We start from the raw sequence: 229,372 nt of genomic DNA on the forward strand, positions 1-229,372 counted from the left end.
TTTTTGCCAGAACAGTAGTGATAGCTGCTGTCAGAGTAGTTTTACCGTGGTCAACGTGGCCGATAGTACCAACGTTAACGTGCGGTTTTGAACGTTCAAATTTTTCTTTAGACACGACTCTATTCCTTATGGAGTTCCCTCTTCACGATAAAGAAGGAACTTAAATTAAAGTTGTTAACCGATAAAAATCGATTATTTAGCGTTACGAGCTTCGATTACAGCTTGTGCAACGTTGTTTGGTGCTTCATTGTACTTCAGGAACTCCATAGAGTATGAAGCACGACCTTGTGTCTGAGAACGCAGGTCAGTAGCATAACCGAACATTTCTGACAATGGTACTTGTGCACGAACGACTTTACCAGTAGGCAGGTCATCCATACCTTCAATCATACCACGACGACGGTTCAGGTCACCAATAACATCACCCATGTAGTCTTCTGGTGTTTCCACTTCAACTTTCATGATTGGCTCAAGCAGAACTGGTTTAGCTTTTTTGAAGCCATCTTTAAACGCGATTGAAGCCGCAAGTTTAAACGCCAATTCAGAGGAGTCAACATCATGGTAAGAACCGAAATGTAAACGAACACCCATGTTAACAACCGGGTAACCAGCTAATGGACCAGATTTCAGCTGTTCTTGGATACCTTTGTCAACCGCAGGGATGTATTCAGTAGGAATTACACCACCTTTGATATCGTTGGCAAATTCGTAATCCATTTGAACGCCGTCTTTATCGTTTTTGTTCAGTGGGAACATATCGATAACGACATGACCATACTGACCACGACCACCAGACTGTTTCGCGTGTTTACCTTCGATATCAGTCACTTTCATAGTGATTGCTTCACGGTAAGCAACTTGAGGTTTACCAACGTTCGCTTCAACTTTAAACTCACGACGCATACGGTCAACCAGAACGTCCAAGTGCAATTCACCCATACCAGCGATGATAGTCTGATTAGTCTCTTCATCACTTGATACGCGGAATGATGGGTCTTCTTGAGCCAAACGGCCTAATGCGATACCCATTTTTTCTTGGTCAGCTTTAGTTTTTGGTTCGATTGCAACAGAGATTACTGGCTCTGGGAATTCCATACGCTCCAGGATGATTGGTGCATCAACCGCACATAAAGTATCACCTGTAGTTACGTCTTTCAGACCGATTGCAGCCGCGATGTCACCAGCGCGAACTTCTTTAATCTCTTCACGTTTGTTAGCGTGCATCTGTACGATACGGCCAAAACGTTCTTTCTTCGATTTCACTGCGTTCAGAACTGTGTCACCTGAATTAACAACACCAGAGTAAACACGGAAGAACGTTAAGTTACCAACGAATGGGTCGGTTGCAATTTTAAATGCTAATGATGAGAATGGTTCATCATCACTTGCGTGACGCTCAGCAGGAGTGTCTTTACCGTCGTCCAGAATACCATTGATTGCAGGTACATCTGTTGGCGCAGGTAAGTAATCAACAACTGCATCCAGCATCGCCTGAACACCTTTGTTCTTAAACGCAGAACCACAGGTAACCAGGATAATTTCGCTTGCAAGAACACGTTGACGTAATGCAGCTTTAATTTCTGCTTCAGTCAGTTCTTCACCGCCCAGATATTTTTCCATCAGTTCTTCTGATGCTTCTGCTGCGGTTTCGATCAGGTTGTTGTGCCACTCTTCAGCAGCTTCTTGCATGTTCGCAGGGATATCTTCGTATTCGAAGGTAACGCCCTGGTCTTCGTCGCTCCACTTGATTGCTTTCATTTTCAGCAAGTCAACAACACCAGTGAATGACTCTTCTGCGCCGACTGGTAATTGCAGTGGAACTGCGTTAGCAGCTAAACGTGATTTTAATTGCTCAACAACACGTAAGAAGTTCGCACCCATACGGTCCATTTTATTAACGAACGCGATACGTGGAACTTTATATTTGTTAGCCTGACGCCATACAGTTTCAGACTGTGGCTGAACACCACCAACCGCACAGTAAACCATTACTGCGCCATCAAGAACACGCATAGAACGTTCTACTTCGATGGTGAAGTCAACGTGTCCCGGGGTGTCGATGATGTTGATACGGTGTGGCTCATACTGTTTTGCCATACCAGACCAGAATGCAGTAGTCGCTGCAGATGTGATAGTAATACCACGCTCTTGCTCCTGCTCCATCCAGTCCATTGTTGCAGAACCTTCGTGAGTTTCACCAATTTTATGGTTTACACCAGTATAGAACAGAATACGTTCAGAAGTTGTGGTTTTACCGGCGTCGATGTGTGCACTGATACCGATATTACGATAACGTGCTATGGGCGTTTGACGGGCCATTTTTTCCTCTCTCGTGGGCGTTCAATGCTTCATATAAAGGGTAGCAAATGGCTACCCTGAGATACATCACTAATGCGGGTAAGAAATTACCAACGGTAGTGTGCGAACGCCTTGTTAGCTTCTGCCATACGGTGAACGTCTTCACGTTTCTTAACAGCGGAACCTTTGTTCTCAGCAGCGTCTGATAATTCATTTGCCAGGCGAAGCGCCATAGATTTATCACCGCGTTTACGAGCAGCATCAACGATCCAACGCATTGCCAGGGCATTACGACGAACCGGGCGAACTTCAACTGGAACTTGGTAAGTTGAACCACCAACACGGCGTGATTTAACTTCCACAGTCGGACGCACGTTATCTAGTGCTAATTCGAATGCATCAAGTTCAGTTTTACCAGAACGCTGAGCAAGGGTTTCAAGTGCGTTATATACGATTGCTTCAGCAGTAGATTTTTTCCCGTCTACCATCAGGATATTTACAAACTTGGCCAGTAATTCTGATCCGAACTTAGGATCTGGAAGAATTTTACGTTGACCTATTACGCGACGACGTGGCATGGATATGACTCCGTTGTTAATTCAGGTTTGTCCAAAACTCTACGAGAGTATTTTGACATTAAGATTAAAATGTTTGGCCTTACTTAACGGAAATCCATTAAGCCTTAGGTTTTTTCGCGCCGTATTTAGAACGAGCTTGCTTACGGTCTTTAACACCAGAACAGTCCAGTGCGCCGCGAACGGTGTGATAACGCACACCTGGTAAGTCTTTAACACGACCACCACGGATAAGGATAACGGAGTGCTCCTGCAAGTTGTGGCCTTCACCACCGATGTAGGAAGAAACTTCGAAACCATTAGTTAAACGAACACGGCATACTTTACGTAATGCTGAGTTTGGTTTCTTAGGAGTGGTAGTATATACACGAGTACATACGCCACGTTTTTGCGGGCAAGCTTCCAGTGCTGGAACGTTGCTTTTAACAACTTTCGAGCTACGAGATTTGCGTACCAGCTGATTAATAGTTGCCATTATTAAAAAAGCTCCTGGTTTTATTGCTTCGTAAACACGGATTTTGACCTCGTTCGCCAACATGACGATACACGAGGACGCGAAATTTTATTGCTGACTGGCTCAGGTGTCAAGAAATATACAACTTTTAGTGCCTTTATATGGCAAAATGTTGTTTTTGGACTTCTGTTAGCTTCACAAAACCTTGATATGTGATTACAGAAACTGCGGTTGAGAGGGTATTTTGCAACCCGCGAGCATTGATGTCGGCATCCAAAGCGTACAACTGCGCACCTGTTTTTTGTAATGCAATAAGAAAAGGTGACTGTGCGACTGCCGCAACCACGCCATCTTGCATCAGTAAAACTACGTCTTCCGCCGTAATAAAGCCTAGCATCGCAGAAAAATCACATTTAAATGGAGATGTTGCTAATGTATACAGCATAGAAAAGATCCTACTATAGATCAAAACTTAACCCAAGCTCAAAATTCGCACAATCGATCAAAAATTAAGCACCACATCACATTCAGCTATTCTCGCTCTGATCTCTTTCTTGTTGAGAATTGTTGGCGTCACGACCCATTTGGTATTTTCCCCTAACCCTCGTTCTTGTAATGAAGAGCCGCAGAGATAAATTTTTTCAATGTCATATAATGGCAATATTTTAAATGTTGCGATGTAATCCCGAGCAAGCACTTCGGCAGGGTGTTGGTTTGCTAGAAGCTGATAGACGCCATCAGAGAGAAAAAACACCTGAATGTCTTCTGTCAGTGCTGAAGTTGCTAATAATGCATCTAGCCCTTCTCGACCACTGGCATTTCCATGGGGCATGGTTGTAAAGACAAACGCTATTTTTTTCACACGATACCTTGTATTGAGCTGTTCCTAGAATTGAATTGTCCGGTCTGTGGTTATCATCGCTTCCGCAAGGCTTCCTAACCCACTCATTATAAAGCCCTCAGCAAGGTTGGCTGTTGGAAGTGATAAACTTTGCGCTTGTTCTTGGTCAACAACCCCTCGGCGCAAAGCTGCGGAAACACAGATATGCATTTCACATCCAGATTGTTTTGCCAATTCCTGCCAAGCTGAAACTAAATTGAATTCATCTGTTGCCGGTGAAGTAAGCTGATTCGCATTGAAAACACCTTCACGATAAAAAAATAGTGTTTTCAATATATGCCCTTCTTCAAGAAGGGCTTTTGCAAATTGATACGCACTCGCTGCTTGTTGTGTACCGTAAGCGGGACCTGTCACAACTAAGCAGTAGGTTAGCGAATTTGTATTACTCATTCACCGCTCTTGAATTGACGAATGTATAAGTAAACCGTGTGTTTAGAGATGTTCAGGCGGTCAGCAACTTGGTTGATGGCGTCTTTAATATCAAAAATACCTTTTTCGTATAGGTTAAGAACTACTTGCTTATTTTTTGCGTTATTCGAGACATTACGGTCACCACCGACTTCTTCAATCGTATATTCCAATGTTTGCGCGACAAGGTCATCAACTGAAGAGGCAAAGTTCACATCTGAAGTGACTTCTTGTTTAGTTTCTGGAACAAACGATTGAATAATTTCAGAGAACGGCACATCTAAGTTCATATTGATACATAGTAAGCCAATCACACGTTGCTTACGGTTACGAATAGCAATAGTCACGGATTTCATTAAATCACCGCTTTTCGCTTTCGTAAAATAAGCTTTCGAGACATTCGATTCTTCGTCTGCCATATCGTGCAGCATTCTCAACGCTAGGTCTGTAATCGGTGAGCCTATTTTACGCCCAGTGTGCTGACCATTTGCGATTCTGACTGCAGAGCAGTTTAGGTCTTCTAAAGAGTGAAGAACAATTTCACAGTGCCCACCGATTAGCATTGCCAGACCATCCACCGCAGCTTCATACGATTTTAAAATCTCATGGTCTGTCTCAGAAAAGGGTTGGTTATCCAATATGTTAATATCGCTGAGGTCGTGTGATTGTATAGAATCAGACATTTCAACATCATCCTTCTAATGTAAAAAACTCATCCTGTTGACTAAAAAGGCGTTCATTATTCGACTATTTGGCCTTCATTACTTTGTTCGTAGCCAACAATTGTGATGATAAAAAATAAAATAGAGTCTTCTGAAGTTAAAACTCCACGGCGTTGCCGTCAAGCGAATGAATGCAAGACAGTCTGTTTTATCACAAGTTTTAAACAATTTGAGAATTTTTTTGATGAGAAATACAAAAAAGCCCAAGGCATGAATGCGTTGGGCTTCAAAATACACTTAGCTGATGCTTAATGAATACTTATTTAGCAGCAGGTTTGATATCTAATAATTCAACATCAAAGACTAATGTTGAATTTGCAGGGATACCCGGCACACCATTTTCGCCGTAAGCTAAGTCAGCAGGGATCACTAACTGCATTTTGCCGCCTTTTTTCAGGTTCACTAAACCTTCAGTCCAGCCTTTAATCACTGAGTTTAATGGGATAGTCAGTGGCTCGTTACGTGAATATGAGCTATCGAATTCAGTGCCATCAATCAGAGAACCTTTGTAGTGAACGACTACAGTTTCGTCTGCTTTAGGTTTAGCACCTGTACCGTCTTTTTCAATTTTATACAGCAGGCCTGATTTAGTTTTTACAACGCCTTTTTCTTTCGCGTATTTTTCACGGTACTCAGCACCTTTTTTCTCATTCGCTGCTGATTCATCTTTCATTTTTTTGTCTGCAGCTTCTTTGACTTGACCTTCAAACTGACGCAATGTTTCCTCAACTTCTGCATCGGTCATTTTGCTTTTGCCGTTAAATGCATCTTGGACACCAGCAAGCAATTGCGCTTTGTCCAAGTTAATACCAATTGTTTTTTGCTCTTCTAAAGAATTCTGCATGTAGCGGCCTAAAGACGCACCCAGTGCATACGCATTACGCTCTTCTGCGTTTTTGAATGCGCTGCTTTGTGCTTTGGCTTCCGCTGCCATCACTTGCGGAGCAGCAAAAGTAAATGCTAGCGTAGTTGCTAAAAGGCTTGCCTTAAACAGTGATTTCATCCTAGTCTCCGATAACTTTTATTCGATTATATTCGAATAGCGAACTATTCGTTTTATGGGTAGGGCTCTTTAAGTTTAGATCCCGTTGCCCCATTGAGTATTAAAAAAATATAATAACTACTGAGACCACATTAACAAAAAGTCGTTTCGTCGCCTATATCTTTAACTAAAACTTATCTATTGATTTGTAATGTTCAGTTATTATGATGGTTTAATTACGATATAAACGCTTAAGGAGAGTCGAATATGGACTCATTTGAACGACGCTTAGAACTTTTAGAAAGTAAAGTTGCCTTTCAAGAACTGGCGATTGAACAACTTAACCAGGTTATTACTGACCAGCAAATGCAAATGAGCCGCCTTCAAGAGCATTTACGCATTGTGGCTGAAAGACTGAAATCATCCCAAGATTCTCACTTAGCAAGGCCTGAAGAAGAAACACCGCCGCCACACTATTGATTTCAAATATAAAACTCTTGATTTCAAATACAAAAAAGGAAGCTTTCGCTTCCTTTTTTACAAACACTAATACAAGGTATTAGTGGCAGCCGCAGCCGCCTTGTTTGTGGCCGTGTCCGTGACCTTCTCCGCCGCCACAGCAACCGCCTTCTGAACCGTGGCTATGACCGCCACCGCCACAGCAACCACCTTCGTGGTCGTGGTCATGGTCGTGACCGCCTGCACCATGGACGTGTCCATGTGCAATTTCTTCTTCTGTTGCTTCACGGATAGCCATGACTTCAACATTAAATTTTAGGTTTTGGCCTGCTAACATGTGGTTACCGTCAACGATAACTTCATCACCTTCAATACCAGTGATTTCGACAGGAACTGGGCCCATGTCAGTGTCAGCTAAGAAACGCATACCCACTTCTAGCTCATCAACGCCCATAAATACATCTTTAGGAACACGTTGAACTAAGTTGTCATCGTATTGGCCATATGCATCGTCTGAAGCGACTTCAACATCGAAGTTTTCGCCCACAGAACGACCTTCTAATGCTTTTTCTAAACCTGAAATTAAAGACCCACGACCATGCAAATAGTCCATTGGTGCGCTTGCTGGTGATTCATCAACTAAAACACCGTCTTCTGTTCTTACTTGATAAGCCAAGCTGACCACCAAGTCTTTTGCTACTTTCATGACATCTCCTACTACCCGTAAGGGGAAAATTTTTGCCAATTGTACCGAAAAACTAAGATGATGTATTGAGAATTGACAAATTTCTATTATTCAGGTGTAAAAATTCCAATAACCTGCTCTTTTTGCCTGACATGGCCAGTTGCTTCATCCCCTGCTTGGCGTTGTTGATCGCCGCAATTGACACACTCGACGACATCAATTTTATCTTCACGCCACATCATTAATGTGTCCTGTGACTTACACTTAGGGCAAGTCGCCCCGGCAATAAAGCGTTTACGTATTGAAGCCATTTCTAACCCTTACTGTTCATTATTCCAACTATGGGGCTGGCGATGCTCTCTTTGCATTTCTTTCTCAAAGAGTTCATTAAGTTCACGACGTGCCTCTTTAATGCGTGAAATTTGCCCGCTATCACTATTTTCATTTTCAGGGTAGATATCCCTGAGCATTTTCATGTCTAAACGGCGGAAATGCTGCTTGGCACGATAAGCTTTATGAGGGTGCATCCCCGTACTGACTAAAGCCTTGCTACCAAGTTCAAGCGCACTCGAGAATGTTTCACGGCTAAAGTCAGTCACGCCACATTGCAATAGTTCATGAGCCTCAAGACGACCTTTAGCACGTGCAATAATATGCAAGTTAGGGAAGTTTTCTTGGCAAATTTGCACAATTTCCATCACTTCTTCAGGGACATCACTGGTAATGACGATAGATTTGGCTTTATCAGCGCCTGCTGAGCGCAATAATTGCAGTTCACGTGCATCGCCGTAATATACTGTATAACCATAGCGGCGCATGGTACTAATCGCCGTAACATCTTGTTCTAATACTGTAATTTTAACTTTATTAGCCATTAATAAGCGGCCAACCACCTGCCCCATGCGGCCAAAACCGACCAAAATAACATGCGGGTCATTATCCTCTACAAACGGTTTTTCACTCGAGGCCGGCTGTTGATTATAACGGTAGTTCAAATAGGCATCTATCAGCTGCATCACAAGTGGAGTGGTCATCATCGAAAGCGTGACAACCACCAGCAATAAATCCATTTGCCGTTCATTAATTACACTTGCACCAAAGGCAGTCGCATAGATTACAAATGCAAATTCGCCACCTTGGCTAAGTACACCAGAAAATTGCGCTCTCGCACCATTTCTAAGCCTAGCTGCTAAACTCAGGCCGTAAAGCACTAACGCTTTGACAGCGACTAATGCGGCAACAGCAATCAATACCTGTGGTAAGTAAGCCCACAATATATCTAAATTTAACGACATACCGACTGAGATAAAAAATAGCCCTAGCAGCAGACCTTTAAATGGTTCGATATTAATTTCCAATTCATGACGGAATTCTGTTTCTGCTAACATGACCCCTGCCATAAAGGTTCCCAAAGCCATAGAAAACCCAAGGCTTTCCATAATGAGTGCAGAACCTAATACCACCAATAAGGCTGCAGCCGTAAAAATTTCATGAACACCAGATTTAGCAGCAAGCCTGAACATCGGGCGCAATAAATAGCGGCCAACGACCCATAAGCCTGCGAACGCGACTATCTTCAAGCCAATCTTTTGCCAATCACTGGTTGCGGAATCCCCGGCTAACAGTGGGATCAGCGCCATAATCGGGATAACGGCCATATCTTGAAATAACAAAACAGAGAAACCGAGTTGCCCGCTTTCTTTGTTGGACATCCCTTTTTCATTCATCAACTGAAGTGCCATTGCCGTTGATGACATTGCCATTCCTAACCCACCGACAATGGCGGCTTGCCAAGAGAATTGGGCTAAAAATAACAGAGATGCCATGATAGCCGCAGTCACAACCACTTGAAGCGTACCCACACCGAAAATCGAGCGCCTAAGTTCCCATAATTTAGAAGGTTTCAGCTCTAACCCAATGAGAAACATTAGGAACACCACCCCCATTTCGGAGAAGTGTAAAATATCATCAACATTACGAATAAAACCGAAAACAAATGGCCCAATCATGATCCCAGCAAGCAAATACCCGAGCACAGCACCTAAGCGGATTTTTTGTGCAATAGGTACCATGACAACCCCGGCGCAGAGGAAGATGATAACGGATTCAAATAGCCCCAATTCTGACATCAGGATAACCCTCCCGCACCTAGCGGTTGCTGCATCCATTGGCGGTAGTCATCAATAAGCTGTTCAAAGCGTTCTTTCGACTGCCGACGTGCTGCATAAATGATGGTTGGTTCTAACCATTGCATATCACACATTAATGCGGTCAATTCAAATGGGCGAAGTATTTCTGTAAGTGGGTAATGATTATACCCATCATGTTGATAAGCGTGGATAGGCTCCCCCGTCGTGATCACTGAGCGCCAATATTTGCCTTTTAATTTTTGGTACCCTGCTTCGGTTGCAAAACGGCGAGTTAACACGCGGTCAAACCACTCTTTTAATAAAGCAGGGCAACTATAAGTATAGAGAGGGTGCTGAAAAACAATGATATCGTGCTGGCACAATAATTTTTGTTCCGCAGTAACATCAATAAAATAATCTGGATAAATTGCGTATAAATCGTGCACAGTCACATGGTCAAAATCACGCACTGCCCCCAATAACGCCTTATTAGCCATCGATTCATCGGGGTCCGGGTGAGCGTAGACCACCAGCACTTTCGGTGTATTTGACATCTTTCCCTCCTCAAAGGCGTGTCAGACGGAACATTTTCCGTTACCATGCAGCCTGCTATACTCGTCATACTTCACGTTGCTGTGTTGTTGACTACGCGCATTCGCACTAGTCACCTACTTAAGTAGGCTCCTAGCGACTCATTTGCTTGTCGCCTAACAGCACCGTGAATTATTTAGAGTATATACGTTGGTAATTTAACATATTTTTAATAGACGGTTGCTATGATTGTTTTCTCTTCACTCCAAATTCGCCGAGGTGTTCGTGTCCTACTGGACAATGCCACTGCGACTATTAACCCCGGCCAAAAAGTTGGTTTAGTGGGTAAAAACGGCTGCGGTAAATCGACACTTCTTGCATTATTAAAAGGCGAATTACAAGCTGAAGCAGGTTCTGCAACCTTTCCAAGCAATTGGTCTATGGCATGGGTGAACCAAGAAACCCCTGCCCTTGATGTCCCCGCTCTTGAATATGTGATTGACGGTGATCGCGAGTTCCGAGCCTTAGAACAAAAACTTCAGCAAGCTAATGAAAAAAATGATGGCCATGCCATCGCAGTAGTACATGGGCAACTTGATGCCATTGATGCATGGACCATTCGTTCTCGCGCCTCCAGTTTGCTACATGGCTTAGGTTTCAGCCAAGCACAGCTAGATTCCCCAGTAAAATCATTTTCGGGTGGATGGCGGATGCGTTTGAACCTCGCGCAGGCACTACTTTGCCGTTCTGACCTGTTGTTACTCGATGAGCCAACCAACCACCTTGATTTAGACGCGGTCATTTGGTTAGAAAAGTGGTTAAAAAGCTACCAAGGCACCCTGATTTTGATTTCCCATGATAGGGATTTCCTCGACCCGATTATTGATAAAGTGCTGCATATCGAACAAGAAACCATGTTCGAATATACGGGTAACTATTCTTCTTTTGAGCGCCAACGTGCGACAAAACTCGCCCAGCAGCAAGCGTTGTATGAGAGCCAACAAGCCAAAGCAGCACATTTACAAAGCTATATTGACCGCTTTAGAGTACAAGCCACCAAAGCCAAACAAGCACAAAGCCGCATTAAGATGCTTGAAAAAATGGAAATGGTCGCACCGGCTCATGTGGATAACCCATTCCATTTTTCATTCCGCAAACCAGAAAGCTTACCGAATCCATTATTAAAAATGGAAAAAGTCAGCGCAGGCTACGGTGAAAAGGTCATATTACAATCCATCAAGCTGAACTTAGTCCCGGGGTCACGCATTGGGCTACTCGGGCGTAACGGTGCAGGTAAATCCACTTTAATCAAAATGTTAGCTGGCGACTTACCACCATTACAGGGAGAAATTTCCCTCGCAAAAGGGATTAAACTTGGTTATTTCGCCCAGCACCAATTAGAATATTTGCACCCTGAAGAATCCCCTTTGCAGCATCTTGCTCGCCTTGCCCCTGAGCAAACTGAGCAACAATTACGTGACTATTTAGGTGGTTTCGGTTTTAAAGGTGACCAAGTTACTGACCCAAGCGGCCGTTTTTCTGGTGGGGAAAAAGCGCGCTTAGTTCTCGCTTTAATCGTCTGGCAACGCCCTAATTTACTGCTGCTCGATGAGCCAACCAACCACTTGGACTTAGATATGCGCCAAGCGCTTACTGAAGCCTTAATGGCCTTCGAAGGCGCTTTAGTTGTCGTTTCCCATGATAGGCATTTATTGCGTACCACGACCGATGAACTGTATTTAGTCCACGGCGGTTCTGTAGAGCAGTTTGATGGTGATTTAGAAGATTACCAACAATGGCTAGCTGAGCAAAATAAGCTCGAATTACAGCAAGCGCGTGATCAACAAGAGAAAGATAAGCCAGCCGCTGCTGCAACGGTGACGGCACAAGATAGAAAAGATCAAAAGCGTCGTGAAGCTGAATTTCGTCAGTTAACTCAGCCTATCCGTAAAAAAATTACGGAACTAGAAAAGCAGATGGATAAGCACTCTCATGCCCTGAATGAGCTTGAAGCAAAACTTTCTGATGCAGCCATCTATGAACAAGATAAAAAAGCCGAATTGACGGAATGTTTGAAAAAACAAACTGAACACAAAGCAGCGCTTGAAGATGTGGAAATGGAGTGGATGGAATTGCAAGAGCAGTTAGAAACCATGACCAGTGAGTTTGACGCAATCTAGACATTCATAAAATAAATAACCCTATAATATAGCGCTTGAAACTTCATCATAAGACAGGCGCTATTTTTTTATCCTTTAGAATATTGCATTCATAATCCCTACCGATATCTCTTTATCTATTATTAGCAACACGCACTCGAGCACAGTGCTATTGTGCACATCTGTTTGCTATGCTATCGTGCGTACACCGTCATTTATACTATTCACATTTTCAGGGAGGGAAAATGAATCAAAATGATGATGACTGTAGATTGCAATTTAGAGACAGCTATTTAGCGCTATTTTATAAATATGGCACGGCTTACAAAGCCATTCCTTAAGATATCAGCTCAACACTTGCCCGAAAACTAGATATGTTAAATGCGGCTGTGATGTTAAATGACATAAGAAGCCCGCCGGGGAACAGGTTAAAGAAACTGAATCCACCGTTGGCCCATTGTTATTCCATAAGAGTAAATAGCCAATACCGTTTAATTTTTATCTGGGAAAATGGGATTAAAAATTTATACCTAGATCCACATAAAGATATCTAAACCTTAGAAAGTTAACAGTAGTTTTCTAAGTTTAAGATATTAAAAATAGAAAGGAGAAAACCATGCAAGCGACGAGAAAGCCAGCCAGTGTCGGCGATGTGTTGCTTTATGAATATCTAGAGCCAACAGGGCTAAAGATCAATGAGTTATCCGAGTTATTAGGCGTCCATAGAAACACGATTAGTGCCCTTGTTAATAATAACCGTAAATTATCAATCGATTTGGCATTCAAACTGGCAAAAGCGTTTAACACCAGTAAAGATTATTGGTTGAATCTTCAACAGTCCGTTGATATTTGGGAAGTTAATAATGACCCTCGTTTGCAAGATGAAATTAATAACGTGATGTATTACAAAGATTTTATGAATAAAAAACAAAAAGTGACTGCCTAATCTGTTAAGTGATCCCCCGATTGACTCGGGGGAACTCAATCTTTGTGCATTTTAGTTTTTCACACACATCACATAATACTGGCCATCAATAATTTCAGTACCTTCGGTTTCGTGTTCAAAACCAGGGAATTCGCTATCCCATGCTTGAAGACTATGTAAATAGCCGATATGTGGGCTATTTTTATCGCCAAAGCTTTCCCCCGATAACAACATTGGGATACCCGGTGGATAGGGAATAATCGAGTTAGCAGCAATACGCCCGGCGAGTTTATCTAAAGGAACCGACTCAACACGGTTAGCAACAATTTCTTGATAGGCATCGCGTGGGCTCATCATCACGGTAGGGAGTTGCTCATAAGCCTGATTTAGTTGACCTCCAGGGTTATTTTTTTGTAGATACACAAACATTTTATTCCCTAAATCACGTAGCCCCATCTCACTATAGATCTCAGGAGCCGCTTCAACAACTTCAGGCAATACCTTTTTCAGTGCCGTATTATTGTCATAGTGGCGCTTAAACGACAGCAGCGCATTGACCAATGTCCCCCATTTTCCTTTCGTAATTCCCATCGAAAACAAGAACATAATTTGGAAATCGGTCGTACGGGTTGGCACAATACCATAATGATTTAACCAAGCTGTGACTAAAGCAGCAGGAACTCCGCTATCCAGTAATTTACCGTCATCCCCCATCCCCGGCGACAAGATACTTACCTTAATTGGGTCAAGCATCGCCCAATTTTCAGGGATATCTTTAAAACCATGCCATTTATCTTCAGGATTCATCACCCAGCAGCTTTGCTCTTTCATCAACAGTTCAACAGGGGCATCTTCAAATGCATAGCGTTTACCTGTTGCTGGGTCTTTCACCATTTCTTGATTCCATGGTTTGAAAAACCACTCATCATCATTGATAAATTCTTTGTATAGGTAACCCAGTGATTGGCGGAAGTCGATGGCTTCACGGATAACTTCATCAGTGAGTGAACGCCCGCTGTTGCCGTCCATCATGTCTGCGGCAATATCATTCGAGGCACAAATTGCATATAGCGGCGAAGTGGTCGCATGCATATGATAAGCTTGGTTAAAACGATTAAAATCAATCGCATTACGGCCATTTCGAACGTGGATAAATGAAGCTTGTGAAAGTGCATTCAATAATTTATGCGTAGAGTGAGTCGCGAAAACGGTCGGCTCATCGTCTTTTCTAGGGTCATCACGCATCGCAAAGTGGTCACGATAGATAGGGTTAAAGCGCGCGTAGCCGTACCATGCCTCATCAAAATGAATCCTATCCAATGATTCATCTAGCAAATCTTGAACTTTACGTGCGTGATAGCACACGCCATCGTAAGTACAGTTGGTTACCACACTATATACAGGGCGTTTGCCTATTTTATCCGAAGTTAATGGGTTTTTAGCGATTTTTTCAGTAATCGCTTCTGGTGTCATTTCTTGAGGGTAAATCGGGCCAATAATGCCATAACGATTTCGGCTTGGCGTCATATAAACCGGTTTTGCTCCGGTTAAAATCAAACCTTGCTCAATAGATTTGTGGCAGTTACGGTCAATGACAACAACGTCATCATCTGTCATACAAGCTTGCATAATAGTTCGGTTCGAACCTGATGTTCCCACGACCACTGAATAAGATTGGTCAGCACCAAAAATACGGGCGGCATTTCTTTCACATTCACCAAATGCGCCGGTATGGTCTAACAGTGACCCCACGGCAACTCGCTCGATACCAATATCGGTACGAAACAAGTTTTCTCCAAAGAAATCATGATATATGCGACCCGCGGGGGTTTTGGTGAACCCAACACCGCCCTGATGACCCGGTGCTGCCCATGAATATTCATGTACATCACTGTATTTAATCAAGCTTTTCATCAAAGGGGGCAATAAATTAGCGCGGTAGCGGATAATCGCGGCGAGGACACGACCTGCGATAAAATCAGCGGAGTCCTCTAAAATCCAAGCAAATTCATCAACTTGCTCCATCATTTTACGGTCAAATGCCGTCAAAGCTTCTTCACGATCACTTAATAAAAAAACAGGAACATCTTCTTGTCTGCGGTGAAGTTGGGTAATTAATTGATGTGCCTGGGTTTGTTCTTGCTTGTCTGACATATCTCGGCCATATAACAAGCAATCAATACTGGTATTTGATCGAATGTATGCCATCCCATCTTCAAAATTACGAATGATCACGGTTTCTACGTGCTCATCTTTAAGTTCACTAGCGAGTCTTGCTACAGCATGGCTAATCACGGAGTCGTCATCGGTTAATTCCGTATAAACTATGAGTGCTCTCATTAATAACTCCCTTTTAACTTTTTAAAATCAAAATACTTATGATATTAGTCTTAACGCAAATAAGGTTTGATTGCAAAGTTATCGATGAGGATTCAAGCCATCAATCATTCATCTAATTTATTAATAACTACTCTTGCATTCATCACTAACGACTTTGCTTTCGCTTCTCGCCGTTGCAATAACGCCATAAAAATCAGGTCAGTAAGCGTATTTTGTGCAGTTCTTGATGAAATCGACGAACTACGCCATTCATCTTCCTCCGCGATACTTTCAAGAACATAATCAGCAATTTGCCCCAGTGGTGAATCACAGTCACGCGTAATCGCGATGACACATGCCCCTTGCTTACGTGCAATATTCGCTGCTGTTAGCATGTCTTTACGCTTCCCTGTAAAAGAAATAACGATTTGTACATCATGGGCATTGAGAGTGAGTGCCGCAGCAATTTGCACATGATGGTCTGACTCCACGAGCGTTGTGATACCAATTTTTTGTAATTTATAACTTAAATCTTTTGCAGTTAAGCCTGACCCACCAATACCGACAATCTGTACTCTCTGTGATTGGTCTATTCGCTCAACAATGCGTTCAAACTGCCTGAAATCAATTAACTTTGTTGTTTCTGTGATTGAATGATTTTTCTCCATTGCCAATTTCTGAGCAACAACCATCAAGTTATCATCAGGTGCAATACGGTTATGTAAAGCGGAATGAGGGGCTCCCTCTTTCAGTTGCTGGCGACCAATAATCTCACTAAGTGCAAGCTTCAAGGCAGGGTACCCCTTTACCCCGACTTTTTGACTAAACTTAACGATGGCAGATTGGCTGACATCTAAAATTTCTGCTAATTGCTGAGACGATAAATTCAGTACATTTTCGGGATTTTCAAGGATAAATTGCGCAATTTTGCGTTGGTTTTCCGCTAATCGCGGTAGTGAGTAGGTAATGATGTCCAATAATGTCATGGTGACCTCTAATAATAGTTGTAATAGCCAGACCTATAAATAAAAAAAATAATAATAAATTATTCCTCAACCAAGTCACTGATACCTGATAAATAATACTTATAATTCAAAGGGTCGTAACTTTAGTCCGTAAAATCGATCACAAAATATTCTTGTATATTCACAAGATAGAATAGATAGCACCGTGATATTAGTCACATATAAGGAATAAATAATTCCTTAATATTAGCCCAATAACTGATCTAGGAGCAATTTTTATGACTATCGACTTAAGCAAAATGGTAACTGAAAGCCGTAATGCAGCCAGTACTAATATCGACCAACTATCAACGGCTGAAATGCTAAAGGTCATTAATGATGAGGACAAGCTCGTTCCGTTAGCGGTTGAAAAAGTGCTCCCTGAAATTACCCAACTGGTTGATAAAGTCGCAGAAGCCTTTTTAAAAGGCGGTCGTCTGATTTACTCAGGAGCAGGAACCTCTGGCCGTTTAGGGATTCTTGATGCGAGTGAGTGCCCGCCGACTTATGGAACGCCCCATGAGCAAGTTGTTGGTTTAATCGCCGGTGGTCATCAGGCTATCTTCCGTGCCGTAGAAAATGCAGAAGATAAGCCTGAACTGGGCGAACAAGACCTCAAAGATATCCAATTTAATGATAATGATGTGTTAGTGGGTATCGCAGCGAGTGGTCGAACACCTTATGTATTAGGGGCTTTAGCATACGCGAATGCTGTTGGTGCAACCACAGCTGCCATTAGCTGTAACCCAAATAGCCCAATTGCCAATGCCGCAGATATTGCTATCACCCCCGTTGTCGGTGCAGAAGTTGTCACAGGTTCTTCACGCATGAAAGCAGGAACTGCACAAAAATTGGTGCTCAATATGATCACCACTGGGGCAATGATCCGCATCGGAAAGGTATTTGGTAATTTAATGGTTGATGTTGAAGCGACAAACGCAAAACTCATTGAAAGACAAACAAAAATTGTGATGGAAGCGACCGACTGTGACCGAACTACTGCAGAAACCGCCCTTCAACAATGTAATCGACACTGCAAAACTGCCATTTTAATGGTGCTATCGGGCTTGAATGCCGATGATGCACGGCAACTGCTCTTAGACAACAACGGTTTTATTCGTACGGCACTCAATATGGCCTCATCCGCCTAACTTGCGGATTTTAATGGGATAAATAGTATGGCTAAAATAACAATAGAAATGATACAGCAGATCCTACAACACGTTGGAGGACGCCGTAATATTAAATTAGCGGGTAACTGTATGACCCGTTTGCGGCTCACACTCAACAATGACCAGCTAGTGGATAAAGCCGCGCTCAAACAAATCGCAGGGGTGCTTGGTGTCATTGAGAGTGATGAACAGCTGCAAGTGATCCTTGGCCCGGGTAAGGCACAAACTGCCGCAGACTTGATGAACCAATTGTTGGATAACGATGAAGAGGATAGCCTTGAGGCAACAACCCAGCCTCAGGATTTAAACGACATTGCCTCCGCAAATAAGCAGCAACTGAAAAAGAAACAAACCAGTGCCGTTCACCGATTTTTATCCAAATTTGCCACGATATTTACACCGTTAATTCCGGGCTTTATTGCTGCCGGCCTACTATTAGGCTTTGCAACTCTAGCTAAACAAACCTATTTCCCAGCAGGGCTTCCGACAAAGCCTGAAGAGCAGACCCTACTCGTACATACTATTTTATATATGTCAGTATTTAGCAAAGGACTGTTTAGCTTTCTAAGTATTCTCATTGGTTATAACACTCAAAAAGCCTTTGGCGGTAGCGCAGTAAATGGTGCCATCATTGCTTCACTATTTGTTCTTGGATATAACCCTGAAATAGCCAAAGGGTTCTATTCTGACATGAATAGCTTCTTCGGGTTGGCTATCGACCCAAGAGGTAACATTATTGGGGTATTGATTGCGTGTATTTTTGGCGCATGGGTTGAAAAACAGGTACGCAAAATTATCCCAGCGAACCTTGATATGATTTTAACCTCAACAATTACCTTATTAATTGTTGGTGCTGCTGTGTTTATCTTTATCATGCCAATAGGTAGCTGGTTATTCTCTGGCATGTCATGGCTGTTTGTTCATTTAAGCAGCAACCCATTCGGAACTGCCATACTTGCTGGGCTATTCTTAATTGCAGTCATGTTTGGCGTACACCAAGGCTTTGTTCCGGTATATATGGCACTCGTTGAAACTCAAGGTTTTAACTCACTCTTCCCTATCCTAGCGATGGCAGGTGGTGGTCAAGTTGGTGCAGCAATGGCGTTGTATGTTAAAGCCGCAAAAGATTCAGTGTTACGTAATCAGATTCGCGGGGCTATCATTCCAGGTTTCTTAGGTGTCGGTGAACCACTTATTTACGGTGTCACCCTTCCGCGGATGAAGCCATTTGTCACCGCATGTTTAGGTGGTGCTGCAGGCGGTTTCTTTGTTGGATTAGTGGCTTGGATGGGTTTACCGGTTGGTTTAAATACCGTCTTTGGCCCTTCTGGCTTAGTCGCTATCCCAATGATGACGTCAGCTGATGGAGTGTTCCCTGGAATGTTAGTTTATGTGGGCGGGTTATTCACATCCTACTTATTCGGTTTTATTTTTACTTATTTTTTCGGAACTAAGAACGTCGATTTAGACTAATAATTCGATTAAACAAAAAAGCAGCCCATTGGCTGCTTTTTTATGGGTTATATAAACTGCACTTTTATCAGAAAATCATTCCAACCAAATCAGGGGAACGCACAAAGCCGTTAAAATCCCCATCACCCAGTTAAAAATAAACCAAGCACGGCGGCTACGCAAAAATAGGCTGATTAATGAACCAAACCCCATCCAGATTAAACCCGCCACTAAGTTAACCACCACAAATGCGATACTCATCATTAAAATAGATTGGGTAAATAACTCACCGGGTAAGCTAAATCCCCCCACCGCCCCTAAACCCATCATCCATGCTTTCGGGTTTAAAAACTGTAATAAGCCACCTTGATACCAAGTAACGCTTTTCGCAACTTCGCTATTCGTCTTCAGTGGTGCATAATTTGCCGTCGCTGTTTTCCATGCTAGCCATAACAGGTAGATACTTCCGGCGACTTTTAAGGCGATATGAATCGCAGGATAGAGCAATAAAAGTGCAGCAATACCGAATGCAGAAAGATAAAGTATGGATTGCATGCCCAACATAATACCAAGGCATAATGTAATCGTATGGCGAAAACCGTAGTTTGCTGCACTTGACGTTAGCAACATGTTGTTAGGGCCGGGTGTGACTGCTGCAATGAATAAAAACGTAAAAAGAGAAAAAATCAGCCCCAGTGTCATTTATAATTTAGCCTCAAACTCAAATTTGTTTACTTGCATCACAAAAAAATAACAGTATGTTATGTGACTCACAAGAGTCTCCATTAAATAAAAATAAGGCTATGTCAGAAAACTTTCGTCCAATAAGTTGGGCTAAAAATCCACATCTCCAAACATTACTGCCAAGGATTTTCCGTAGAACACCGAAAATCAAACCTATATGGCAGCGGCTTGAATTGCCTGATGGCGATTTTATCGATCTCGCTTGGAGTGAAAAACCCGAGCTAGCAGCGCATAAGCCACGATTAGTAATTTTCCATGGTCTAGAAGGTAATTTTAAAAGCCCTTATGCCCACGGAATGCTAGAAGCTGCCCAAAAACACGGTTGGTTGGGTGTGATCATGCATTTTCGCGGTTGTAGCGGAGAACCCAATCGTCAGCAACGAATTTATCATTCAGGTGAAACAAATGACGCCCGCTATTTCCTCCGTTGGCTAAAACAAACCTTCGGTGATGCGCCAACCGCTGCAGTCGGTTATTCTCTTGGTGGCAATATGTTAGCCTGCTATTTAGCTGAAAGCGGCCAAAATGCCGATATCGATGCGGGTGTTGTTGTTTCTGCACCTTTGATGTTAGAAGCCTGCTCTTTACGCATGGAAAAGGGCATTTCTCAGTTTTATCAACGTTACTTACTAAATGGATTGAAACGCAATGCCACCCGGAAATTAGTCCGTTATCCAGGCTCATTACCCTTAAACCTCTTACAATTGAAGCAGCTTAAGCGGATCCGTGAGTTCGATGATGTGATTACTGCTCGTATTCATGGATTTGATGATGCGACAGATTATTATCAAAAATGCAGTGCATTACCCAAATTAGCTTATATCACTAAACCAACGCTAATTATTCACGCCAAAGATGACCCATTTATGGCGCCTGAAGTTGTTCCTGATTTATCATTTTTACCCCACAATGTGGAATACCAAATGACAGAACATGGCGGGCACGTCGGCTTTGTGAGCGGTACATTAAGAAAACCACAAATGTGGTTAGAAACCCGTATTCCTCAATGGCTAACCCCTTATTTAGATAAGGAAATAGTGTGATTATTCCTTGGCAAGAACTTGAGCCTGAAACATTGGAAAACCTGATTGAGAGCTACGTATTGCGTGAGGGAACCGACTACGGCTCCCAAGAAAAAAGCCTACAAGATAAGGTTAACGATGTGAAACGACAGTTAGTTTCTGGCGAAATTGTGCTAGTCTGGTCTGAATTGCATGAATCGGTTAATTTCATGCCTAAGGGAAGTTTTTCTGTATGATGTTTTTATTCCATGGTTCATTTTTACGTCATCTTCTGTCATAAATTAAGTTGCGTGTTTTCCAGCATAATCATGTCGTAAAACCATCAAATAAGGCTCACAACCCTAACACCCGTTAATCCGCTTCATGCACTATTGATTAAAATAGTGCTTATAAGCGCAGCACAGGGAGTCCACGATGTCTAAAAAGCACCCAATCATTGCTATCACCGGTTCGAGCGGGGCTGGCACAACGTCAACTAGCCAAGCATTTCGTAAAGTTTTTCACCAATTAAATATCCAGCCTGCAACATTAGAAGGGGATAGTTTTCACCGCTATACACGCCCTGAAATGGATATGGCTATCCGTAAAGCCAGAGAACAAGGCCGGCACATCAGTTACTTTGGCCCCGAAGCGAATGATTTTGCTTTGCTTGAACAAACCTTAGTTGACTATGCAAAAACGGGTTGCGGACAATCCCGTAAATATCTACATACTTACGATGAAGCGGTACCTTATGGCTTGCAACCTGGGACATTTACCCCTTGGGAACCACTGCCAGACAAAACGGATATTTTGTTTTATGAGGGGCTGCATGGTGGTGTTGTCACACCGGAACATAATGTCGCACAACATGTTGATTTACTTGTTGGTGTTGTCCCTATAGTCAACCTAGAATGGATCCAAAAATTAATCCGTGATACGACAGAGCGAGGGCACTCCCGTGAAGCTGTTATGGACTCTGTCGTGCGTTCTATGGGCGACTATATTAATTACATCACGCCACAATTTTCTCGCACTCACATCAATTTTCAACGCGTTCCAACGGTAGACACTTCTAACCCATTTTCGGCTAAAGCTATTCCATCACAAGATGAAAGCTTTATTGTGATCCGTTTTCGTGGGCTAGAACAAATTGATTTCCCCTATTTGCTATCAATGATATCTGGCTCTTTCATTTCTGCAATGAATACAATTGTCGTCCCCGGAGGAAAACTAGGTTTAGCCATGGAATTAATTATGGCGCCAATAGTCGAAAAACTAATTAATCAAAAGAACAACAATTAAATTATTTTTTGATTAATAAATAAGATGCTTATCATTAATTAAGGTAAGCATCTTTTAATTCAAATATACCAATAAAAATTAAATTTATTTTTAGTTTTTTATTTCAAAGCTGTGTGTGACTTCAACGGTTTTCTCTAACATCAATGCGACTGAACAATATTTTTCAGCAGAAAGTTGAACGGCTCGTTCGACCGCTTTTTCCGTTAATTCATTCCCTGTTACAATAAAATGTAAATGGATTTTCACAAAATAACGAGGGGCTTCTTCGCGACGCTGTGAGGTTAATTTCACCTCACAATCCGTAATATCATAGCGGCCCTTTTGTAGAATCGAAACGACATCAATCGCGCTGCAACCACCCGCAGCCATTAGCACCATTTCCATTGGGCTTGGGGCTTTATCACCTGCATTACCGTCCATCATCACTTGGTGCCCAGACGCTGACTCCCCTAGAAAAGAAAGTCCTTCAACCCACTTAACTCTTGCTTCCATTATATTTCCCCTTGAAATGAAATCGGTTTAAAGGCTACATTGTTCCATAGATACAATGAATGTTATATCAACTTTATTTGGCTGAAGCGATACAGGGAAGACTTTCTTTATTGGATATGCTACAAACAATACTTAGTTGATAGGATTAAGATCAAAACTCAACGGTTTAATTGATCATATTATAGTGTTGATATCAATTTGCGTTACCCAAAGCAATCAAAAACGCTGAAGCAATCAGCTGTTAGATTATTTAAAGGTATATAAGGCAAATTAATATGCTAAGCTAGTGACTTTAAAGCCAGCCTTTCTAGTATGTTTTTCTGAATGGCTGCAATAACATACAGAGGATAACGCTAATGGTTCTCGGCAAGCCACAAACAGACCCTACTCTTGAATGGTTTTTGTCACACTGCCATATTCATAAATATCCATCCAAGAGCACTCTTATCCATCAGGGTGAGAAAGCAGAAACCCTTTACTATATCGTTAAAGGTTCGGTGGCTGTTTTAATTAAAGATGAAGAAGGCAAAGAAATGATCCTCTCTTACCTGAATCAGGGGGATTTCATTGGTGAGCTTGGGTTATTTGAAGAAGGGCAAGAACGTACTGCGTGGGTTAGAGCCAAAATAGCCTGCGAAGTTGCTGAAATTTCTTACAAAAAATTCCGTCAATTGATTCAGGTAAATCCTGATATTTTAATGCGCCTTTCTGCGCAAATGGCTAGTCGCTTACAAACAACATCTGAGAAAGTCGGTAACCTCGCATTCTTAGACGTTACAGGCCGTATTGCTCAAACGCTATTAAACTTAGCTAAACAACCTGATGCAATGACACACCCAGACGGTATGCAAATCAAAATTACTCGTCAGGAAATAGGCCAAATCGTGGGTTGTTCCCGTGAAACAGTCGGCCGTATTCTAAAAATGTTAGAAGACCAAAACCTGATCTCCGCACACGGTAAAACCATCGTTGTTTATGGTACTCGCTAATTAACCTTTCAGCCTCGCTCTCTTGGCGAGGCATGCAATTTAAAATAACGTTATACCTCTGGTATAACGTTATTTTTTCTTATCCATAGCCTATTTATATACTTTCATTAATGAGTGTCGTTTCTTTATATTTTTCTAGCTAATGATCACACTAAGATAATGGTAACAAAACTATTACTAGGAGATTATTAGTCGTGGAGTTAAATACTAAAGTAAACAATATAAAAAGTTCACCTAATTATATGGATAATAAAAAAATTACATCCAAAAACCTTTCATTTATTGAAGGGTTAAATATTATTAATCCATTAAATACAGGAGGTTATAAGAAAGTAAATTTCGCTATTAAAACTTGTGAGTTTTACAAGAGAGAACAACCCGAGCTAAGCCAACTCCCTTATTCACAACCTGTTGGAAAAATCAAAATTCCTTATATTTATCAAGAGGAATATTTGGTTTCCCCATCAAATGTCTTTAAAAATAATATTACAACAGAAAATAATTCAACAAAAAATATTAAACTGGAAAATACTCCTATGAAAACTAGCAACTCTAATGCAGAGTTAATTAATACTACCAAAAAAAATTTTTTAGTTAAAGATTTCGGTATCAATAAGTTAAAACATTTTTTCCATGAGTCTATTGAAAAAATAAAATCTACTAGCAAAATTCAAAGTTTAATTATCAAAAATAAAACAATACCAAGAAATGAAGATATCTATCATGTTAGATTTTATAATAATAAAGACGCTAACAGTATCATCATGCAAAAAAACAATAAAGAAACAGAGTGCATTGACTTAGAATGGGATAGCTACACCGAAGAACCAAGCTACTTTTTGGGTACATTAGATGAATCAGCGTATCCAAGTTATGAAAATTTAAATTTTGGCTTAAGCCACGATAGTTTTAAAAAAACTCTCCATCTTACTAACTTTCATTCGAGCAATGAGAGCTTAAACTCTAATTCCTCTGGTTATCAGTCAGATAGCAATCCCTCTTTAGGTAATTCAGTGTGCTTTTCAGATGACTTTCTACATCAAGAGAAAAATAAAAACATTAGATTAATAAGTGAAAATTTCAGTAATCTAAATAAAAATGAAATTACAGATAATAAAGCGAACAAAACCAGACTACCTGAAAAAGAAAAAAATAGGACAACTAAAAAACTAAAACAAACACAGGCAGAAAAAATGGAGCAATTAGCCAAAGGAAATAGTTCAACAGGTTATACTCATCCCTCTCGTCGAAATAAAATAGATAACTCAAGTGGAATGAAAAAAATAAAACAACTTGATAAAGAAATAGCTAAACTGGAAGTTTTGAAAAAAGAATACCAAGAAATGGCTGTTATGACTTCAACACATGAAAAAAAAATTGAACAATTAGTATTAGAAGCTAAACAAAGTATCGTAAAAAAGTAAAAAATTTAATCAATAAGATGTTTATTGCAGAGGCAAAATGCCTCTGCAACTTTACTCTACAATTTAACCCAATAACTTACCAATCGCCGTTTCTAATTTCGCCATGCCGCTATTAATTTCTTCCTCGGAAATAATCAGTGAAGGCGTAAAACGTAAAACATTCGTGCCAGCATTGAGCATCATCAGACCTTCTACTACACTAGCTTGCAGGATATCTTTCGAACGGTTCAATAGTTTGCCGTCTAATTCAGCGCCAATTAATAACCCCATTCCTCTGATCTCAGAAAAAATACCGTATTTTTCATTCAGTTTATTTAAATGAGCGACAAATAATTCACGACGTTTTTCGACGCCACTTAACACTTCTTCAGTATTAATAATATCAAATGCCGCATTGCCTACTGCACACGCTAGGGGGTTGCCACCATAGGTGGTGCCGTGCGAACCCACTTCCATGGTTTTTGCCACTTCTTCAATGGTGATCATTGCACTAATAGGGAAACCGCCACCCAATGCTTTTGCCGTGGTTAAAATATCAGGCACAACATTGTAATGCATATAAGAAAATAACTTACCTGTACGCCCCATGCCACTTTGTACTTCATCAAAAATCAGCAAGGCATTATTTTCATCACACAGCTTACGAACTCCTTGCAGAAATTCCGCTGTCGCTGCGGTTACACCACCCTCACCTTGTACTGGTTCAAGAACTACTGCGCAGGTATTTTCATCAATCACTGCTTTGACAGCATCAAGGTCATTAAATGGTACGTGAATAATATCCGCCGGTTTTGGCCCAAAACCATCCGCATATTTTGCTTGCCCACCGACCGAAACAGTAAATAATGTGCGTCCGTGGAAAGCTTGTTTGAAAGCGATAATCTTAGTTTTATAGGGGCTGTATTTAGTAATAGCGTAGCGGCGTGCTAATTTAAACGCAGCTTCGTTAGCTTCTGAGCCAGAATTCACAAAAAACGCGCGGTCAGCAAATGTCGCATTTGTGAGCTTTTGTGCTAACTTTAACGCCTGTTCGTTGGTGAAAATATTACTGACATGCCATAGCTTTTCGCTTTGGTCACGCACAGCAGCCACCAAACTAGGGTGGCAATGCCCCAAAGCAAGAACAGCGATCCCACCAGCAAAATCAATATATTCTTTACCTTGCTGATCCCAAACGCGGCTACCTTCGCCTTTAACTGGAATAAATTCCGCTGGCGAAAAAATAGGCAACATAACTTGATCAAAAGTTTGCCGATTTACTACTGGTTGCTCAGACATACCCCTCACCTGCTCTTATTTAATGCAATTATGAAAATATAAGCATTAAATATGAATAAAAAATCAAAAAAGAGCAATAGCAAAGGGCATAATATGCATAATTAATTTTTTCTGAATACGATTGCTAAATTAATATTTTAGAAAATTATTTAGTAATTCATGGCCTTGTTCACTCAGAATACTTTCAGGATGGAACTGAACACCTTCTATAGGCAAGGTTTTGTGCCGTATTCCCATGATTTCATCAACATCGCCATTATTCAGTGACCATGCGGATACATCAAAAGAAACAGGAAGAGTCTCTGCAGCAATCACCAGAGAATGGTAGCGTGTCACCGTCAAAGGGCGGTTTAAGCCCTTGAATACACCTTGATGGTTATGGTGAATGGCAGAAGTTTTACCGTGCATGACTTCTCGCGCTTTAACGACCGATGCACCAAATGCTTGCCCAATCGCTTGATGCCCTAAGCAAATGCCTAAAATGGGAAGTTTACCTGCAAAGTATTTTATCGCCTCAAGGGAGATGCCAGCCTCATCCGGTGTACATGGCCCAGGTGAAATCACAAGGTGTGTAGGCGAAAGCTGTTCAATTTCTTCGATGGTAATTTCATCATTACGTTTTACTACAACTTCAGCCCCTAATTCACAAAAGTATTGGTATAAGTTGTAAGTAAATGAATCGTAATTATCAATAAGTAGAAGCATATTAGCCTATCCGACTGATTTTTATCATTATATATTATTTTCTTATGCATATTTTTATCGTGTTGGCAATCAGAACGATGATTAAAACACCATAAAAATAATAAGGGCGGCTATCATAGCACAGCCAAAGCAGGAAAATAGCCTATTTAAGTCAATGATTGTTTTTTCTCAGAGAAAATTTCCATATAAAAATCATGGGATTATGTTTACATCCCTATAACAAACTCGCATTTTGACTAAGAATTACTTTAAATACAATGAAATAAGAGACTGTTAAAAAGCAGCAGGCGCTGACACATTTTAGCTAACATAGTTAATAAAGAGAAACTCAAAGAGGAAGGAAAAACATTTTTTTAAGAAAAGTGGGCACGTTAAAGCAACCTACCCACAGTATTCGACACGATAGCTTTTAATGACTGTCGTTTTTAATTACTACGGTTTTTTAATCACTTCAGCAGAAATAATTGTAATAGGTTCAACTGGGACATTTTGGTATGGCCCTACGTTTTCCGTTTTTACTTTAGAGATTTTGTCTGCAACATCCATCCCCTTCACCACCTTACCAAACACAGCATAACCAAAGTCACGTTGGCCGTGGTCTAAGAAAGCATTATCAGCTACATTAATAAAGAATTGGCTCGTTGCGCTGTCTTTATTTGCAGTACGCGCCATAGAAATAGTACCGCGTAAATTACGTAAACCGTTATCCGCTTCATTTTTGATTGGAGCGCGGGTTTGTTTTTGCTGTAAATCTTTATTAAAGCCACCACCTTGAATCATAAAACCTGGGATTACACGGTGGAAAGTGGTTCCGTTGTAATAACCTTCATTAACATACTGAACGAAGTTTTCTGTCGTAACAGGGGCTTTTTTGCTATTCAGTTCTAATTCGATATCACCCGCCGACGTGACTAATTTAACATAAGTTTCACCCGCAGATAATGCAAGAGAAGATGCGCTCATTGCGCAGATGGCCAAAAGTGGCACAAAAATTCGTTTTAACATGTAAGGTCCCTTTCGTTATAGCTCATTACAACTGCAATCAAGCAATTCTAGAGTGAAGCCAACAAGAATGCTGAAGATTTACCTATATTTACGCCAAAAAATAAAAACACACCGAATGCGCTAAATTCTAGACTAATTTCAGTAAAAACGTCATTAATAATGGTTATTTTTCTATTATTACAATTTCGCAGGCTACAACACACACAAAATAATACCTGACACCAAGGAAAAGCGGTTAAGAGGATATTTCGAGTTGTCGGGAAGCGCTAAGCAAAGCTATAATCCTCGAGCCTTTTGAGGCTAACTCAGGGAGAACGACAAATGGCAATTAAAAATCATAACTACCAGATGGCAAAGTTTGTCATCAGTGCGCCCGATATCCGTCATCTACCTAAAGATACTGGAATTGAGGTGGCTTTTGCTGGCCGCTCTAATGCGGGGAAATCCAGTGCGTTAAACGCATTAACACAGCAAAAAAGCTTAGCACGTACCAGCAAGACACCGGGAAGAACTCAGCTAATCAACCTATTTGAAGTTGAGGAAGGCGTTCGCCTTGTTGACCTTCCAGGTTATGGTTATGCCGAAGTTCCTGAAGAAATGAAACGTAAGTGGCAACAAGCTCTCGGGGAATATCTCCAAAAAAGAGAATGCATTAAGGGGCTTGTTGTATTAATGGATATCCGTCATCCATTAAAAGACCTCGATATGCAAATGATTGAGTGGTCTGTCGCAATGAATGTGCCAGTTCTGGTTTTACTCACTAAAGCAGACAAATTGGCTTCTGGAGCAAGAAAGAAACAGTTAATGGAAGTGCGTCAAACACTTGCTCCACTTGAAGGGGATATTGAAGTCGAATACTTTTCAGCACTGAAAAAGATTGGTGTCGATAAACTCCGCATTAAGCTAGATAGTTGGTATAACACACCGGCTTGATTCCTTTTGCAGTGAGCCAGAAATGGCTCATTACGCCCTCATATCTTCTAATTCGCTGAATTTTAGATAAAAAAATGCTCCAGTCAAATACTTGACTGGAGCAGCTAATATTCAGCTAAATCCGATTACGTGAAGTAAAAGGTCTGAAAGATAGAACATCTTACCTCTGTACCCTACGCCTATTAATGTACTTTATTTTTCGCTCGAAAAAAAGCCTTTTTGTAATTTTTTTTCAAAGCTGTCTACGATTCAGCACGATAACATGAATAAAATAAGATAAAAAACGGATTTTAATTACATATTTATGAGATGCATGTCGCATAAAAATGTTATCCATTTCCTAGGGTTTCACCAAAAAATAATTGATTTACTGCAGAGTTATACTAAATTTCTAGTAAATAATTTCAAATGCATAATTATCTGTTATGCCTTCGCTTGAACATAAAAAAACCCCCAATAACGTATTGGAGGTTTTGTAGATTCAATATTATTAAAAATTAATGGGCTTCATCCCAGTTATCGCCTATCCCCACATCCACTTTTAATGGTACATCCAGCTTCATGCTTTGTTCCATTAACAACTGAACCTGAGCTTGGACACGCTCTAACTCAGACTCTTTGACCTCAAAAACCAATTCATCGTGAACTTGCATTAGCATATCTGCATGTGGTTTTTCGGTTTGCAGCCAATTATCAACAGCAATCATGGCTTTTTTAATGATATCCGCTGCAGTTCCTTGCATTGGTGCGTTGATCGCTTCACGTTCTGCGGCTTTACGGCGCATCCCATTACTGGATTTAATATCTGCCAGATATAAACGGCGACCTTCGAGGGTCTCTACATAACCTTGTTCAGACGCTTGTAAGCGTGTGTTTTCCATATAACGCAATACACCAGGGTAGCGTTCAAAGTAGAGATCCATATAGCGCTGAGCTTCACCACGAGGGATCCCTAATTGACGTGCTAAGCCAAACGCACTCATGCCATAGATAAGCCCGAAGTTAATTGCCTTAGCACTACGGCGTTGGTCACTGGTGACTTGTTCCAGTGGTACACCAAAGACTTCAGCGGCCGTTGCTTTATGGATATCTTTCCCTTCCGCAAACGCAGTTAATAGGCCTTTATCTTGAGATAAATGCGCCATAATACGTAATTCAATTTGCGAGTAGTCCGCCGCCATCACTTTGTAGCCTTCACGAGCAATAAAGGCTTGGCGGATCCGGCGCCCCTCTTCAGTTCTAACTGGGATATTTTGTAAGTTAGGATCCCGAGAAGACAAACGCCCTGTTGCTGTGACAGCTTGGTGGTAAGAAGTATGAACACGCTGAGTACGCGGGTTAATCATCAGAGGCAGTTTATCCGTATACGTGGATTTTAATTTGGCTAAACTACGGTGCTCAAGCAACAATTTTGGCAATGCATGATTCAGCGCCAATTCTTCAAGCACTTCTTCATTCGTCGACGCTGCCCCACTTGGCGTTTTCTTTATCACTGGCAATTGTAATTTTTCGAATAAAATCGTTTGCAATTGTTTTGGTGAAGCGAGGTTAAATTCTTCCCCCGCAAGTTCGAAAGCCTCTTTTTCCAGCTCAGCTAAACGGGCAGTAATCACTTTTGACTGCGCAGCAAGCACATTTGCGTCAATTAAAACACCTTTGCGCTCCATGCGGACTAACACTGGCACAAGTGGCATTTCAATATTTTGGAAAATATGATTAAGCTTTGGCTCCGCTTCTAATTGTGGGTATAACGCTTGGTGCAGTAATAACGTGACATCTGCATCTTCTGCTGCATAATTAGCCGCTTCTTCTAAGGCAATTTGATTAAATGTCAGCTGTTTTTTGCCCTTACCCGCGATTTCTTCAAAGCTCACAGTTTTGTGGTTTAAATGGCGATCGGCCAAACTGTCCATATCATGGCGCCCCATCCCCGCAACACTATTTAACACATACGATTCCAGCATGGTGTCATAACCGATACCTTTTAATTCAATACCGTAGTTTTCAAGAACTTCTGCATCATATTTCAAGTTCTGGCCAACTTTGAGAATTTTTTCACTCTCAAGTAAAGGTTTCATAACGTCCAAAACTTCTTCTAGAGGGAGTTGTACTGGCGCATCAAGGTAATCGTGGCCTAATGGCAAATAAGCAGCATGTCCTGGCTCAATTGCAAATGACATGCCCACTAAACGGGCTTCTTGGGTATCTAAGCTATCGGTTTCAGTATCAAAAGCAAATAATGATGCCTTGCTCAGTTTCTCAACCCAGCGCTCTAAATCTGCTTTTTCTAAAATCGTTTGGTAATTTTCAGCACTCAATGTTGGCGTTGTTGGGGTTGATGGCTTGGCAGCTGACATTGCTGGCGTTGGGCTCACTTTTGTACTTGTGCCTTTCCCCTCCATCCATGTCCCATTTTCAACATCCGTTAACCAACGTTTAAATTCATAACGGCTGAATAATTGATGTAACTTATCCACATCTGGCTGAGCAACTTGTAACTCTTCACAGGTTTTTTCCAGCTCAACATCCGTTTTAATCGTCGCTAATTGATATGATAAAAAAGCAACATCACGGTTTTCAGCCATTTTAGAGGCTAAAGTTTTAGAGCCTCTAAAACCTAATGGAGCGATAGCTTCAAGGTCATTATAAATTGCTTCTAAGCTACCAATACCTTGCAGTAAGGCTAGCGCTGTTTTTTCGCCCACACCAGGCACGCCGGGAATGTTGTCTGATGAGTCGCCCATTAGTGCTAAGAAATCGATAATAAGCTCAGGCGGGACACCATATTTTTCTTTGACTTCATCAGGCCCTAGAATAGTGTTATTCATGGTATTAATGAGCGTAATATTAGGCTCAACTAATTGTGCCATATCTTTATCGCCCGTACTGATTAACACTGGCATACCTTTTCGGCTTGCTTCACAGGCTAATGTTCCGATGACGTCATCGGCTTCTACCCCAGAAACAACAAGCAAAGGCAACCCCATCGCTTCCACCATTTCATGCAATGGGGCGATTTGAGCGCGCAAGTCATCAGGCATCGGTGGGCGATGAGACTTATAGCTTTCGAACAATTCATCACGAAATGTTTTTCCCTTCGCATCAAAGACAACCGCTACATGGCTAGGTTTATACTGCATAATTAAACTACGTAGCATATTGAGCACGCCATACATTGCCCCTGTAGGCTCACCAGCACTATTGGTCAGTGGAGGGAATGCATGATAAGCACGGTATAGGTAAGAGGAACCATCAACCAAAATAAGGGGGTTTTCTGCAATCTGAGCCATAATCTGTCATCATCTTTTAGTCAGGAACGAATGCTAATAGGATGCCATAATGTCGCCTCAGATACATCCCAAGTTTTATATTCCGCTTAATCGCGTTGTTAAAAGCACGCCAAATCATTCACGATTTTAAATACATTATTTATTAAGATTAGTTAAAATTATTATTTACAATTAACTTAATCACACCAATGTACTAAATGCGTGACTAATATCCTGTGGATAACCTTGTGTGTAAAATTATGTTATTCCGTAAATTCAATAAGTAATACGATAACCGAGAGTAAAAACAGGAAAGTAAAATCAAAGGGTTAGCACAAGATTGAGTGAATTTAATACAGCTTAGAGAATGTCTTAGAATTGTGGATATTGATAGGAGAAAAAAGACGATGGCAAATTTACCACCGTCTATTTGCGATTATTTTTTACTGACTAAGAAGTTCACAACGTTAGAGAACTCTTTGCCATAATCAGCGGCATTATCAACTGAGATACCGTTATTACGAACTTGGTATTTACCATCAACAAATAATGCAGGAACACCGCGCAGTTTTAAGTCTTGCGCTGCATTTTGCTGTTTCGCAACGATAGATTTTACAACGAAGCTATTTAAAGCTGCATCATACTCTTCACCAGAAATACCGGCTTTGATAAAGGCATTACGAATATCTGCTTTGCTGTTGATAGTTTGCGTTTTTTGGATACCTTCAAACAAAATAGGCGTCACTTTGTCTTCTGCTTTCAGGACAATCGCAACAGCCCAAGCTTGGGTTAAATCAGCACCTAAAGGACCGAGAAAATCAACGTGATAACGTTCCATTTTCACGCCTTCTGGCAAGTTTTTCTCTACGGTTTGAGGCACTTTATACACGCTCTCAAATTGATAGCAGTGTGGGCAATAAAATGAGAAGAACTCCAGAACTTGTGGCAAATTCGGTACAGCTTTAACATCAGTATACTCTTTACCTTCCGTGTAGTTTGCCGCTGCAGCACTAAAAGACATGGCAATACCAAGCAAAGCCAACATAATTTTTTTCATAGACTACATTCTCCAAAAACAAAAACTTAAAAGTTAAAACTGAGGGGTTAACTGCAAAGGGGCGTCTTGCAACCGTTCAATCTGTTGATTAAATTCGAGCGATTGTTTTTGCCAAAAATCATCAGCTTGTAGCCAAGAAAATGCTCGAGGAAATGCTGGGTCTTGCCAACGACGGATAATCCACCCGAGATAATGTACCATACGCATTGCCCTAAGAGGTTCAATAAGCTTCAGCTGTTTTACATCAAAATCACAAAACTCATTATACGTTTCTAACAACGTATCCAATTGAATGACTTGTTCTTGGCGAGAGCCATTAAGTAGCATCCAAAGGTCTTGAATTGCAGGCCCGTTTCGGGCGTCATCAAAATCCACCAGCCAAGCTTCATCACGCCATAGAATATTGCCTGGGTGGCAATCACCTTGTAAACGAATAGATGAAATTGAGCTAGGCCACTGCAATTTTACTTGTGCAATCAATGCATCTAATGACTCTATAAATTGGGACTTATAACGTTCTGCAATTAAAGGACTCGATGCTATCACTTGGCGAGGTTGTGCCAAATATTCATCGAGACCTATTGTCGGACGAAATGCAAAATTTTTACGCTGACCAATTTGGTGTATACGCCCTAATAAGTGGCCGACACTTTCTAATTGAAACAAGTTATCTGTTTCATATTGTCTGCCGCCGACACTCGGAAAAATTGCAAATATAAACCCACCAAATTCCAATACCGTTTGCCCTGCAAATTCAAGAGGTGCAGCTACAGATAACCCTTCATCTTGAAGCTCTAAAGTGAAATCATGTTCTTCTTGAATTTGTGAACGATTCCAACGCTCGGGACGATAAAATTTAACCACATAGCGTTGCCGATTTTCGTCTTGAAACTGATAAACTCGATTTTCGTAGCTATTTAATTCAAGCAGCCCAGATTCGGGGTAAACCCCGACTTCCATTAAGGCGTCTAAAATTAAGTCAGGGGAAATTCCACTAAAATGGAAATTCGAATGTTCTATTTGATCCATCGCGTTTTAATCTTTAATAATGCCACGGGCACGCAAAATAGCGGTTTTAAAGTCATCTTCATAATCTTTTTTTAAACCTGGGATCGCTTCATTGCTGTCCGAGCCACGCATTTTTAAATGATAAATCAGCACATCATCTGTTAACTCAGATAAACTGCCTTTAAAACCTGCTTCGTCAGCCAGTTTTTGCAATAATTCAACCAAGTTTAAATCTGAATTATCTTTCCAGACAGGGTGCAGAAGCTCAATAACTTCATTTAAGCGATGGCATTTCATGTTTATTCCTTTATCACGAATATTCGATACAAGTTACCAATAATCATACAAGAGAAAAAGCTAACTGTTGTCAATCTACGTAAAGTTTAACTGCAATACGCAGGAATATTCATTGATTTTATAGCAAAATAGAATAAATTTTAGTAATTACTATACTCGAAAGTGTTTTCTCGGAATGTTGAAACATTTTCTTGAAGATATTCAAGGATATTGAACATGTCATTTCGTCAGTCAATAACCGGTGTCATACTTGCAGGCGGCCGAGGAAGCAGAATGGGTGGGCAAGATAAAGGCTTAGTCCCTTTACTCAGTAAACCACTCTACCAGTATATTTTAGCGCGTTTAAGCCCCCAAGTGGGCCAAGTCATCATCAATGCAAACCGCAATCAAGCGCGTTATCGAGAGAGCCAGTTGACCGTTATTTCTGATTTAAATCACGATTTTTCCGGTCCACTCGCTGGAATGCAAGCTGCACTACACTATGCTAAGACAGAGTGGTTGCTATTTGTACCTTGTGACGTTCCTGATTTTCCACTTAATTTAGCTAAAAAAATGTTTAGTGAGAAAGGCACTCACCTTGCCTGCTATGCACAAGATAATGAGCGAGAACATCCAACATTCGCTTTACTACACAACTCGCTTAAAACTCGCCTTGATGATTACCTTGCAAGAGGCGATCGCAAACTGATGCTATTTATGCGTGAAATCGACGCAAAAGGTATCATTTTCACGTCAGAGTCTGACACGTTTATTAATTTAAATACTCCGGAAGATAGCCGTCTATGGGAGCGGCAACGAAAATAGCCATGAATCAGAATACTCTACCTCTACTTGGCATTACCGCTTATAGCGGCACTGGCAAAACAACATTATTAAAAAAAGTGATCCCGTTACTTCGCAAACGTAATGTTCGCGTTGGTTTAATTAAGCACACTCACCATGACATGGAAGTGGATAAACCGGGCAAAGACAGCTTTGAATTACGTAAGGCAGGTGCAGACCAAACACTCGTTGCTAGTGAAAAACGCTGGGCATTAATGACTGAGACCCCCGACGCTAATGAAATGGATCTACGCTATTTAGCCAGCCGTTTCGATCCCTCATCATTAGATCTGATCCTCGTTGAAGGATTTAAACATGAAACGATCGATAAAATCGCGTTGTTTCGCTCTGAGGTGGGTAAACCCCTTAATGGCTTGATAGATAACTATGTGGTTGCTGTTGCAAGTAATGAAATCATTGATACTCACGTGCCGCAATTAGATATCAATAACCCGGAGCAAATCGCTGATTACATTGTGTCTTGGTGGCAAAAAAGTCAATAACTCCCTAATACTGCGTTTATTTTTTGGCGCAAATAAGCGCGGTTTAAATTCATTAAAAATAACCTAAAGACGCTCATGACTCGTACTCAACGTTTACTGACCTTATTGCAGATACTCAAAGAGAATCGCTACCCTATTACCGCTGAAGCACTTTCATCACAACTGCAAGTCAGCGTGCGTTCTATCTATCGAGATATTGAATCTCTACGTGACCAGGGTGCTGAAATTATCGGGGAAGCTGGTATTGGCTACCAATTAAAAACGGGTCTGTTATTACCGCCTTTAGCTTTCGATGAAAATGAACTTGAAGCCTTAACATTAGGTTTACGTTGGGTAAAAAGTAATGCAGACACCGAACTAAAAAACTCCGCAATACGGGCAATAAGTAAAATTAATGCCGTAGTAGCAGGTCATTCACAGAAAATCCTAAATCAAAATACCTTATTTGCACCTACCACACATTTCTATGAAATTAACGACATCATCGTTAAAGACTTACGTTTAAGTTTACGAGAAGAATGCAAAGCCAAAATGACTTATCTTGACGGACAAAACCAGCCTAGTGAACGAATTATTTGGCCAATTGCGATTGGTTATATGAAAGATTCACAAGTACTGGCTGCTTGGTGTGAATTACGGAAAAGTTACCGCCACTTTCGTTTAGACCGCATTCAATCTTATTGTGCTCTTACTGACAAACTCCCTTATCCAAAAAACTACCTGCTAGAACGCTGGCAAAAAGAAGTATTGTGCGTCTCTCCTGACAATTTCTGACACTCAGCTCCCTTATAGTAAGCGTTCAACTTCATATAAGGAAATCACCATGAGCGAACTGGTTCTTTTTACTAATTCAATGTCACGTGGTAACACAGTCGACCTACTATTAAAAATTTTAGACGTTCCTTACAAGCGTATTGAATTAGGTTATGGTGCAGATATGCATACGGCTGAATATCTTGCAATTAATTCGATGGCGAAAGTTCCCGCACTTGTTGATGGTGATGCGATTGTGACGGAAACGGCGGCAATTTGTCTCTATCTAGCCGATAAATTTATTGAAAAAGGCTTAGCGCCTGCATTGAATGACCCTAAACGTGCAGATTATTATCGCTGGTTCCTATTTACTGCTGGGCCCATTGAATCCGCATTCACTATCAATAACTTAGGGATTCAATTAGATGAAGAGCAGCAAAAATCATCTGGCTTTGGCTCTGTCGAACGCACAATGGCCTGCTTAGAAATCGGTTTAAACAATGCTAAACCGTTTATTTGTGGTGAGCAATTTACTGCTGTCGATGTGTATGTCGGTGCATTTGTGATGTTTTTAGTCAAATACCAAATCATGGAAACCACCCCTGCGATGCAAAAATACCTTGATAGCTTAGCGACTATTCCTGCGATTGCAGAACTGTTGACAAAATAATGCCAAAAAAAAGCTAAGCTCAAATGAACTTAGCTTTTAATTTAAATAACCAATACTTAACGCATGGTCACGAATTCTTCTGCCGCTGTCGGGTGAATAGCGACAGTATTATCGAAGTCTTTTTTGGTTGCGCCCATTTTTAATGCAACCGCAAAGCCTTGTAAGATTTCATCCATTCCGAAACCAATACCATGGATACCCACGATTTTTTCATCTTCACCAACACAAACTAATTTCATACGGCAAGGCTGACGATGCGAAGTGACGGCGGTATACATGGCTGTGAAAGATGACTTATAGCATTTCACTTTATCAGCACCATATTTTTCAATCGCTTCTGGCTCAGTTAAACCGACAGTACCAATTGGTGGGTGTGAGAACACCACCGTTGGGATATTACTGTAATCTAAGTGTTCATCCGGTTTATTATTAAATAAACGTTCAGATAAACGACGACCCGCAGCAACCGCAACAGGGGTTAACTCAACGGCACCAGTGTTATCACCAACTGCATAGACACCCGGTACATTGGTATTTTGGTATTTATCAACCTTGATATAACCTTTTTCATTCAGTGCGACGCCTGTGGCTTCAATATTCAGGTTATCTGTCATTGGTTCACGACCAATAGCCCAAATTAATGCATCGACGGTTTGTTCTTGACCATTTTCCAGTTTTAACGTCAGTGAGCCATCTGCATTTTTCACGACTTCTTTTGGAATTGATTCCGTATGCAGTTTAGGGCCTTCCGTATTCATGACTTCCACTAATGTTTCGACAATCAGTGGGTCAAATGAGCGCAGTGGTGCATGTTTACGTACAAATAAATGCGCCTCTGCACCTAAACCATTTAATACACCCGCGAGCTCAACAGCAATATAGCCAGCGCCCACGACTGCAACACGTTTTGGTAATGCTTCAAGTTCAAAGAAACCGTCAGAAGTCATTCCATATTCTGCCCCTGGGATAGCAGGGATCACAGGGCGCCCGCCAGTTGCAATCAAAATATGGTCTGCGGTGTAGGTTTCACCATTTACCTCAACAGTATGGGCGTCAATAAAACGTGCAAAACCATTGATGACATCAACTTTATTATTGCCTAAAACACGGTCATAAGACTGGTGAATGCGGTCAATATAAGCAGTACGACTATCAATAAGTGTTTTCCAATCAAAACGATTAATTGTCGCATCAAAACCATAATCAGGACCATAATTGCGAATAGCTTCCGAGATTTGTGCTGCATGCCACATCACCTTTTTCGGTACGCAGCCCACGTTAACACAAGTCCCACCTAATGCTTTCGCCTCAATTAAGGCACATTTTTGTCCATACATTGCTGCACGGTTCATCGACGCAATACCACCGCTTCCGCCACCAATTGCGATATAGTCGTAATGTTTGCTCATAATTTGGTTATTCCCATTGATTGAATGATTTATGAATGCATTTTCTCGCATCATGCTATTGATTGTCATGGCATAAATAGCGCTTTACGATAGATAACACCTGTTAATTTAATCGTTATTACCTATCAAAAATACAGTTTACTCTGGAACAATCCACTCAACTAACGTATGTCCAGTACCTTCAGGAACGAGTGTTTTGTGTAACCACGGCAGCACATTCTTCATTTGCTGCTCAAGTTTCCAAGGTGGGTTGATAACAATCATACCGGATGCCGTCATTCCACGTTGATCGCTATCAGGACGTACCGCCAATTCAATTTGTAGTATTTTTCGAATACCTGTTGCTTCTAATTGATTGACCATACGCTTAATTTGTTGACGCAATACAACAGGATACCAAATTGCATATGTTCCTGTTGCAAAGCGTTTATAGCCTTCCACCACCCCTTTCACGACCGCTTCATAATCCGTCTTCATCTCATAAGGTGGATCCATTAGCGCAAAGCCACGTCGACTCTGTGGGGGTAATTTCGATTTCAGTTGTTGATAACCATCTTCCCTGAAAACTTGCGCGCGGTTATCTCGTGAAAATTCCGTACGTAATAACGGATAATCGCTCGAATGTAATTCCGTTAATACCAGCTTATCGTGTTCACGTAATAAATATTTTGCCAATAATGGTGAGCCTGGGTAATAGCGTAAACGCCCATTATCATTCAGTTGGCGCACAATATTCATGTACGGCAATAATTCCTCAGGTAAATCCGGTTGCTCCCAAATACGCGCAATCCCTTCAAGATATTCACCTGTTTTTTCCGCATGTTCCCCCGTTAATTGATAACGGCCAGCACCTGAGTGCGTATCTATATACAGAAACGGTTTTTCTTTCTCTTTCAGAGATTCAATGATCAAGCTCTGTACCGTGTGTTTTAGCACATCGGCATGGTTGCCTGCGTGAAAGCTGTGACGATAACTTAACATGTAACGTTTATTTCCTGAGGAAATTTAATATTAGCCACTAAGATGACTATTATTAAATAGGTTCTTTAAAGATAGCCTTTTTGAACAAAAAATAGACCGGATTTATTCTTCCGCCTCATTATAGCTAAATTTAGCGACAAATGTCATAACCATAGTCATGCTAAAATTCACATGACCAGAATGAAAGAAAACGCTATCCTAAACACAAATTTAAAAATAAACAGAGGTAAATTATGAATAAGTTACTTATCACCACCAGCGCTTGTGTTTTATTTTTTGCTAGCTCATCGGCAATGGCAGCAAAAACACAAAACGGCTGCGAAATAAAAAAACAACGCATCGAAGAACAAATCAATTACGCTAAGCAACATGGAAATCAGCATCGAGTAAGAGGCTTAGAAGAAGCATTAGATAATGTGAATCGTTATTGTACGCCTGAATCTTTATACCGTGATAGCCAAAAAGAGGTAGCAGAGAAAACAGAAAAAGTGCAAGAACGCGAAGCTGAATTACAAGAAGAAAAACTAGAGGGCAATGACCGTAGCAAAATTGAAAAGCGCGAGAGAAAATTAGCAGAAGCACAAGCTGAATTAAAAGAGGCCCAAGCTGAGCTGAAAGTTTATAAAGATGCGCTTTAGCCTATCGCCCCTTTTCCTCTGATTAATTAATTAGTTACTTTAACTTTAAACAAACATCCCAATGACTATTTATCTCATAACACAGTCATTGGGATGAATTTATTGGCCAATTTAAGCTATAGTATTGTGCATATCATTCATTTATAGGCATTAAATAGGTCGAAAAGTCAGACAATTTTAGTTGCGGGAAAAGGGGATTAAATGTCGAATACGCAGGAAGAAGAACAAAAAGATACCAATAAACTGAAAGCGACACTGAATAAAAGTATTGATGGCAGTAAAAAAGCATTGACCTTCTCAATGCGAGTTGTGAACTTTATTTGTGCGATTCCTTTTATTGCTCATATCATTCGTACTGCACAACGTTTTAACGACCGAATGGGAAACCAGTTTGGGGCTGCAATTACCTATTTCTCCTTTCTCTCTTTAATTCCTGTTTTAATGTTTTCATTCGCCGCTGCCGGTTTTGTATTAGCCAGCAATCCTGAACTACTTGAAAAATTAGTTCGTGGAATTTCTGCAAATATTACTGACCCTACGCTCGCAAATACATTAGAAAGAACAATCGATACGGCAATACGTCAACGTACGACAGTTGGATTAACCGGGTTAGCTTTAGCCGTATACTCCGGAGTTAATTGGGTTAATAACTTACGCTTGGCTATTTTGGCGCAATCACGTTCTGTATGGGAACGTAATGAAGATGAACATGAAAATATTATTTTCCGCTACATTCGCGACTTCTTTGCTTTAATTGGTCTACTTATTGCCTTAATTGTGACAATTACCCTGACTTCTGTTGCTGGCTCTGCACAGGCGACGATTGTCAGTACTCTTGGGCTAGACGGTATAGAATGGCTTAAACCTGCTTGGACACTAATTGGCTTAACTATATCAATTACAGCCAACTTCCTATTATTTTTATGGATTTTTTGGATCCTACCGCGTATGCAACACCGTCGTAGATCGCTATTTAAAGGCACTTTGCTGGCGGCTATTGGGTTTGAAATTATTAAATCCATTATGACTTGGATTTTACCTAACCTTGCTTCATCGCCTTCTGGAGCCGCATTTGGTTCAGTCCTTGGGCTAATGGCCTTCTTCTACTTCTTTGCGCGTTTAACTTTATTTTGTGCAGCTTGGATAGCGACTGATGAGCCAAAAGGTTCATTGGATAACGGAATGATTAAATAGCAACTTATTGAGGGCGGTGATGTTAACCCGCCCTACCTCGCTTAAAACTAGCGTTTCATTTCTTCCGCTAACGTTCTAACCAATAAAGACGCTGGCATCTCGCGAGCTTTCGCCACACTCTGCCCCGCCCAATATGCCGCAAACTCATCGCTACCTGACTTCATTGCCGCCGCATTAAGTTGCTTACCAATATCATAAACTAATGGGTAATCAGGTAATTTATTTGTCTCGTAGCCATTACCTACTTGAATAAATTGATTAATAATCCCTCTCGCTGGGCGTCCTGAAATCGCAGAAGTGAGTTGAGTGAGATCCCCAGTTTGCTGTTTGATCTTAGCCCGATAGCCTGCATTCGCAGCAGATTCAGGACAAAGCAAAAATGCCGTTCCTAATTGCGCGGCAGCAGCACCGCACTCTAAAGCCATATTGATAGCTTGCCCATCCATCATGCCACCCGCTGCAATTACTGGTAAATCAATATGTTGAGAGATTAATGTCACTAATTCATAAGTGGTGAGTTCCTCATCTAAAGATTGCAAATCAAATATGCCTCGATGCCCTCCCGCCTCAATACCTTGTGCAACTACCGCGTCAATTCCAGCCAATTCAACTTGTTGGGCTTCGTACAAATTCGTAGCCGTCGCCATGGTATAGATACCGTGTTGCTTGAATTGCTGTATCACCTCGGTGGATGGAATATTAAAATGAAAACTCACTACTGCAGGTTTTGTTTCGAGTAACATCGATAACATTTCTGAGTTATCTAAAAAAGTTTGATAAATTTCATTGAGATAAGCAGGGGGAGTCTCATTAAATTGAGCAAAATAAGGTGCTAAATACTGGATCCATCCCTGTTCATTAGCAGGGTAACGTTTAGCCGGTAAATGGCAGAATAAATTGACATTGAATGCTTTACTTGTCAGTGCTTGCGTTTGAGTAATCAATTGGCGAGCCTGTTCCACTGAATTTGCGCCTAAGCCAAGCGAGCCAAGCCCACCCGCCTCTGAGACCGCAGCAGCTAGTGTTGGAGTAGAAACACCCGCCATCGGGGCTTGTATGATGGGATAACGCAAACCTAACCGTTGTAGAAATGTATTCGAGTTGTTCATGTTCTTTCCTTTACTTCAATGTCCGGGTACATTTTATGTTCTTATATTGAAGATAAACATAGCACCAAATTTATATAAAAAGAAAAAACACTTGCCATCATGTGGTCGCCATATTATTCCTTTAAGCGCATTTAAAGCGTACATTGAATTGTATAAATATGATTAAGATGGCATGCATCTTAATCATTTAACAATGAGATTATTATGACCCTCCCTATTCAACAGCTCGAAAATTTAACTTGTGGTGTCGTCCTTTACTACCATAATCAAACCAAAAATAGCGTGAATACCTTCTGTGCTAGAGGGGCGGATATTGAAGGTATGCCTCTCACTGTTGATACACCGCTGCGAATTGCCAGTAATACAAAGACATTTACCGCCGCTGCAATTTTACGCCTTACTGAAATGGGAAAACTCAGTATTGATGATGCAATATCTAAATATATTGACCCACAGTATAATGCGCTACTCAGTCGCCAATATAACACTCACGCTATCACTATCCGCCATTTACTAGAACACAGCAGTGGCCTACTAGACCATGCAGATGGTGACTACCTCAAAGCCGTTCTTAAACAACCTAATTATGTTTGGAGCCGAACCGAACAAGTCGAAATGTACATGCATAAACAGTTTCCAACATTTTCGCCTTCTGAATCCTTTATCTATTCAGATACTGGATATATTTTGCTCGGTGATATTATTGAACGAATTACGGGCAAATCCCTTGGCCTAGCAGTTAGGGAACTTTTGCATTTCGACACTATTGGTCTTGAAAGCGCCTATTGGGAATCATTAGAACAACCATCCCAAGACTCAGCCCCAAGAGCACGTCAATATTTAGGTAAATGGGATGGAACTCATATTCACGCCTCCATGGATGCCTATGGTGGCGGTGGCTTAGTTATGTCATCGAAACAAATGGCGATATTTTTAGAAGCACTGTTTGAGGGGAATATTTTTTCATCACCGAATACACTAAAGACGATGCTAAGTGTGGGGTCTCACGAAGGTGCAGAAAACTATCGATTGGGCATTATGGTGAATGTTGTCAATGGCATCACCTTGTATTCCCATTTGGGTTTTTGGGGGTCTGTCGCCTATTACGCACCTGAAGCAAAAACCTGTGCGGCAGGGTTTGTTGATGACAAAGAGTCACGAGAAACGCTAATTTGTGTGATTGAATCGCTATTAAGCCAATAACATTAAATTAAAAGATAGCCACTGAATCATTCAATAGCTATCTTTCATATTTCTATTCTTACTCACTTATTGTGCGGCTGGCTTTTCTGCAACAGGTGCAGCCGGAGCCACTTCTGTTGATGCTGGAGCGGCAATTTGCGGCCATAGCACCTTGGTAAATTTCTGGCGAATTTGTTCTGCATCCATCATTTGTTTATCTTTTGGCTGCGCTAATACAAAAGCGGCCTCTTGAGATAATAACCGACGGGCTTCCATATTCACCTGCTCAAGGCTTTGTGATGCCAAGAAAGCTTGCCTTAAGCGTTGGTACTGTTCAGGAGCAATATCAACCACCCCATTTTGTTGGGAAATCAGACGTTGGCTAATCAAAACATCGGTACTCGTACGCGCGTAGGCGGCAAATAATTGCGATAACTGCACCTGTTTTTCTTTGAGCATGTCGTCAAATAACTCAGCAGCAATACCATTTTGGTTAATCGATGCAAGTTCATTCGCGACGATATCTGTCACCGCTTCCATTTTTTCAGGCGCTGCCGTCACCGTTAATGTGCAACTGGCTTTTTGATATTGCACGCGGCAATCTAGCCCCGGAACAACTTCCCCCTGATTAAATTTCTGATTGAACGCTTTTTGCAGAGAACGATAGACAGCCTCACGCGCTAAATCACTCGACCAATAACGCAGTAAAACATTTGAGTCTTTAATGGGTAGCCAATCAATGTCCCAAATTAAAGAAAGCGTATCCTGCGCAGGTTGTTCCTGCAAAATATCAATAGATTGCGGTTTTACTGCTGATAATACCGCAACAGAAACAGGTTCAGAGCGCTTACCTTCTAATGAAGAGAACGTTTGTGAGATTGAATCAGATAACATTCGAGAATCTACATGGCCCGCAACATACAATGTCATCACATCTGGTGTGTACCATTTTTGATAAAACGAGTTCACACTATCAAGAGCGACAATACCATTCGGTTTTTGGCCAGGGTCATATCCCATCATTGTTGAACCCTTTAAACGCGCTCGCCAAACAGGGTCGTTAGCATTTAAAGGTAGTGTTGCAACTGGGACATTTTGTGCCGTCAAACCGTTATGCAATGTCGTTTCTGTGTACTCAGCACCTGCAACAGAAGTCGCTAGCCAGCTTAGGGCTTGCTTAATTAAGTCTGGGCGATTATTTGGTAAGCTTAAGCTATAAATAGTGTAGTCATAGGAAACAACCGCGGGTGGAATTGGCATATCAGGGTCTGCGGCCTGGCGCCAGAATTCTTGCAATGTTGCGGTTGGAAATGCTTCAGTTTGATGAAACAACGCCATTTTAGGTATAAGGTAACTGTATCCTTTCTCGCTCGCTTTTTCTGTTAATGAGCCTGTTTTAATTGCTAACCTGAGCTGGATACGGTCATTTGGACGTTGTGGTGTTTGTAATAATTGCCAGCTAAAGCCATTTTCTAGCTTCCCTTGCTGCCATGCTGGATCAGGTTGTAAAGGCTCAGCGCCAGCTAAATGCGCGACTGAGAATAATACAACACCAATGATATACCGAACTTTCAAGCCCTGCATGTAAACCCCTATGTGTTTTATATCTTTATATTTAACCGCGAATAACGACAGATAAATTAACGAAAAACGCGAACTTATCGGGTTAAACGATATAGTTTGGCTTTATTCCATTTTTCATTGTCACCACTATAACGATATTAGACCATAAAGCTGAGTTCATGTTCATGGCTTAGTCTGATTTTTGCTGTTTTCTTTGACGATTATACCCTTTTGCCAGCAAACCTAGCTCATCGTCACGATGATATTCAGACACAGCAATTTGATTAACTTCAGAATTTGTCTGTAACTCAATTGCGATTTTACGCAGTGGCCTTATTATCATCCGGCTGACACACCACGTCATTCCAATAGCAATAATGAGCACCAACAATAAATAAGTTGTCGTCATCAAAGCAAGGGTATTGAGCGCAAACCGATAAACACGGTTCGGGTCAACTTGTAATGTCAAATACCCTTGAGGCTTCGCTTGCAACACAACATTCCCGTATGCATACAGTGGTACGGTCATTTCGACAGGGATCCCCACAAAATGAGTCACCCAATTAGGTATCGGCTTAGGCGTTGCAAAGCTTAGATTCATTACCGTTGTACCATCAACAGTAATAATCGCATTTCCCATAATGCCTGATGTCTTTAAACTTATTAGTAGCCGTTTAACTTCGTTGAGGTCAGAGCTTAGCAATGAATCTGTTAATGGTTTTTGAATTTGTACTACAGCGTTACTGAGTTGGTCTAAATAATCTTGCTTACGTTGCTCAACTAAGTAACTGAATTGAATAGCTAAAAAAAGCGCAAGTGATAGCAACGTAATCATAAAGAATACGACCATACTTTTTAATGTTAGTGAGCGTTGGACTCGGGTATTCATTTGGCCACAACCTTTCTAATCAAGCAGCTTTTTAAAGAAAATGGAAACATCAGCCAGTATACTTGATTTTATCTGCAAAAGAGTAGTTTAAAAAGAAAGATTGGGTATTTAGGACAAACAGCATGTTAACGCCATTTAAAGGCATGATGAAATAAAAAACGGCAGAAAGTTAACCTTTCTACCGTTTCACACATTAACTTACCGTTATCGTCTGTTTTTCATCTTCATCAACCGCAAAACACGCAACCAACTGTTGGTCATATTCCTTCAATGTTGGCTGGAATTGAGTACATTGGCCAAATGCTCTACGGCACCGCGCTGCAAATGCACATCCCGGTGGTGGGTTTAAAGGGCTTGGTAACTCTCCTGTTAACTTAATACGTTCGCGCCGAGCGTCTGGGTTCAACCTTGGTGTCGCTGATAATAACGCTTGGGTATAAGGGTGAAGAGGGTTATTAAAAATCTGCTCTTTTGTCCCTTTCTCCACACAGCGGCCTAAATACATCACCATGACTTCATCAGCAATATGCTCTACCACCGATAAATCATGTGAAATAAAGACATAAGACAAGCCTAGATCTTGCTGTAAATCCATCATCAGGTTTAATACTTGAGCACGAACAGAAACATCCAGCGCGGAAACCGGTTCATCTGCAACCACGATGTCAGGGTCAAGCATTAAACCCCGCGCTATCGCGATACGCTGACGCTGCCCACCAGAAAACATGTGAGGATACCGGCTATAGTGTTCTGTTTTTAAACCCACTTTTGCCATCATAGATAATACTTTTTCTTTGCGCTGCTCTTTCGAGAGTGAAGTATTAATCAATAGCGGCTCTTCCAAAATTTGCCCCACCTTTTTACGAGGGTTTAAAGAGCCATAAGGGTTTTGAAACACAATTTGGATTTTTTGACGACGCAGTTTCTCCGCAGACTTATCTTTTACTAACAAGTTTTGGTCTTGGTAATACAACTCGCCCTCAGAGGGTTGCTCAATCATGGTTAATAAACGACCTAATGTCGATTTACCACAACCCGATTCTCCAACCACTGCCAATGTTTTGCCTCTTTCTAGCTCAAAAGAAACGCCATCTAATGCTTTCAAGGTTTTTTCCGCAGCAAAAACCCCTCTTTTGACAGAATAATATTTTTTCAAATCCACCGCTTTGAGCAATGGAGCATGTTGTTTGTCACTCATAATGTTGGCCTCCCCATATCATCCAGCGGCATATGGCATTTGACTTGGCGATCACCAACGGTTTGTAACATTGGCTCTTCTTGACGGCATTTCTCCGTTGCATACGGACAACGTGGATTCAATAAACAACCCACAGGCCTATCATATTTCCCGGGTACTACACCCGGAAGTGAGGCTAAGCGTGATTTATTCGTCGCAAATTCAGGCAAAGCACGTAGTAGCGCTTGTGTATAAGGATGACGAGGATGTTTAAAAATATCGTTCGCTTTGGCTGACTCAACCACCTGTCCCGCATACATCACAATAATATGATGTGCAGCTTCTGCCACTAAAGCGAGGTCATGAGTGATAAGCACCAATGCCATATTTTCTTGTTGCTGTAATTCCAACAATAACTCAATAATTTGCGCTTGAATGGTGACATCTAACGCTGTTGTCGGTTCATCAGCAATCAATAACTTAGGCCGGCACGCTATCGCCATTGCTATCATCACACGCTGACTCATTCCACCAGATAACTGATGAGGATACACATCTAAACGTGATTGTGGGTCGGGGATCCCCACCATATCCAAGAGGTCAATAGCTCGCTGTTTACGTGTACTTTTGCTCCCTCCTTGATGCACTTTCAATGCTTCCATGATCTGATACCCTACTGTAAAACAAGGGTTTAAACTGGTCATAGGATCTTGGAAAATCATCGCCACATCGGCACCAACAATCTGCCTGCGTTCTTTTTCAGGGATCGACAGTAAATCACGCCCATCAAATTTTAAAGAATCAGCCATCACTTTCCCGGGGTAATCAATTAACCCCATAATCGCGAGTGAGCTAACGGATTTACCCGAACCCGATTCACCCACGATACCAACGACTTGGCCTTTATCAACGCTATAACTGATGCGGTCAACGGCGCGAAACGGTGCTTTTTCGTCTCCGAAATGTACCGAAAGTTGTTCTACATTTAACAATGCCATTTGGTTACCTCATCACTGCTTGAGTTTTGGATCAAATGCATCACGTAACCCATCACCCATCAGGTTAAACGCAAGCACCGTCAATAAAATTGCCAGTCCAGGGAAAGTCACAACCCACCATGCGCTTTGTGCAAATTGCAACACATCAGACAGCATCGTTCCCCACTCAGGAGTCGGTGGCTGTGCGCCCATTCCAAGGAAACCCAAAGCAGCCATATCTAAAATGGCATTCGAAAAACCTAAAGAGGCCTGCACAATCAATGGAGCCAAGCAGTTAGGCAAGATGTTCACAAACATTTGGCGTACTGCCCCGGCACCCGCTACACGGGAGGCCGTCACATAGTCACGGTTTACTTCTACTAAAACCGCTGCTCGTGTTAATCGAATATAGTGAGGTAATGCAACAAACGTTAAAGCAATCGAGGCATTAACAATAGAAGGACCAAAAATGGCGACCAGCACCAAGGCTAATAATAAACTTGGTAATGCCAGCATGATATCGACAACTCGCATAATTAATGCGTCAACGACACCACCAAAATAGCCAGCGATCACACCAATAGTGACACCCATTATTAACGATAGAACAACCACTAAACAGCCAACTAGCAGTGACAAGCGGGCGCCATACATTAAACGAGAGAGTAAATCGCGCCCAACATCATCAGTCCCTAAAATAAACTGCCAACTTCCCCCATCTTCCCAAACGGGTGGAGCAAGTAAGAAATCACGGAATTGTTCATCTGGAGCATGTGGGGCTAATACCCCCGCAAAAATCGCAATCAGTACCATCAGGATGATATAGAACATCCCGACAACTGCCCCTTTGTTACGTTTAAAATAGTGCCAAAATTCTTGTAATGGTGTCATCGGCTGCGGGGCGCTGACAACGGTTGGCTCAGTAGATTGAGACATTTGGCGCTCCTTATTTTTTATGACGAATACGAGGGTTTACAATGCCATACAGCACGTCGACCACTAAGTTTACAAAGATAATCAATGTCGCAACCAGTAGAACTCCCCCCTGTACAACAGGGTAGTCTCGACGCTGTAGCCCTTCGATTAACCAGCGTCCTAATCCGGGCCATGAGAAAATAGTTTCTGTCAAAATAGCCCCTGCTAACATCACCCCAACCTGCAAACCAATTACTGTGACCACAGGCAATAATGCATTACGTAATGCATGAATTAAAATTACGCGCGCGCGGCCAAGACCTTTGGCACGAGCAGTACGAATATAATCCTCTCCCAGCACTTCTAGCATTGATGAGCGAGTCATACGTACAATGACGGCTAATGGGATCGTTCCCAAAACAATGGAAGGCAATATTAAGTGCTCTACGGCATCAATAAAATCGCCATCTTCACCCCAAATTAGGGTATCAATTAACATAAAACCGGTCAGAGGCTGAGAATCATCAAGAAAAACGGTATCACTGACTCGCCCTGCAACCGGGGTGAGATCTAACTGTACCGACACTAACATGATGAGCATGATCCCCCACCAGAAGATAGGCATTGAGTAACCCGTTAAAGAAAGGCCAATTGCAGTGTGGTCAAAAATAGACCCACGTTTTACTGCGGCTAACACCCCAACTGGGATCCCAACAGAAATCGCAAAAATCATGGCGCAAGTTGCCAATTCAACGGTCGCTAAAAAACGAGGTAAAAACTCTTCCCATACCCCGATACGACTTTTTAGGGAAATCCCTAAATCACCATGAAATATTCCATTGATATAATGGAGATATTGTTTCCAAAGTGGCTGATCAAGCCCTAGTTCAGCCATTAAATACGCATGCCTTTCAGGGGATAATCCCCTTTCACCAGCCATGATCATCACCGGGTCACCCGGGATCATGTGGACAAAAGCAAAAGTCAATAATGTAATACCGATAAACGTGGGGATCACAAGCCCCAATCGTCGGAGGATAAATTGCAACATATCCTGAATCTCTTTAATAATGCCGTTGACGGCTCTTAGTCCGTTTGGCTACTCAGAAAATCGCTTTTCCGGGTGCTCACAAACAACTCAACTTCTCTGCTTCTTCTAGAGAAGAAAACGCCCTCCGCTCTAAACCAGCAACGAAGGGCATAGACAGATTAGATACGATTACTTCTCAATATCGACGTTTTCGAAGTGGTGCTTGCCTAGTGGGTCAACCACATAGCCTTTGACTTCTTTACGTACTGGTTCAAACACTGTGGAGTGCGCGATAATGAGGGCTGGAGCCTGCTCATTCATCACAACTTGCGCTTGTTTGTACAGATCGACTCGCTTGTCGTGATCTGCTGTTTGACGTGCTGGTTGGATCAAGTTTTCGAAACTTTGATTACACCATTTTGAGTAGTTAGAACCTTGTTCTTTTGCTGCACAGCTAAATAAGGTTGCAAAGAAGTTATCAGGGTCCCCATTGTCACCCGTCCAACCCATCATTACCGTTTGTGGCTCGCCATCTTTCGCTCGTTTGAGGTATTCACCCCACTCATAGCTGACAACCTTTGATTTAACGCCAACTTTTGCCCAGTCAGCTTGGATCATTTCCGCCATGCGGCGGGCATTTGGGTTATATGGTCGTTGAACAGGCATCGCCCATAAGTCAATTTCAAAGCCATTCGGGAAGCCCGCTTCTGCTAATAATGCTTTTGCTTTTTCAGGATTATATTCGTAATCGATCACCGCATCGTTATAGCCCCACATTGTTGGTGGGATAAGGTTTTTCGCTTTTTGACCTGCTCCTTGATAAACCGCTTCGATAATTGCATCTTTGTTCACCGCCATAGACAGTGCTTGGCGAACTTTTTGATTATCCAGCGGTTTTTTCTCAACATTATAAGAGAGATAACCAACGTTCAGCCCTGGTTGCTCCATTAGTGTAATGTCTTTATCTTGCTTCATGCGCTCTAAGTCAGCTGGGTTTGGATATGGCATGACTTGGCATTCATTTTTTTGCAATTTTGCATAACGAACGGAAGCATCTGGTGTGATAGAGAAAACTAAGCGGTCAAGTTTAGGTTTTGTGCCCCAGTATTGGTCGTTGGCTTTATAAAGAATACGAGAGTCTTTTTGATACTGTTGCAGGACAAATGGACCCGTTCCAATTGGGTTTAAATCTACTTTTTCTGGCGTGCCCGCTTTCAGCATCTGGTCTGCATATTCAGCAGAAAGAATTGATGCGAAGTCCATTGCCATATCGGCTAAGAATGGAGATTCAGGGCGAGTTAAGGTAATTTTAACTGTATTATCATCAACTTTCTCTACTTTATCGATGATTTTATCCATATCCATTCCCATAAAGTATTCATAGCTGCCGCCTGAAACTTTATGATATGGGTGGTTAGCATCTTTTTGACGCATAAATGTATAGATTACATCGTCTGCGTTCAAATCACGGCTTGGTTTAAATTCTTTATTCGAGTGCCATTTGACACCTTTACGCAGATGGAAAGTGTACTCTTTACCATCATCGCTCACTTCCCAGCTTTCAGCCAAACCAGGTTCAATTTCAGTTGTTCCTAATTTGAACTCAACTAAACGGTTATACAGTGGGATAGAACTTGCATCATAAGTCGTTCCTGATGTGAACAACTGTGGGTTAAAGCCCTCAGGGGAGCCCTCTGAGCAATAAACTAATGTTTTTGCCTGTACTGATGCGGATACCGCTAATGCTGCCAATGTAAGCCCTACTGTCAGTAGGCCTGTCTTTTTAATAGAGCGCATCTGTATGCTCCTATGGTGTTCATGTTGTTTTGCTTGATGTCTAAATCCGTCATAAAAGCGACAGATGTAGTATCTGTATTTTTTGTTATTCATTGTGCAATTAATCAACTGTCACTCGCTTCGTCAATAGCCACATTTACGACCCACCTTCAATTCATGTAACATATTAGAAACAATTAACACTGCAATTTAGCTTAAAATTTCATAATAAAGGACTAGATGCAGGCGTTATAACCATATAATTAGTAATGAATAGGGTTTTATATCGAGGTTATTTATTTTTATATTTGTGATTAAGTGCTGAATTACTGAACGAATATAGTGCTTTTATTGGTGTGATACGAAATAAAACACTAAAGAGAATCGATGTGGAAATTATTTTAGTATGTAATTATTTAGTTTGTTTTTTATGCAAATAAAAAACATTCAACTGCCGATGCTAAACATAATTTTAACCATTTGATAACTTAAAGAATAAAATAGTACTCGTCGCATTCTTTCACTCATTTCATAGGTGTACAGAAAATGCTCTAATACAGGCGATAAAAACTACAATTAGCTAATTTGTATAAAAAACACCACTTAGATGACGCAGCAAGCAACACAGTCTACTGATTTTATTAATAATAAAATGAGACATGAAAGCCTGAGCTGACATTCTGCGCAAAAGGTCGGTTTCCTTGCCAAAGCGGAGTTTCTGTAAATAAGTGATATGACAAACGCCCTAATTGGCCTTTCGCACCAATCCTTCCACCTAGTAATACGTTTTCCTTCCAAAATGTTGCTTTATCATTCGCCGTTGCCCCTATCCCCAATGAAGTATATAGAGCCACTTGTTGCCAAGGAGTATTCCATAACAGTTCATTTTCCAACCTTAAGCTATTATCCCCCATATCAGTATATTGCGATCCACCAATAAAACCGCTAATCCCCCCAGCTCCAGCTAATGATTCTTGGTCTAGTACTACATCTAACTTGTCACGGCTCAGCCGTACCTCAAATTGGCCTTGATATTGAAAAGGAAGTACTTCTCTATACGCTGAAAGTGATATTTTCAAAATTTGTGGCTTACGTAATCCCGTTATTTGCTGTGCATTGGCACCAAACCAGTCAGTTCCTTGTTTATACTTTAATTTTAGTGAGGTATTACCTTGTGAAAAACTAGCTTGATGAGAAAATTCACCAATAATGTAATTAGCAAAACGCTGTTGTGTTTGTAAGTATAAATCAGATAAAAAAGTGTCACTTTTTTGGATTTGAGATCCTAGACTTATTGAAGTAACCGAATGTTCAGTTCGCTTTAATAAGTATTCTGCATTTAGTAAGAGAAACCAGTGGTACTGTTGTAGTCGTAAAGCCACATCATAGCTAGTAAGAACGGATTTATTTTCCTGATATCCACCAGACACAGAAAAAAGCCAATAATGATATGGCAGGGAGTAGAACAATGCTGCGGATGTTATTTCAGTGTCTTCCGAACCGCTAAGCTGACGACTGACTTCTGAATATAAAAAGTCACTGCGTAGCAAAGGATTAGCAACCATAAAAGTATGGCTAACTGAATTACTTACTTGCCCGGCAATTGAGTGTGACTCAAAAGAGAGAATACCTTGAAATTCACGTCGGTGTTGGCCAATCACCAATATTTGTGTGCCGTTTTCATTGGTTTTATCTGGAATTAATTTAATTTGAAAGGGAAGCAAAGACGTATTCTGTAAATTGTATAGGCCTTGCTCAAGATGCCAAAGGTTAAGCGCCTCCCCTTGCTTAAAAGGAAATATATGTGGCAGTAAGTTGTCTTCCGCCAGCTCGTTTTGATAAACCACCGAAGAAACGGTTCCTACTATTATTTTTGCTTGTAGGATACCAAGCAAAAAAGTTTGCTCTGGGTAATATAAATAAGAGGTCAGGTAGCCGGCTTTAATAAGTTCAGCCCTAATATAGTCAGCATAGTCGAGCAAACCTTGCTCGCTAATGCACTTACCTTCTAGCTTTTTTCGCCATCCATCAATATGCCTTGATGAAATTTCAGTTAGCTGCTGAGCATCGATTAAATAAACTTGGTTAATTATGATACATGTAGGCAATGTTTGAGTAATGGCAGTAACAGGCGTTATAGCATGGCTATAAGCTTTATTAGCCATGAAACCCCAAAAAAAGAAATAAAGGTATATTGATAAAAGGTAGTTGGCTTTCATTAACGAGTCCTTGTAATGAAAAAGCGTTTTTACTGGAAACAACATAAGAATGAATAACGATATTCATAAATAATGGGCTATCTGGGAACATAAATAACCCATCAGCCCAACTAGGAACTGGCTATATATCAACAGAAATAGGCGATGAAGAGCAAGGCAAGTTAGTCTGAAATTATAGATAGAAGAAGAGAGATAAAAACGAAAAAACCCACCTCAATGAGGTGGGTCTTAGAATTTGGTCGGCGAGAGAGGATTCGAACCTCCGACCCACTGGTCCCAAACCAGTTGCGCTACCAAGCTGCGCTACTCGCCGAAAACGGTGTGAATAATACTGCCAAGAACGGAGATCGTCAACCCATTTTTCGCCAATTCTGTTCGTTTGCTGATAAAACCACCAAAATGGTAAGGTTTATAAGCTAATCACCTTATTTAAAGTAAAAAATAAGCACTAGAGTATTTTAGTGCTTATTTATCAAACAGGTTAGCATTTGTAAAAATAGCGTCAACAATAAGCTAAAAACCTAATTTCAAGCCTATTGCAGCAAAGAAATATCCGCTACTTTCAAAAACAACTCACGTAACTGGCTTAATAGCGTCAAACGGTTAATACGCACCGCTTGGTCTTCATCCATTACCATAACATTTGCAAAGAATTCATCCACGATATCGCGTAAAGAAGCTAATTCAACTAAAGCCTCTTGATAATTCCTTTCTGCAAACATTGGCGCAAGCTTATCTTGTAGTACCACAACATGAGTCGCTAATTTGACTTCTTCAGGTGTTTTTAAAACAGATGCTAAAACGTTGTCAGCCAGTTTTTCTTCTGATTTACTCAGAATATTGGAAACACGTTTATTTGCCGCTGCAAGTGCCTGTGCTTCTTCTAATGAACGGAAGTGAGTAACTGCTTTCACTCGTGCATCAAAGTCAGCAGGTTGTGTTGGACGGCGAGCTAATACCGCTTGAATAGTATCAATGCTATAGCCTAATTCTTGATACCAAGAACGGAAACGACCAAGCATAAACTCAACAACGTCATTAACTACATTTTCATTGGTTAATTTATCGCCATATAAACGAGCCGCTTCTTCTGTCATTTCAACGAGATCAAGCTGGTAGCCTTTTTCAACGATGATGCGTAGGACACCTAATGCAGCACGACGCAGAGCGAATGGATCTTTATCACCTTTAGGATGTTGGCCGATACCAAAAATACCAGCAAGTGTATCCATTTTTTCAGCCAATGCTAATGCAGCTGACACGTCTGTTGATGGAAGTGCATCTCCTGAAAAACGTGGCTGATACTGCTCTTTTAAAGCTAATGCAACGTCTTCTGACTCACCGTCATGGCGTGCATAGTGCATTCCCATAACACCTTGAGTGTCTGTAAACTCAAACACCATGTTAGTCATTAAGTCACATTTGGCTAATAAGCCAGCTCGTGTTGCATGGTTAACATCTGCACCAATTTTGCTCGCAATCCAGCCCGCTAACGCTTCTAAACGATCCGTTTTATCACGCAGCGTACCTAATTGTTTTTGGAACAATACAGTTTCTAAACGTGGTAAGTTATCTTCCAAACGTTGTTTACGGTCAGTTTTAAAGAAAAATTCGGCATCAGCTAAACGCGGACGTACAACTTTTTCGTTACCTGAAATGATTTGCTGAGGATCAGAAGACTCAATATTTGCCACAAAGATAAAGTTAGGCATTAACTTGCCAGCCTTATCATAAACTGGGAAATATTTTTGATCCCCTTTCATAGTATAAACGAGCGCTTCTGAAGGGACATCTAAGAATTTCTCTTCAAATTTAGCCGTTAAAACGACTGGCCATTCAACCAATGAAGTCACTTCTTCAAGTAAGCTATCCGTTAAGTCAGCTTGGCCACCAAGAGCCTGAGCCGCTTTTTCCGCATCCGCTTTAATAACCGCTTTACGTTCTGCGTAATCCGCCATGACTTTACCGCGTTCACGTAAAATGGCTGGATATTGTTCAGCGTTATCAATAGTAAATTCAGCTTCACCCATAAAGCGGTGGCCACGAATTGTGCGCCCGCTCTTAATACCTAAAATTTCACCCTCGATAACATCACTACCTAACAGTAATGTGACCGTATGAACAGGGCGAACGAATTGAGTGTCTTTATCTGCCCAACGCATTAATTTAGGGATTGGTAGTTTTGCTAACGCACGGCTAGTCATATCAACCAATAATTCGCTGACAGCCTGCCCTTTCATTTGGGCGCGGTATAGTAACCATTCGCCTTTATCTGTGGTCAAACGCTCAGCTTGGTCAACGGTAATACCACAACCACGAGCCCAGCCTTCAGCCGCTTTAGTTGGTTTACCATCCGGACCAAATGCTTGAGAGATAGCAGGACCGCGTTTTTCAACTTCACGGTCTGGCTGTGAAGCTGCTAAATCAGCTACTTTAAGTGCTAAACGACGAGGGGCAGCAAACCACGTTACTGCACCATGGGTAATATCAGCGCCATCAAGTTCAGCCGTAAAATTTGCAGCAAATGATTCAGCTAATGAACGAAGAGCCTTCGGCGGTAACTCTTCGGTGCCGATTTCCACAAGGAAAGTCTGTTGAGTCATGACAGCCTCTTAGTTCTTATGACACATAGGGAATCCAAGCGCTTCACGAGAAGCATAATACGCTTCTGCAACCCCTTTAGTTAGGGTACGAATACGTAAAATATAGCGTTGGCGTTCAGTAACAGAAATGGCTTTACGTGCATCTAGTAGGTTGAAAGTGTGAGCCGCTTTCAAGATACGTTCGTATGCAGGTAGTGGAAGTGGTGTTTCCAAAGCCAGCAAGTGTTGAGCTTCTTTTTCATACTCTTCAAAACATTTGAAAAGAAAATCAACATTTGCGTATTCGAAGTTATAGGTTGACTGCTCTACTTCGTTTTGATGATAAATATCACCATAAGTGGTTTTACCCAGTGGGCCATCACACCAGACAAGGTCATACACGCTGTCCACGCCTTGAATATACATCGCTAAGCGTTCTAGGCCGTATGTAATTTCACCTGTTACAGGTTTACATTCAAGACCACCAACCTGCTGGAAGTAAGTAAACTGAGTCACTTCCATCCCGTTAAGCCACACTTCCCAGCCTAATCCCCAAGCGCCCAATGTTGGGTTTTCCCAGTTATCTTCAACAAAACGAATGTCGTGAACGGTTGGGTCAACACCTAATTCTTTTAAAGAACCCAGGTATAATTCTTGGATGTTGTCTGGTGATGGTTTGATGATCACCTGAAACTGATAATAATGTTGTAGACGGTTTGGGTTCTCACCATAGCGACCATCAGTTGGCCGACGAGATGGTTGAACATAAGCCGCAGCAATAGGCTCAGGGCCTAATGCACGCAAACACGTCATTGGGTGAGAGGTTCCTGCGCCGACTTCCATGTCCAATGGTTGAACAATGGTACAGCCTTGACGCGCCCAGTAGTCCTGTAATGTCAGGATAAGACCTTGGAAGGTTTTGGTATCAAACTTTTGCATGTTAGATCCGCACGCGATACGTAAAATTTAATGAAAGTACGCCAGTATACCCTTTGACCGCAAGATATACAGCATTGAATATGTCTGTATTTATTCTAAAAATAAAAAAAAATACTTTCATCCCTTTTAAACTGGTTATTTATACAGTATAAATGGTTTGTTTTTTGAAACAAGGTTATCGAGACTGTAAAAAGGATGAAAAATGGATACTCCTCTGACACGCTGCCATTGGGTCAATCAAGACCCTGAATATGTCGCTTATCACGATCATGAATGGGGAAAACCCACTTATGACAACTTAACATTATTTGAAATGATCTGCCTTGAAGGCCAACAAGCCGGGCTCTCTTGGTACACTATTTTAAAAAAACGCCAAGGATATCGCGATTTATTTCATAATTTCGCCCCTGAAAAAATCGCATTAATGGATGAAAACGATATTGAGCGGCTTATGCAAGATACTCGCATCATCCGTAACCGGTTAAAAATTAATGCAATTATTGCGAATGCAAAAGCCTATTTAGCCATGAAAGAGAATGGTGAGGATTTTTCCACTTTTATTTGGCAATTTGTAAATGGTCAACCCATTGTCAATGGTTGGGAAAAACCATCGCAAGTCCCCGCGGAAACTGAAATTTCTAAGCTTCTTTCTAAGGCGCTCAAAAAACGTGGGTTTAAATTTGTCGGTTCGATCACTTGTTATGCATTTATGCAGGCAACTGGCATGATAAATGACCATTTAGTGAATTGTTGCCAATTTAAATAAATTAGTTTTTATCGGTGTAACTCATCGAGTAAAAAGAAAAATAAACCACCAAAGCATTAACATTGCGATACTTTAATCTATTAAATAGATTTAATTTGATATTTTACCTTAAAAAAAGATAAGAATGAGTGGTTGAACTCTGAGATGCAGCGGAGTATGTTTTAAATTCCATTAACAATCTAATAAACATATGTGAATAAATGCGATGATATTTTCTAAATTTGGTAATAAATTTGCTCAAAATTCAGGTATTTCATTATTAATGAAAGATTTGAATGAAGGCATAAGAACCCCTGGCTCCATTATGTTAGGGGGAGGAAATCCTGCTCATATCCCTGAAATGGATAAGTATTTCCAAGATCTATTAGCTGAAATGTGTACTAATGGCCAATTGACGGACACTTTATGCAATTATGATGGTCCTCAAGGTAAAGATGCCATGTTGAAAGCGCTTGCAGCAACGCTAAAAGCAAAACTAGGTTGGAATATTAGCGCGAAAAATATTGCCCTATCTAACGGCAGCCAGAGTGCTTTTTTCTATCTATTTAACTTGCTAGCCGGTCGCTTTGAAGATGGTATCACCCGTAAAGTGCTATTTCCTCTTGCCCCTGAATATGTCGGTTATGCAGACTCAGGTCTTGATGATGGCTTATTCGTTGCTAATAAGCCACAAATTGAATTTTTACCTAATGGTCAATTTAAATACCGAGTCGACTTCAACACATTAGAGGTTACTGATGATATTGGTGTGATTTGTGTGTCTCGCCCAACAAATCCGACTGGTAATGTCATTACTGATGAAGAAGTTGAGCATTTAGACCAACTCGCTAAACAACATAATATCCCACTACTAATAGATAATGCTTATGGTGTTCCTTTCCCTGGCATTATCTTCAGTGAAGCTACGCCATTTTGGAACGAAAATGTCATTCTTTGTATGAGTTTATCTAAACTTGGTTTACCTGGAACTCGATGCGGCATTATCATCGCTAATGAAGAAATCATTGAAGCTGTTAGTAATATGAATGGCATCATCAGCCTTGCTCCTGGTGGCATAGGCCCTGCGCTTGCCTTAGAAATGCTTAAAAAAGATGACCTTATCTCGTTATCTAAAAATGTAATTGGTCCTTTTTATAAGCAGCGTGTAGAAGAAGCCATCGAAATTATTCGCCGCTATATCCCAGAAGATAAGTGTTTAATTCATAAGCCAGAAGGTGCCATTTTCCTCTGGTTATGGTTTAAAGACCTACCAATTAATTGCTTAGAATTATACCAACGCTTAAAAAAACGTGGTGTATTGATGGTTCCCGGCCATTACTTCTTCCCTGGTATTGAACAGGATTGGCCACATGCGCATCAATGTATGCGTATGAACTATGTCCCAGAACCAGAAAAAATCGAACAAGGGATCAAAATATTAGCTGAGGAGCTTGAAAAAGCTTATTAAGAAGTAACCTGTTAGGTTGTGAAACAACAAAGGGCTTTTTAGCCCTGCTATTGCAACATTTAGGTAAAAAAAAGCCCTTTCATGTAGAAAGGGCTAAAAATTAGCGAGAACTCCGTAATTGAAATCAAATTAACTTTTCAATACGAATATCATTCAAAACTATTAGAACATCTTTTCTATTTGGTCATAGCTTGAACAAAAGCACTTTTTGCCCCTATATATCGTGATACCTTTCATTGCTCGCTTATACCTCAATTATCAAAAATCACCTATCACATTGAAATATTTATATTTTTTAATGCTATGACAAAATTTTAGTTATTCATCAAATGAGCTGTCATCTTTAACTAAACAGCCCAAAATAAAATAGCCAGCAATTGAGGTGAAATAATTCTTAAAAACATCGCTAATGGATAAACTGTTGCATAAGATAATGCAGGAGCACCGCTGGTCGCATGTATATTATTTGCGAATGCTAATGCAGGAGGGTCTGTCATGGAACCTGCAAGCACTCCACAAAGGCTCAAATAGTTCATTTTGCCAAAAATTCGAGCTACCACACCTGTAATAAACAACGGTACAAACGTAATCAATAACCCATAGCCAATCCACATCAACCCATCGCCTTTAATTAAAGTATCAATGAAGCCACCACCCGAATTGAGCCCTACCACTGCGAGGAACATAACAATTCCTAGCTCCCTTAACGCAAGGTTAGCGCTCGGCGGCATAAACCAATATAAGCGCCCAATAGTCCCTATACGACCTAGAATTAATGCAACAACTAGCGGGCCTCCTGCTAGTCCAAGTTTTAACGCTGCTGGGAAACCAGGAACAAAAACTGGTATTGAGCCCAGCACAACCCCTAGCCCGATTCCAAGGAACACAGGTAACATTTGAACTTGCTGTAATTTTTGTTTTGCATTACCTAGTAAAGCGGTGACTGCTTCAATTGATTCGGGGCGACCAACAATATTTAAAATATCACCAAATTGTAAAACTGAATTGTTATTAGCGACTAGATCAATACCCGTACGGTTTAATCGTGTCACAACAACGTCATATTTTTGTTTTAAATTTAAGTCCTTAAGCCTTTTACTTAGTACGGCATCATTCGTCACGACCACACGAACGGAATGTAAAATAGAGCTTGATGTAGACAGAGATGCATCAACTTCTTCGCCTAATATTAAGCGAACTTTATTTAAATCATCTTTTAAGCCAACAACGTGCAATAAGTCACCTAAATGAATTTCTGTTGTGGGTTGAGGAACAACGAGCATATCTCCGCGTTTTAATCTTGAACAAACAATTGCTTCGCTACCAAGCAGTGGGATATCTTGCATCATTAAACCATCAAGATTGGCGTTACGAATGGCAATATTCATCGTCTGCAGGGAGTCGCGCTGTTGAAAAGAGGAACTATTAAATGCAGAAGCTTCTTTCTCTACTGAAATTCTAAAGATGATGCGTACTAACCACATCACCAGTAAGATGCCACAAATCCCCATAGGGTAAGCCATGGCGTAGCCCATTCCCATTTGGCCTATTAGATTAGGGTCAGAACCTAGGTCAGTTAAAATTTGCTGACCGGCACCTAAAGATGGCGTATTCGTTACCGCCCCTGAAAAAATACCTAGGATAATTGGTAATGGAATATTCGCGACTTTATATATGATTGCTGTTACCACCGCACCTAAGACAACAACCATCAACGCAAAGCCATTTAGTTTGAGACCAGAAACACGAAGAGAAGAGAAAAAACCAGGCCCAACCTGAATACCAATCGTGTATACAAATAGTATCAAGCCAAACTCTTGAATAAAATGCAGCATGTCTTTATTCAGTTGTAAGCCGTAACTTTGGGCAAAATGCCCAACGATGATCCCCCCAAATAGGACACCACCAATCCCCAGCCCAACACTACGGATCTTCCAATTACCAATCCATAGCCCTAAAGCAGCAGCTAACGCCAACAAACTTACAGTAAGAGCTAATTCACTCATAGACCGCATCCTTTTGACGACAAGTTACCCATTAAACACACCCAAATAGGTGATAAAACATACTACTGAATCGATTATGCCAAATAGCATAAGGGTAATATGTGCCATAGAGCACAGTTCAGAATGAATAAATGATCTATTTTTTTAGAATTTTCAAACTGATAACAAATATAAAATAGTATGTCTTTATTTCTTAACGTTATTTATCATTCATCGAATAGAAACAGAAGACAAATATTTTTAGTTAATAGCTACAAGTAAACTATTAACTAAAAAAATACATACGGTTAAATAAAATAATAATATGACGCCATTATTGTGAATTTTTTGTTTTTCGTTATTATAAGTCAATATTAGGAATAACAAGCTAAATACAGGTTAACAACGTCTATGCCGAGTTTAATTTCAATACGATTATGTTTCCTTATCGCACCGCTTATTTTGAGTGGTTGCTCAAGTATTATGACTCATGCAGGCCCATCAGAAGGTTATTACCCTGGTTCGAAAAATAGTATTAAAATGATTAAAGATGATGAAACCGGCTGGGTTGTTAAGCCTTTGCTTGCTATTGATTTACCCTTTTCTGTTGTTATGGATACTCTTTTAATTCCTTTAGATTACGCGAAATCGGGTAATGATGATAAAGCTGATTCACCAAAGAAACGTATAGAAGAACTTGAAAAGAAAGATAAAGCCAAAAATTAATTTAGGTTAAATCAAACGTTTGTAATTAAAATTTTACTGTGTAATAAATGTATTTACCAATACATTATTTCCAATCTAAGATCTAAGTAATCATTTATATAATACTTCTTTAATTATTATCTTATTTTGATAAGAACTATTTTTAGCTAAATGTTTTATTTATAAGTGTCTTTGTACTCAACATATGAATAATTAGCAATTAAGTGTTCTAAACACCAATTAGAGTAAAATAAAAACAATTACAAATAAAAAAGTTAATCAGGACTTGTTTATTCGTAATTGTAGTAATCTAACTATTTCATTTGCTGATTTAAACCAGTTTCTACTGTATAAATTTGCCTAAATCCATCAATATCACGCATAAATGCGATCAACTCATCATTAGGTGAAAATACAACTGCATCAGCAACAGGAGCAAGTTCAGTCCGTTGTGTTAATTTTTGTATGGCTCCGGTCACGACATGGCAATACATGACACTATTGTCACGAATAAAGCAGATGTGCTGACCTTTACTATCCCAGCTAAAAGCAGACTGAACCGGTGAAGAACCATGCGTTATTTGCCTTTGTATTCCAGTTAGCGTATCAACTAACCATAACTGAGCATTACCGCCATCATCATTCATCAAACAAGCGATCGATTTACCATCTGGCGAAGTTCTAAGCCAATGCCTAGGGGTTTTTGATAAACCCGGAAATTTTCTATTGTGCGTATAGGTTAAGCGCCTTTGCTTTATACCTTTTGGTGGGGAAGGCATACTCGACTCTGTTCCTTGGATAGGAAATTCCCCCGCAACCATGAAATCCTCCGGCTGTGAAGGCAGATCGACAATGTAGATCTCAGGAATAATTTCTCCATCTGTAGAATGAGTATCGCCAATAAACACCAGCGCTCTTTCCTGCCACTTTCCATTCTCTTTTTGATAGCCTTTTTGACCTACCCAACCCTCTTCATATGCACGGCTAATTTCATCGCTGCTTGGTTTAGGTTGTTGCGTTGTTCGCGTCACAACACAACAAAAGTAATCGCCATTATATTCTCGAAAATGTTTTTTAGGGCTCACATTAACGGGCCCAATAGGTACTGCAATTGCGACATTTCGTTGGTCTAATTGCACATCTAATTCATGCATTACGTGGTCGTTATAGGTAAAACTCAGCCACTTTCCGTCTGGACTATAAACATGGACATGAGTGCCTCCACGTAATGCACCCACTAAATAAGGAGGGGTAATACACATTGCATCAATTGGGTGAGCTATATTTAATTGCTCTTCTTTAACATACACCCCTCTTCGATGGTGAAAGTCATATTGCCACTGTTCATCTGGGTGCTCAGGACCATGGATAAAAGCATATTGAATTGGTAGTTGAGGACTTACCGTTACCACTCCAACGTGAGCTCCATGGCTTGCGTGATAAATTTCAACGGTCTGTAATGTTTTTACATGAATTTTTTCTATAGATAAACCGGTAAAAGAGCTACCGCTTGGTCGTATATCATAAGCTAACCACTGGCTATCTGGAGTCCAAATATTAATGTTCGTTAGTTGATGGCTTCGCTCATCGTATGTTAAACGTGTTTCTTTATAGGGCAATTTATTATTCAATCTGTTATCCTTTGACATCATTTAATATCGCTATCGGATTACTTTAACTAATCTAGTTTAGTCAATACTAGAAAATCTCAGTCGAGAAGTTTCACAAGTAATATTACCCTTTAGCAATAACCTTAGTCTTGAACAAAACTACCATGTTATTAAGTGTACTTTATATTATTGGTATCACCGCAGAAGCCATGACTGGAGCACTTGCAGCAGGCAGGCGAAAAATGGATGTCTTTGGCGTCATCATTATTGCGTCTGCAACGGCAATTGGTGGTGGTTCCGTCCGTGATATTTTACTTGGCCATTACCCTTTAGGCTGGGTGGAACACCCTGAGTATATCCTGACTGTTGCAGGCGCCGCTATTGTGACAATTTGGATAGCGCCTATGATGAAACATTTACGCCGGTTATTCCTCATATTAGATGCTATCGGGCTCATTGTATTTTCTATACTCGGCGCCCAAATTGCCCTCGATATGAACTATAGCCCGATCATCGCTGCCATCGCAGCAGTAATTACGGGTGTTTTTGGTGGCGTGTTAAGAGACATGCTGTGCAACACAATCCCTTTAGTTTTCCAAAAAGAGGTCTATGCTGGTGTCTCTTTCGCCGCCGCTTGGATCTATATCGGACTATTACAAACTCCTCTACCTAAAGATATTGTGGTAATTATCACACTCGTTGTTGGCTTAAGTGCAAGGCTAATCGCCATTCGTTATCGTCTTGGTTTGCCTATCTTTAATTACGAAAATCAAGATTAGCCTCACTGCTTCAGCCATTAATCGTTTGCTATTGATGGCTGAGTAGCTTGCGCATCTGACAAGATACGTAAAATAGATTGAATTTCCGGTTCCGCTAACCAATTAGCTAATTTTTTCTTTTGCAACTCAGTCAAATTTATACTGTTAACCCATGAAGAATCATACAGCATACCTATATCACTGACTCTTTCTATTTGTAATTTAGGTAGTGGAATCGCTAGGCCTTTTAACCACAGCGAAATAGGTTGAGCCTTTGCCATTTTCAGTTGTTTTACTAACATTTGGTGCTTTTTGCCTTTAGGTAAATCACTTTGCCATTGTTCTGACAACCAAGTTGTTAGTTGAGTAAGATTATGGCTCTCTGCCCACTGGCGCCATGTTGCTTGATTTATGCCTCGAATACTGAGTTGTTTACCTAGCCATGTTAACCTTGCGACAAATTGCTGTGAGCAATCTATCGTATAAGTCAGGCAACTGAGTGCATGAAATTGCTTTAATGTTGATACATTTGGATATTCGCGCTTCTCTCGCCGCCAAACAACTTCTTCAATCTTTGGGCTTCCTAGCCCTGAAAGAGAGACAAGTATTATATCTCCAACCAGTAAATCTCGTTTTTCCCATGATGATAATGAGCCAGCATTTACCTTTGAAATAGTTTTCGAATCAATATTGATGGGGATTATCTCGGTAACGACACTAACTTTTCCTGTTCTGCCTATATTGAATTTGAGTTTAGTAACCTCTGATAACACACTACGTAATGGATACTTCCAGGCAATTGCCCAACTATTTTGTTTTGATTGCCAAGCTGATGCCGCTGGCGCTGGAAAATTTTTAAGCACTACGCCATCAGTAGCAAATGGCAATTGGCCTTGATAATAGTATTCCCTCAGTTGTTTAGCTTGGGTTTCATTCTCAATTTTATGGCTATATTGCTCAGCTAGCGGAAAACCTATTTCAGAAAGTAATGTTAACTGTGTTTTTGGATTAGCATCTCCCGCTGGCCATGCCCAAATAAAAATACCAATATTTTCTTCGGGAACGGTTGGGGTATTTTTGCGCATTAACCACCCCGCTATCTTATTACGAGCGTTTACTCCCCCACTTTTAGCTTGAATATGCCCATTCATACGCCAAAATAGTTCACCTTGAAGGACTAACATACCTGAATATTTAATTTGTTTAGGTATAGCAGGAATAAAGTCTGCTTTTGCTCGCCACTCTATTCCTTCAATACTATTTCCTCTACTAATCATAGAGATAAGCTTGCCATTTTTATAAACCAATGTTACCGCTACACCATCAACTTTAGGTTGCAACCAAATATTTTTACGTGTTGCTACCCAACTATAAACCTCTGACTCATTGAGCTTCTTCAACCCTGTATGAGGAATAGGATGCATAGTCAATTTGGATTTTTCAGGTAGTTGTACATCTGGTAATACTTCAGGGAGTTGCTGACATCGCTGTAAAGAACGCCACAAATTAAAGAGCTGATCATAAGCTTCGTCACTAATCGAACTGCTACCAGCCAAACGGTAAGTTTGGTTCCACTGCTGTAATTGTTTACCTAGACGATAACTCTCCTGCCTTATTATTTTACTATTTTGTCCTTCACACTGTTCATTAATAGCACCTTGCTGCGATGCTTGGGCAATATTAATACACGCCATTACCCCAATAATTAACCCACCTAACCTATAAGCTGATGCTAACCAATAACCATACAAAATATAAATCATAACTATTCCTTGTTATAACTATTCCCAGTTATTACTAATCCATTGGGATGCCATTCCTTTAAAGTATTTTGCCCTCATTCACTAAGCATGGAACAACTTCCCTCACTCTGCCTCTGTAAAAAGAATTATTTGTAAAAAGCTTCGCAAAACGAATGTTGCTTTCATCAGTAATAAGTTAATTTCTCGAGCCTGTTCACAATTTAGTTACTCATCAAATTCATTTAATTAAAATTCATGATTTATTGATATCGCTGCATGTTGATGCAAGTCCGTGTATACTATGTCGGGTTTATCTCCATCTTTTATGTTTAATCCTCGACTATTCAAGAAATCATCATGATACAAGGCACGTTATATATTGTTTCTGCCCCTAGTGGTGCAGGGAAATCAAGTCTGATTCAGGCTTTATTAAAAACACAACCACTGTATGACACTCAAGTTTCCGTTTCTCATACAACTCGAGCTGCGCGTCCAGGGGAAGTTCACGGCGAGCACTATTTTTTTGTATCTGAAACTGATTTTTTACAAATGGTCGACAAAGGTGAATTCCTAGAACATGCATGCGTTTTTGGGAATTATTATGGGACGTCCAAACCCATCATTAAAGATGTATTAAACAGCGGTGTGGATGTGTTTCTTGATATCGATTGGCAGGGAGCGCAGCAAATTAGGGCTACAATGCCTGAAGCACGCAGCATTTTTATTCTCCCACCATCAAAAGATGAACTTTATCGTCGCCTAAGAGGGCGCGGACAAGACAGCGATGACGTTATTGAAAAACGGATGTCACAAGCAGTAGGTGAAATTGAACATTTCAACGAGTATGATTACCTTATTGTTAATGATGATTTCAATACCGCGCTGAGCGATTTACAATCTATCATCCGTACTGAGCGTTTAAAGTTAGAGCGTCAAGTTCAGCGACATGATGCTTTAATCAGCAAATTACTAGCAGACTGAGCATAGTTTCAGTATCATATCAGGTCATTTTTTTATTTCTTTGGAGTAGCACACTTATGGCACGCGTAACTGTTCAAGACGCAGTAGAGAAAATTGGTAACCGTTTTGACCTCGTATTGGTTGCGGCACGTAGAGCTCGTCAGTTACAAACGGGTGGAAAAGACCCTTTAGTTCCTGAAGAAAATGATAAATATACTGTTATCGCATTACGTGAAGTAGAAGAAGGTTTAATCAACGGTCACATTTTAGATGTGCGTGAACGCCAAGAACAGCAAGAGCAAGAAGCGGCTGAAATGCAAGCAGTTTCTGCAATCGCTGAAGGTCGTCGCTAATCACTAAGGTGGGTCTGCCTTGTATCTGTTTGAAAGCCTTAATTTAGTCATTCAAAAGTATCTTCCTAAAGAACAAGTTGAATTACTAAGAAAAGCCTATGTTGTTGCACGGGATGCCCATGAAGGACAGACCCGTTCGAGTGGTGAGCCCTATATTACTCACCCAGTTGCTGTTGCTTGTATTCTTGCTGAGATGCGCTTGGACCATGAAACACTAATGGCAGCGCTACTTCATGATGTGATTGAAGATACTCCAGCGACATTTCAAGACATAGAAGAATTGTTTGGTACCACCGTCGCCGGTCTCGTTGAAGGCGTATCCAAACTAGACAAGCTCAACTTTCGCGACAAAAAAGAAGCTCAAGCAGAAAATTTCCGCAAAATGATCATGGCAATGGTAAAAGATATCCGTGTCATTTTGATAAAACTGGCAGACCGCACTCACAACATGCGCACGTTAGGGTCACTTAGGCCCGATAAGCGTCGACGCATCGCACGTGAAACCCTTGAAATATATAGCCCGTTAGCCCACAGGCTAGGTATACACCACATTAAAACAGAGCTTGAAGAGCTTGGTTTTGAAGCGTTATATCCCAACCGTTATCGTGTTATTAAGGAAGTCGTCAAGGCTGCTCGCGGTAACCGAAAAGAGATGATCCAAAAAATTCTCTCAGAAATTGACGGTAGGCTAACTGAGGCTGGTGTTCCTTGTCGCGTGAGTGGCAGAGAAAAACATCTTTATTCCATCTATCGCAAAATGCACCAAAAAGAGCAACGTTTCCATTCTATTATGGATATCTATGCTTTTAGGGTAATTGTGAAAGATGTAGATACTTGCTACCGCGTTTTAGGTCAGATGCATAGTTTGTATAAACCGCGCCCGGGGCGTATCAAAGACTATATTGCCATCCCTAAAGCCAACGGCTATCAATCATTACATACCTCCCTGATAGGGCCGCATGGTGTTCCTGTCGAAGTGCAAATTCGTACAGAAGACATGGACCAAATGGCTGAGATGGGGGTTGCTGCACATTGGGCCTATAAAGAGCAAGGTGAACAAGGTACTACTGCACAAGTTAGGGCTCAACGTTGGATGCAAAGCTTACTTGAATTACAACAAAGTGCAGGTAGCTCATTTGAATTTATTGAAAGCGTTAAATCGGATCTATTTCCAGATGAAATCTACGTTTTCACCCCTGAAGGCCGCATTGTGGAGTTACCTACTGGTGCCACACCTGTTGACTTTGCCTACGCGGTACACACAGATATTGGTCATGCTTGCGTCGGCGCACGCGTTGATCGCCAACCTTACCCACTTTCGCAATCCCTTACGAGTGGTCAAACTGTCGAAATTATTACCGCACCAGGTGCACGTCCAAATGCGGCTTGGCTCAATTTTGTTGTCAGCTCAAAAGCGCGAGCCAAAATTCGTCAGTTATTGAAAAACTTAAAACGTGAAGATTCTATTAATTTAGGTCGTCGTTTACTCAACCATGCGTTAGGGGCAGGAAATAAACTCACTGATATCCCACAAGCTAATATTGATGCAGAATTAGCCCGTATGAAGCTGCATTCTATCGATGATTTGCTTGCTGAAATTGGGTTGGGTAATGCCATGAGTGTGGTTGTCGCACGTAATTTACAAAATAACCCACAAAATACACCGGAAGAACAGGCCGTTGTCGAAAGCCGCAATAAGCTATCCATTAAAGGAGCTGATGGCGTTCTTATTACTTTCGCAAAATGTTGCCGTCCGATTCCTGGTGACCCAATTGTTGCGCATATTAGTCCTGGAAAAGGTCTGGTTATCCATCATGAGTCTTGCCGCAACATCCGTGGTTATCAAAAAGAACCCGACAAATTTATGGCTGTTGAATGGGATAACGACACCGATGCCGACTTTATCGCTGAAATTAAAGTCGATATGATTAACCATCAAGGCGCTTTAGCGAATTTAACTGCCGCTATTAATGACGCTAATTCAAGTATTCAAAGTATGAATACAGAAGAGAAAGATGGCCGTGTATATTGTGCCTTTATCCGCCTTACGACTAAAAACCGGATTCAATTGGCAAATGTAATGCGGAAAATCCGTATTATGCCTGACGTTCTACGTGTCAGCCGAAACCGTAATTAATGACCATACCTAATTAATAACTATGAATGAACGCCGCTATCGCCGCATTTGCCAAATGATGGCGATGCGGCAGCCCGACCTAACTCTCTGTCTCGAAGAAATCCATAAACCGCATAATGTTTCTGCCATTGTACGCAGTGCCGATGCCGTAGGGATCCATCAAATTCATGCTATTTGGCCTGACCAACAGGTCAAACTGTCCGTTTCTTCTGCTGCGGGGAGTAATAGCTGGGTTAAAATTATTTCACACACATCCACCGAAGAAGCAATTTCCCAAATAAAATCACAAAACATGCAGGTTTTAGCAACTAACTTGTCGGAACATGCCGTTGATTTTCGTGAAATTGATTATACTTTGCCAACTTGTATTATGATGGGACAAGAGAAAACCGGGATTTCACAACAAGCCCTCGCATTGGCTGATAAACACATTATCATTCCAATGGCTGGCATGGTGCAATCTTTGAATGTTTCCGTCGCTTCTGCATTGATTTTATATGAAGCACAACGGCAACGGCAGCAAGCGGGTATGTACGAGCGCGAACATTGCCTACTCTCTCCAGATGAACAGCAAACTTGGTTATTTGAAGGCGGTTATCCTGTACTGGCTGAAGTTGCTAAACGTAAGGGACTTCCTCGCCCATTTATCAATACCCAAGGGCAAATTGAAGCTGATGACACGTGGTGGGCGCAAATGCAATTAACCGAAAAAATGAAAAGACAGCAGTTTGGTTAAATAAAAGGAAATACTATGAATAATGGGTTACTTGATACCATTTCACTGACTTCATTGCACGGAATTGGAGCAAGCCAGTCAGAAAAAATGCGTAAAATCGGTTTGAACACCGTTCAAGACCTTCTTCTCCATTTTCCTTTGCGCTATGAAGACCACACCCGTCTATATCAAATAAAAGATCTCCTACCCGGCACGACTGCAACGATTACAGGTGAAATACTGCAAACTAAAGTCGTATTTGGCCGCAAAAGAATGATGACCTGCTTAATTTCCGATGGCACAGGCAACCTCACTTTACGTTTTTTTAATTTTTCAGCGGCAATGAAAAATAACTTAGCGGAAGGAAAACAGGTCACTGCCTATGGGGAGGTTCGCAGAGGAAATACAGGGCCAGAAATCATTCACCCTGAATATAAAGTTTCGCAAGATACTAGCAATATCAGCTTACAAGAGAACTTAACGCCCGTTTATCCAACCACTGAAGGTGTTCGCCAAGTGACTTTACGCAAAGTCATGGAGCAAGCGCTAGGATTACTCGAGAGCGGGAACATAAAGGAGTTATTACCGGAAGAACTTAGCCGGGGCATAATAAGCTTACCAGATGCCATTCGCTTATTACACAACCCTCCCCCGAATGTTGCTTTGAGTGAACTTGAAAAAGGACACCACCCAGCTCAAAAACGGCTAATCCTCGAAGAGCTACTCGCTCACCATCTCAGCATGTTAGCCATCCGTGCAGGCAACGAACGCCTATATGCTGAACCTTTAGTGACAAGTGGTCAGTTAAAATCTCAGTTACTCGCACAATTACCGTTTTCACCAACAAATGCACAAAACCGTGTTGTTGGCGAAATTGAAGCAGACCTCGCTAAAGATGCCCCTATGATGCGCTTGATTCAAGGGGATGTGGGGTCAGGAAAAACTCTCGTTGCAGCCTTAGCAGCCGTTTGTGCTATCGAGAATGGCAAACAAGTGGCTTTGATGGCCCCTACCGAAATTCTTGCAGAGCAACATGCCAATACGTTCAAACAATGGTTAGAACCTTTAGGTATTAAAGTCGGTTGGCTCGCAGGTAAACAAAAGGGTAAGGCACGTCAGGCACAGCAAGATGCTATCGCAAATGGAGACGTTGCGATGATAGTGGGAACACACGCTATTTTCCAAGAGCAAGTGAGCTTTAAAGCTCTGGGGCTCGTTATCATTGATGAGCAACATCGCTTTGGCGTTCATCAGCGGCTCGCTCTGCGTGAAAAAGGTGAACAACAAGGGTATCACCCTCATCAATTGATTATGACCGCTACACCAATCCCACGTACATTGGCGATGACAGCTTATGCAGACTTAGATACCTCAGTCATCGATGAACTTCCTCCAGGTCGAACACCTGTCACCACTGTCGCCATTCCGGACACTCGCCGTAACGATATTATTGAACGCGTTCGCCAAGCCTGTATTGAAGAAGGCCGCCAAGCCTATTGGGTCTGTACACTCATTGAAGACTCTGAATTATTAGAAGCACAAGCAGCTCAAGTGACCAGCGAAGAACTCGCACTGGCATTACCTGAATTAAAAGTTGGCCTAGTCCATGGGCGAATGAAACCTGCTGAAAAGCAAAGTATTATGGCTGCATTCAAGAATAATGAAATTCAGCTACTGGTTGCAACGACAGTCATTGAAGTCGGCGTTGATGTGCCTAATGCAAGTTTAATGATTATAGATAACCCTGAGCGCCTTGGTTTAGCTCAGTTGCACCAACTAAGAGGGCGAGTCGGCCGTGGAGCTATCGCATCTCACTGTGTATTGCTGTACAAAACCCCGCTAACCCATACTGCAAAACAAAGACTACAAGTGTTGCGAGACAGCAATGACGGCTTTGTTATCGCCCAAAAAGATCTCGAAATTCGTGGACCTGGGGAATTATTGGGTACGAGGCAAACAGGAAATGCAGAATTTAAAGTTGCTGATTTATTACGTGACCAATATATGTTGCCAGAAGTGCAACGCCTTGCACGTCATATTCAACAAAATTATCCTGAGAATGCACAACAACTTATTGAGCGCTGGTTACCTGAGCGAGAACAATACAGCCACGCTTAAATCTTATATCTTCTTTTTATTTATTCCTTAAAACGAAAATTGCCGTGAATATTTTCACGGCAATACCTGCTTTACTTGATTTATTATTGAATAAAAACTACCCAGCAATCGTTGGGAATACTGGCAACATTAAATACAATTTAATGACTATCGCATTAACAATATCAATGAAGAATGCCCCAACCATTGGTACCACGAGGAACGCAAGGTGAGATGGACCCAACCTATCCGTTACTGCTTGCATATTCGCAATCGCTGTTGGTGTAGCTCCAAGACCAAAGCCACAATGACCTGCGGCTAAAATAGCAGCATCATAGTTTTTGCCCATCACACGGAAAGTGACAAAAATAGCGTATCCCGCCATCACACAGGCTTGTACTGCAAGAATAACAATCATTGGGATTGCTAATGACGCCAATTCCCATAACTTCAAGCTCATCAAAGCCATCGCTAAGAATAACGATAGGCTGACGTTCCCCATCACAGAAACGGCACGGTCAAACACGCGATAGAAGCCAAGAATCGAAAGACTGTTACTTAAAATCACCCCAACAAATAATACACACACAAATTTAGGTAACGCGAACACCGTGTCAGCGAGCAGACCTGCAATAAAGCTGCCCACTAATAGGCAAATAGCGATCAGTGCAATAGTTTCAATTAAAACCATTGAAGTGATCATGCGCCCAGATTGCGGCTTTTCAAATGCAGTTGGAACGTCTTTATCATCTTCAGCCGTTCCAGGCGTTGGAATATTTCGCGTTAAGAAACGAGCAACAGGTCCACCGATTAAACCACCAAGAACTAGCCCAAATGTAGCACAAGCCATTGCAACTTCTGTTGCACTTTGGAAACCATAATTTTCAGTGAAAATTTTCCCCCATGCCGCGCCAGTCCCATGACCACCGGATAAGGTAATTGAGCCAGCTAACAGCCCCATAAGCGGGTCTAATCCCAATAATTCAGCAAGAGCAATCCCTACTGTATTTTGGACAAGTAATAAACCGACAACCACAAAAATGAAGATAAACAATGCCTTACCACCAGCCTTTAAGCTGGCAAGGTTGGCATTAAGACCAATTGTGGCAAAAAATGCCAGCATCATAGGTTCTTGCAGTGATAAGTCAAAAGAAAGGCTCCAGTCAAATAGTTGTTTAAGCAATAAAAGACTAAAAGCAACTAACAACCCACCCGCAACGGGTTCAGGGATGGTATATTTTTCAAGAAAAGGGACTGATTTGACCAGTTTACGCCCAAGCAATAATACTAAGGTAGCTGCTACCAGTGTACCGTAGACATCGAGATGATACATTCACGTACCTCGTCTGTTGTTAAAATTATCAAAAACTAGTAAGACGTTAATTTCTTCCTTAAAACGCCAAAAGCAGGTTATAGGATTAGAAAAAAAAACTGTTATAAATACAAGTTAAAAGATATAAAAATGTGACAGCCTTATTTAACATTGATCAATATTTTTTACGCGCAAACGATTGCTTTTTAAAATCCTCGCATTACAATGCGTTTTTTGTTGGCGAGAAATGAAGGCAATGAATACTGCGACGTCTGAAAAACAAACTACTGAAGCGACCACACAAACGCAAAGCGAACTCATCTACAAATTAGAAGACCGCCCACCGCTGCCGCAAGCCTTATTTGCTGCCGGGCAACACCTTCTTGCGATGTTTGTCGCAGTTATTACCCCTGCAATGCTGATTTGCCAAGCTTTAGGGCTACCAGCCCACGACACTCAGCGCATCATCAGTATGTCTTTATTTGCCTCCGGTATTGCTTCTTTAATTCAAATTCGCGCGTGGGGCCCTATTGGCTCAGGCCTGCTTTCGATTCAAGGAACCAGTTTTAACTTTGTTGCACCTTTAATTATGGGAGGCGTTGCACTCAAGCAAGGTGGCGCTGATATCCCATCCATGATGGCAGCTTTGTTTGGTACTTTACTCGTCGCCGCATTAACCGAAGTGATTCTTTCACGTTTTTTACATCTAGCCCGTCGTGTCATTACACCACTGGTTTCTGGTGTGGTCGTGATGATTATTGGATTGTCCTTAATTCAAGTGGGATTAACGTCCATTGGTGGTGGCTATGGTGCTATTAGTGACAATACTTTTGGTTCCCCTGATTACTTGATTTTAGCGGGGATTGTATTAGCCGTTATTATCCTCTTGAATCGCCAGAAAAACCCTTACTTGCGCGTTGCTTCTCTCGTCATCGCGATGGCGGTTGGCTACCTTGCCGCTTGGTGGATGGATATGTTGCCAAATGCGCAACCCGTGGAAGCCAATCAGCCAATTATTACTGTCCCTGAGCCTTTTTATTATGGCTTATCATTCGACTGGAACCTGTTGATCCCATTAATTCTTATTTTTATGGTGACTTCTTTAGAAACGATAGGTGATATTACCGCCACTTCTGACGTATCAGAACAACCTGTTCGTGGCCCTTTATACATGAAACGAATTAAAGGTGGCGTACTCGCCAATGGTTTGAATTCAATGGTTTCTGCGGTATTTAATACTTTCCCTAACTCTTGCTTTGGGCAGAACAACGGTGTTATCCAATTAACTGGGGTGGCAAGCCGCTATGTCGGCTACATTGTCGCTTTAATGTTGGTGTTATTAGGGTTGTTCCCTGCCGTTGCGGGCTTCGTTCAACAAATTCCCGAACCTGTGCTGGGCGGAGCAACCATTGTGATGTTTGGTACCATCGCCGCTTCAGGTGTAAGGATAGTCTCTCGCGAGCCACTCAATCGCCGTGCAATTATGATTATCGCCCTTTCTCTCGCAGTGGGTATGGGCGTTTCACAACAACCTTTGATTTTACAATTCGCACCTGACTGGCTAAAAACATTATTTTCTTCGGGGATTGCTGCGGGTGGTTTAACTGCAATTGTTCTGAATTTAGTCTTCCCTCTCGAAAAATAATCTTTCATTCTAGCCGCCAGTGTTGAACATTCTGGCGGTTTTTCTGTATGCTATCCTTAAATTGTCGCTATATTAGACGGTTTCTTTCTGTGTCTATTCGTCCACAAACCAAAGGAGCAGTAAACTGTGAAATGGTTAATCAAATTTACTACCTATGCACTTTTGTTACTGCTGCTATTGTTTATTTTTACTTATATCGGGCTACAAACCCGTTGGGGTGCATCCTACTCCAGTCAATTTTTAAGTAAATTTACCGACTACGATATTGATGTAGGAATTATGGGGCATGAGTTTTCTAATCCCGGTGAATTCATCTTCCAAGATGTTAAATTAACGTCTAAAAACAGCGATCTCTCTTTAGATTCACAACAAATCGTAATTGATGTTAATTGGCAAAACCTATTTAGCGGTACGGCTATCAAACGTTTAGTTATCACTCAAGGAACATTATCGACAACCGTCTTACCAAATACGGTGCTGTTCCCTATTTCTGCAAATATTTTGCAATTTGAAAATAGCCAAATTACGCTTAAAAAAGACAACGATACTGTGCAAGTCACTGGCTTCACGGGAGGAATTACCCCTTGGAAACCCGCCGAAAAATCCCCTTTTGGTTACGGTGATTTTCGATTTACCTCTAACCAATTAAAATTCAATGGCCTTTCCTTCAAGAATGTTGCCATTACCGGTAAATTGCAGCAGCAAGGAACAGAAGTAAGCCAAGCAAGTGCCTACTTAAATAATGGCTATATTGCGGGTGCTGGGAAGGTACTTAGCGATGGCTCTATCATGGTTGACTCCCTCACCATGAATAAAGTCGGCTGGGAAAATAATGTTGATTTCGATTCACTGTTTGATGCAATAACGAGTGAAAAATCACTGCAGATCAAACAGGTAGAATTAACTAACGTTGATATTCAAGGAAAGGATTGGGCACTTTCTGGCCTAAGTACCGAAATTGACCAACTCAGCTTCGTGAGAGGAAGCTGGACTAGTCCCAAAAGCAATATTAGCTTTAATGTCGACCAATTCGTCGTGAAAGACCAGCAACTGAGCACCTTGATTGGTGAGCTGAATATTAACGGCGACAACCTTAATATCAATAAGTTATCAGGTTACTATAATAAAGGTGTCTTTAACCTCAGTGGGTCTTGGCAACGTAATGATCAAATACTGACCATTGACGAAGGTAAACTAGCCGGTATCTTATACACCTTGCCTGAAAATTGGTTATCCTTCTTCGCAAAACCAGCCCCAGCGTGGTTATCTGGTTTAAACATCAAAAAATTCTCTCTTTCTCAATCACTTTTGATGAATATCCAGCCACAGTTTCCATTCGAGTTGACCGCACTAAGCGGCAATATTGAAAATGTCGATTTGATTAAACAAAAACAGTGGGGGGTTTGGAGTGGCAAAGCGACATTCACTGCAGATAGCGGCACAATCAACCAAATTCTCGTACGACGGCCATTTATTGAAGTGCGCCAAAGTGGTAAATCCTCAGCGGCGGCGAGCTTAACGGTCAGTACTGATAAAGGCATCAGTAAAATTGGCTTGCTGGTAAAACAAGAGCCGAAAAAAGTCCCCTTCTTACTGAGAGCATCAGGTTCTAATATTGACCTCGTCAATTTAAATCAATGGGGTTGGGCAGGCTTCCCCGCTCAAGTCATCGGTGACTTTGATGCAACGTTACAAGGTGATTTACTCGCCCCATCAGTGGAAAAAAGTTTGAATGGGGAATTGATGGCCATACCATTGCAAGGTAAGCGCCTATTCCGTACTGTTGTGAACGGGGTTGTCACCTCTTCAGTCGAGTCCGAAACCGATTTACAGCCTACTGAGCCTTCTTTGGCAGAACCGCTCCCCGCACTTAGCAATTAATAAAAACGGTCAATTCATAGAAACACAAAAGGCAGGTCAATCGAACCTGCCTTTCTTTTTTAATATTCAATGGGTAACTTTACTTGGCTGTTTCTACAGGTAACACCATATAAACACCGCTGAATACAGCACCTACTTTACCATCAGGGTTACTAACCTCAACGTTCAGTTTTACTCGCGCCTTGCTACCTCGCGCTAAGCGATCAAGGTCACCGCTCATATTGGCTAAGTCCGCGGTTGCTGTCGGCCTACCGCTTACTGGCTTACCATAACGAATACTGGCATCGACTAACACAATATCACCACCAAGCTGGTATTCTTGCATTAATAACCAAATCAGCCCCCATCCTGTTAGGGTAGCTAATGAAAATTGGCTGCCCGCAAATATCGTTTCATGAGGGTTTTGGTTGCCCGCTTCTGGCATGGTGGTAATAAAACGAGTTCCTGTGTATTGGTCGATTCGAACACCCATTTTCTCACTCAATGGAATATACTTATACCAGGCTTGTTGTAACTCACCACACCAGTCTGGACGATGCAGAATTTGGTCCAATGTCTCAATGGGTTTGATCATCAAGTAATGGCGCACTGGCGTTTTTAGCTGCCCTGCTACTTGCCCGCGAGTTTCAAACCCCATTTTATTGAAAAATGGAACTGCTTCTTCACGAACGCTTGATACAATGCGTTTTACCCCTTCTTGCCGCGCAACAGACTCCAGCGCCATGATAATCAATTTACCGAGCCCTTTCCCCTGCATTGCCGGGTTAACGGCTAAGAAACGAATAGCGCCTTCGTTGTCAGCATTAATATACAAACGACCAATGGCAAGAATACGGTTTTTATCATCCACAACCATTTGATGGTGTGCAGTTAAATCATAACCATCTTTTTCTGAACCTAGGGGTTGATTAAACGGTTTTCGCAACATTTCCCAGCGAAAATGGTAATAAGTTGCAAATTCAATATCGTCTTTCGGTGTACGTAAATGGTACATCGCTTCCCCCTTTAAAAATGGGCTCACACTTGTAGCCAGAAGGTGACAGGGCCATCATTGGTTAAATTCACTTGCATGTCAGCGGCAAATTCACCCGTTTGTGTTTCAACCCCTTGTTGGCGACTTTGTTCAACAAAGTATTGATACAAGGTATCTGCTCTTTCAGGCTCTGCTCCCCCTGAAAAACTAGGCCGCATACCTTTTTTGGTATCAGCTGCTAAAGTAAATTGAGAGACCACCAGCAAGCTACCACCCGCTTGTTGAACATTGAGGTTCATTTTCCCTTGTTCATCACTAAAAATACGGTAGCCTAATACTTTTTCACACAAACGTTTAGCTTTCTGCTCATCATCATCTTTTTCAACACCAAGCAAAACCAGCAGCCCAGTATTTATTTGCCCTACTATTTTCTGATCAACAACCACACTCGCATGAGTGACTCTCTGGATTAATGCAATCATGATGACTCTTTACAAAAAGATGGAGCAACGTTAACCGTTGCCCCACTATAAAATCAGGATATTATTCAACTTCTGCACTAAAATCGTAAGTGCGGAAATATTCAGGGATGGTATCTTTATTCACAACATGAATACTACGAATACCAAGGGCTTCTGCGGCTTTTACATTTTCTTCGACATCATCAAAGAAAATAGCATCTGCGGCATCAAACTCTTCGGATTGCAGTACATATTTGTAAATTTCAGGATCAGGCTTACGCATGCCTAAGTCTTGGGACAGATATAAGAAGTCGGAGGAAGCTGCAATTTCTGGGTAGTGTGCTGGCCAATAGTCGAGATGTAGACGATTAGTATTCGATAAAACGACCACTCGGTGCCCTTGTTCACGTAGGCGTTCCATAATATCAATGACTTCCGGTCGTAACGAAATAAAAATAGCGTGCCAGCCTTCAGCAAAGTCTTCAAAGCTCAGTGTAATGTCCATTTCTTCACAAAGCAGCTCAGCAAACTCGATGTCTGAAATTTTTCCACACTCATGTAATTGAAAGATATTACCAAAAGTAAAACGTGATTTGATTTCTTCACTTGGTGTACCACTGAGTTCAGACCATTTATCAAATACACGATTAAAGTCGATATCAATAATCACATTACCCATATCGAAGATATACAGCATAAATTTTCCTCATTGTTATTCACTAAATTTACTTTAATCATTATTCGGGCAACTGAACAGCCCTAATTAGTGATAATTCACGTTATTTTGTCAATTAATCGATTGAGCAAATGACAAAGGAAACAGCCATAATCAACAATTCCATGATAAAAGGTAATCATATTATGATTTATCATGCTAAATAGCATTCTCATTATTACGACAATAAATACGAAATAACCGAGCCAAATGTTCTCCTGCAGGTGTTAATGTCGCATCTCTGCGTTGTACTAATGCAAACGTGGCATAAGGCAGCTTTTCTTTTAAATCCAATGCGATATATCGTTGATCGAATAAGGGCTCATCAATCGTATCCACAGAAACTATGGTAAGAAAATCACTTTGGGCAACTAAACTTAAACAACCAATTAGCGTCTCACAAGTTACGCTAAACACCATGGGCCGTTCCATCATCGAAAAAACATCAGCAAGTTGCTTATAGTAGGTTCCTCTCGGCGTTGGCATTGTCCAATCGCAATCAGCGAGTTCACTCAATGACTTGGCATGGCACAAAGGATGGCCTTTGCGCATAATGACCTTGTACTCTTTTTGCATTAATTGTTCAAAACTGAACTCTGCATCTAAGCTGCCTGGGTAATAAGTGTTGATCGTGAAGTCGAGTTCCCCCTGCCGCAACTGTGTCAACATGGTTAATAATTGACCTTCCATAATGCGTAATTTGATATTTGGGTAGTCACGATGAAACTGCGTTACGACTTTTGGCATCAATGAACGAGCTATGCTCCCCGCCACCCCAATACTTACTGTTCCGCCAATCAAACCAATGCGTTGTAAAATTTCTTCTTGCCCTGCACGGAGTTCTTCAAGAATTAAACTGGCTCGACGTAAAAAGCCTTCGCCACACTCTGTTAAATAAATCCCCTGATTGCTTCGAATAAATAATTTTGCCCCCAAAATACTTTCTAATTCGCGAATCGATTTAGTTAATGCAGGTTGTGATAACTGTAAAAAGCGGCTTGCAGCACGAATACTACCATGCCGGCTAACCTCAACAAATGCTCTGAGCTGATTCAATTTTATTGGTGGAGCCATGCCCATACCCCGATAACTTTTAGTTATATAGCTAAAGATAATCGTATCTTTTTTATCCTAATTTGATTGTGTAGAGTCAGATAACAAAGAAACAAATAATTAACATTTGGAACATTAAAAGAATTTTTAAATATAAAAATAAAATTAACGTTCAAATAAGGTTGTTTTGAAATATTAAACAAAATTTTATTTCAATAAACATAACTTTCTCATCATTCAAAATAACAGAATTTATTTTTCTTGCGATAACTAAAAGAGATAAAAAATGGATACTGATTTAGATAACACTATCAATGAGATGGCCAAACAGTTGCAGGCATGGCGACGTGATTTTCACCAATATGCGGAATCTGGCTGGTTTGAATTCCGTACCGCAACCTTGGTAGCAGAAGAACTCAGCCAGCTCGGTTATCAATTACAACTCGGGCAAGAAGTGATCAAGGCTGACGCTCGAATGGGTCTTCCTGCACAATCAAAATTAGCAGAACAGGAAGAGAGAGCAATTAAACAAGGAGCTCTTACTCAGTGGCTTCCTCATTTCTCTGGCGGGTTTACAGGTATCGTCGCTACGCTAGATACCGGTCGCCCGGGCCCAACGCTGGCATTCCGTGTCGATATGGACGCCCTTGATTTAAATGAAGAACATACGTGCCAACACCGCCCGCATAATGAAGGTTTTGCATCTTGTAACCAACACATGATGCACGCCTGTGGCCATGATGGTCATACCGCTATTGGGTTAGGTCTCGCACATGTTCTCAAACAATATGAATCACGTCTTTCTGGTCGTATCAAAGTGATTTTCCAACCTGCCGAAGAAGGCACCCGTGGAGCCAAATCTATGATGGAGGCAGGGGTTGTTGATGATGTTGATTTCTTTGTGGCTATTCATATTGGAACGGGGGTCCCTAAAGGTGAAGTTGTTTGTGGTAGTAAAAACTTTTTAGCCACCACTAAATTTGATGTGGTTTACCAAGGAGTTGCTGCACATTCGGGGGCAAAACCAGAAGATGGGAAGAATGCCTTACTTGCCGCGACACATGCTACTTTAGGTTTGTATGGAATACCTCGCCATAGCGAAGGTAGTTCTAGAGTCAATGTCGGGGTTTTAAAAGCCGGTATTGGTCGTAATGTTATCCCTGATCATGCGCTATTAAAGGTTGAGACCCGAGGCGAAACGAATGAGATCAATGAGTTTGTCTACAAAAAAGCGTTAGATATCGTTAAAGGTGCAGCTCAAATGCAAGACGTGTCTGTAGATATCCAATTAATGGGAGCTGCACAAAGTAGCCATCCCAGCCCGCAATGGGTTGATTTTATTTGTCACTTAGCAAAAGAGTACCTGCCTGAATTCACCTCAGTCGTCAAAGACCGTGCACAAGCCGCTGGTTCTGAGGATGCGACCTACTTTATGGAGCGAGTTAAAACGCTTGGCGGCCAAGCAACTTACATGATTTTTGGTACTGAACTCAGTGCCGGACACCATAATGAACGCTTTGATTTTAATGAAGATGTCATGACAACTGCGGTCAAAACACTGTCCACAATTGCCTTTCATTTACCTGAATTCGGAGAGCAAAATGGATAATCAGTTTACCGCCTTTATTAGTGATTATATTGAAAAGCACCGTCAACAATTCACCAAACTCAGTGATGATATTTGGGATCACCCAGAAACGCGATTTGAAGAAACCTATTCCGCCAACCTACTCGCTGATTCCTTAGAGCAAGAAGGTTTTCACGTCGAAAGAGGTGTTGGCAATATTGAAACTGCTTTTATTGCCAGCTACGGTTCCGGCTCTCCAGTGATTGCGTTACTTGGTGAATTTGATGCCCTTGCCGGGTTAAGCCAGCATTCGGCTTGTTGTGAGCCTAACCCACTTATTGAAAATGGAAATGGCCACGGATGTGGACATAACTTATTAGGTACGGCAGCGTTATCGGCAGCCTTTACGGTTAAAGCATGGTTAGAAAACAATAAATTATCAGGAACTGTACGTTTCTATGGCTGCCCTGGGGAAGAAGGGGGTTCTGGTAAGACATTTATGGTTAGGGAAGGTTTATTCGATGATATTGATGCAGCGATTACATGGCACCCTGAATCTTTCAGTGGTGTATTCAATGTACAATCCCTCGCTAATATTCAAACCGCATTTCGCTTTAAAGGGATTGCATCGCACGCAGCTAATTCACCTCACTTAGGGCGTAGTGCTTTAGATGCGGTTACATTAATGAATGTCGGTGTACAGTTTTTACGAGAGCATATTATTCAAGAGGCTCGAGTTCACTACGCGGTAACCAACACTGGTGGCGCTTCGCCCAATGTCGTCCAAGCAGATGCTGAAGCACTTTACCTTGTACGAGCACCACAACTCGACCAAGCGCAAGACATTTACCAACGCGTCATTAAGATAGCGGAAGGCGCAGCGCTCATGACAGGAACGCAACTAGAAGTCCGTCTCGATAAAGCCTGCTCAAATTATGTTCCAAATCGCACATTAGAACATGCCATGTTCAACCATATTACGACATTTGGTATTCCTGAATATTCCAAGGAAGAGCGCCAATTTGCTCAGCAAATCCATAACACACTAACCAAAGACGATATCCGCAATGCAAAACTGAATGCAGCACGTAGCGGCGGTGAAGAAGGAGAACGCTGGAGCGAGAGACAAGGCAATAAATCCCTCACCGATGAAGTTCTACCCTACGTTGAGTCGAAAGAATTGATGTATGGATCTACAGACGTAGGTGATGTCAGCTGGGTTGCCCCTACTGTTCAATGTTTTAGCCCATGCTTTGCCTTTGGAACCGCACTGCATACTTGGCAATTAGTCGCACAGGGGCGTACTTCAATTGCGCACAAAGGGATGTTACTTGCAGGCAAAATCATGGCCTCTAGTGCCCTTGAGTTGTTCTTGAAGCCCGATTTATTAGCACAAGCAAAAGCTGAGTTTACGCAGCAAAGACAAATTACCCCTTATCAGTGTCCTATTCCCAAAGATATTAAGCCTTCAAAATTAAAATAAGTAGTTACTTAATACTGGCGGGGGTTACCCGCCCATAAGTCATAACAATAACAATGAAGATAGACACAAGGATATCCTATGAGCGACTCAACAACTGTGCACAAAAGCCCCGGGGCAATTTTTCGCTGGATAGAACGCGTGGGAAACAAAATCCCAAATCCATTTATTTTATTTGTTTATTTAATCGCCGTTCTGATGATTGCGACGGCAGTATTATCTTGGTTTGATTTATCCGTTAAAAACCCCGCCAATGATGAGATGGTCAGCGTCAAAAACTTATTAAGCGTGGAAGGATTGCAATGGATTTTACCTAATATCGTTAGAAATTTTAGTAGCTTTGCCCCACTTGGTGCCATTCTTGCGTTAGTTATCGGTGCAGGTTTAGCCGAAAAAGTCGGTTTACTCCAAGCCTTAATGTACAAAATGGCCTCAGGAATAAATAAGCGTTACGCCAGCTATATGGTGCTGTTTATCGCATTTTTCAGCCATATTTCTTCAGATGCTGCACTGGTTGTTATGCCACCATTAGGTGCTCTGATTTTTATTGCTGTAGGCCGCCATCCTGTTGCTGGCCTACTCGCGGCAATCGCAGGGGTCGCATCTGGTTTCACCGCCAATTTATTGATTGTTACTACTGATGTGCTGTTATCGGGGATCAGTACAGAAGCCGCCGCAATGATTGACCCAAATCTACATGTCAGCGTTATCGATAACTGGTACTTTATGGCAACATCCGTGATCGTGTTGACCATTGCAGGTGCGCTACTGACAGACAAATTTATAGAACCCCGCTTACCCGTATGGGAAGGCACGTCACATGACCGACTCGAAGAATTGACACCAATTCAAAACCGTGGGTTATTGATGAGTGGCTTGTCTGCATTAATCTTTATCGGTTTAGTTGCGCTCATGGTTGCCCCAGAAGGTGCACCACTGCGTGATCCGGTGACGGATACCGTAATCCCTTCGCCGTTTATCAAGGGTATCGTTCCTGTCATTATTATTTTCTTTTTCGTCGTTTCCATTACCTATGGTGTATCAACCAAACAAATCAAAAAGCCAAATGATATCCCAGACTTATTAGTTGACCCAATGAAGAGCATGGCAGGCTTCATTGTGATGGTTTTCCCATTGTCTCAGTTTGTGGCGTTCTTTAACTGGAGTAACATGGGAAAATTTATGGCAATTGGCTTAACCGATTTGCTTGAAAACCTTGGAATGACAGGAGTTCCTGCCTTTATCGGTTTAATGTTCTTATCGGCATTTTTGTGTATGTTTATCGCCAGTGGCTCGGCAATTTGGTCGATTCTTGCCCCCATATTTGTACCGATGTTTGTGTTACTGGGTTTTCACCCTGCCTTTGCACAAATCGTCTTTCGTATCGCAGACTCGGCCGTATTACCCTTAGCGCCTATGTCTCCTTTCCTACCTCTATTCTTAGGCTTTTTACAGCGCTATTACAAAAATGCTCAACTAGGAACTTATTACACCCTAATATTACCATATCCCATTGTATTTTTTATTGTTTGGATGCTATTGCTTGTTGGTTGGTACTTTGCTGGGCTGCCGATTGGTCCAGGGGTTTACCCACAACTTAACCCATAAAAAAAGGCGCCTTATAGGCGCCTTTTCACTGTCTAATTTATCTAAAAATTAGTCTTCTTTAGAACGGCTTGCGCGACGGCGGTCGTTCTCAGTCAGGTGACGTTTACGCAGACGAATAGACTGCGGAGTCACTTCAACTAATTCGTCATCATCAATGAACTCAAGTGCTTGTTCCAGAGTCATTTTGATTGGTGGTGACAGAGTCGTTGCTTCATCAGTACCTGACGCACGCATGTTGGTCAGTTTTTTACCGGTTAAGCAGTTAACAGTTAAGTCGTTAGAACGTGAGTGAATACCAATGATTTGGCCTTCATACACTTCAGCACCGTGACCCAAGAACAGCTTACCACGGTCTTGCAGGCTGTACAGTGCGTAAGCAACCGCTTTACCTTGTCCGTTAGAGATCAGAACACCGTTTTGACGGCCACCGATTTCGCCTGGGCGAACATCATCGTAATGGCTGAACGTTGAGTACAGTAAACCCGTACCTGATGTCATTGTCATGAACTCAGTACGGAAGCCAATCAGACCACGGCTTGGAATGACGTAATCAAGACGTACACGGCCTTTACCGTCTGGCATCATGTCACGCAGATCACCTTTACGCTCACCTAACGCTTTCATGATGTCGCCTTGGTGCTGTTCTTCAACGTCTAACGTCACTTGCTCGAATGGCTCTTGTTTACGACCATCGATTTCACGAATGATAACTTTTGGACGAGATACCGCTAATTCGAAACCTTCACGACGCATATTTTCAATCAGAACAGATAAGTGAAGCTCACCACGACCAGAAACGCGGAATGCGTCTGGATCTTGAGTTTCTTCAACACGCAGTGCAACGTTGTGGACCAGTTCTTTATTCAAGCGGTCAAGGATTTGACGTGAAGTGACGAATTTACCTTCTTTACCGCAGAATGGTGAGGTGTTAACACAGTAGAACATGCTAACAGTTGGCTCATCAACGGCTAACGCAGGCAGTGCTTCAACGCTACCGACTTGGCAAATGGTGTCAGAGATATTCAGTTCACCCAAACCGGTCAGAGCAACAATGTCACCCGCTTCCGCTTGTTGTGAGTCAATACGCTCTAAACCTAAGTGAGTCAGAACCTTACCAATTTTACCGTTACGAGTTTTACCTTCGCTATCGATAACCGTTACTTGTTGGTTAGGCTTAACAACACCGCGCTTGATACGACCGATACCGATAACACCTAAATAGCTGTTGTAATCCAATTGCGAAACTTGCATTTGGAATGGACCGTCAACGTCAACGGCTGGAGGCGCAACGTGTTCCACGATAGCTTCGTACAGTGGAGTCATGTCTTCAGCCATATTTTCGTGGTCAAGACCAGCAATACCGTTTAATGCAGATGCATAAACGATAGGGAAATCGAGTTGCTCATCCGTTGCACCTAAGTTCACGAATAAGTCGAATACTTGGTCAACAACCCAATCAGGACGTGCGCCTGGGCGGTCAACTTTATTGATAACAACAATAGGGCGTAAACCGTGGTCGAACGCTTTTTGCGTTACGAAGCGAGTTTGTGGCATTGGGCCATCCATCGCATCAACAACCAGCAGTACACAGTCAACCATAGACATAACGCGCTCAACCTCACCACCGAAATCGGCGTGACCTGGGGTGTCTACGATATTGATATGATAACCATTCCATTGGATAGCGGTATTTTTAGCAAGGATAGTAATACCACGCTCTTTCTCCAAGTCATTGGAGTCCATAACACGCTCATCAACAGTTTCACGTTCACCGAACGTGCCTGATTGCTGCAATAATTTACCAACCAGTGTGGTCTTGCCATGGTCAACGTGAGCGATGATGGCGATGTTTCTTAAATTTTGAATTGACAAGGATTTTTACCGTTTAATTGACAGGAAAGGAATATGCTTACTGAGCTGTTATTCACACCCAAAGCATACTTTCTACGTTAATTTGCTGTTATTTTACACGTTTTTCCGCACAAGTGGAATAAATGTGAAACCCATCACTGTATAAAAAGTTTTTAGCGAAAAAACATTCAGTTGCGTAACAGTGCCAGATTCCCTCACAAAATAATGAGCATCATCTCTGCGAAACCACGAAGTGACAGAATAATACGCTAAAAACTTAATATTAGCAGCCCAAAAAAAGAACAAAAAATAGACTTTCTTTCTTAACTGCCAGTTTAAATATCTTTTTACGTTATTTAGATATATCTAAATTGACTAATTAGATATATCTAAATATAGTAAAACCAGAAAAAAATTCGATATATCTAAAGTTACAAACTAAGGAGTAACTATATGCTAATTAAATCTTGTCGTCATGTATATTATGCACGCCATGATGAAAATCAACATGGCCATCGCGGTGGATGTTGCCACAATGAAGGCCGTCATAGTCACGAACATTGCAGCCACGGCGATGACTATTATGGTGATGACCGCCATGGTCACGGACACGGTGAACGCTGCCACAGCGAAGGCCGCCATGGTCACGGACACGGTGAACGCTGCCACGGCGAAGGCCGTCATGGCCGTGGACATGGTGATGACCGCCAAAGAGGCCGTGGAAGAGGCAAAGGCCTACGTCGTTTATTTGATCATGGCGATCTTCATATTATGGTACTTTCGTTAGTCGCTAAAAAACCAAGCTATGGCTACGAAATTATCAAAGATATTCAAGAAGCCTCAAATGGCTTGTATGTGCCTAGCCCAGGTGTTATTTATCCCACTCTAACACTGTTAGAAGAACAAGGCTTCTTAGAGTCTCAGATTGTTGAGCGCAATCGCAAAAGTTTTACGATTACGTCTGAAGGCTCTGCCCATCTAGCTCAAAATAAAGAAATTGAAGCAGTTATTGCTCGCAAACTGGCAAAAGCGCGTGATATGCAACAAGGCAGTAATTTAGCCGAAGACATTGAAATGGCAGTCAGTCGTTTTAAAGCTTTATTACGTCACAAAATGGTTTTAAAACAACTAAACGAAGAGCAGACGCGCCAAATTGCCTCCATCATCAATGATGCAGTAAAACAAATCGAAGAAGTGAATACGTTATTAACCAATAGCGATGAAGATTAATGTAGCTGTCTGGCATTAAACCACCTCATTTCTTTTTTATCCGGCCAACCTTATGCTTTAACAGGGCGCAATGTTGGCTTTTTTATTTGAGCTACACTCGCAAATGCACTAGATCAGTGCAAAACAGTCATTTAATGCACCAATATAGTGCATTTCGACAAATACAGCATGATGAAAATCCCTCGTCCTCACGTAACAATCAGTATTTGCTATAATTAAAAAGTTGGCACGCTTTTCGCTTATCTATTTATAGAGCGCGTACTAACCACTTTTATATGACTAGCACGCCAGACAAACAACAGACACACCCTCAAAAATAGCTTGTGATTTGTTGATTAGACCCGACCAGGAGAGCCGAGATGTCCGCTGAACATGTTTTATCGTTAATTAAAGAGCACAATGTTAGATTTATTGATCTGCGTTTTACCGACACTAAAGGTAAAGAGCAACACATCACTATCCCTGCTCATCAAGTTGACGAAGACTTCTTTGAAGAAGGCCAGATGTTTGATGGTTCATCTATTGGTGGCTGGAAAGGCATCAATGAGTCAGACATGGTATTAATGCCTGACGCTTCTACCGCGATGTTAGACCCGTTCTTTGCCGATATCACGTTGATTATACGCTGCGATATTTTAGAACCGGGCACAATGCAAGGTTATGACAGAGACCCACGTTCAATTTCAAAACGTGCAGAAGATTTCCTGCGCTCTAGCGGGATTGCCGATATCGTCCTGTTTGGACCAGAACCTGAATTTTTCGTTTTTGATGACATTCGTTTTGGCAACAACATGCATGGTAGCTACTACCACATTGATGATATCGAAGCAGCATGGAATACAGGAACCAAATACGAAGGTGGCAATAAAGGCCATCGCCCCGGTGTAAAAGGCGGTTATTTTCCAGTTCCACCGGTTGATTCATCGCAAGACTTGCGTTCAGCCATGTGTACCACAATGGAAGAGATGGGCTTAGTTGTTGAAGCTCACCACCATGAAGTAGCGACCGCAGGCCAAAACGAAGTGGCTACCCGCTTTAATACCATGACCAAAAAAGCGGATGAAACCCAGATTTATAAATATGTCGTTCACAATGTTGCCCATGCATACGGCAAAACAGCGACCTTTATGCCAAAACCTTTAGTGGGTGATAATGGTTCTGGTATGCACTGCCATATGTCTTTATCTAAAGGCGGTGTTAACCTGTTCGCTGGTGACAAATACGGCGGTTTATCAGAAATGGCGCTGTACTACATCGGCGGTATTATTAAGCATGCTCGTGCGCTGAACGCATTCACTAACCCAACCACTAACTCATACAAACGTTTAGTTCCGGGCTTTGAAGCGCCAGTCATGTTGGCATACTCTGCACGTAACCGCTCTGCTTCGATTCGTATTCCAGTGGTTGCGAGTACGAAAGCACGCCGTATTGAAGTTCGCTTCCCAGACCCTGCAGCTAACCCATATTTGGCATTCGCAGCCCAGTTAATGGCGGGTCTTGATGGCATCATCAATAAAATCCACCCTGGCGATGCGATGGACAAAAACTTATACGACCTACCACCGGAAGAAGCCAAAGAAATTCCAACCGTTTCAGGTTCTTTAGATGAAGCGTTGGCCGAATTAGATAAAGACCGTGAATTCTTAACCCGTGGTGGTGTATTCACTAATGATGCTATCGATGCGTACATTGAATTAACCCGTGCCGACATCCAACGTGTTCGTATGGCGCCACACCCTCTCGAATTTGAAATGTACTACAGTGTGTAACACGCCGTTCCACTGTTAGTCTTTGTTGCCGTGAAGCACTTGCCCCATCTTTCGATGGGGCCTTTTATCTCTAAGGTACTTACGCAACAAAATCAAATATCGGTTGTTTGGTCTATCAGGTATAATGCACCAAAATAGTGCAGGAGCAACATTACATGAAAACCGAACACTTGCCAGCACCGGAACATATTCTCGACTCTCTCATTAATAGCGTGCTAATTTTGGATTACGACTTGGTTATCCATTACGCCAACCATGCTGCACTCCAGATCTTAACCCAAAGCCAGCGCAAGCTATACGGGACACCTCTGCCACTGTTATTTAGCTACTGTTCACTCAATGATGAACTGATGCTCAATAGCCTAAAAGAAGGCCATAGCTTTACCGAAAATGAAGTCACTTTCGTGTTTAACAACCATTCTCATGTGATGTCGTGCAGCGCTCAGCCTTTTTCAGAACAATTTATTTTAGTTGAGCTTTCACAATTAGATAGCCAGCGACGTTTGAGCCAAGAACTCGCACAAAATGCCCAGCAGCTCGCTGCCCGTGAACTGATCCGTGGGCTTGCTCACGAAATTAAAAACCCACTCGGGGGTTTGCGAGGCGCTGCGCAATTGCTCTCTAAAGCGCTACCTGACCCACAATTAAATGAATATACTCAAGTGATTATCGAACAGGCCGACCGCCTGCGAGCACTGGTTGATAGGCTACTTGGGCCACAATATCCGGGGCCGAAAACGCAGCAAAGTATTCATCATATTATGGAAAACGTAACGCGGTTAGTGTCATTAGAAAAACCCAATAATGTGACACTAATTCGTGATTACGACCCAAGTTTGCCTGAATTAGAGTATTACCCAGACCAAATAGAGCAAGTACTCCTGAATATCACCCGAAATGCCTTACAAGCCCTCGCCGAAACGGGGGGTTATATCACTTTGCGTACCCGGACCGCTTTTCAAGTCACACTGCAAGGTGAGCGCTATCGTTTAGCTGCACGTATTGATATTGAAGATAACGGCCCCGGTATTCCGTTAGCAATTCAGGATACATTGTTTTATCCCATGGTCAGTGGGCGGCCTGATGGCACAGGGCTTGGCCTATCGATTGCTCGCAGTTTAGTTGACCAACACGCAGGAAAAATCGAATTTACCAGTTGGCCGGGTCACACTGAGTTTTCCATTTATCTACCAATTAAGAAATAGGAGATAACCATGACGCAGGGAAAAATTTGGGTGGTTGATGATGATAGTTCCATCCGTTGGGTACTTGAGCGCGCATTAAATAATGCTAACTTTGCTTGTACCTGCTTCGACAGTGCGGATGCAGTACTCACCGCATTAGAAAATTCACTCCCTGATGTGCTGTTATCAGATATCCGTATGCCAGGCAAAAATGGTATTGAGCTACTAAATACCATTAAACAATCTCACCCCCTTTTACCAATTATCATCATGACAGCGCACTCCGACCTTGATGCTGCCGTGAATGCCTACCAATCAGGGGCTTTTGATTACTTACCAAAACCTTTCGATATTGATGAAACCGTTGCCTTAGTTGAGCGCGCTCTAAATCATAGCCGTGAACAAAACCATGCAGGCCGTGAGGCTAAGCCAGCCACCCCCGTTGTTTCTTCGACAATGATCGGTGAAGCACCAGCGATGCAAGAGGTTTATCGCATTATTGGCCGTTTATCACGCTCATCAATTAGTGTGCTGATTAATGGTGAATCAGGAACAGGAAAAGAGCTGGTTGCCCACGCGTTACATCAGCATAGCCCCCGTGCTGATGCTCCTTTTATTGCATTAAATATGGCCGCCATTCCCAAAGATTTAATTGAATCTGAGCTATTTGGTCACGAAAAAGGCGCTTTCACCGGCGCGAGCCAAGTACGCCAAGGCCGATTCGAACAAGCTAACCATGGCTCCTTATTTTTAGATGAAATCGGCGATATGCCCCTTGATGTCCAAACTCGCTTGTTACGTGTTCTGGCGGAAGGCCAATTCTATCGTATTGGCGGTTATACCCCAGTCAATGTGGATGTGCGGATTATTGCCGCAACTCACCAAGACCTCGAAAAACGGGTTAAAGAAGGTTTATTTCGCGAAGACTTATTTCATCGATTAAATGTCATTCGAGTACAATTACCGCCATTACGTGAACGCATTGAGGATATCCCGCGTCTCGCCGATTATTTTTTACAAAATACGGCAAAAGAACTCGGTGTCGAGGCTAAGGTTCTTCACCCCGACAGCGAAAAAATTCTTCAGCGCTATTATTGGTCAGGTAACGTTCGCCAATTGGAGAATGTCTGCCGTTGGCTAACTGTGATGGCGGCAAGCCAAGAAATTTTACCGCAAGATTTGCCCGATGATTTGCTTGAAGAGCACCCACAACAAAATGCAGTGGTAAAATCATCGCAAACCGATGCTATACAAACACAATCTTTATCATCACACACTGCTAATTCTGCTACTCAGTGGTTTGAATTACTGGAAGAGTGGACCGATAACGCATTAATAGAGGGTAAAGAAGACCTCTTTGCACAGACCATTCCCTTACTCGAGCGTACAATGTTAAATTGCGCGTTGAAATACACCAATGGCCATAAGCAAGAAGCTGCCCGTTTATTAGGCTGGGGAAGAAATACCCTAACCCGTAAATTAAAAGAGCTAGGAATTGAATAACCACAGAAGTTGATTATCCTATTAAGATAGGTATGACTTAATTTATTATTTTATACTTATCTTAACATTCAAAAACGCCATACCAACTCACATTAAAAAAAGATATTTAAACGTTAAATAAATCACCATTAATGATGATTAGTTTCGGATGATACTTTTACCATAATACATTTTAGACTGCTTTTTGTTTTAAAATGAAATATTTAAAATACAGCTGCAATATTAAACTCCATCAAAACACATTATGCGTGAAATAATACCAAAAACCTCCACCTTAAAACTAATTTAGCTATTTAATCTTTATTTTGATCAGCAATAAAAACCCCATAATTAAAAAAACAACATTTCTTAAAACATCCATGAAAAACTCCCAACTTATAATGTGAATACCAAATACAAGATATGAAAATAGCTTAAAATAAGGGCATTAAACCTAAATTACTCTCATATTGTTTATTTTTAAAATAAAAGTCAAAATACCCCCAGTTGAGTTATTGAATATTTTTAATAACTCAATTTCATCACATAAACATCCTCTTGGAGAGTAATAAATGAAAAAGAATGTCTTTGCCTATTTAATTGCGGCATCGTCTGTTTTTGCGATTAATAATGCATTAGCTGCTGATGGAACTATCGACTTTACGGGTGAAATTACCGACCAAGCGTGTGAGCTTGCAACCGGTTCTGATGCATTTACCGTAAACTTAGGGAAAATCTCTAAAACGGCATTACCTAGCACGGGTAGCACGGCAGCAGCGACTAAATTTACCATCAAATTAGAAAACTGCCCGCAAACCGTGACTAGCGCAACGGTTAAATTTGATGCCACCAGTTACGCAGGTGACAGCAGTGTACTCCAGTTAACCGACCCTACTGCTGCGACAACAGCACAAAACGTTGGTATTCAAATTCAGGACGTCACCGGAACAACCGTTCCGTTATTTACTGAATCTAGTGCGTATGCATTAAAAGAAAAGACAGTAAATAATTTAGATTTTACTGCTCGTTATATTGCAATGTCTGATAGCGTTGGCGTTGGTCAAGCAAACTCAACCGCAACCTTCACTATCAATTATAACTAATTGGCTTTTAGGGTTTAAATGGATTTAAACCTTATTCCTCTATTCAATGGTACTAATATGAAACGCTTAGTTTATTTTTTTATTTCTTCATTTTTATTGATTAATTTAGCCCATGCAGGCGTTATTATTGGCGGCACCCGTGTTATTTATCATGAGGGAAATAAGGATGTCAGTATTAGTGTCGAAAACCCTGATAAAATCCCCTATTTAATTCAATCATGGATTGATGGTATTGATGAAAATAAGCAATCCGCATTTATCATTACACCACCATTATTTAGATTAAACGCAGATAAAACCAATGCGTTAAGAATATTTTTAACCGAGAATACCTTACCGACAGATAAAGAATCATTATTTTGGCTGAATATAAAAACGATCCCAGCAACAGAGCGCACGGAAAATTCATTACAAATTGCCTTTAAAACACAAATGAAATTAATTTATCGCCCTTCTGCAATTAAAAATGTTGATTTTATTGAAGAGCAAAAGAAATTAATTTGGTCAAAAACAGGCAATAGGATTACGGTAAAAAACCCGACACCGTATTTTATGAATTTCCAAAGTATTACCTTTAACGGTAAAAAGGCCAATGATGTCTCTTATGCGGCACCGTTTTCCAGCACTTCTTTTGAAATTAACGATGCTGCCACTCATGGCACGGTGAAATGGGAAGTCATTAATGATTACGGCTCCGCATCTGAACTGGCTGAAGCGAAAATATAGCCCAATATTGATTTAGGTTGTTAAAATGAGAATAAATAAAATATGCTTTAGCCTACTTATTTATTTAGGCTATACGGTACCTTTATACGCTGAAAATGCCATCGATAATAATACAGCACAAGGAAATATCTATTTTGACCCTGATTTCCTAGAGTTGCCTAATAAAGATGCTGTCGATTTAAGCCAATTTGAAAATAACCAACAATTGGCGGGTAACTATTACGTTGATATTTATGTCAATACCAACTTAATCGGGGCAAAAAGTTTAAAGTTTGATAAAAATACTGAGAATAAACTGGTTCCTTGCTTAACTTTGGATGATTTAAAAAGCTTCGATATTAAAATTGCAGATTATCCTGAGCTACAAAATAGCCAAACAAGCTGCGTCAATTTAGCAATCATTCCTGATGCAACAAGCCAGTTTGAATTTGATTCACAGCGGTTATACCTAAGTATTCCGCAAATCGCGCTGGCGAAAAACCCGAGGGGTTATGTTGACCTTGCCGATATCGATAACGGTATTACCGCCCTATTACTGAATTACAGCTATAGCGGTTCTAAAAATACCGATCGTAGCGGTGGAGAAGACACCTCCTCAAACTACGTCAATTTACGCCCCGGCTTAAATATTGGGGCATGGCGTCTGCGCAACTATACCGCGTGGTCCAACAGCACAGGGCAGCCCAATAAATGGGATACTATTTATACTTACGCCTCCCGTGGGATCAACCGTATAAAAAGCCAGCTAACCTTGGGAGACAGCGTTTCGCCGTCAGAGGTGTTTGACAGTGTGCCGTTTCGTGGGGCGCAACTCGCCACCGATGATGATATGTACCCTGAAAGTCTGCGTGGCTATGCGCCCGTCGTGCGTGGTATTGCTCGCAGCAATGCGCAAGTTACCATCCGCCAAAACGGTTACACCATCTACCAAACAGATGTGGCAGCAGGCCCCTTTGAAATCAATGACCTCTACCCAACGGGCAGCAGCGGTGACTTGCATGTGACGATAAAAGAGTCGAATGGCAGCGAACAGGTGCAAATTGTGCCCTTTGCCTCACTCCCCGTGCTACAACGTGAAGGTTACTTATCTTATAGCACCACTGCTGGGGAATATCGTTCTTATGATAGCCATGTAGATAAAACCAAATTTGGCCAGTTCACTTTGGTATACGGTTTACCCTATGGCATCACCATGTTCGGAGGGAGTCAGTTCAGTGAAAAATACCAATCTTATTCGATAGGTGCTGGGCAAAACTTGGGGCGCTTCGGGGCGCTGTCTATTGATATTACCCAATCTCACGCCAAAATGCGTGATGACAGCAAAGAGCGTGGGCAATCTTACCGTTTCCGCTATAACAAAAACCTCAATGATATCGGCACCAATATTGCTTTGGCAGGTTACCGCTATTCAACCCAAGGGTATTATAGCTTATCCGAGGTGTTTGATACCTTCCGTGATACCAGCTACAGCCCTGAAATCGAGCGGCGCCGTAATCGTGGTGAAATCACTCTCAGCCAAAACCTAGGGGATACTTACGGTTCCATTTCAATGGGTTATGTTAATGAAGATTATTGGAATAGTGACCGCAAAACACAGTCAGCAACCCTTGGCTATAACAATAGCTGGCAAGGGATCAGTTACGGGCTGAACTACGCCTATAACAAGAATACCAGCAGCTATTCACAGAGTACTGGAACGAAAAAATACAGTGATGAAGACCACTTATTTACCTTTTCGGTCAATATCCCGTTCAGTTTATTTGAAGATACCGCCTACATTAACTTTGCCAGTAGCCACAGTAGCCGTGACTCTAGCTCAAGTAACATCGGTGTTTCTGCCTCCCATCTAAACAACCAGTTAAATTGGAGTATGCAACAAAGTTTAGCCGATCAGGGGCAAGGCAGCTCTGGTAATGCGAACTCTACCTATAAAGGTAAATATGGCGAAATTTCCGGGGGCGCAAGTTATAGCAAGGATAACTATAACCTGTACTACGGAACTAACGGCAGCCTTGTCGCCCACGCGGGCGGGTTAGTGTTAGGGCAACAACTGGGTGAGACTTCCGCGCTGGTAGAAGTGCCTGATGCAGGGAATGTTCCCATATTAAACCAAGCGGGTGTAGTAACCAATAAACAAGGTTACGCGTTAGTGCCGTACGTCACCGCTTACCGCAAAAATACCATCGATATTGATACCTCGGCGTTACCTGACAACACGGAAATGGAACTCACCAGCCAGTCAGTCTCCCCAAGCCGTGGGGCATTAGTTAAAGCTGGTTTTACTGCCAATGTCGGTTATCGCACCATTATGGTATTGAACTTTGCAGATGGGAAGCCCGTGCCATTTGGTGCGCAGGCCATATTTAAAGATAACAACCAATTAAATGGCATGGTCGGTAATGACGGTGAAATTTATTTATCCGGCTTAGCCGAAAGTGGCAGTTTTATTATTCAATATAACGATAAACAGCAATGCCAAGTAAATTATAACTTAACCGGTGTTTCAGATTATATGGGGTTATATAAAACTACTGCGGTATGCCGATAAGAGGGAAATCGATAATGAAAAAATTAATAGTCAGCTCTGTATTAGCGGTGGGATGTTTATATACTGGGTATGTCAATGCAATCTGTGTACAAAATCCTGCATTAAATAATATTATAACAACCGTGACTCCACGCACATTTAATCTATTTTATGATGATAACAGTGTCCGTGACTTGTCTGTTTTTGAACACAGATATGCGAGTGGAAGTCCTTACGCAATAACAACTAATCCTGGAACATGTGGATATATGAATTGGCAATACGCTTATGCAAATAGTTGGAAACCTGATGCTAACTATATTGCCAATACAAATATCCCCGGAATTGGCGTAAAAATAAAGCACGACAGATTTTATCTTAACAATGGCAATGAACCATTTTATATTCCTCATAATAATACTCATCGTCGTATGCGAGTTGATACTCCCATGTGGACAGTCACATTTATAAAAACGGGGCGGGTAACACAATCAGGAGCATTATCATCTGGTATTATTGGTCATGCTCGCGTATATAACCCCTACCCAAAAACAACCTTTACCTTGGCGAGTTTATATTTTCCCACTGATCAAATTAAAGTCAACGTCCTCCAATGTTCACTGAAAAATAACCAATCCGTTTATAATATTGAATTAGGTGACTGGCGAGATACTCAATTTCCGAATATTGGAGATGCAAGTGACGTTATCGACGTTCCAATTACATTAACCTGTAATCCAGGAACAAATATTAAAACTACCGTTACCAGTTCATCCGGCTATATTGATCCAAATACGGGAAAACTCGCTTTATCCGGTGCAAATAAAGCAACTGGCGTAGCAATTCAACTCTTAGATAAAAATAATACCCCCATAAAGCTAAATACAAAAAATACTTCACAAAGTAATGTTCCTGAAGGTGACTATATTTTTGAATGGAAAGCCCGGTATATTAAAACGGCCGAAAAAATTACACCCGGAAGTGCGAATGCCTCAGCCACTGTTAATATTCGTTATGAATAGGATTAAATAATGAAATATTTAATGAACTCATTATTGATAATAAATAGTTTGATCGTTAGTTTTTATACATATGCTGAAGATAACGTCATATTAAATTTCACAGGCAATATCAAAGCCGCTACCTGTAATATCTCTGGCGGCAACAATATTGATATTGACTTAAAACGTTTACCGATTGATATATTTAATGGCACGCAGACAGGATCCGACTGGAGAAATTTTGATATTCATTTAAATAACTGTTCGTCATTTATCAATCAAATCAAACTGACATTTGCAGGTACCGCGGACACGGCAGATACGACTAGCTTATATAAAAACCTGGGTACTGCTCAAAATATTGCCGTGCAATTACAAAGTGGTGATGGTGCCACACCGTTAGGCAATCAAAAAATATTACAAGTGCCCTTAAATGGGCAATCTGATATCGCTATTCCACTGCGTACGCGGGCTGTTAGCATGGCAGGTAATGTCGTAGCTGGCTCTATTTCTGCCAATATTACCGCCACCATCACCTATTTATAAACAGGAGCATATAACATGAAGAAAATAGTGCTGTTATTCTGTCTTACTTCCAGCCCCGCATTGGCAGCAGACCAGCAAATTAATATCAATGTACATGGTTATGTCGCAGTTATGCCCTGCGAATTAGAAACCATCAATCATGTTATTGACCTGAAAAAAGTGAATGTTTGGAATATTCGGGATACACAAACTTCACCGTGGGTTGATTTCTCAATTAAATTGAAAAATTGCCCTATGGGTACCAAGGAAGCCATTATGGAAATTAAAGGCACACCAGATTCAACCACAACGGATTATTTTATCAACACCGGTAGTGCTAAAAATGTCGCATTAAACTTAGCTCACCATGCAAATAAAACCACAATAAAAAATGGTGAAAAAATTATGGTGCCCATTAATGAACAAACCCACAAAGTTGATATTCCGCTATCAGCGAGAATGGCAGGCTATGGCTCAGGTATGACAAGTGGTTCATTTAATAGCCACCTTGATTTTACATTTGTTTATCACTAATAAAGTTAGGTATTGATATTCTAAAACACATCATCGTAATTGGATTAATTTAAATTTTAAGGTGACGAAAAATATTTAATATGCATTATTTTCAATATAAAACAACCTAGTTTGAATGCTTATGATTTAAATCAAGATAAGAGAAAGGATACCTGATAGATATATCGTGAGTGTAAAAATATCACTTTACACTTGTTAAGAATAAAAATTAAAGAGGTTGAATAATGAGCAATTATTACCCTGTCTCTGCGGTTATTGGTCATAAAATAAAATCATTGCGTAAAGATAAAGGACTATCTCTTATTGCCCTTGCTAAAAATATCGGCATTAGTGAACAACAGCAATTACGCTATGAACGAGGCAGTAACCGAATATCGATAGATAGACTGAAGCAGTACTCCAATTATTTTGATATCAATATTAGCTATTTTTTTTCATTTAATGAATATGAAAAAATAAAAATTAAAAATGGTAATGAAATTAAACAATCATTCTCTTTGTAGTACTTTTACTTAATCATTATTGGTTATCAATATGAAAAAAAACACCTCTAAAATTGTCGGAGCACGGATCCGCGCACTCAGAAAAGACCAAAACATGAGTATTCAGCAGCTCAGTACATTGCTCGGGATCAGCCAACAGCATCAATCCCGCCATGAACTCGGGGAAATACGAATTCATGTTGATACACTTTATTCTATTTCACAAATATTAGAACTTGATATTCAAGAGTTAGTTGTTGATTTTACTATCCCAACACCGATTAACACAATGAATAATAAACAAAATAAAAAAAAGATATTGCAGGCAGAAAGCTTATTATCACCTGAACAGAATTTCAATTTATACAAGTAGCATTAATACAAGAATAATGTCGTTTATAGGAATTTTATAACAATGAACACTGTAGCTTAAACGTATCTATAAATAAGAAGTTTCTTATGTAGCCTTAGCATAATTAATGAAGATTAAGGCTACTCAATTGAATTTAAACGAAAATATTCAAATGGCAATTTAATATTTTCTGAAGGCCGAGATTAATGACTTAACTGTTTTCATTCATTTTCTGAATGACAATACCCTTTCTTTATTCAAAAAAGGAAATAAATAGCACTTTTAGACCTGCGAAATTCGATAGTTACACTATTATTTCGTTTTACGATAGTACAAATTAAATATTCTCCAAATGTGGTCTGACGTGTCAAAGTCTTATAACCCCAAATAATCACCATATGAGAGACAAATTAAACTTATCTCCCACTTTATAATTATTCTTAGTTTTATATCGTTATTTCACTTTAGTAAAAATCCCACCTAAAAATATATTTACCTTAAGATAAAATAGAGCTTCAATTGCTCTCCCATACAGTGTTAACTTAATTAAAAAAATTAAATACATTAAAATTTAATTATATTTTACCAAATTTGACAAAACTTGTTTATTTTAAAAAATAGTTTCAAAATACTCTCCAATTGAGTAATTGGTGATTCCACCTACTCAATGAAAAATAAATAATTATCTTTTGGAGAAAAACAAATGAAAAAAAACTTACTTGCATCATTAATTGCTGCAACCTCAATCTTTGCTGTTAATAATGCATTAGCCGCAGATGGTACTATCGACTTTACCGGTGAAATCATTGACCAAGCATGTGAATTAGCTGCAGGCTCTGATGCATTAAAAGTAAACTTAGGCCAAGTATCTAAAAAGGCATTACCAACAGCGGGAAGCACTGCTGCTGCAACTAAATTTACTATTAAATTAATTAACTGCCCAGCGACAGTGACAACAGCTTCAGTTAAATTCGATGCTGACTCTTATATTGGTGACGATGAAGTCATTAAATTAAAAGAAGAGACCGGAGTTGCAACAGGTGTAGGTATTCAAATTACTGACGATACTAATAAAGTCGTTCCACTATTTACCGCATCTAAAGCATACCCATTAAAAGAAAATGTAGAGAATAATTTAGATTTTAGAGCGCGTTATATTGCCAAAACTGACTCTGTAACACCGGGTCCAGCCAACGGTACGGCGACTTTCACAATCAATTATAACTAAGTAACAAATAAGGTTTAAACGGAATTGAACCTTATCTAATAACATTCAATGGTGGTATTATGAGATCTATTATCTATATTTTTATTTCGTTATTTCTACTAATAAATACTGCAAACGCAGGCGTTATTATTGGTGGAACTCGTGTTATTTATAATGAGGGAAACAAAGATGTCAGTATCAGTGTAGAAAACCCAGATAAGATCCCTTATTTAATTCAATCCTGGATAGATAATATAGATGAAAAAAAACAGTCAGATTTCACTATAACACCACCATTATTTAGGCTTAATGCTGAAAAAACCAATGCACTTAGAATATTTTTAACCGAAAATAAACTACCGAATGATAGAGAATCATTATTTTGGCTAAATATAAAAACGATTCCAGCAACAGAAAGAACAGAAAATTCACTACAAATTGCCTTTAAAACACAGATGAAACTCATTTATCGTCCCAAAGCTTTAAAGGATGTCAATTTTATTGAAGAGCAAAAAAAATTAGTATGGTCTAAATCTGGGAATAAAATTACGGTTAATAACCCAACACCTTATTTTATGAATTTTCAGAGCATCAGCTTTAACGGAACAAAAGCTAATGATGTTTCTTATGCTGCACCTTTCTCAAACGCAACTTTCGAGATTAATAACTCAAATACCAATGGAACAATTAAATGGGAAGTTATTAATGATTATGGCGCAGCGCCAGAAGCACTCGAAAAGAAAATATAAAACTATAAAATAAGTTGGGCTTTATCATGAAAATAAATAAAATATCTCTAGGCCTACTATTATATTTAGGCTATACCGCATCATTATATGCTGAAGAAAAAATAGAAAAAAATGTCTATTTTGACCCAGATTTCTTAGAGTTGCCGAATAAAGACTCAGTTGATTTATCGCAGTTTGAAAATAACGAACAATTAGCAGGTAACTACTATGTTGATATTTATGTCAATACTAATTTAATTGGTTCTAAAAATCTTAAATTCGAAAAAAATAGCCAGAACCAATTAATTCCGTGTTTATCACTTGCTGACATTAAAGAATTTGGTATCAAAACAGCGGAATACCCTGAATTACAAACGGCAGGAAGTCACTGTGTCAACCTTGCCGCGATCCCTGATGCCACCAGTAACTTTGAGTTTGATTCTCAACGTTTATATTTAAGTATTCCTCAAATCGCATTAGACAGAAACCCAAGGGGTTACGTTGACTTAGCTAATATCGATAATGGGATTAATGCGCTGTTATTAAATTACAGCTATAACGGGTCGAAAAATTATGACCGTAAAAAAAATGGCTCAGATAATACATCCCATTATGTAAATTTAAGGCCCGGTTTAAATATTGGAGCTTGGCGGTTACGGAATTACACCACATGGTCAAGCAATACTGACCAATCTGGTAAATGGGACACCATTTATACCTATGCATCACGTGGCATTAATAGCATCAAAAGTCAGTTAACCTTGGGGGATAGTGTCTCGCCTTCGATGGTTTTTGATAGCGTACCGTTTCGTGGTGCCCAGCTTGCGACAGATGATGATATGTCCCCTGAAAGCTTACGCGGGTATGCACCCGTTGTACGCGGGATAGCGCGTAGCAATGCACAAGTAACGATCCGCCAAAATAGCTACATTATCTACCAAACTGAAGTGGCTGCTGGTCCTTTTGAAATCACAGACTTATACCCAACAGGGGGAAGTGGTGATTTGCATGTCACCATCAAGGAATCCAACGGGAGCGAGCAATACCAAATTGTTCCTTTCGCCTCATTACCTGTATTACAGCGTGAGGGGTATTTTTCTTATAGCGTAACAGGCGGGGAATACCGCGCTTATGACAGTAGCATTGATAAAACAAAATTTGGCCAATTTACCTTAATCTATGGCTTACCTTATGGTATTACCGCTTATGGTGGTAGCCAAGTCAGTGAGCACTACCAATCTTACTCTATCGGTACGGGTCAAAACCTTGGACGGTTTGGTGCATTATCTATTGATGTTACTCATGCAAATTCAACGCTAAGTAATGATGTTACGGAAAAAGGTCAGTCATACCGTTTTCGCTATAACAAAAATATCAACGACATTGGTACTAATATCGCATTGGCAGGTTACCGTTATTCCACTAAAGGTTTCTACAGTTTAGCGGAAGTCTTTGACGGCTATAGAAATACAAATTACGCCCCTGAAATTGAACGCCGCCGTAATCGCGGTGAGATCACTCTCAGTCAAAATTTAGGAGATAACTTTGGTTCAATTTCAGTTGGTTATATCAATGAGGACTACTGGAATAGTGACCGTAAAACACAATCAGCCACCGTGGGTTACAACAATAGTTGGCAAGGCATCAGTTATAGCTTGAATTATATCTATAACAAAAATACCAATAGTTACTCCTATAGCTCCGGTAGTCGTACGAAAAGTGAAGATGATCATCAACTTGCTTTCTCTGTCAGTGTACCGTTTAGCGTGTTTGATAATACTTTCTATTACAACTTTAACAGTAACAGCAGCAGTGATGGCCCAAGCACAGGCAGTATCGGGCTTTCCGCCTCTCAGCTCAATAACCGCCTAAATTGGAGTATGCAACAAGGCTTTACCACTCGAGACCAAGGCACTAGCGGTAATATGAATGCCTCTTATAAAGGGCAATATGGTGAAGTTTCAGGCGGAACTGGCTATAGCAAAGACAGCTATAACCTTTATTACGGTGTTAATGGCAGCTTAGTAGCTCACTCTGGTGGCCTAGTTCTTGGCCAGCAATTAGGCGAAACCGCTGCTATTGTGGAAATCCCTGACGCGGGTGATGTTCCCGTTCTAAACCAAGCTGGGGTGGTAACAAACAACCAAGGTTATGCGCTCGTACCTTATGTCACTGCTTATCGCAAAAATGTGATTGATATCGATACCTCAGGACTACCTGAAAATACAGAAATGGAGTTAACCAGCCAAAGTGTTGCTCCAAGTCGCGGTGCTCTGGTGAAAGCCAACTTTGCAGCGAATGTCGGGTATCGTGCCATCATGATATTAACTTTTACTGATGGTAAACCCGTACCTTTTGGTGCTCAGGCCATATTTAATGACAACCCACAGTTAAATAATATGGTGGGCAATGATGGTGAAATTTATTTATCTGGTTTAGCTGAAAACGGCAGCTTTATTATTCAATATAACGATAAACAACAATGCCGAGTAAATTATAACTTAGCGGGCATATCGAATTATATGGGTTTATATAAAACAGCAGCGGTTTGCCGATAATAAGGAGTAAATAATGAAAAACTTTATTTATAAATCAATATTGCCTGTTAGTTGTATATATTTATACTCAGGATATGCTAATGCTGCTTGTACCTTAAACCCAAATTTAAATAATAAACTAGCTAATATACCGGCCGCAGTTTATAACGTTCAATATGATGATAATACACCTAGAGACTTAGGTTCTCTCAGTGCTAATTTTTCATCTACATCTCAGTGGGTAGCTAGTGATTCGAGCTCTTGTGCTACTTCATACTTAACGGGTAGCTTTATAAATAGCTGGTCACCAAATGCCAATAAAGTTGCCCTATCTAATATTTCTGGTATTGGTATTTCTGTTACAACTGCAGGCATTGGAGCATTTAATGCAACCTGGGATAAAAACAACGCAAATTATAATATATTAACAACGCATTGGAGCATCACAGTAAAAAAACTCGGTTCGGTAACACAAGGTGGCACATTAAGAGCCGGAAATGTTGCAAGGCTAACCGCAACTTACCGTGCGCCAACAAATGTGACTTGGACTTTAACAACCTTAAATATGCCGACCAATGCTATTCGTATCAATGTACTTAGCTGTTCATTAAAGAATAATCAGTCAACCTACAATATTGATATGCAAGATTGGTATGATACACAGTTTCCCAATATAGGCTCAACCAGTACACCGGTTAATATCCCAATTACATTAACTTGTGCAGCTGGCACCAATATTAAAGCGACTGTCACAAGTTCTAAATATGAAGATACTGCGACGGGAAAATTAGGGCTAACAGGAACTAATAGTGCTACTGGTGTCGCAATACAATTATTGGACAAAAATAATAATCCAATCAAATTGAATACCACAAATAACCTGCAAAATAATGTTCCAGCCGGTGATTATATGTTTAATTGGAAAGCTCGCTATATAAAAACGGCAGATAATATCACGCCAGGTACAGCGAATGCCTCCGCTACTGTAAATATCCGCTATGAGTAGGAATAAAAAATGAAAATAACACCTAAAAATTTACTTTTACTTAGTAGCTTAATATTCAGTGGGAACTTATTCGCTGCTAGCACTGTCACGTTGAATTTCACCGGTAATATTAGAGCGGCAACTTGTAATATTACTGGTGGTAATAATATTGATATTGACCTGAAAAGTATTTCAGCTGATGTATTTCGCAATGCGAGCTCTGGCTCTAACTGGAATACATTTAATATTAGTCTCAATAATTGTTCATCTTTTATTAATCAAGTAAAGCTGACATTTACAGGGACGGCGGATACCGCGGATGTAGCAAGTTTATACAAAAATCAAGGCACAGCTAAAAACCTAGCCGTACAACTACAAAATGGTAATGGAACAACTGCTTTAGGTAACCAAAAAATATTACAAGTTCCGACAAATGGGCAAGCGAATATTAATATTCCATTACGCACCCGTGCTTTTAGCTCATTAGGTAATGCCACTCCGGGAACTATTTCCGCCAACATTACGGCAACAATTACCTATTTATAAAAGAGAGAATAATATGAGACATTTTATCCTATTACTATCAATCATGAGCTGCTCTTTAACTGCATTTGGGTTAACTGCAAATATTAAAGTACATGGCGTCGTTATTGCTGCCCCTTGTGAAGTCGAAAAAAATAATTATTTAATTGATTTGAAAAAAATTAATATTTGGAATATCAAAGATACGCAGAAATCTCCGTGGGTTGATTTTTCCGTGAAACTAAAAAATTGCCCTGTCGGCACCACCATCGCTGTAATGAAAATATCAGGTACGCCAGACTCAACAGTAACGGAACATTTTATTAATAATGGTACAGCAAAAAATGTGGCGCTGAATTTAGCCAACACAGTGAATAAAACAACCATTAAAAATGGTGATACGATTACTGCGAATGTTAATACACAAACACGAAATGTTGAAATTCCTCTGTCTGCAAGAGTTTCAGGATATGGAAATGGTATGGTTGCAGGCTCATTTAAAAGCCATTTAGAATTTACATTTACTTATCAATAATTAAATATAATTTCTTATTATAATCACACACACCTTAATAGGAGATAATGATATGCCTAGCCACTACCCTATCTCAAAAATAATTGGCAATAAAATCACTTATTATCGAAAAATGAAAGGAATGACATTAGAGAATTTATCTAAAGTAGTAGGAGTGAGTGAACAACAGCAATCACGATATGAGCGAGGCATTAATCGAATTAATGTTGATAGACTCTATCAATATGCAAAAATATTTGACATTTACCTTATTGATTTTTTTGTCTTTAATAATAAAGAATTAAACGAAATTAAAACATCAAACACTAATTATTTAATCAAGGATGAAAATGAAAAATAAAAATCTACTTTTAATATTTAGTACTATCGTTACATTTTCTGGATATGTACAAGCGGCCTGTATTCAAAACCCGAACTTACGAAATGTTGTGGTTAATGTACCTACGAAAACCTATTCATTGCAATATGACGATACAGGAGCACGAGACCTCGATACTATTCGAGTCAATTTTAAAGGCTCACAAGTCAATACATTTTCAGGCCCAAAAAGTAATGGCCAATGCGGTGATGCCTATTTACATGCTGACTATGTGAATGGGTGGGTACCAAACGGTAATAAAATTGCAGCCAGTAATATACCAGGCATCAGCATTCAAGTAAAAGCTACGGAAATTGGTTTCTTGAACACACGTTATGGGCCACCAACATTAGCTAACCCTGCTGCTTGGGGTATTCCTAACCCATATTGGACTATTACTATCAAAAAAACAGGACAAGTCACACAGGGGGGAAATTTAAAAGCAGGGCATGTGGGAAGACTAACACAACGTAACCCAGCACCACATAACAGTACGTGGAATTTAACATCGCTGAACATTCCAGCGAATGCGATAAAAATAAACGTATTAAAGTGCTCAACAAAAGCGACAAGTTACAATGTTAACTTAGGGACTTGGTACGATACTCAGTTTAAAGCTGTTGGTACGACTAGCAACAGTGTCAATATACCCATTACATTAAGCTGTGCTGCAGGCACTAATCTAAAAGTGACAGTGACAAGTAGTGCTGGGTATGTTGATACTAATACAGGGAAAATTAAATTGTCTGGACAAGGGCAAGCGACCGGAGTCGCCATTCAATTATTAGATAGAAACAGCACCCCAATAAAGCTTAATTCAAAGTTTACTTTGCAAAATAACGTTGCAGGTGGCGACTATATTTTTAATTGGAAAGCTCGATATATTAAAACTGCTAATAATATAACCGCAGGAACTGCAAACTCGACCGCGTCGGTTAACATAAGATATGAATAAATAGCATTCAACATTAATCATAAAAAGATGTTAATTTATTTATAATTTGATTTTTATTGCTAATATTAAAGAATATGAAAGAATAATTGATAAATAGCAAATTTACTATTTTATTAAAATGGTTAAGATAGAGAGGCTATCTTGGAATTTTGTTTAGTTAGAAATGAAAAGTCTAATTATAGGAGTACATATGTCTTATTCAAGATCTCATCTCATAGGAAAGAAAATACTTTATTATCGAAAAATGAAGGGTATTTCAATTAATGAAATATCAAAAGTTATTGGTATCAGCCCACAACAACAATCACGATATGAAAGGGGAATAAATAGACTTACTTTAGATAGACTGTTTCAATATGCAACATATTTTGAGATTGATATTCAATCCTTTTTTCAGTCTCTTGATATTTAATAAATTAAGTAATAATACATAACACTAGAAAATAAATTACATTAATAATATTTAATTATATTCACATTGCAATATTAAATAAGTTAGAGAGAACATTATGAAACGAAAAATATCTAAATCTGTTGGCTTAAAAATTAGGTCATTAAGAGAAAGTCACGGAATGAGTGGTAAAGAATTAAGCATGTTATTAGGTATTAGCCAACAGCACCAATCACGCTATGAAAATGGTGAGGTCAATATTCATGTCGATACCATTTACCAGTTGGCACAAATATTTAATGTTTCACCAACCTATTTCTTTACTACAGCCGTCATAGAAATTAATAGTACAGAGCTCCCTATTAGCAAAAAGAATTATTTCTCGGCTGAAGCTCTGGTATTTTAACTTCTAAATATGAGCATTATATTATGCTAGTAAATTAAATATCGGTGCTATTTCTATTAATAGTATAGCACCGACTTATTGTTCTTTTTTAGACTCATCCACCAACCAATTATGAAATATCGCCATCGCCGGTGTCATGGCTCTCGATTTTAAACGACTTAACCAATATCCACCTAAAGTCACAGAGATATTAAAAGGTTGAATTAATGTTCCAGCACTTAATTCATGGTTGAACATGCAACTTGGCACCAAGGCTACACCGTCGGTTAATAGCGCGGCTTCAACCATCAAACGCGATGAATCAAATACAGGCCCTTTGACGCGCCATGGTTCCACTTCTGCGGCTAAAAACCATTTCTCCCATTCGTCTTTACGATATGAACGCATTAACTGGTGAGATTTTAAATCTAACGGATGTTTCAGCTGGCTCGCCACTTTCTCTGAACAAAGCACAGTATGCGCCGTTGAAAATAGTGAGGTATTTTCTACTAGTGGCCATAGCCCCTCACCGAAACGAATAGCAAAATCAACGCCTTCAGCAGCTAAATTTACTACATTGTTGTGGGTCATAATGCGTAAATCAATATAAGGATATCGTTCAGAGAATTGCGTTAGTCTTGGTAATAACCAACCCACCGCAAATGTACCGACCACTGAAATACTTAAAGCTTCCCGATAATGGCCATCCTCAAATTGCAGTAATAGTGACTCAATTTGATCGAAAGAGCGGCTCAATACAGGTAGCAACGCGAAGCCTTCTTCGGTTAATGCGAGTCCTCGAGGTAAGCGAATGAACAGTTCTAGCCCCAATTGCTCCTCTAACAGCCTAACTTGTTGACTGACAGCGGCCTGAGTGACATTCAATTCTATTCCGGCTCGTGTAAAGCTTAAATGCCGTGCAGAAGCTTCAAATGCCCTAAGTGCATTAAGGGGTAGCCGATGACGATAATTTTCTGCCATAAGATTTTCTTTTACCTCATCGTACTTTATATCGTTTTAAATAATGCTTGAAAGCATGCATACTATTTTTCAACCACGGATTACCCGCTGAAAATCGTATATTAAAGCACTTTTAATTTACAATGAAGTGCTTTCCAGTTCCTGTTAGCAATAACTTAAACTTGTATTTATTGGAATAACTCTATGAAAAATCTTTTTCGTCAGGGGCGAATTTTTGTCGCACTCAGTTTGGCTTTAACCACCCTATCCGCTAATGCATTCACACAAAAGGACGTGGATAATATTATTAAACCGCTAATGGAAGAGAAGCAGATCCCAGGCATGTCTGTAGCAATCTCAGTTGATGGAAAACACTATATTTATCATTATGGTGTACAATCTAAGCAAGACTCAGTACCTGTCAGTGACGAGACTTTATTTGAGATTGGCTCTTTATCTAAAACGTTTACTGCCACACTCGCAGCCTATGCACAAAACCAAGGAAAACTCGATTTTTCGCAAAAGGTAAGCCACTATCTTCCTGAATTAAAAGGTTCTGCTTTCGACCAAGTGACAATAATGAACCTCGCTACTCATACTTCAGGTTTATCGTTATTTGTACCCGATACCATTACCAATTCAGCAGAATTAACCCGTTATTACCAACAATGGAAACCAGAAAAAGCCATTGGGCAATATCGTTCTTATTCAAATCTCGGCATTGGGTTATTAGGCGTCATTACGGCTAAACAACTCAAAATGCCATTTGAACAAGCAATGGAAAAATTAATGTTGCCCGCTCTTGGGCTAAAACACACCTATATTCATGTGCCTAAAAACCAACAGAAAAATTATGCTCAAGGTTATAATAAGAAAGATCAGCCCGTTCGTGTGACACCGCAAATTTTAGATGCTGAATCTTATGGTTTAAAATCGAATGCTAAGGATTTAATTCGTTTCTTAGATATTAATATGCAAATGACAAAAGTTGCAAAACCGTGGCAAGAAGCAGTAGAAGATACGCACACTGGGTTCTATCTAACTGACTCTTTTGTACAAGATATGATGTGGGAAAGTTATTCATTGCCCGTATCCCTCTCTCATCTACAACAGGGTAACCGAGACGAAATGGCGCTTGAGCCGCAAAAGGTTGACGCTATTCAACCCGTAATGCCACCAGAAAACCGTGCTTTTTATAACAAAACAGGTTCAACCAATGGTTTTGCAACCTATGCGGCGTTTATTCCTGAAGACCGAATCGCGGTGGTGATTTTGTCCAACAAATGGTATCCAATCCCTGACCGCATTACCGCGACTTATCAATTAATTGAAAAAATTAATGAATAGATTTCTGACTAAGATTAGATGTTCTATATAGTTCGTGTTGCCGCTAGGCGTTGAAATGAAGACAGCGCGGGGAGCATACATTAAGTATGTGACCCGTGTGGCGGAATGAAAACAACAACGCGACAGGACGAAATATGACAAAGATTAGATGCTCTAAATAGTTCGTTCTGTCGCTAGGCGTCGAAATGAAGGCAGCGCGGGGAGCATACACTAAGTATGTGACCCCGTGTGGCTGATTGAAGACAACAACGTGGCAGCACGAGATATGACAAAGATTAGATGCTCTAAATAGTTCGTTCTGTCGCTAGGCGTCGAAATGAAGACCGCGCGGGGAGCATACACTAAGTATGTGACCCGTGTGGCTGAATGAAGACAACAACGCGACAGGACGAAATATGAAGAGCATTTAGATGACGCGGGAAAACTGCCGCTGCCTCATCTGACTACGCAAATACACATCAAAACACATACAAATATTACGAATAAGTAAACGTCCTTGTGGTGTCACTTTAATACCTTTGTCTGTTATTTCGACCAGCCCATCTTCTGCCATTGGTTTCAATAGTTCTAAATCTTCTTTAAAATAAAATTTAAAATCAATTGGATAGATTGCTTCAATTTGGGCAAAATCCAATTGGAAGTTACAGATTAAGGTTTTGATGACATCACGGCGTAGACAATCATCATCGGTTAAGGCGAGTCCACGCCACAGCGCATGACCTTGCTCTTCAACTTGCGCATAATAAGTTTTCAAATCTTTCTGATTTTGTGCGTAGTTATCGCCTAACATACTGATCGCAGAAACCCCTAACCCCAGTAAATCACAATCTCCTTGGGTGGTATAACCTTGAAAATTACGGTGCAGAATGCCTTCCCGTTGTGCCACGGCAAGTTCATCCTCAGGGCGAGCAAAGTGGTCCATACCAATAAATTGATAGCCATCTCTGGTGAGAGTCGCAATTGTGTCTTGCAGAATATCGAGTTTTTGCTCCGCACTTGGTAAATCAGCGTCTTTAATTTTACGCTGCGCCGCAAATAAACTAGGTAAGTGTGCATAATTGAACACGCTTAAGCGATCTGGTGATAATTCAGCCACTTTCTTTAGGGTAAATGCAAAACTTTCAGGTGTTTGTTTAGGTAAACCATAAATCAAATCAATACTTGTCGAGGTAAAACCCATCTCTTTGGCGCGTTTAATTAGCGCAAAAATAAAATCTTCGTCCTGTTCTCGGTTAACCAGTTCCTGAACTTCTTTATTAAAATCCTGCACTCCCATGCTTAGGCGATTAAACCCTTCATGGCGCAAATGGTCTATCATATCCAGTTCAATTTCACGCGGGTCGACTTCAATCGACATTTCCACGTCATCTGCAAAATTAAAGTGTTTTTTCAATAAACCAACCAAATGGCTGACTTGAGCTTTATCGAGATAAGTTGGAGTTCCACCGCCCCAATGCATTTGCGTCACGATGCGGTTTTTTAATAACGCTGCGCGCTGAATAATTTCCTTTTCAATTACTTGAAGATATTCATCGGCTTTATGTTTTTGGCGTGTCACTAGTTTATTACAGCCACAGAAATAACAAAGTTTATGGCAAAAAGGAATATGAACATAGAGCGATAAAGGGCGATCAGGATAACGCTGCGTTGCTTGAACAAACGCATTCTCATCATACTCTTGATTAAATTCCAAGGCGGTGGGATACGAAGTATAACGTGGCCCTGAATAATTGTATTTTTGAATGAGAGAAAGATCCCAAACAATATTTTGCTCTGACATAACATTCCTCAATTGACCAAAAGCTCAAACTATAACGATGACTTCACTCTATTTAATTTGTTATTCGATAAGAGTGAAAATTTTATAACCTGCATAAGCATTATAGACTCTAAATATTTCGAGTTGCAGCTAGGCGACAAGTGAATGAGTCGCTAGGAGTATACATAAGTATATGACTAGTGCGAATGAACATAGTCAACAACGCTGCAGCTTTATATATGACGAGTATAAATATGTTAGAGAGAAGAGACTTGATGCAACATCAAAGAAAAGTGAGTTAGCGAAAAAAATAGCCAAACCCCCCGCTAGCGCGAGGGATCTTTTAAACGAAATTATTTACTTTTTAAGATGCGCATAATGTCATCAAGTTTTTCTTCGTCTTCTTCCTCTTCTTCTTCGCTATATTCAATACCGAGAATATTCATCAGCTCATCGATACGATCTAAACAAGTATCAACATATTCTTGTTCTTGCGCCGTGATGGTTTCGCCATCTTCTAGGCGTGCCAAAATGCCATCTAAACGGTCATCGCTTTCCAGCATTTCAAGCTCTTTTTCTGGCGCCAGTTTTTCTTTAACCGCTGGCTGTTTTTTCTCAACCACAGGTTTCGTGACCTGTTTTTCATCCACAACTAAAGGCACTGGCTTTTTGCTGCCTAAACGGGGGTCGGTTGAAGCGTTTTGCCCACCGTTTTGCTTATTAGAAGCCTGTTCTACATAACGGCTGCCAGACTTATGACCGCGATGTTTTTTCTCACGCTTACGCTCACGGCCTTCCGCATTTATCTCTTCTTTTGTTTTACGGTATTTTTTCTTTGGCTTCGCAGCCGTTTTTTTTGGTGCATTCATGGTCTGATACCTTGATAAAGTCAGTTTCTGCTGCGAAATCTAGCAGGATCCCATAAAGGGGGAAAGCACTAGTTTGCAATTTCAGCGGATTTTTTATTCCACCCTGCCTTCGCAACAGTACTTTAATGATTATACCTTAAATAATTTGTGTTGCATGCAAGCAACAAAAAGGAAGAGCCATATGAGGGGGTATTAATCTTCTAAATAGCTTTACCTACAGAAAATGATCACTTAGTTGCCTAAACGTTCTAATGCTCTAAATAGCTGTATCGTCTGAGGACAGAAAATAGAGAGTCATCTTGAGCAATATTCTAAATAATTCAAGTTGTGGCTAGGCGCCAGACGAGGTTATCTCGGGGAGCATACACAAGTATGTGACCCGAGTAACCAAGTGTAGGCAACAACGCCACAGCTTGAAATATGACGAATATTAGGCGTCGACTAGAATCATTTTGAGTAGGAACATCGCCGCGACTAAAATCACACACAGACCCAGATCACGCCAGCGTCCGGTACCAATTTTCATTGCACAGTAAGCAATAAAACCCAACGCAATACCTTCAGTAATCGAGAAACTAAATGGCATCATCACTGCGGTAATAAATGCGGGTACAGACTCAGTTAAGTCATCCCATTTCACGCGCGTTAGGCTTGAAGTCATCAGCACGCCCACGTAAATCAAGGCCCCTGCAGTTGCATAAGCTGGCACCATGCCTGCAAGAGGTGAGATAAACATAGTCAATAGGAATAAAACACCAACGACAATCGCGGTTAAACCTGTACGCCCACCAACAGAAACACCTGAAGAACTTTCAATATATGCAGTAACTGAAGACGTTCCCATCGCTGAACCTGCGACAGAACTCAAGCTGTCTACATATAAAGCTTGTTTCATTCGAGGGAAAGTCCCGCGTTCATTGGTGATACCCGCTTTGTCAGTCACCCCAATCATGGTACCTGATGAGTCAAACAAATTGACTAACATGAAGGCAAAAATCACACCGGACAACGCTAAATCTAAAGAGCCAGAGAAATCAACCTGCCCCACGACACTCGTGATACTTGGCGGCATTGAGAATATCCCAGAATATTTTACATCCCCCAGAGCTAGGCCAATCAAGGTGGTCACCGCAATAGAAACTAATACCGCGGCATGAATATTACGTGCCGCTAAGATTGCAATAATAAAGAATCCGAGAGCTCCCAGCCAAACATTATGGTGAGTCAAGTTACCGATAGAGACTAACGTGTCTGGGTTAGCCACAATAATGCCGGAGTTTTTCAGCCCCATCATCGCAATAAATAGGCCGATACCACTGGTGATCCCGACACGAAGACTCAAAGGAATATTGGCGATAATCCAATAACGTATGCGGAATAGTGTCAGAATAAATAAGCCGACAGCCCCCCAAAATACGGCGCCCATAGCGACTTCCCATGAATACCCCATCGCCCCTACAACAACAAAAGCAAAAAAGGCATTCAAGCCCATCGCAGGTGCAACAGCAATCGGTAAATTTGCCAGTAGCCCCATTAAAATGCTACCAATTGCCGCAATCAAACAGGTGGTAACAAACACGGCTTTGATGTCCATGCCTGCAACTGAGAGTATTTGAGGGTTAACAAAGACGATATATACCATCGTCAGGAAGGTCGTGAAGCCTGCAACAACTTCTGTCCGTGCTGTCGTGCCGTGCTCTTGCAATTTAAAAACACGCTGAAACAAGCCCTGCGGTTGTGCCGAGCTAGAAGATTGATTACTCATTAGATATTGCGCCCAAAAAAAGTTTTTTTCGCCCTATACTACAATTAAAAATCACAAAAGAAAACGATTGCGTAAACTATAAGGGGCAAAAATGTCCTAACTAACTGATACGCCAAGATGAAATAATAATAAAAACCAAAATAGTGGAGTGAAAAAATGGTGGGTATTTCACCACCACTTTTGATTTAGGAAAGTGCTAACAATTTTTGTCGACGCCAAAACAACAAACGATGTTTCGCAGCCAGTTTCTGGGGTTGATGCTGTGCACTGAGCTTTTTCGCCACTCTATTCGCAATAATTTCTACTGCAAAACACATCACAAAATAAATAAATGCAACGAATAAGAAAACTTCGAGAGGATAGACCATTTCACGGTTGTTCACTTGGGTTGCTAAGAAAGAAAGCTCCGCAACACCAACAACATAGGCTAATGAGGTATCTTTAATTAATGCTACCCACTGGTTAATAAATGACGGCACCATCATACGTAAGGCTTGTGGTAACACGATATTCCATAATACCTGCCAGCGGCTAAACCCCAAGGATAAACCTGCCTGCCACTGCCCTGCTCCTATTGCTAAAATGCCCGCTTTCACAGCATGAGCCAAATATGCGGAGGTAATCAATGCCAATGCACATACTACCGTTGCAATACCCGGAATTTCCATACCCAATAAGATTGGCAGCAGGAAATAGGTCCAAAAAATCAACATAATGACAGGAATTGCACGAAAAAAACCTAAAACTGCAGCGAATAGGTTAACCCAGAAGCCTCGCAGCATGGCTAAGGCTATTCCGCCCAATGTCCCTAGTACAATGGAAGCCGCACCGGCAAGTAAGCTAATGACTAGCGTCAGCGCTGCGCCTTCAAGCGGTCCATCAGGGAAAGTACCGAATAATAAATATTGCCAGTTCTGCTCAATAACTGAAAAATCCATCTTATACCCCCTGAGCCAAATTACGCTGCTGGCGCCACTGGCCCCAGCCCTCCATTACCGCAATAATGGCAATATACAATACCGTCGCCACCCCAAAGGCAGTAAAGGTTTGCAGTGTCTGGCTATCAACCTGGCGGGAGACATAAGACAGTTCTGCGACACCGATTGCCATCGTTAACGATGAGTTTTTCACCACATTCATATATTGGCCCAGTAACGGAGGCATGGCGATTTTAACGGCTTGCGGTAATACCACCAATTTCATGGCCTGCCACGACGTTAATCCTAAAGCAAACGCGGCATATTTTTGCCCTTGACGAACACCACGGATCCCAGCGCGAATTTCTTCAGCAATAAAAGGAACGGTATACAGGGTCAAACCAATAAAACCTGCTAAGAATTCAAATGATGGCCAACCCACGGTTATTCCAAGTAAATGGATTTCATGGGGAGTATTTAGCCATTCCATTGCCGCAGAGGGTAAAATCTCACCGGAAGCAAAATACCAAAAGAATAACTGCACCAACAAAGGCGTATTTCTAAAAATAGAGATGTAGATGCCCACGACCCAACGCACAGGAGTAATTTGACTATCCTTTGCTGATGCAACTATAAAACCCAATGCAGTGGCTGCAACAATGGTACAAATCGAGATCCAAACGGTGATCAAAAAACCGTAGCCAAACCATTCTAGATACTCGGGTGCCAATAAATGGGCAGACCAAAAATCACCACTCAAAAATTTTTCAAACATTGTTCACGACCTATTGCCTTCACAGCCTGTGATTAAAAACACATCCCTTATAACCAAGAACCCCGCACAGAGTGCAGGGCTTCATATCACTGAGTATTTACCGCTACCCGTTAAGACTGAGGCTGTTGCTCACTCAGTGGCGCAAATTTAAAGTCCCCACGTGGCTGTGCAGCTTTAGTATCTGGCCCAAACCAACGGTTATAAATTACCTCGGCTTTACCGTCTTTTTCCAGTTTCAACAATGTTTCGTTGACGTTTTCAACTAAACGGGTTTCGCCTTTGCTTGCCGCCAATGCTTGGTACTCTTTGGTTAGGCTAAATGGGGAAATTTCGAAATCAACTTTAACTTTCTCAGGTAAATTTCCTAACAAGCCAACCAGTTTTGCATCATCTTGAGTGATAGCTTGGACGTTGCCATTACGCAGTGCAGCGAATGCTTGCGGGGTATCGTCATAAGAAATCACCTTTGTATCAGGGAAACGTTCACGTAAAGTCACTTCCTGCACAGTGCCTTTATCTGCACCAATACGTAGTGGTTTGATATCGTCAGGCGTTTTTAATACGCCTTTACGGGCAATAAATTTTTGGCCTGTCGCAAAATCAGGGATAGAAAAATCAACTTGTTTTGCGCGTTCATCTGTAATGGTGAAATTAGCGCCAATCAGGTCAACTTTGCCCGAAGTCAGAAGTGGGATACGGTTTGCTGGGTTAGTGGGACGAAGCTCAAGTTTTACCCCTAAGCTATCTGCAATTTCTTGTGCGATATCCACATCATAACCCGCTAATTTTTTAGTTTGTGGGTCAATAAAACCAAATGGTGGATTACTATCAAACACAGAAATACGGATCACACCCGCTTGTTTGATATCATCTAATTTATCTGCGCTAGCGACATTCGCTGTCAGCGCTAAACCTGTAAGTAAAACAGTCGTTAGAATACGAGCTTTCATTGAACACCCCTGACGGTAAATTTTTGTAAATCGACCATCACACGCTATCAACTATTGCTTAGCACTTGAAATAATATTAAATAATATATTTATAACTAAATGGAATATTGATAAAAACAAAAAAGGGCCACCTTAATAACAAAGTGCCCCAAACATGGTTAAACCATCAATAGACTCTTATCGAGCAAGAAGAAAGTCGGTAGAAGAACGTGTTAGTGTATTCATCATAATAAACAGATCATCGAATGAATTAACCTCATACATTAATACTCTAAATAGTTCGTGTTGTGGCTAGGCGGCAAGCAAGGATATCTCGGGGAGCATACATCAGTATGTGACCCGAGTAGCCGAGTTCAAATATCAGAACTACAGCTTGAAGTATGACGAGTATTTAATACATTAACCTCATACATTAATACTCTAAATAGTTCGTGTTGTGGCTAGGCGGCAAGCAAGGATATCTCGGGGAGCATACATCAGTATGTGACCCGAGTAGCCGAGCGAAGCCAACACCGCCACAGCACGAAATATGACGAGTATTCGAGTAATTATTTATTCGTCAACATCTTCTCAAGACTATCTCCCCCCACATGACGGAAATCCTGCCCCTTCACATAGTAGAAAATAAACTCGCAGATATTTTGGCAACGGTCACCAATGCGCTCAATTGAACGAGCACAGAACAGTGCTGTTAATACACTTGGGATCGTCCGCGGGTCTTCCATCATATAAGTCATCAATTGGCGTACGATGCCCTCATACTCTTGGTCAACTTTCTCATCTTCACGGTAGATACGAATCGCTTCTTCAAGATCCATTCGAGCAAACGCATCTAATACATCATGTAGCATTTGTACTGTATGACGGCCTAATGATTCCAAACTCACTAGCAAGGGCTGGTGTTGATGAGAAAATTTTTCCAATGCAGTTTGACAGATTTTGTCCGCAACATCACCGATTCTTTCCAGCTCAGCAATCGTTTTTGAAATCGCCATAATGAGGCGCAAATCACTCGCTGTTGGTTGACGCTTCGCAATGATTTTAACGCATTCTTCATCAATGGCCACTTCCATCATATTGACTTTATGGTCATTTTCGATAACTTCACGTGCTAGGGCTTCATCCTGATTATGCATGGCCGTAATGGCTTTGGTAAGCTGCTCTTCGACCAGTCCTCCCATCGTCATCAATTCAGTATGGATATGTTCCAGTTCAGCATTGAACTGCCCCGATATATGTTTGTTGTGATTCAGCGTATCCATCGTCGGCTCCATATCAACCGTAGCGGCCAGTAATATAATCTTCAGTTTGCTTCATTTCTGGGGTAGTAAACATTTTGTCGGTATGGTTAAACTCGACTAACTCCCCTAAATACATGAAAGCCGTATAGTCAGAACAGCGTGCTGCTTGTTGCATATTGTGGGTAACAATCACCACGGTGTATTCTGATTTTAATTCACTAATCAGTTCTTCAATTCGACCAGTTGAAATAGGGTCTAGAGCGGAACAGGGTTCATCTAGCAATAAAACCTCAGGCCGAATAGCAATACCACGAGCAATACAGAGACGCTGTTGCTGGCCACCCGACAAGCTATAACCACTTTGGTGTAACTTATCTTTGGTTTCATTCCATAATGCCGCCTTTGTTAACGCCCACTGCACGCGCTCATCCATTTCCACACGGGATAACTTCTCAAATAAACGCACACCAAATGCAATGTTGTCATAAATAGACATCGGGAATGGTGTTGGTTTTTGGAAAACCATTCCGACTTTCGCACGCAATAACGCAATATCTTGCTTATCAGTCAGGATGTTTTGGCCATCCAGTAAAATTTCACCTTCTGCGCGCTGCTCGCCATACAATTCATACATTTTATTGAAAGTGCGTAATAACGTCGATTTACCACAGCCTGATGGGCCGATAAATGCAGTCACTTTATTTTTTTCAATGTCTAAAGAGATATTTTTCAGTGCGTGAAACTTGCCATAATAGAAATTGAGGTCACGTACTTTAATTTTACTATTTGCAATATCGTTTGCATTAATCATGGTTTGCTTTTCTCTCTAAATCTTTATTTATCTGGCGCTTAGTGTTTTTTCTGTGCGAACACAACACGTGCAATGATGTTAATCAGCAGGACACATAGGGTAATTAACAGAACCCCAGCCCATGCAAGCTCTTGCCATTCAGAGAATGGGCTCATTGCAAATTTGAAGATTGTCACTGGTAAGTTGGCAATTGGCTCGCTCATATCTGTACTCCAGAACTGATTTGACAGTGAAGTAAACAGAAGTGGTGCGGTTTCCCCTGCAATACGCGCAATTGCAAGCAAGATCCCAGTGATAATCCCTGACACAGACGCTTTTAGCGTAATAGATAAAATCATTTTCCATTTTGGTGTGCCAAGTGCATAAGCGGCCTCACGCAAGCTATCCGGAACTAATTTCAACATATTTTCAGTAGTTCGGATAACAATTGGAATTTGCAGCAATGCAAGTGCTACGACCCCAGCCCAACCCGAGAAGTGCTGCATTTGAGCAACCACAATGGTGTACACAAACAACCCTACAACGATAGACGGAGCTGATAATAAAATGTCATTAATAAAGCGGGTGACTGAAGCTAACCATGACTTACGGCCATATTCTGCTAAATAAATTCCCGCTAAAATCCCTAAAGGCGTACCGATAACTGTCGCCCATAAGATTAATAAACCGCTGCCTACGATGGCATTTGCCAACCCGCCACCTTCCGTATTAGGTGGTGGAGTCATTTCAGTAAACAGATTGAGGGACATGCCATCAATCCCTTTAGTGACTGTAGAAAACAAAATCCACACTAACCAGAACAAACCGAAAGCCATCGTTAACATTGAGATAAATAGAGCCATTCTGTTAACTTGGCGACGCCACGCTTGACGACGAGCTCGCTCTTTTTCATTCACTGCGATAGGTTGAGATATCGACATTTTAACGGCCCTCATTTTTCGCAAGACGCATGACCATTAACTTGGAAATTGCTAACACAATAAAAGTGATAACAAACAGGATTAGTCCAAGTTCCATCAAGGCCGAGGTATGTAAGCCGCTCTCCGCTTCCGCAAATTCATTTGCCAGTGCCGAGGTGATACTGTTTCCAGGCATAAACAGTGATGCGCTATCAAGTTGGTAAGTATTACCAATCACGAAAGTAACCGCCATGGTTTCACCCAATGCACGGCCAAGACCTAACATCACTCCACCGATTACCCCATTGCGGGTATACGGCAGCACGATATTCCAAATCACTTCCCATGTCGTACAGCCAATCCCATAGGCTGACTCTTTCATCATCACAGGAGTTTGTTCAAATACATCGCGCATCACTGATGCAATATAAGGAATAATCATAATCGCGAGGATAATCCCTGCGGCTAAAATACCGATTCCGAATGCGGGCCCTGAAAATAGTTCACCGACAATCGGTACACTCGACATCACATTACCAACTGGTTCTTGGAAATACTCTGCAAACAGAGGTGCAAAGACAAATAACCCCCACATCCCATAAACGATACTTGGGATAGCAGCAAGGAGTTCAATCGCGATACCAAGAGGACGTTTTAGCCAATTGGGAGCCAGCTCGGTTAGGAATAGTGCTATACCAAAACTAACGGGTACTGCGATAATCAGAGCAATTAACGATGTAACGATAGTGCCATAAATAGGCACAAGAGCACCGAATTCTTCCGCCGGAGCATCCCACTCTTTGGTCCACAAAAACGAAAACCCAAACTTCTGCATACTTGGCCAAGATGCAAAAATAAGGGAAATAATAATGCCTCCGAGCATTAACAAAGTGATGAGCGCGGCAATCTTTACCAGTGCACTAAAAATCACATCACCTGATTTGCTGGGAGCTCTAAATGCCGTTGTTTTCTCGGCCATGCGCTTTGTTCTCATTTCATTCCTGCTCTTTTCTACAGGATTGCGTTACAACGATGAGCGGGTAAGCTCTGTTCCTCAGCACTTACCCGCCATTTCCAACCCTAAGTGCACTTAGAAAACCTAAGTTCACCTAGAATAATGCTTTACCTTGGCTATCTTTAACTTCTGTTTTCCATGCCGCACGTACTGCCGTCACTACTTCTTGAGGTAAAATTGCGTAATCTAATGCTTCCGCTTGTTTACCACCTTTATCATAAGCCCAGTTGAAGAAGTCTAGAACCGCTTTGCCTTTTTCCGCATTCGCTTGCTGCTTGTGAACTAAGATGAATGTGGTTGAAGTAATCGGCCATGCATTCGCACCATCACGGTTTGTTAAATCTTGAGCAAAAGATTTAGACCAGTCCACTTTCTTCGCTGCTGCGCTGAAACTTTCACCCGTTGGTGAAACCGCTTCGCCGTCCGCGGAGATTAATTTAGTATACGCAAGGTTGTTCTGTTTTGCGTATGCATATTCAACATAACCGATAGAACCAGGCAAGCGTTGTACGAAAGCGGCTACGCCGTCATTACCTTTACCGCCAACACTGTTACTATCACCTGGCCAGTTAACTGTTGAACCGACCCCAACACCTGATTTCCAGCTTGCGCTCACTTTAGCGAGGTAGCTAGTAAATACGAATGTTGTACCGGAACCGTCAGAACGTCTTACAACTGCGATACCTTGGTCAGGTAAGTTAATGTTAGGGTTTAATTTAGCAATCGCTGGGTCATTCCATTTTTTAATTTTACCTAAGTAGATATCACCTAGTGTGTTACCGTCTAAGGTTAATTGCCCTGATTCGATGCCTTTTATATTCACTGCCAGTACCACACCACCGATAACAGTAGGGAACTGGAACAAGCCATCTTCTTTGAGTTTTTCATCAGTTAATGGGGCGTCAGATGCTCCGAAATCAACTGTTTTTGCATTAATTTGTTTGACACCACCAGAAGAGCCAATCCCCTGATAGTTTACTTTATTACCTGTTTCTTTCTGATAAGAGTCTGCCCACTTCGCATAAACAGGAGCAGGAAAGGTCGCGCCAGCTCCGGTCAGGCTGGTAGCAGCAAAAGAAGACATTGCAGTCAGAGATAAAGTTGCTGCCATTACGCTTGCTAAGGTGGTACGCGTCATTTTCATAATCCCTCCGGGGATGTATAGAAACAATCAAGTATAAAATTGTTGGGTGTATGTCACGGTAGGAAAAATAGGACAATTTAGTTACGACAACATGTCGTTTTTATGACAGTTTTATGACAATTGATTATTTTTTCATTGAGGAGGAAGTAAAAATTAAGAAAAATATAATTTTAAATCTTAAAATTCAAACAATTAAAAATTTATAGTTCCAAAGCTGACGTCAAAAAGAAAAATGACAGACTGTCATAAAAGCGAAAAATATTTTTATCCTGCAACTATAAAGTAATACTCAAAACAATTTGGTTGCAGCCAACAACGCTGCGGCGCAAAGTGTGAAGAGTAAAAGGATAGCTCTAAATAGTTCAAGTTGTAGGTAAGTGCAAAAAAGAGAGCATCTTTTCCTACTTGATATAAATAATACTCAAAACAATTTGTGTTGCAGCTAGGCGGCCAGAGAGGATATATCGGGGAGCATACACAAGTATGTGACCCGAGTAGCCGAGCGCAGCCAACAACGCTGCGGCGCAAAGTGTGAAGAGTATTTAGTCTTCTTTCTCTTTAAGAGGGAGAAGAGCCCTAATCGCAAACCCACCACGCTCACTTTTATGAATCTCAATGCTCCCTTCGTGAGCATCGACAATTCGGCGAATAATCGCTAGACCTAGGCCTGTTCCTGTATTACTACGCGCTTTCTCACCTTGTACAAATGGCTGGAACAAACGGTGAATGTCTTCTTCTTTGATACCTGCGCCATCGTCTTCAACTTGAAACCAAACAAAATCTTCCGTTTTACCACTACTGACCTTAATCCAGCCATTTCCATAGCGGTATGCATTAACTATCATGTTTGTAATAGCGCGTTTGATCGCTAATGGATTACCATTAACAATCATTGAACCGGGCTCGAGTGCAGTTTCAATTTCACCGATGACATTACTTTCTGAGTTCACTGCTTCCATTAAGATAGCGTTAAGGTCACAGAATTCCATATCCATTTCTTGGCCCGTTTTCAGGTAGGACATGAATTGACCGATAATCGCATCACACTCTTCAATATCTTTATTAATAGATTCTGCCAGATAGCTATCTTCTGGGCTCATCATTTCTGTCGCTAAACGAATACGGGTTAAGGGAGTTCTGAGGTCGTGACTTACCCCTGCCATTAAGACAGTTCGATCGTTTTCTAAAGTTTTAATTCCTGCAGCCATGTGATTAAAAGAACGGATGGCGGCTCTAACCTCTGTGGCGCCTTTTTCTTGCATTGGGGGTAAAATTACCCCTTTACCAACTTCACCTGCATGATACTCCAATTCAAGCAACGGCTTGTTTTGGTAGCGTATATACAGCCATACCCCGGCAAAAATGGTGAGAAAAATCGTTAAGGTATAGCGAAAAACCAGGGAGAACTGATTTTGACCAATTTCAGTCAGAGGAACTCGCACCCAGATATCAGGTGCGAGATAAGACGTTAGCCATAGAATGGGATACTCTCGGCCTAGTTCGAGATGAACACTCGCCTTGCCACCAATATATTCGGACATATGTTCGCTTAGAAAATCATACTCTTTTGCCCAGTTCAGCCCTTCTTCCATTGCCGCTGAATGTGCATAAAAGGTAATCCCTAATTCATTGTAGATTTTCTTACGCAACGCGGGAGATACCCGCACTGAGGTTCCATCTTGTAGAACCATTTTCTCTGTCATTAATGTTCTTACTTCGTATGCCAATACCTTATTGAATTGTTGTAAGCTAGGCATCACAACAAAATTCAACACAACCATATAACTGGTTACGAGGCTCGCAAACAGTAAGGCTACAAATAAAAATAACGAGCGAGAAAATGTACTACGCCTTGAGAACCTCAGTCGCTTCATGCTTTACTTCCATCCGGAACAAACACATAGCCCAAGCCCCAAACCGTCTGAATATAACGAGGATGTGCTGGGTCTTCTTCAACCATGCGACGCAAACGTGAGATTTGAACATCAATAGAACGTTCCATCGCACTGTATTCACGGCCTCGCGCTAAGCTCATTAACTTATCACGAGACAACGGTTCCCTTGGATAAGAAACCAACACTTTTAACACCGCGAATTCGCCGCTGGTTAATGGCATATTTTCATCACCTTGGAACATTTCTCGTGTTCCAAGATTTAATTTAAATTTACCGAAAGTAATTATTGCATCATCTTGAGATGGCGCACCCGGTAATTCATTAGCTTGACGACGTAATACCGCACGAATACGAGCTAGCAATTCCCGTGGATTAAAAGGTTTTGGAATATAGTCATCTGCACCGATTTCTAAGCCAACGATACGATCAACTTCTTCACCTTTCGCTGTCACCATAATAATAGGAATTGGGTTATTTTGACTACGTAAGCGACGGCAAATCGATAGACCATCTTCACCCGGTAGCATTAAATCTAAGACGATCAAATGAATAGATTCCCTTGTCAGGATTCTGTCCATCTGTTCAGCATTTGCAGCACTCCTTACCTGAAAACCCTGCTCAGTGAGGTAACGTTCCAGCAGTGCACGTAAACGCATATCATCATCGACGACAAGAACCTTATAACTTTCCTGCATTTTGTAGCCCTCAAGATGTGCATCTTTCAAATTATTTTTTTAATGAATGTAAGTAAAACAATATTAATGCTCACTAATTTACCACTAACATAGAATTTAATGAATCATTTTACACTTCAGGTGGTTAGTGGGTGGTAGCTTATCTCTAACACAAAATAAGTCACCTGCCCTCCTGGCGTATTTACTGTTATTTCATCATCAACCTGTTTGCCTATCAAGGCTCGTGCTACTGGAGAGTCTATTGAAATCCATTGTTTTGTAGGGTTGAATTCATCCGCACCAACGATACGGAATATTCTGATATTTTCATTTTCATCTTCTAGTTTAACCCATGCGCCAAAAAAGACACGGCCTTCTTGGCGAGGATCAGGCTCGATAATCCTTAACTGATCCAATCTTTTGGATAAAAAACGGATGCGCCTATCAATTTCACGCAACCTTTTTTTACCATAAATATATTCTGCATTTTCTGAGCGATCCCCTTGAGCAGCGGCCTCTGAAACAGATTGAGTAACCCGAGGGCGCTCTTCCTTCCACAGGTACTTCAGCTCTTTATCTAATGCATCCCAACCTTCACGTGTAATTAAAAGACTTTTAGTCATAACCTTCAAATATTAGCTAATGGAGCCATAATTATAATATTTTATAGAACATAATCTGAGACTTTCCTACCAATAGGCTCAAATTCAGTCTGGAAATTCTCGTTCTCACCAAGTATAACAGTGCAGTAAATTTTTTAACTGTTCTTTCAGTAGGTATTTAAATTCGACATGAATGAAACTCTAAGCCAAATTATTGCAGCGGAACTGCAAGCCCAGCCGAAACAGGTTTTTTCTGCCATCACATTGTTAGATGAAGGAAATACTGTCCCGTTTATTGCGCGTTACCGTAAAGAGGTTACCGGAGGGTTGGACGATACTCAGCTTCGCCAGCTAGAAAGCCGTTTAGGGTACTTGCGCGAATTAAATGACCGTAAACAAACCATTCTTAAGTCGATAGAAGAGCAAGGTAAATTGACACCAGAGCTTGCCTCCGCTATTGATACTACGCTTAATAAAACCGAGCTTGAAGACCTGTATCTTCCGTATAAACCGAAACGTCGTACCCGTGGGCAAATTGCTATCGAAGCAGGACTTGAGCCTTTAGCCGACACCCTGTGGAACGACCCTAGTCAGTCACCTGATGAACTCGCAAAAACCTATATCGATGCAGACAAAGGTGTTGCTGATGTCAAAGCCGCTTTAGATGGCGCTCGCTATATCCTTATGGAACGCTTCGCCGAAGATGCGGCTCTTTTAGCGAAAGTTCGCGACTATATTTGGAAAAATTCCCACCTTGTTTCTGTTGTTGCAGAAGGTAAGCAAGAAGAAGGGGTGAAATTTAGCGACTACTTTGAACATCACGAACCTGTTGCTCAGGTTCCTTCTCACCGAGCTCTTGCGATGTTCCGTGGCCGTAACGAAGGAATTTTACAGCTTTCATTAAACTGTGATCCTCAGTTTGATGAACCACCCAAAGAAAGTTACTGCGAAGAAATTATTACTCGTCACTTAAATATTCGTTTAAATAATGCTCCGGCTGACCAATGGCGTAAGGCAGTGATCAGTTGGACATGGCGTGTCAAAGTATTACTGCACTTAGAAACAGAAGTGATGAGCTCACTGCGTGAAAAGGCCGAAGAAGAAGCCATTAACGTATTTGCTCGTAACCTCAGTGACTTACTGATGGCGGCACCTGCAGGAATGCGTGCCACCATGGGATTAGACCCAGGTCTACGTACTGGCGTGAAAGTTGCTGTCGTGGATGCGACAGGGAAATTAATTGCGACTGATACAATTTATCCGCATACCGGGCAAGCCGCAAAAGCGGCCACCATCGTTGCGGCGCTTTGCCAAAAACACAATGTCGAGTTAGTGGCGATAGGTAACGGGACTGCTTCTCGCGAAACGGAACGTTTCTTTGCTGAAGTACAAAAACAGTATCCAGAAGTCACGGCACAGAAAGTGATTGTCAGCGAAGCTGGTGCTTCTGTGTATTCCGCCTCTGAACTTGCAGCGCTCGAGTTTCCAAGCTTAGATGTGTCTTTACGTGGTGCCGTATCAATTGCCCGCCGCCTACAAGACCCGCTAGCTGAATTGGTGAAAATTGACCCTAAATCCATAGGGGTTGGCCAATATCAGCATGATGTCAGCCAAACGCAATTAGCACGTAAATTAGATGCCGTAGTCGAAGACTGCGTAAACTCGGTTGGAGTTGACTTGAACACCGCTTCTGTTGCCTTACTGACTCGGGTTGCTGGTTTAAGCAAAATGATTGCGCAAAACGTGGTGGACTGGCGCGACCAAAATGGCCAGTTTAGCGATAGAAAACAGTTACTCAAAGTTGCACGTCTTGGGCCAAAAGCTTTTGAGCAATGTGCTGGCTTCTTACGTATCACCAATGGTGAAAACCCGTTAGATGCTTCTACTGTTCATCCTGAAGCTTATCCAATTGTCGAAAAAATTCTTGAGTCTGTCCGCCAGCCACTCAAAGAAATTATGGGTAATTCACAGGTACTTAATGCTTTGAGTCCACGCGACTTCACCACGGAGCAATTTGGGGTTCCAACCGTCACTGACATCATTAAAGAGCTGGAAAAACCGGGCCGTGACCCACGTCCTGAGTTTAAAACAGCGACCTTCGCGGAAGGCGTAGAAACCATGAAGGACCTGACTCCTGGCATGATTTTAGAAGGTGCGGTTACCAATGTGACCAACTTTGGTGCTTTTGTGGATATTGGTGTTCACCAAGACGGTTTAGTTCACATTTCTTCACTTTCAAATAGTTATGTCGAAGACCCACACAAAGTGGTAAAAGCCGGTGACATTGTAAAAGTCAAAGTGTTAGATGTGGATATTGCGCGCAAACGCATTGCGTTAACGATGCGTTTAGATGAGCAAGCCGGTGATGCTAACAGTGCACCTCGCCGTGCAGCCCCAGAACAGGACAAAAATACACGTAAAGCTCCTCAACCAAGAGGTAATTCACGTCAAAACAACGCATCTTCTGGGAATAGTGCCATGAGTGATGCCCTTGCTGCTGCATTTGGCAAGAAGCGCTAATTTTTTAATAGGATAGGTATCACAATGTACTTATTGTGATACCTATATCCATAATTAATCGCTGTAATTAGTTATCCCAACCAGTATATTGAACATTATTCCACCCTCTCCCCCGTGTTTACTCCGCCATTACTTTTGCTGACGAAACACCGCAAACTCAATGCTTCGTTGATCCATATCAAGTCAAATTGACGAAAAAAGAGGCTAAATATAACAAAAGGTGGATGATTATGATTCTCATTGTTAATTAGATTTATTTTTGTTTGGCGGTCTTATTACCTGAGCAATTATAATCTTTAACATTGTCATCGATATCATTATGAATTAAATGATTAGGAAGACACTATGGCAATACTTCCTCAATGCAGTTACAAAATACTCGGTTTCTCTCCAGAAATCAGTCCTGCATACCGACAAAAACTACTCTCACTCGGTTTACTTCCGGGTTCTGTCTTTAAAGTGGTGCGCTTGGCGCCTTTTGGCGATCCTGTACAAATAGAAACTCACCGCGTCAGCTTAGTGCTGCGTAAAAAGGATCTTGCCCTACTCAATCTAGATGAAACGACCACCGTTTAAGTATTTCTTTTTTATTATTGGCAAACACTATGAAACGATTAACTATCGGCTTAATTGGTAATCCCAATGCAGGCAAAACGACCCTATTTAACCAGCTTACAGGGTCAAGGCAGCGGGTCGGTAACTGGGCTGGGGTCACTGTTGAACGCAAAGTGGGTCGCTTCCATACCGATGACCATAAAATCGAGCTTGTTGACCTACCCGGCACCTACTCTCTGACTACCATTTCTGAACAAACCTCTCTCGACGAACAAATCGCCTGCTACTTTATTTTAAGTGGTGAGGCAGACATGCTCATTAATGTTGTCGATGCGTCTAATTTAGAGCGTAACCTCTATCTGACATTACAATTAGTTGAGTTAGGCGTTCCATGTATTGTCGCCTTGAATATGTTGGATATTGCTCAAAGCCAACATATTGATATTAATATTGCTGAATTAGAAAAACAGCTCGGTTGCCCTGTGATCCCAATGGTTTCAACTCGAGCAACTGGTATCGATAAACTGAAAAAAGCCATTGATACACACCCACAAAATAGCCAACAAGCCCTTGTGGAATATCCATCCGAGTTATTACAAGCAGTGGATTCATTATCTGAGCAAATTTCAGCACAACAATTTAGCCACCAGCAACGCCGCTGGTTAGCATTACAAATTCTCGAAGGGGATATTTATAGCCGCCAACGCGCAGAAATATCTGAAGGGCAATTACTGGCGATACGCCAAACACTGAAAGAAGGCTTAAACGAAGAGCCTGAACTACTCATCGCTGACGCACGTTATCAATCTATTGCCACAATTTGTCATGCCGCGATTAACAATAGCGCCGCTGAACCTAACAGGCTGACCCAATCACTGGATAGATTTATTCTGAGCCGTTGGCTCGGTGTCCCTATTTTCTTATTTGTGATGTACCTGATGTTTGTCTTAGCCATTAACATTGGTGGGGCATTGCAGCCTTTCTTTGAAGGTGCTTCTGAGGCGATATTTATTCATGGTATTCAGTGGGTTGGTGCCTATTTCAGCTTCCCTGATTGGCTCACTATTTTCCTTGCCCAAGGTGTCGGCGGTGGTATTAATACAGTATTACCGTTAGTACCACAAATCGGGATGATGTACCTGTTTCTTTCAATACTGGAAGACTCGGGTTATATGGCACGAGCCGCTTTCGTGATGGACCGCCTCATGCAGGCGCTAGGTTTACCAGGTAAATCCTTCGTACCGTTGATTGTCGGCTTTGGCTGTAACGTACCATCAATTATGGGTGCACGCACGCTAGATGCACCACGTGAAAGGCTCATTACGGTACTAATGGCACCGTTTATGTCTTGTGGTGCAAGGCTGGCCATTTTCGCCGTCTTTGCTGCCGCTTTCTTTGGCAAAAATGGGGCAAGTGTGGTCTTTTCTCTCTATATTTTAGGGATTGTTGTCGCTATTTTGACTGGGTTATTACTAAAACATACCCTTATGCGTGGCGAGGCCTCTCCGTTTATTATGGAGCTTCCGGTTTACCATGTACCACACATCAAAACACTGCTGATTCAAACATGGCAACGCCTAAAAGGCTTCGTAGTACGAGCGGGTAAAGTTATCGTTGTTGCCAGTATCTTTATTGGTGCATTAAATAGTTTCTCTTTCTCTGGTAAGCCTGTTGATAATATTAATGACTCTGCACTCGCTTCTGTCAGTAAAGTTATTACCCCTGCGTTACAGCCGATTGGTGTGCATGCAGATAACTGGCAAGCGACCGTGGGGTTAATTACCGGCGCGATGGCGAAAGAAGTGGTCGTGGGGACGCTGAATACTCTGTATACCGCTGAAGCCATTACTTCTGAGCCGTTCGATGCTGAATCTTTCAACTTATGGGAAGAACTGGAAGATGCGGTTTCTGAAACCTGGGATAGCTTAAAAGAAACCTTTACTTTAAGCGCGTTATCAAACCCTATCGAAGCCAGTAAAGGTGATGGAGAAATGGAGTCCGGTTCAATGGGAACTATGGCAGCGAAATTTGGTTCAGGAATTGCTGCCTATAGCTACCTAATCTTCGTCTTACTGTATGTGCCTTGCGTCTCGGTGATGGGTGCTATCGCACGTGAAACCAATAAAAGTTGGATGAGTTTCTCCATTCTGTGGGGCTTGAATGTGGCTTATAGCCTCGCGGCTCTGTTTTACCAAGTTGCCACATTCAGCGAGCACCCACAAAGCAGTTTAATTACCATTGCCACGGTTGTCCTGTTCAACCTTGCCTTATTCATATTCTTACGCCGCATGCGTAGCCGTGTAACCCTGAACATCAAGAGCAAAACTGCTGAGCAATGTTCTGGCTGTTCAAGTGATGCTTGCCACTAAGGAATAAAACGATGACTAGCTTGCTGCAAATAAGAGATTTAATCGCCTTATATGGGCAAGCTGACATCGCGCTACTCAGTGAGCAACTAAATACACCGGTTCCATTAATTCAAGCGATGGTTGAGAAACTCGTCAGCTTAGAGAAAATTGAACAAGTCGATATCAGTGCTTGTTTAACGGGCAGTAGTTGCAAAGGCTGCCCAGAAAGCACTGATTGCGCTCATTTTGTGTATAAAATCAAATAATAGCGACACCACAAAAAAATCAGCCACAAGTTAGGCTGATTTTTTATTTATTCCTCGATACGACTTTGAAAATCCAACAGGTATTCGCAAAACTCATCAGGATGGGAAATAAAGGGTGCATGGGCGCTATTGCGCATAATAACAGATGGTGAATTAGGGTAAAGCTCATCTAAAATGGGCACTATTTTGCGCGGTACCAAGCCATCGAGATAACCATAAATGCGCAAGAAAGGAATGGGTAACTGTTTTAATTCATCGCGCAAATCTTCGGTACGCAATGATTCAAGCCCGGCATTTAACGTTTCAACCGTTGGAATAGGTTGTTCAAGTACCACGGATTTCAAGGTTCTAGCATCGTTTCTTGCACTTTCTGTCCCTAATGTCTGCAATGCTAAAAAACGCTCAACGGTACGATGAAAATCAGCCGAAAGTTGCTGCTCGAAACCTAATAAAACCTCTGGCCGGATCCCTGCCCAACCGTTTTCTTCTGCTTTAAAGCATGGAGAAGAAGCAACGGTAATTAACCCTTTGACTTCATAAGGGTGGTCAAGCGTAACACGGCTTGCAACTAGCCCGCCAAGTGACCAACCGAGCCAAATCGCGTTTTTAGGTGCTTGTTCCCATAAAATATTCGCCATCGTTTGAATATTCATGGGAGAGAAACCTTGGCTACGTCCATAACCCGGCAAGTCAACTAAATGAACCCGAAAGTGCGAAGCGATTCGCGGAATAATTGTTTGCCAGACTTGTGCGTTCAGTCCCCATCCGTGCAGCAACACAAGATCTTGTTTACCTTCACCAACGGTCTGCCAATATAACTTTGCCATCGTTACACTCTCTTCATTCATTTATTTGTCAATTCGTTTTAACGGGACGCTACTATGCTAACAATGGAGGGGGGCTGCTGGCTATGTCACCAATCACTAAAATTAACTCATCAGGGTGTTTGTCATTTTTGCCTCAAAGGGCTGCCTAAAATGCCAACCTGCTGTTTACGCTGCGCTTTACCCTGTGAGCAGCCTACCATGGAGTGCGGGCGCTGCCTAAAAAACCCTCCCGCATGGCAGAGAATTATCACTGTGACCCCGTACCAAGGCGCTTTACGCTTGTTAATCCATCGTTTTAAATTTCAAAAACAATCTCAACTTGCTTTTACTCTAGCACGAATTTTTGCGTTATTTTGGCTCACGGGTTACCGCCAACAAAAATGGCAAAAACCGGACTTAATCATCACCATTCCACTGCATCGCCGCCGTCTGTGGTGGAGAGGATTTGACCATATGGCATTAATAGGCGAAAATTTATCCAGATGGTTAAATATCCCCTATTCGCAAAATTCATTATCACGTAGTCGTGCTACACTGGCACAGATTACACTAAAACGTGAGTATCGCCGAAATAACCTAAAGGGAGCATTTACCTTAAACAACTCGGTTTCAAACCTACATGTTGCTGTTCTTGATGATGTTATTACAACAGGTTCCACCATGAATACCGCAGCACAATTGTTGATTTGTGCGGGTGTACATACTGTTGATGCATGGTCACTGTGTCGCACCTTGTAGGAAAGGGGTAAATGGGCGTATTATAACCAACTAAAGCAGTCAACTATTATTGAGCAAATGATTATGATTAATATTACTGAAGCAGCACAGGCTCATTTTGCCAAATTGTTGGAAAATCAAGAGCCAGGAACTCAAATCCGTGTTTTTGTTATCAACCCAGGCACACCAACCGCAGAGTGCGGTGTGTCATACTGCCCTCCGGGTGCCGTTGAAGCAACAGATAAAGAACTAAAGTTCGAGAAATTATCTGCTTATGTTGATGAAATTAGCGCACCATTCTTGGATGATGCCGAGATTGACTTCGTTACCGACCAACTGGGCTCACAACTGACATTAAAAGCTCCGAACGCAAAAATGCGTAAAGTCTCTGATGACGCACCATTAATTGAACGTGTTGAGTATGTTTTACAGTCACAAATTAACCCACAACTTGCCAGCCACGGTGGCCGTGTTTCCCTGATGGAAATCACTGATGAAGGCTTTGCAATTCTGCAATTTGGTGGCGGCTGTAACGGTTGTTCAATGGTTGATGTCACCCTTAAAGAAGGTATCGAAAAAGAACTTCTCAAAATGTTTGAAGGTGAGCTAAAAGGCGTTAAAGACCTGACTGAACACCAACGTGGCGAGCACTCTTTCTACTAATCAATACCACGAATATTTGGCACTCGTTTTTTACGGGTGCCTCTCATTTAACCTTTTATCGGTTGTTACCTACTGTATTCGGTATTTTATGGACCATTTTGAAACACTAACACCAGAGCAAGCCTACCAACATTGGGTGGACGGTACTGCCATACTGGTAGATGTACGAGACCCACAAAGTTTCCGCGCAGGCCATGCTAGTGGCGCCTATCACCTCACCAATGAGTCACTGAGCCAATTTCTAGAACAAACAGATTACGAACAACCTGTTATGGTGATGTGTTACCATGGGCACAGTAGCCAAGGTGCAGCACAGTATCTGATCAACATTGGCTTTGAATCTGTATATAGCATCAATGGTGGATTTGAAGCATGGTTAAGGGAATATCCACAAGCCGTTACGGCTCTCTAGATGAGAAAACGCATTCATGATCCACATCACCTCTTTTGCTAATCCTAGAATGGCACAAGCCTTTGTTGACTATATGGCTAGCAAAAATATCCACTTAATAATAAAGCCATCACAGGAACAAGCCGTCTTTGAGCTTTGGCTAGAAGATGAGCAATTTCAATCTCAAACCCAGAAAGAATTAGATATTTTTTTACAAGATCCAAATCACCCCCGCTACCTAGAAGCTAGTTGGCACACGGGAAGCGCAGATACCCAGTTTCAATATCGTAACTACCTGACCTGGGGCTACCTTAAAGAACAATCTGGCCCTTTAACTATCGCTGTTATTTTATTGTCGATTGTTGTATATCTTTGGGTAGAAATGACCGATGCCCGAGAAGTTCTACGCTATTTAGCATGGCCTATTGGCGACCAACAAACGGAACTTTGGCGTTGGTTTAGCCCTGCATTGGTGCACTTTTCGCTATCACATATTGGTTTCAACCTTGCGCTATGGTGGTTTCTGGCTGGGCAAGTTGAGCGAAAGCTCGGAACGGGTAAATTATTCACTATCTTACTAGTCTCTGCACTGTTTAGTAACTGGGGGCAGTCGCTGTTTAGTGAAAACAACTTTGGCGGCTTATCTGGTGTCGTCTATGCCCTTGTCAGCTATGTGTGGTTAACGGGTGAACGTCGGCCTGAAAGTGGCATCAGCGTCCCTCGAGGGTTAATGATATTCTCCATTATCTGGCTTTTTTTCGGTTACTTCGATGTTTTAGGTATGCATATTGCCAATGCCGCACATACTTCAGGGTTAATTATCGGCTTATTGATGGGAGTATGGGATAATAGGCACAGTTTTAAACACCAGAGCTCCAGATAAAACATTTTAATAATTAGAGGCTAACGCTGTGAAACAAACCCAGAGACATGATGCAATAGTTGAGCTTGTGCGTCTTCAGGGATATGTCAGTACTGAAGAACTCGTCGAACACTTTGAGGTAAGCCCTCAAACAATCCGTCGAGACCTCAATGACCTCGCTGAACAAAATAAAATTCAGCGGCACCACGGTGGCGCAGCACTGCCTTCAAGTTCCGTGAATGCAGCTTATAATGACCGTAAAATCATGTGGTCAGATGAAAAAGCGCGTATCGCACAACATGTTGCAAGCCAAATTCCTGACGGTGCAACATTATTTATAGATATTGGTACCACTCCCGAAGCCGTTGCTCATGCATTGGTTAATCACAAAAACCTACGCGTGGTGACCAATAACCTTAATGTCGCCACATTACTGATGCCAAAAGAAGACTTCCGCCTAATTTTAGCGGGGGGTGAAGTTCGCTCAAGAGATGGCGGTATTGTCGGGGAAGCGACCCTCGATTTTATTTCTCAATTTAGGCTAGATTACGGTATTTTGGGTATCAGTGGTATTGATATGGATGGCTCATTACTTGAGTTCGATTACCATGAAGTTCGTACCAAACGCGCGATTATTGAGAACTCACGCTGTGTCATGCTCGTCACCGACCATTCTAAATTTGGTCGTAACGCGATGGTTAATTTGGGCAATATGAACCTGATTGACTACTTATTTACTGATAAACAGCCACCAGACAGCATTTTGAAAGTCATTGAGCAACATAATGTTCAATTAGAGCTTTGTTAATCAAATGATTATCTTAATGATGGTAGCGCCTGCTGCCATCATACTGCTTTGACCCTTCCCTATTTTAGTCTTCCCCGTCTTGCCATTGTTTTTTTCTTTTTCGCGCGAAACTTTCTTTTTTCCATTGTGAATAACAATATTTTATGTGTGGGTATTGAAAAAAAATTGTTACCAATATCACGCAGTTGTTATTTTTTTCATTAATAATAGTTGGCATCACTATCTATTTTGACTACAATCAAATGAGCGAAAACGAACATTATTGAAAGTGTTTCGAACATCTCAGGGGGATGCATGGAAACTAAAGACTTGATTGTCATCGGCGGCGGGATCAACGGCGCTGGTATTGCAGCAGATGCTGCAGGTCGTGGATTATCGGTATTACTGCTCGAAGCTCAAGACTTGGCAAGTGCGACTTCATCTGCGAGTTCTAAACTCATTCACGGTGGCTTACGTTATTTAGAGCATTATGAATTTAGATTAGTGAGCGAAGCATTGGCTGAACGTGAAGTGCTATTACGATTAGCACCACATATCGCCTTCCCAATGCGCTTCCGTTTACCTCATCAACCTCATTTACGTCCAGCTTGGATGATCCGTATTGGCCTATTTTTATATGACCATTTAGGTAAACGTGTCAGCTTACCAAGCAGTAAAAGTCTGAAATTCAACCAAAACTCTGTACTCAAACCTGAATTAACGAAAGGTTTTGAATATTCCGATTGTTGGGTTGATGATGCGCGTTTAGTTGTATTAAACGCTCAAGAAGTGGTACGTAAGAATGGTGAGGTTCGTACTCGCACAAAAGTGACTCGCGCCTACCGTGAAAACGGCTTATGGGTTGTTGAGGCTCAAGACTTACGTACGGGTGAAACGCATACATGGAAAGCGAAAGGGCTAGTTAATGCTACTGGACCTTGGGTAAAAGAGTTCTTTGATGATGGCCTGAAATTAAAATCACCTTATGGTATTCGCCTAATCAAAGGTAGCCACATTGTCGTTCCACGTGCACATGATGAGCCACAAGCGTACATCTTACAAAATGAAGATAACCGTATTGTATTTGTTATTCCGTGGATGGATGAGTTTTCTATCATCGGTACGACTGACGTAGAATATAAAGGCGACCCGAAAGACGTCAAAATTGATGAAAACGAAGTTAACTATTTACTGAAAGTGTATAACGACCACTTCAAAAAACAGTTAACCGTGAGTGATATTGTTTGGGACTATTCAGGTGTTCGCCCACTGTGCGACGATGAGTCAGACTCACCACAAGCCATCACTCGTGATTACACATTGGATATTCACGATGAGCAAGGCCAAGCGCCATTGTTGTCTGTATTTGGTGGTAAATTAACGACTTATCGTAAGTTAGCGGAAGCCGCTGTGAATAAGTTAGCGACTTACTATCCAACTGCTGGCAGCCCATGGACCAAAAATGGCCAATTACCGGGTGGTGATATCGAAGGTTGTGACCGTGATGGTTATGCACGCGTGTTGCGTCAACATTATCAATGGCTTCCTGAAGGCTTAGCGCTACGTTTTGCCAGAACCTACGGTAGCAACAGTAAGTTAATCCTTGAAGGTGCGAATTCACTCAGCGACCTCGGTGAAGCATTCTCTGCGAATGTCTACGAAGCGGAATTACGTTACTTAGTCAAACATGAGTGGGTAACAGAGTTAGATGATGCCATTTGGCGTCGCACTAAATTGGGTATGTGGCTGAATGAAGAAGAAAAGCAGCGCATTGCTCAATGGTTGTCAGAGAATACCTCTGTATAATCGTAAAAATCTCGTTGTTATAAAATCTCGTTGTTAATGGAAAAAGCCAGTCGCTATTATTGACTGGCTTTTTCTATTATTAAATTGTTAGCCCGACTTTCAGAAAAATAATCACGATAAGTTGCACAAATCAATTTGACCTGTTTATAATGTATACGAATTTATCTCTCACCCAACTTCGCAGGTACGCCTCACGATGAACTAAGCACTGCCAGAAAATATTTTCCAATACCCTTTTGGTATTCATTTTTCTGTTCCTGGCAGGCAACCGCTTTCATCGACGCTTCTTGATAAGTCAACGACGTTGTCTGTCCTCATTATTTTGGAGGTGCATATGACGATTGCTTGTCACTTTTCACAGCTCAATATTGAATTTAACCAAACCGCCCTTTTTCCCCCGTTAAGCGGGACGCTGTCATGCCAAAAAAATGCCCTAATTGGCCATAATGGCAAAGGAAAATCCGTCTTGATGCGTATTCTTGCTGACCAATTATCCCCTACGCAAGGGAATGTACATTGGAACCTTCCCTTTATCTATGTCGAGCAATTAACGCGACTAACGGGAGAAACGCTTGTCGATGCTTTAGGTATAACCGAGCTTTATCGCGCATTCTTACGTATTGAGGCGGGAAATGGCTCTTTAGCTGATTTTGAACTCACGGAAGATCAATGGCATTTACCCTCACAATGGCAAAGTCTATTGGACTCAGCAGGGCTCGCTATCTCAATGGAAGCCCCCATTGCCCATTTAAGTGGGGGTGAACGTACTCGCCTAGCCCTTTGTCGTGCATTTCTTCACCAAGACCACTTTTTGCTACTTGATGAACCAGATAACCATTTAGATACACAAAGTCGGCAATGGCTCAGTCAAAAGCTCACTGAACATCGAGCTGGCTGTCTCGTTATTTCTCACAACAGAACCCTATTAGGAGAAATGGATACCATTTTTGAGTTAACGGAAAAAGGCTTACATGAATATGGGGGAAATTATACGTTATATGATACCCAAAAAACCTTGGAAATCGCTGCAATTGACGCACAAGGTGAACGCTTAGAAAAACGTATTCACCAAGAGAAAAAACAACAGCAAGCCACATTACAAAAAGCCGCTCAACGCAAGAAACAGGGTGAAAAAATTCGCTATGGTGGATCGCAATCCTTACTGCTGCTTGATATGCAAAAAAATCGTGCGGAGAAAAAGCAATCAAATGTCGCAGAGCGGCACCAACGAGTGATGGATAATCTACAAAACCAGCAACAGGATAACCAAGAAAAAGCTCGTCATATCAAGCCGCAAAAAATGATGATTAACTATCAAAATGAAGGAAATAAAGTCACAATTTTCGCTTCTGACTTGCGTTTGCCTTACGGTTATTCATCACCACTCTCATTCACTGTATACAGTGGAGAGCACTGGCATATTCAAGGGTATAATGGTTGCGGTAAATCAACGCTACTTAAAGTGCTTGCAGGCCTGTTGCCATCATCTTCAGGAGAGTGCCGCCTAAGCGGTGAATTTTGCTATTTAGATCAACACCTCAATTTACTCGATAAAACATTGCCTGTCGCTGAAGCACTTTATCAATACCAACCTGTATTTACTGTAGAACAGTGGCGCACGCAATTAGGCATGTTACGGATACGAGGAGATAAGTCATTGTTACCACTACAGCAGCTCAGTGGTGGAGAACAGCTAAAAGCGACGCTATTGGCACTCACACATAGCCCGAATCCACCCGCAATTTTATTACTCGACGAGCCCGATAACCATTTAGACTTAGATTCAAAACAACTACTTGAAGCGCTATTGCAAGACTACCAAGGAACACTATTACTGGTTTCTCACGATGACGCCTTTATTGCAAACTGCAATATAACCCACACTCTAAATCTTTCGGATAAATAACCGTATGTTAGGCCACTACCTAATAAGGAGTGGCCAGATACTTTAATGGATAAACGTATTTTTGACGCGATGAGAAACTAAAAAGTAGGGGATCCATAACACACAATAGAAGCTACCATTTATGGCGGCAATGATATTTGAGTGATTAATTTCTAATCCAAATATATATGGGAATATAAAACGAGCAACCAATACCATTAAAGTAAATAACACCATGGTGATGATGAATAGCCACTTCGCTTGTTTTTTCCATTTAACTGCGGCGATAAATGTCCAAAGAAATAGAGCAATCAAAACACCATAACCTAGTTGCAAGAGATAGAAACCTGTCGCAAAACCAGGAATATAAAAATCAGAATCCGCTTGAGTTGCCAATGGCCATGCGATTTGAACTTGTGAAATTTCTTGCAATAACATCATGACTGTTTTGTACAACATATAAAACAGCCCGATAATTGGTAAAATTAACCACCCACTAATCCCCTGTAACGGCTTTTTAACCGCTGGTTGAGCCACCGGTGATATTATTGCTGGCTCTGTTTGCGTGGTTGATTGCTGAATATCCATTCCGATAACCTTTATTTACCTTTTACTTTGCATTTTATCTTCAAGAAATGCTTTGAGTACAATTGCTTGATTATGTTCTGTATTTTTAGCACTGTATAACAGTGTTAAATCACCTTGTTTTGCCTGAGAGACCAACGCCTGCCAAGCCGTTGTGTTATTAAGTTCCTGCTGATATCGTTCGATAAATTGTGCAAACTGATCTGTGTTCTGATGAAACCATTTACGCAGTTCATTAGAAGGTGCAACATCTTTATTCCAAGAGTCGTGTTGTAAATCTGTTTTTTTTATTCCTCTTGGCCACAGTCTATCAATAAGCACACGGTAGCCATCGTTATCGTCAACAGGGTCATAAACTCGTTTGCATTTAATCATCATTTACCTACCCAATAAAAAATCACAAAATTTTATTTGTTAATTTACAAAGGTATTTTTAACTCGCCTTGAAACTAAAAAATACGGTATCCAAATTGCACAAGCAATTAGCGCCCGAAAAATATCTTTGATATCCGAGGCTTCAACTTCTAAATCCAATAAAATACTTGCAAGTATAATATCCGTAACCGTCAAAACTAACGAAAAGATCTGGAAAAAAATATAAATTTTAATTGTGAGTTTTTTCTTTGTAAAAAAGACATAACTTAGAAAAAGCAAGGTCGCGTATAAAATAACGTTACCTAAAACCTCAAAGTAGATGAGCTCTTTAAATAATGGAATAAATGAGCTTGATTGTGGGTCTGTTAATTCAATCCAATATTCAATCACTTGAACATTTTGCTCATAAATAGAAAAAGGCAAAATAATCAAAGACAATACTATCCCTAACATGGGTAAAATAAGCCATCCACCAATGCCCGTTAATTCTTGCCTTGGTTGTGATGATGGTACCGAAGTGCCATGAGATGAACTGTGACTCTCAGTTTTCATTTACACTTCCTTATTAAATGGATAAATAATATCAGTACAAAATAAATAACCCTGTACAAGATAACATATCTGCTCTGTAAAAAATGAGTAACTAAATGCGCTAATTCACAATAATATTGTGAATAAAGAAAAATCTGACAAGGCCATCATTATGCAAATATTTACCGCACAGCTAACTCTCCCTACCAATTACCTTTATGATGATTTTTTTGCCTTTCATCTGAGAGATCAACACAATGTCGCGGAAATCGTGGAAGAAAACACATTACACAAAGGCATAATATGGCAACAACATGCAACAAAAATGACATTGGAGCTTCAAAAACAACACGCAACGATTTCATTAGCAATTGACTCCCCATCTGTCATTATCAATGAACCAGACCTATTAACGCTGGCACAGCATGTACTCGGTTTAAAACAGAATATTGATGAGTTCGAAAAACACTACCTTGAAACTCCAGTACTTGGTCAACTCATTGGAAAACAAAGAGGATTAAGGATTTATCAATCTGCCAGCGCATTTGAAGCGTTAGTTTGGGCTATTATTGGCCAACAAATTAGTGTTCATGCGGCTATCGCCATCCGTCGGCGCTTTATCCAAGCTGTGGGAATTCAGCACATTTCAGGTATTTGGTGTTTCCCCGACACTCCACAAGTCAAGTTAGTTGATGACGAAACACTGCGACAAACGGGCTTTTCAAACGGTAAAATTATCGCCCTCAGAGCCCTTTGTGAAGCCATCGAAAATCAACAAATTGATTTATCACAGCAGGTTACCCACTCCAATGCAAATCAAATAACTGAGCAATTATTACAAATCAAAGGTATTGGCCCTTGGACTGTAAGCTATGCTTTACTACGAGGATTCAATTACTTAGATGGTTCTTTACATGGGGATGTGGCGGTAAGACGTAATCTGCAAACATTGCTCGCGAAATCAGAACAACCCACCGCCAAAGAAACGGAAAAATGGTTGGAGCAATTCTCCCCATGGCGTGCACTGGTTGCCGCCCATTTGTGGCGTAGTCAGTCAGCCGCAGGATATTGATGAATAAAAAAGCCCAATCCGTCTGAATTGGGCTTTCCCGCTATTCACAATAATGACTTAACGTAGCCAGTTCGTTTTCACTAATTGAACGACTTCATCACCGCGACCACTCATAATCGCTTTTAACATATATAGACTAAAGCCTTTTGCTTCTTGCGCTGCAATTTCTGGCGGCATAGACAACTCTTGTTTGGCCGTCAAGACATCAACCACCACTGGCCCATCATGGGCAAAAGCCTCTTTTAATGCGCCATCTAAATCTTCACTTTTTTCAACACGGATGCCTTTGATACCCGCAGCATTCGCAATCGCTGCAAAGTTAGGGTTCTGTAAATCCGTTCCCGCTGTCAAGAAACCTGCCACTTTCATTTCCATGGCCACAAAACCAAGCACGCCATTGTTATGAATGATAATTTTTACTGGCAATTGCATTTGAGAAAGAGAGATAAAATCCCCCATTAGCATACTGAAACCGCCATCTCCACACATTGCAACCACTTGGCGTTTTTTATCAACGGCTTGTGCACCAATAGCTTGTGGCATCGCATTCGCCATTGACCCATGGTTAAAGGAGCCGATTAAACGGCGCTTACCGTTCATTTTCAAGTAACGCGCGGCCCATACTGTCGGGGTTCCTACGTCACAGGTGAAAATCGCGTCATCTGCGGCTAATTCACTAATTTTTGTTGCCAGATACTGTGGATGTATTAATCCCTCATGACCTGGTTTAGCGAGATCATCTAACCCTTTTCTAGCCTCTGCATAATGTTTTAAAGCACCATCAAGGTGTTTTGTATCCTGTTTAGCCTCTAAATGTGGCTGTAATGCGTCCAATGTTGCTTTGATATCACCAATCAGACCCATATCTATATGGCAATGAGAACCCAAACTACCTGCATTAATATCAACCTGAATAATTTTAGCTTCGCTTGGATAGAAAGGACGGTATGGAAATTGTGTTCCTAACAAAACAACTGTATCTGCGTTCATCATCGCGTGGTAACCCGATGAAAAACCTATCAAGCCTGTCATTCCAACACTGTATGGGTTATTCCATTCAATATGTTCTTTACCACGCAACGCGTGTACTACCGGTGCTTTTAGTGTTTCTGCTAGCTTAACCACTTCATCATGTGCGCTTGCGCAGCCATTACCGCAGAATAACGTGATGTTCTTAGATTGATTCAGCAGTTCGGCAAGTTTTTCAATTTCACTCCGCTGAGGCATAATAAGTGGTGCTTGTGGCTGATACCATGTTTCTTTCGCTGACTCTGGCGCATCTTTTAGCGCAATATCCCCCGGTATTACGACCACCGATACCCCTTTATTCAAAATTGCTTTACGCATAGCGATGCCAAGGACTTGTGGAATTTGCTCTGGGTTAGAGACCATCTCACAATAATGGCTGCATTCACGGAATAATTCAGTTGGGTGAGTTTCTTGGAAATAATTACTACCAATTTCACTGGATGGGATATGAGCAGCAATTGCCAGCACGGGTACGCGATTACGGTGACAATCATACAACCCATTAATAAGGTGCATATTTCCTGGCCCACAAGAGCCTGCACATACGGCTAAATTACCGGTTAGCTGAGCTTCTGAACCCGCAGCAAAGGCAGCTACTTCCTCATGACGAGTTCCTAGCCACTCAATAGCACCTTGACGACGCAAGCTGTCGGTTAAGCCATTTAACGAGTCTCCTGTAACGCCCCAAATACGTTTAACACCTGCATTATCAAGTACTTTTGCAATATAGGATGCAACACTCTGTTTTTTCATAATGGCACTCTTTTAAGTCGGATGTGATACCCTTGATATCTTGCAGTGCAAAATATAAAAGGTATTTTTAGATGCATAACAACATTCAAAATAGAACTTTGTCATACTCGCTTATATCAAACCCAATATCGACAATAGATTGATTGTAACTAAGTAAATTCCTCATTCCTACTCATCAAATTAAATATAAAACAGAACAGCATAATCCACCGTTATTATCAAAAGAAGAGGATAGCAACAAGATAAATAAATAGGCGAGTTATTAATGGCTTAAGCAAAACAAGAACATCGTAAAAGGATGGCGTTACCTTCATATATTATTCATCACAACAACACCATTATTTCAGTCATATTAAATCGCTAATCTTATATATTTATGACAGACTAAAATTTACCAAGAAAAATGTATTAAATTGATTTAAAACAATTTATTTTCACTCCCCCCTTTCATGAGTCTCTATTTTTTCAATTATTCAGTTCAATCGTTATATTACTAACACAAAATCCTACCAAGGCATATGTATTAGTATAAAACACCTGTATTTTACATTTGTTCGATATTAATGTAGTATTAGTACTGTATTTTTTAACTCAAGGTGGCTTTTTTGCTGTATTCAAAAGACAAACGCTCTCATTATTCTACCCATTACGCACCTATTTTAGCCTGTTATTTCAGCGCGACATAAAAACACTAAAAACTTATCTATTACGTAAACAGCGTCTATTCTAAATAATAAGGTTTGATGTTTTACCGATGTATGAAAACCCACATCTTAAATGCTGTTGTTTCGGTTATTGAAATTAAAATAAGAGGATGGTTTCATGAGATTCAAGAAGAAAAAAGAAAAACCGTTAAATATTAGTGATATTACTATTATTGATGACGGTAAACTTAAAAAAGCAATTACCGCGGCTTCGCTGGGTAATGCGATGGAATGGTTTGATTTTGGGGTATACGGTTTCTTAGCCTATGTTCTAGGTCAGGTTTTCTTTCCGGACGCATCACCGAGCGTACAGATGATTGCCGCATTAGCCACTTTCTCTGTGCCTTTCTTAGTTAGGCCATTAGGCGGTGTCGTTTTTGGTATCTTAGGCGACAAATACGGCCGTCAAAAAGTCCTTTCGATGACGATTATTATCATGGCAGTCAGTACCTTCTGTATTGGTCTGATTCCATCCTATGAGAGCATCGGTATCTGGGCACCCATTCTGTTATTAATTGCTAAGTTAGCTCAAGGTTTCTCGGTAGGTGGTGAATATTCCGGTGCGGCAATCTTTGTTGCTGAGTACTCACCAGACCGTAAACGTGGCTTTATGGGAAGTTGGTTAGACTTTGGATCTATCGCTGGCTTTGTTTTAGGTGCGGGTGTCGTTGTCCTGATATCAAGCATTGTCGGAGAAGCCAACTTCCACGATTGGGGCTGGAGAATTCCATTCTTCTTAGCATTACCGTTAGGGATCATCGGGTTATATCTACGTCATTCACTGGAAGAAACCCCTGCGTTCCAACAACATGTTGAATCGTTAGAGAAACAAGATAAAGCCAATATTCAAAATCCACCAAAAATCTCAGTGCGTGAAGTAGCGACTAAGTATTGGAAAAGCTTGATGATTTGTGTTGGCTTGGTTATCGCAACCAACGTGACTTACTATATGTTGCTGACCTACATGCCAAGTTACTTATCACACAACCTGAATTACTCTACTGACCATGGTGTGCTAATTATTATTGCAATTATGATTGGTATGTTATTTGTTCAGCCGATTATCGGTTTAACCAGTGATAAAATTGGTCGTCGCCCATTTGTCATTACAGGTAGCGTAGGTTTAATTTTATTGGCATATCCCGCATTTATGTTAATAAACAGTGGCTCTGTAGGCTTAATTTTCCTAGGTTTATTAATTCTAGCCGTATTGCTGAACTGTTTTACTGGGGTTATGGCATCTATTTTACCCGCGATTTTCCCAACTCATATTCGTTACAGTGCGTTAGCTATTGCCTTTAATATTTCAGTGTTAATTGCCGGTGCGACACCGACTGTTGCGGCATGGTTGGTCGAATCAACTACTGACTTATATATGCCAGCGTATTACTTAATCGTGATTGCTTTAATTGGTTTATATACGGGTATCAGAATGCCAGAAACGGCGAATAAACCATTACGTGGGGCAACACCTGCTGCATCAGATAAAGCCGAGGCAAAAGAAATTCTTAGCGAGCACTTTGACAATATTGAGCAGAAAGTTGAAGATATTGACCAACAAATTGCTGAGCTTGAGAAAAAACGCCAATCCTTAATCAATCAGCATCCTAAATTAGATTAAATATGAAAGGGCCGTTTACTGGCCCTTTCAGGTTGTTGACAAAGCGGGATAAAAGCGTGGTTTTTCCCGCTTTGTGTTATCAGCCGAAAATCAATAAATTGATTTTCCTAGTTTATTTTCAAAACCTATTGTTTTGATTCCAACAAAAATATCAACCAAGGAGGGAGGTAATGGCAGCCAAACACGTTTGTCATCTTATCTGGTTTCGTAATGATCTACGGGTCACCGATAACAAAGCGCTTTCCTCCGCCTGTGCAGACCCAGATGCGAAAGTCATTGCGCTTTTTACTGCAACCCCTAAGCAGTGGCAACAACATGATATAGCTGAGCGGCAAATCTCATTCATTCACCAAAACCTTGCTGAGCTACAAAATTCACTCGCTGAGCTTGGTATTCCACTGGTTTGTCAAACTGTGGCTGATTTTGCCGACGCAGCACAATGGGTACTCGATTACGCAAAGGCACAACAGGCTGATGCCTTGTTTTTTAATCGGCAATATGAGTGGAACGAAAAACAACGAGACGAGTGGTTAATCAATCAACCTCATGGGTTGCATATCCATGCTTTCGATGACTATTTATTACTGCCACCGGGCTCTGTGACTACCCAAAAAAGGGAGATGTATCAAGTCTATACTCCCTTTCGCCGAGCCTTCCTCACCCAGCTCACCGTGACAGATTGCCGTTCACTGCGTGCCCCAGAAAAACGAGCGGCCCCTATCAACATTGATAGGGCTTCACCGTTATTTCCGCATCAGCCAATTGAAGACTCCCAGCAATTTCCTGCTGGTGAAAAATCGGCTTTAACGCGACTCAGGCAGTTTTGCTCCCAAAAAGTCATCGATTATCAAAACGATAGAGATATTCCCTCTATTGATGGTACCAGCCAATTATCACCTTACCTCGCGGTGGGGGTGCTATCCCCTCGCCAATGCTTCAACCGATTACAAGCAGAGAATCCCCAAGTGTTAGATTACCCTGATAGTGGGGCGTTCTCTTGGTTAAATGAATTAGTCTGGCGTGAATTTTATTCACATCTTTTAGTCGCATTTCCACGTCTAAGCCGCCACCAACCATTTATTGAATGGACACAACATATTCACTGGAATGATTCTTCGACCGATTTTGCAGCATGGAAAACAGGACAAACGGGTTATCCTATTGTGGATGCGGCTATGCGCCAACTGAATACAACGGGTTGGATGCATAACCGTCTACGAATGATTGTGGCCAGTTTTTTAGTCAAAGACTTACTGATTGATTGGCGCAAAGGTGAAAAATACTTTATGAGCCAACTGCTTGATGGCAGCTTAGCCGCGAACAACGGCGGTTGGCAGTGGTCAGCCTCAACAGGCGTTGATGCCTCCCCTTGGTTTCGTATCTTTAATCCAACCACTCAAGGGAAGAAGTTTGACGCACAAGGGGCTTTTATTCGCCATTGGTTGCCCGAATTGCAGCAAGTGCCCGACAAATATATTCATACGCCACATGAATGGGCTGTAATCAGCAACACAGCGCTTAATTACCCAGAGCCCATTGTTGACCATAAACAAGCTCGGTTAGCGACTCTAGCTGCATTTGAGGCAGGTAAACGTAATAGTTTGAAGCAATAAGTCGTTTGAAATACGATGAATAGCAAAGTTATTATTTGCTTTAAGGGTTACTATAGCGCTTCAATCATAAGGAGCAGATATGAGCGTTATTTTACAAGTTGATTTTCCGTATCAGGGGCCATGGGGCGATGAGATGATATCCGCAATGAATGATTTAGCGGAATCAATTAACCAAGAGCCGGGCTTTATTTGGAAGATTTGGACTGAAAACCCACAAACGCAAATGGCAGGTGGTGTGTATCTGTTTGCTTCAGAAACTGACGCACAAGCTTATCTCACCAAGCACAGCGCACGATTAAAATCCTTTGGTATTCCTGATGTTCGCGGTGCGATTTTTGCAGTAAATAACGCGCTTAGCCAATTGAACCAAGCGCAGTTTTTAGCACAATAATTTTTGTCACAACAATTTTTAGCGCAATAAATAGTTATTGGCACTGAAATTCAAACAACATCACATCTGAGGTAAATGAGCCATCTGCTTGTACTGCAAAGTGGCTTTTTACCTCATCACTTAATGTTCCTTGATAGTGACGGATAGCTTCGACGAATGGCTGTGGTGTCCGCATCCGTTCAACCCAACTGGTAAATTCCAATGCTAAACGGAAACTTTGCACCCGACGAACAAATAGCCCCGCACTATTAAACATGCCAGACCATTCTCCAGCAGAATAATCACGAATATGTGAGGTATCCCGAAGCACTTCGACCGTTTGTAAGTAAATATCCAATAATGGATGTCCCGGTGATACCACATCAATAAAGATGCCTTTTCCACCCGGTTTGAGCACTCGGCGCACCTCACGTAGTGCTTGTTCCACATCGTGCCAATGGTGTGCTGAGTAACGGCTAATCACTCGGTCAAAACAATGATCACCAAACGGTAGAGACTCCGCGGTCCCTTTGCAGGTGGTGATATTATTTAATTCACGTTCTTGTGCATTGTTAGCCACAACGTTGAGCATTGAGTCCGACAAATCATAAGCCGTCACTGACTTCACCAACGGTGCTGCATGAAAGCTGACATGCCCTGCACCACAGCCAAGGTCAAGCACATCTTCATCCTGACAACCTTGTAGCAATTGTTGCAAAACAAGTAGATCTTCACCTTGTGCATGTACTTGGCTGGTTAAATACGAATTGGCTTGCTGGTCAAATTGTTGATAAACCGCTTGGTGGTGCGTTTTCATCTTTGTTTCCCTACATTCTGTTGCTGATCACTCATCACAACAGAAAATGATTGAAAAAGCACCTATTAGCTCAATAATTAATTCACGCTGCATAATGATTAATGAAAATCACCAACACGACGCTCCACTAGTGTTAAAATACTGTACAACGCCACAACGGTGTTGTCCTGATTAAACACTTGCACATCCCATTCAACAACGCCATTCGGCTTATCTTCAGCGAGTTTTTGCGTTTTTTTGATCTTTTTCTTACACGTTAGGCGAACTTGTATGGTGTCACCGATTTTCACGGGTTCAATAAAACGCAAACTTTCCATGCCATAATTGGCGATCACGGGCCCAACCCCTGCATCAACAAATAGCCCTGCTGCGGCTGAAACGACAAAATAGCCGTGCGCAATCCGTTCACCAAATAACGACTGTGCCGCACCAATTTTATCAACGTGAACATAAAAATTATCACCGCTGAGACAAGCAAAATTAGCAATATCTGCTTCTGTAACGGTACGCCTTGCGGTCAGTAACGTGTCGCCAATTGCTAAGTCTTCAAAATGTTTGCGGAAAGGATGAACCACATCAGCGATGGTATCTGCACCGCGGATCCATTGCTTAGTAATTGCCGTTAGCATAGAAGGGCTACCTTGAATAGCCGTACGCTGCATATAGTGTTTCACTGCTCTCAACCCGCCGAGCTCTTCGCCACCACCTGCTCGGCCTGGGCCACCGTGTACCAGTAATGGGAGCGGTGAACCATGTCCTGTGGACTCCGCAGCTGACGCTTCATTTAAAATTAACATTCGCCCATGTGCCCGCGCACTCGCACGAATGACCGCTTGTGCGACTTGTGCGTCAGCAGTGACTAACGTCCCCGCAAGGCTTCCTCCGCCTAAAATGGCTAACTGCACCGCCTGTTCGATATTGTCATAGCTCATTAATGTGGCGACAGGACCAAAAGCTTCAATTTCATGCACCGCTGTAGATATAAAAGGCTCTGCACAATACAACAACGTTGGCGGATAGAACGCCCCGTGCTGGCTATCTCCGCCAATAACATCCAGCTTTTCAAATTGCCCACCACATAGAACATCACAGCCATGATCACGTAAATAATTCACTTTATCTTGTACGTCTTGGCGCTGTTCTAAGTTAATCAATGCCCCCATTCTGACCCCTTCAACCGCAGGGTCACCCACAGTTGTAGCGGATAAGCGTTTCAATAATGCCTGCTTCACGTTTTCGAGCAGGTTTTTCGGCACAATAATACGACGGATCGCGGTACATTTTTGGCCTGCTTTTGCGGTCATTTCTCGAACGACTTCTTTAATAAATAAAGCAAATTCAGGCTGATCTGGCTGGACGTCATCACCTAAAATTGCACAGTTTAATGAGTCCGCTTCCATCGTGAAAGGGACTGATTTAGCCGTGATACGTGGATGCGATTTCAGCTTTTGCCCTGTACTCGCCGACCCCGTGAAAGTCACAACATCTTCAAAATCAAGGTGTTCAAACATATCGCCAACACCGCCGCAAACCAACTGTATAGCGCCATCAGGCACTAAACCGCTATCAACCATTAGCTTCACCATCGCCTGTGTTAACTGTGCTGAGGCGGTTGCGGGTTTGATGATGGCTGGCATGCCAGCAAGCCATGTGGGCGCCAATTTTTCTAACATTCCCCAACAAGGGAAGTTAAATGCATTAATGTGTAGGGCAACGCCACGGCGAGACGTTAAAATATGATGACCAATAAATTGCCCTTGTTTTGATAACGGGATCATTTCATCTTCTGGCCAAATAGTGTCATCTGGCAGCTCACGGTTAGCGAGCCCCGAATAAGAAAATAGTGTGGCAATTCCCCCTTCGATATCCACCCAGCTATCCGCTTTAGTTGCACCCGTTTGTGCCGAAATCGCATATAACTGGGCTTTATGCTCCAGTAGGTATTTTGCGAGTGCTTTGAGCATTTGCCCACGCTGCTGAAATGTCATCGCTGACAATACTTCGCCTCCCACTTGGCGACCATATTGCAAACTTTCAGCTAACGGCAGCCCTTCAGTCGTCACCGTATATAAGGTTTCATTCGTTAGCGCATGGTGAATTTTTCGCCCTTCGCCCTCACCTTGTACCCATTTACCCATAATGTAACTTGTTAAATGCTGCATATTCCTCTCCAGAAATAAAAACACCAATTCAAATTAGATAACAAATATGTATCATAAAAATAAGCATAGAAGCTAATTTAAATTTAACAAATTAAGAACAATTTTATATAAAATGCCAATTCCCATTAAAACCACACAAAAAACATTAATTTTAATTCATTGTTTTAATTGATATTTAATTTATTGATTGTGAAGCCACTCGCAAAACAAGGTTAATGAACATTGATCTTTTTGTTAACAGTTTCTAGCATTGATGTTAAATATATATGATTCATTATTTTCACGCAAACAAACATTAACGAATCACTTAATGGAAAAATCAATGAGCGAGCAAAATCAGGCTAACTTCGAAGCCAAAATCGAAGCCGATATTTCCATCGAGCCCAAGGATTGGATGCCCGATGCGTATCGGCAAAACCTTATCCGCCAAATTGGCCAACATGCCCATTCAGAAGTCGTCGGCATGCTACCAGAAGCGAATTGGCTTACACGAGCACCGACATTGCGTCGTAAAGCAATTTTACTGGCCAAGATTCAAGATGAAGCAGGCCATGGTTTATACCTGTATAGCGCGGCCGAAACTCTCGGTTGCTCTCGTCAAGATATCTACCAAAAGTTACTTGATGAAAAAATGAAATATTCCTCCATTTTTAACTACCCGACATTAAGTTGGGCAGATGTAGGTGTGGTTGGATGGCTTGTCGATGGTGCGGCAATAGTGAACCAAGTAGCACTGTGCCGTGCCTCATATGGTCCCTACGCCAGAGCGATGGTGAAAATCTGTAAAGAAGAAAGTTTTCACCAACGCCAGGGTTATGAAGCGGTGATGGCGCTTGCGCAAGGCACCGATGAGCAAAAAGCCATGCTGCAAGATGCGATAAACCGCTTTTGGTGGCCCGTTCTCACGATGTTCGGTCCAAATGATTCGGACTCCCCACACAGCGCTCAAAGCATGGCTTGGAAAATCAAGCGCTTCAGTAATGATGAGCTGCGGCAAAAATTTGTTGATAACACCGTTCCGCAAGTAGAAGCGTTAGGTATGACGATCCCTGACCCTGATCTAGTTTGGGATGAAGACCTTGGCCATTACCGTTTTGGCGAAATCGACTGGGAAGAGTTTTATCAGGTGATTAAAGGCAATGGCATTTGTAATCACGAACGCCTTAGTGCAAAGCGCAAAGGGTGGGAAGACGGCGCATGGGTACGTGAAGGTGCAATGGCACATAGCCGCAAGCAAAAATCCGTTAAAACAGCGGCTTAATCACTGACCATTTTACAAAAAGGAAAACACCATGAGCAATCAAGATTGGCCTTTATATGAAGTTTTTGTCCGTAGTAAGCAAGGGCTTGCGCATCGCCATGTTGGCAGTTTACATGCGGCTGATGACCAAATGGCGCTGGAAAATGCCCGCGATGCGTACACAAGGCGCAGTGAAGGCTGCTCAATTTGGGTGGTGAAAGCCGCACATTTAATTGCCTCACAGCCTGAAGATAAAAGCACATTTTTCGACCCTGCGGATACCAAGGTCTATCGTCACCCAACCTTCTATACCATTCCTGATGGTATCAAAAACATGTAAGGGGCTTGCCATGAACCAACAAGAACAGCTCCACGATTACACACTACGCCTTGGCGATACCCCCTTAATTTTAGCGCAGCGCCTGTGCGAATGGTGCGGCCATGCTCCTGAACTCGAAATTGACCTTGCGCTATCCAATATCGGCTTAGATTTGCTAGGGCAAGCGCGTAACTTTTTAAACTATGCCGCGCAATTAAAAGGGCCTGAATGCGATGAAGACACCCTTGCCTTTTTGCGCGATGAACGAGAGTTCAGCAATTTATTATTAGTTGAACAACCCAACAATGGCTTTGATGACACTTTAGTACGCCAATTCTTTATGGATGCTTATCATGTTCCATTATATGAAGCGCTAATTCACAGCGGTGATAAACAACTGTCGGCAATCGCTGAGAAATCCCTCAAAGAAGCCGTTTATCACTTACGTTTTAGCCGTGGCTGGATAATCCGTTTAGGGGATGGCAGTGAAGAAAGCCATCAACGAATTCAACATTCAGTCAATGAGTTATGGCGTTTTACTGGTGAACTTTTCCATGCTGATGACGTTGAAATTGCACTTAGTGAATCAGGTATCGCTGTTGACCCACGTTCTTTACAAGCCGCATGGTTAAACACCATTAACGAAACATTCACTGAAGCAACCCTCGCTGTGCCAGAGAAAAAAGCATATCGCTTAGGCGGCAAGCAAGGCAGCCATACCGAGCACTTGGGTTTGTTATTAACACAATTGCAGTTTGTGCAACGTGCTTACCCAAACTGTCAGTGGTGATGTTATGGAACAGAGACTGCAACATCGCGAGCTCCAATCGCCCCAGGTTCACCAGATCTGGCAACAGCTCCACCAAATACCCGATCCTGAACTACCCGCACTCTCTATTACTGATCTTGGCATGATCCGCAATGTGCTACCGGCAGCTCAGGGCTGGAAAGTTATTTTTACACCTACTTATTCAGGTTGCCCAGCAACTGAATTTTTAATCAATGAAATCAAAACTGTTCTCGGTCATGCCGGTTTTCCAAACATCGACATCGAAATTCTGTTAACACCCGCTTGGACAACGGATTGGATGAACCAAGATGCGAAAAGACGCTTGCGTGAATTTGGTATCGCACCACCGCAAGGTACGTCCTGCGAGCACCCAGAACACAAAGGTGCGGTTCGTTGCCCACGTTGTGACAGCGAGCAGACTGAAAAAATTAGTGAATTTGGTTCCACTGCATGTAAGGCATTGTATCGATGCACTGAATGCTTAGAGCCGTTTGATTACTTTAAATGTATTTAGGGGCACCCATATGACTGTATTTCATCGTTTAAGTATTGCTGCCATTGAACGTGACACCCCTGATGCTGTCGCCATTACTTTTAATGTACCCGATGCATTACGAGAGCAATATCATTACCGTCCAGGGCAACACCTGACATTAAAAGCTGCTATCAATGGTGAAAACCTACGCCGCTGTTATTCCATTTGCAGCTCACCGGATGAAAACACGCTAAAAATTGGGGTGAAAGCGATTTACGAAGGGCGTTTCTCTAATTTCGTTAATCAAGAATTACAAGTTGGTGATAGCCTTGATGTGATGGTTCCACAGGGGCAATTTGGTTATCAACCCGCAGCAGATACCCACGCACATTACCTTGCCGTCGCGGCTGGCTCTGGGATCACGCCATTGCTATCTATCATTAAAGCCACATTACAAACTGAGCCAAAAAGCAGTTTTGTGCTGATTTATGGTAATCGAAATAGCCGCTCAGTGATGTTTAAAGAAAGCATCTCAGACCTAAAAAATCGTTTTGCAACGCGTTTCCAAGTTCTCTACCTGTTCAGCCAAGAACAGCAAGATAGCGAACTACTCAGCGGTAGAGTCAGCCAACAACAACTCAGTGCCTTAAATAACACCTTATTGAATTTTAAACAATTTGATCGGGCATTTATTTGTGGGCCCGACAGCATGATGGATGAGGTTCACGACACTTTAGTCGGTTATGGCATGCCTAAAGAATATGTTCACACCGAGCGCTTCAATACTTCAGGCACTAAATTCAAACCTGCAATCGCCATGACTAGCGAAACACGCCAAGTCAGCATTCACCTTGATGGTAGAACCATGGACATCGCCATGGATAGCCAAGACGACAGTATTTTGGATGCCGCACTGCGCCAAGGCGCAGATTTACCCTACGCCTGCAAAGGCGGCGTTTGCGCAACCTGCAAATGTAAATTGCGCTCTGGTGAAGTGGAAATGGGGGTCAATTACAGCCTTGAGCCCGACCAAATCGCTGCAGGGTACATTCTTAGCTGCCAAGCATGGCCAAAAGGCGATGGCGTTGTTTTAGACTTTGACGTGTAGGAACTTTAATGGAAAACCATTGGATTTTATCACAACAACATAACCGGGTTTTGACGCTGACGTTAAACCGCCCAGAAGTGCGTAATGCCCTGAGTACCGCCTGTTTAGAGTTGCTGGTTCAGCACCTCGAGCAAGCACAAATCAATGATGAAATTGGTGCGATTGTGGTCACCGGAAATCCGCGTTTTTTCGCCGCAGGCGCTGATCTTAAAGAACTACAGCAACAAACCGTTGCTAATGCGATCACCGATAAACGCCCCCAAGTTTGGCGCAGGTTATCCATGATATCAAAACCCATCATTAGTGCTGCAAATGGTTATGCACTGGGTGCAGGTTTTGAATTATTACTCGCCAGCGACATCATTATTGCCGGTGAATCAGCTCGTTTCGGTTTACCCGAAATTACTCTGGGTTTAATGCCCGGAGCGGGGGGGACACAACGTTTAATTCGTGCCGTGGGCAAATCCCTCGCTATGCAAATGGTACTAACGGGTGAACCAATCAGTGCTAAACATGCGTTGCAAGCAGGGTTAATCAGTGAAATTTGTGTGGATGAATTGGTGCTAGAACGCGCCCAAAAACTGGCAGAGCACATCGCAATGCATGCGCCTTTAGCCGTACAAGCCGCAAAAGCATCACTGGTGCATTCTCAAGAAAACCATCTTACCGAGGGGTTACAACTTGAGCGCCAATATTTTGTGACTTTAGCGGGTACCAACGATCGACGTGAAGGGATCGAGGCATTCTTCGAAAAACGAAAACCTCAATTTACAGGACAATAATCATGAATAATGAAGCAATGATCCTCACTACGTTAGAAAATGGGGTTCTCACCGTCACTCTCAACCGCCCTGATAGGCTGAATAGCTTTAATGATGAAATGCATTGCCAGCTCAGTGAAGCTATCAAAATAGCGGAACGCGATGAAACCGTACGCTGTTTAGTGATCACCGGTGCAGGCCGTGGATTTTGTGCCGGACAAGATCTGAATGATCGCAATGTGAGCGTGGGCAGTGACGCTCCTGATCTCGGATTCTCCGTTGAAACTTACTATAACCCCTTGATCCGCCGCCTAACCGCATTACCGAAACCGATTATTTGCGCGGTCAATGGTGTGGCCGCAGGTGCAGGCGCCGCCATTGCACTCGCAGGCGATATTGTCATTGCCGCAAAAAATGCCAGTTTTATTCAATCTTTTTGCCGCCTTGGCTTGGTTCCTGACTCAGGAGGAAGCTGGTTTTTACCTCAATTAGCAGGCCATGCACGGGCAATGGGGATGGCATTATTAGGCGATAAAATAAGTGCGGAGCAAGCATTACAGTGGGGAATGATTTGGCAGGTCACTGAAAATGATGAACTCATTAATACCACTCAACAGCTCGCACAACACCTTGCAACCCAACCGACTTATGGCTTAGGGCTTATCAAAAAAGCCATTTATGCCGCGGCAACCAATACTCTCGATGAGCAACTCAACCTTGAGCGTGACTTACAGCGCCTTGGAGGTCGAAGTGAAGATTATCGCGAAGGGGTCAATGCTTTTTTAAATAAACGTGAACCCCAGTTCAAAGGATGCTAACCATGACATTACCTTTGAATCAGACTATCAACACCATCGCGGTGATTGGCGCTGGAACCATGGGAATTGGCATTGCGCAAGTGGCAGCAACAGCGGGGCTATCTGTCTTACTATTTGATGTGAACCAAGACGTATTAAGCCGTAGTTTATCAACAATGACCCAACGTTTACGCAAACGTGTTGAGCAAGGGAAAGCAAAACCAGAGGCCACTGAGGCAATTATCGCCAAAATCGCAGTGGTAAAAAGCCTCTCGGCACTGTCCGATGCGCAATTAATCATTGAGGCCGTTGCTGAAAAGCTGGAAATAAAACAGGCAATTTTTAGTGAATTAGAAGCGATTTGCAGCAAAAATACGCTATTTGCCAGTAATACATCTTCATTATCAATTACCGCTATTGGGCGGCAATTAACACACCCCGAGCGCCTTGCGGGTCTGCACTTCTTTAACCCTGCCCCCGTGATGAAATTAGTTGAAATCGTTCGAGGGTTAGAAACATCTAACACCGTCATTGAACAGTTAAAAGCCCTGACTTTATCATGTGGAAAAGTCCCCGTGATTTGCCGTTCCACCCCCGGTTTTATTGTCAACCGAGTGGCTCGGCCTTTCTACGCCGAAGCAATGCGCGCCCTTGAAGAACAGATTGCGTCTCCTGCCACATTAGACAGCGCAATACGTGACGCTGGTGGTTTTGCCATGGGACCATTACAACTAACTGATTTAATTGGCCATGATGTAAACTATGCGGTGACTGAATCAGTATTTCAGGCCTTCGGTTATGACCCGCGCTTTCAAACCTCATTAATGCAATTGGAACTAGTCCAAGCAGGCCATTTAGGCCGTAAATCGAAGCAAGGGTTTTATCATTATGATGATAATAAATCTCAGCCTTTACCTTCTGTTGCAGAAAAAATTCATCTTGACCAGCCCCAAAATATAAAAGCGTATGGCGATTGGCAGATATTTCCTGAGTTCGCGCAGCTTTTAACTGAAAATGGGATCTCTCTCGAAGGATTAACACAACATTCTGATCAATCCCCGACACTTATTGTTAATGACGTTATTATTATGTTAACGAATGGTGAATTGGTATCGTTACATGCGCAAACACAAAAACAAGCCGTCGTGCATTTTGACTTATCGGTAAATTACCTTGCCGCAACAACCATCACGTTAAGCTGTGCATCGCAAAATAATGCGCAACAAAACCAACAAGCTATCGCGTTTTTTCAATCATTAGGTAAACACGTAATTGTATTACCAGACTACCCAGCGCTGTTAACCATGAGGACAGTCGCGATGTTATGCAATGAAGCGTTAGATATCGTCAATAAGGGAATCGCAACGGCGTTAGATACCGATAATGCCATGTGTTTTGGCGTGAATTACCCTAAAGGTCCACTCGCTTGGGGCATGCAGCTAGGCTGGCAACGTGTGCTATCAGTACTTGAAAATTTGGCTCAGTTTTATGGCGACAGCCGTTATCGGCCAAACCCACTTTTAAGGCAATTAGCCGCAGGTTATCAATCTTTAACTTTCAAGGAGCTACCATGATTTCATTGCCAAACATTACGCTGGCTCAGCAATCAGCTCACATTATGTACCGTGATGATGCATGCGCAAAAGCGATGGGGATGTCCATTGAAAAAGTCGAGGAGGGCTTTGCGCAATTGAAAATGCCAATCACAGCACAGATGCTTAATGGCCATAAAACCTGCCACGGAGGGCAATTATTTAGCCTTGCCGACACCGCGTTTGCCTACGCCTGTAATAGCCAAGGGCATGCTGCCGTTGCTTCCATGTGCTCCATTGATTTTATTCGTCCCGGTTTTGAGGGTGACCTGCTTACCGCGACTGCCACGATGAAGCACCAAGGTAAACGTAACGGTTTATATGAAGTCGAGATAACTAACCAAGATGGCAAAACGCTTGCGCTGTTCCACGGTCGTTCTCATCGGTTAGGCCATCGTTTAACAGGGGAACAATCATGATAGATGCGTTTATTTGTGATGGTGTCCGTACTCCAATTGGCCGCTACGGTGGCGCTTTATCATCATTGCGTCCTGATGACCTTGCCACTGTTCCATTAAAAGCCTTAATGGAAAGGCATCCGCAACTCGATTGGTCATTAACTGACGACATCATTTTAGGTTGCGCAAATCAAGCAGGAGAAGACAACCGTAATGTTGCACGTATGGCGGGGCTGTTATCTGGGCTCCCTGTTTCCGTTTCTGGTACCACCATCAACCGCTTATGTGGTTCTGGGCTTGATGCCATTGCATTAGCGGCGAGAAGTATTAAAGCTGGGGAGTCTGGACTTATGATTGCCGGAGGCGTCGAGTCCATGAGCCGAGCGCCATTTGTGATGGGCAAACAAGAATCTGCATTCTCACGTCAAGCGCAAGTATTTGATACCACTATTGGCTGGCGGTTTATCAACCCACTGATGGAACAACAATTTTCCACAGATTCGATGCCAGAAACTGCAGAAAATGTGGCAGAAACTTACCAAATTAGCCGTGAAGACCAAGATGCTTTTGCATTACGTAGCCAACAACGCACTGAAACTGCCAAAGTTAACGGTATTTTTGCGCAAGAAATCATCCCTGTAACGGTTAAACAACGTAAAAAAGAATACATCGTCAGCGAAGATGAGCATCCAAGAGCAGAAACGACATTTGAACAACTACAAAAGCTAAAAACACCATTTCGCGATAACGGGACTGTTACAGCAGGTAATGCTTCCGGCGTTAATGACGGAGCTGCCGCACTGATTATCGCATCTGACACCATCGCCAAACAACAAGGGTTAACACCACGGGCTCGTATCATCGCTACAGCCACTTGTGGCGTTGAGCCAAGGTTGATGGGGATCGGTCCACTTCCTGCCTCGCAAAAAGTATTAAAAATGGCAGGGCTCACCATCGAACAAATGGATGTTATTGAACTAAACGAAGCCTTTGCCGCACAAGCACTTGCCGTTTTAAGGGGACTTGGTTTATCTGATGATGCCTCACACGTCAACCCTAACGGTGGGGCAATTTCGCTAGGCCATCCACTTGGAATGAGTGGAGCAAGGCTTGTTATTGCCGCTATCAATGAGCTACACCGCAGACAAGGTCGTTATGCATTATGCACCATGTGTATCGGGGTTGGCCAAGGGATAGCAATGATTATTGAACGAGTATGAACAACGTCTTAATACAAATAAAAACAGCCTGAAAACCCAACACCTGCTCAGGCAAATACCAGGAACGTCATACATTAGCGTGAACTGGTAACCATAATAATTATGAGGACAGGCAATTATGAGCAATATACAAGATAGCGTCGACCCAATTGAATTTGCATCGCGGGATGAAATCGAGTCTTTACAGTACTCTCGAATGAAGTGGACACTCACTCACGCCTATGAAAATGTCCCCATGTATCGCAAAAAATTCGATGATGCAGGGGTCCACCCTGACGATTTCAAACAACTGAGTGATATCGAAAAATTCCCTTACACGACCAAACAGGATTTACGTGAAAACTACCCATTTAGCACCTTTGCCGTGCCAATGGACCAAATCATCCGTATTCATGCCTCTTCAGGAACAACTGGGCGCCCAACTGTGGTCGGTTACACCCAACGAGACATCGATAACTGGGCTGACCTGATTGCGCGTAGTTTACGTTCTGCAGGCACTGTCCGAGGCGATAAAGTCCACGTTGCTTACGGCTATGGTTTATTCACCGGAGGGCTAGGCGCCCACTATGGTGCAGAACGCCTAGGAGCCGCAGTCATTCCTATGTCAGGCGGGCAAACTGAAAAACAAGCACAACTGATCGCTGATTTCAAACCCGATGTGATCATGGTAACACCCTCTTACTGCTTGAGTATTATTGATGAGCTAGAAAAAATCATGGGTGGAGACGCTAGTAAGTGCTCACTTAGATTGGGTGTCTTTGGTGCTGAACCTTGGACTGAATCCCTCAGAACAGAAATTGAAACCCGCCTTGGTATCAAAGCATTAGATATTTACGGCTTATCTGAAGTGATGGGGCCCGGTGTCGCTATGGAGTGCGCGGACTCAGGAGAGAGTGGCCCAACTATCTGGGAAGACCATTTTTATCCAGAAATTATTTCCCCCAATACCTTAAAAACATTAGGAGCGGGTGAGCATGGTGAGTTAGTGTTTACTACCCTGACAAAAGAAGCCATGCCTGTGATTCGTTACCGAACTCGCGACCTTACCCACCTGATGCAGGGGGTCAATCGTAACATGCGTCGAATTGGTAAAATCACCGGACGTTCCGATGACATGATGATTATTCGTGGCGTGAATGTGTTTCCTTCTCAAATTGAAGAACAAATCATGCAATTTAAGGAGCTTTCCCCTCATTACCAATTAGAAATTGGTCGCCAAGGCAATATGGACAACTTATCTGTTCGTGTTGAGCTCAAACACCCTGAACAGCTCACTTATGATGAACGCTGTAATATCTGCCACCATTTAAAGCATCGAATCAAATCGATGGTGGGTATTAGCACCCGTATTAGTATTGTAAATTGTGGTGATATCCCACGTTCTCAAGGTAAAGCCGAACGGGTAATTGATACTAGAATAGCGATTTAATTCAATTTATTAAGGCATATTGGAATGAACGACTCTGATATGCCTTAATCTCTGAAATCGTGCGAAAACAGGTAATGGAAGACAACCTTTAAATTTATGTCTACTATTCAGTAAGCCTTCTGATACATAAATTTTATAGATGAAATATAAATGGAAAATAAACTTAACCAGTTCATACAACATGCAATAGCAAGCCAACCCATTAGTGGTACGTCTCTAATTAGCTCACTCTATGGTGATGCTTTGCATCATCGTGGTGGTGAAGTGTGGCTAGGAAGCTTAACTAAACTGTTAGAACCGATGGGTTTTACTGACCGCTTTGTCCGAACTTCCGTTTTCCGCTTACAGAAAGAAGGTTGGCTTGATGTCGAAAAAATTGGCCGTCGCAGCTATTACCGTATTTCTGAGCGCGGGCAAAGTCGCTTTCGCCGTGCAGAAAATAAAATTTACCTCGCAGGGCAGCCTGATTGGGATGGTAAATGGGATTTACTACTCCTTGAAACAGCGGATAAAGACGAAAAGATCAGGTTAAAAAAGGAACTGAGCTGGCTCGGTTTCGGGCAATTTAATACGTCACTCATGGCAGCACCCAGTTGCGCACAAAGTGATGTACCGACACTACTCAATGAACTTAATGCCACTGAAAATGCCATCTATTTTCACGCAGATTACCCCTATAGCCGATCAGAAAAAAACCTCAAAGAACTGGTTTCTCATGCTTGGTCTTTGCAAGATATTTCAGAACATTATCATCAGTTTATATCATTATTTAGGCCTCTCGCGTTACTTCTTAAAGAAAGCACAGCAGCACAAATTTCCCCTGAACACTGTTTTCAGCTACGTTTACTACTGATTCACTTTTACCGCCGTGTCACGCTTAAAGACCCGTTATTACCTGATGAACTCCTTCCTACACAATGGGAAGGTCATATTGCACGCCATCTTTGTACCAACATTTATCAACGTATCGACCAAGCCGCAACTCAGTATGTTTCTGAACAATGCGAAACCACTGTCGGGGAGCTTCCTCAACCATCAAGCGCTTATTATCGCCGCTTTGGTGGAGTGCTCAGAGATATAGCCGCCTAAACACACATTACAGGAGCCGGTATGCCTTTTTATCAAATCGATGGTATTACGCCCGTCGTCAGCCCTGAAAGTTTTGTCCACCCTACTGCGGTGGTGATTGGTGATGTCATTATTGGCAAAAATGTTTATATTGGCCCAAACGCCAGCTTACGTGGGGACTTTGGTCGCTTAATCATTAAAGATGGCGCCAATGTGCAGGATAACTGTGTCATGCATGGCTTCCCGCAATTTGACACCATTATTGAAGAAAATGGTCATATCGGCCATGGTGCTATCTTACATGGCTGCCACATTAAGCGTAATGCCTTAGTCGGGATGAACAGTGTGATTATGGATGGCGCTATTATTGGCGAAAACTCTATCGTCGGTGCTTGTGCCTTCATCAAAGCCGAAGCGATATTCTCCGATAATAGCCTTATCGTGGGTACGCCTGCAAAAGTACTTCGCACCTTATCAGAAAAAGAAATTGCCTGGAAAACCAGCGGAACCAAAGATTATCAAAACTTAGTCACGCGCTGTTTAAACACCTTTAAAGAAGTCGAGCCACTCAAAGAAATCGAAACTAACCGACCAGTCTTGAGTTTTGAGAATGTAATTCCTAAATCCCAGCTATAAGCTTGGTGGGGCTAAAATACTTAGCCCCAGCCACCAATTATTTCGCTTTGCTGCCAAATGGCGGCTTAGCAAACCAAACAGTAATAATTAGCGCAATAAACACCCAACCACACAACCAGAAAATCTCATTTGCAGCAATAATTAACCCTTGGCTCGTAATTTGCTGAGCAATAAACCCGGAAGTCTGTTCGGTACTCAATCCATGAGTCGCCATTTCTTGATACATCCCTAGGGATTCAGGATTATAATCGGTAATAAATTCCGTTAACTGGCTATGGTGCACGGCTTCTCTATCGCTCCACAGCGTTGTGGTAATTGAGGTACCGATTGACCCCGCTAACGTACGGAAAAAGTTAGCTAAACTCGATGCCGAAGCCAATTTTTCTGGCGGTAAACCTGAAAGGGTTAATGTGGTCAGTGGCATAAAGAAGCAAGCTACTGCCATTCCTTGTACCAATTGTGGCCAAACTACAGCAGAAAAGCCCATGCTCGGTTCAAAAGTATATGCACGCCAGAAGAAACAAATCGCATAAAATACAAAGCTAAAGGTCACTATCCAGCGGATATCGAGAAAATCGGATAATTTTGCCACTGGAGCCGAAAACAACACTGGCAATAAGCCTATGGGCGCCAATGCGAGCCCAGCCCATGTTGCTGTATAGCCATAAACTTCCTGCAAAAGTTGCGGCAACAAGACAATAGCGCCGAAATAGGCCATATACGCTAAACTGACAGAAATCGTTCCAATGGTAAAATTGCGCGATTTAAATAACGATAATTCGACAATTGGGTTTTTATCTGTGAGTTCCCAAATAACGAGGAATACCAACGCAATAGCTGAAACAACGGCTAAGATGACAATTTCATTAGATGCCAACCATCCCAGCTCCTTACCTTTGTCGAGCAAAACTTGTAAGCAACCCACTCCCACTGAAAGCAGCGCCAAGCCAATCACATTGAATGGCACTTTCACAACCTTGGACTCCATCCCTTTGAAGATAATAGAGCCGACGATAATGACAAAAATTCCCAAAGGCACATTCATAAAGAATATCCAGCCCCAATGGAAATTATCACTAATATAGCCACCAAAAATAGGACCGAATACTGGGGCTAAAATAATGGTCATCGACCAAAACGCTAACGCCATGTTTTGCATTTTTGGTGGATAGCAACGCATGATAAGGCTTTGCGAAAGAGGGATCACCGGCCCTGCGACGGCACCTTGCAATACGCGGTATAAAATTAGCATACCCAGGCTATCTGAAAAGCCACAAAGTAATGAAAATAAGGTGAAAAGCGCCGTTGCCCATAAGAAAACACGGATTTCACCAAAGCGCTTCGCTAAGTAACCTGAAATCGCAATAGAAATCGCATTCGATACGCCAAACGAGGTAATTACCCATGTTCCTTGTGACATGGAAACCCCGAGATTTCCCGCAATAGTCGGGATAGCCACGTTAGCAATCGTGGAATCAAGCACCTGCATGAAGGTCGCAAGGGACAACGCAATGGTTGCCCATACCAGTTTTGCACCCTTAAGTGGTTGAATATCTGCCACAACGGCTCCTTTCAAGCTAGTCTGCGTTATCGCTGATAATGGTGTCGATGATGTGGTCGACATCACTTAATTTTAAAACCAACACATCACTTTCAAATGCAGGTGCTGTACGCTGAACTTCCGCTAAAACAGGGCCGTTTTGATCTTTAATGTCTATCGTGACATTCATGGATAACCCAATGCGTAATGGGTGTTTTGCCACTTGTTCAGGGTCTAATTCAACACGTACAGGCAAACGCTGTACGACTTTAATCCAGTTCCCTGTCGCATTTTGGGCAGGCAATAATGAGAAAGCACTACCGGTTCCCATATCGAGCCCAACTACGGTACCGTTATAAACAATATCTGCCCCGTAAAAATCACTGTTGATGGTCACAGGTTGTCCAATACGGACTTTTTCTAGTTGGGTTTCTTTGAAGTTCGCATCAACCCAAACAGGCTGAACAGGCACGATCGCCATTAAAGAACTTTGCGGACTGACTTGAGAGCCGACTTGCACATTACGCCGTGAAACATATCCCGTCATTGGGCTTTTAATTTCAGTACGTTGTAAGTTTATCCATGCACTGCGTACGCTATCAGCGGCTTGCTGAATTGCAGGTTGTTTTTTGAGCTCTGTATTACGCAACAATGCACGGTTGGCATTATATTGTTGAATAGAAATATCCAGAGCCGCTTGCGCAAGTTGCACGGCTTCTTGGGCGTGCTGCAGGTCTTCCTTCGAAATGGTACCACTGCGGCCTAAAGCCACACGACGTTGATAATCTTTTTGCGCTTGCGCAAGTGTCACCCGGTTTTTTTGAATTTGCGCTTGATACTCATCACCATTGATATACAGTTCTTTGGTTTTGCGTACGGTGGTCGCTAAATCATGTTTGGCTTGTTCAAATGCCAACCGCGCATTCGTGTTATCCAATACAACCAATACATCCCCCGCCTTTACCAAGTCAGTATTTTCAAAATTAACTTGAGTGACATTACCTGTTGTTTGCGCAATTATCGGGATCTGTAAGCCAGATACATAAGCATCATCGGTATATTCTTGAAAGCGTAAAACTAAAAACCAATAAACACCGTAGGCGACAAATAATAGAATAATAATTATTGTGGCTATCACTATCCATATTGTTCTACGTTTTTCATTAGTCGTTTTTTGATTATGTGTTTCTGAATGGGTTTCTTGACTCATAATAACTCTCAAGGTCTGAAATCAATATTAATTCTCCCTCTATATTTACGAAGTATATGTAATAAAGCAATAGTTAATAATTTACAATTAAATTAATTCCAACAAAAAAATTAATTCATTGATATAAAACAAGTCATTAAAGGAAATTAGAGTTCAGCATTAGATTAATTTTTATTATCAAAACAATGAAATTCATTCTTAATTAGATTAACGATAAAAATTAATGAAATAGTTAAAATGATATTTATTATGATAAAAATTCCGTAACTCAATTATTGATATTCTTTTTTTGATTAAATATTTCTATTTATTAGACCATATTTATGATTTATTAATTTGTAATTCTTAATTTTAATTTGAAGCCATGCGAGTAAAGTTAGCTCTCGATTAATCAATTAAATATGGGCTTAACACAAAGTGGCAAAATTACGCTTTTATCCCGCTTTATCAACAATCTCTGCTGGCCTTTCGGCCAGCTTTTATCTCTTTACCAATGCTTAGTATTGCGGTCTTCTTGTGTCACTGAAGTTAATTTGGCAAGCTGAGGTAATAATTTATGTTTTAAATCATCCATCAAGCTATAAATCACAGGGACAAATAACAAGCTAAGGATAGTGGAACTTAGTAAGCCGCCAATCACAGCAATAGCCATAGGGGCTCGAAACCCGGCGTCTGCACCGCTGGTTAACACTAATGGGATCATCCCTGCAATCATGGCAAAGGTTGTCATAATGATGGGGCGAACACGCTCTTGCCCTGCCTCAATAATGGCTTTTTCACGCACCATACCTGAACGTTGTTTTTCAAGAATGAATTCCACCAGCAAAATCGAGTTTTTTGTCACAATTCCCATCAACATTAAAATACCAATAATGACAGGTAAATCGATCATCGCACCGTATAACACTAAAGCAATAATTGCGCCGCCAATCGAAAAGGGTAAAGCAACCAGTATGGTAATCGGCTGGATAAAATCTTTAAACAGCACAATTAAAATGGCGAAAACCAATAACACACTGAATACCATCGTGGTACCAAAACGTTCAAACATATCAATCATATATTCCATATCCCCATATTCTACTTGGGAAACACTGCGCGGAATTTGTTGATACTCAGGAAGTTGTGCCACAATATCTAACGCTTCCCCTAGTGTGAGCCCTTCCAAATTGGCTTCTATCGACATTTGTCTTTGACGATTTATTCGCTCAATCAGGGAAGGCCCATCACTGGAGTCAATATTAGCGACAGATTTGATCGGGACATTTTGGCCATTTTGGCTTCTTACATACAAATTATTCAGCACATCAATATTATGTTGCTGAGGTTCCGGTAAAATCACTTGTACGGCCAATTGCCTATCCGGCAAATTAAACTTAGCGCTACGTGAATTAGCCTCCCCCATGGTCGCAATACGTAGTGTGTCCGCAATCTCTTCCACACTGACACCCGTTCGACCAATGTCTACCTCATTAGGCTTAACAATCAATTCTTTACGTAATAATGGTTTCATAACTTGGACGTTTTTAAATCCGTCAATTTTTGCCATTGCATCACGCAATTTCTGCATCGACTTTTCGAGTTGCTCAGGGTCACTCCCTGTAAACATTAACGAAAACTCTTTGCCACCATTACTGTTGCTGAAGGTATAGCGCGCATCCGTTTTTTGGCTTAACCACTCAGAGATAGCCAGTTCAAACTCCTTTTGGGAAAGTTTTCGCTCATTCGGCTCGGTGAGGGTTAAAATCATCATTCCTTTGTGCTGAGCAACGCCCTCTGAATCATCGGCAATCCCTGCAATCGTATAGGTCGATAAAATTTCCGGCCTATCTTTTAGCTGTTTAGCGATTTCATTAATTTTTTGTTGTGTTTGCTCCACAGAAGTTCCCGGTGGTAGCTCAATGTTAATTTGGCTAACACTGATATCCCCATCAGGCATAAAGCCGACCGGTAAAAAACGGGTGATCGCCACTGAGCCAATCAAAAAGCCCCCCGCTAACGTTGATGCTAACTTACGGTGTTTCAGTGTCATCAATAAAAAACGGGTATAACGCGCTATCCAATTTGGCATTTTAACGCCTTCATGAACACCTTTTTGTGGCAATAGTACATATGCCGCCATTAATGGTGTGACTAATCTTGCCACCAATAACGAAGACAACACAGCGGCAGAAACCGTAATACCAAATGGCACAAAATATTGCCCCACAAAGCCACCAATAAAGCTAACAGGTAAAAATACCGCAACAATCGTGAGCGTAATGGCGACAATCGCAAAGCCTATTGCATCAGAAGCTTTCAATGCGGCAAGATACGGCCGTTCACCATGTTCAATATATTTTTGGATATTCTCAATTTCAACAATAGCATCATCCACTAAGATGCCAATCACCAACGTCAGAGCCAATAATGTGATGCTATTTAAGCTGTAATCAAATAACAGCAAAATAAAAAAGGTGGGTAATATCGACAGAGGAAGTGCCACTGCTGCCACCAAAGTGGCTCGCCAGCTTTTCAAAAAGAAAAATACGATAATAACCGTTAAAAATGCCCCTTCTAGTAAGGTTTGAATAGTTAGCGTAAAACTCGATTCCGTGTATTTTACCGTTGATGAAACCAAGCTTATTTCAACATTTGAATTTGCTTTTTGCAGTTTTTCTAATGCGTGTGCGACACCTTGTGCCACCTGAGTATCACTGGAGCCTTTTGCACGATACACCGCAAACCCAACGACCTCTTTACCATTAAGTTGAGAAATAGATTTCACATTTTTATGGCCATCATAAATATTAGCAATTTCCCCCAACCTGACTGATCTTTGGTTATTAATGGGTAACATGATGTTTTTAATATCATCTACCGCGTGTTTTTCCCCTAACACGCGAATGGTATGTTGTAGCGTATTGTACTTCGCATTTCCCCCAGCAGAGTTTTGATGATTATTTTTCAATACTTCATTGATGCTCGCTATCGATAACTGCATTGCTGCGAGTTTATTTGCGTCCGGTTCAATGCGAATAACTCGCTCTGTATCCCCTAATCGGCTGACCTTTTGTACTCCTGGAACAGTAATCAACTGCTTACTCACGGTGTCATCCACAAACCAAGACAAATCTGCGATAGATTCAGTTTCTGATGAAACGGCATAACGTAAAATCGCTCCACCTTCGACATCGATACGGTTAATTAGCGGCTCGTCGATTGTTTGCGGCAATTCCCCTCGAATTTGCCCTATTTGCTCTCGTACATCGTTAGTCGCGACATGGGCATCAACACTTAAATCAAATTCAATGGTTGTCGTCGTTGCACCTTCACTAATCGATGAGCTAATATGGCGGATACCGGGTATCCCAGAAACAGCGCGTTCAACCCGCTTGGTAACGGCATTTTCTAATTCTGTCGGTGATGAACCATCCTGTGTTACCGTTACCGTCACAATCGGAAAGGTGATCACCGGGTTTGCCGTCACGGGTAGCTGGTTAAAGGAAAATATCCCTGCAATTGTCAGGGCTAAAAAAATCACAATGGTGGGAATTGGGCGGGTAATCGCCCAAGATGACATTTGTAGTTTCATTGCGGTGCCCTTACTGGCACAACTTTATCATCTTCTGATAAAAAGGCCTGAGCATAAGTCACCACATCCAGATTGGTCTCTAATGGGCTTAATATTTCAACATTACCCTGCTGAATTTTACCTATTTGGACAGGTTGTTTGACTACGCGCCCATCATTTACCACACTAAAAATAAAACGCTGACCATCTGGTTCCGTGCGAATCGCACTATAAGGCAGTGATATATATTCACTAGGTGAATTTGTATAACGCATGGTGCCAGTTTCTCCCAGCCTCATCGATTTAATTGGGTCAGTCAGCGTCACTCTAATTTTCCCTAACTGGGTTAATGCCTCAATTTTCGGTGCTAAAAAACGAAATTTGCCCGAAACTGCTTTATTGTCGTGAATTTGGATAGTGACAGGATTGCTCCCCACAATACGAGCCAATTCTGATGGGTGTGCAAGCGCTTCGAACTCTAACTCATTATTTTCGATTAGTTTAAATAACAAAGCGTTATCCGATAACGTACCACTCATTGCATGGCGCTCACTGATAACACCAGCAACGGGTGCAATGATTTTTGCTTTATCTTCTTGGCTTTGTTCGCGCCTTAATTGCGCTTGCAATTGGCGTAACTCTGCACGACTTGCCGCTAATAGCGCATGTTGTGCAGCCGTTTCTGACTTAGCTTTATTAAAATCATTCGCAGAGATCACGCCCGTTTTGGCGAGCGGAGACAAACGCTGTAATTCACTTTGTGATTGGGCACTTAAAGCCTCTTGTTGCTTAATGTAAGCGGCTGCTTTATCAATTTCGGCTTTTAATTGTTGGACACCCGCGCTTTGAATTGGCGATTCTAGCGTCGCCAGTAATTGGCCTTTCTCCACCCATTCGCCTTCTTCCACGAATACCGCGGTCACGATTTGCTGTTGCAATGGAGAACCGATAGAAATTTCATTTCTCGCCACAAATTGACCTGGGAGGCTAACCACATCCGCAACCTTAATTTTTTGCGGATGAGTCACACTTAAGCGTATTTCCTCTGCTTGTACCCCATGAGCGACCATCATAATAAAACTGCATAAAATGGCTAAAAATGTGTATTTCATATAACTCAAATTTTTCTAGTGAATGTTGGCGCTAGAGTAAATTCATGCACCGCCAAACACCATAAACCAAAGTTAAACCTTAATTTTTCGTTAAGCTTGGCAAAAGTCGTAAAAGGGGAAAACATCGTAGGTGAAAATTCTTAGCTGAGATCAAATATTGCTCATAAATTAGCTAGCTCATTATTTATTTTTGATATGTTTTAGTGATAGTATTCGCAAACAATATAATTATCATTCTCATTTATATTTACTAGGGATAACTATGACTTCGCAATATCACTACACCCTTATTGCCGCCGGTGTTTGTGCGGCTTTATCTTCATTTAGTGCTACAGCAGCAGACAATAAAACAGATACCATGGTCGTCAGTGCATCAGGCTTCTCGCAACAACTGCGTGATGCCCCTGCTAGCGTGACCGTGATCAGTGCAGACCAATTACAAAATAAACCTGTCCGTGACCTCGCCGACGCCGTGAAAGACGTGGAAGGGGTGAGTATCGTTGGTGCTGCAAACAAACAAGATATTAATATCCGTGGCTTACCCGGCGAATACACGCTGATATTGGTCGATGGGCGCCGTCAAAACAGCCGTGAATCACGTCCAAATGGCAGCGGTGGCTTTGAAGCGGGCTTTATGCCACCTGTCGAAGCGATTGAACGCATCGAAGTGATCCGTGGGCCTATGTCCTCCCTGTATGGTTCCGATGCGATGGGTGGTGTTATCAATATCATCACTAAAAAAGTGACCAATGAATGGCACGGCAGCGTCACAACGGGTGCGATTATCCAAGAAAACAGTGATAGCGGTAATTCAACCGACGGTAATTTCTACCTGTCCGGTCCATTAATTCAAGATAAACTTGGTCTGCAATTGTATGGTGGTGGTGATTATCGCCAGGAAGATAAAATCGCTGATGGCCATCATAAAAAAGACAATAAAAGCTTAACAGCGAAACTGACTTTTACCCCAATGGAAAACCAAACTTTCTTATTAGAAGCGGGTAGAACCACGCAGGAAAGGGAGGAAAACCCAGGTAAGTCCCTTCCACTGACGACCGAAGTAAATCAGGTTGCAAGAGCAAATAAAAAATCAGAAATTCATAATGACCGGAACCATTTTGCTTTAACCTATAAAGGGGACTGGGATTCATTCAATACTGAGTTAAGTATTTACCAAGAAAACACGAAAAAAAGAACTAAAACTGAAATAAAAAATCCTACGACTAAAATTACAGAATACCGTTATGACGCACGAGTACCTGAAATTACCAATACTGTCGTTGATGGAAAAGTCGTAGCATTTTTACCAGACAATATCCTAACCGTCGGTGGACAATTTCAGCATGCAAAATTAAAAGACACCTCTGCAACAGGTTCATCAACAACTGAAAATGCAAAAATGACCGCGGAACAACACGCTTTCTTCTTAGAAAATGAGTTCACAGCAACAGAAAATCTGATATTAACCGGTGGACTACGTTTAGATCACCATGAGTCTTATGGCAATCATTGGAATCCTAGAGGTTATGCAGTTTATTATCTAACCGATGAAATTACCATTAAAGGGGGTATCTCCTCCGCTTTCCGTGCTCCAACATTACGTGAAGTTAGCGCTAATTATGGAACTTCAACAGAGAGAGGCGCAGGTATTATCTATGGTAACCCTGACTTAAAACCAGAAAAAAGTGTTAGTGAAGAAATCAGTATTGCCTATAACCATGAGTCGGGCTTTGATGCGAGCTTAACATTCTTCAATACTGATTTTAAAAATAAATTAACCAGTTATAACACCAATAAAGTAGATTCTATTACAGGCTTGAACCTTTATACCTATGATAATGTGGGTAAAGCTAATATTAAAGGGGTTGAAGTTGCTACTGGAATCCCAATAGGTCAAGACTGGAAACTCAGTTTGAACTATACCTACACGGATTCAGAACGCAAAAGTGATGAAGAAACTCTAAACAATAGTAATATTTCACTTAAAGGCTATCCATTGGATAAAACGCCAAAACACTTAGCCAATGCGAAGCTAGATTGGAACTTCAATGAAGACCTGACGTTGTATACCCGTGCTCACTATGAAGGCAAGCAAATCTGGGCTGCACAACGTAATGGGGCTTCTGTTCCACGTTACCGTAGCGGCTATACCACCATGGATGTGGGCGCAACCTATCAATTATTGAAAAATACTAAACTAAACTTTGCGGTATTAAATATTGGTAATGAAAAAGGCGATAAAATTGATGCTCAAGGTGGTGGTAACTGGGATGTTGAAGATGGACGCCGTTATTGGGCGAACGTAAACGTTAGCTTCTAATTAGCTCTAAGGGTGTGCCTGTTTCAGGTATACCCTCAAAACCCTTAAATAGACTCAATAAATGAATAAAATCATATTAAGTGGCATATTGCTGTGTATGACCAATTCCGCATTTTCCCGCCCAAGCCAGACTATTCCACCCTTGGATAAAACAGTCGGCCAATTTTATGATATCCAACAAACGGATATGACTTACGGTGACCGTGCGCTGCGCATTTACAGTGCAGTACCCTATAATGTCACCGCACAGCGCCCTATCCTGTATATGCTTGATGGTAATGGTTTATACCCCAAAGCGGTTAATCGCGCAGTTGAAAAGCTGCCAGCGGATAAACTACCGATTATTATTGGGATTGGTTACCCCATCGATGAAGCCTTTCCAAAAGCATGGCGTACTCACGACTATACTCCCCCTGTTGCGGGTGACGATTTTAAACAAGGGGGCGGTTCCCCTGCGCTATACCAGTTTTTAACTGACACTATTCGCCCATGGGCAGAACAACAGTTTCCTATTGATAAAAGCAAGCAAACCCTATTTGGCCATTCATTTGGTGGATTATTTACCTTGATGGCGTACCAACAACAACCGGATGATTTTCAGTTTTATGTTTCTGCCAGCCCGTCATTATGGTGGGGTAAAGGAAATATGGTGGATTTAGCGAAGCTGACAGCTAAACAAACGGCTTCCCCCCTGTTTGTGACTTTAGGCGGTTTAGAAGAGAGCCCTGATTTATCCAAACTGAGCGCTGAACAAGTGCAAAATTACCAAGCGCGCAAAAGTTGGATTAGCACACGCCAAGTTTGCACTGAGATTGCAAACCACCAAAGGCACTGTGAATTTAGGTTATTCGACGGCAAAAACCACGGTTCTGTGATCCCCGATGCTATCGATAAAGCCCTTGATGTCGCTAGCCAATAAGACTAATTGATGGGTTTTAGGAGATCGCTGTAGAGCTCTGCTAGAACCCCCTTTTCGCCAAATTCTTTACGGATCCACTGCGTCACAAGCCCAGTAGCTGAATGTTGTGTGGCTAATAGCATATGGGAATCTTGTCGTGGGTTCTGAATTTGTTTTGTTACCAACAAACCATGTTTAACATGGTCTTTGATCATGTAATCGGGTAAAAACCCAATCCCTTCACCTAATATCTGACACTGGCATTTAGTATTAAAATCAGGTACTTGAATGGCTTCTTGCCCATGTAACAGCCAACCCACCCGCTTATTAATGGTATGTGCGGTATCTTCCACCATAATATTGGGATAAAGGCGCAGCTGGCTCTCAGCGATGGGCTCTGGCATCAGTGCCAATGGGTGTGTGGCAGCGATAGCAAATTGCCAGTGAATCGCACCGATTTCAGTGTAGTCAATTCCACCGCCATCCATCAACGTACCCGGAGCACCAATCGCAATATCTGCATGGTTATTAATAATGGCATCCCAAACCCCATTATACACCTCTGTTGTCACAGTGATGTGGCAGGTAGCAAACTGTTTTTTTAATATTTGCAATAACTTAGCGGTATGATACGGCGTATATAATAACTGATTAATACAGATACGTACCCGCGCTTCAATCCCTTGCTCAATGGAATAAATACTTTTTTGAATAGAATGGAAATTATTGAGCAAGTCGGTTGCTTTGCGATAAAAATAATACCCTGCTTCTGTGAGTTCAATATTACGGGTATTACGAATAAATAACGCGACATCTAAATAGGTTTCAATACGTTTGATGGTATAGCTCACCGCAGAGGTGGTCACGCCTAATTCTTCCGCTGCTTTACTAAAACTCGCAAACTTCGCCGCTGTTGTGTAAGTCAGTAAGTTTTCTTCCGTAAAAATTGAGTTCATACCCACCGCCAAAAATGTTTAAAATTTAGACAAATCATGTTTTTATGTGAATAAAATTCAATAACGTAAAAATCAGATTATTTTTCGAGCATATTTTTATAGCTTAACAGAATTATTAACAACTGGAATAGATTAAATTTGATATGCATTTTTCCCAAGTAAAAACCCTACCTTTAACGTCACTATTAATATTCGAAATACCTAATATTATTGAATTAAATAGACAAACTAAGTATTAACATTCGATACAGCCGCGATCAATAAAATTACAAATTTAACAAATTAAAAACTTCCAATTTGATGTCTATCACAGAACTGAGTAAATCATGGTTTTCGATTTTAATTAACAAAAAAAATCACACAGTTTGGGCCACAAAATAGCCGTAAATCATCAAAAAACGCTAAAAAAGGATGCTCACACGCACAAAAAAGGTGGATTATTGAATTAAATTCAACAATCAAACGCCTCATTGATGAATTAAATTTAAATGGATTCTTTTTATTAATGACAATTGCTATGCTCTAACCATCATAAATAATCTTTAAATTGTCTTTATCTATGTTGGTGATAGCAATAAACCAACCTAAGGGGAAATGATGATAGCCAGTACTCTCGCTCACGATTTTTTAACCGCAGCTGAACAAGGGCAATTAGAGTTATTAAAAAGTTGTCTCGAAAAAGGTGTGGATATTAATATCACTAACCGCCAAGGTCGTACTGCGATTGTTAATGCAAGCCTAAACAAACATTATGAATGTGTCTCTTTCCTCATTAATGCAGGGGCCGATATTAATAAACAAGACCAAACTTGTTTTAACCCTTTTTTATTAAGCTGTCTTAATAATGACCTCACTTTATTACGCATTGTCTTACCTGCAAAACCAAATTTAGACTTATTAACCCGTTTTGGTGGCGTGGGAATTACACCAGCCAGCGAAAAAGGCCACGTGGAAATTGTTCGCGAACTACTTGAAAAAACCGATATTAATGTCAATCACACCAACTTTGTTGGTTGGACACCACTATTAGAAGCTATCGTGTTAAATGATGGCGGTGAAAAACAGCAGCAAATCGTTAAATTGCTATTAGACCACGGTGCGAACCCTCATATGACGGATAAATATGGTAAAAAACCATTAGAACTCGCACACGAAAAAGGCTACAGCGAGATTGCTGAGTTACTGATTGCAGCAGGGGCATAGCGAAATCATAGACTCTAAATAGGATAAGGAGGCATGTGAACGCATCCATATCTCATCGGCAAAGGTTATACGGGTTAACGGCTGATACACATTTTCTCAATCTGTTGCATCAGCCCTCCCCCCAAGGAACGATAGAACAAGTATTTAATAAAGCCATTAACTTTTCTATTGATAATGTACTTTATACATTGCTTTGTTCTCAGTTAGATAATGCTCCAAATAGTTGCCGATTAATCAATAAAGACTTTTCTCTTTTCGATATTAAAGATGGAGAGTCCATTAATTTATTAGATAAAGAAATATTGGTTGGTAATAATTATTTATTATCATTTTCTTTATGTAAAGAATGGCAACAACCAGTTATCAACTTTAATGATAACAAACTGAAAAAACCAAGTTATTTATTATATATCGAAAAACAAATAAGTAGTTTGGATTTAATCTTAACTGAAAATAAAAGCTCTCTATTTAAATATCAGGGAGACAATTTTTTTTATCTCTCTATGACGAAGCAATTGGTTCAATTACGCTCTGAATTGATTGAATCAATAATAAAAAAAAACAAAGAAAATATTATTTATGTGATCCGCCAGTTTGTTGGATTGGGTATCGGGCTAACTCCTTCAGGAGATGATTACTTAGTTGGGTTAATGGCATTTTTATTATTAATCGGTCATCCGGTTGCCACTTTTTACCCTGAATTTTTTAAGGGAATAACCCAAAGCCTAGGCCAAACGACACCAATCAGTGCCATCACATTAGAAAAAGCATTAAACCGAGAATATCGCGAAAATATGCAGCAATTAATTCAATCATTAGTTGATGCGAAAGAAACCAATATTTATCCACAATTTTTAGAGATTTTAAATATCGGGTCGAGTTCTGGCAGCGACATGCTATTTGGCTTGCGAGATGCCCTGTATATCACCCATTATTTCGGAGAAAACTATGTCGACTAAAGTTGTCATAAAAAAGAATACCTATTTTGATTCCGTATCACTGATGTCTATTTCGACAAAAGCCAATCAGCTCGACAATGTCGAACAAGCGTTTGTCGCGATGGCAACAGAGATGAACAAAGGCGTTTTACGTAATTTAGGGTTACTAACACCTGAATTAGAAGAGGCCAAAAATGGCGATTTAATGATTGTCATTAAAGGCCCAAGCGATGATGCTAACGAAGCCACATTAATTGCTATCGAAGAGTTATTTAATAAGAAAAACCAAGGTGGCGGGCAGCATGAAGCTAAATATGCCACTATTAATTCAGCGAAAACACATATCCCAGATGCCAACCTTGCCGTCATTTCAGTGAACGGTCAGTTTGCAGCCCGTGAAGCGCGCATTGCACTAGAAAATGACCTCAACGTTATGCTGTTTTCCGATAACGTCTCCATTGAAGATGAACTCGCGCTCAAACAGCTTGCTAGCAAGAAAGGCTTGCTGATGATGGGCCCAGACTGCGGAACTGCCATTATCAATGGAACTGCGCTGTGCTTTGGTAACGATGTACGCCGTGGCAGCATTGGTATCATCGGTGCATCCGGTACGGGTAGCCAAGAACTCAGCGTCCGTATTCACGAATTTGGTGCAGGTGTTTCTCAATTAATTGGTACTGGTGGTCGCGATTTAAGCGAAAAAATTGGCGGTATCATGATGATTGATGCACTAAAAATGCTCGATGCCGATGATGAAACCCAAGTTATCGCACTGATTTCTAAGCCACCAGCCCCTAGCGTAGCTAAAAAAGTGCTAGAGCAAGCGGAAAAATGCCATAAACCTGTTGTTGTGTGCTTCTTAGGTAGCCAACCACTGCCAGAAGACAAACCGGGTTTAACCTTCGCCCAAAGCACCAAAGAAGCGGCACTGAAAGCCGTTCTATTAACCGGTATTCGCAAAGAAGATTTAGATTTACACCCGCTCAATTTACCGCTAATTGATGAAGTTAGAGCCAAACTGAAGCCTGAGCAGAAATACATTCGTGGCTTATTCTGCGGTGGAACGCTATGTGATGAAGCGATGTTTGCCGCATTGGAAAAATATGATGATGTTTATAGCAATATTCAGCCAAACCCTGACTATCGCTTAAAAGATCTCAATAAAAGTATTGCACACACCTTCCTCGATTTTGGTGATGACGACTTTACCAACGGTAAACCTCATCCAATGATCGACCCAACCAACCGTATTGAACGTTTACTGCAAGAAGCTCGCGACCCTGAAGTGGGCGTGGTCATGATGGACTTTGTTTTAGGCTTTGGTTCTCATGAAGACCCTGTGGGTGTGATGATTGATGCGATTAAAGAAGCGAAGAACATCGCCAAACAAGATGGTCGTGAATTAGAAATTTTAGGCTATGTACTGGGCACTGACCAAGACACCCCATCGATGGATGCGCAAGTCAAAATGCTAACAGATGCTGGAGTCATCTGGGCAAGTAGCAGCACCAATACCGGTTTATTAGGGCGTGAGTTTGTATGGAAAGGGGAGAAAGCATAATGACTTCATTATTTAAGCAGCCATTAAATGTCATCAACGTTGGCATCGAAATGTTCAGTGATGATCTGAAAAAACAACATGTTCCGGTCACGCATTTAAACTGGACGCCTCCAGGACAAGGCAACGTTGCGGTTATTCGCGCCCTTGACCAAATTGAAGGTAATGCCGCACTACAAGAAAAAATTGCGGCTGCTAACGCCCAAGCCCTTGAGCGTATTATTCAATCTCAACCTGTGTTAATTGGTTACGACCAAGCGATTAATGTCGTTCCCGGTATGACCAAAAATACTATCCTGCACGCTGGCCCACCTGTCGCTTGGAAAGATATGTGTGGCGCAATGAAAGGTGCGGTGACTGGTGCGCTGGTTTTCGAAGGCTTGGCAAAAGATTTAGCCGATGCCGAGCGCGTTGCGGCTTCAGGTGAAATCATTTTCTCCCCTTGCCATGAACATGATTGTGTTGGCTCGATGGCTGGTGTCACTTCTGCATCGATGTTCATGCACATTGTTGAAAATAAAACCTATGGTAACCGCGCGTTTACTAACCTCAGTGAGCAAATGGCAAAAATTCTGCGCATGGGTGCCAACGACCAAAGCGTCATCGATCGTTTAAATTGGATGCGTGATGTTTTAGGCCCAATGCTACGCGACGCAATGAAAATCGTTGGTGAAATCGACCTACGCTTGATGCTTGCGCAAGCACTGCATATGGGTGATGAGTGTCATAACCGTAACAATGCAGGAACAACCTTACTTATCCAAGCGCTTACAACAGGGATCATTCAAACTGATTTCTCTGTTGCGCAACAAAAAGAAGTGTTTGATTTTGTTGCAAGCAGCGATTACTTCTCCGGACCAACGTGGATGGCGATGTGTAAAGCATCAATGGATGCGGCTCATGGCATCGAATACAGCACCGTTGTTACAACAATGGCACGTAATGGCTATGAATTTGGTTTACGTATCAGTGGGTTACCAGGTCAATGGTTCACAGGTCCTTCTCAGCAAGTTATCGGGCCAATGTTTGCGGGCTACAAACCAGAAGACTCTGGTTTAGATATCGGTGACTCCGCTATCACAGAAACCTACGGTATTGGTGGATTTGCGATGGCAACCGCACCGGCTATCGTGGCACTGGTTGGCGGTACAGTTGAAGAAGCGGTCGATTTCTCTCGCCAAATGCGTGAAATCACGTTAGGTGAAAACCCGAATGTTACTATTCCATTATTGGGCTTTATGGGTATCCCTACCGCCATTGATATCACAAAAGTTTCTGCCAGCGGCATTCTACCGGTTATCAACACCGCGATTGCCCATAAAGATGCAGGTATCGGTATGATTGGCGCAGGTATTGTTCACCCGCCGTTTGATTGCTTTGAAAAGGCCATGCTGTCTTACGCACAGAAATACGCTTAGTTTTCAGTAATAAAAAATAACGCCCGACTAAAGTTGGGCAATAAAAATAAAACGAATACCCTAATTATTCAGCAGCACAGATAAACTGCAACTTTGAATATCCTGATATACACCCTCTAGAGTGTATACCCTAAATAATTTGAGTTGCAGCAAGGCGGCAAGCGAGGATATCTCAGGGAGCATACACCAGTATGTGACCTGAGTAGCCGAGAACGGCCAACACAGCTGTGGCTCAAAGTATGACGGGTATACAGGGGAATACTTAAAATGAGTATATTCAAAATCAAGTGGAAACGTGGGGATTTGGCCGCCTACTTCGGCTTAATGACCAATAACCTAACCAACCTACTCACCATGATGGGCCTGTTAATTTTCGTTGTCGGCATCCCATCTGAAATTGTTTACGGCCGAATTGCGCCCGCCTTTGGTTTCGCTGTTTTACTTGCCAGTGTGAGCTATGCTTACTTTGGTCAGCAAATGATCAAGCAAACCGGGCGCAATGACGTCACCGCTTTACCATCAGGGCCGAGTGCGCCTTCTATCTTTACAGTGACGTTCTTAGTTATCATGCCGGTCTACCAAACCACACAGAATGCGGAATTTGCGATCCAAATCGCGCTGGTTTGGTGTTTTGTTGAATCGATGATCCTCGTCGGTGGTTCTTTCTTAGGTGAAACCATCCGTAAGATGATCCCTCGCACCGTACTGTTATCCTGTTTGTCTGGGTTAGGATTACTGTTACTGGCGATGAACCCAATGCTGCAAGCGTTTGAAGCACCAACGGTTTCATTCATTGTGCTGTTATTAATCTTCATTAACTGGTTTGGTAAAAAACCGATTTTTGCTCGTGTGCCAACTGGCTTATTACTACTGATTGCAGGTACGGTACTGGCATGGGTTTCAGGCCTACAAAGTGCTGAAGCTATCAAAGACTCAATGGCCTCTTTTGGCTTTAACCCACCGGGTATTCATATTGATAGTTTCTTCCAAGGCCTACCACACGCTCTGCCGTACTTAGCATCAGCGGTGCCACTGGGTTTAGCAAACTATATCTTCGACCTGGAAAATATCGAAAGTGCGCATGCTGCAGGTGATGAATACAATACGCGTAAAGTCATGTTAGCTAACGGTTTATCGTCTACAGTTGGCTGTTTTATGGGTAACCCATTCCCTGTCACTGTTTACGTAGGTCACGCAGGTTGGAAAGCCATGGGGGCAAGCGTGGGTTATACATTAGCGTCCGGTATCACTATGTTTATCGTACCACTATTCGGTATCGGTGCCTTCATGTTAGCTATCATTCCAATGACCGCTATCGTACCAATACTGGTGTTTATCGGGGTCGTCACCGCCAACCAAGTTGTGCGAGAAACACCAAAAATTGAAGTTCCCGTTATCTTTATCTGTCTATTCCCATGGATTGCTAACTGGGCATTGACGATGGTTAATAGTGTTATGGGCGCAGCAGGCACCTCTGCGAGTGCTATTGGGGTTGAAACCTTGCTACACAAAGGGGTTTATTACCAAGGTCTGGTTCATTTAGGTAACGGAGCACCTTTAGCCAGTATGCTGTGGGGCTGTATTGCTATCTTTGCTATCCTCAATCAACCACTGCGTGGAGCCATTGCTGCTGCCGCGGGAGCAATATTAGTATTCTTCGGAATTATTCACTCCCCAGCGGTCGGAATTGCTACTGGTTCAACCTTGATGTTTGTTTATGCATACCTCATGATGGCAGCTTTATTTGTACTCAAACACTTTTTAGACAGCCGGAAATCGGTGGAAGAACAACAAGCTGAAAAATCTGAGAAACTCAGTAAGTCAGTGTAACCAAGCCAACCTTTGATAGTAGGTGTGCGCTGTACACCTACTATCAGCTAAATCTCTGTCTCAGGAAACATTAACAATGAAAGAACTCGTGGTTGTTGCCATCGGGGGCAACAGTATTATCAAAGATAACAACAGCCAGTCTATCGAAGCTCAAGAAAAAGCCGTTCAAGAAGTTGCACACCACATTAGTGACATGCTTGAAGGCAATTACAACATTGTTTTGACCCATGGAAATGGACCTCAAGTTGGATTAGATTTGCGCCGTGCAGAGATTGCACACGAAACCGAAGGTTTACCTTTAACACCGCTGGCTAACTGTGTGGCAGATACTCAAGGTGGAATTGGCTATTTAGTTCAACAAGCTTTGACTAACGTCTTAGCAAAACGCCATAACCGCCAAGCGATTACGGTAGTGACGCAAGTTGAAGTAGATAAAAATGACCCAAACTTTAGCGCACCAACCAAGCCGATTGGGGCATTTTTTACAGAGCAACAGGCTCAGCAATTACAGCAAGAAAACCCAAACTGGCATTTTGTTGAAGACTCTGGCCGCGGTTACCGTCGTGTGGTGGCTTCCCCTGAACCAAAACGTGTCGTTGAATCACAAGCGATCCGCACCTTAACAGAACACAATTATGTGGTGGTTGCCGCAGGTGGCGGTGGTATTCCAGTCATTGATAACGGCAATGGTGGCTACAAAAGTGTTGATGCGGTGATTGATAAAGACCTATCAACAACCTTGTTGGCGAAAGAGCTCAATGCCGATATTTTAATTATCACCACTGGTGTCGAAAAAGTCTGCATTCACTTCGGCAAACCTGAACAAAAAGCACTTGGCGAAACCACCGCCAGCGACATGCAACGCTACATGGAAGAAGGTCATTTCCCTGCGGGTAGCATGTTACCGAAGATTGAAGCCAGCCTATCGTTTATTGCCAACGGCGGTAAACGAGTGATCATCACCACCCCTGAAAAACTACCAGAAGCCTTACGCGGTGAAACCGGAACCCATATTGTTCAAGGGTAAGTTTCTATAATCTGGATCATGCGAATTTTTTGTTAGTCGCAAACTGCAGTATCCCTCAGATCGTTTGATGACGATCTGGGTGGATACGTATCGCTTAATAACAGGAAATTCGGCAGTAAATGGATATCACTAGGAGTTTCTATGAAAGCAGAAAAATCATCCGGCAGAAGAGAGTTCCTTTCCACCAGTGCTAAAGTCGCCGCCGCTTGCACGTTATTCGGCGCGGTATCAGGCTTTGCCTCCGCCCAAAGCCAAGCTAGCCAAACAGCAGGCCAATCCAGTATCACGGATAAACATTATTACCTCGATGACGTGTTACTCGAAACGGGTTTTAATTACCATGATTCGACAGTCGTTGGTACCCAAACCGCCTTACATACCGTAGAAATCCGTGACGGTAAAATTGCGGCTGTTTTACCCAATAAACAACATGCAGATGGCACATTAAATGCCTATAGTGCGCAAGGCAAACTCATGCTACCGGCCTTTCGCGACATGCATATCCACCTCGATAAAACCTTCTATGGTGGGCCATGGCAGGCGCCACAGTCGCGTGAAGGTAAAACGATTATGGATATGATCGCGTTAGAGCAAAAATTGCTACCTGAATTACAACCTTTCACTGAAGAAAGAGCCAATGCGCTGATCGCGCTGATCCAATCCCAAGGATCAACCATTGCTCGAAGCCATTGTAATATCGAACCCGTTTCCGGCCTGAAAAATTTAGAAGCCTTACAAAAAGTGCTTGGAGAACACCAACAAGATCTAACTTGCGAAATCGTCGCCTTTCCACAACATGGTTTATTACATTCCAAGTCAGAAGGGTTAATGCGTGAAGCCATGCAAGCAGGTGCTCATTACGTTGGTGGTTTAGACCCAACCAATGTGGATAGCGCGATGGAAAAGTCTCTCGATTCGATGTTCCAAATTGCATTGGACTACAACAAAGGCGTGGATATTCATCTACATGAAACAAGTCCCGCAGGCGTTGCTGCTATCGATTATATGATTAAAACGGTAGATGAAAACCGCAGCTTGCGCGGTAAAGTGACCATCAGCCATGCCTTTGCATTGGCAACATTAAACCCTGAACAAGCAGAGAAAACGGCGAAACGATTGGCTGAGCAGCAAATCACTATCGCCTCAACCGTCCCGATTGGCACACTGCATATGCCACTGAAAACTCTAAATAAAAATGGGGTATTTGTGATGACCGGAACGGATAGCGTGATTGACCATTGGTCGCCCTTTGGCCTAGGTGACATGCTAGAAAAAGCCAATTTGTACGCGCAGCTCTACACTCGCCCTGATGAGTTATCACTGTCCCGTTCACTGGCTATCGCAACTGGTAATATTTTGCCGTTAGATGAAAAAGGCCAACAAGTGTGGCCAGCTAAAGGGGATGATGCCAGCTTTGTGCTGCTTGATGCATCTTGTTCCGCAGAGGCCGTCGCACGCATTTCACCACGTTATGCGACTTTCCATAAAGGAAAGCTTGCTCACGGAATAATGTCAAAGTCCGCCTCATAGTGATAAGTGATAAGTGATAAGTGATAAAAAAATAGCGCCTAATGGCGCTATTTCTCTATTTCGTCTATACCGATTTTGGCGAATATCGACTAATCGATTGAAAAATCAAATCGAGCAGGCGCTGATTATCCACCGATTGCAATACGGTAATAGGCTCTGTGGTTGGTGCTGGTATGCCAATGCGCAAACGCAAAGCATCATAGTAAAAACTTTTGCCTCGCAGTGCACCTTGTAGCTCTATTCCCACCTGCTTTTTCTCATAAGTGGCAATACTTTTATCGAGTAACCATGCCACAGTAAGCACATCGTGGATCCAGCATCCGGGCAGCTGCCTTGTGGCTCGTGAATAATCAATCCACGGGCGCATCGTGCTCACCAGAAATTGGCTAAGGGGGGACTGTAATGAAGCAAACCTGTCGAGATCACTGTGCACCATCTGCGTTTGCACAGTCACATCCATTGGCACTAAGGTAATGTTAACCCCACTACTCAATACCGCATGAGCCGCTTCAGGATCAAGGCCAAAGTTTGTATCTTTAACATAACCTGGGACATTAAAAACCGCGCCCATAATGACAATTTGCGCCACGTTTTGTGCCATTTCAGGGAACAATTGCAGTGCCATCGCGATATTGGTTAACGGGCCAATCGCAACGATAGTAATTTGTTTTGGGTTCTGACACACCAACTCCCCCATACGCAGTGCCGCTTCTGGGATAGATTTTGGTAAACACGGTACTGATGGGAGACCATCCCACAGGTGCTGAAGTTGTGCCCGCTCAGCACCATTATCGAGCAACTCACGCCACGGCGCGCTGGCCTCAACCAAAGCAGATGATGCCCCCCGATAGACAGGAATGTTTTCACCCAACGAACTCACTAAATGACTGGCGACATTGAACCCGATTTCACTGGGCGTATTCCCTGAAACCGTCGTGATCATCTCGAGCTGAATTTCAGGCGCGGCGATGGCAAGCGCAAGTGCGAGCCCATCATCAACATTGGCGCCTGCAACCCCATTACCGGGGTCGCAATCTATAATTAAACGCATAAATTTCCCTGAAATAATCAATCATCAGCACCCGCATGAGTGCCCGATTTGTAATTCAAATTCCACTTCACAGATGGCTTCTTTTTGCGGCCAATTTTGTAAGATGTGTATCGCTTTTTGCGCTATTTTATCAACAGGCTGGCGAACAGTTGTGAGAGTTGGAACGGTATATTCTGATTGCACGGTCCCATTAAAACACACCAGTGCAATGTCTTCTGGTACACGTAATTTTAATTCCGCTAAAGCTTTTAGACAGCCAAACGCTTGTAATTCATTCGTGGCAAAAATGGCCTCAGGGAAGCCTTCTTCTCTCATTTGATAGATTGCTTGGTAACCCCAATCACGGGTATATTCCCCCGATAAAATCCATTTTTGTTGTATCGTTAAATCCGCTTCTGTCAGCGCAGTTTTCCAACCATTTAAGCGGTCTTGAGTGTTGAGCATCTCATTCGGGCCGCAAATAATGCCAATATTTTGATAGCCATGCTTAATGAGATGACGCGTAATTTTATAGGCTGCGAGCTTTTCATTCACTTGAATGGTACTGATCCCTTCTGTGGCTTCAATCCTATCAAGCATCACACAAGGCGTGCCTGACGACTGAATTAAATCAACATAGGGATGCCGGTCAACACTGGTATAAATGAGGCCTTCAACTTGCCTGAGCAAAAGGTTATTAATCAGTTCTTTTTCACGAGCCCGAGAATCCCCCGCATCACCCAGCAACAAAACATGCCCATATTTAAACGCTTCTCGCTGCAAGGCATGAGCAATAGAAGCTAAAAACGGGTTAGAAATATCGGGGATCACTAGCCCATAAGTTTGCGTACTGCCAGATGCAAGGGCTTTCGCAATACCATTTGGCCGATACCCCGTTTTTTTAATTGCTGCTAACACCTTTTGCCGTGTTGCCTCTGCAACAGGACGCGGGCCATTGTTAATCACATAACTGACTACCGCAACCGAGGTTCCGGCTTCGCGGGCAACATCTACCCGCGTCACTTTATGGTCATTCGTATCAGACACCCAGCAGTTCCTTTTTCCAACATGACGTTGCCAAAGAATAGCAGCCACTCTGATTTTTATATACAACCCTGCTCACTTATATCGCATCTTCAGGCAGGTTTAAGTCTCGACCTCGCGTTTCTGGTGCAAAGAATGTGGTTACTAAGCCAATACTTGCCATTGCAATAAAATAAACGGCTATCGGCCACCACTGACCTGTCCAAGATAACAATGCAGATGCCACTAATGGAGCCGTACCACCGGATAAAATAGAGCCAAGTTCTTTAGCAAACGCCATTTTAGTATAGCGATTACGCACACCAAATAACTCAACCCCCCAAGCCGCTTGTACCCCGAAAATCCCCAGAGATGCTAACCCCATGCCAACCACAATAGTTGGAATAACAATCATTGGCTCACGAGAGTCTAATAACATGAAAGCAGGTACTGCATACAACATCAGTAAAAAGCAAAACCAGCGATAAACAATACGACGCCCAAATCTATCTGATAGCCAACCTGCAAATGGAATAATGGCAAACCCAAGAATTGACGCTATCAAAACCGCGGTTGTCGGTACGGATTTATCCACCAGCAATATCTTCGTCACATAACCGATGATAAAACCTTGAGCAAGATAAGATGGGCCGTTTTCGCCAATACGTAACCCGACCATTGTCCAAAACGCACGCGTTTTTTGCCAAAATGAGCGGTTATCAACAGGATGAGCCACTGCATCAGATTCCAATGCAAGGCGACGTTCTTCAGCAAGCTGCTCTTTTTGCCTTTCAAAAACAGGTGTTTCGCGCATATGTTGACGAATAAATAACGCGGCCAAGGCGATCAAAATACTGCCAAGGAAAGGAATACGCCATCCCCACGACATCAGGCTTTCTTTATCCATTTGTAACACTATCAGCCAAATCATCGAGGCCAATAATGTTCCACTGTTGGAGCCTAATGCAATAATCGAAGAGACCAAGCCACGGCGTTTTACGGGGGCGTATTCACCTAGCATCACAGTCCCACCGGATAGTTCAGCTCCCGCACCTAAGCCTTGGGCAAACCGCAAGATAACCAAACAAACCGGCGCCCAAACACCAATTTGTGCATGGCTGGGTATCGCACCAATAAGGGTTGTCGATAACCCCATCAATGCAATCGTAATTACCATGACCATTTTTCGGCCATGTTTATCTCCTAACCAACCAAAAAATAATGCACCTATTGGACGTGCGATAAACCCGACTGAATAGGCGGCAAAACTGGATAACAGTGCCATAATCGGTGTTGCATCTGGGAAGAAAACATCACCGAAAATAATACCTGCCGCTAAACCATAGAGAGCAAAGTCTGCATATTCCATGGTTGTGCCTAACCAACAAGAAAAAATCGCCCGACGGAAATCTTTTTTTCCTTCTGGCGTACTCAGCCGTTCTTGCGCAGCTTGTTGACTCGCCTCGATATTTAATTGTGTAGCCATAGTGATAAACCCTTGGTGTTGGCGCAAAGCCTATTAATCAAAAAATCTAACTGGCGTTTTTTATTTACTTAAAGGATAGTCTACGCGCGTAGAATTAAGCAAACGAGGGTATGCTATTTTGTGAGCGTTATCACTTGATGACAAAAATATGAATTTTATGTGATGGCAATAATTCGATAGGAAATAAATAAAAAAAGCTTAAAAATAAAAGCCACGTTCGAATAAATACCGTGGCTTTATCTGTTTATTTAACACTCAATAGGTACTCGGTAATATCCCGTAAGTTATACCATTTCATCCAAACTTCATCGTTAATTGGTTGCCCTGTATACTGTTCGATAGCCGTTATTAACTCTAACATTTCCAGTGAATCAATATGTAAATCTCTGATTAGGGCTGAATCCATAGTAAAAGGCTTGGTGATCCCCGAATAAGTACGAATTTCCTTAATTTGATTTTCTACCCATTGTTGCTGAACTAAACTCTGTGCTGTCATCTCTTAACCTTTTTCAGAACGGGTAGCATTATCGTTGTAGCGTTCTTTATCTGCTTGATTACGGGTTAACGCCCCCATCTCTGTTAACGTGACTGTTTGACTTGTTTTCTCATCAGATAACTGCCACGTTTTTTTCGTTTTTCCCGTTACTTCATCAACAATCTCTGCGGGTTTAAATCGGTTACTAAACGTGTTGGTATTGTTAGGAATGCCCATTTTCTCGGTTCCTGATGCTATCGGGCCACTTCCATAACGATCTTTTTCGACTTGGTTACGGGTTAGTGCTCCTTTCTCTGTTAACGTGACTGGTTGACTTGTTTTTTGGTCAGATAACTTCCATGTTGTCTTTGTTTTCCCTGTCGCCTCATCAACAATTTCTGCCGATTTAAAACGGTTGCTGAACGAGTTGATATTATTGGGAACGCCCATTCTTTCCGTCCCTGGCGTTATCGGCCCATTCGCATAACGTTCCTTTTCGGCTTGGTTACGGGTTAGTGCCCCATGGCTTGATAAGGTGATGTTTTTTTCTTCCGGCGCTTTAGCTTGCCAGCTTCTTTTCTTTTCACCTGTCATCTTGTCAGCGATTTCAACGGGTTCGAATCGCCCTGCTGACACCATTGATTTAGGCTGAAAAGCGTTAATATCAAGATTAAGCTTAGACTCCGCAGGTACTGATGACATGCTACGACCTTGTGCAGATGGGTCTCGTGAACTGCCCAGAATGCTTTGGCGCAATTCATTAGCCGAAGAACGGCTATTTTCCAATGCATTTCCAGTTAATACCGCTGGTTGCTCGTTATTAATTTGGGGAATATCTAACGTACTTTTAAACCGAGGCATGCTGGCTTTATTTTCATTGTCTTCAGGATTATTTTTTTGTACCGACTCAGGTGTGTGGCTATCAACAGTTTTATTTTCAAACTGGCTCGTTTCGATTCCTTCGTTATTTACCGTGACCAATTCTTTTGGCATTGAATAATAATTGTTAATGACGTAATTATTCACGGTTGATTTAGAAGATGCAGGATCTGCACCATTTGACGAAATAACGGAGTCCGTACCACTATCTACAGTATCTTCTGGTTTGGTATTTTTCACAGGACTTGTTGTTACACTATTCTCAGTATTGCCATCCATATTTATAGAAACACTTAACTGCCCCATAATTTCTATTTGTTGTTCCAATGCCGAAAATATATTATGAAACTGCAAGAGTCTATCAACTGATTTATCAACTTTATGTTTTATCAGCTGGTTTTTCGCTTCCATAATTAACTCTTTTTTGGTTTCCTGAAGAGAAGTGTCGAATAAATACTCCATCGGTAATTCTTCGATAGTTTTCTCAGATAAAAAAGGTGTTAATTTCTCTTTAATAGCAGGTTTAACATACTTATCTACGAAACGTTGAGTCAGATCATCAATATTATTGGAGCTCAAAGCATTATCAAAAAGCTCTGATTCAAGGGCTTTTTGCGGTGATTTCAATACCTGCTTAAAGTTTTTATCATTATTGCAATTGTTTAACTGCTTAATAAGATTTGCCGCACAGTCTAATACCTTTGAATCCTTAATTTCCTTCGGAGTTAATAATGTCAAAATAATGAGAGCATTTTCAGGTTGATACTGCAACTTTTGTCCTTGAAGATTGCCACTATGACCCAAATCTAGGGCTTTGGTTATCATATCTAAACTTATATCAGGATATTTTTCACATAATAGTGATTTAATTATATTCGCCTGTAATTTCTGGTTACTCAAATGTAACTCTTCACTTTTACCTGAAATATTAAATGTTTTATCAATACCCTGTTCTTTGACAGGGAAATGTGCTTCTTGTCCTACATTATTAACTGAATTTATATTATTTAAAAATGATTTATTTTTTTGATTAGATAAAGGTAATGAATTTTTTACAATTGGTGTCGTTATATTTTTATTTATAATCATCGCTCCTCCTTATTGATAAATATAGAGAACAGAGGAAAATTAAATTCCGCTATTACATATTGACGTAACCATTATTATATTGTTGTAAATCTTTATATAATTGAACCAGTAACTGAGTTAACGTTTCAAAATGACTATTATCTTGCCGAAAGGTTTCTAATAAACGAGATACGGAACTATTAATGGCATTTTTTTGGCTATCAACTGCTGATTGTAAGCTTTGAAATTCTTGGGATGAAATATCACTTCCATCTTTATCCCAAGTTGCCGAAGAGTGATTCAGTGCATAAAAAATTTCTTTGACTGGTTTCAAATCAGGAAATATATAAAGCTCCCCCTTCATTCTTTCAACAATGAATCCCTGTTCTGAAAGCTTTTTTTCCCAAAAAGTATACTCTTGCTCAGTACCTGTTATTCTCATTAATGGCATAGCATTATCAAAATCAGGTTTCCATTTACCAAAGTACTCGCCAATCTCTATTTTTCCTATATTAGCTTTAGTTAACCCATCTAATTTATCCTGAAGCTGTTTATGCTCATCCATTAAATCTCTAACTTTACGTTCTAAATCGTTAATAGTTTGTTTAATCTTTTCAGTGGGGAGTATCGCCCAGATCAGTTGATTATTCTGTATTGATTTATTCATATTGGCTATATCAGTCTGCAATTTTGCCATACTAAAAATATACCCTATCGACTTTTCATCAATCTCTTTTTTGTCTATTTTTACCTTTGTGGCTGCGCTGGTCCCTGAATATTTTGCAACTATTTCATCCATTACCCTTAAAGTATCTTCTAATTTAATATGGATTTTACCATTTTCACCTGCCTCTATATAACGGGATAATTTACTGACCATGGTATTCATATCTTGCATATATTGGGTTGATGCTTTAACTAAATCTCCATATTTTTTTTGATAATTCGTATGAATATTATCAATCACTCCAGATACCCCTTTAATATGCGAGCGACCATCTTCGAGAGTCTTCACACTTTTCGTACTTCTGAGAGCTTTAATCTCCTCATAGCCATCATTCGCACGTTTATTTTCACGTATCAGCATCCTTGCCTTAAGCTGTATATTTTCAGGGGAATCATTGTGTGGTCGTTGCTGGTAAATCTCTTCCGGCACGCTATATTGCATCTGTCGGAACACATCCAGCGCTTGCTGATGAGGCATAAGTGACTCATCAAAAGTAATATCCCTCCCCAGAAGGGGGAGGTGTGCTTGCGCTGTTGGTACCAATGTCGCCAACGGCGAAAAGTGAGAAACGTTATCTGGACGAGAAGGGGATGTAATATCCATTCTTTAGCCTCTCACCACGCTTTGTACTGTTCTTAAGATACCTTCCCGAATTTCACGCAGGTGTTCCTGTATTTGTTTCATAAGGTCTTGGCTTTTGTCGATTTGTTTGTCTTTATCTGCGTAAATTGAACGTGCCGTATCCGCCACTGATTGTTCAATCATTTTGTCCGCTTCGGCCGATTTCACATTGACTTGGTTTGACGTTGTCGCTAGCTGACCCGCATTATCTGACATTCGAGAAACTTGATCTGCCACGCCCATTTGTACGCGCGTTTTATTCATGACTTGCTCGTGCTTCTCATGCTGCGATACTCCCAAATCTCTTGTACGCCTACCTGCCTCTTCAACTCTTTGGCTTGAAAGGTTTTTTTGGCTTTGCGAAGCTTGGTTACTCAGTGTCACTGTCGAGCCATCTTTGCCCGTCAAACTCAACGTCTTCGACTTCATTGAGTCACTCCCGACTTTGCCATTTAATCCGGATAACTGACTAGCGCCACTGATATTTTGATTTCCAGCCACCAGATTATTGTTAATTGACTTCTGTTGTTGGCGTAGTCCTCTTGCTTGGAAACCACTACCTGCCGCTGTAATCGCAAGAGAGGTAACAAAGCCCATCAGAGCTCCTTTAAAGGCTTCTTTACCTTCACGAACCGTTGAATCCGCGGAAGCTTGTACCATTTTGGCATTTAATTGCAGAAAATCCGCATTGATACGGCGATCTGAAATATTGATCTCTGCCATCACTTTGCGAATAATTTTCGACAACTCCACCAATAAGTCATTACTAATAATGCCAACAAACGTGTTGTTCTTAATACTACCAATAGACTCTTGGTCTTTATTACCATTACCACCTTCAACTTGCTCAGAAGCTGAATCTTTGAGGAAGCTACCCGCAATCATGGCTTGGATAGCTTGGGATATCTGTTTCAAATCAGCTTCATCTGGTAATTGAGCATCTTCAACTAACTGTTCAATATGGCTTTTTTCTTCAGTTAACACTTTACTGATTGCCTGCTGGATACTTTCTGGTGTCAACATGCGAAATGCATGGAGATCATCCAATATGGCTAGTTTATCGGAGTTCGTTAACGACGAAATTTCGGCAAGCATTTGGTCATCTTGCATTGAAAATTGAATCATTTTTAATGATGGCTTATCCATCGCCATCTCAGACCCTAGTGCCATGGTATGCACATCATTTAATTGCACACCCTGCAGTGCAGGCATCTCTGCTGCTTTTGTATTGCTGTTAGTTGTTGAGGAAACGCTACCAAAGCTGATAGGCTTGTGAAGTAAAACTGGCTTACTTGATTCTGATTGAATATTAAAACTCATTTGATAAATTCCTATATTAACTATGCAAAGCGAGCTGTTTTCAGCATATTGGCTTTCGTTTGGCCGGATTGATTTAACGACGCAAGCATGCCACTAAACATTTCTTCGAATTGTTCGTAATTTTGCGACATAGATTTCAATAAATTTTTTAATAGCTCATCTAAGGCTTGAATGGTTTCACTGTTAAGCATCATGCCTGCAAGCATTTCTTTCATATCTCGAATTTGACCTGCTGCATGTAAATTCAGCCCCCCTGAGGTTGCCGTATTAGCTACCGTCAATACCGCTCCGGTTCCCTTCATACCCACTTCAAGACGAGCCGCTGCAACACTTTGTGTTTTAACCGTATTTACGGCTTTATCTGAAGCTTTGGTGATATCCGTAATATTGTCAGCTTGGTCTGACACTTTATCGGCCGCCTTCACAATGTCTTTCATGTCATCGGCTTTTTGCGCGACTTTCGTCGTGGTTTTTACTGCTTGCTGTAAATCATCAATGCTATCGGCTAACTTGGTAAATTTAGTGAGCGTGACCATATCATCCGCCGATTTTCCGACCTTCCCTGCACCATTCGCAATATTGCCTAAGGCATTAGTCAAACTACTTGGCAGCGATTTAATAATACTTTTCAATAAAGTCCCTGCGTTTTTAGCAAGCGTCTTTACTGCGTTACTGGCAACATTGGCGATGTTCTTAACAAAAGATGACATTGACGCTAATGAGAGAGCTAAAAATGCGATTGCTGCCACAATCATTCCAACAATACTGCCAATCTGTTTCGCTTTTTCTTCTGAGACACCAAAATTGATCAGCATATCAGTGACAGCACTAGAAATTTCGGTGGCCAACATTTGCATCAAGCTACTTTGCCCAGTTTCTTCCAGCACAATATCAGCGACTGAGATAGCAATACCAACCGCAGCGACTGCAATTGCTAATGGTGCAGCGGCACCAAAGGTAGCAACCGTAGCAATCACAGACACAGCCAGCATCACATAGCTAAAAATTTTACTCGCGCAAGAGGCCGCTTTATTGGCTTCATCAGCTTTACGCTGCGCTTCATCCGCCTCTTTAGCTTTTTTATCTGAATCTTTGCGAGAAGCTTCATTGATTGTTGCCATGACTTCTTCTTGCTCTTTCATATTACGAATCGAATCTTCGTTCATCGATTTTTTAAGCTGCGCAGTCAACATGGTTAATAGCGCTAAGGTGCTTTCCCATTTTTCGCCATCAATATCAACGCGGCGTGGCGTAGCATCTACAAATTGATTGAGTTTTTTGGCATCTTTATCTGCGTCTTGCGCATATTTACCCGCTAACTCAAGCAAGTCATCAATTTGCGTGTTCAAATTTGTAATTTTTGTTTTTTCTGTCGTAATTTGCTGCTTAATCTTCTCTTGGTTCCCACCTTGCTGAGACTGGAGGTTTGCTAAACGTACTTTACTTTCAGCACGCTCTTGTTTTAAAACGCTAACTTCGTTATTAAGCGCACTGGCTTGATTCGTATTATTTGCAAAAGAGTTTAATAAATTATTTCCTTTTTCTTTCAGTGCATCTGATTCTATATTCATCAATTTAAGACGATTAGCCAGCCCACTAATATTCCCTTCATGTAATAATTGACGTAATGTTGAAAGACTCCCAACAAGAACTGAAGTCGCATTAAACCCCTCTTCCTGTAGTGATAATTTTTCCTCTTTTGCCGCTGCTGCTTTGAACATAACGGACAGATTATTTTTGGGCGCAGGTAGCTGCGGTGCATTTTCAATACGGCTACGCTTAACCTGCTCAGCTGACGTTAATTCCTCGCACGCCATTTCTAAAGCCAGTACTGCCTTGATGCATTCATCCCCTAATCCAATGGGATTACTGCCTTGTAGAAAGGTATGAATATTATTTATTCGCTCATTACTTGAATTGGTAATTTGAACCATATAATTTTCTCTACTCTATATTAGGTTTTTTATTATCTGAACTTGTCTTCTCTAGATTTTTTTCCAGTGCGGTTAAATAAGCTTGAGACTTATTTTTTAAATCCGCATCGGTACTACTTTTTACAACACTTTCAAAACAATGAATCGCCGCACTACTTTTTTTCATCATTAAATTACATTGCCCCGCATGAAATAGTGGGCGGTAATCATTTTTCGCTAATACAAATGCTAAGGCATATAATTCGGTTGCTTTGTCATATCGTTTCGTTAATTGATAGACAGCCGCAAGCCCCATCACATAATCTGTATTATAGAAATCATAGATACTTAAAAATCGAAAAAAGGTTTCCGCCTCTTTTAATTTACCTTGTTGATAAAATTCGTATGCATAGGAATAAATACCATCCATTGTACTCTGTGGAATACCGTGAATATCTTTATAAGTGGCACCATCCATTAATGCTAAAGTAATATTATCCAGCAATTCTTCCATATCCGAACTCTGAAAGTTCTCTGTTTCAGTATTATTCATATATTTCCCTTATTGTTGATGTGTAATACATGATGCATACTTTATGTTTGCATCATAATTAACCGATTTGATTGTTTCTTTAAAAAAACGATTAAAATAATAAATAATTAGTTAATATTTTTACCGCCTTGTGAATGTGACTCATTCTCCGCAATTTTTTCTAATGCTTTATCAATATCGATGCCCATTTTTACTAATTCGATACGGACGACCCATGATATTATTTGCATAACATCCTCTAATCCTTTTTCATCGATAAAACTATCCGTTTTATATGATCGCCATATTTGTCTTGCTAGAACGATATCTCTAATAACAGGAACACCTTGTTCCTCAGCATATTTAACAATTGCTTTTGCTTGTGAACCTTTACTTTTAGAGAACAGAAAAGGTAATGGCGCAATATTCGAATCATAATAAATAAGTAGCGCAATATGCGTTGGGTTTGCCATTACGAATGTTGAATTACGAACATTATTTTTAACCTCTTCGGATAGTAATTCCTGATGCATTCCTCGACGTGCACTTTTGATATGAGGGTCCCCCTCATTATCTTTGTATTCCTTTTTGACCTCTTGTTTTTCCATTTTTAAGTTTTTAATATACAAAAAGAATTCAGCTATTGCGTCAACTAATATAATTATAAGAGCGACCGCAAGAAAAACGACAATAAATGTTATACACAGGCTAACCCATTGACTAATCATTCCGTTTATCATCGTTCTGTAGAGCATAAAAATATCTTTTCGCCAAATAATAAAAAAGACCAATGTTGAAACAATAAAGACAATTAAATACAAAATGGCCTTAATCAATTCTTTTAACGAATTCATTGAGAATATTTTTTTAAACCCTGCTATTGGGTTTAATTTAGTGAAATCCAGCTTTATTGCTTCGCTGGCTAACCTAAAACGACTCTGTAATAAAGAGATAATCGCACCCGATAAAAAGCAAGCAAATAGCACTGGTAAAACAACAATTAAAAAGACAGTAAAAAATTGCCAAAGTAATGCATCAATTTTTATATCCGTTGGATGTAAAAATATTTTACGCATTAACCCACCAAGCTCATATAAACTAGAAAGCCCTTCAATCACAAATGCACTTACTACTAGAACAATTGCTGCAACACTATCTTTGCTTTTAAAACTTTGCCCTTTTTTCGCTGAGTCCTTAATTTTTTTATCGGTAGGCTTTTCTGTTTTTTCAGCCATATTTATACTCGTAGCAATTAAGAGGAAATAAAGATATCTCGTAGCGGTGAAATTGAAATCATATTCACTAATATATCTGGAACTTCATTATGAAAATAAAGTAAAAATACACAAAAAGCGATGATTGATTTTATTGCCAAAGATAATGAAAATGCATTTAATTGCGGGCAAAAACGGGAATATAGCCCTAGAGCGACCTCTGTAATAAATAATGTCACTAATATTGGTGCGGTCAAAATAACGCCGTTAACGACCATTTTATTTAACCACTCCCCTAAAGGAAGGCTATTAAATGACGTAAACCCATGAGCAAATGGTAATAACTGATAACTTTGTGCAAATATATTAGCAAGCTGATACATCCCACCTTGGGCTAAAAAAACCATACAAGTGATATGACTCAATAAAACGGCCAATTCTGATGCTTCTGAGCCACTCGCTGGGTCAACAATACTACTAATCGTTTCACCACGCTGTGTATCAATTAACTCGCCAATAACATTGGCTATCATAAAAGGTAAAGCTAATATCAATGCTAATACGAGCCCAATCGAAATTTCATAGATGAACACATCAACGAGGTTAATTTCATCCCATTGTATTTCAAGGGAAGAAAAAAAAGGCCATAAACCCAACGCAATATACATCACCACACAGTTTTTAATAATTCCGCCATTGAGCAGTTTATTACTTAAAAAAGGAAGTAAAAACATGACTGGCGCAATTCTCAGCCAAGCTAACGCTATTTTTATCAACCCCTCTTGAAAAACAAAATAGAGTGAGGACATCAGCGATAGCATTTCCTGATTCATCCGAACAACCCAATTGCAGGGATGGCTGCGGTTAAAGTCTCTAATGCAAAATTGATGACCTTATCGGATAACCAACCAGAGATCATAAAAAGTGAGCCAAAAACAGATAACAGCTTTATTCCAAAAGGGAGTGTTTGTTCCTGGAGCTGAGTAACTGTTTGCAATAACCCCACTAATAGTCCTACAGAGGTCGCGACAATAACCGGTATTGCCGATAATATTACGATCAATAACATCGTTTTATTACTTAAATAAACTATCTGATCCATCGTGTTTTCCGCTTTAATGCTGCGCTAATTCAATGTACTGCATCACCAGCCCTTTAGAGATTAGCGCCCAACCATCAATAGCAACAAATAGGATTAATTTAACTGGAATCGAAATTGTTACTGGGCTCATCATCATCATCCCAAGTGCCAATAAAATGCTGGAAATAACCAAATCGACGACCACAAAAGGCAAGTAAATATAAAAACCAATTTCAAAAGCCGATTTAATTTCGCTTAATGCATAAGCTGGTAATAAAGAAAATAATGTTGCTTCAGCTTCATCGGCACTGACTTCTGCTTCACTTCGACCCTGTTGTATTGATTCAAAAAAAGTGACTAACTCAGGGTCTGAATATTTTTTTAAGTAAGACTTATAGCCACCTAACCCGTTATCAACAAAGTGTTCAATTGACTCTGCATTACTAAAATCAACACTTTCTTGACGCATATGATTATTCACATCCTGTAATACTGGCATCATAACGAAAATAGAAAGTAGCAACGCTATACCATTTAATACCATGGTAGAAGGAACTTGTTGAACCCCCATCGCATTACGTACCATAATTAATACAATCGAGATTTTTAAATAACAAGTGCCTGCAGCAATAATAAATGGCAATAATGTTGAAAAGGCGATAATGACTAATAATGGAATTCCTTCTGGTATTGTTGGCATATTAAACTCTTTTATCACCTAAACTCACAATATGTGTGATTTCTAACCCTAGCTCATCACTATTGCCAATATAAATAAGTTCCCCTTCTGCTATAAGTTGTTTGTTGGCATAAACTTTAACTTCACGTTCTTTATTTTCACCAATAGAATAAATATAACCAGGCTCCATCTTTGAAAGCTCATCAACAGTAATATCGGTATGGCCTAAAACAAAGGTTAATTTAATATTCATATCTTTTACATTAAAGGGACGTACCGCTTCTTGCACTTCATTTTCTTCAGGAAGTACACATTCACTTTCATCTTCTGGCGCCACTAATTCTTCAATCATAAATAGTCCTTCTTCTTGCTTTTGATATCGTGCTAATGTCTGTCCTGTAACAGACATATTTAACTGTAATTGTTGGATACTCAGCACATCTCGTAATTCTATGGTTTGCAAAAGTTTGGCGCTAATATAGCTATATCCCAATATCCAATCAGCTTGCAATTTTAAATGGCCAACTATCTGACTCGTTTGTTGTTTTTTTTCTAAGCCTTCAATTGGCTCTGCTAATAATACTTCCCCAAGGTTAGTCTCCTTAACGATTAACCAAGGCTGGTAGTTAATACGCATATCATCAACTATCTCGACAGATTCACAACGGAAATCCTGGGAGAAAAATGTAATTCCGATATATTCAGAGGCAAATAATTCGCATAACTGATTGGTTGATAATAAATTCCATGCATAATGAACGAGTTTAGGCCAACGATAATGACACCAACTTTCAACTGCAACTAATGCGTTTATTTTCTGTGTTTCACTCACTAGTGATAATTGGAAATAACGAATACTGCGGCTAGATTGCTTTATTTGTGTATTAATTGAGTAACACTGCTGCCAAATTTTAAGTTGCTTTTCTTGAGAACTGATCCGTCGAATCTTCAACATAATTAATCTTCTTCTTGCTGTTGGTCATGCTGCTGTCGGTTTCGCTGCTGCTGGCGTTCATCTTCACGTCGGATCTGCACGCTGCTTTCATGGTTCAATAAATGTTTATTTTCATTCAATGCCAACTGGACGTCTCGGCTCGCTGTCGAAGCAATGAACTCCCCTTTAGATGCCAATTCAAATGTCACTGATGGGCTACTTTGCCACTGATTAAAGGTATAAATGAGACTGCGCCCCGTTGATTTTGGCTGTTTGCCTTCACTTAAAAATGGATTATTTTCCATGAGTTCCGGCATTTTATGAACTTCTTGCTTCTGTTGTGCAGCCTGTAGTGGTGCAGATGGCCGCATCGCTTCATTTAATGTTGTCGCTATGATATTGCTAGAAGAATCTATTTCTTCTACAGATAAAATTTGTGAAGATGTCGCCGGCTCTTGCGCTTCATTAGCAAAATAATGTGTAGGATTTTCAGATAATGAAATCTGTTTATTATTATCTAACGCGTTGGTTCCCTGTGATACAGCGGGCAGCATAAAGGGTTCATTTTCTGCAAAAACGAGCTCAAGCTGAGTGTCAACATGATGAGCGTTATTATCTTTAATACCTTGCTTAATACCCTGTTGATCATCCACCTGATGGGATACTAACTGCTGCCCCAGAAGGGAAGAATTATTTTTTAATGCCCCATCTTTCAATCGGTTATTTGTTCGTGAGGACATATTTAATGAAGTGGTATCAGATGAACTAATTGGTCGATGATGAATTGGCTTTAATAGCTCTTGACCAATTTCCTGTGGATTTACGGGTTTAATTACGGTTTTTGCTGCATGTTCCATATGTGGTTGTTCAGTTTTTATCTGTGGTTTTAACTGTTTTAATGTCGGCCTTAAAGTATTCTTAGACGCTAACTCCGCCAACGAACTTTCTACATTGAGCTGAGTCGTCCCACTTAATTGAAATTTATTTTTTTCGTATTGAACTGAATTATCGCTAACTTTTCCCTTTGCTCGCGGCGGGATATTCTGTAATGGAAAACCAACCATCATCGTGTTAAACAACGGAGTTTCATCTTCATCAGCAATATTTTGTTCAACTGAAATAATCGACGTCGCTGGCAGATTATTGTCAACGGTAGGTGTGCTAGTAATGTGATTAATATCATTATCTACCGCGAGATTATGAGGAATTTTAATCTGGTCCTCAATCCATAGTTCTCCCTGTAAGCTAATATTTTTATTATTACCTACGACTAATTCATCCATTTTTTCGGCTTGGCGTGTAGTCGTCAAATGAGCCACTGAATCAATGTTAAAATTTATATTCGCCACTAAATTATGGGGAATCTCAACCTGAGAGGTAATAAGAGAGCTATCCTGTAAGCTAATATTTTCATTATTATCTACAATTAATTCACCTACATTTTGGGATTTCCCCGAAGCCATCAAATGAGACAATGAGTTAATATCTAAGCTATTATCTTCCGTTAATACATCATGAAGTATTAACGGCTCAGCTTCTGTAATATTTAATTCTTTATTTTGGCCTGCCGTTAGGATGCCTTCACCAATATATACGTTTTCTTTCCAAGTAATAAGTCCCTTAGCTAAGTCGCTCAATTGCGATACTTGCTGCATAGAAGAAAGGGCTACCGGTAGCAAAATAGATATATCCTTTTGCTGATTTTGATCTTTATGACTGAACAACTTCACCATATTTTTGTCACTCACTGCTTTCGCCATTTTTTTTGTTATATTTTGATGACCAAATTCAGTGGAACTATATATTGATGGTATTGCTTCTCCCTCGATAACTACATGAGGTCCTTTGTCATTTGAGCTCGCTTTTATTACTGACATGTACGAATAACTCCTCAATTTCATTTTGTTGCTGAAGTTCTGATTTTAACCTTCTTGCTATACGTTGCTGCTTGAGATAATTTCGGAATTTCTCGCACTTATTACGTAAAATGAATGCACGTTTAGCAATTTCAGACTGCAGTATTTTATTTTTTGATATTTCAACTGTTATGGTTTCTATTTGAAATTCAAATTGGGCAATTTCGGCTAGAACCGCAGCCTTCAATCGCTGTCTTTCCCAAAAAGCAGTTCGGCTTAATTCTTCTGATTTTTCATAAGATGCAGTCTGTGTCGCCAGAACTAAAATACGCTGGCGAATATCCATACATTGTTGTTGCTGTTGCTTTATTATTGAATTTAATTGCGATTGTTCTTGTAATGTCCGGTCAAAACGTCGCTCAGTTAAAACCAATAAATTAGAAATCATTAAGATGCCAATTCATTGAGAATATTTAACATGTTGTCGAAATTCATCGGCTCATCCATGGCTTGTTTTAAGAAACCTTCAATTTGCTCTTTTTTATCTAAAGCTCGATCATTTTCATGACTTTCACCACGTTGATATTCACCTAGTTCAAGGTAAAGCTGAATCTGTTCAAGCCTTGAGATCATATCGCGCAAATCAATTGCACACCGGCGATGCTCTGGCGTTGTTACTTTTTGGAATACACGGCTAATACTGTGTAAGATATCAATCGCAGGATAATGCCCACGCCCTGCTAATTTGTGGCTCAAATAAATATGGCCATCCAGAATTGAGCGAATTTCATCACCAATCGGGTCCGCTTCCTCTTCGCTTTCTAATAATACCGTGTAAAAAGCCGTAATCGAGCCATGTTTTAGTTGTCCTGGACGCTCCAACAACATAGGAAGCTGTTCAAAAACAGAGGCAGGGTAGCCACGCCTTGCCGGTAGCTCTCCAGTTGCCAAAGCCACGTCTCGCAAAGCTCGCGCATATCGAGTCATTGAATCAACATACAACAGCACATTACGCCCACAGTCACGAAAATATTCAGCAATCGTAGTGGCAAGTAACGCTGCGTTACATCGCTCAATTGGTGGGCTATCTGAAGTCGCATAAATTAAAATAGTCTGTGCTGCATGAGGTGACTCTTTTAATTCTTCAATAAATTCAATAACCTCTCGACCTCGCTCACCAATTAAAGCAACGACATGAATATCCGCATGAGCATGGTTGATAATCATGTTCATTAATGAGGTTTTACCGCTACCTGCGGCAGCGAAAATACCAATACGCTGACCTAAGCCACATGTCAGTAAACTATCAATGGCACGTACCCCTGTTACCATCGGCTCAGCAACAGGCCGTCTTTGCGTAACACTCACCGGAGGGCTATCAATACGCAATAATTTCGTATTGAGCAACATTGGCTCAGCAAGGTCTTCGCACAACGCACCAACTTGTTCTCCTGCAGCATTAAAAATTTTACCCGCCAAATGTTCACCCACTTCAAAAACAAACGGGTAACCGCTCGGTCGAATAACCACTTCTCGCGTTAAACCTTGTGCGCGGCCTATTAAACTCAGTACCGTGAGCCCCTCTTTAAAACCAACAACCTGCGCTTTCGCAATAATATCGGGCTGCGTAAGAGAACGTTCGATAAAACAAATTTCACCAATAAAAACACCGTGTAAAGGCGCTTCAATTAGGCATCCATGAATGCGCGCAGGATGCGCGCAGAGATCAAATAACTTCATAATCGATTAAGAAATTAGGCTGTTAAGTTCATTTGCACGCTCAAAGAATTCTTCCAAACTATCTGAAAACAATTTAATATTATTTAAAGCTGATACTTTTAAAACAGCAGAAAGAACATAAGCATCATCCACAATATTCAATGCCGGTTGGCCTGGATAAAAATTATTTGGCGGATATTCTAATAATGATTTTAATACGGAGGCACTAACCGCATCTAAATGGCTATAGTTACAATTATCTAAACTACACCAAATGATAATATCGTCTGTAGATAGGTCAATATTAATTTCAGCAAAACCATGCATTTCAAACTGAATATTAGAATGACAATCTAACTGTGAGTTAACCAGATCGCTGCGTCCCATGGTGTTTAAATACTCATTAAGCATTTCTACAAATCTATACTTCATTAGGTAATCCTTATATTTTGAATATATTTTAATTATTCAACATATTTAATTATATTGAATTCAGTTGCTTTATTTGTTAATAAAGCCGATTTTTTGATTATATGGTTTTAACCACATTGACCTTGACCATTTCAGAAACTTCATTAAAAGAAAGTACTTCTAACTCAGGGAAACGGCCTTCTAAGATTTTTTTGACAAAACGACGGATATCAACAGGCACTAAAATGTTCACATCCCTAACTGATAAAAAACTATTTTCTAAAGCAAGTTCTGCTGCCTGTATCAACTCATTGGTTTTTTCGGGTTCAAGATGCAAATACACTCCACCAGAAGCCTGCCTAATCCCTTGACGTATCGTATCTTCTAACTCTGAGTTAATCATGAGGACATTCAAGCGCCCATCGACAGAAAAACGAGATGAAATATAGCGAGCCATTGAACTTCTTACGTGCTCGACTAACATTAAACTGTCTTTTTCTTTTGGTACCCACTGCACTAAAGTTTCAATAATCAATTTCATATTACGAACTGATATTTTTTCCATTAATAAGCGTTGAAAAACTTCGGTGACTTTTTGTACCGTGGCATGGCGATAACATTCTTTTAGTAATTCTGGGTACTTTCTTTCAAGGTCATCAAGTAAATTTTTCGTTTCTTGAATACCAAAAAATTCATTAATAAATCTCAGCAACAAAGTACTGACACAATCAATGGCTTCTGTCACATCGTCTCGAGCCATTAAACCCAGCTGTTCAATGTTAGGTAAATCCTTTTGTTCAAACCACGTGCTCACTGAACCATATTCATCCGTAAATTTAGTCAATGACATACCAAGGTATTCAGGTTCATCATTGATAGTCAGTAAACGATACCCATGGAAATAGATATCATATTCTCCAGCCTTAATCTCATTAATTAATACCACTATTTTATTGTCAGGAACAATCGGTGAATAATTTATCGCAACATCTGGAACTCTATATCCATAACGAATAAAAATATCTTTTTTCATTCTGGATAAAAATTTATTATCCTCTAAATGTTTTTTATATTTTTGATTAACAGAAATAATAATCGGTAATGTTTCTGGAATATATTCATCTTCAATAGCTCTATTTTCTCTTTGAGTTTCACCTTCTGTCACATCTGGATTAATGATTTCAGCTTCACCCTTAACTGGTTTTTGCTTATTTTTTTGCTTTTTAAAATACCTGAAAGCAAATAACCCAATAAGAAGCCCTGATAGTAGTAAAAATATAATGGTTGGAAAACCAGGCAAAAAACCCATAGAAAGCACAATAAATGCTGTAATTAAAATCGTGAAGTCATTCGCAAATAACTCTGAAACAATATTTTCACCTAGGTTCTTATCGTTACCGCCTACTCGAGTCACAATAAAACCAGCACTGATAGAAATGAGTAATGCAGGAATTTGAGCGACTAAACCATCACCAATAGTTAATAGGGAAAACGTATTTAGTGCAGTTGAAACATCCATGCCTTGCTGAGCTGTACCAACAGATATGCCACCAATTAAGTTAACAAAAATGATGATAATACCCGCAATCGCATCCCCTTTAATGAATTTCATCGCACCATCGAAAGAACCAAATAACTGGCTCTCTTTTTCAAGATCGCCTCGCTTCTCTTTAACTGTCGCCTCATCAATCACACCAGCGCGTAAATCCGCATCAATACTCATTTGTTTACCAGGCATCGCATCAAGGGAAAAACGAGCTGCGACTTCAGCAATACGTTCAGAACCTTTCGTAATAACAATGAACTGTACAATGGTGACAATCGCAAATACCACCATACCAACGACTAAGTTATCCTGAATAACAAATTCACCGAACGTGGCGATAATATCCCCTGCATCTGCTTCTAATAGAATTAAACGACTGGTACTAATTGATAGAGCCAATCTAAACAATGTACTAATTAATAAAATAGAGGGAAATGATTGAAAATTTAATACCCGAGTTATATAAAAAGAGCTCATAAAAATAAGCACGGATATCATAATATTTAAGCCAATTAATAAATCGACTAATATAGTTGGCAATGGAATGATCAACATCGCAATAACCATTACCATGATAACTAATACCATCAATTCTGGACGATTACGGATTTGTAATAAAAATCCGGTTATACTTTTCATGGGATAATTTTCCTATCACACTATGGCTGTCGGTGTAGTATTTGCTCTTGCACCATAATTTGGTCCATGAGTTCTTTTAATTGTTCAATAAGTTCGTCTCGTGCTTCCATTGACTGAAAGACATTGATCGGAATAACTGCGAAAGCTAGTAATAACAGTTGTAAAAACCTGCCACACATATCCGAAGTCATCACTTTCAGTTTTTCAGAAATAAAAGCCATAATCGCTATTTCAAAACCAACTTGGCTACGAATACCATGGGTAAATAATTGACTAAGCTCTTTTTCAATTTTTGATTTGTTTGATTTTTCATTGAGCCGAAAAAAACCAGATTGAAAGAATTGCTGGCAGAATACATAATCTAAAGATTGCAGTTCTCGTAACCGACCAACACGATTAAAAAAACTTCCAAACTCACTAATATTTAAGTCGCCTAATGGTAACGCTTGCAAATCACAAGCTAGTGCTCGTCCAAGATAACGCATCATATTCTCACGCTCTTGAATTTCCATTTCTTCGACCCATTGTTCATATAAGTAAATAACAGGCCCGTCATAGCTGATAAATTCACGGTACAGCGAGCGCAAATTCCCAGCACTGGAATGTAATTTTTCAGCGAAAGCTTTTGCGATTAATGCAACATTAACCCCTGCTTGTGCATGACGCTTGGTATCTTCCGCTTGTAATAATTGTTCTAAAGCTTCAAGACTTTCAATTTGTTCTTTTTTTAATTTTTTACGATTAATTAATGCAGCAAGTACCATTAGTAAATCACTGGGATCAGTAAAAAACTGCAATAAAAATGCCCGTAATTGTTTTGGTGTCATCAGTTGCTTATTAAGCAAGCCTTCGATATGCAATACTTTGTCATCTGCATCTTTATCCAAAATGCGTTCGGCAAACTGCATCCATTCTTCTTCGCTGCCCTTCTTAGAACTTCCTCGGCGTACATGGCTTGCCGCTAACATCGACATCGATGCATATTCACTAGAGCTATCAATGACACCAGCACCACGTGCTACTTCATCGGAATCATCACTACTGCTACTCACAGGTGCACGACTTTTGTTTTGAGTATTAACTGAAAAACGGTTATTAAAACTCAGTGGTGTTATTGCCATGACTCACTCATGTATTGTTGAAGAAATTGGACCGTACCGTGCAACTGGCTATCATGGGTGGTGATCCGCGTCATTTCAGAAAATTGTCGCCCATCCCATCCTTCATTTTCATCCAATAAACGCGGCTGGATTAAAAATAACCGAACCATCTTCTGTTGATTAGTCGATGAATGACTAAATAACCCTCCCACATAAGGAAGATCGCCTAAAAAAGGAATTTTGCTTTCATTTTCAACATACTGCTCACGTGTATAGCCACCGATAAGCAAACTACTGTCTTTTGCAATACGCGCAACTGTGTTAATACTGGTTCTGTTAACGGCAGGTAACCCTTCTACGCTGGATGTTTTACCCATGCTATCGCGATTTTCTGCACCATCTTCAATATTGACTTCCATTTCAACGTTATTACCGGCAGAAATACGCGGCATTACACTCACCATGGTTCCATAAGTCACCTGCTCAAGAGTTGCAATACGTTCGCCTTGTAACTTCGCATAAAAACTCGTGTTATTATCAAATAACGCAGGAATATTTTCTTGAGTTAACAGGACAGGGCGAGAAACAATATGTCCATTACCACTTTTATTTAACGCATCAATTTGCAGTAAAAATTGCTGGCTATTTGACAATGTGCTGCGATTAAACGAAACCGAACCCGTTCCAGTACTAAAAGTACCGACTTCCCAATTAACCCCTAAATTATCTAATTCAGAACGTGTAATATCGATTATCCAAAGTGATAATTCCACTTGGCGACGGCGCATATCTAAGGTATCAACTAACTGCCGAACATAACGAATTTGCTCTTGGCTACCTTTAACGATCAAGCTATTGCTATCAGGGTGTGCTACCAAAGAAAAAGCGCTGTTAGACGGTTTTTTTGTTACCATCATCGGCTTATTCCCTGAAGATGGTGAATCACTAATTGGTGCATCCATTAATTCGTCTATCGAATCTCCTGTTGGATTAATTGGTGTTGGTGGTGGTTGAATATGTAATATTTCATCTGGTGAAGCTCCCTGTTTAAACAAAGAATTAATGACTGTTAATAAACCAGGGATCGTAATGTTTTGGCCACGTAATGAATAACTTCTATCCGTTACTGATGCGTGTTTTAATGGAATAATAGCCACTTCGCCACTAGATAGCTCCTCTTTCCTAATCTGTTCTGCAAGATATAAAGATGCGGCTTTAATTAGTTCAATATACAGTGGCGGACCCGAAACAAATAATAACCGTTCACCTTCTTGTGAACGTACAGGAAACCGCGAATCATAAATTCCATTTCGTTGAATATAATTAAGCAGCTGGTTACTACTGACATTATTTGTTGGAATAATTGCGCTACGCATTTCACTATTATCGTAAATATAAATACTCGCACCATCGTCATACCACACTAATGCAATTCGCCGAGTTAATGCTTTAAACATTTCATCTGCATTAGCCAAATTAAAATTACCAGTTACTTTTTTTTGAGCGGCTAATTTGCTCAGAATAATCGGTTTATTTAAACGCTCTGCGACCGCATCAAAAACCTTACCCACCGCAATATTATTTGCGACAAAGGTATCGTGGTTTTTTGACTGTGTAACTGGTTCTGCCACAATAATTTCTGCTTGGGCCGAATAGAAATTCATACTCAGTAAAAACAGTGTTAAACCTAACACTCGATTTTTTTTACTGCTCATATAATGTTGCTCCAATATGCCTAATTTCTGATGGTGTTAGGCCTAACTCTTTTTTAATATCATTAGTAAAATGAGATGCTGAACAATAACCCGCTTCAAGCCCTACATCTAATATTGAATCATCACTTTCAATTAGCTGTAGAATTGCATTGGCCATCCGCACACTCATAATTTTCCGCTTTGCCGTTTTATTAAAATTTTCTCGATAAAGCTGTCTAAAATAAGAAGCTGATATACCATAACGTGCACATAACTGATTAATATTGACGTTTTTATTCTCTTGAGCTGAAGAGAGAATAAATCGCATCATTCCATAGGCTTCGTACCGCCTGAGTATTTCGCACCAGCTATCAAATACAGGATGATTTCTAATAATTAAATCAATCACTACATTTTTGATTGATACCATTAATGAAAAGTCTTCAATTAATTCGATATATTCATTATTGTTATTTTCATCGGCTTCCAGCTTTTTCTTTTGCGCAAGGAATGCTTGCCCCATTGCGGTATCAATAACTGCTAAAATTTCGACTAATTCTGATAAATCCATTGAGTATAACTTCCAATTTGACTTATCTAGCGCATTCCATTCATTTTCTTGGCAAATAAATATAGCCTGACGTTCTATCAAAATATTTAAATTTGAATATATAGATTTATAAATAAAAGGCGTTGTGACTCTTTTCGGTATAGCCAAGACCAATTTGTCTTGTAATGAAAAATCACAGCCTCTACTTTCTAATAATGTTGCAATATCTTTATTTGACATTATATATAGGCCTTATCCACGTAATGTTGTGTACACAGAGTGAGCGATAAGAAAAAAAGCCTCAAGGGAATACTCAGGAATCATTCATACTTTCTATTACAAGCTAAAGGTGTGAATGAATAAGATCAATTCAACTGACAATAAAAACATTTATTGATTTACTTGCCACCAATAACGAGAACCAGCCAATCCATAATAAAATGAATTTAATTCCATGAGATTATCTTTATGAGTGATACAAATAGCCGCACATGTATAGTAAAAATTGCTAGCGGCCCAATGAGCGGCCAAGAATTAATGGTTAATACAGATAGCAATCTGATTATCATTGATAACGGCTTAGATTATAAAACTGACATCAATGATGATGGTTTCACAACCTACTCCATTCCAAGCGATGGCACTGCCTGCGAATTTTCAATTATTACTGCAAGTCAACACTCTGAAAGTGGTCTAGCCATTCAACTAAATGATAATGGATTAAGTACCGAGATCCCTATTGTTTTTCAGCAGCTGCTTTTAGCGGATATTTTTCCTATTGTGATCAAAATGCAGGATACTGAGTGGCAACGCCCTCAAATACCTGAAACCTTACAGACTTCAGAGGTTGAAAATTCATTATCTATCGTTAAAGCTAAAGTAAAAAAACCAGCTAAACAAAAATCAAGCCTTTTTAATAAACAAACTATGTTGGTCTTTTTCTTGACTTTATTTTCAATATTTATTGTTTACACTATATTCCAATATATTCCAGCACAAAGCACCGAGAAAAAAGTAAAAGCATTAGAGCAAATACTTCAAGGTAGTCAATATCCCGTTATCGTAACCCAAGGTATTAGTAATGAAAGCCTTATCCTAGTAAAAACACAGCGTGACTCTGATTGGAGTATGCAGCGCCTAGTTAAAGCTAAATACAATGAAAAATTCTCAATTAAAATAGTAAATAAGCTTGAACAAGAAATTGAAAATAAACTTATTGAAATAGTACCAGACACATTAAAGGTAGAGCTTACCAATCCATGCAAACCAATAATCGTGACTATAGATAACAACAATTTAATTAATGAAGAAAAAAATATTGATAAGTTACTTTCTAGCTATTTTAGTTGCTATATAAAAAGTGAAATAAAAAAGATCAGCTTTGGTGAATTATTACAAAAAGCAGAGTTGGGATTAACAGAAAGTAATGTTAAATGGCGTAAAATAACTAAAGATAAGAAAGTTATCTTTATCATAAAAGACAGTTTAAATGACAATCAAACTGCTTCTTTAATTAACTTCACAAATTCATTTTATAATCAATGGGGAGATAATCATATTCAATTCTCAATCTCCCTTGCCAATAATGAGCTTGTAGGTAAATCATTTGTCACCAATGCTAACGGCTATATTTTATTAGGCAATAACCATTGGTTTTTTAATTCAATCAGTTTTTAATTAACAACCCGTTAATTAATATTGTTTTTCAAATAAAGAGGAAACAAAAAATGGCAGTAATTCCAGGTTTAGATGTCGATGGAAAATGGATTGCATCCGATCTAGAAAATTTAGGTACTAGCAAAAATAATATGGGTATGATCTATCGTACATCGGCCAGTATTAGCGATAAAGCAAAACAATTCGGCGATGAGTTAAATACAATTCTTGCTGATAAAACATTAGAAGTCGATAACCCACTAGTGCTGGCGAAAATCACCGCCATGAGTGGTAATTATAATATGGCACGCCAATTACAGAGTAACTTTATGAAATCCATTAAAGATACTGACCAAGCTCTTATTCGTAACGTTTAATATTCAATAGAGCATCATTCACGATGATGCTCTACCTTCACTTAGGAAATACATTATGTCGCCTATTACTTCAAATTTATCGATGATAAATTCCACAGAGATAGCCTCAGAGATACCGTCATCAATCCCCATTGCCGATAAAGTTAAAGAGCTTTTTGCAGAATACAGCGCATCAACGAGCCAAGAAAGAACTGCATTAATGAATAGTGTCAATAGCATTGACCCAAGTAACCCAGTTCAATTACTACAATTTCAAAATCGTGTCGGTAAATACAGCCTTGCTATGAATATGATTAGCACACTAACACATAAAAGTGTTTCTGCGATTGATACCGTTTTAAAAGCTCAATAAACCATGAATATTTTAAAAAAATTTATCTTAATTAGTTTTGTTGGTTTATTAATGGGGTGTGATAACCAATTATTACTCAGTCATTTAAGCCAAAGACAAAGTAACGAGGTATTAGCCATACTCCAAGAGCATGGTGTTGAGGCTACGCGTAAACAAGATAATAAAAACGGAGATTCCATTCGTGTTCAACCAAGTGACTTTGTTATTGCGGTAGATTTACTACGCCAATATAACCTGCCCTCAAAAGAACCCGTGGAAATTATCCAAGCATTTCCTGGTGACTCTTTAGTGGCCTCACCACAGGCAGAACGTACCCGCTTGCTTTCTTTAATTGAACAGCGCCTTGAGCAATCGCTACTTACCATCCCTGATATTATTAACGCACGTGTGCATGTTAGTTATCCATTAAATGGCAATAATCCGACTAAGCAAATGCAAAATGTTTCCAGCTTGGTGACCTATTCTGGGAGTGAAGACCCCCAAATGATGATGCATAAGATTAAACTGTTTCTAACGAACAGTTTTGCTGAAGCAAATTACGATAATGTCTCAGTCGTGGTCGTCAATCGCCCGCCGTTGCAATATCAAGTTAAGCCTGAGCCTGAACATACATTTAACCCAGTCATAATCAGCTCAATTATTGCTGCGATGGTCATTCTTTTGGCTATTTTATTATTGCTGTGGCGACAGCTAAGTAACACTAAATCAGTTACTAATTTGGCGGAGAAACCTGTTGATGGCTACGCTGAATAATCTACTTATTGCACAAGAAAATATTTTTCTCGCTCCAGGCAGCTATTTCCATAGTGATTTTAATGGGGTTGGATATAACGACTTTCCTCCTATACTGCAACGTAAACATAACCAGCAATTGATTCAGCAATACTCATTGCCTTTACCTAACGAGAAAACGCCCTTGTTACCCAAAATATTATCTGAACATTGGGCTTTATTACCGGAGGTAGCGTTAGGTTTAGGGGTTTTGTTACACGCTGAACCGCTTCCTTGGTGGGTTGAACTTTCCAAATATCGTGTCTTACATACACGCTTGAGCCGCCCACTTTGGCAATCAGAAAATCAACCTACAACTTCACCACAGGTATTAACTGCCCTTGGGGCACAACAATTATTGATGTGTTTAGCCCCCTTTGGCACCGCTTATACCCTTCGAGCTAAATATATGTTTAGCCTTGAAACTCAGCAACTTATACCCTCATCAGTAAAAACGATGCTACCTTGGAATACTATTGAAGAGACATGCCGTTATGTCAGAGAAAACACTCCTGAATGTTAAACAGACAATGTCTGAGAAAGTTTTGATCAAATATCACGCATTAAGCGCGGATAGATACCACAAAAACGTCACTCAACAAGCTCAAAAAAAAGCGAGTACGTATTATCAACATGCGAAGCAACAGCAAGAAAATATTTACCAAACAGCTTATCAGCAAGGTTATAACGACGGTATTAAACAACTATTAACTGACTTTATTCACGTACTAGAAACTAGTGAAATTCAGTACCAAGAAAATATCAGTCACAGCAAAGAACAGCTGATGAAAATATTGAATGACATTTTTGGTAATAATGAGCTACAAGAAATGGTTGCTGCTTATTTTGAAAAGCAATATGCAAAAGTGGCAAATACCACATTACATCTACCAACGAGAATGCAAGCTCGTATTGCCCAAAGCGGTTCTGATATGAAACTGTCAACTGCTGCTGATAATACAATCGCCTTAGAGGTTGATAATAAAATTACCTATTTTTCCCCTATTACCGCCTCTAAAAATATTTTTCCTCATGTATTTTCTGTTCCAACACAATGCCAAATTTTAAAAATGCATAAAAAGGTCTATCAAAACTTAATAACTACAATAAATTCAATATCGGAAGAGCATAAAGATGCTGACTAATCTACAAACTAAGGCTATCAATCTTCAACACAGCGGATCTCAAATCCCCCCTGAAAATATTCAAAATAAAATGACTTCATTATGGCAGGAAAAAAATATGGATAGTAAAAAAATAGAGTTATCCCCTAAAGAAAAAAATAAAATTAGCAAGTTTATTGATGAACTTAAATCAAAAGAAGATAAAAAAATATTTTTTTCTCACGTATTTAAGACGATGATTACATTGGGAAGAGATGAAAAACAAAACTTTATTTCCGGTGTTAGTCAAATATTACAATCATCAAGTGACCCTGAGTTAGTTTCATTAAATAAAAAATTTAATCGCTCACTCAGCCATTATATGGCTATCAGTTTGATGAGCGCTCCTCTTAGCAACCAACTTCGTCATAATATGACTAATATTAGCTTGGAAGGTAACGATGGGGAGGAAGACGAGCTAATAATCTAATATTTATTCTCATCATTTCTTTTACCATATATTTTTCATTCTCCGACTAATATTTATAGGCTTAGTATGTTTTTTTAATATTCTAAGCCTATTTTTTTGACAAAAATCAACAAATATAAAAAATACAAATAAAAATTGATATATGCCGCCGGTAAATATTGTTTAAATTCATCTCATCGAAAAACATGAGTTCAATATCAAAAAACGATTTTATTTTTATATATTTTATCTGAGTTCGTTTTTTATATTGAAATACATTTCATCAACAATCAGGATAGATATAAATTATGACCGATTTATCAACAGTACAAAGTTTCATGGATAACATTGACTATAGTGAAAAAGAATCAATGGTTCTCTTGTCCGGGCATGTCGTATATGACCCACTAAAACGGACACTTTCTCGCGAAAAAAAAGTTATTAACCTTTCTGAAAATGAATCATGCTTACTAAAATTATTACTAATAAAAACAAATAGTAAAAGAGAAGTCATGTATGAAATTTGGGAAAAGAGAGGCACTATCGTAACGGAAAGTAGCTATTACAAGCTTGTCAGACAACTGCGCCAGTCCTTTAAAAAAGTCGAGCTTGATGAAAATTTAATTATGACTTTACCTCGAATTGGTATTTTATATACAGGGGAAAAATCAGAAATGCCGACACTTTCTAAACATGATACAAAAAAAAGCATTTACACCTATATGCGATATTTTTTCCAGAAGATGTTTATTCGCTCATCACTATAATTAGATTTCGCTAAAGAGAAAATATAATGTTAAATATTAGTCCCAATTTTTCAAAAAAATACTTTATTTCATTATTCGTACTTTTTATAGCTTTCATGCTATCCGCTTGTAGCAATAATTTAATGAGTTATTTTACACAAACTCCCACTTACCATATCAATGGTAATATTTATTCGCATTCTTACGATATTCCTGAAAATGCTACAATCACGCTGTCGTTGACGTCAATACAACAGAATGAAAATAATGCAAAGTCTAATCTGGATTACAGTTTTAAAACACAAAGTGCTGGACGTAGTATCGCATTTACAGTTGCTCTTCCTGAAGAATTTCAATCCAAACGATATACCTTAGGAATGAGTGCCAGAGTTGAAAAAGATGGTGAATTAATCATGATGAGTAATAAGCTTAGTCCAATACCTGAGAATTTATCTGAAATAGTATTACTTCCTGTAGCTGCTATTCAGCAATAGCAACACTCATTCCACCAAAACTAATTAAAAATATTCTATCCCCTCTTAATGGGGAATTATATTTACCGGCACTCAAACCAGCTCGAAATCCTTAACGTTGCCAAGTTGGTTATTAAGCTTCACTCATTGGGTTCTTCTAATAAATGTGGGAAATCGGCTATCGAGCTTTCAATCGCTCGTTTCGCCAAACTTTCTAGTGAGCTAAATAACTGTTCTGCCTCTTGTTCTGGTAAGTCCGCCGCTAAATAATCATTCCACTTATTTAGTTTAGAATTTAACTCATTCACAATCATTTTGCCAAGTGATGTCAACGAAACATGATAAACCCGTTTATCAACTAAGCTATTCGTTTTGGCAACCCACCCCTTAGCTAAAAATTTGCTCACACCTCGAGTCGTCACGGATTTATCCACAACCATAGCTTTTGTGATCTGCTCTAGTGTCGATGCATCATACTGATCAATATGTAAAATCATCAAACACTCAATGGCATTGATACCATAAGGCTCCCCCATCCATTTCATATAATGGTGAGCTGCTCGGCTAATCACCCCAAATACTCGAGCCTGTTCAGTACGCATAGCCCCTCTTTAGTTGATTTTATCAACTAATTAGTTAATAATCACCCTGATTTTAGTTGATTTTATCAACTAAATACCTTTTTAACACGCCAAATTTACTCATATTCTATGTCACAAATAATAACGTTACTGAATTCCTTAGGATTTAACCTAGCACGCTTTCGTTTTGCTGCCATTACTGCTTGTGCATCAATTTCCGCGCTGTTTATCGCACAATATTTAGAGTTGGTTCACCCTCAATGGGCAGCCATGACTGTCTGGGCTTCAGCCCAGCCTTGGCGTGAAAATTTACTGGAAAAAAGTTGGTGGCGTTTCGCAGGAACAGTCATTGGCGTGCTAGTTGGCATCATATTAATTCAACTACACATTATCAACCCGCTATTATTTATCGTAGGGCTGGCATTATGGTTAGGAGCATGTAGCGGTATTGGTCAACTGCAAAAAGGCTTTGTGGCCTATGGTACCTTTTTAGCTGGTTATTCAGCGGTCATGGTCAGCATGCTAAGTGTCCACATTACAGATAGCCTGTTTATGGTTGCATGGGATCGGCTATGGACTATCCTTGTTGGCGTTCTTTCTGCGGTGGTTTTCAATTTTTTATTTACACCAAAACGTGAACAAGAACCTGTTATTACACTTAAAAACCAAGTTGATACGCTGTTTTATCAAATTTTGCATCACACACTTGAGAGAAAAAAAACAATTAAGTCACAGGAAATTGACCAACTCTGGCAAGTGATGACAAGTTATGAGGAAATTCTAGAGACTAACCGCATCGGCTGGCATTACCACCGCAAACAAGTTGCTAAAGCGCGGCAAAAACTCATGATACAAAGCCAAATATTATTACATTTAGATAAATACCAATCTATTGCTCCCTTTTATTTTCCTGCGCAAGAGCCAACTGATACTCAATGGAAACACATTTTGTCACTGTGCCCTAATGGGGTACTTAAAATGCTGTTAGTCCCGCTTTACTATGCTACTTTTGGTAAATCAATCAAGAAGATAAATAAAACCGACAAATTAAAACTCCACCAAGATAAAATTTCAGCGTGGCATGCCTTTGCCCGTTCATTTATGGCAATCGCTGTAGTTGGCTTGTTATGGCTATGGACACAGTGGCAAGCTTTGGCTTATCTCACACTCGGTATGTCGGTGATGTTGGCGCTATTTGCTTCCCTTGATTACCCCGCAAGATTCATGAAAAATATTTTTACAGGGCAATTATTTGGTGCTATTGCCGCGTTAATCTGTACATGGTGCTTATGGTCATTTGCCTCTTCATCATGGCAAATGACCTTTTTCATTATTCCTGTGATTATTAGCGGCGTTATCATTTTTTCCCATAACCGCCTAATTTTAATTGCTTTTGATTACATCATGGTTTCGTTGATTTTACTGCAACCATCTTATCCTTTTTCGCTTTCATTCCCTCAAAGCATAGGTAATGCTATTGCGATAGTTTCAGGCCCATTAGTTGCAATGGCCGCTTTCGCGTGGGTTTACCCAACCAACCCGACCAAACGCTACCAGCAGTTAATGTATCTCTCTGAGCAACAATTTAAACAGGGAATCACAACCTTGACTCAAGGAAATAAGCCCTCCACAACCCAATTTATGCACCGTTTATTTAGTGGGTTATTGCTAGCAAAAAAAGCAAATCTTCCTGACTCACCGATATTCGATTTTTTTATTACTCGGCAAAGTATTTGGTTATACCTACTTATTGTACACAAGCAATTTGCACATCATGCATCAAAGAAGAGAGCCCTTATTGCACTTGAAAAACGTATTCAACAAAATCGTTTTGATTTGAAGAAAATAGCCACTCTCTTTCGGCATTTACAGCGTAACGAAAGTGATAATGAAGAGCTTGAGCAACTCGATAAATATGTGAAACACTATATAAAAAAGGGATATTGCCAAAAATAAAGCCAGACTTCATGCCACAATCATGCTGTAGATGGCACGATATTATTTGGTGGTGCAGGTTTTAAAAATAAAATAAGCACAAGTACAGCAATGGCAATAACAAGTGTCAGATTAAAGCCATTAATAAATGCCCCTACATGGGCTTCTCGAGTCACTAAAGACAATATATCAATACTTGTGGTATGAGAACTTAACTTAGCTTCACCAGTTTGAACTAATGCACGCTTTGCATCGAAAGATCCATCAAATGTAATGCGTAAATACGTGTTCATTAGTGCGCCAGCTAAAGCTGGCATTAATACTCTTGCAATTGAAACATAGGCACCTAAATGTAATGCAAATTGTGGCTGCATATTCACAACAAATGAGGAAATCAAACCAATTAACACCAAGCACTCGCCAATGGATTGTATCGTCAATAAGGGAACAAATTCATCAATCCTCCATTGATAATCCAGCTGCATTCCTAGTACACAGCTGTACCCAATAAAAACCACGCCAACGATCATCAATAATCGTGCATCAATACGTTTGGCAAGCCAGACTGCCACGGGGCTAAACAATAAATAGACGATAAACGCAAAATTGGTAATTTCACCAATTTGATATGATTTTAATCCGCCAATAGAAGATAAAAATGATGGAATAAACAAGGAATTAGCTAGCATTAAAACCCCGTATAAACACGCAATAATAAAACAAATACATAAATTGCGATTTGTTAACCAACGTGGGTGAGCAAAGGTATTATCAAAATATAAGGCTCGTATCATAAAAATGCCAAATAAAATAACACTGCTAACTAGGCTAGAAATAATAAATCCAGAGTCACTCCAGCCTAAGGTTTCCCCCTGAACAACGCCAACATACAGTAACAATAAACTACAAATTTTAAGTATCATTCCTCCCCAATCTGTTTGAGCGTATAGCGCCTGATTAATCTCACTTAACGGTAGCCCTTTCCATGCCAATATAAAAATAAATACAGTAAAAAATGCACATCCCCAATACAGCCATTGCCACCCAATAATGTCAATAAATGCTCCTGATACCCCAACTCCAACATCCATTCCTAGAGAAACTCTTAAGCTATAAGCCGCCATGACAATTAACCACATACTCGGTTGTAAATTCCTTAGCGCTAAGGAAATTGTCATGGGTAAATAAACGCCTAAATTAAATCCAATAATACTATGTACCACTAATAACTCTGCTAGCCCATAATTCCCTGCAATGAAAGGAAAACAGCAAAAAATACCTAATAGAGTAGCACTCGTCGCCATGAGTATTCTTTCTGCACCAAATACCACCATAAACCAAGGTGTTAATGTCATACTCGCTAATTGTGCAGCATTTAAAGCAATATTTAGCCATGTTCCCTCTTGCACATCGAGTGCAAATACTCCTCGAATATCTGCCAATGAAAGGGAAAACATACGAATAAATAATGTTGACAAAATAGCACCTAAAAATACAGAAACCACCGCTAACAAGGGTCTTATTTCCTTTGTTCCTTGAAATAAGTTGGCAAACATCTTATTCACCTTTTTTATCCGTACTTTGAGTATCGATATTAACAACCACGGACATACCTGGGCGGAGTCGTGTTAAATTATTCTGCCCAGATAAAAAATTAATATAAACAGGGATGCGTTGAACAACTTTAGTAAAATTCCCGCTGCTATTATCAGCAGGAATTAATGCTGACTCGCCACTGCTTTGTGCGCCAATATCACGCACAACCCCTTTAAATATAACGTCAGGAAAGGCATCAACCGAAACAGAAACAGTTTGCCCCGTATAAACATTTTTGAGTTGGGTTTCTTTTAAATTAGCAATAATATAAGGGATTTTATTGGGTGTCACAGTGACAATTTCTGTTCCTGGAGTCACGAGGCTACCAATATTTAATTTCACTTTATTAAGTTGCCCATCAAACGGAGCTGTAATGGTCGCATAGGAGACTTGTGTCTCTGCTTGTTTGAAATTTGCCAAAGCCACATCTCGTTCAGCAATTCGTATTTTTTCTTGCTGATTTAATACATGCCGTGACTGTTTCGCCTGTTCCCACTGTGCTTTCGCTGCCAGCTCTAACTTAATTAACCGCTGTAAATCCGAATTAGCATCCAAATAATTTTGCTGAGTGATCGCCCCACTACTAATTAATGATTTTCGCAGTAATGGGCTCCGTTTCATTTGTTGCACTTCAATAGTTGCTGCTTGATAACGATTCAATAGCATTTCAACAGTAAGGTCTTGTTCTTTAATTTCATTGGCTAAATTACTTAATTGCTGTTGAGCTTTTTGGTAATTAGCTTGCGCGATCTCTTGCTTGAAACGCTCTTCTTGATTATTAATTTCTGCTATGACATCGCCGTGTCGAACAAATTGGTAATCATCAACTAAGATACGAGAAACATAGCCTGTCATTCGTGATTTTAATATCGCTGAGTCCGCTTTAATATAAGCATTATTTGATTCTTGATAACGTCGACTACCTTGCCATTGCCCCCAATTTAAAGTCGTCAAAAAAATTAAACAACCAATGCATAACACGCTAAGCCAAGGCGTGAGAAAAATTATCTTTTGTGAAAAAGTGTTCGCTTTTTTTGTTGTCATTGGACTAACCTCAATCCCACTCAGTAACCCTATTAAATATTTTCAATAGAATAAATATCATCATCAATCTAACAACGTTAGGCTGATAAAGTATGTTAAACTAACACTGTTAGATAATAAAGTGCTAAATGAGAATTATTAATGAGAACTCCAAAAATCACACGTTTACAAGTACTTGAAACAGCATTGACCCTACTTAATACAGAAGGAATAGAAGGGTTAACCATGCGGAAGCTTGCTGATGCGCTAAATATTAAGGCCGCATCACTATATTGGCATTTTAGTAACAAGCAGGCTTTACTCGAAGGTATGGCTGACCATATTGTGGCAATGGTGGCTGTGGATTTTCCATATCGCAGTGATTGGGTAACCAACCTTATTGAAATCACATCGCAACTAAGAAATGCATTACTGCAGCACAGAGATGGGGCTCGCGTTTTTGCTGGAACATATGTTATTTCTAAAAATGTACTACGCATTAATAATGCTTTGATCAAGACTTTTATGCAGACAGGAATATCTGCAGAGAAAGCAGCTAGTTGCACTATGACCGTATTTTATTTCATTTTAGGTTGTTGTATCGAGCAACAAGCTTCCACCTTTTCAGCAGACAGTGATTTAATCAACAAAGAATCTGAGTTTAACCAATTATCTAAAGATAAATATCCCTATACATGGGAAGCTAAAGAAATGTTGTTTGCTAATAACTACGATGTTAGATTTGCTGACGGGCTACAGCTAATTATTAAAGGATTAAAAAATTAAGATCCTAAGGGCAACATTACGATGCCCTTAATACTTTATTTCAGGCCTAATCGTTTAGCTAGTCGATGTAAGTTAGCAATATCTAAAGATAATTCTCTAGCGCATGCAGACCAATTATGATGGTTTTGTTCCAGTACTTGTGTTATGACTTTACGCTGAAAGTCATCTGTTGCTTCACGTAAGTTTTTAGTTAATGGTATTACTTTCTTTGAGGTTTCCGTAAACTCGTACTCATTGTTATCAAAGATAAAAAATTGAGGCTGTAAGATAATATCACCAGTGTCAATTGAGGCACGAGCAAGGACAACGGCACGATGAATCGCATGTTCCAATTCACGTACATTTCCTGGCCATGAATAGTTGAGTAAATACCGTTGTAATGAAGAACTCAGCACCACACTAGATAAACCAAAACGCTGACGATATTGCTCACAAAAATATCCAGCTAATAAAATAATATCTTCACCACGTTCCTTTAATGGAGGAACAAATAGAGGAAATACGCTTAAACGATGGAATAAATCTGCCCTAAACCGCCCCTCTAATACTTCTTCGCGTAGATCACGATTAGTTGCCGCTAATACACGGACATTAACGCGTAAACTGCGGTCATCACCAACACGTTGAATATCACCATATTGCAATACTCGCAGTAATTTTGCCTGTAATGCTAATGATAACTCTCCAATCTCATCTAAAAATAAAGTGCCATTATCCGCCATTTCAAATTTACCGCTACGGTGACTAATTGCCCCAGTAAAAGCCCCTTTAACATGGCCGAATAATTCACTTTCTGCCACACTCTCAGGTAATGCCGCACAGTTTAAATAAATAAGAGGATGATCTGCTCGAAGGGATTTTTCATGAATGGATTTAACAACTAATTCTTTTCCTGTTCCCGTTTCTCCGCTAACCAGAACATTTAATTCTGACGCAGCAACAATATCGATTTCCTTTTTTAGTTGCTGCATACGAAGAGATAAACCGATGATTTCGGTTTCTCCTGACGGTTTAAATCGTATAGGTTTACTCGACAATATATTTTGGTTTTCAAGCTGTTCAATAAGTAATGCATTATTTAATGCCCCGGCAGCTAATGCAGCAATTAACCTAAGTGACTCATTATTAAATGCATCGAATTGGTCAGGTTCCATACCATCTAATGTTAATGCACCAATAAGATTTTGCCCCGCATACAAAGGTAAACCGACACAAGCATGGACTTTTAAGTGCTGATGATGAGGAATTAACCCATCGTATGGATCAGGAAGCTGGCTATCCGCAGGAAAACGTACTACATCGCCAGCTCTTGCAATTGCTTCAAGCCGGGGGTGTCCCGCCAAAAAGAATCGGCGACCTAAAACATCAGCCATTAATCCATCAATTGCTAAGGGAATAAATTGACCTGGTTCATAGCGCAATAACGCACAAGCATCGCACCCTAATGATTGCCTTAATGTGGTAATTAAACGCTGAAACCGATCCGCATGTTCCATACCATCTTGTAATTCTATTGCAATCTTTGCTAATGCTTCAACAGAAAAACCCATGATCTACTCCCCATAGTCAATTTGACAACAATTATAGTCATAATGACGATTATTGATACAGTCATTATGACTATAAATTAAAAATATTTATTTAAATTTATTTAAAAATCAATGTATTAAATGTTGGCATGAATATTGATTATATATTCCTATACTTTAAAAAATACAGGATAAAATTAATATGGCGATTCATGTAAAAAATAATATTCATTGGGTGGGTCAACGTGATTGGGAAGTACGTGATTTTCATGGTACTGAATATAAAACATTAAAGGGGAGTAGTTATAATAGCTATTTAATCCGCGAAGAAAAAAATGTCCTTATTGATACTGTCGATCATAAATTTAGTCGTGAATTTGTTGAAAACTTACGCTCACAAATTGATTTAAATGATATTGACTATATCGTGATTAACCACGCAGAAGAAGATCATGCTGGTGCACTAACTGAATTAATGCGCTTTATTCCTAATACCCCGATCTATTGCACCGCCAATGCTATTGATTCAATAAATGGTCACCACCACCACCCTGAGTGGAATTTTAAGATCGTTAAAACAGGCGATACGCTCGATATAGGTAACAATAAGCAATTGATTTTCATTGAAACTCCAATGCTACATTGGCCTGACAGTATGATGACTTATTTTACTGAAGATGCAGTGCTTTTTAGTAATGATGCTTTCGGGCAGCACTATTGTGATGAGCGATTATTTAATGATGAGGTCGACCAAAATGAATTATTTGAGCAATGCCAACGCTACTATGCCAATATTCTTACACCATTTAGCCGCTTAGTAATGCCAAAAATAAATGAAATTTTAGGCTTTAACCTACCTGTCGATATGATAGCCACGTCACACGGGGTAGTATGGCGTAATAACCCAAATCAAATCATTGAATTATATTTGAAGTGGGCAGCAGATTACCAAGAAGATCGCATCACTATTTTCTACGATACCATGTCAAATAATACCCGTTTAATGGCGGATGCAATCGCTCAAGGCATCAATGAGGCCGACCCTAATGTCGCAGTTAAAATATTTAACGTTGCACGCAGTGATAAAAACGACATTATTACTCATGTTTTTCGCTCCAAGGCTGCATTAGTCGGTACCTCAACCATGAATAATGTCATGATGCCCAAAATAGCAGGTATGCTTGAAGAAATTACTGGCTTACGTTTTTTAAATAAAAAAGCCGCTGCTTTTGGGAGTTTTGGCTGGAATGGTGGCGCTGTTGATCGTGTTCAAACACGTTTGATGGATGCCGGTTTTGATACCGCATTATCTTTAAAAGCAAAATGGAAACCAGACACAAAAACATTAGATGACTGCCGTGAGTATGGACGTAATATTGCTCGCCAATGGGCATTACCTGCATAAATTAACTAACAAAATAGCATCAGAATTTTATGATTTTTTAGAGGATACCTCATATGCAATTTAGAGATAAAACACTTGGACAACTCGCATTATCTATTCCTAGAGCCTCTTCTTTATTCCGCCAATATAATATGGATTACTGTTGTGGTGGAAAACAGACACTCAGCCGCAGTGCAGAAAAATTAAATTTAGATATAGACCTATTAGAAAGCCAATTAGCTAAATTAGCCACAGAAACGTTAGAAAAAGACTGGCGTAAAGCTCCGCTCGGTGAAATTATCGATTTTATCATTGTTCGCTATCATGATAGGCATAGAGAACAATTACCTGAGCTTATTTTACAAGCACAAAAAGTTGAACGCGTTCATGCAAATAAGCCAAGCGTGCCAAAAGGTTTATCAAAATACTTAGAAGCATTACTGGAAGAATTAACTAGCCATATGATGAAAGAGGAACGCGTTTTATTCCCTATGATAAAAAACGGGATGGGTCGAAATGCAGCAGCGCCAATTAGCGTGATGGAACAAGAACATGATGATGCTGGTGATATCTTAGAGGCCATTAAAGGCATTACCGATAATGTCACACCACCACCAGAAGCCTGTACTACCTGGCGTGTATTGTATAATGGTATCAATGAATTGATTGATGACTTAATGAATCATATTAACCTAGAAAATAATTTATTATTCCCAAGAGCACTCGCTGGCGAATAAACAAATAAAGGCCTATTTATATAATAGATAGGCCTTTATTTTAAATATTTTTTATATAATATACTAAAAATACCTATTGATATTGTTGCTTAATTTCTTGGGCAATTGCTAATCCACGTTTTGCTTCTTTTTCAGCAATTTCGACAGATAAGCCAATATAAGACCTCGGGTCGAGCATGGCTTTAATTTCGTCATTACTGAACGCTGCTGATATCACACTATTTTTGGTTAAATTAGTGTAGAAATCCTCCCCATCCGCTGCCGTTTTAATGGCTTCTTCATACAGAAGGGAATGAGCTTTATCTTTACCTAATTTTTCCGCCATCTTCATCATGACATATTCAGTATTATCAAGACCTTTATTTCTCAATACATTATGAAGCATTCTCTCTTCATGTGGCACAATCGTCCTCGAAAGCTCCTCAGTTCTTAATAAAATTTCAGTGGTTAATTCCAAAGCTTCTTCGATTAACCCATCAAATAACATATAAGAACTACTATCACCTTCATAAGGCCTTACCGCGGAATACATACCAACACTTGGTAAGGAATATAATTTCTGCGAGTTAGCGATAATTCCCTTTGCCAGTTTCGGGTTTATTTTATGTGGCATAGTACTACTGCCTACTGTTCCTTTGGTAAACCCTTCAGAAACTTCTGCAATTTCTTCTAACGTCGTGCTATAGACCTCTTCGCCGATTTTATGGCAAATATTCGCCATTAACGCTAAATTTGCCATATATTCAAGCTTATGGGTACTCAAATTTCTGGAGGGTACTTCCATGGCTTCCATCCCCACCAGCTCAGCGACACGCTTTTGTACCGCCATACCAACACCAGGCATCGAGTTAAATGCACCGACTGCACCACCCATCATGATAGTGAAAACGCGTTTTTCACACTCTTGCATCCGCTGATAACAGTCAATAAAGTCACTGATCCACACTGAAACTTTATAGCCGTAGGTTATCGGGATTGCATGGCGTCCATGCGTTCTTCCCGGCATCACCATATGTTTGGTTCTTTCAGCTAAATCCGCCAAGTTTTCGATAATTTCACCCAGTAACAACATAAATTTATGGTGTACGGTTTTCATCATATACAGCTGTGAACTTTGCTGAATATTTTGTGTGGTAATTCCATAATGGATATATTTACCACTTTCCTCAGAGCAAGCATTCACTAAAACTTTTAAGAAAGGTACAAAGCCATGACCTATTTTCTGGTAAATACGGCTCATTTCTTCAAAATCGATATTTTCGATTACGGCCTTTTCTTTAATTTCATTTGCCGCTGATTGAGGAATAAATCCCAGTTCAGCTTGAGCTTGGGCCAACATGGATTCAAACATTAACCAAGTAGAATATTTTGCTTCATCAGACAATAAGTCTTTAATTCCACGGTCATCGATAGTTTTACTTTTAGAATCGTATAATGCTCTCATTTCGTATCCCTTCTTTATTTCTTCATTGCTTCATCAACAGCATTGCGAACGAACTCAACCTTTGGTCCATATACGACATGGACGTGGTTTGCCGATGGAAAGAAGAATGCGGTACATCCTGATTCCAACATTAAATCTTTATCAATTTGGTTAACTTCTCCAACATCAATACGCATACGAGTAATACAGTTGTCTACATTACGAATATTTTGTTTTCCACCTAATGCTTGGATTAAAATTTCTGCGATTTCGCCATATCGTTTTTCTTTAATTAAGGTATTTTTCAGATTACTAGATTCTTCACGACCAGGAGTTTTAATATCAAATTTAATAATTGCCCAGTAGAAAATAAAGTAAGTGACGACGGCTAAACAGCTGCCGATAATAACAAGGAAGATCCAGTTAGTGTGCTCGTACAGCAGCCCAAAGATAGTAAAATCAAAGACGGTTCCACGAATATAACCGATACCGACCTCAGCCAATGAAAGTAACACCGCACCGATACCGACAATAATGGCATAAATTAAATACAGTAATGGCGCAATGAATACGAAGGTAAATTCGAGTGGCTCAGTGACGTTACCAAGCATTGCCGTTAATACCATGGTGACAAGCATGGATTTCACTTCTGCGCGGTTTTCTTTCTTCGATGTTTTATATATAGCAAGCGCAATTGCAGGGAATAGGAACAATGTAACCAACATTTGTTGCTGCGCCATAAAGCGAGTCAAACTTGGCATCATCGCCCAATATTCGCTATCCGGGCCTTGGTTAAATAGTACTTCAGTTAATGCAGGGACAACACCAACAAAGGTTTGGCCATCAATAATATAAGTCCCACCCGCTTCAGTGAATCTAAACAAAACGTTCCATACATGGTGTAAACCAAATGGAATAAATAAACGTTCACCCCCTGCTGTAAAAAATGGCCCCACTGGACTTAAAAATACTGCAGAGAGCTTCATTAAACCTTGAACTAATACTTCCCAAATAAACGGTAATAGCGCTCCCACTCCAATCATTAAGCCTATCATAATAATAGAAACGGATTTTTTACCAGAAAAGAAAGCGAATGCAGTCGGTAACTCAAGGTTATAAAACTTATCGGTGGCCCAAGCGGCAATCAAACCAGTAATAATCCCTCCGGCGGCACTGATATTTAAAGTTTGTATGCCAAGAACTTTAATTTGCCCTACTTGACCCATCATTGCAGGGTCTGCAAGTTTGCCGGTAAGGACTAGCCAAATATTCATGGTAATGATCAGCGATAAGTAACCGACTACCGAGGCAAAGACAGCAATCCCCTTATCTCGATGGCTCATCCCATAGGCCACCCCCATAGCAAATAACAGGGGAATATTATCAAAAATAACACCTGCGATTGAACGAATACTGACAAGTAATGCATTAACCGTTTCATTTCCAAGAAAAGGAAAACGTGCAATCATATAAGTCTGCACTAATGCACCACTGATACCCAATATCATACCAATAGGGGCTAATACACCTATCGGAAGGAGTAATGTTCTCCCAAAGCGTTGAATAGATTCACCAAACTTTTTTCTGGCCATACTGTTTCCTTATGACTTCTATTATTAGAATTAAAGGCATACTAGCTTGGGGGGGTTATAAAAGAAATGATGTCACGGTTTTAAAAATTATCTTAGGTCATAATTAATGACCTATGTCATTTTAATATAAAACTAATTGCCAAAAATAAAAATGAAAGACAGGTGAAATTTTTTTAGGAAGTAAAAAAGGAAATTTAAAGTAGGTTTTCTAATTCATTGATAAGTAAATCAACGAGAATAAAAAAGCCGATTCTGGATTTTGTATCATCTCTTTTAGTATCAAAATTATCGGCAAAACAAAACAGAGTGTTATCAGTATAAGTGGTTAATTCATTGGTATTAAAGGCTGTCATGCTAATGATATTAGCCCCTTTTAACTGCACAATTTTTGCTGTTTCAATAATTTTTTTGGTTCCCCCAGATAGCGAGATAAAAATAACAGTGTCATCTTTGCTAACTAATCGAGTGAACGAATCAGATAAATTGTAGTCATTAATGAAAAAACAGTGTAAACCTAACGCAAATAGCAAATGCTCAAGGTAATAACCAACCGCTTTACTTGTTCCTCTTGCAACAATAAAAATATTTCTCGACTTATGTAGTATTTTAGCGCAATCACTAATTTGCTCTTCATTAATTAACGTAAAACTTTTATTAATGTTTTTTTCGAGTTGTTTTTTATAAGATGATGAGATAATTTTTTCAGTTTTATTTTTTGTTAAAATGTAATTATTAATCTGAAACTTAAGTTCTTTAAACCCACTGAACCCTAATTTTTGCGATAAATTAATGATAACTGTTTTAGAAACAAAGGTTTTAGCAACCAGTTCATTAATATTTAAGTAAGGGATATCTGTAATGTTATCAGTCAGGTATTTTAAAACTTTTTTTTCGCTAATGGTTAAATTATCGTAATTTTTTAAGAAATCCAACATATCCCCCCCTTAATCAACCTAATCAGCCCAGAAGTCATTCTTTTTATAATAATAAAGTCAATATAGGCAGCCAATTGGTTGATTATACGTTAAATGACCAACCAATGTTGAATTTAAGAGGTGATTTTTGTGAAATGCGACAATAATCGAGGAAAAATTGGTATCACAACAGGTTGTTTCCTTTGTGATACCTTTTATACAAATAGTTCAGTTACCTCATCAGCACCATTACAAACACAGTACGTTGAGT

206 protein-coding genes, 1 tRNA gene and 3 pseudogenes are annotated in these 229,372 nt (G+C 40.8%); 106 read left to right on the forward strand and 104 right to left on the reverse strand.

What is annotated here, in order from left to right; translation table 11 throughout:
* The 9 genes from PSF09_RS14790 to fkpA all read right to left on the reverse strand — a co-directional run.
* Positions 1 to 115: GTP-binding protein (locus PSF09_RS14790; RefSeq protein ID WP_232519089.1), on the reverse strand; the 115-nt coding region annotated here is incomplete at its 3' end.
* A gap of 77 nt (positions 116 to 192) precedes the next feature.
* A complete protein-coding gene (gene fusA, locus PSF09_RS14795; protein ID WP_210840273.1) occupies positions 193 to 2,319 on the reverse strand; it encodes an elongation factor G in 2,127 nt (708 codons plus the stop codon).
* Positions 2,320 to 2,405: 86 nt separating this feature from the next.
* Entirely contained in the window at positions 2,406 to 2,876 is a 471-nt protein-coding gene (gene rpsG, locus PSF09_RS14800) for a 30S ribosomal protein S7 (protein ID WP_004262486.1), read from the reverse strand.
* Positions 2,877 to 2,973: 97 nt separating this feature from the next.
* Positions 2,974 to 3,348: a 30S ribosomal protein S12 gene (rpsL, locus tag PSF09_RS14805; RefSeq protein ID WP_004265905.1), complete on the reverse strand. Its 375-nt coding sequence runs from the start codon at positions 3,346 to 3,348 to the stop codon at positions 2,974 to 2,976.
* 136 nt (positions 3,349 to 3,484) lie between these two features.
* Positions 3,485 to 3,772 (reverse strand): sulfurtransferase complex subunit TusB, encoded by a 288-nt coding sequence (gene tusB / locus PSF09_RS14810; RefSeq protein WP_004265906.1) that lies wholly within the window; start codon positions 3,770 to 3,772, stop codon positions 3,485 to 3,487.
* A 57-nt stretch (positions 3,773 to 3,829) separates the two neighbouring features.
* Positions 3,830 to 4,189, reverse strand: coding sequence for a sulfurtransferase complex subunit TusC (tusC, locus tag PSF09_RS14815; RefSeq protein ID WP_115166427.1), 360 nt, complete (start codon positions 4,187 to 4,189; stop codon positions 3,830 to 3,832).
* Positions 4,190 to 4,213: 24 nt separating this feature from the next.
* Positions 4,214 to 4,618 (reverse strand): sulfurtransferase complex subunit TusD, encoded by a 405-nt coding sequence (gene tusD, locus PSF09_RS14820; protein WP_115166426.1) that lies wholly within the window; start codon positions 4,616 to 4,618, stop codon positions 4,214 to 4,216.
* Positions 4,615 to 5,319 (reverse strand): helix-turn-helix transcriptional regulator, encoded by a 705-nt coding sequence (locus PSF09_RS14825; protein WP_004262503.1) that lies wholly within the window; start codon positions 5,317 to 5,319, stop codon positions 4,615 to 4,617. The genes tusD and PSF09_RS14825 overlap by 4 nt, the downstream gene beginning before the upstream one ends.
* Positions 5,320 to 5,617: 298 nt before the next feature.
* Positions 5,618 to 6,361 carry an FKBP-type peptidyl-prolyl cis-trans isomerase gene (gene fkpA, locus PSF09_RS14830; RefSeq protein WP_272666010.1) on the reverse strand — a complete coding sequence of 248 codons (744 nt, stop codon included), beginning with the start codon at positions 6,359 to 6,361 and terminating at the stop codon, positions 5,618 to 5,620.
* Between the two features lie 246 nt (positions 6,362 to 6,607).
* Here fkpA and PSF09_RS14835 point away from each other — a divergent pair, with 246 nt between their 5' ends.
* The gene (locus PSF09_RS14835; protein WP_272666011.1) at positions 6,608 to 6,820 is read left to right on the forward strand and encodes a SlyX family protein; all 213 of its coding nucleotides are present in this window, start codon (positions 6,608 to 6,610) and stop codon (positions 6,818 to 6,820) included.
* Positions 6,821 to 6,899: 79 nt separating this feature from the next.
* On the opposite strand, the gene slyD is transcribed toward PSF09_RS14835, so the two are convergent.
* The 4 genes from slyD to kefG all read right to left on the reverse strand — a co-directional run bounded on the left by slyD (position 6,900) and on the right by kefG (position 10,167).
* A complete protein-coding gene (gene slyD, locus PSF09_RS14840) occupies positions 6,900 to 7,505 on the reverse strand; it encodes a peptidylprolyl isomerase (RefSeq protein ID WP_210839342.1) in 606 nt (201 codons plus the stop codon).
* 86 nt (positions 7,506 to 7,591) lie between these two features.
* Complete coding sequence (locus PSF09_RS14845) at positions 7,592 to 7,795, reverse strand: YheV family putative zinc ribbon protein (protein WP_115166425.1); 204 nt, start codon at positions 7,793 to 7,795, stop codon at positions 7,592 to 7,594.
* A 9-nt stretch (positions 7,796 to 7,804) separates the two neighbouring features.
* Positions 7,805 to 9,613 (reverse strand): glutathione-regulated potassium-efflux system protein KefB, encoded by a 1,809-nt coding sequence (kefB, locus tag PSF09_RS14850; protein WP_210839340.1) that lies wholly within the window; start codon positions 9,611 to 9,613, stop codon positions 7,805 to 7,807.
* Positions 9,613 to 10,167, reverse strand: coding sequence for a glutathione-regulated potassium-efflux system ancillary protein KefG (gene kefG, locus PSF09_RS14855; RefSeq protein ID WP_210839337.1), 555 nt, complete (start codon positions 10,165 to 10,167; stop codon positions 9,613 to 9,615). The genes kefB and kefG overlap by 1 nt, the downstream gene beginning before the upstream one ends.
* Positions 10,168 to 10,389: 222 nt before the next feature.
* Between kefG and PSF09_RS14860 the strand changes: the two genes are divergently transcribed.
* The 3 genes and pseudogenes from PSF09_RS14860 (at position 10,390) to PSF09_RS14870 (ending at position 13,249) form a co-directional block, all read left to right on the forward strand.
* Positions 10,390 to 12,324: an ABC transporter ATP-binding protein gene (locus tag PSF09_RS14860; protein ID WP_272666013.1), complete on the forward strand. Its 1,935-nt coding sequence runs from the start codon at positions 10,390 to 10,392 to the stop codon at positions 12,322 to 12,324.
* A 224-nt stretch (positions 12,325 to 12,548) separates the two neighbouring features.
* A pseudogene (locus PSF09_RS14865) lies at positions 12,549 to 12,857 on the forward strand (type II toxin-antitoxin system RelE/ParE family toxin).
* A 62-nt stretch (positions 12,858 to 12,919) separates the two neighbouring features.
* A complete protein-coding gene (locus PSF09_RS14870) occupies positions 12,920 to 13,249 on the forward strand; it encodes a HigA family addiction module antitoxin (protein WP_272666014.1) in 330 nt (109 codons plus the stop codon).
* A gap of 51 nt (positions 13,250 to 13,300) precedes the next feature.
* Here PSF09_RS14870 and adiA read toward each other — a convergent pair whose 3' ends face one another.
* Positions 13,301 to 15,568 (reverse strand): arginine decarboxylase, encoded by a 2,268-nt coding sequence (gene adiA / locus PSF09_RS14875; RefSeq protein ID WP_272666015.1) that lies wholly within the window; start codon positions 15,566 to 15,568, stop codon positions 13,301 to 13,303.
* A 104-nt stretch (positions 15,569 to 15,672) separates the two neighbouring features.
* The gene (locus PSF09_RS14880; RefSeq protein ID WP_004265935.1) at positions 15,673 to 16,533 is read right to left on the reverse strand and encodes a MurR/RpiR family transcriptional regulator; all 861 of its coding nucleotides are present in this window, start codon (positions 16,531 to 16,533) and stop codon (positions 15,673 to 15,675) included.
* Between the two features lie 257 nt (positions 16,534 to 16,790).
* Here PSF09_RS14880 and murQ point away from each other — a divergent pair, with 257 nt between their 5' ends.
* Both murQ and murP read left to right on the forward strand, forming a co-directional pair.
* Positions 16,791 to 17,702, forward strand: coding sequence for an N-acetylmuramic acid 6-phosphate etherase (murQ, locus tag PSF09_RS14885; protein WP_210839332.1), 912 nt, complete (start codon positions 16,791 to 16,793; stop codon positions 17,700 to 17,702).
* 27 nt (positions 17,703 to 17,729) lie between these two features.
* Positions 17,730 to 19,196, forward strand: a complete 1,467-nt coding sequence (murP, locus tag PSF09_RS14890) for a PTS N-acetylmuramic acid transporter subunit IIBC (RefSeq protein ID WP_272666016.1) — start codon at positions 17,730 to 17,732, stop codon at positions 19,194 to 19,196.
* Positions 19,197 to 19,271: 75 nt separating this feature from the next.
* On the opposite strand, the gene PSF09_RS14895 is transcribed toward murP, so the two are convergent.
* Entirely contained in the window at positions 19,272 to 19,877 is a 606-nt protein-coding gene (locus PSF09_RS14895) for a LysE family translocator (protein WP_004265943.1), read from the reverse strand.
* A 101-nt stretch (positions 19,878 to 19,978) separates the two neighbouring features.
* Here PSF09_RS14895 and PSF09_RS14900 point away from each other — a divergent pair, with 101 nt between their 5' ends.
* The 3 genes from PSF09_RS14900 (at position 19,979) to PSF09_RS14910 (ending at position 22,225) form a co-directional block, all read left to right on the forward strand.
* Positions 19,979 to 20,962: a hydrolase gene (locus PSF09_RS14900; protein ID WP_272684078.1), complete on the forward strand. Its 984-nt coding sequence runs from the start codon at positions 19,979 to 19,981 to the stop codon at positions 20,960 to 20,962.
* A complete protein-coding gene (locus PSF09_RS14905) occupies positions 20,959 to 21,177 on the forward strand; it encodes a YheU family protein (RefSeq protein WP_272666019.1) in 219 nt (72 codons plus the stop codon). Before PSF09_RS14900 ends, PSF09_RS14905 begins: the two co-directional genes overlap by 4 nt.
* Positions 21,178 to 21,355: 178 nt before the next feature.
* Complete coding sequence (locus tag PSF09_RS14910; protein ID WP_004265947.1) at positions 21,356 to 22,225, forward strand: phosphoribulokinase; 870 nt, start codon at positions 21,356 to 21,358, stop codon at positions 22,223 to 22,225.
* A gap of 90 nt (positions 22,226 to 22,315) precedes the next feature.
* Here the strand turns inward: PSF09_RS14910 and PSF09_RS14915 are convergent, their stop codons facing one another.
* The gene (locus tag PSF09_RS14915) at positions 22,316 to 22,717 is read right to left on the reverse strand and encodes an OsmC family protein (protein WP_004262554.1); all 402 of its coding nucleotides are present in this window, start codon (positions 22,715 to 22,717) and stop codon (positions 22,316 to 22,318) included.
* A 356-nt stretch (positions 22,718 to 23,073) separates the two neighbouring features.
* Here PSF09_RS14915 and crp point away from each other — a divergent pair, with 356 nt between their 5' ends.
* Positions 23,074 to 23,706: a cAMP-activated global transcriptional regulator CRP gene (gene crp, locus PSF09_RS14920; RefSeq protein WP_004262556.1), complete on the forward strand. Its 633-nt coding sequence runs from the start codon at positions 23,074 to 23,076 to the stop codon at positions 23,704 to 23,706.
* Positions 23,707 to 23,900: 194 nt separating this feature from the next.
* Complete coding sequence (locus tag PSF09_RS14925; protein WP_272666020.1) at positions 23,901 to 25,130, forward strand: hypothetical protein; 1,230 nt, start codon at positions 23,901 to 23,903, stop codon at positions 25,128 to 25,130.
* A 63-nt stretch (positions 25,131 to 25,193) separates the two neighbouring features.
* Here PSF09_RS14925 and PSF09_RS14930 read toward each other — a convergent pair whose 3' ends face one another.
* The 3 genes from PSF09_RS14930 to ppiA form a co-directional block, all read right to left on the reverse strand.
* A complete protein-coding gene (locus tag PSF09_RS14930; RefSeq protein ID WP_272684079.1) occupies positions 25,194 to 26,408 on the reverse strand; it encodes an aspartate aminotransferase family protein in 1,215 nt (404 codons plus the stop codon).
* A gap of 129 nt (positions 26,409 to 26,537) precedes the next feature.
* Positions 26,538 to 27,113 carry an aminodeoxychorismate synthase component II gene (locus tag PSF09_RS14935; RefSeq protein ID WP_004265957.1) on the reverse strand — a complete coding sequence of 192 codons (576 nt, stop codon included), beginning with the start codon at positions 27,111 to 27,113 and terminating at the stop codon, positions 26,538 to 26,540.
* 432 nt (positions 27,114 to 27,545) lie between these two features.
* A complete protein-coding gene (gene ppiA / locus PSF09_RS14940) occupies positions 27,546 to 28,118 on the reverse strand; it encodes a peptidylprolyl isomerase A (RefSeq protein ID WP_272666022.1) in 573 nt (190 codons plus the stop codon).
* A 321-nt stretch (positions 28,119 to 28,439) separates the two neighbouring features.
* On the opposite strand from ppiA, the gene yihA reads away from it, so the two are divergent.
* Entirely contained in the window at positions 28,440 to 29,051 is a 612-nt protein-coding gene (gene yihA, locus PSF09_RS14945; protein WP_272666023.1) for a ribosome biogenesis GTP-binding protein YihA/YsxC, read from the forward strand.
* Positions 29,052 to 29,162: 111 nt separating this feature from the next.
* Here the strand turns inward: yihA and PSF09_RS20450 are convergent, their stop codons facing one another.
* From PSF09_RS20450 to PSF09_RS14965, 5 genes are all read right to left on the reverse strand, one after another.
* Positions 29,163 to 29,210 (reverse strand): hypothetical protein, encoded by a 48-nt coding sequence (locus tag PSF09_RS20450; protein ID WP_438361642.1) that lies wholly within the window; start codon positions 29,208 to 29,210, stop codon positions 29,163 to 29,165.
* 338 nt (positions 29,211 to 29,548) lie between these two features.
* Positions 29,549 to 32,341 (reverse strand): DNA polymerase I, encoded by a 2,793-nt coding sequence (gene polA / locus PSF09_RS14950; protein WP_272684080.1) that lies wholly within the window; start codon positions 32,339 to 32,341, stop codon positions 29,549 to 29,551.
* A gap of 415 nt (positions 32,342 to 32,756) precedes the next feature.
* Entirely contained in the window at positions 32,757 to 33,377 is a 621-nt protein-coding gene (gene dsbA / locus PSF09_RS14955; RefSeq protein ID WP_210837234.1) for a thiol:disulfide interchange protein DsbA, read from the reverse strand.
* A 33-nt stretch (positions 33,378 to 33,410) separates the two neighbouring features.
* Positions 33,411 to 34,406, reverse strand: a complete 996-nt coding sequence (locus PSF09_RS14960; protein WP_247605334.1) for a serine/threonine protein kinase — start codon at positions 34,404 to 34,406, stop codon at positions 33,411 to 33,413.
* Between the two features lie 6 nt (positions 34,407 to 34,412).
* Positions 34,413 to 34,682: a YihD family protein gene (locus tag PSF09_RS14965; RefSeq protein WP_004262581.1), complete on the reverse strand. Its 270-nt coding sequence runs from the start codon at positions 34,680 to 34,682 to the stop codon at positions 34,413 to 34,415.
* 216 nt (positions 34,683 to 34,898) lie between these two features.
* On the opposite strand from PSF09_RS14965, the gene mobA reads away from it, so the two are divergent.
* The 4 genes from mobA (at position 34,899) to PSF09_RS14985 (ending at position 37,430) form a co-directional block, all read left to right on the forward strand.
* Positions 34,899 to 35,486 carry a molybdenum cofactor guanylyltransferase MobA gene (gene mobA, locus PSF09_RS14970; RefSeq protein WP_272684081.1) on the forward strand — a complete coding sequence of 196 codons (588 nt, stop codon included), beginning with the start codon at positions 34,899 to 34,901 and terminating at the stop codon, positions 35,484 to 35,486.
* A gap of 2 nt (positions 35,487 to 35,488) precedes the next feature.
* Positions 35,489 to 36,007, forward strand: a complete 519-nt coding sequence (gene mobB, locus PSF09_RS14975) for a molybdopterin-guanine dinucleotide biosynthesis protein MobB (protein ID WP_272684082.1) — start codon at positions 35,489 to 35,491, stop codon at positions 36,005 to 36,007.
* A 75-nt stretch (positions 36,008 to 36,082) separates the two neighbouring features.
* Positions 36,083 to 36,781 carry a helix-turn-helix transcriptional regulator gene (locus tag PSF09_RS14980; protein WP_210837231.1) on the forward strand — a complete coding sequence of 233 codons (699 nt, stop codon included), beginning with the start codon at positions 36,083 to 36,085 and terminating at the stop codon, positions 36,779 to 36,781.
* Positions 36,782 to 36,830: 49 nt separating this feature from the next.
* Positions 36,831 to 37,430, forward strand: coding sequence for a glutathione S-transferase family protein (locus tag PSF09_RS14985; protein ID WP_272684083.1), 600 nt, complete (start codon positions 36,831 to 36,833; stop codon positions 37,428 to 37,430).
* A 56-nt stretch (positions 37,431 to 37,486) separates the two neighbouring features.
* On the opposite strand, the gene gorA is transcribed toward PSF09_RS14985, so the two are convergent.
* Positions 37,487 to 38,839, reverse strand: a complete 1,353-nt coding sequence (gorA, locus tag PSF09_RS14990) for a glutathione-disulfide reductase (protein ID WP_004266020.1) — start codon at positions 38,837 to 38,839, stop codon at positions 37,487 to 37,489.
* A 138-nt stretch (positions 38,840 to 38,977) separates the two neighbouring features.
* Entirely contained in the window at positions 38,978 to 39,820 is an 843-nt protein-coding gene (locus tag PSF09_RS14995; RefSeq protein WP_004266023.1) for a 23S rRNA (adenine(2030)-N(6))-methyltransferase RlmJ, read from the reverse strand.
* Between the two features lie 233 nt (positions 39,821 to 40,053).
* Between PSF09_RS14995 and PSF09_RS15000 the strand changes: the two genes are divergently transcribed.
* Positions 40,054 to 40,458, forward strand: coding sequence for a DUF1090 domain-containing protein (locus PSF09_RS15000; RefSeq protein WP_004266026.1), 405 nt, complete (start codon positions 40,054 to 40,056; stop codon positions 40,456 to 40,458).
* 201 nt (positions 40,459 to 40,659) lie between these two features.
* Positions 40,660 to 41,652: an inner membrane protein YhjD gene (gene yhjD, locus PSF09_RS15005; protein WP_272684084.1), complete on the forward strand. Its 993-nt coding sequence runs from the start codon at positions 40,660 to 40,662 to the stop codon at positions 41,650 to 41,652.
* Between the two features lie 47 nt (positions 41,653 to 41,699).
* Here yhjD and PSF09_RS15010 read toward each other — a convergent pair whose 3' ends face one another.
* Positions 41,700 to 42,761 carry an NAD(P)H-dependent flavin oxidoreductase gene (locus PSF09_RS15010; RefSeq protein ID WP_272684085.1) on the reverse strand — a complete coding sequence of 354 codons (1,062 nt, stop codon included), beginning with the start codon at positions 42,759 to 42,761 and terminating at the stop codon, positions 41,700 to 41,702.
* Between the two features lie 204 nt (positions 42,762 to 42,965).
* Here PSF09_RS15010 and PSF09_RS15015 point away from each other — a divergent pair, with 204 nt between their 5' ends.
* Positions 42,966 to 43,964 carry a serine hydrolase domain-containing protein gene (locus PSF09_RS15015; protein ID WP_272666030.1) on the forward strand — a complete coding sequence of 333 codons (999 nt, stop codon included), beginning with the start codon at positions 42,966 to 42,968 and terminating at the stop codon, positions 43,962 to 43,964.
* Between the two features lie 66 nt (positions 43,965 to 44,030).
* On the opposite strand, the gene PSF09_RS15020 is transcribed toward PSF09_RS15015, so the two are convergent.
* From PSF09_RS15020 to glyQ, 11 genes are all read right to left on the reverse strand, one after another.
* Entirely contained in the window at positions 44,031 to 45,527 is a 1,497-nt protein-coding gene (locus tag PSF09_RS15020; RefSeq protein ID WP_272666031.1) for a M16 family metallopeptidase, read from the reverse strand.
* A 169-nt stretch (positions 45,528 to 45,696) separates the two neighbouring features.
* Positions 45,697 to 46,395 (reverse strand): HAMP domain-containing protein, encoded by a 699-nt coding sequence (locus PSF09_RS15025; protein ID WP_004266042.1) that lies wholly within the window; start codon positions 46,393 to 46,395, stop codon positions 45,697 to 45,699.
* 193 nt (positions 46,396 to 46,588) lie between these two features.
* Positions 46,589 to 47,593, reverse strand: a complete 1,005-nt coding sequence (gene dppF / locus PSF09_RS15030; protein ID WP_210837218.1) for a dipeptide ABC transporter ATP-binding subunit DppF — start codon at positions 47,591 to 47,593, stop codon at positions 46,589 to 46,591.
* Entirely contained in the window at positions 47,590 to 48,570 is a 981-nt protein-coding gene (gene dppD / locus PSF09_RS15035) for a dipeptide ABC transporter ATP-binding protein (RefSeq protein WP_004266046.1), read from the reverse strand. Before dppD ends, dppF begins: the two co-directional genes overlap by 4 nt.
* Before the next feature lie 12 nt (positions 48,571 to 48,582).
* Positions 48,583 to 49,485 (reverse strand): dipeptide ABC transporter permease DppC, encoded by a 903-nt coding sequence (dppC, locus tag PSF09_RS15040; protein WP_109912889.1) that lies wholly within the window; start codon positions 49,483 to 49,485, stop codon positions 48,583 to 48,585.
* Positions 49,486 to 49,495: 10 nt separating this feature from the next.
* Positions 49,496 to 50,515, reverse strand: coding sequence for a dipeptide ABC transporter permease DppB (dppB, locus tag PSF09_RS15045; protein WP_004262635.1), 1,020 nt, complete (start codon positions 50,513 to 50,515; stop codon positions 49,496 to 49,498).
* A gap of 168 nt (positions 50,516 to 50,683) precedes the next feature.
* Positions 50,684 to 52,291 (reverse strand): dipeptide ABC transporter periplasmic-binding protein DppA, encoded by a 1,608-nt coding sequence (gene dppA, locus PSF09_RS15050; RefSeq protein WP_272684086.1) that lies wholly within the window; start codon positions 52,289 to 52,291, stop codon positions 50,684 to 50,686.
* Positions 52,292 to 52,911: 620 nt separating this feature from the next.
* A complete protein-coding gene (locus tag PSF09_RS15055) occupies positions 52,912 to 54,435 on the reverse strand; it encodes a ShlB/FhaC/HecB family hemolysin secretion/activation protein (protein WP_272684087.1) in 1,524 nt (507 codons plus the stop codon).
* A gap of 290 nt (positions 54,436 to 54,725) precedes the next feature.
* A tRNA-Pro gene (locus PSF09_RS15060) sits at positions 54,726 to 54,802 on the reverse strand.
* Between the two features lie 220 nt (positions 54,803 to 55,022).
* Positions 55,023 to 57,092 carry a glycine--tRNA ligase subunit beta gene (gene glyS, locus PSF09_RS15065; protein WP_272684088.1) on the reverse strand — a complete coding sequence of 690 codons (2,070 nt, stop codon included), beginning with the start codon at positions 57,090 to 57,092 and terminating at the stop codon, positions 55,023 to 55,025.
* Positions 57,093 to 57,101: 9 nt separating this feature from the next.
* Positions 57,102 to 58,010 carry a glycine--tRNA ligase subunit alpha gene (gene glyQ / locus PSF09_RS15070; RefSeq protein WP_004262647.1) on the reverse strand — a complete coding sequence of 303 codons (909 nt, stop codon included), beginning with the start codon at positions 58,008 to 58,010 and terminating at the stop codon, positions 57,102 to 57,104.
* 202 nt (positions 58,011 to 58,212) lie between these two features.
* Between glyQ and PSF09_RS15075 the strand changes: the two genes are divergently transcribed.
* On the forward strand, positions 58,213 to 58,776 hold the full coding sequence (locus PSF09_RS15075) for a DNA-3-methyladenine glycosylase I (protein WP_272666034.1): 564 nt from the start codon (positions 58,213 to 58,215) through the stop codon (positions 58,774 to 58,776).
* A 205-nt stretch (positions 58,777 to 58,981) separates the two neighbouring features.
* Entirely contained in the window at positions 58,982 to 60,223 is a 1,242-nt protein-coding gene (locus PSF09_RS15080) for a valine--pyruvate transaminase (protein ID WP_272684089.1), read from the forward strand.
* A gap of 347 nt (positions 60,224 to 60,570) precedes the next feature.
* Here the strand turns inward: PSF09_RS15080 and PSF09_RS15085 are convergent, their stop codons facing one another.
* On the reverse strand, positions 60,571 to 62,229 hold the full coding sequence (locus PSF09_RS15085) for a putative transporter (protein WP_272666036.1): 1,659 nt from the start codon (positions 62,227 to 62,229) through the stop codon (positions 60,571 to 60,573).
* Positions 62,230 to 62,619: 390 nt separating this feature from the next.
* Here PSF09_RS15085 and PSF09_RS15090 point away from each other — a divergent pair, with 390 nt between their 5' ends.
* On the forward strand, positions 62,620 to 62,934 hold the full coding sequence (locus PSF09_RS15090; protein WP_210837960.1) for a YceK/YidQ family lipoprotein: 315 nt from the start codon (positions 62,620 to 62,622) through the stop codon (positions 62,932 to 62,934).
* 293 nt (positions 62,935 to 63,227) lie between these two features.
* Here the strand turns inward: PSF09_RS15090 and PSF09_RS15095 are convergent, their stop codons facing one another.
* The gene (locus PSF09_RS15095) at positions 63,228 to 64,565 is read right to left on the reverse strand and encodes a DUF3748 domain-containing protein (protein ID WP_272666038.1); all 1,338 of its coding nucleotides are present in this window, start codon (positions 64,563 to 64,565) and stop codon (positions 63,228 to 63,230) included.
* A 122-nt stretch (positions 64,566 to 64,687) separates the two neighbouring features.
* On the opposite strand from PSF09_RS15095, the gene PSF09_RS15100 reads away from it, so the two are divergent.
* Positions 64,688 to 65,302, forward strand: a complete 615-nt coding sequence (locus PSF09_RS15100) for a trimeric intracellular cation channel family protein (protein WP_004266070.1) — start codon at positions 64,688 to 64,690, stop codon at positions 65,300 to 65,302.
* Positions 65,303 to 65,319: 17 nt separating this feature from the next.
* Here the strand turns inward: PSF09_RS15100 and ligB are convergent, their stop codons facing one another.
* On the reverse strand, positions 65,320 to 67,044 hold the full coding sequence (gene ligB / locus PSF09_RS15105; RefSeq protein WP_272684090.1) for an NAD-dependent DNA ligase LigB: 1,725 nt from the start codon (positions 67,042 to 67,044) through the stop codon (positions 65,320 to 65,322).
* Between the two features lie 336 nt (positions 67,045 to 67,380).
* Here ligB and gmk point away from each other — a divergent pair, with 336 nt between their 5' ends.
* The 5 genes from gmk to recG are packed head-to-tail and all read left to right on the forward strand — an operon-like array spanning position 67,381 to position 73,306.
* Positions 67,381 to 68,004, forward strand: coding sequence for a guanylate kinase (gmk, locus tag PSF09_RS15110; protein WP_210837955.1), 624 nt, complete (start codon positions 67,381 to 67,383; stop codon positions 68,002 to 68,004).
* Positions 68,005 to 68,060: 56 nt separating this feature from the next.
* Positions 68,061 to 68,336 carry a DNA-directed RNA polymerase subunit omega gene (gene rpoZ, locus PSF09_RS15115; protein WP_004262665.1) on the forward strand — a complete coding sequence of 92 codons (276 nt, stop codon included), beginning with the start codon at positions 68,061 to 68,063 and terminating at the stop codon, positions 68,334 to 68,336.
* A gap of 19 nt (positions 68,337 to 68,355) precedes the next feature.
* Positions 68,356 to 70,473 carry a bifunctional GTP diphosphokinase/guanosine-3',5'-bis pyrophosphate 3'-pyrophosphohydrolase gene (gene spoT / locus PSF09_RS15120; RefSeq protein WP_210837953.1) on the forward strand — a complete coding sequence of 706 codons (2,118 nt, stop codon included), beginning with the start codon at positions 68,356 to 68,358 and terminating at the stop codon, positions 70,471 to 70,473.
* A gap of 22 nt (positions 70,474 to 70,495) precedes the next feature.
* The gene (gene trmH, locus PSF09_RS15125) at positions 70,496 to 71,209 is read left to right on the forward strand and encodes a tRNA (guanosine(18)-2'-O)-methyltransferase TrmH (protein WP_272666040.1); all 714 of its coding nucleotides are present in this window, start codon (positions 70,496 to 70,498) and stop codon (positions 71,207 to 71,209) included.
* Between the two features lie 15 nt (positions 71,210 to 71,224).
* Positions 71,225 to 73,306, forward strand: coding sequence for an ATP-dependent DNA helicase RecG (gene recG, locus PSF09_RS15130; protein ID WP_272684091.1), 2,082 nt, complete (start codon positions 71,225 to 71,227; stop codon positions 73,304 to 73,306).
* A 97-nt stretch (positions 73,307 to 73,403) separates the two neighbouring features.
* On the opposite strand, the gene gltS is transcribed toward recG, so the two are convergent.
* Positions 73,404 to 74,618: a sodium/glutamate symporter gene (gltS, locus tag PSF09_RS15135; protein ID WP_210837946.1), complete on the reverse strand. Its 1,215-nt coding sequence runs from the start codon at positions 74,616 to 74,618 to the stop codon at positions 73,404 to 73,406.
* 235 nt (positions 74,619 to 74,853) lie between these two features.
* On the opposite strand from gltS, the gene PSF09_RS15140 reads away from it, so the two are divergent.
* Together PSF09_RS15140 and PSF09_RS15145 are read left to right on the forward strand one after the other, a co-directional pair.
* Positions 74,854 to 76,242: a uracil-xanthine permease family protein gene (locus PSF09_RS15140; protein ID WP_004266089.1), complete on the forward strand. Its 1,389-nt coding sequence runs from the start codon at positions 74,854 to 74,856 to the stop codon at positions 76,240 to 76,242.
* A 126-nt stretch (positions 76,243 to 76,368) separates the two neighbouring features.
* Positions 76,369 to 78,123, forward strand: a complete 1,755-nt coding sequence (locus tag PSF09_RS15145) for an AsmA family protein (protein ID WP_272684092.1) — start codon at positions 76,369 to 76,371, stop codon at positions 78,121 to 78,123.
* A 79-nt stretch (positions 78,124 to 78,202) separates the two neighbouring features.
* Here the strand turns inward: PSF09_RS15145 and fabY are convergent, their stop codons facing one another.
* The 4 genes from fabY to PSF09_RS15165 all read right to left on the reverse strand — a co-directional run bounded on the left by fabY (position 78,203) and on the right by PSF09_RS15165 (position 81,346).
* Complete coding sequence (gene fabY / locus PSF09_RS15150) at positions 78,203 to 79,117, reverse strand: fatty acid biosynthesis protein FabY (RefSeq protein ID WP_272684093.1); 915 nt, start codon at positions 79,115 to 79,117, stop codon at positions 78,203 to 78,205.
* Between the two features lie 23 nt (positions 79,118 to 79,140).
* Entirely contained in the window at positions 79,141 to 79,578 is a 438-nt protein-coding gene (gene dtd, locus PSF09_RS15155) for a D-aminoacyl-tRNA deacylase (RefSeq protein ID WP_210845111.1), read from the reverse strand.
* A gap of 61 nt (positions 79,579 to 79,639) precedes the next feature.
* The gene (gene yihX / locus PSF09_RS15160) at positions 79,640 to 80,254 is read right to left on the reverse strand and encodes a glucose-1-phosphatase (protein WP_210837940.1); all 615 of its coding nucleotides are present in this window, start codon (positions 80,252 to 80,254) and stop codon (positions 79,640 to 79,642) included.
* Between the two features lie 177 nt (positions 80,255 to 80,431).
* Positions 80,432 to 81,346, reverse strand: a complete 915-nt coding sequence (locus PSF09_RS15165; protein WP_272666043.1) for a LysR family transcriptional regulator — start codon at positions 81,344 to 81,346, stop codon at positions 80,432 to 80,434.
* A 265-nt stretch (positions 81,347 to 81,611) separates the two neighbouring features.
* On the opposite strand from PSF09_RS15165, the gene PSF09_RS15170 reads away from it, so the two are divergent.
* From PSF09_RS15170 to abgT, 3 genes are all read left to right on the forward strand, one after another.
* On the forward strand, positions 81,612 to 82,934 hold the full coding sequence (locus tag PSF09_RS15170) for a M20 family metallo-hydrolase (RefSeq protein WP_210837937.1): 1,323 nt from the start codon (positions 81,612 to 81,614) through the stop codon (positions 82,932 to 82,934).
* The gene (locus tag PSF09_RS15175) at positions 82,927 to 84,375 is read left to right on the forward strand and encodes a M20 family metallopeptidase (protein WP_272666044.1); all 1,449 of its coding nucleotides are present in this window, start codon (positions 82,927 to 82,929) and stop codon (positions 84,373 to 84,375) included. The genes PSF09_RS15170 and PSF09_RS15175 overlap by 8 nt, the downstream gene beginning before the upstream one ends.
* A 78-nt stretch (positions 84,376 to 84,453) precedes the next feature.
* Complete coding sequence (gene abgT, locus PSF09_RS15180) at positions 84,454 to 85,980, forward strand: p-aminobenzoyl-glutamate transporter (RefSeq protein WP_272666045.1); 1,527 nt, start codon at positions 84,454 to 84,456, stop codon at positions 85,978 to 85,980.
* A gap of 48 nt (positions 85,981 to 86,028) precedes the next feature.
* Here abgT and typA read toward each other — a convergent pair whose 3' ends face one another.
* Positions 86,029 to 87,852, reverse strand: a complete 1,824-nt coding sequence (typA, locus tag PSF09_RS15185) for a ribosome-dependent GTPase TypA (protein ID WP_210837931.1) — start codon at positions 87,850 to 87,852, stop codon at positions 86,029 to 86,031.
* Between the two features lie 432 nt (positions 87,853 to 88,284).
* Between typA and PSF09_RS15190 the strand changes: the two genes are divergently transcribed.
* From PSF09_RS15190 to PSF09_RS15295, 22 genes are all read left to right on the forward strand, one after another.
* On the forward strand, positions 88,285 to 89,061 hold the full coding sequence (locus PSF09_RS15190) for a PadR family transcriptional regulator (RefSeq protein WP_272684094.1): 777 nt from the start codon (positions 88,285 to 88,287) through the stop codon (positions 89,059 to 89,061).
* Positions 89,062 to 89,420: 359 nt separating this feature from the next.
* Positions 89,421 to 90,830 carry a glutamate--ammonia ligase gene (gene glnA / locus PSF09_RS15195; RefSeq protein WP_210839998.1) on the forward strand — a complete coding sequence of 470 codons (1,410 nt, stop codon included), beginning with the start codon at positions 89,421 to 89,423 and terminating at the stop codon, positions 90,828 to 90,830.
* Between the two features lie 155 nt (positions 90,831 to 90,985).
* Positions 90,986 to 92,035 (forward strand): nitrogen regulation protein NR(II), encoded by a 1,050-nt coding sequence (glnL, locus tag PSF09_RS15200; protein ID WP_272666049.1) that lies wholly within the window; start codon positions 90,986 to 90,988, stop codon positions 92,033 to 92,035.
* A gap of 9 nt (positions 92,036 to 92,044) precedes the next feature.
* Positions 92,045 to 93,517 (forward strand): nitrogen regulation protein NR(I), encoded by a 1,473-nt coding sequence (gene glnG, locus PSF09_RS15205; RefSeq protein ID WP_272684095.1) that lies wholly within the window; start codon positions 92,045 to 92,047, stop codon positions 93,515 to 93,517.
* Positions 93,518 to 94,068: 551 nt separating this feature from the next.
* On the forward strand, positions 94,069 to 94,599 hold the full coding sequence (locus PSF09_RS15210; RefSeq protein WP_272666053.1) for a fimbrial protein: 531 nt from the start codon (positions 94,069 to 94,071) through the stop codon (positions 94,597 to 94,599).
* 57 nt (positions 94,600 to 94,656) lie between these two features.
* Positions 94,657 to 95,325 (forward strand): fimbrial biogenesis chaperone, encoded by a 669-nt coding sequence (locus PSF09_RS15215; RefSeq protein WP_272666055.1) that lies wholly within the window; start codon positions 94,657 to 94,659, stop codon positions 95,323 to 95,325.
* Positions 95,326 to 95,350: 25 nt separating this feature from the next.
* Complete coding sequence (locus tag PSF09_RS15220) at positions 95,351 to 97,873, forward strand: fimbria/pilus outer membrane usher protein (RefSeq protein ID WP_272684096.1); 2,523 nt, start codon at positions 95,351 to 95,353, stop codon at positions 97,871 to 97,873.
* 14 nt (positions 97,874 to 97,887) lie between these two features.
* Positions 97,888 to 98,874, forward strand: a complete 987-nt coding sequence (locus tag PSF09_RS15225) for a fimbrial protein (RefSeq protein WP_272684097.1) — start codon at positions 97,888 to 97,890, stop codon at positions 98,872 to 98,874.
* 9 nt (positions 98,875 to 98,883) lie between these two features.
* Positions 98,884 to 99,399 carry a fimbrial protein gene (locus PSF09_RS15230; protein ID WP_272684098.1) on the forward strand — a complete coding sequence of 172 codons (516 nt, stop codon included), beginning with the start codon at positions 98,884 to 98,886 and terminating at the stop codon, positions 99,397 to 99,399.
* A 15-nt stretch (positions 99,400 to 99,414) separates the two neighbouring features.
* The gene (locus PSF09_RS15235; RefSeq protein WP_272684099.1) at positions 99,415 to 99,912 is read left to right on the forward strand and encodes a fimbrial protein; all 498 of its coding nucleotides are present in this window, start codon (positions 99,415 to 99,417) and stop codon (positions 99,910 to 99,912) included.
* Between the two features lie 224 nt (positions 99,913 to 100,136).
* Positions 100,137 to 100,415, forward strand: coding sequence for a helix-turn-helix domain-containing protein (locus PSF09_RS15240; protein WP_272666063.1), 279 nt, complete (start codon positions 100,137 to 100,139; stop codon positions 100,413 to 100,415).
* A gap of 31 nt (positions 100,416 to 100,446) precedes the next feature.
* Entirely contained in the window at positions 100,447 to 100,767 is a 321-nt protein-coding gene (locus PSF09_RS15245) for a helix-turn-helix domain-containing protein (RefSeq protein WP_272684100.1), read from the forward strand.
* A 682-nt stretch (positions 100,768 to 101,449) separates the two neighbouring features.
* Complete coding sequence (locus PSF09_RS15250; RefSeq protein WP_109912401.1) at positions 101,450 to 101,974, forward strand: fimbrial protein; 525 nt, start codon at positions 101,450 to 101,452, stop codon at positions 101,972 to 101,974.
* A 59-nt stretch (positions 101,975 to 102,033) separates the two neighbouring features.
* Complete coding sequence (locus PSF09_RS15255; RefSeq protein ID WP_272666068.1) at positions 102,034 to 102,702, forward strand: fimbrial biogenesis chaperone; 669 nt, start codon at positions 102,034 to 102,036, stop codon at positions 102,700 to 102,702.
* 26 nt (positions 102,703 to 102,728) lie between these two features.
* Positions 102,729 to 105,239, forward strand: a complete 2,511-nt coding sequence (locus PSF09_RS15260) for a fimbria/pilus outer membrane usher protein (protein ID WP_272684101.1) — start codon at positions 102,729 to 102,731, stop codon at positions 105,237 to 105,239.
* A gap of 13 nt (positions 105,240 to 105,252) precedes the next feature.
* On the forward strand, positions 105,253 to 106,224 hold the full coding sequence (locus PSF09_RS15265; RefSeq protein ID WP_109912399.1) for a fimbrial protein: 972 nt from the start codon (positions 105,253 to 105,255) through the stop codon (positions 106,222 to 106,224).
* A 9-nt stretch (positions 106,225 to 106,233) separates the two neighbouring features.
* Positions 106,234 to 106,749 (forward strand): fimbrial protein, encoded by a 516-nt coding sequence (locus PSF09_RS15270; protein WP_109912398.1) that lies wholly within the window; start codon positions 106,234 to 106,236, stop codon positions 106,747 to 106,749.
* A gap of 13 nt (positions 106,750 to 106,762) precedes the next feature.
* Positions 106,763 to 107,260, forward strand: coding sequence for a fimbrial protein (locus PSF09_RS15275; protein WP_272666072.1), 498 nt, complete (start codon positions 106,763 to 106,765; stop codon positions 107,258 to 107,260).
* Positions 107,261 to 107,312: 52 nt separating this feature from the next.
* Positions 107,313 to 107,600 carry a helix-turn-helix domain-containing protein gene (locus PSF09_RS15280; RefSeq protein WP_272666074.1) on the forward strand — a complete coding sequence of 96 codons (288 nt, stop codon included), beginning with the start codon at positions 107,313 to 107,315 and terminating at the stop codon, positions 107,598 to 107,600.
* The gene (locus tag PSF09_RS15285) at positions 107,590 to 108,573 is read left to right on the forward strand and encodes a fimbrial protein (protein WP_210840529.1); all 984 of its coding nucleotides are present in this window, start codon (positions 107,590 to 107,592) and stop codon (positions 108,571 to 108,573) included. The genes PSF09_RS15280 and PSF09_RS15285 overlap by 11 nt, the downstream gene beginning before the upstream one ends.
* Before the next feature lie 190 nt (positions 108,574 to 108,763).
* Complete coding sequence (locus tag PSF09_RS15290; RefSeq protein WP_272684102.1) at positions 108,764 to 108,985, forward strand: helix-turn-helix domain-containing protein; 222 nt, start codon at positions 108,764 to 108,766, stop codon at positions 108,983 to 108,985.
* A gap of 97 nt (positions 108,986 to 109,082) precedes the next feature.
* Positions 109,083 to 109,370 carry a helix-turn-helix domain-containing protein gene (locus PSF09_RS15295; protein WP_272666080.1) on the forward strand — a complete coding sequence of 96 codons (288 nt, stop codon included), beginning with the start codon at positions 109,083 to 109,085 and terminating at the stop codon, positions 109,368 to 109,370.
* Between the two features lie 75 nt (positions 109,371 to 109,445).
* On the opposite strand, the gene PSF09_RS15300 is transcribed toward PSF09_RS15295, so the two are convergent.
* On the reverse strand, positions 109,446 to 110,330 hold the full coding sequence (locus PSF09_RS15300; protein ID WP_272684103.1) for a LysR family transcriptional regulator: 885 nt from the start codon (positions 110,328 to 110,330) through the stop codon (positions 109,446 to 109,448).
* A gap of 183 nt (positions 110,331 to 110,513) precedes the next feature.
* Here PSF09_RS15300 and ampC point away from each other — a divergent pair, with 183 nt between their 5' ends.
* Positions 110,514 to 111,656: a class C beta-lactamase gene (gene ampC, locus PSF09_RS15305; protein ID WP_272684104.1), complete on the forward strand. Its 1,143-nt coding sequence runs from the start codon at positions 110,514 to 110,516 to the stop codon at positions 111,654 to 111,656.
* Positions 111,657 to 112,062: 406 nt separating this feature from the next.
* Here ampC and hemN read toward each other — a convergent pair whose 3' ends face one another.
* The 14 genes from hemN to greB form a co-directional block, all read right to left on the reverse strand.
* Positions 112,063 to 113,436: an oxygen-independent coproporphyrinogen III oxidase gene (gene hemN, locus PSF09_RS15310; RefSeq protein ID WP_272666088.1), complete on the reverse strand. Its 1,374-nt coding sequence runs from the start codon at positions 113,434 to 113,436 to the stop codon at positions 112,063 to 112,065.
* A gap of 332 nt (positions 113,437 to 113,768) precedes the next feature.
* Positions 113,769 to 114,284 carry a Der GTPase-activating protein YihI gene (gene yihI, locus PSF09_RS15315; protein WP_272666090.1) on the reverse strand — a complete coding sequence of 172 codons (516 nt, stop codon included), beginning with the start codon at positions 114,282 to 114,284 and terminating at the stop codon, positions 113,769 to 113,771.
* A gap of 430 nt (positions 114,285 to 114,714) precedes the next feature.
* Positions 114,715 to 116,049: an NCS2 family permease gene (locus tag PSF09_RS15320; protein WP_004266114.1), complete on the reverse strand. Its 1,335-nt coding sequence runs from the start codon at positions 116,047 to 116,049 to the stop codon at positions 114,715 to 114,717.
* 185 nt (positions 116,050 to 116,234) lie between these two features.
* Positions 116,235 to 116,987, reverse strand: a complete 753-nt coding sequence (locus tag PSF09_RS15325) for an amino acid ABC transporter permease (protein ID WP_004266115.1) — start codon at positions 116,985 to 116,987, stop codon at positions 116,235 to 116,237.
* Between the two features lies 1 nt (position 116,988).
* Entirely contained in the window at positions 116,989 to 117,741 is a 753-nt protein-coding gene (locus PSF09_RS15330; protein ID WP_272666092.1) for an amino acid ABC transporter permease, read from the reverse strand.
* 110 nt (positions 117,742 to 117,851) lie between these two features.
* Positions 117,852 to 118,691: an ABC transporter substrate-binding protein gene (locus PSF09_RS15335; RefSeq protein ID WP_219245366.1), complete on the reverse strand. Its 840-nt coding sequence runs from the start codon at positions 118,689 to 118,691 to the stop codon at positions 117,852 to 117,854.
* A 548-nt stretch (positions 118,692 to 119,239) separates the two neighbouring features.
* Positions 119,240 to 119,953: a phosphate signaling complex protein PhoU gene (phoU, locus tag PSF09_RS15340; protein ID WP_036958602.1), complete on the reverse strand. Its 714-nt coding sequence runs from the start codon at positions 119,951 to 119,953 to the stop codon at positions 119,240 to 119,242.
* 13 nt (positions 119,954 to 119,966) lie between these two features.
* Positions 119,967 to 120,743, reverse strand: coding sequence for a phosphate ABC transporter ATP-binding protein PstB (gene pstB, locus PSF09_RS15345; protein WP_004262838.1), 777 nt, complete (start codon positions 120,741 to 120,743; stop codon positions 119,967 to 119,969).
* A 38-nt stretch (positions 120,744 to 120,781) separates the two neighbouring features.
* The gene (pstA, locus tag PSF09_RS15350; RefSeq protein WP_115166380.1) at positions 120,782 to 121,663 is read right to left on the reverse strand and encodes a phosphate ABC transporter permease PstA; all 882 of its coding nucleotides are present in this window, start codon (positions 121,661 to 121,663) and stop codon (positions 120,782 to 120,784) included.
* 1 nt (position 121,664) lies between these two features.
* Positions 121,665 to 122,621, reverse strand: coding sequence for a phosphate ABC transporter permease PstC (gene pstC / locus PSF09_RS15355; protein ID WP_004262847.1), 957 nt, complete (start codon positions 122,619 to 122,621; stop codon positions 121,665 to 121,667).
* A gap of 130 nt (positions 122,622 to 122,751) precedes the next feature.
* The gene (gene pstS / locus PSF09_RS15360; protein WP_210837204.1) at positions 122,752 to 123,801 is read right to left on the reverse strand and encodes a phosphate ABC transporter substrate-binding protein PstS; all 1,050 of its coding nucleotides are present in this window, start codon (positions 123,799 to 123,801) and stop codon (positions 122,752 to 122,754) included.
* A 542-nt stretch (positions 123,802 to 124,343) separates the two neighbouring features.
* Entirely contained in the window at positions 124,344 to 125,675 is a 1,332-nt protein-coding gene (gene envZ / locus PSF09_RS15365) for a two-component system sensor histidine kinase EnvZ (protein ID WP_210837202.1), read from the reverse strand.
* A complete protein-coding gene (gene ompR / locus PSF09_RS15370) occupies positions 125,672 to 126,391 on the reverse strand; it encodes an osmolarity response regulator transcription factor OmpR (protein ID WP_004266122.1) in 720 nt (239 codons plus the stop codon). Before ompR ends, envZ begins: the two co-directional genes overlap by 4 nt.
* Before the next feature lie 116 nt (positions 126,392 to 126,507).
* Positions 126,508 to 126,993: a transcription elongation factor GreB gene (gene greB, locus PSF09_RS15375; protein WP_109912392.1), complete on the reverse strand. Its 486-nt coding sequence runs from the start codon at positions 126,991 to 126,993 to the stop codon at positions 126,508 to 126,510.
* A 168-nt stretch (positions 126,994 to 127,161) separates the two neighbouring features.
* Here greB and PSF09_RS15380 point away from each other — a divergent pair, with 168 nt between their 5' ends.
* The 4 genes from PSF09_RS15380 (at position 127,162) to PSF09_RS15395 (ending at position 132,661) form a co-directional block, all read left to right on the forward strand.
* Positions 127,162 to 129,492 (forward strand): Tex family protein, encoded by a 2,331-nt coding sequence (locus PSF09_RS15380; protein WP_272684105.1) that lies wholly within the window; start codon positions 127,162 to 127,164, stop codon positions 129,490 to 129,492.
* 345 nt (positions 129,493 to 129,837) lie between these two features.
* On the forward strand, positions 129,838 to 130,068 hold the full coding sequence (gene feoA, locus PSF09_RS15385) for a ferrous iron transporter A (RefSeq protein ID WP_272666099.1): 231 nt from the start codon (positions 129,838 to 129,840) through the stop codon (positions 130,066 to 130,068).
* A 29-nt stretch (positions 130,069 to 130,097) separates the two neighbouring features.
* Entirely contained in the window at positions 130,098 to 132,416 is a 2,319-nt protein-coding gene (gene feoB / locus PSF09_RS15390; RefSeq protein ID WP_272684106.1) for a Fe(2+) transporter permease subunit FeoB, read from the forward strand.
* An 11-nt stretch (positions 132,417 to 132,427) separates the two neighbouring features.
* Positions 132,428 to 132,661: a FeoC-like transcriptional regulator gene (locus PSF09_RS15395; RefSeq protein ID WP_272666104.1), complete on the forward strand. Its 234-nt coding sequence runs from the start codon at positions 132,428 to 132,430 to the stop codon at positions 132,659 to 132,661.
* 47 nt (positions 132,662 to 132,708) lie between these two features.
* Here the strand turns inward: PSF09_RS15395 and bioH are convergent, their stop codons facing one another.
* A complete protein-coding gene (bioH, locus tag PSF09_RS15400; RefSeq protein WP_272684107.1) occupies positions 132,709 to 133,488 on the reverse strand; it encodes a pimeloyl-ACP methyl ester esterase BioH in 780 nt (259 codons plus the stop codon).
* Between the two features lie 54 nt (positions 133,489 to 133,542).
* Here bioH and PSF09_RS15405 point away from each other — a divergent pair, with 54 nt between their 5' ends.
* The 7 genes from PSF09_RS15405 to PSF09_RS15435 all read left to right on the forward strand — a co-directional run bounded on the left by PSF09_RS15405 (position 133,543) and on the right by PSF09_RS15435 (position 140,620).
* Positions 133,543 to 134,226, forward strand: coding sequence for a hypothetical protein (locus tag PSF09_RS15405; RefSeq protein WP_042851463.1), 684 nt, complete (start codon positions 133,543 to 133,545; stop codon positions 134,224 to 134,226).
* Positions 134,227 to 134,289: 63 nt separating this feature from the next.
* A complete protein-coding gene (nfuA, locus tag PSF09_RS15410; protein WP_004266130.1) occupies positions 134,290 to 134,868 on the forward strand; it encodes a Fe-S biogenesis protein NfuA in 579 nt (192 codons plus the stop codon).
* Positions 134,869 to 134,956: 88 nt separating this feature from the next.
* Positions 134,957 to 135,280: a thiosulfate sulfurtransferase GlpE gene (glpE, locus tag PSF09_RS15415; RefSeq protein WP_004266131.1), complete on the forward strand. Its 324-nt coding sequence runs from the start codon at positions 134,957 to 134,959 to the stop codon at positions 135,278 to 135,280.
* A gap of 16 nt (positions 135,281 to 135,296) precedes the next feature.
* Entirely contained in the window at positions 135,297 to 136,142 is an 846-nt protein-coding gene (gene glpG, locus PSF09_RS15420) for a rhomboid family intramembrane serine protease GlpG (RefSeq protein WP_004266132.1), read from the forward strand.
* 28 nt (positions 136,143 to 136,170) lie between these two features.
* Positions 136,171 to 136,929 carry a DeoR/GlpR family transcriptional regulator gene (locus PSF09_RS15425; RefSeq protein ID WP_004262881.1) on the forward strand — a complete coding sequence of 253 codons (759 nt, stop codon included), beginning with the start codon at positions 136,171 to 136,173 and terminating at the stop codon, positions 136,927 to 136,929.
* 294 nt (positions 136,930 to 137,223) lie between these two features.
* Entirely contained in the window at positions 137,224 to 138,714 is a 1,491-nt protein-coding gene (gene glpD, locus PSF09_RS15430; RefSeq protein WP_272666108.1) for a glycerol-3-phosphate dehydrogenase, read from the forward strand.
* A 334-nt stretch (positions 138,715 to 139,048) separates the two neighbouring features.
* On the forward strand, positions 139,049 to 140,620 hold the full coding sequence (locus PSF09_RS15435) for an ATP-binding cassette domain-containing protein (RefSeq protein ID WP_272684108.1): 1,572 nt from the start codon (positions 139,049 to 139,051) through the stop codon (positions 140,618 to 140,620).
* 42 nt (positions 140,621 to 140,662) lie between these two features.
* Here the strand turns inward: PSF09_RS15435 and PSF09_RS15440 are convergent, their stop codons facing one another.
* The 3 genes from PSF09_RS15440 to PSF09_RS15450 are packed head-to-tail and all read right to left on the reverse strand — an operon-like array spanning position 140,663 to position 142,111.
* Positions 140,663 to 141,187 (reverse strand): DUF2569 family protein, encoded by a 525-nt coding sequence (locus PSF09_RS15440; protein WP_272666111.1) that lies wholly within the window; start codon positions 141,185 to 141,187, stop codon positions 140,663 to 140,665.
* Positions 141,188 to 141,202: 15 nt separating this feature from the next.
* Positions 141,203 to 141,559, reverse strand: a complete 357-nt coding sequence (locus tag PSF09_RS15445; RefSeq protein WP_272666204.1) for a DUF488 domain-containing protein — start codon at positions 141,557 to 141,559, stop codon at positions 141,203 to 141,205.
* Positions 141,560 to 141,598: 39 nt separating this feature from the next.
* A complete protein-coding gene (locus PSF09_RS15450) occupies positions 141,599 to 142,111 on the reverse strand; it encodes a DUF2569 domain-containing protein (RefSeq protein ID WP_272666112.1) in 513 nt (170 codons plus the stop codon).
* Positions 142,112 to 142,262: 151 nt separating this feature from the next.
* Between PSF09_RS15450 and PSF09_RS15455 the strand changes: the two genes are divergently transcribed.
* Positions 142,263 to 143,162 (forward strand): DNA-3-methyladenine glycosylase family protein, encoded by a 900-nt coding sequence (locus PSF09_RS15455; RefSeq protein WP_272684109.1) that lies wholly within the window; start codon positions 142,263 to 142,265, stop codon positions 143,160 to 143,162.
* Between the two features lie 57 nt (positions 143,163 to 143,219).
* On the opposite strand, the gene poxB is transcribed toward PSF09_RS15455, so the two are convergent.
* The gene (gene poxB, locus PSF09_RS15460) at positions 143,220 to 144,944 is read right to left on the reverse strand and encodes a ubiquinone-dependent pyruvate dehydrogenase (RefSeq protein WP_272684110.1); all 1,725 of its coding nucleotides are present in this window, start codon (positions 144,942 to 144,944) and stop codon (positions 143,220 to 143,222) included.
* Positions 144,945 to 145,766: 822 nt separating this feature from the next.
* Between poxB and proP the strand changes: the two genes are divergently transcribed.
* From proP to PSF09_RS15475, 3 genes are all read left to right on the forward strand, one after another.
* Positions 145,767 to 147,269, forward strand: coding sequence for a glycine betaine/L-proline transporter ProP (gene proP / locus PSF09_RS15465; RefSeq protein ID WP_004262894.1), 1,503 nt, complete (start codon positions 145,767 to 145,769; stop codon positions 147,267 to 147,269).
* 170 nt (positions 147,270 to 147,439) lie between these two features.
* Positions 147,440 to 148,882, forward strand: coding sequence for a deoxyribodipyrimidine photo-lyase (gene phrB, locus PSF09_RS15470; RefSeq protein ID WP_272684111.1), 1,443 nt, complete (start codon positions 147,440 to 147,442; stop codon positions 148,880 to 148,882).
* A gap of 79 nt (positions 148,883 to 148,961) precedes the next feature.
* Complete coding sequence (locus PSF09_RS15475) at positions 148,962 to 149,273, forward strand: monooxygenase (protein ID WP_115166374.1); 312 nt, start codon at positions 148,962 to 148,964, stop codon at positions 149,271 to 149,273.
* 34 nt (positions 149,274 to 149,307) lie between these two features.
* On the opposite strand, the pseudogene PSF09_RS15480 reads toward PSF09_RS15475, so the two are convergent.
* Positions 149,308 to 150,078: pseudogene (locus PSF09_RS15480) on the reverse strand (class I SAM-dependent methyltransferase); the annotation flags it as partial.
* Between the two features lie 89 nt (positions 150,079 to 150,167).
* Positions 150,168 to 152,231, reverse strand: coding sequence for a phenylacetic acid degradation bifunctional protein PaaZ (gene paaZ / locus PSF09_RS15485; RefSeq protein WP_272684112.1), 2,064 nt, complete (start codon positions 152,229 to 152,231; stop codon positions 150,168 to 150,170).
* A 322-nt stretch (positions 152,232 to 152,553) separates the two neighbouring features.
* Between paaZ and paaA the strand changes: the two genes are divergently transcribed.
* The 13 genes from paaA (at position 152,554) to paaY (ending at position 164,064) form a co-directional block, all read left to right on the forward strand.
* The gene (gene paaA, locus PSF09_RS15490) at positions 152,554 to 153,492 is read left to right on the forward strand and encodes a 1,2-phenylacetyl-CoA epoxidase subunit PaaA (RefSeq protein WP_247605394.1); all 939 of its coding nucleotides are present in this window, start codon (positions 152,554 to 152,556) and stop codon (positions 153,490 to 153,492) included.
* Between the two features lie 31 nt (positions 153,493 to 153,523).
* Positions 153,524 to 153,811 carry a 1,2-phenylacetyl-CoA epoxidase subunit PaaB gene (paaB, locus tag PSF09_RS15495; protein ID WP_004262911.1) on the forward strand — a complete coding sequence of 96 codons (288 nt, stop codon included), beginning with the start codon at positions 153,524 to 153,526 and terminating at the stop codon, positions 153,809 to 153,811.
* 10 nt (positions 153,812 to 153,821) lie between these two features.
* Positions 153,822 to 154,580, forward strand: a complete 759-nt coding sequence (gene paaC, locus PSF09_RS15500) for a 1,2-phenylacetyl-CoA epoxidase subunit PaaC (protein WP_272666117.1) — start codon at positions 153,822 to 153,824, stop codon at positions 154,578 to 154,580.
* 4 nt (positions 154,581 to 154,584) lie between these two features.
* A complete protein-coding gene (gene paaD, locus PSF09_RS15505; protein WP_210838540.1) occupies positions 154,585 to 155,094 on the forward strand; it encodes a 1,2-phenylacetyl-CoA epoxidase subunit PaaD in 510 nt (169 codons plus the stop codon).
* A gap of 10 nt (positions 155,095 to 155,104) precedes the next feature.
* Positions 155,105 to 156,163 carry a 1,2-phenylacetyl-CoA epoxidase subunit PaaE gene (gene paaE, locus PSF09_RS15510; protein ID WP_272666119.1) on the forward strand — a complete coding sequence of 353 codons (1,059 nt, stop codon included), beginning with the start codon at positions 155,105 to 155,107 and terminating at the stop codon, positions 156,161 to 156,163.
* Between the two features lie 8 nt (positions 156,164 to 156,171).
* Complete coding sequence (gene paaF, locus PSF09_RS15515) at positions 156,172 to 156,945, forward strand: 2,3-dehydroadipyl-CoA hydratase PaaF (RefSeq protein ID WP_272666122.1); 774 nt, start codon at positions 156,172 to 156,174, stop codon at positions 156,943 to 156,945.
* Between the two features lie 2 nt (positions 156,946 to 156,947).
* Positions 156,948 to 157,742, forward strand: a complete 795-nt coding sequence (paaG, locus tag PSF09_RS15520) for a 2-(1,2-epoxy-1,2-dihydrophenyl)acetyl-CoA isomerase PaaG (protein ID WP_272666124.1) — start codon at positions 156,948 to 156,950, stop codon at positions 157,740 to 157,742.
* A gap of 2 nt (positions 157,743 to 157,744) precedes the next feature.
* Entirely contained in the window at positions 157,745 to 159,295 is a 1,551-nt protein-coding gene (locus PSF09_RS15525) for a 3-hydroxyacyl-CoA dehydrogenase (RefSeq protein WP_272666126.1), read from the forward strand.
* On the forward strand, positions 159,292 to 159,732 hold the full coding sequence (gene paaI / locus PSF09_RS15530; protein WP_004266152.1) for a hydroxyphenylacetyl-CoA thioesterase PaaI: 441 nt from the start codon (positions 159,292 to 159,294) through the stop codon (positions 159,730 to 159,732). The genes PSF09_RS15525 and paaI overlap by 4 nt, the downstream gene beginning before the upstream one ends.
* Complete coding sequence (gene pcaF / locus PSF09_RS15535; protein ID WP_272666127.1) at positions 159,729 to 160,931, forward strand: 3-oxoadipyl-CoA thiolase; 1,203 nt, start codon at positions 159,729 to 159,731, stop codon at positions 160,929 to 160,931. The genes paaI and pcaF overlap by 4 nt, the downstream gene beginning before the upstream one ends.
* A gap of 118 nt (positions 160,932 to 161,049) precedes the next feature.
* On the forward strand, positions 161,050 to 162,360 hold the full coding sequence (gene paaK / locus PSF09_RS15540; RefSeq protein ID WP_272684113.1) for a phenylacetate--CoA ligase PaaK: 1,311 nt from the start codon (positions 161,050 to 161,052) through the stop codon (positions 162,358 to 162,360).
* A gap of 150 nt (positions 162,361 to 162,510) precedes the next feature.
* Positions 162,511 to 163,449: a phenylacetic acid degradation operon negative regulatory protein PaaX gene (paaX, locus tag PSF09_RS15545; RefSeq protein WP_210838528.1), complete on the forward strand. Its 939-nt coding sequence runs from the start codon at positions 162,511 to 162,513 to the stop codon at positions 163,447 to 163,449.
* 21 nt (positions 163,450 to 163,470) lie between these two features.
* Positions 163,471 to 164,064, forward strand: a complete 594-nt coding sequence (gene paaY / locus PSF09_RS15550; RefSeq protein ID WP_210838526.1) for a phenylacetic acid degradation protein PaaY — start codon at positions 163,471 to 163,473, stop codon at positions 164,062 to 164,064.
* Positions 164,065 to 164,101: 37 nt separating this feature from the next.
* Here the strand turns inward: paaY and PSF09_RS15555 are convergent, their stop codons facing one another.
* From PSF09_RS15555 to PSF09_RS15570, 4 genes are all read right to left on the reverse strand, one after another.
* Positions 164,102 to 165,625: a DHA2 family efflux MFS transporter permease subunit gene (locus tag PSF09_RS15555; protein ID WP_210838524.1), complete on the reverse strand. Its 1,524-nt coding sequence runs from the start codon at positions 165,623 to 165,625 to the stop codon at positions 164,102 to 164,104.
* A gap of 16 nt (positions 165,626 to 165,641) precedes the next feature.
* Positions 165,642 to 166,814: a multidrug efflux MFS transporter periplasmic adaptor subunit EmrA gene (emrA, locus tag PSF09_RS15560; RefSeq protein ID WP_272666133.1), complete on the reverse strand. Its 1,173-nt coding sequence runs from the start codon at positions 166,812 to 166,814 to the stop codon at positions 165,642 to 165,644.
* A 487-nt stretch (positions 166,815 to 167,301) separates the two neighbouring features.
* Complete coding sequence (locus PSF09_RS15565; protein WP_272684114.1) at positions 167,302 to 170,388, reverse strand: efflux RND transporter permease subunit; 3,087 nt, start codon at positions 170,386 to 170,388, stop codon at positions 167,302 to 167,304.
* Positions 170,385 to 171,479 (reverse strand): efflux RND transporter periplasmic adaptor subunit, encoded by a 1,095-nt coding sequence (locus tag PSF09_RS15570; protein ID WP_272684115.1) that lies wholly within the window; start codon positions 171,477 to 171,479, stop codon positions 170,385 to 170,387. The genes PSF09_RS15565 and PSF09_RS15570 overlap by 4 nt, the downstream gene beginning before the upstream one ends.
* A 262-nt stretch (positions 171,480 to 171,741) precedes the next feature.
* Between PSF09_RS15570 and PSF09_RS15575 the strand changes: the two genes are divergently transcribed.
* Positions 171,742 to 173,799 (forward strand): TonB-dependent receptor domain-containing protein, encoded by a 2,058-nt coding sequence (locus PSF09_RS15575; RefSeq protein WP_272684116.1) that lies wholly within the window; start codon positions 171,742 to 171,744, stop codon positions 173,797 to 173,799.
* Positions 173,800 to 173,860: 61 nt separating this feature from the next.
* Positions 173,861 to 174,718 (forward strand): alpha/beta hydrolase, encoded by an 858-nt coding sequence (locus PSF09_RS15580; RefSeq protein ID WP_272684117.1) that lies wholly within the window; start codon positions 173,861 to 173,863, stop codon positions 174,716 to 174,718.
* A 2-nt stretch (positions 174,719 to 174,720) separates the two neighbouring features.
* Here the strand turns inward: PSF09_RS15580 and PSF09_RS15585 are convergent, their stop codons facing one another.
* Positions 174,721 to 175,653 (reverse strand): LysR substrate-binding domain-containing protein, encoded by a 933-nt coding sequence (locus PSF09_RS15585; RefSeq protein ID WP_109912354.1) that lies wholly within the window; start codon positions 175,651 to 175,653, stop codon positions 174,721 to 174,723.
* A 597-nt stretch (positions 175,654 to 176,250) separates the two neighbouring features.
* On the opposite strand from PSF09_RS15585, the gene PSF09_RS15590 reads away from it, so the two are divergent.
* From PSF09_RS15590 to PSF09_RS15620, 7 genes are all read left to right on the forward strand, one after another.
* The gene (locus PSF09_RS15590; protein WP_272666142.1) at positions 176,251 to 176,856 is read left to right on the forward strand and encodes an ankyrin repeat domain-containing protein; all 606 of its coding nucleotides are present in this window, start codon (positions 176,251 to 176,253) and stop codon (positions 176,854 to 176,856) included.
* Positions 176,857 to 176,891: 35 nt separating this feature from the next.
* A complete protein-coding gene (locus tag PSF09_RS15595; RefSeq protein WP_272684118.1) occupies positions 176,892 to 177,815 on the forward strand; it encodes a DUF2877 domain-containing protein in 924 nt (307 codons plus the stop codon).
* Positions 177,805 to 179,355 carry an acyl-CoA synthetase FdrA gene (gene fdrA / locus PSF09_RS15600; protein WP_272666145.1) on the forward strand — a complete coding sequence of 517 codons (1,551 nt, stop codon included), beginning with the start codon at positions 177,805 to 177,807 and terminating at the stop codon, positions 179,353 to 179,355. The genes PSF09_RS15595 and fdrA overlap by 11 nt, the downstream gene beginning before the upstream one ends.
* Positions 179,355 to 180,770: a DUF1116 domain-containing protein gene (locus PSF09_RS15605; protein ID WP_109912345.1), complete on the forward strand. Its 1,416-nt coding sequence runs from the start codon at positions 179,355 to 179,357 to the stop codon at positions 180,768 to 180,770. The genes fdrA and PSF09_RS15605 overlap by 1 nt, the downstream gene beginning before the upstream one ends.
* 267 nt (positions 180,771 to 181,037) lie before the next feature.
* Positions 181,038 to 182,600 (forward strand): xanthine permease, encoded by a 1,563-nt coding sequence (locus PSF09_RS15610; protein ID WP_272666147.1) that lies wholly within the window; start codon positions 181,038 to 181,040, stop codon positions 182,598 to 182,600.
* A gap of 76 nt (positions 182,601 to 182,676) precedes the next feature.
* Positions 182,677 to 183,627 carry a carbamate kinase family protein gene (locus PSF09_RS15615; RefSeq protein ID WP_272684119.1) on the forward strand — a complete coding sequence of 317 codons (951 nt, stop codon included), beginning with the start codon at positions 182,677 to 182,679 and terminating at the stop codon, positions 183,625 to 183,627.
* A 141-nt stretch (positions 183,628 to 183,768) separates the two neighbouring features.
* On the forward strand, positions 183,769 to 185,157 hold the full coding sequence (locus PSF09_RS15620) for an amidohydrolase family protein (protein WP_272684120.1): 1,389 nt from the start codon (positions 183,769 to 183,771) through the stop codon (positions 185,155 to 185,157).
* Positions 185,158 to 185,221: 64 nt separating this feature from the next.
* Here PSF09_RS15620 and PSF09_RS15625 read toward each other — a convergent pair whose 3' ends face one another.
* The 22 genes from PSF09_RS15625 to PSF09_RS15730 all read right to left on the reverse strand — a co-directional run bounded on the left by PSF09_RS15625 (position 185,222) and on the right by PSF09_RS15730 (position 209,894).
* Entirely contained in the window at positions 185,222 to 186,208 is a 987-nt protein-coding gene (locus PSF09_RS15625) for a nucleoside hydrolase (RefSeq protein WP_272666153.1), read from the reverse strand.
* Between the two features lie 24 nt (positions 186,209 to 186,232).
* A complete protein-coding gene (locus tag PSF09_RS15630) occupies positions 186,233 to 187,234 on the reverse strand; it encodes a LacI family DNA-binding transcriptional regulator (RefSeq protein ID WP_272684121.1) in 1,002 nt (333 codons plus the stop codon).
* 76 nt (positions 187,235 to 187,310) lie between these two features.
* On the reverse strand, positions 187,311 to 188,696 hold the full coding sequence (locus PSF09_RS15635; protein WP_272666156.1) for an MFS transporter: 1,386 nt from the start codon (positions 188,694 to 188,696) through the stop codon (positions 187,311 to 187,313).
* 244 nt (positions 188,697 to 188,940) lie between these two features.
* A complete protein-coding gene (locus PSF09_RS15640; RefSeq protein ID WP_272666157.1) occupies positions 188,941 to 189,192 on the reverse strand; it encodes an acyl carrier protein in 252 nt (83 codons plus the stop codon).
* Positions 189,193 to 189,195: 3 nt separating this feature from the next.
* Positions 189,196 to 191,139: a hypothetical protein gene (locus PSF09_RS15645; RefSeq protein WP_272684122.1), complete on the reverse strand. Its 1,944-nt coding sequence runs from the start codon at positions 191,137 to 191,139 to the stop codon at positions 189,196 to 189,198.
* A 52-nt stretch (positions 191,140 to 191,191) separates the two neighbouring features.
* Complete coding sequence (locus PSF09_RS15650; protein ID WP_272684123.1) at positions 191,192 to 192,448, reverse strand: hypothetical protein; 1,257 nt, start codon at positions 192,446 to 192,448, stop codon at positions 191,192 to 191,194.
* 3 nt (positions 192,449 to 192,451) lie between these two features.
* A complete protein-coding gene (locus PSF09_RS15655) occupies positions 192,452 to 193,786 on the reverse strand; it encodes a type III secretion target, IpaC/SipC family protein (protein WP_272666167.1) in 1,335 nt (444 codons plus the stop codon).
* A 20-nt stretch (positions 193,787 to 193,806) separates the two neighbouring features.
* Complete coding sequence (gene sctE, locus PSF09_RS15660) at positions 193,807 to 195,720, reverse strand: type III secretion system translocon subunit SctE (RefSeq protein WP_272684124.1); 1,914 nt, start codon at positions 195,718 to 195,720, stop codon at positions 193,807 to 193,809.
* Positions 195,721 to 195,730: 10 nt separating this feature from the next.
* Entirely contained in the window at positions 195,731 to 196,252 is a 522-nt protein-coding gene (sicA, locus tag PSF09_RS15665) for a type III secretion system translocator chaperone SicA (protein ID WP_272684125.1), read from the reverse strand.
* Positions 196,253 to 196,359: 107 nt separating this feature from the next.
* On the reverse strand, positions 196,360 to 197,466 hold the full coding sequence (locus PSF09_RS15670; protein WP_272684126.1) for an EscU/YscU/HrcU family type III secretion system export apparatus switch protein: 1,107 nt from the start codon (positions 197,464 to 197,466) through the stop codon (positions 196,360 to 196,362).
* Positions 197,467 to 197,483: 17 nt separating this feature from the next.
* A complete protein-coding gene (gene sctT, locus PSF09_RS15675) occupies positions 197,484 to 198,278 on the reverse strand; it encodes a type III secretion system export apparatus subunit SctT (protein WP_272684127.1) in 795 nt (264 codons plus the stop codon).
* Positions 198,275 to 198,547, reverse strand: coding sequence for a type III secretion system export apparatus subunit SctS (gene sctS, locus PSF09_RS15680; protein ID WP_210837882.1), 273 nt, complete (start codon positions 198,545 to 198,547; stop codon positions 198,275 to 198,277). Before sctS ends, sctT begins: the two co-directional genes overlap by 4 nt.
* 13 nt (positions 198,548 to 198,560) lie before the next feature.
* Entirely contained in the window at positions 198,561 to 199,217 is a 657-nt protein-coding gene (locus tag PSF09_RS15685) for an EscR/YscR/HrcR family type III secretion system export apparatus protein (RefSeq protein WP_272666205.1), read from the reverse strand.
* Positions 199,218 to 199,227: 10 nt separating this feature from the next.
* Positions 199,228 to 200,160 (reverse strand): FliM/FliN family flagellar motor switch protein, encoded by a 933-nt coding sequence (locus tag PSF09_RS15690; protein WP_272666178.1) that lies wholly within the window; start codon positions 200,158 to 200,160, stop codon positions 199,228 to 199,230.
* 2 nt (positions 200,161 to 200,162) lie between these two features.
* A complete protein-coding gene (locus PSF09_RS15695; protein ID WP_272684128.1) occupies positions 200,163 to 202,016 on the reverse strand; it encodes a SpaN/EivJ family type III secretion system needle length determinant in 1,854 nt (617 codons plus the stop codon).
* Positions 201,988 to 202,443: a hypothetical protein gene (locus PSF09_RS15700; protein ID WP_272666181.1), complete on the reverse strand. Its 456-nt coding sequence runs from the start codon at positions 202,441 to 202,443 to the stop codon at positions 201,988 to 201,990. The genes PSF09_RS15695 and PSF09_RS15700 overlap by 29 nt, the downstream gene beginning before the upstream one ends.
* Positions 202,443 to 203,735: a type III secretion system ATPase SctN gene (gene sctN, locus PSF09_RS15705; protein ID WP_272666182.1), complete on the reverse strand. Its 1,293-nt coding sequence runs from the start codon at positions 203,733 to 203,735 to the stop codon at positions 202,443 to 202,445. Before sctN ends, PSF09_RS15700 begins: the two co-directional genes overlap by 1 nt.
* Before the next feature lie 6 nt (positions 203,736 to 203,741).
* Positions 203,742 to 204,146: a type III secretion system protein gene (locus tag PSF09_RS15710; protein ID WP_272666183.1), complete on the reverse strand. Its 405-nt coding sequence runs from the start codon at positions 204,144 to 204,146 to the stop codon at positions 203,742 to 203,744.
* A 97-nt stretch (positions 204,147 to 204,243) separates the two neighbouring features.
* On the reverse strand, positions 204,244 to 206,310 hold the full coding sequence (locus tag PSF09_RS15715; RefSeq protein WP_272684129.1) for an EscV/YscV/HrcV family type III secretion system export apparatus protein: 2,067 nt from the start codon (positions 206,308 to 206,310) through the stop codon (positions 204,244 to 204,246).
* 20 nt (positions 206,311 to 206,330) lie between these two features.
* Complete coding sequence (gene sctW, locus PSF09_RS15720) at positions 206,331 to 207,431, reverse strand: type III secretion system gatekeeper subunit SctW (protein WP_272666185.1); 1,101 nt, start codon at positions 207,429 to 207,431, stop codon at positions 206,331 to 206,333.
* Positions 207,422 to 209,125, reverse strand: a complete 1,704-nt coding sequence (gene sctC / locus PSF09_RS15725) for a type III secretion system outer membrane ring subunit SctC (protein WP_272684130.1) — start codon at positions 209,123 to 209,125, stop codon at positions 207,422 to 207,424. Before sctC ends, sctW begins: the two co-directional genes overlap by 10 nt.
* Positions 209,115 to 209,894, reverse strand: a complete 780-nt coding sequence (locus tag PSF09_RS15730) for a helix-turn-helix domain-containing protein (RefSeq protein WP_272666187.1) — start codon at positions 209,892 to 209,894, stop codon at positions 209,115 to 209,117. Before PSF09_RS15730 ends, sctC begins: the two co-directional genes overlap by 11 nt.
* Before the next feature lie 228 nt (positions 209,895 to 210,122).
* Between PSF09_RS15730 and PSF09_RS15735 the strand changes: the two genes are divergently transcribed.
* The 9 genes from PSF09_RS15735 to PSF09_RS15775 all read left to right on the forward strand — a co-directional run bounded on the left by PSF09_RS15735 (position 210,123) and on the right by PSF09_RS15775 (position 215,622).
* The gene (locus PSF09_RS15735) at positions 210,123 to 211,331 is read left to right on the forward strand and encodes a PrgH/EprH family type III secretion apparatus protein (protein ID WP_272684131.1); all 1,209 of its coding nucleotides are present in this window, start codon (positions 210,123 to 210,125) and stop codon (positions 211,329 to 211,331) included.
* A gap of 50 nt (positions 211,332 to 211,381) precedes the next feature.
* A complete protein-coding gene (locus PSF09_RS15740; protein ID WP_272684132.1) occupies positions 211,382 to 211,687 on the forward strand; it encodes an EscF/YscF/HrpA family type III secretion system needle major subunit in 306 nt (101 codons plus the stop codon).
* Between the two features lie 55 nt (positions 211,688 to 211,742).
* Positions 211,743 to 212,039: a type III secretion system inner rod subunit SctI gene (gene sctI / locus PSF09_RS15745; protein ID WP_272666191.1), complete on the forward strand. Its 297-nt coding sequence runs from the start codon at positions 211,743 to 211,745 to the stop codon at positions 212,037 to 212,039.
* A 3-nt stretch (positions 212,040 to 212,042) separates the two neighbouring features.
* On the forward strand, positions 212,043 to 212,792 hold the full coding sequence (sctJ, locus tag PSF09_RS15750) for a type III secretion system inner membrane ring lipoprotein SctJ (RefSeq protein WP_272666192.1): 750 nt from the start codon (positions 212,043 to 212,045) through the stop codon (positions 212,790 to 212,792).
* Positions 212,776 to 213,333, forward strand: a complete 558-nt coding sequence (locus tag PSF09_RS15755; RefSeq protein ID WP_272666193.1) for a hypothetical protein — start codon at positions 212,776 to 212,778, stop codon at positions 213,331 to 213,333. Before sctJ ends, PSF09_RS15755 begins: the two co-directional genes overlap by 17 nt.
* A complete protein-coding gene (locus tag PSF09_RS15760) occupies positions 213,305 to 213,955 on the forward strand; it encodes a hypothetical protein (RefSeq protein WP_272684133.1) in 651 nt (216 codons plus the stop codon). Before PSF09_RS15755 ends, PSF09_RS15760 begins: the two co-directional genes overlap by 29 nt.
* The gene (locus PSF09_RS15765) at positions 213,945 to 214,403 is read left to right on the forward strand and encodes a hypothetical protein (protein ID WP_272666195.1); all 459 of its coding nucleotides are present in this window, start codon (positions 213,945 to 213,947) and stop codon (positions 214,401 to 214,403) included. The genes PSF09_RS15760 and PSF09_RS15765 overlap by 11 nt, the downstream gene beginning before the upstream one ends.
* 317 nt (positions 214,404 to 214,720) lie before the next feature.
* Positions 214,721 to 215,149 (forward strand): winged helix-turn-helix domain-containing protein, encoded by a 429-nt coding sequence (locus PSF09_RS15770; RefSeq protein WP_272666206.1) that lies wholly within the window; start codon positions 214,721 to 214,723, stop codon positions 215,147 to 215,149.
* 26 nt (positions 215,150 to 215,175) lie between these two features.
* Positions 215,176 to 215,622: a YbaY family lipoprotein gene (locus tag PSF09_RS15775; RefSeq protein WP_272666196.1), complete on the forward strand. Its 447-nt coding sequence runs from the start codon at positions 215,176 to 215,178 to the stop codon at positions 215,620 to 215,622.
* A gap of 119 nt (positions 215,623 to 215,741) precedes the next feature.
* Here PSF09_RS15775 and PSF09_RS15780 read toward each other — a convergent pair whose 3' ends face one another.
* Positions 215,742 to 216,203 carry a MarR family winged helix-turn-helix transcriptional regulator gene (locus tag PSF09_RS15780; protein WP_272666197.1) on the reverse strand — a complete coding sequence of 154 codons (462 nt, stop codon included), beginning with the start codon at positions 216,201 to 216,203 and terminating at the stop codon, positions 215,742 to 215,744.
* Positions 216,204 to 216,311: 108 nt separating this feature from the next.
* Between PSF09_RS15780 and PSF09_RS15785 the strand changes: the two genes are divergently transcribed.
* The gene (locus PSF09_RS15785) at positions 216,312 to 218,138 is read left to right on the forward strand and encodes an FUSC family protein (protein WP_272684134.1); all 1,827 of its coding nucleotides are present in this window, start codon (positions 216,312 to 216,314) and stop codon (positions 218,136 to 218,138) included.
* A 20-nt stretch (positions 218,139 to 218,158) separates the two neighbouring features.
* Here PSF09_RS15785 and PSF09_RS15790 read toward each other — a convergent pair whose 3' ends face one another.
* Together PSF09_RS15790 and PSF09_RS15795 are read right to left on the reverse strand one after the other, a co-directional pair.
* Positions 218,159 to 219,673 (reverse strand): MFS transporter, encoded by a 1,515-nt coding sequence (locus tag PSF09_RS15790; protein ID WP_272666199.1) that lies wholly within the window; start codon positions 219,671 to 219,673, stop codon positions 218,159 to 218,161.
* A gap of 1 nt (position 219,674) precedes the next feature.
* Positions 219,675 to 220,757 (reverse strand): HlyD family secretion protein, encoded by a 1,083-nt coding sequence (locus PSF09_RS15795; RefSeq protein ID WP_272684135.1) that lies wholly within the window; start codon positions 220,755 to 220,757, stop codon positions 219,675 to 219,677.
* 141 nt (positions 220,758 to 220,898) lie between these two features.
* Between PSF09_RS15795 and PSF09_RS15800 the strand changes: the two genes are divergently transcribed.
* Positions 220,899 to 221,522: a TetR/AcrR family transcriptional regulator C-terminal domain-containing protein gene (locus PSF09_RS15800; protein ID WP_272684136.1), complete on the forward strand. Its 624-nt coding sequence runs from the start codon at positions 220,899 to 220,901 to the stop codon at positions 221,520 to 221,522.
* 35 nt (positions 221,523 to 221,557) lie between these two features.
* On the opposite strand, the gene norR is transcribed toward PSF09_RS15800, so the two are convergent.
* A complete protein-coding gene (gene norR / locus PSF09_RS15805; protein WP_272666202.1) occupies positions 221,558 to 223,072 on the reverse strand; it encodes a nitric oxide reductase transcriptional regulator NorR in 1,515 nt (504 codons plus the stop codon).
* Between the two features lie 181 nt (positions 223,073 to 223,253).
* Between norR and norV the strand changes: the two are divergent.
* Both norV and ytfE read left to right on the forward strand, forming a co-directional pair.
* Positions 223,254 to 224,447 (forward strand): annotated as a pseudogene (gene norV / locus PSF09_RS15810) (anaerobic nitric oxide reductase flavorubredoxin); the annotation flags it as partial.
* Between the two features lie 62 nt (positions 224,448 to 224,509).
* Positions 224,510 to 225,172 (forward strand): iron-sulfur cluster repair protein YtfE, encoded by a 663-nt coding sequence (gene ytfE / locus PSF09_RS15815; RefSeq protein ID WP_210840322.1) that lies wholly within the window; start codon positions 224,510 to 224,512, stop codon positions 225,170 to 225,172.
* A gap of 73 nt (positions 225,173 to 225,245) precedes the next feature.
* Here ytfE and PSF09_RS15820 read toward each other — a convergent pair whose 3' ends face one another.
* The 3 genes from PSF09_RS15820 to PSF09_RS15830 form a co-directional block, all read right to left on the reverse strand.
* A complete protein-coding gene (locus PSF09_RS15820) occupies positions 225,246 to 226,616 on the reverse strand; it encodes a class-II fumarase/aspartase family protein (protein WP_210840323.1) in 1,371 nt (456 codons plus the stop codon).
* 14 nt (positions 226,617 to 226,630) lie between these two features.
* Positions 226,631 to 228,187 carry a PTS transporter subunit EIIC gene (locus PSF09_RS15825; RefSeq protein ID WP_004266208.1) on the reverse strand — a complete coding sequence of 519 codons (1,557 nt, stop codon included), beginning with the start codon at positions 228,185 to 228,187 and terminating at the stop codon, positions 226,631 to 226,633.
* A gap of 194 nt (positions 228,188 to 228,381) precedes the next feature.
* Complete coding sequence (locus tag PSF09_RS15830) at positions 228,382 to 229,122, reverse strand: MurR/RpiR family transcriptional regulator (protein WP_272666203.1); 741 nt, start codon at positions 229,120 to 229,122, stop codon at positions 228,382 to 228,384.
* Positions 229,123 to 229,372 lie beyond the last annotated feature (250 nt).

Origin of the sequence: Providencia sp. PROV141, assembly GCF_028481645.1 — a bacterium.
GTDB classification, from domain to species: domain Bacteria; phylum Pseudomonadota; class Gammaproteobacteria; order Enterobacterales; family Enterobacteriaceae; genus Providencia; species Providencia rettgeri.

Excerpts from the sequence above, each read along its gene's own strand:
- fusA (WP_210840273.1), bottom strand. The coding sequence starts at position 2,319 with ATGGCCCGTCAAACGCCCATAGCACGTTATCGTAATATCGGTATCAGT.
- rpsG (WP_004262486.1), bottom strand. The coding sequence starts at position 2,876 with ATGCCACGTCGTCGCGTAATAGGTCAACGTAAAATTCTTCCAGATCCT.
- rpsL (WP_004265905.1), bottom strand. The coding sequence starts at position 3,348 with ATGGCAACTATTAATCAGCTGGTACGCAAATCTCGTAGCTCGAAAGTT.
- tusB (WP_004265906.1), bottom strand. The coding sequence starts at position 3,772 with ATGCTGTATACATTAGCAACATCTCCATTTAAATGTGATTTTTCTGCG.
- tusD (WP_115166426.1), bottom strand. The coding sequence starts at position 4,618 with ATGAGTAATACAAATTCGCTAACCTACTGCTTAGTTGTGACAGGTCCC.
- PSF09_RS14825 (WP_004262503.1), bottom strand. The coding sequence starts at position 5,319 with ATGTCTGATTCTATACAATCACACGACCTCAGCGATATTAACATATTG.
- fkpA (WP_272666010.1), bottom strand. The coding sequence starts at position 6,361 with ATGAAATCACTGTTTAAGGCAAGCCTTTTAGCAACTACGCTAGCATTT.
- PSF09_RS14835 (WP_272666011.1), top strand. The coding sequence starts at position 6,608 with ATGGACTCATTTGAACGACGCTTAGAACTTTTAGAAAGTAAAGTTGCC.
- slyD (WP_210839342.1), bottom strand. The coding sequence starts at position 7,505 with ATGAAAGTAGCAAAAGACTTGGTGGTCAGCTTGGCTTATCAAGTAAGA.
- PSF09_RS14845 (WP_115166425.1), bottom strand. The coding sequence starts at position 7,795 with ATGGCTTCAATACGTAAACGCTTTATTGCCGGGGCGACTTGCCCTAAG.
- kefB (WP_210839340.1), bottom strand. The coding sequence starts at position 9,613 with ATGTCAGAATTGGGGCTATTTGAATCCGTTATCATCTTCCTCTGCGCC.
- kefG (WP_210839337.1), bottom strand. The coding sequence starts at position 10,167 with ATGTCAAATACACCGAAAGTGCTGGTGGTCTACGCTCACCCGGACCCC.
- PSF09_RS14860 (WP_272666013.1), top strand. The coding sequence starts at position 10,390 with ATGATTGTTTTCTCTTCACTCCAAATTCGCCGAGGTGTTCGTGTCCTA.
- PSF09_RS14870 (WP_272666014.1), top strand. The coding sequence starts at position 12,920 with ATGCAAGCGACGAGAAAGCCAGCCAGTGTCGGCGATGTGTTGCTTTAT.
- adiA (WP_272666015.1), bottom strand. The coding sequence starts at position 15,568 with ATGAGAGCACTCATAGTTTATACGGAATTAACCGATGACGACTCCGTG.
- PSF09_RS14880 (WP_004265935.1), bottom strand. The coding sequence starts at position 16,533 with ATGACATTATTGGACATCATTACCTACTCACTACCGCGATTAGCGGAA.
- murQ (WP_210839332.1), top strand. The coding sequence starts at position 16,791 with ATGACTATCGACTTAAGCAAAATGGTAACTGAAAGCCGTAATGCAGCC.
- murP (WP_272666016.1), top strand. The coding sequence starts at position 17,730 with ATGGCTAAAATAACAATAGAAATGATACAGCAGATCCTACAACACGTT.
- PSF09_RS14895 (WP_004265943.1), bottom strand. The coding sequence starts at position 19,877 with ATGACACTGGGGCTGATTTTTTCTCTTTTTACGTTTTTATTCATTGCA.
- PSF09_RS14900 (WP_272684078.1), top strand. The coding sequence starts at position 19,979 with ATGTCAGAAAACTTTCGTCCAATAAGTTGGGCTAAAAATCCACATCTC.
- PSF09_RS14910 (WP_004265947.1), top strand. The coding sequence starts at position 21,356 with ATGTCTAAAAAGCACCCAATCATTGCTATCACCGGTTCGAGCGGGGCT.
- PSF09_RS14915 (WP_004262554.1), bottom strand. The coding sequence starts at position 22,717 with ATGGAAGCAAGAGTTAAGTGGGTTGAAGGACTTTCTTTTCTAGGGGAG.
- crp (WP_004262556.1), top strand. The coding sequence starts at position 23,074 with ATGGTTCTCGGCAAGCCACAAACAGACCCTACTCTTGAATGGTTTTTG.
- PSF09_RS14930 (WP_272684079.1), bottom strand. The coding sequence starts at position 26,408 with ATGTCTGAGCAACCAGTAGTAAATCGGCAAACTTTTGATCAAGTTATG.
- PSF09_RS14935 (WP_004265957.1), bottom strand. The coding sequence starts at position 27,113 with ATGCTTCTACTTATTGATAATTACGATTCATTTACTTACAACTTATAC.
- ppiA (WP_272666022.1), bottom strand. The coding sequence starts at position 28,118 with ATGTTAAAACGAATTTTTGTGCCACTTTTGGCCATCTGCGCAATGAGC.
- yihA (WP_272666023.1), top strand. The coding sequence starts at position 28,440 with ATGGCAATTAAAAATCATAACTACCAGATGGCAAAGTTTGTCATCAGT.
- polA (WP_272684080.1), bottom strand. The coding sequence starts at position 32,341 with ATGGCTCAGATTGCAGAAAACCCCCTTATTTTGGTTGATGGTTCCTCT.
- dsbA (WP_210837234.1), bottom strand. The coding sequence starts at position 33,377 with ATGAAAAAAATTATGTTGGCTTTGCTTGGTATTGCCATGTCTTTTAGT.
- PSF09_RS14960 (WP_247605334.1), bottom strand. The coding sequence starts at position 34,406 with ATGGATCAAATAGAACATTCGAATTTCCATTTTAGTGGAATTTCCCCT.
- PSF09_RS14965 (WP_004262581.1), bottom strand. The coding sequence starts at position 34,682 with ATGAAATGCCATCGCTTAAATGAAGTTATTGAGCTTCTGCACCCTGTC.
- mobA (WP_272684081.1), top strand. The coding sequence starts at position 34,899 with ATGTCATTTCGTCAGTCAATAACCGGTGTCATACTTGCAGGCGGCCGA.
- mobB (WP_272684082.1), top strand. The coding sequence starts at position 35,489 with ATGAATCAGAATACTCTACCTCTACTTGGCATTACCGCTTATAGCGGC.
- PSF09_RS14980 (WP_210837231.1), top strand. The coding sequence starts at position 36,083 with ATGACTCGTACTCAACGTTTACTGACCTTATTGCAGATACTCAAAGAG.
- PSF09_RS14985 (WP_272684083.1), top strand. The coding sequence starts at position 36,831 with ATGAGCGAACTGGTTCTTTTTACTAATTCAATGTCACGTGGTAACACA.
- gorA (WP_004266020.1), bottom strand. The coding sequence starts at position 38,839 with ATGAGCAAACATTACGACTATATCGCAATTGGTGGCGGAAGCGGTGGT.
- PSF09_RS14995 (WP_004266023.1), bottom strand. The coding sequence starts at position 39,820 with ATGTTAAGTTATCGTCACAGCTTTCACGCAGGCAACCATGCCGATGTG.
- PSF09_RS15000 (WP_004266026.1), top strand. The coding sequence starts at position 40,054 with ATGAATAAGTTACTTATCACCACCAGCGCTTGTGTTTTATTTTTTGCT.
- yhjD (WP_272684084.1), top strand. The coding sequence starts at position 40,660 with ATGTCGAATACGCAGGAAGAAGAACAAAAAGATACCAATAAACTGAAA.
- PSF09_RS15010 (WP_272684085.1), bottom strand. The coding sequence starts at position 42,761 with ATGAACAACTCGAATACATTTCTACAACGGTTAGGTTTGCGTTATCCC.
- PSF09_RS15015 (WP_272666030.1), top strand. The coding sequence starts at position 42,966 with ATGACCCTCCCTATTCAACAGCTCGAAAATTTAACTTGTGGTGTCGTC.
- PSF09_RS15020 (WP_272666031.1), bottom strand. The coding sequence starts at position 45,527 with ATGCAGGGCTTGAAAGTTCGGTATATCATTGGTGTTGTATTATTCTCA.
- PSF09_RS15025 (WP_004266042.1), bottom strand. The coding sequence starts at position 46,395 with ATGAATACCCGAGTCCAACGCTCACTAACATTAAAAAGTATGGTCGTA.
- dppF (WP_210837218.1), bottom strand. The coding sequence starts at position 47,593 with ATGAGTGACAAACAACATGCTCCATTGCTCAAAGCGGTGGATTTGAAA.
- dppD (WP_004266046.1), bottom strand. The coding sequence starts at position 48,570 with ATGGCATTGTTAAATGTAGAACAACTTTCGGTACATTTCGGAGACGAA.
- dppC (WP_109912889.1), bottom strand. The coding sequence starts at position 49,485 with ATGTCTCAATCTACTGAGCCAACCGTTGTCAGCGCCCCGCAGCCGATG.
- dppB (WP_004262635.1), bottom strand. The coding sequence starts at position 50,515 with ATGTTGCAATTTATCCTCCGACGATTGGGGCTTGTGATCCCCACGTTT.
- dppA (WP_272684086.1), bottom strand. The coding sequence starts at position 52,291 with ATGCGCTCTATTAAAAAGACAGGCCTACTGACAGTAGGGCTTACATTG.
- PSF09_RS15055 (WP_272684087.1), bottom strand. The coding sequence starts at position 54,435 with ATGGCTAATAAAGCTTATAGCCATGCTATAACGCCTGTTACTGCCATT.
- glyS (WP_272684088.1), bottom strand. The coding sequence starts at position 57,092 with ATGACTCAACAGACTTTCCTTGTGGAAATCGGCACCGAAGAGTTACCG.
- glyQ (WP_004262647.1), bottom strand. The coding sequence starts at position 58,010 with ATGCAAAAGTTTGATACCAAAACCTTCCAAGGTCTTATCCTGACATTA.
- PSF09_RS15075 (WP_272666034.1), top strand. The coding sequence starts at position 58,213 with ATGGATACTCCTCTGACACGCTGCCATTGGGTCAATCAAGACCCTGAA.
- PSF09_RS15080 (WP_272684089.1), top strand. The coding sequence starts at position 58,982 with ATGATATTTTCTAAATTTGGTAATAAATTTGCTCAAAATTCAGGTATT.
- PSF09_RS15085 (WP_272666036.1), bottom strand. The coding sequence starts at position 62,229 with ATGAGTGAATTAGCTCTTACTGTAAGTTTGTTGGCGTTAGCTGCTGCT.
- PSF09_RS15090 (WP_210837960.1), top strand. The coding sequence starts at position 62,620 with ATGCCGAGTTTAATTTCAATACGATTATGTTTCCTTATCGCACCGCTT.
- PSF09_RS15095 (WP_272666038.1), bottom strand. The coding sequence starts at position 64,565 with ATGATGTCAAAGGATAACAGATTGAATAATAAATTGCCCTATAAAGAA.
- PSF09_RS15100 (WP_004266070.1), top strand. The coding sequence starts at position 64,688 with ATGTTATTAAGTGTACTTTATATTATTGGTATCACCGCAGAAGCCATG.
- ligB (WP_272684090.1), bottom strand. The coding sequence starts at position 67,044 with ATGATTTATATTTTGTATGGTTATTGGTTAGCATCAGCTTATAGGTTA.
- gmk (WP_210837955.1), top strand. The coding sequence starts at position 67,381 with ATGATACAAGGCACGTTATATATTGTTTCTGCCCCTAGTGGTGCAGGG.
- rpoZ (WP_004262665.1), top strand. The coding sequence starts at position 68,061 with ATGGCACGCGTAACTGTTCAAGACGCAGTAGAGAAAATTGGTAACCGT.
- trmH (WP_272666040.1), top strand. The coding sequence starts at position 70,496 with ATGAATGAACGCCGCTATCGCCGCATTTGCCAAATGATGGCGATGCGG.
- recG (WP_272684091.1), top strand. The coding sequence starts at position 71,225 with ATGAATAATGGGTTACTTGATACCATTTCACTGACTTCATTGCACGGA.
- gltS (WP_210837946.1), bottom strand. The coding sequence starts at position 74,618 with ATGTATCATCTCGATGTCTACGGTACACTGGTAGCAGCTACCTTAGTA.
- PSF09_RS15140 (WP_004266089.1), top strand. The coding sequence starts at position 74,854 with ATGAATACTGCGACGTCTGAAAAACAAACTACTGAAGCGACCACACAA.
- fabY (WP_272684093.1), bottom strand. The coding sequence starts at position 79,117 with ATGTACCATTTACGTACACCGAAAGACGATATTGAATTTGCAACTTAT.
- dtd (WP_210845111.1), bottom strand. The coding sequence starts at position 79,578 with ATGATTGCATTAATCCAGAGAGTCACTCATGCGAGTGTGGTTGTTGAT.
- yihX (WP_210837940.1), bottom strand. The coding sequence starts at position 80,254 with ATGCTGTATATCTTCGATATGGGTAATGTGATTATTGATATCGACTTT.
- PSF09_RS15165 (WP_272666043.1), bottom strand. The coding sequence starts at position 81,346 with ATGGCTCCACCAATAAAATTGAATCAGCTCAGAGCATTTGTTGAGGTT.
- PSF09_RS15170 (WP_210837937.1), top strand. The coding sequence starts at position 81,612 with ATGGATACTGATTTAGATAACACTATCAATGAGATGGCCAAACAGTTG.
- PSF09_RS15175 (WP_272666044.1), top strand. The coding sequence starts at position 82,927 with ATGGATAATCAGTTTACCGCCTTTATTAGTGATTATATTGAAAAGCAC.
- abgT (WP_272666045.1), top strand. The coding sequence starts at position 84,454 with ATGAGCGACTCAACAACTGTGCACAAAAGCCCCGGGGCAATTTTTCGC.
- PSF09_RS15190 (WP_272684094.1), top strand. The coding sequence starts at position 88,285 with ATGCTAATTAAATCTTGTCGTCATGTATATTATGCACGCCATGATGAA.
- glnA (WP_210839998.1), top strand. The coding sequence starts at position 89,421 with ATGTCCGCTGAACATGTTTTATCGTTAATTAAAGAGCACAATGTTAGA.
- glnL (WP_272666049.1), top strand. The coding sequence starts at position 90,986 with ATGAAAACCGAACACTTGCCAGCACCGGAACATATTCTCGACTCTCTC.
- glnG (WP_272684095.1), top strand. The coding sequence starts at position 92,045 with ATGACGCAGGGAAAAATTTGGGTGGTTGATGATGATAGTTCCATCCGT.
- PSF09_RS15210 (WP_272666053.1), top strand. The coding sequence starts at position 94,069 with ATGAAAAAGAATGTCTTTGCCTATTTAATTGCGGCATCGTCTGTTTTT.
- PSF09_RS15215 (WP_272666055.1), top strand. The coding sequence starts at position 94,657 with ATGAAACGCTTAGTTTATTTTTTTATTTCTTCATTTTTATTGATTAAT.
- PSF09_RS15220 (WP_272684096.1), top strand. The coding sequence starts at position 95,351 with ATGAGAATAAATAAAATATGCTTTAGCCTACTTATTTATTTAGGCTAT.
- PSF09_RS15225 (WP_272684097.1), top strand. The coding sequence starts at position 97,888 with ATGAAAAAATTAATAGTCAGCTCTGTATTAGCGGTGGGATGTTTATAT.
- PSF09_RS15230 (WP_272684098.1), top strand. The coding sequence starts at position 98,884 with ATGAAATATTTAATGAACTCATTATTGATAATAAATAGTTTGATCGTT.
- PSF09_RS15235 (WP_272684099.1), top strand. The coding sequence starts at position 99,415 with ATGAAGAAAATAGTGCTGTTATTCTGTCTTACTTCCAGCCCCGCATTG.
- PSF09_RS15240 (WP_272666063.1), top strand. The coding sequence starts at position 100,137 with ATGAGCAATTATTACCCTGTCTCTGCGGTTATTGGTCATAAAATAAAA.
- PSF09_RS15245 (WP_272684100.1), top strand. The coding sequence starts at position 100,447 with ATGAAAAAAAACACCTCTAAAATTGTCGGAGCACGGATCCGCGCACTC.
- PSF09_RS15250 (WP_109912401.1), top strand. The coding sequence starts at position 101,450 with ATGAAAAAAAACTTACTTGCATCATTAATTGCTGCAACCTCAATCTTT.
- PSF09_RS15255 (WP_272666068.1), top strand. The coding sequence starts at position 102,034 with ATGAGATCTATTATCTATATTTTTATTTCGTTATTTCTACTAATAAAT.
- PSF09_RS15260 (WP_272684101.1), top strand. The coding sequence starts at position 102,729 with ATGAAAATAAATAAAATATCTCTAGGCCTACTATTATATTTAGGCTAT.
- PSF09_RS15265 (WP_109912399.1), top strand. The coding sequence starts at position 105,253 with ATGAAAAACTTTATTTATAAATCAATATTGCCTGTTAGTTGTATATAT.
- PSF09_RS15270 (WP_109912398.1), top strand. The coding sequence starts at position 106,234 with ATGAAAATAACACCTAAAAATTTACTTTTACTTAGTAGCTTAATATTC.
- PSF09_RS15275 (WP_272666072.1), top strand. The coding sequence starts at position 106,763 with ATGAGACATTTTATCCTATTACTATCAATCATGAGCTGCTCTTTAACT.
- PSF09_RS15280 (WP_272666074.1), top strand. The coding sequence starts at position 107,313 with ATGCCTAGCCACTACCCTATCTCAAAAATAATTGGCAATAAAATCACT.
- PSF09_RS15285 (WP_210840529.1), top strand. The coding sequence starts at position 107,590 with ATGAAAAATAAAAATCTACTTTTAATATTTAGTACTATCGTTACATTT.
- PSF09_RS15290 (WP_272684102.1), top strand. The coding sequence starts at position 108,764 with ATGTCTTATTCAAGATCTCATCTCATAGGAAAGAAAATACTTTATTAT.
- PSF09_RS15295 (WP_272666080.1), top strand. The coding sequence starts at position 109,083 with ATGAAACGAAAAATATCTAAATCTGTTGGCTTAAAAATTAGGTCATTA.
- PSF09_RS15300 (WP_272684103.1), bottom strand. The coding sequence starts at position 110,330 with ATGGCAGAAAATTATCGTCATCGGCTACCCCTTAATGCACTTAGGGCA.
- ampC (WP_272684104.1), top strand. The coding sequence starts at position 110,514 with ATGAAAAATCTTTTTCGTCAGGGGCGAATTTTTGTCGCACTCAGTTTG.
- hemN (WP_272666088.1), bottom strand. The coding sequence starts at position 113,436 with ATGTCAGAGCAAAATATTGTTTGGGATCTTTCTCTCATTCAAAAATAC.
- yihI (WP_272666090.1), bottom strand. The coding sequence starts at position 114,284 with ATGAATGCACCAAAAAAAACGGCTGCGAAGCCAAAGAAAAAATACCGT.
- PSF09_RS15320 (WP_004266114.1), bottom strand. The coding sequence starts at position 116,049 with ATGAGTAATCAATCTTCTAGCTCGGCACAACCGCAGGGCTTGTTTCAG.
- PSF09_RS15325 (WP_004266115.1), bottom strand. The coding sequence starts at position 116,987 with ATGGATTTTTCAGTTATTGAGCAGAACTGGCAATATTTATTATTCGGT.
- PSF09_RS15330 (WP_272666092.1), bottom strand. The coding sequence starts at position 117,741 with ATGTTTGAAAAATTTTTGAGTGGTGATTTTTGGTCTGCCCATTTATTG.
- PSF09_RS15335 (WP_219245366.1), bottom strand. The coding sequence starts at position 118,691 with ATGAAAGCTCGTATTCTAACGACTGTTTTACTTACAGGTTTAGCGCTG.
- phoU (WP_036958602.1), bottom strand. The coding sequence starts at position 119,953 with ATGGATACGCTGAATCACAACAAACATATATCGGGGCAGTTCAATGCT.
- pstB (WP_004262838.1), bottom strand. The coding sequence starts at position 120,743 with ATGATTAATGCAAACGATATTGCAAATAGTAAAATTAAAGTACGTGAC.
- pstA (WP_115166380.1), bottom strand. The coding sequence starts at position 121,663 with ATGTCGATATCTCAACCTATCGCAGTGAATGAAAAAGAGCGAGCTCGT.
- pstC (WP_004262847.1), bottom strand. The coding sequence starts at position 122,621 with ATGGCCGAGAAAACAACGGCATTTAGAGCTCCCAGCAAATCAGGTGAT.
- pstS (WP_210837204.1), bottom strand. The coding sequence starts at position 123,801 with ATGAAAATGACGCGTACCACCTTAGCAAGCGTAATGGCAGCAACTTTA.
- envZ (WP_210837202.1), bottom strand. The coding sequence starts at position 125,675 with ATGAAGCGACTGAGGTTCTCAAGGCGTAGTACATTTTCTCGCTCGTTA.
- ompR (WP_004266122.1), bottom strand. The coding sequence starts at position 126,391 with ATGCAGGAAAGTTATAAGGTTCTTGTCGTCGATGATGATATGCGTTTA.
- greB (WP_109912392.1), bottom strand. The coding sequence starts at position 126,993 with ATGACTAAAAGTCTTTTAATTACACGTGAAGGTTGGGATGCATTAGAT.
- PSF09_RS15380 (WP_272684105.1), top strand. The coding sequence starts at position 127,162 with ATGAATGAAACTCTAAGCCAAATTATTGCAGCGGAACTGCAAGCCCAG.
- feoA (WP_272666099.1), top strand. The coding sequence starts at position 129,838 with ATGGCAATACTTCCTCAATGCAGTTACAAAATACTCGGTTTCTCTCCA.
- feoB (WP_272684106.1), top strand. The coding sequence starts at position 130,098 with ATGAAACGATTAACTATCGGCTTAATTGGTAATCCCAATGCAGGCAAA.
- PSF09_RS15395 (WP_272666104.1), top strand. The coding sequence starts at position 132,428 with ATGACTAGCTTGCTGCAAATAAGAGATTTAATCGCCTTATATGGGCAA.
- bioH (WP_272684107.1), bottom strand. The coding sequence starts at position 133,488 with ATGGCAAAGTTATATTGGCAGACCGTTGGTGAAGGTAAACAAGATCTT.
- PSF09_RS15405 (WP_042851463.1), top strand. The coding sequence starts at position 133,543 with ATGCTAACAATGGAGGGGGGCTGCTGGCTATGTCACCAATCACTAAAA.
- nfuA (WP_004266130.1), top strand. The coding sequence starts at position 134,290 with ATGATTAATATTACTGAAGCAGCACAGGCTCATTTTGCCAAATTGTTG.
- glpE (WP_004266131.1), top strand. The coding sequence starts at position 134,957 with ATGGACCATTTTGAAACACTAACACCAGAGCAAGCCTACCAACATTGG.
- glpG (WP_004266132.1), top strand. The coding sequence starts at position 135,297 with ATGATCCACATCACCTCTTTTGCTAATCCTAGAATGGCACAAGCCTTT.
- glpD (WP_272666108.1), top strand. The coding sequence starts at position 137,224 with ATGGAAACTAAAGACTTGATTGTCATCGGCGGCGGGATCAACGGCGCT.
- PSF09_RS15435 (WP_272684108.1), top strand. The coding sequence starts at position 139,049 with ATGACGATTGCTTGTCACTTTTCACAGCTCAATATTGAATTTAACCAA.
- PSF09_RS15440 (WP_272666111.1), bottom strand. The coding sequence starts at position 141,187 with ATGGATATTCAGCAATCAACCACGCAAACAGAGCCAGCAATAATATCA.
- PSF09_RS15445 (WP_272666204.1), bottom strand. The coding sequence starts at position 141,559 with ATGATTAAATGCAAACGAGTTTATGACCCTGTTGACGATAACGATGGC.
- PSF09_RS15450 (WP_272666112.1), bottom strand. The coding sequence starts at position 142,111 with ATGAAAACTGAGAGTCACAGTTCATCTCATGGCACTTCGGTACCATCA.
- PSF09_RS15455 (WP_272684109.1), top strand. The coding sequence starts at position 142,263 with ATGCAAATATTTACCGCACAGCTAACTCTCCCTACCAATTACCTTTAT.
- poxB (WP_272684110.1), bottom strand. The coding sequence starts at position 144,944 with ATGAAAAAACAGAGTGTTGCATCCTATATTGCAAAAGTACTTGATAAT.
- proP (WP_004262894.1), top strand. The coding sequence starts at position 145,767 with ATGAGATTCAAGAAGAAAAAAGAAAAACCGTTAAATATTAGTGATATT.
- phrB (WP_272684111.1), top strand. The coding sequence starts at position 147,440 with ATGGCAGCCAAACACGTTTGTCATCTTATCTGGTTTCGTAATGATCTA.
- PSF09_RS15475 (WP_115166374.1), top strand. The coding sequence starts at position 148,962 with ATGAGCGTTATTTTACAAGTTGATTTTCCGTATCAGGGGCCATGGGGC.
- paaZ (WP_272684112.1), bottom strand. The coding sequence starts at position 152,231 with ATGCAGCATTTAACAAGTTACATTATGGGTAAATGGGTACAAGGTGAG.
- paaA (WP_247605394.1), top strand. The coding sequence starts at position 152,554 with ATGAGCGAGCAAAATCAGGCTAACTTCGAAGCCAAAATCGAAGCCGAT.
- paaB (WP_004262911.1), top strand. The coding sequence starts at position 153,524 with ATGAGCAATCAAGATTGGCCTTTATATGAAGTTTTTGTCCGTAGTAAG.
- paaC (WP_272666117.1), top strand. The coding sequence starts at position 153,822 with ATGAACCAACAAGAACAGCTCCACGATTACACACTACGCCTTGGCGAT.
- paaD (WP_210838540.1), top strand. The coding sequence starts at position 154,585 with ATGGAACAGAGACTGCAACATCGCGAGCTCCAATCGCCCCAGGTTCAC.
- paaE (WP_272666119.1), top strand. The coding sequence starts at position 155,105 with ATGACTGTATTTCATCGTTTAAGTATTGCTGCCATTGAACGTGACACC.
- paaF (WP_272666122.1), top strand. The coding sequence starts at position 156,172 with ATGGAAAACCATTGGATTTTATCACAACAACATAACCGGGTTTTGACG.
- paaG (WP_272666124.1), top strand. The coding sequence starts at position 156,948 with ATGAATAATGAAGCAATGATCCTCACTACGTTAGAAAATGGGGTTCTC.
- PSF09_RS15525 (WP_272666126.1), top strand. The coding sequence starts at position 157,745 with ATGACATTACCTTTGAATCAGACTATCAACACCATCGCGGTGATTGGC.
- paaI (WP_004266152.1), top strand. The coding sequence starts at position 159,292 with ATGATTTCATTGCCAAACATTACGCTGGCTCAGCAATCAGCTCACATT.
- pcaF (WP_272666127.1), top strand. The coding sequence starts at position 159,729 with ATGATAGATGCGTTTATTTGTGATGGTGTCCGTACTCCAATTGGCCGC.
- paaK (WP_272684113.1), top strand. The coding sequence starts at position 161,050 with ATGAGCAATATACAAGATAGCGTCGACCCAATTGAATTTGCATCGCGG.
- paaX (WP_210838528.1), top strand. The coding sequence starts at position 162,511 with ATGGAAAATAAACTTAACCAGTTCATACAACATGCAATAGCAAGCCAA.
- paaY (WP_210838526.1), top strand. The coding sequence starts at position 163,471 with ATGCCTTTTTATCAAATCGATGGTATTACGCCCGTCGTCAGCCCTGAA.
- emrA (WP_272666133.1), bottom strand. The coding sequence starts at position 166,814 with ATGAGTCAAGAAACCCATTCAGAAACACATAATCAAAAAACGACTAAT.
- PSF09_RS15565 (WP_272684114.1), bottom strand. The coding sequence starts at position 170,388 with ATGAAACTACAAATGTCATCTTGGGCGATTACCCGCCCAATTCCCACC.
- PSF09_RS15570 (WP_272684115.1), bottom strand. The coding sequence starts at position 171,479 with ATGAAATACACATTTTTAGCCATTTTATGCAGTTTTATTATGATGGTC.
- PSF09_RS15575 (WP_272684116.1), top strand. The coding sequence starts at position 171,742 with ATGACTTCGCAATATCACTACACCCTTATTGCCGCCGGTGTTTGTGCG.
- PSF09_RS15580 (WP_272684117.1), top strand. The coding sequence starts at position 173,861 with ATGAATAAAATCATATTAAGTGGCATATTGCTGTGTATGACCAATTCC.
- PSF09_RS15585 (WP_109912354.1), bottom strand. The coding sequence starts at position 175,653 with ATGAACTCAATTTTTACGGAAGAAAACTTACTGACTTACACAACAGCG.
- PSF09_RS15590 (WP_272666142.1), top strand. The coding sequence starts at position 176,251 with ATGATAGCCAGTACTCTCGCTCACGATTTTTTAACCGCAGCTGAACAA.
- fdrA (WP_272666145.1), top strand. The coding sequence starts at position 177,805 with ATGTCGACTAAAGTTGTCATAAAAAAGAATACCTATTTTGATTCCGTA.
- PSF09_RS15605 (WP_109912345.1), top strand. The coding sequence starts at position 179,355 with ATGACTTCATTATTTAAGCAGCCATTAAATGTCATCAACGTTGGCATC.
- PSF09_RS15610 (WP_272666147.1), top strand. The coding sequence starts at position 181,038 with ATGAGTATATTCAAAATCAAGTGGAAACGTGGGGATTTGGCCGCCTAC.
- PSF09_RS15615 (WP_272684119.1), top strand. The coding sequence starts at position 182,677 with ATGAAAGAACTCGTGGTTGTTGCCATCGGGGGCAACAGTATTATCAAA.
- PSF09_RS15620 (WP_272684120.1), top strand. The coding sequence starts at position 183,769 with ATGAAAGCAGAAAAATCATCCGGCAGAAGAGAGTTCCTTTCCACCAGT.
- PSF09_RS15625 (WP_272666153.1), bottom strand. The coding sequence starts at position 186,208 with ATGCGTTTAATTATAGATTGCGACCCCGGTAATGGGGTTGCAGGCGCC.
- PSF09_RS15635 (WP_272666156.1), bottom strand. The coding sequence starts at position 188,696 with ATGGCTACACAATTAAATATCGAGGCGAGTCAACAAGCTGCGCAAGAA.
- PSF09_RS15640 (WP_272666157.1), bottom strand. The coding sequence starts at position 189,192 with ATGACAGCACAGAGTTTAGTTCAGCAACAATGGGTAGAAAATCAAATT.
- PSF09_RS15645 (WP_272684122.1), bottom strand. The coding sequence starts at position 191,139 with ATGATTATAAATAAAAATATAACGACACCAATTGTAAAAAATTCATTA.
- PSF09_RS15650 (WP_272684123.1), bottom strand. The coding sequence starts at position 192,448 with ATGGATATTACATCCCCTTCTCGTCCAGATAACGTTTCTCACTTTTCG.
- PSF09_RS15655 (WP_272666167.1), bottom strand. The coding sequence starts at position 193,786 with ATGAGTTTTAATATTCAATCAGAATCAAGTAAGCCAGTTTTACTTCAC.
- sctE (WP_272684124.1), bottom strand. The coding sequence starts at position 195,720 with ATGGTTCAAATTACCAATTCAAGTAATGAGCGAATAAATAATATTCAT.
- sicA (WP_272684125.1), bottom strand. The coding sequence starts at position 196,252 with ATGAATAATACTGAAACAGAGAACTTTCAGAGTTCGGATATGGAAGAA.
- PSF09_RS15670 (WP_272684126.1), bottom strand. The coding sequence starts at position 197,466 with ATGGCTGAAAAAACAGAAAAGCCTACCGATAAAAAAATTAAGGACTCA.
- sctT (WP_272684127.1), bottom strand. The coding sequence starts at position 198,278 with ATGAATCAGGAAATGCTATCGCTGATGTCCTCACTCTATTTTGTTTTT.
- sctS (WP_210837882.1), bottom strand. The coding sequence starts at position 198,547 with ATGGATCAGATAGTTTATTTAAGTAATAAAACGATGTTATTGATCGTA.
- PSF09_RS15690 (WP_272666178.1), bottom strand. The coding sequence starts at position 200,160 with ATGTTGAAGATTCGACGGATCAGTTCTCAAGAAAAGCAACTTAAAATT.
- PSF09_RS15695 (WP_272684128.1), bottom strand. The coding sequence starts at position 202,016 with ATGTCAGTAATAAAAGCGAGCTCAAATGACAAAGGACCTCATGTAGTT.
- PSF09_RS15700 (WP_272666181.1), bottom strand. The coding sequence starts at position 202,443 with ATGATTTCTAATTTATTGGTTTTAACTGAGCGACGTTTTGACCGGACA.
- sctN (WP_272666182.1), bottom strand. The coding sequence starts at position 203,735 with ATGAAGTTATTTGATCTCTGCGCGCATCCTGCGCGCATTCATGGATGC.
- PSF09_RS15710 (WP_272666183.1), bottom strand. The coding sequence starts at position 204,146 with ATGAAGTATAGATTTGTAGAAATGCTTAATGAGTATTTAAACACCATG.
- PSF09_RS15715 (WP_272684129.1), bottom strand. The coding sequence starts at position 206,310 with ATGAAAAGTATAACCGGATTTTTATTACAAATCCGTAATCGTCCAGAA.
- sctW (WP_272666185.1), bottom strand. The coding sequence starts at position 207,431 with ATGGCAATAACACCACTGAGTTTTAATAACCGTTTTTCAGTTAATACT.
- sctC (WP_272684130.1), bottom strand. The coding sequence starts at position 209,125 with ATGAGCAGTAAAAAAAATCGAGTGTTAGGTTTAACACTGTTTTTACTG.
- PSF09_RS15730 (WP_272666187.1), bottom strand. The coding sequence starts at position 209,894 with ATGTCAAATAAAGATATTGCAACATTATTAGAAAGTAGAGGCTGTGAT.
- PSF09_RS15735 (WP_272684131.1), top strand. The coding sequence starts at position 210,123 with ATGAGTGATACAAATAGCCGCACATGTATAGTAAAAATTGCTAGCGGC.
- PSF09_RS15740 (WP_272684132.1), top strand. The coding sequence starts at position 211,382 with ATGGCAGTAATTCCAGGTTTAGATGTCGATGGAAAATGGATTGCATCC.
- sctI (WP_272666191.1), top strand. The coding sequence starts at position 211,743 with ATGTCGCCTATTACTTCAAATTTATCGATGATAAATTCCACAGAGATA.
- sctJ (WP_272666192.1), top strand. The coding sequence starts at position 212,043 with ATGAATATTTTAAAAAAATTTATCTTAATTAGTTTTGTTGGTTTATTA.
- PSF09_RS15755 (WP_272666193.1), top strand. The coding sequence starts at position 212,776 with ATGGCTACGCTGAATAATCTACTTATTGCACAAGAAAATATTTTTCTC.
- PSF09_RS15760 (WP_272684133.1), top strand. The coding sequence starts at position 213,305 with ATGTCAGAGAAAACACTCCTGAATGTTAAACAGACAATGTCTGAGAAA.
- PSF09_RS15765 (WP_272666195.1), top strand. The coding sequence starts at position 213,945 with ATGCTGACTAATCTACAAACTAAGGCTATCAATCTTCAACACAGCGGA.
- PSF09_RS15770 (WP_272666206.1), top strand. The coding sequence starts at position 214,721 with ATGGATAACATTGACTATAGTGAAAAAGAATCAATGGTTCTCTTGTCC.
- PSF09_RS15775 (WP_272666196.1), top strand. The coding sequence starts at position 215,176 with ATGTTAAATATTAGTCCCAATTTTTCAAAAAAATACTTTATTTCATTA.
- PSF09_RS15780 (WP_272666197.1), bottom strand. The coding sequence starts at position 216,203 with ATGCGTACTGAACAGGCTCGAGTATTTGGGGTGATTAGCCGAGCAGCT.
- PSF09_RS15785 (WP_272684134.1), top strand. The coding sequence starts at position 216,312 with ATGTCACAAATAATAACGTTACTGAATTCCTTAGGATTTAACCTAGCA.
- PSF09_RS15790 (WP_272666199.1), bottom strand. The coding sequence starts at position 219,673 with ATGTTTGCCAACTTATTTCAAGGAACAAAGGAAATAAGACCCTTGTTA.
- PSF09_RS15795 (WP_272684135.1), bottom strand. The coding sequence starts at position 220,757 with ATGACAACAAAAAAAGCGAACACTTTTTCACAAAAGATAATTTTTCTC.
- PSF09_RS15800 (WP_272684136.1), top strand. The coding sequence starts at position 220,899 with ATGAGAACTCCAAAAATCACACGTTTACAAGTACTTGAAACAGCATTG.
- norR (WP_272666202.1), bottom strand. The coding sequence starts at position 223,072 with ATGGGTTTTTCTGTTGAAGCATTAGCAAAGATTGCAATAGAATTACAA.
- ytfE (WP_210840322.1), top strand. The coding sequence starts at position 224,510 with ATGCAATTTAGAGATAAAACACTTGGACAACTCGCATTATCTATTCCT.
- PSF09_RS15820 (WP_210840323.1), bottom strand. The coding sequence starts at position 226,616 with ATGAGAGCATTATACGATTCTAAAAGTAAAACTATCGATGACCGTGGA.
- PSF09_RS15825 (WP_004266208.1), bottom strand. The coding sequence starts at position 228,187 with ATGGCCAGAAAAAAGTTTGGTGAATCTATTCAACGCTTTGGGAGAACA.
- PSF09_RS15830 (WP_272666203.1), bottom strand. The coding sequence starts at position 229,122 with ATGTTGGATTTCTTAAAAAATTACGATAATTTAACCATTAGCGAAAAA.